This is a genomic window from Micromonospora sp. NPDC003197, from assembly GCF_053590565.1.
Window position 1 is genome coordinate 25,749 of sequence record NZ_JBSFTE010000010.1, and the last position, 201,209, is coordinate 226,957.

184 protein-coding genes and 3 pseudogenes are annotated in these 201,209 nt (G+C 68.5%); 87 read left to right on the forward strand and 100 right to left on the reverse strand.

The window, feature by feature from the left end:
- The coding region (locus ACWDV4_RS13250; RefSeq protein WP_449977833.1) for a lipopolysaccharide biosynthesis protein at positions 1-1,128 on the forward strand (1,128 nt) is incomplete at its 5' end.
- Complete coding sequence (locus tag ACWDV4_RS13255) at positions 1,125-2,150, forward strand: glycosyltransferase family 2 protein (protein WP_449977836.1); 1,026 nt, start codon at positions 1,125-1,127, stop codon at positions 2,148-2,150. The genes ACWDV4_RS13250 and ACWDV4_RS13255, both read left to right, overlap by 4 nt.
- A 105-nt stretch (positions 2,151-2,255) precedes the next feature.
- On the opposite strand, the gene prcA is transcribed toward ACWDV4_RS13255, so the two are convergent.
- The 5 genes from prcA to arc all read right to left on the reverse strand — a co-directional run bounded on the left by prcA (position 2,256) and on the right by arc (position 8,930).
- A complete protein-coding gene (gene prcA, locus ACWDV4_RS13260; protein WP_449977837.1) occupies positions 2,256-3,104 on the reverse strand; it encodes a proteasome subunit alpha in 849 nt (282 codons plus the stop codon).
- A 60-nt stretch (positions 3,105-3,164) separates the two neighbouring features.
- Positions 3,165-4,007 (reverse strand): proteasome subunit beta, encoded by an 843-nt coding sequence (gene prcB / locus ACWDV4_RS13265; RefSeq protein WP_449977839.1) that lies wholly within the window; start codon positions 4,005-4,007, stop codon positions 3,165-3,167.
- Positions 4,008-4,210: 203 nt separating this feature from the next.
- A complete protein-coding gene (locus ACWDV4_RS13270) occupies positions 4,211-4,426 on the reverse strand; it encodes a ubiquitin-like protein Pup (RefSeq protein WP_449977841.1) in 216 nt (71 codons plus the stop codon).
- A gap of 164 nt (positions 4,427-4,590) precedes the next feature.
- The gene (gene dop / locus ACWDV4_RS13275) at positions 4,591-6,108 is read right to left on the reverse strand and encodes a depupylase/deamidase Dop (RefSeq protein ID WP_449977842.1); all 1,518 of its coding nucleotides are present in this window, start codon (positions 6,106-6,108) and stop codon (positions 4,591-4,593) included.
- A gap of 1,043 nt (positions 6,109-7,151) precedes the next feature.
- Complete coding sequence (gene arc / locus ACWDV4_RS13280; RefSeq protein ID WP_449977844.1) at positions 7,152-8,930, reverse strand: proteasome ATPase; 1,779 nt, start codon at positions 8,928-8,930, stop codon at positions 7,152-7,154.
- 179 nt (positions 8,931-9,109) lie between these two features.
- Here arc and ACWDV4_RS13285 point away from each other — a divergent pair, with 179 nt between their 5' ends.
- On the forward strand, positions 9,110-9,409 hold the full coding sequence (locus ACWDV4_RS13285) for a ferredoxin (protein WP_449977846.1): 300 nt from the start codon (positions 9,110-9,112) through the stop codon (positions 9,407-9,409).
- Between the two features lie 54 nt (positions 9,410-9,463).
- Here ACWDV4_RS13285 and ACWDV4_RS13290 read toward each other — a convergent pair whose 3' ends face one another.
- From ACWDV4_RS13290 to ACWDV4_RS13300, 3 genes are all read right to left on the reverse strand, one after another.
- A complete protein-coding gene (locus ACWDV4_RS13290; protein ID WP_449977848.1) occupies positions 9,464-10,039 on the reverse strand; it encodes a hypothetical protein in 576 nt (191 codons plus the stop codon).
- 22 nt (positions 10,040-10,061) lie between these two features.
- Complete coding sequence (locus ACWDV4_RS13295; RefSeq protein WP_449977850.1) at positions 10,062-11,039, reverse strand: tRNA (adenine-N1)-methyltransferase; 978 nt, start codon at positions 11,037-11,039, stop codon at positions 10,062-10,064.
- Between the two features lie 73 nt (positions 11,040-11,112).
- Positions 11,113-12,204 (reverse strand): site-2 protease family protein, encoded by a 1,092-nt coding sequence (locus ACWDV4_RS13300; RefSeq protein ID WP_449978208.1) that lies wholly within the window; start codon positions 12,202-12,204, stop codon positions 11,113-11,115.
- A gap of 138 nt (positions 12,205-12,342) precedes the next feature.
- Between ACWDV4_RS13300 and ACWDV4_RS13305 the strand changes: the two genes are divergently transcribed.
- The 5 genes from ACWDV4_RS13305 (at position 12,343) to ACWDV4_RS13325 (ending at position 18,947) form a co-directional block, all read left to right on the forward strand.
- Positions 12,343-13,254 (forward strand): RecB family exonuclease, encoded by a 912-nt coding sequence (locus ACWDV4_RS13305; RefSeq protein WP_449977852.1) that lies wholly within the window; start codon positions 12,343-12,345, stop codon positions 13,252-13,254.
- Between the two features lie 77 nt (positions 13,255-13,331).
- Positions 13,332-14,540: a sensor histidine kinase gene (locus ACWDV4_RS13310; protein ID WP_449977854.1), complete on the forward strand. Its 1,209-nt coding sequence runs from the start codon at positions 13,332-13,334 to the stop codon at positions 14,538-14,540.
- The gene (locus ACWDV4_RS13315; protein ID WP_449977857.1) at positions 14,537-15,223 is read left to right on the forward strand and encodes a response regulator; all 687 of its coding nucleotides are present in this window, start codon (positions 14,537-14,539) and stop codon (positions 15,221-15,223) included. The genes ACWDV4_RS13310 and ACWDV4_RS13315 overlap by 4 nt, the downstream gene beginning before the upstream one ends.
- Positions 15,224-15,630: 407 nt before the next feature.
- On the forward strand, positions 15,631-16,398 hold the full coding sequence (locus ACWDV4_RS13320; RefSeq protein ID WP_449977860.1) for an ABC transporter ATP-binding protein: 768 nt from the start codon (positions 15,631-15,633) through the stop codon (positions 16,396-16,398).
- Complete coding sequence (locus ACWDV4_RS13325) at positions 16,398-18,947, forward strand: ABC transporter permease (RefSeq protein ID WP_449977862.1); 2,550 nt, start codon at positions 16,398-16,400, stop codon at positions 18,945-18,947. The genes ACWDV4_RS13320 and ACWDV4_RS13325 overlap by 1 nt, the downstream gene beginning before the upstream one ends.
- A 75-nt stretch (positions 18,948-19,022) precedes the next feature.
- Here the strand turns inward: ACWDV4_RS13325 and ACWDV4_RS13330 are convergent, their stop codons facing one another.
- The 3 genes from ACWDV4_RS13330 to ACWDV4_RS13340 form a co-directional block, all read right to left on the reverse strand.
- The gene (locus tag ACWDV4_RS13330) at positions 19,023-19,676 is read right to left on the reverse strand and encodes an HAD family hydrolase (protein ID WP_449978211.1); all 654 of its coding nucleotides are present in this window, start codon (positions 19,674-19,676) and stop codon (positions 19,023-19,025) included.
- A gap of 161 nt (positions 19,677-19,837) precedes the next feature.
- Positions 19,838-21,229, reverse strand: coding sequence for a cytochrome P450 (locus tag ACWDV4_RS13335; RefSeq protein WP_449977864.1), 1,392 nt, complete (start codon positions 21,227-21,229; stop codon positions 19,838-19,840).
- Between the two features lie 320 nt (positions 21,230-21,549).
- Positions 21,550-22,278: a neutral zinc metallopeptidase gene (locus ACWDV4_RS13340; protein WP_449977867.1), complete on the reverse strand. Its 729-nt coding sequence runs from the start codon at positions 22,276-22,278 to the stop codon at positions 21,550-21,552.
- A 531-nt stretch (positions 22,279-22,809) separates the two neighbouring features.
- Here ACWDV4_RS13340 and ACWDV4_RS13345 point away from each other — a divergent pair.
- Positions 22,810-23,862, forward strand: a complete 1,053-nt coding sequence (locus ACWDV4_RS13345; RefSeq protein ID WP_449977869.1) for a branched-chain amino acid aminotransferase — start codon at positions 22,810-22,812, stop codon at positions 23,860-23,862.
- A 43-nt stretch (positions 23,863-23,905) separates the two neighbouring features.
- Here ACWDV4_RS13345 and metH read toward each other — a convergent pair whose 3' ends face one another.
- Positions 23,906-27,418, reverse strand: coding sequence for a methionine synthase (metH, locus tag ACWDV4_RS13350; protein WP_449977871.1), 3,513 nt, complete (start codon positions 27,416-27,418; stop codon positions 23,906-23,908).
- Between the two features lie 289 nt (positions 27,419-27,707).
- Here metH and ACWDV4_RS13355 point away from each other — a divergent pair, with 289 nt between their 5' ends.
- From ACWDV4_RS13355 to ACWDV4_RS13365, 3 genes are all read left to right on the forward strand, one after another.
- Entirely contained in the window at positions 27,708-28,577 is an 870-nt protein-coding gene (locus ACWDV4_RS13355) for a PAC2 family protein (RefSeq protein ID WP_449977874.1), read from the forward strand.
- Positions 28,578-28,729: 152 nt separating this feature from the next.
- Positions 28,730-29,746 carry a methyltransferase gene (locus ACWDV4_RS13360; protein ID WP_449977876.1) on the forward strand — a complete coding sequence of 339 codons (1,017 nt, stop codon included), beginning with the start codon at positions 28,730-28,732 and terminating at the stop codon, positions 29,744-29,746.
- 183 nt (positions 29,747-29,929) lie between these two features.
- Positions 29,930-30,721 carry a GntR family transcriptional regulator gene (locus ACWDV4_RS13365; RefSeq protein WP_449977878.1) on the forward strand — a complete coding sequence of 264 codons (792 nt, stop codon included), beginning with the start codon at positions 29,930-29,932 and terminating at the stop codon, positions 30,719-30,721.
- Between the two features lie 70 nt (positions 30,722-30,791).
- Here ACWDV4_RS13365 and mshC read toward each other — a convergent pair whose 3' ends face one another.
- The 5 genes from mshC to ACWDV4_RS13390 all read right to left on the reverse strand — a co-directional run bounded on the left by mshC (position 30,792) and on the right by ACWDV4_RS13390 (position 35,534).
- Positions 30,792-32,033, reverse strand: coding sequence for a cysteine--1-D-myo-inosityl 2-amino-2-deoxy-alpha-D-glucopyranoside ligase (mshC, locus tag ACWDV4_RS13370; protein WP_449977881.1), 1,242 nt, complete (start codon positions 32,031-32,033; stop codon positions 30,792-30,794).
- A 101-nt stretch (positions 32,034-32,134) separates the two neighbouring features.
- Positions 32,135-32,953, reverse strand: a complete 819-nt coding sequence (locus ACWDV4_RS13375; protein ID WP_449977883.1) for an SCO1664 family protein — start codon at positions 32,951-32,953, stop codon at positions 32,135-32,137.
- Complete coding sequence (locus tag ACWDV4_RS13380) at positions 32,950-33,525, reverse strand: DUF3090 domain-containing protein (protein ID WP_449977885.1); 576 nt, start codon at positions 33,523-33,525, stop codon at positions 32,950-32,952. Before ACWDV4_RS13380 ends, ACWDV4_RS13375 begins: the two co-directional genes overlap by 4 nt.
- A gap of 145 nt (positions 33,526-33,670) precedes the next feature.
- Entirely contained in the window at positions 33,671-34,393 is a 723-nt protein-coding gene (locus ACWDV4_RS13385) for an MSMEG_4193 family putative phosphomutase (protein WP_449978214.1), read from the reverse strand.
- Positions 34,394-34,481: 88 nt separating this feature from the next.
- The gene (locus ACWDV4_RS13390) at positions 34,482-35,534 is read right to left on the reverse strand and encodes an LLM class F420-dependent oxidoreductase (protein WP_449977886.1); all 1,053 of its coding nucleotides are present in this window, start codon (positions 35,532-35,534) and stop codon (positions 34,482-34,484) included.
- Between the two features lie 168 nt (positions 35,535-35,702).
- On the opposite strand from ACWDV4_RS13390, the gene ACWDV4_RS13395 reads away from it, so the two are divergent.
- Positions 35,703-36,674, forward strand: coding sequence for an aldo/keto reductase (locus tag ACWDV4_RS13395; protein WP_449977889.1), 972 nt, complete (start codon positions 35,703-35,705; stop codon positions 36,672-36,674).
- 82 nt (positions 36,675-36,756) lie between these two features.
- On the forward strand, positions 36,757-36,948 hold the full coding sequence (locus ACWDV4_RS13400) for a DUF5703 family protein (RefSeq protein ID WP_184538073.1): 192 nt from the start codon (positions 36,757-36,759) through the stop codon (positions 36,946-36,948).
- Between the two features lie 52 nt (positions 36,949-37,000).
- On the opposite strand, the gene ACWDV4_RS13405 is transcribed toward ACWDV4_RS13400, so the two are convergent.
- Both ACWDV4_RS13405 and ACWDV4_RS13410 read right to left on the reverse strand, forming a co-directional pair.
- Positions 37,001-37,672, reverse strand: a complete 672-nt coding sequence (locus tag ACWDV4_RS13405) for a hypothetical protein (RefSeq protein ID WP_449977891.1) — start codon at positions 37,670-37,672, stop codon at positions 37,001-37,003.
- An 83-nt stretch (positions 37,673-37,755) separates the two neighbouring features.
- Positions 37,756-39,084 carry a M20/M25/M40 family metallo-hydrolase gene (locus tag ACWDV4_RS13410; protein WP_449977894.1) on the reverse strand — a complete coding sequence of 443 codons (1,329 nt, stop codon included), beginning with the start codon at positions 39,082-39,084 and terminating at the stop codon, positions 37,756-37,758.
- A gap of 236 nt (positions 39,085-39,320) precedes the next feature.
- Between ACWDV4_RS13410 and ACWDV4_RS13415 the strand changes: the two genes are divergently transcribed.
- Positions 39,321-40,010 (forward strand): hemerythrin domain-containing protein, encoded by a 690-nt coding sequence (locus ACWDV4_RS13415; protein ID WP_449977896.1) that lies wholly within the window; start codon positions 39,321-39,323, stop codon positions 40,008-40,010.
- A gap of 13 nt (positions 40,011-40,023) precedes the next feature.
- Here the strand turns inward: ACWDV4_RS13415 and ACWDV4_RS13420 are convergent, their stop codons facing one another.
- The 3 genes from ACWDV4_RS13420 to ACWDV4_RS13430 form a co-directional block, all read right to left on the reverse strand.
- A complete protein-coding gene (locus ACWDV4_RS13420; RefSeq protein WP_449977897.1) occupies positions 40,024-41,025 on the reverse strand; it encodes a phosphotransferase enzyme family protein in 1,002 nt (333 codons plus the stop codon).
- Positions 41,026-41,588: 563 nt separating this feature from the next.
- Complete coding sequence (locus tag ACWDV4_RS13425) at positions 41,589-41,867, reverse strand: hypothetical protein (protein WP_449977899.1); 279 nt, start codon at positions 41,865-41,867, stop codon at positions 41,589-41,591.
- Between the two features lies 1 nt (position 41,868).
- A complete protein-coding gene (locus ACWDV4_RS13430) occupies positions 41,869-42,138 on the reverse strand; it encodes a hypothetical protein (protein ID WP_449977902.1) in 270 nt (89 codons plus the stop codon).
- A 175-nt stretch (positions 42,139-42,313) separates the two neighbouring features.
- Here ACWDV4_RS13430 and ACWDV4_RS13435 point away from each other — a divergent pair, with 175 nt between their 5' ends.
- Positions 42,314-42,550, forward strand: a complete 237-nt coding sequence (locus ACWDV4_RS13435; RefSeq protein WP_449977905.1) for a hypothetical protein — start codon at positions 42,314-42,316, stop codon at positions 42,548-42,550.
- A gap of 61 nt (positions 42,551-42,611) precedes the next feature.
- Here the strand turns inward: ACWDV4_RS13435 and ACWDV4_RS13440 are convergent, their stop codons facing one another.
- The 3 genes from ACWDV4_RS13440 to ACWDV4_RS13450 form a co-directional block, all read right to left on the reverse strand.
- Positions 42,612-42,962 (reverse strand): DUF3140 domain-containing protein, encoded by a 351-nt coding sequence (locus tag ACWDV4_RS13440; protein WP_449977907.1) that lies wholly within the window; start codon positions 42,960-42,962, stop codon positions 42,612-42,614.
- Positions 42,962-43,138: a hypothetical protein gene (locus ACWDV4_RS13445; protein ID WP_184538057.1), complete on the reverse strand. Its 177-nt coding sequence runs from the start codon at positions 43,136-43,138 to the stop codon at positions 42,962-42,964. The genes ACWDV4_RS13440 and ACWDV4_RS13445 overlap by 1 nt, the downstream gene beginning before the upstream one ends.
- A gap of 73 nt (positions 43,139-43,211) precedes the next feature.
- Complete coding sequence (locus ACWDV4_RS13450; RefSeq protein WP_449977909.1) at positions 43,212-45,758, reverse strand: ATP-dependent Clp protease ATP-binding subunit; 2,547 nt, start codon at positions 45,756-45,758, stop codon at positions 43,212-43,214.
- A gap of 94 nt (positions 45,759-45,852) precedes the next feature.
- Here ACWDV4_RS13450 and ACWDV4_RS13455 point away from each other — a divergent pair, with 94 nt between their 5' ends.
- The 5 genes from ACWDV4_RS13455 to ACWDV4_RS13475 all read left to right on the forward strand — a co-directional run bounded on the left by ACWDV4_RS13455 (position 45,853) and on the right by ACWDV4_RS13475 (position 50,967).
- Positions 45,853-46,242, forward strand: a complete 390-nt coding sequence (locus ACWDV4_RS13455; protein WP_449977911.1) for a hypothetical protein — start codon at positions 45,853-45,855, stop codon at positions 46,240-46,242.
- A 231-nt stretch (positions 46,243-46,473) separates the two neighbouring features.
- On the forward strand, positions 46,474-46,734 hold the full coding sequence (locus tag ACWDV4_RS13460; RefSeq protein ID WP_449977914.1) for a hypothetical protein: 261 nt from the start codon (positions 46,474-46,476) through the stop codon (positions 46,732-46,734).
- Between the two features lie 6 nt (positions 46,735-46,740).
- Positions 46,741-47,610, forward strand: a complete 870-nt coding sequence (locus ACWDV4_RS13465) for a hypothetical protein (RefSeq protein ID WP_449977916.1) — start codon at positions 46,741-46,743, stop codon at positions 47,608-47,610.
- Positions 47,603-50,320 (forward strand): FtsK/SpoIIIE domain-containing protein, encoded by a 2,718-nt coding sequence (locus ACWDV4_RS13470; RefSeq protein ID WP_449977918.1) that lies wholly within the window; start codon positions 47,603-47,605, stop codon positions 50,318-50,320. Before ACWDV4_RS13465 ends, ACWDV4_RS13470 begins: the two co-directional genes overlap by 8 nt.
- Positions 50,311-50,967: a hypothetical protein gene (locus ACWDV4_RS13475; RefSeq protein ID WP_449978215.1), complete on the forward strand. Its 657-nt coding sequence runs from the start codon at positions 50,311-50,313 to the stop codon at positions 50,965-50,967. The genes ACWDV4_RS13470 and ACWDV4_RS13475 overlap by 10 nt, the downstream gene beginning before the upstream one ends.
- Before the next feature lie 21 nt (positions 50,968-50,988).
- Here the strand turns inward: ACWDV4_RS13475 and ACWDV4_RS13480 are convergent, their stop codons facing one another.
- Positions 50,989-52,269, reverse strand: a complete 1,281-nt coding sequence (locus ACWDV4_RS13480; protein WP_449977919.1) for a cupin domain-containing protein — start codon at positions 52,267-52,269, stop codon at positions 50,989-50,991.
- A 16-nt stretch (positions 52,270-52,285) separates the two neighbouring features.
- Positions 52,286-52,543 (reverse strand): hypothetical protein, encoded by a 258-nt coding sequence (locus ACWDV4_RS13485; protein ID WP_449977922.1) that lies wholly within the window; start codon positions 52,541-52,543, stop codon positions 52,286-52,288.
- A 251-nt stretch (positions 52,544-52,794) separates the two neighbouring features.
- On the opposite strand from ACWDV4_RS13485, the gene ACWDV4_RS13490 reads away from it, so the two are divergent.
- The gene (locus ACWDV4_RS13490; protein ID WP_449977924.1) at positions 52,795-55,143 is read left to right on the forward strand and encodes a hypothetical protein; all 2,349 of its coding nucleotides are present in this window, start codon (positions 52,795-52,797) and stop codon (positions 55,141-55,143) included.
- A 58-nt stretch (positions 55,144-55,201) separates the two neighbouring features.
- Positions 55,202-55,795, forward strand: coding sequence for a pentapeptide repeat-containing protein (locus ACWDV4_RS13495; protein ID WP_449977926.1), 594 nt, complete (start codon positions 55,202-55,204; stop codon positions 55,793-55,795).
- A gap of 60 nt (positions 55,796-55,855) precedes the next feature.
- Here the strand turns inward: ACWDV4_RS13495 and ACWDV4_RS13500 are convergent, their stop codons facing one another.
- The gene (locus ACWDV4_RS13500; RefSeq protein WP_449977928.1) at positions 55,856-56,578 is read right to left on the reverse strand and encodes a DUF305 domain-containing protein; all 723 of its coding nucleotides are present in this window, start codon (positions 56,576-56,578) and stop codon (positions 55,856-55,858) included.
- A 141-nt stretch (positions 56,579-56,719) separates the two neighbouring features.
- On the opposite strand from ACWDV4_RS13500, the gene ACWDV4_RS13505 reads away from it, so the two are divergent.
- The 9 genes from ACWDV4_RS13505 (at position 56,720) to ACWDV4_RS13545 (ending at position 68,849) form a co-directional block, all read left to right on the forward strand.
- Entirely contained in the window at positions 56,720-58,234 is a 1,515-nt protein-coding gene (locus ACWDV4_RS13505; RefSeq protein ID WP_449977930.1) for an LVIVD repeat-containing protein, read from the forward strand.
- 547 nt (positions 58,235-58,781) lie between these two features.
- On the forward strand, positions 58,782-60,119 hold the full coding sequence (locus tag ACWDV4_RS13510; protein WP_449978217.1) for a cytochrome P450: 1,338 nt from the start codon (positions 58,782-58,784) through the stop codon (positions 60,117-60,119).
- Positions 60,116-61,027, forward strand: a complete 912-nt coding sequence (locus tag ACWDV4_RS13515) for a terpene synthase family protein (protein ID WP_449977933.1) — start codon at positions 60,116-60,118, stop codon at positions 61,025-61,027. Before ACWDV4_RS13510 ends, ACWDV4_RS13515 begins: the two co-directional genes overlap by 4 nt.
- On the forward strand, positions 61,024-62,643 hold the full coding sequence (locus ACWDV4_RS13520) for a prenyltransferase (RefSeq protein ID WP_449977936.1): 1,620 nt from the start codon (positions 61,024-61,026) through the stop codon (positions 62,641-62,643). Before ACWDV4_RS13515 ends, ACWDV4_RS13520 begins: the two co-directional genes overlap by 4 nt.
- A gap of 217 nt (positions 62,644-62,860) precedes the next feature.
- A complete protein-coding gene (locus tag ACWDV4_RS13525) occupies positions 62,861-65,290 on the forward strand; it encodes a nitrate- and nitrite sensing domain-containing protein (protein ID WP_449977938.1) in 2,430 nt (809 codons plus the stop codon).
- A gap of 53 nt (positions 65,291-65,343) precedes the next feature.
- Entirely contained in the window at positions 65,344-65,763 is a 420-nt protein-coding gene (locus ACWDV4_RS13530; protein ID WP_449977940.1) for a roadblock/LC7 domain-containing protein, read from the forward strand.
- Positions 65,764-65,774: 11 nt separating this feature from the next.
- On the forward strand, positions 65,775-66,161 hold the full coding sequence (locus tag ACWDV4_RS13535; RefSeq protein WP_449977942.1) for a DUF742 domain-containing protein: 387 nt from the start codon (positions 65,775-65,777) through the stop codon (positions 66,159-66,161).
- Positions 66,142-66,762, forward strand: a complete 621-nt coding sequence (locus tag ACWDV4_RS13540; RefSeq protein ID WP_449977945.1) for a GTP-binding protein — start codon at positions 66,142-66,144, stop codon at positions 66,760-66,762. Before ACWDV4_RS13535 ends, ACWDV4_RS13540 begins: the two co-directional genes overlap by 20 nt.
- 116 nt (positions 66,763-66,878) lie before the next feature.
- Positions 66,879-68,849 carry an Hsp70 family protein gene (locus tag ACWDV4_RS13545; RefSeq protein WP_449977948.1) on the forward strand — a complete coding sequence of 657 codons (1,971 nt, stop codon included), beginning with the start codon at positions 66,879-66,881 and terminating at the stop codon, positions 68,847-68,849.
- A gap of 41 nt (positions 68,850-68,890) precedes the next feature.
- On the opposite strand, the gene ACWDV4_RS13550 is transcribed toward ACWDV4_RS13545, so the two are convergent.
- The 3 genes from ACWDV4_RS13550 to ACWDV4_RS13560 are packed head-to-tail and all read right to left on the reverse strand — an operon-like array spanning position 68,891 to position 72,368.
- Positions 68,891-69,937 (reverse strand): linear amide C-N hydrolase, encoded by a 1,047-nt coding sequence (locus tag ACWDV4_RS13550; RefSeq protein WP_449977951.1) that lies wholly within the window; start codon positions 69,935-69,937, stop codon positions 68,891-68,893.
- A 49-nt stretch (positions 69,938-69,986) separates the two neighbouring features.
- Positions 69,987-71,504 carry a glycerol kinase GlpK gene (glpK, locus tag ACWDV4_RS13555; protein ID WP_449977953.1) on the reverse strand — a complete coding sequence of 506 codons (1,518 nt, stop codon included), beginning with the start codon at positions 71,502-71,504 and terminating at the stop codon, positions 69,987-69,989.
- A gap of 30 nt (positions 71,505-71,534) precedes the next feature.
- A complete protein-coding gene (locus ACWDV4_RS13560) occupies positions 71,535-72,368 on the reverse strand; it encodes an MIP/aquaporin family protein (RefSeq protein ID WP_449977955.1) in 834 nt (277 codons plus the stop codon).
- Positions 72,369-72,553: 185 nt separating this feature from the next.
- On the opposite strand from ACWDV4_RS13560, the gene ACWDV4_RS13565 reads away from it, so the two are divergent.
- Positions 72,554-72,787: a hypothetical protein gene (locus ACWDV4_RS13565; RefSeq protein ID WP_449977957.1), complete on the forward strand. Its 234-nt coding sequence runs from the start codon at positions 72,554-72,556 to the stop codon at positions 72,785-72,787.
- A gap of 29 nt (positions 72,788-72,816) precedes the next feature.
- Here the strand turns inward: ACWDV4_RS13565 and ACWDV4_RS13570 are convergent, their stop codons facing one another.
- Positions 72,817-73,365 (reverse strand): sigma factor-like helix-turn-helix DNA-binding protein, encoded by a 549-nt coding sequence (locus ACWDV4_RS13570; RefSeq protein WP_449977959.1) that lies wholly within the window; start codon positions 73,363-73,365, stop codon positions 72,817-72,819.
- Positions 73,366-73,383: 18 nt separating this feature from the next.
- Between ACWDV4_RS13570 and ACWDV4_RS13575 the strand changes: the two genes are divergently transcribed.
- A complete protein-coding gene (locus tag ACWDV4_RS13575) occupies positions 73,384-74,349 on the forward strand; it encodes a hypothetical protein (RefSeq protein WP_449977960.1) in 966 nt (321 codons plus the stop codon).
- Between the two features lie 58 nt (positions 74,350-74,407).
- Here ACWDV4_RS13575 and ACWDV4_RS13580 read toward each other — a convergent pair whose 3' ends face one another.
- Positions 74,408-74,623, reverse strand: coding sequence for a hypothetical protein (locus ACWDV4_RS13580; RefSeq protein WP_449977962.1), 216 nt, complete (start codon positions 74,621-74,623; stop codon positions 74,408-74,410).
- A 149-nt stretch (positions 74,624-74,772) separates the two neighbouring features.
- A complete protein-coding gene (locus ACWDV4_RS13585) occupies positions 74,773-75,942 on the reverse strand; it encodes a UDP-N-acetylglucosamine--N-acetylmuramyl-(pentapeptide) pyrophosphoryl-undecaprenol N-acetylglucosamine transferase (protein WP_449977964.1) in 1,170 nt (389 codons plus the stop codon).
- 291 nt (positions 75,943-76,233) lie between these two features.
- Here ACWDV4_RS13585 and ACWDV4_RS13590 point away from each other — a divergent pair, with 291 nt between their 5' ends.
- Both ACWDV4_RS13590 and ACWDV4_RS13595 read left to right on the forward strand, forming a co-directional pair.
- Positions 76,234-76,686, forward strand: coding sequence for a YbhB/YbcL family Raf kinase inhibitor-like protein (locus tag ACWDV4_RS13590; protein WP_449977966.1), 453 nt, complete (start codon positions 76,234-76,236; stop codon positions 76,684-76,686).
- A 720-nt stretch (positions 76,687-77,406) separates the two neighbouring features.
- Entirely contained in the window at positions 77,407-77,754 is a 348-nt protein-coding gene (locus tag ACWDV4_RS13595) for a histone-like nucleoid-structuring protein Lsr2 (protein WP_449977969.1), read from the forward strand.
- Between the two features lie 155 nt (positions 77,755-77,909).
- On the opposite strand, the gene ACWDV4_RS13600 is transcribed toward ACWDV4_RS13595, so the two are convergent.
- The 3 genes from ACWDV4_RS13600 to ACWDV4_RS13610 all read right to left on the reverse strand — a co-directional run bounded on the left by ACWDV4_RS13600 (position 77,910) and on the right by ACWDV4_RS13610 (position 80,319).
- Positions 77,910-79,295, reverse strand: coding sequence for a poly-gamma-glutamate hydrolase family protein (locus tag ACWDV4_RS13600; RefSeq protein ID WP_449977971.1), 1,386 nt, complete (start codon positions 79,293-79,295; stop codon positions 77,910-77,912).
- A complete protein-coding gene (locus ACWDV4_RS13605; protein WP_449977974.1) occupies positions 79,276-79,653 on the reverse strand; it encodes a hypothetical protein in 378 nt (125 codons plus the stop codon). The genes ACWDV4_RS13600 and ACWDV4_RS13605 overlap by 20 nt, the downstream gene beginning before the upstream one ends.
- A gap of 261 nt (positions 79,654-79,914) precedes the next feature.
- Entirely contained in the window at positions 79,915-80,319 is a 405-nt protein-coding gene (locus ACWDV4_RS13610) for a DUF2267 domain-containing protein (RefSeq protein ID WP_449977975.1), read from the reverse strand.
- Between the two features lie 193 nt (positions 80,320-80,512).
- Here ACWDV4_RS13610 and ACWDV4_RS13615 point away from each other — a divergent pair, with 193 nt between their 5' ends.
- Together ACWDV4_RS13615 and ACWDV4_RS13620 are read left to right on the forward strand one after the other, a co-directional pair.
- Positions 80,513-80,785 carry a DUF2795 domain-containing protein gene (locus ACWDV4_RS13615; RefSeq protein WP_449977978.1) on the forward strand — a complete coding sequence of 91 codons (273 nt, stop codon included), beginning with the start codon at positions 80,513-80,515 and terminating at the stop codon, positions 80,783-80,785.
- 90 nt (positions 80,786-80,875) lie between these two features.
- Positions 80,876-81,472: a DUF1345 domain-containing protein gene (locus tag ACWDV4_RS13620; protein ID WP_449978219.1), complete on the forward strand. Its 597-nt coding sequence runs from the start codon at positions 80,876-80,878 to the stop codon at positions 81,470-81,472.
- 258 nt (positions 81,473-81,730) lie between these two features.
- Here the strand turns inward: ACWDV4_RS13620 and ACWDV4_RS13625 are convergent, their stop codons facing one another.
- The 4 genes from ACWDV4_RS13625 to ACWDV4_RS13640 all read right to left on the reverse strand — a co-directional run bounded on the left by ACWDV4_RS13625 (position 81,731) and on the right by ACWDV4_RS13640 (position 86,314).
- A complete protein-coding gene (locus ACWDV4_RS13625) occupies positions 81,731-82,408 on the reverse strand; it encodes a hypothetical protein (protein ID WP_449977980.1) in 678 nt (225 codons plus the stop codon).
- Positions 82,409-82,497: 89 nt separating this feature from the next.
- Positions 82,498-83,469: a pirin family protein gene (locus tag ACWDV4_RS13630; protein ID WP_449977983.1), complete on the reverse strand. Its 972-nt coding sequence runs from the start codon at positions 83,467-83,469 to the stop codon at positions 82,498-82,500.
- 45 nt (positions 83,470-83,514) lie between these two features.
- Positions 83,515-84,765, reverse strand: coding sequence for a glycosyltransferase family 4 protein (locus tag ACWDV4_RS13635; protein ID WP_449977985.1), 1,251 nt, complete (start codon positions 84,763-84,765; stop codon positions 83,515-83,517).
- Positions 84,766-84,802: 37 nt separating this feature from the next.
- A complete protein-coding gene (locus ACWDV4_RS13640) occupies positions 84,803-86,314 on the reverse strand; it encodes a polysaccharide biosynthesis tyrosine autokinase (protein ID WP_449977987.1) in 1,512 nt (503 codons plus the stop codon).
- A 290-nt stretch (positions 86,315-86,604) separates the two neighbouring features.
- Between ACWDV4_RS13640 and nhaA the strand changes: the two genes are divergently transcribed.
- Entirely contained in the window at positions 86,605-87,942 is a 1,338-nt protein-coding gene (gene nhaA / locus ACWDV4_RS13645; RefSeq protein WP_449977989.1) for a Na+/H+ antiporter NhaA, read from the forward strand.
- A 25-nt stretch (positions 87,943-87,967) separates the two neighbouring features.
- Here nhaA and ACWDV4_RS13650 read toward each other — a convergent pair whose 3' ends face one another.
- The gene (locus ACWDV4_RS13650) at positions 87,968-88,969 is read right to left on the reverse strand and encodes an ArsR/SmtB family transcription factor (protein ID WP_449978221.1); all 1,002 of its coding nucleotides are present in this window, start codon (positions 88,967-88,969) and stop codon (positions 87,968-87,970) included.
- A gap of 70 nt (positions 88,970-89,039) precedes the next feature.
- On the opposite strand from ACWDV4_RS13650, the gene ACWDV4_RS13655 reads away from it, so the two are divergent.
- The 4 genes from ACWDV4_RS13655 (at position 89,040) to ACWDV4_RS13670 (ending at position 92,190) form a co-directional block, all read left to right on the forward strand.
- Positions 89,040-90,020 (forward strand): aldo/keto reductase, encoded by a 981-nt coding sequence (locus ACWDV4_RS13655; RefSeq protein WP_449977992.1) that lies wholly within the window; start codon positions 89,040-89,042, stop codon positions 90,018-90,020.
- 84 nt (positions 90,021-90,104) lie between these two features.
- Entirely contained in the window at positions 90,105-91,076 is a 972-nt protein-coding gene (locus tag ACWDV4_RS13660; RefSeq protein ID WP_449977994.1) for an ABC transporter ATP-binding protein, read from the forward strand.
- Complete coding sequence (locus ACWDV4_RS13665; protein ID WP_449977995.1) at positions 91,073-91,924, forward strand: ABC transporter permease; 852 nt, start codon at positions 91,073-91,075, stop codon at positions 91,922-91,924. The genes ACWDV4_RS13660 and ACWDV4_RS13665 overlap by 4 nt, the downstream gene beginning before the upstream one ends.
- A gap of 11 nt (positions 91,925-91,935) precedes the next feature.
- Positions 91,936-92,190: a helix-turn-helix transcriptional regulator gene (locus tag ACWDV4_RS13670; protein WP_449977998.1), complete on the forward strand. Its 255-nt coding sequence runs from the start codon at positions 91,936-91,938 to the stop codon at positions 92,188-92,190.
- A gap of 86 nt (positions 92,191-92,276) precedes the next feature.
- Here the strand turns inward: ACWDV4_RS13670 and ACWDV4_RS13675 are convergent, their stop codons facing one another.
- From ACWDV4_RS13675 to ACWDV4_RS13700, 6 genes are all read right to left on the reverse strand, one after another.
- The gene (locus ACWDV4_RS13675) at positions 92,277-92,861 is read right to left on the reverse strand and encodes a TMEM165/GDT1 family protein (protein WP_449978001.1); all 585 of its coding nucleotides are present in this window, start codon (positions 92,859-92,861) and stop codon (positions 92,277-92,279) included.
- A gap of 513 nt (positions 92,862-93,374) precedes the next feature.
- A complete protein-coding gene (egtD, locus tag ACWDV4_RS13680; RefSeq protein WP_449978003.1) occupies positions 93,375-94,361 on the reverse strand; it encodes an L-histidine N(alpha)-methyltransferase in 987 nt (328 codons plus the stop codon).
- A 63-nt stretch (positions 94,362-94,424) separates the two neighbouring features.
- Positions 94,425-95,174 (reverse strand): ergothioneine biosynthesis protein EgtC, encoded by a 750-nt coding sequence (gene egtC / locus ACWDV4_RS13685; protein WP_449978005.1) that lies wholly within the window; start codon positions 95,172-95,174, stop codon positions 94,425-94,427.
- A gap of 28 nt (positions 95,175-95,202) precedes the next feature.
- Positions 95,203-96,543 (reverse strand): ergothioneine biosynthesis protein EgtB, encoded by a 1,341-nt coding sequence (egtB, locus tag ACWDV4_RS13690; RefSeq protein ID WP_449978222.1) that lies wholly within the window; start codon positions 96,541-96,543, stop codon positions 95,203-95,205.
- 47 nt (positions 96,544-96,590) lie between these two features.
- The gene (egtA, locus tag ACWDV4_RS13695; protein WP_449978008.1) at positions 96,591-97,829 is read right to left on the reverse strand and encodes an ergothioneine biosynthesis glutamate--cysteine ligase EgtA; all 1,239 of its coding nucleotides are present in this window, start codon (positions 97,827-97,829) and stop codon (positions 96,591-96,593) included.
- A 107-nt stretch (positions 97,830-97,936) separates the two neighbouring features.
- A complete protein-coding gene (locus tag ACWDV4_RS13700; RefSeq protein ID WP_449978010.1) occupies positions 97,937-98,911 on the reverse strand; it encodes an FAD-dependent oxidoreductase in 975 nt (324 codons plus the stop codon).
- An 81-nt stretch (positions 98,912-98,992) separates the two neighbouring features.
- Here ACWDV4_RS13700 and ACWDV4_RS13705 point away from each other — a divergent pair, with 81 nt between their 5' ends.
- The 4 genes from ACWDV4_RS13705 to ACWDV4_RS13720 all read left to right on the forward strand — a co-directional run bounded on the left by ACWDV4_RS13705 (position 98,993) and on the right by ACWDV4_RS13720 (position 103,145).
- Positions 98,993-99,874, forward strand: a complete 882-nt coding sequence (locus ACWDV4_RS13705) for a LysR substrate-binding domain-containing protein (RefSeq protein WP_449978012.1) — start codon at positions 98,993-98,995, stop codon at positions 99,872-99,874.
- Positions 99,875-100,041: 167 nt separating this feature from the next.
- Positions 100,042-101,403: an ABC transporter substrate-binding protein gene (locus ACWDV4_RS13710; protein WP_449978014.1), complete on the forward strand. Its 1,362-nt coding sequence runs from the start codon at positions 100,042-100,044 to the stop codon at positions 101,401-101,403.
- Positions 101,404-101,406: 3 nt separating this feature from the next.
- Positions 101,407-102,321 (forward strand): carbohydrate ABC transporter permease, encoded by a 915-nt coding sequence (locus tag ACWDV4_RS13715; protein ID WP_449978016.1) that lies wholly within the window; start codon positions 101,407-101,409, stop codon positions 102,319-102,321.
- The gene (locus tag ACWDV4_RS13720) at positions 102,318-103,145 is read left to right on the forward strand and encodes a carbohydrate ABC transporter permease (protein ID WP_449978018.1); all 828 of its coding nucleotides are present in this window, start codon (positions 102,318-102,320) and stop codon (positions 103,143-103,145) included. Before ACWDV4_RS13715 ends, ACWDV4_RS13720 begins: the two co-directional genes overlap by 4 nt.
- A gap of 24 nt (positions 103,146-103,169) precedes the next feature.
- On the opposite strand, the gene ACWDV4_RS13725 is transcribed toward ACWDV4_RS13720, so the two are convergent.
- Genes ACWDV4_RS13725 through ACWDV4_RS13740 form a run of 4 tightly spaced genes read right to left on the reverse strand, consistent with a single transcriptional unit; the run spans position 103,170 to position 105,292 of the window.
- Positions 103,170-103,565, reverse strand: coding sequence for a hypothetical protein (locus tag ACWDV4_RS13725; RefSeq protein ID WP_449978019.1), 396 nt, complete (start codon positions 103,563-103,565; stop codon positions 103,170-103,172).
- Between the two features lie 51 nt (positions 103,566-103,616).
- A complete protein-coding gene (locus ACWDV4_RS13730) occupies positions 103,617-104,237 on the reverse strand; it encodes a DUF3618 domain-containing protein (protein ID WP_449978021.1) in 621 nt (206 codons plus the stop codon).
- Between the two features lie 27 nt (positions 104,238-104,264).
- Entirely contained in the window at positions 104,265-104,678 is a 414-nt protein-coding gene (locus ACWDV4_RS13735; protein ID WP_449978024.1) for a phage holin family protein, read from the reverse strand.
- On the reverse strand, positions 104,675-105,292 hold the full coding sequence (locus tag ACWDV4_RS13740; RefSeq protein ID WP_449978026.1) for a hypothetical protein: 618 nt from the start codon (positions 105,290-105,292) through the stop codon (positions 104,675-104,677). Before ACWDV4_RS13740 ends, ACWDV4_RS13735 begins: the two co-directional genes overlap by 4 nt.
- 208 nt (positions 105,293-105,500) lie before the next feature.
- On the opposite strand from ACWDV4_RS13740, the gene ACWDV4_RS13745 reads away from it, so the two are divergent.
- The 4 genes from ACWDV4_RS13745 (at position 105,501) to ACWDV4_RS13760 (ending at position 110,483) form a co-directional block, all read left to right on the forward strand.
- Positions 105,501-106,598, forward strand: coding sequence for an ABC transporter ATP-binding protein (locus ACWDV4_RS13745; protein ID WP_449978028.1), 1,098 nt, complete (start codon positions 105,501-105,503; stop codon positions 106,596-106,598).
- A gap of 30 nt (positions 106,599-106,628) precedes the next feature.
- A complete protein-coding gene (locus tag ACWDV4_RS13750; RefSeq protein WP_449978031.1) occupies positions 106,629-107,963 on the forward strand; it encodes a protein kinase domain-containing protein in 1,335 nt (444 codons plus the stop codon).
- Positions 107,964-108,072: 109 nt separating this feature from the next.
- The gene (locus ACWDV4_RS13755; protein WP_449978034.1) at positions 108,073-109,335 is read left to right on the forward strand and encodes a nucleotide sugar dehydrogenase; all 1,263 of its coding nucleotides are present in this window, start codon (positions 108,073-108,075) and stop codon (positions 109,333-109,335) included.
- Positions 109,336-109,487: 152 nt separating this feature from the next.
- Positions 109,488-110,483 carry an NAD-dependent epimerase/dehydratase family protein gene (locus ACWDV4_RS13760; protein WP_449978037.1) on the forward strand — a complete coding sequence of 332 codons (996 nt, stop codon included), beginning with the start codon at positions 109,488-109,490 and terminating at the stop codon, positions 110,481-110,483.
- Here the strand turns inward: ACWDV4_RS13760 and ACWDV4_RS13765 are convergent.
- Positions 110,472-110,606, reverse strand: coding sequence for a hypothetical protein (locus ACWDV4_RS13765; protein ID WP_449978040.1), 135 nt, complete (start codon positions 110,604-110,606; stop codon positions 110,472-110,474). The two genes, ACWDV4_RS13760 and ACWDV4_RS13765, sit on opposite strands and share 12 nt — an antisense overlap.
- 11 nt (positions 110,607-110,617) lie before the next feature.
- On the reverse strand, positions 110,618-111,286 hold the full coding sequence (locus ACWDV4_RS13770) for a sigma-70 family RNA polymerase sigma factor (protein ID WP_449978042.1): 669 nt from the start codon (positions 111,284-111,286) through the stop codon (positions 110,618-110,620).
- An 85-nt stretch (positions 111,287-111,371) separates the two neighbouring features.
- On the opposite strand from ACWDV4_RS13770, the pseudogene ACWDV4_RS13775 reads away from it, so the two are divergent.
- Positions 111,372-112,073: pseudogene (locus ACWDV4_RS13775) on the forward strand (zf-HC2 domain-containing protein); the annotation flags it as partial.
- Between the two features lie 14 nt (positions 112,074-112,087).
- Here the strand turns inward: ACWDV4_RS13775 and ACWDV4_RS13780 are convergent.
- Both ACWDV4_RS13780 and ACWDV4_RS13785 read right to left on the reverse strand, forming a co-directional pair.
- On the reverse strand, positions 112,088-113,344 hold the full coding sequence (locus tag ACWDV4_RS13780; protein ID WP_449978045.1) for an Ig-like domain-containing protein: 1,257 nt from the start codon (positions 113,342-113,344) through the stop codon (positions 112,088-112,090).
- Positions 113,345-113,812: 468 nt separating this feature from the next.
- On the reverse strand, positions 113,813-116,125 hold the full coding sequence (locus tag ACWDV4_RS13785) for an APC family permease (RefSeq protein ID WP_449978046.1): 2,313 nt from the start codon (positions 116,123-116,125) through the stop codon (positions 113,813-113,815).
- 411 nt (positions 116,126-116,536) lie between these two features.
- On the opposite strand from ACWDV4_RS13785, the gene ACWDV4_RS13790 reads away from it, so the two are divergent.
- Positions 116,537-118,675: a PQQ-dependent sugar dehydrogenase gene (locus ACWDV4_RS13790; protein WP_449978048.1), complete on the forward strand. Its 2,139-nt coding sequence runs from the start codon at positions 116,537-116,539 to the stop codon at positions 118,673-118,675.
- Between the two features lie 100 nt (positions 118,676-118,775).
- Here the strand turns inward: ACWDV4_RS13790 and ACWDV4_RS13795 are convergent, their stop codons facing one another.
- The 4 genes from ACWDV4_RS13795 to ACWDV4_RS13810 form a co-directional block, all read right to left on the reverse strand.
- On the reverse strand, positions 118,776-119,786 hold the full coding sequence (locus tag ACWDV4_RS13795; protein ID WP_449978050.1) for a hypothetical protein: 1,011 nt from the start codon (positions 119,784-119,786) through the stop codon (positions 118,776-118,778).
- Positions 119,787-119,869: 83 nt separating this feature from the next.
- Positions 119,870-120,415, reverse strand: a complete 546-nt coding sequence (locus ACWDV4_RS13800; RefSeq protein ID WP_449978052.1) for a hypothetical protein — start codon at positions 120,413-120,415, stop codon at positions 119,870-119,872.
- Complete coding sequence (locus ACWDV4_RS13805; RefSeq protein ID WP_449978224.1) at positions 120,412-121,308, reverse strand: ATP-binding cassette domain-containing protein; 897 nt, start codon at positions 121,306-121,308, stop codon at positions 120,412-120,414. The genes ACWDV4_RS13800 and ACWDV4_RS13805 overlap by 4 nt, the downstream gene beginning before the upstream one ends.
- A 108-nt stretch (positions 121,309-121,416) precedes the next feature.
- Positions 121,417-122,754 carry a glycosyltransferase gene (locus ACWDV4_RS13810; RefSeq protein WP_449978055.1) on the reverse strand — a complete coding sequence of 446 codons (1,338 nt, stop codon included), beginning with the start codon at positions 122,752-122,754 and terminating at the stop codon, positions 121,417-121,419.
- A 363-nt stretch (positions 122,755-123,117) separates the two neighbouring features.
- Between ACWDV4_RS13810 and ACWDV4_RS13815 the strand changes: the two genes are divergently transcribed.
- On the forward strand, positions 123,118-124,263 hold the full coding sequence (locus ACWDV4_RS13815; RefSeq protein WP_449978057.1) for a hypothetical protein: 1,146 nt from the start codon (positions 123,118-123,120) through the stop codon (positions 124,261-124,263).
- Positions 124,264-124,427: 164 nt separating this feature from the next.
- A complete protein-coding gene (locus tag ACWDV4_RS13820) occupies positions 124,428-125,354 on the forward strand; it encodes a putative protein N(5)-glutamine methyltransferase (protein WP_449978060.1) in 927 nt (308 codons plus the stop codon).
- A gap of 151 nt (positions 125,355-125,505) precedes the next feature.
- Here ACWDV4_RS13820 and ACWDV4_RS13825 read toward each other — a convergent pair whose 3' ends face one another.
- Together ACWDV4_RS13825 and ACWDV4_RS13830 are read right to left on the reverse strand one after the other, a co-directional pair.
- The gene (locus tag ACWDV4_RS13825; RefSeq protein WP_449978062.1) at positions 125,506-126,405 is read right to left on the reverse strand and encodes a WD40 repeat domain-containing protein; all 900 of its coding nucleotides are present in this window, start codon (positions 126,403-126,405) and stop codon (positions 125,506-125,508) included.
- 10 nt (positions 126,406-126,415) lie between these two features.
- Positions 126,416-127,153 (reverse strand): hypothetical protein, encoded by a 738-nt coding sequence (locus tag ACWDV4_RS13830; protein ID WP_449978065.1) that lies wholly within the window; start codon positions 127,151-127,153, stop codon positions 126,416-126,418.
- Here ACWDV4_RS13830 and ACWDV4_RS13835 point away from each other — a divergent pair.
- Entirely contained in the window at positions 127,058-127,531 is a 474-nt protein-coding gene (locus ACWDV4_RS13835) for a GNAT family N-acetyltransferase (RefSeq protein WP_449978067.1), read from the forward strand. The two genes, ACWDV4_RS13830 and ACWDV4_RS13835, sit on opposite strands and share 96 nt — an antisense overlap.
- A 92-nt stretch (positions 127,532-127,623) precedes the next feature.
- Here the strand turns inward: ACWDV4_RS13835 and ACWDV4_RS13840 are convergent, their stop codons facing one another.
- The 4 genes from ACWDV4_RS13840 to ACWDV4_RS13855 all read right to left on the reverse strand — a co-directional run bounded on the left by ACWDV4_RS13840 (position 127,624) and on the right by ACWDV4_RS13855 (position 130,238).
- Positions 127,624-128,043: a VOC family protein gene (locus ACWDV4_RS13840; protein WP_449978069.1), complete on the reverse strand. Its 420-nt coding sequence runs from the start codon at positions 128,041-128,043 to the stop codon at positions 127,624-127,626.
- A 90-nt stretch (positions 128,044-128,133) separates the two neighbouring features.
- Positions 128,134-128,973, reverse strand: a complete 840-nt coding sequence (locus ACWDV4_RS13845) for an aldo/keto reductase (protein ID WP_449978072.1) — start codon at positions 128,971-128,973, stop codon at positions 128,134-128,136.
- A gap of 45 nt (positions 128,974-129,018) precedes the next feature.
- Complete coding sequence (locus tag ACWDV4_RS13850; RefSeq protein ID WP_449978226.1) at positions 129,019-129,819, reverse strand: MOSC domain-containing protein; 801 nt, start codon at positions 129,817-129,819, stop codon at positions 129,019-129,021.
- A 44-nt stretch (positions 129,820-129,863) separates the two neighbouring features.
- Complete coding sequence (locus ACWDV4_RS13855; protein ID WP_449978075.1) at positions 129,864-130,238, reverse strand: VOC family protein; 375 nt, start codon at positions 130,236-130,238, stop codon at positions 129,864-129,866.
- A 295-nt stretch (positions 130,239-130,533) separates the two neighbouring features.
- Between ACWDV4_RS13855 and ACWDV4_RS13860 the strand changes: the two genes are divergently transcribed.
- From ACWDV4_RS13860 to ACWDV4_RS13905, 10 genes are all read left to right on the forward strand, one after another.
- Positions 130,534-131,037, forward strand: a complete 504-nt coding sequence (locus tag ACWDV4_RS13860) for a hypothetical protein (RefSeq protein WP_449978076.1) — start codon at positions 130,534-130,536, stop codon at positions 131,035-131,037.
- A gap of 175 nt (positions 131,038-131,212) precedes the next feature.
- A complete protein-coding gene (locus ACWDV4_RS13865; protein ID WP_449978078.1) occupies positions 131,213-131,344 on the forward strand; it encodes a hypothetical protein in 132 nt (43 codons plus the stop codon).
- Between the two features lie 130 nt (positions 131,345-131,474).
- On the forward strand, positions 131,475-132,767 hold the full coding sequence (locus ACWDV4_RS13870; protein WP_449978080.1) for a hypothetical protein: 1,293 nt from the start codon (positions 131,475-131,477) through the stop codon (positions 132,765-132,767).
- Positions 132,764-133,804 (forward strand): transporter substrate-binding domain-containing protein, encoded by a 1,041-nt coding sequence (locus ACWDV4_RS13875; RefSeq protein ID WP_449978082.1) that lies wholly within the window; start codon positions 132,764-132,766, stop codon positions 133,802-133,804. The genes ACWDV4_RS13870 and ACWDV4_RS13875 overlap by 4 nt, the downstream gene beginning before the upstream one ends.
- An 8-nt stretch (positions 133,805-133,812) precedes the next feature.
- Complete coding sequence (locus tag ACWDV4_RS13880) at positions 133,813-135,003, forward strand: hypothetical protein (RefSeq protein WP_449978085.1); 1,191 nt, start codon at positions 133,813-133,815, stop codon at positions 135,001-135,003.
- Positions 135,000-137,309 (forward strand): tetratricopeptide repeat protein, encoded by a 2,310-nt coding sequence (locus tag ACWDV4_RS13885; RefSeq protein ID WP_449978088.1) that lies wholly within the window; start codon positions 135,000-135,002, stop codon positions 137,307-137,309. The genes ACWDV4_RS13880 and ACWDV4_RS13885 overlap by 4 nt, the downstream gene beginning before the upstream one ends.
- 75 nt (positions 137,310-137,384) lie before the next feature.
- Complete coding sequence (locus ACWDV4_RS13890; protein ID WP_449978091.1) at positions 137,385-138,878, forward strand: VWA domain-containing protein; 1,494 nt, start codon at positions 137,385-137,387, stop codon at positions 138,876-138,878.
- Position 138,879: 1 nt separating this feature from the next.
- Positions 138,880-140,661, forward strand: a complete 1,782-nt coding sequence (locus tag ACWDV4_RS13895) for an NACHT domain-containing protein (protein ID WP_449978093.1) — start codon at positions 138,880-138,882, stop codon at positions 140,659-140,661.
- A 142-nt stretch (positions 140,662-140,803) separates the two neighbouring features.
- The gene (locus ACWDV4_RS13900; RefSeq protein ID WP_449978095.1) at positions 140,804-141,325 is read left to right on the forward strand and encodes a hypothetical protein; all 522 of its coding nucleotides are present in this window, start codon (positions 140,804-140,806) and stop codon (positions 141,323-141,325) included.
- Positions 141,326-141,464: 139 nt separating this feature from the next.
- On the forward strand, positions 141,465-142,274 hold the full coding sequence (locus tag ACWDV4_RS13905; RefSeq protein WP_449978096.1) for an SGNH/GDSL hydrolase family protein: 810 nt from the start codon (positions 141,465-141,467) through the stop codon (positions 142,272-142,274).
- Positions 142,275-142,334: 60 nt separating this feature from the next.
- Here ACWDV4_RS13905 and ACWDV4_RS13910 read toward each other — a convergent pair whose 3' ends face one another.
- The 9 genes and pseudogenes from ACWDV4_RS13910 to ACWDV4_RS13950 all read right to left on the reverse strand — a co-directional run bounded on the left by ACWDV4_RS13910 (position 142,335) and on the right by ACWDV4_RS13950 (position 150,519).
- Positions 142,335-142,691 carry an antibiotic biosynthesis monooxygenase family protein gene (locus ACWDV4_RS13910; protein ID WP_449978098.1) on the reverse strand — a complete coding sequence of 119 codons (357 nt, stop codon included), beginning with the start codon at positions 142,689-142,691 and terminating at the stop codon, positions 142,335-142,337.
- Positions 142,688-143,953 carry a beta-ketoacyl synthase N-terminal-like domain-containing protein gene (locus ACWDV4_RS13915; protein WP_449978100.1) on the reverse strand — a complete coding sequence of 422 codons (1,266 nt, stop codon included), beginning with the start codon at positions 143,951-143,953 and terminating at the stop codon, positions 142,688-142,690. The genes ACWDV4_RS13910 and ACWDV4_RS13915 overlap by 4 nt, the downstream gene beginning before the upstream one ends.
- Positions 143,950-145,221, reverse strand: coding sequence for a beta-ketoacyl-[acyl-carrier-protein] synthase family protein (locus ACWDV4_RS13920; protein ID WP_449978102.1), 1,272 nt, complete (start codon positions 145,219-145,221; stop codon positions 143,950-143,952). The genes ACWDV4_RS13915 and ACWDV4_RS13920 overlap by 4 nt, the downstream gene beginning before the upstream one ends.
- Entirely contained in the window at positions 145,218-145,697 is a 480-nt protein-coding gene (locus tag ACWDV4_RS13925) for a cupin domain-containing protein (RefSeq protein WP_449978103.1), read from the reverse strand. Before ACWDV4_RS13925 ends, ACWDV4_RS13920 begins: the two co-directional genes overlap by 4 nt.
- Positions 145,690-146,490, reverse strand: a complete 801-nt coding sequence (locus ACWDV4_RS13930; RefSeq protein WP_449978105.1) for an SRPBCC family protein — start codon at positions 146,488-146,490, stop codon at positions 145,690-145,692. The genes ACWDV4_RS13925 and ACWDV4_RS13930 overlap by 8 nt, the downstream gene beginning before the upstream one ends.
- An 11-nt stretch (positions 146,491-146,501) precedes the next feature.
- On the reverse strand, positions 146,502-147,896 hold the full coding sequence (gene accC / locus ACWDV4_RS13935; protein WP_449978107.1) for an acetyl-CoA carboxylase biotin carboxylase subunit: 1,395 nt from the start codon (positions 147,894-147,896) through the stop codon (positions 146,502-146,504).
- 18 nt (positions 147,897-147,914) lie between these two features.
- A complete protein-coding gene (gene accB / locus ACWDV4_RS13940) occupies positions 147,915-148,376 on the reverse strand; it encodes an acetyl-CoA carboxylase biotin carboxyl carrier protein (protein WP_449978109.1) in 462 nt (153 codons plus the stop codon).
- A 140-nt stretch (positions 148,377-148,516) separates the two neighbouring features.
- Positions 148,517-150,178: pseudogene (locus ACWDV4_RS13945) on the reverse strand (acetyl-CoA carboxylase carboxyltransferase subunit alpha); the annotation flags it as partial.
- Positions 150,175-150,519 (reverse strand): TcmI family type II polyketide cyclase, encoded by a 345-nt coding sequence (locus tag ACWDV4_RS13950; protein ID WP_449978112.1) that lies wholly within the window; start codon positions 150,517-150,519, stop codon positions 150,175-150,177. The gene ACWDV4_RS13950 and the pseudogene ACWDV4_RS13945, both read right to left, overlap by 4 nt.
- Before the next feature lie 519 nt (positions 150,520-151,038).
- Between ACWDV4_RS13950 and ACWDV4_RS13955 the strand changes: the two genes are divergently transcribed.
- Positions 151,039-151,830 (forward strand): AfsR/SARP family transcriptional regulator, encoded by a 792-nt coding sequence (locus tag ACWDV4_RS13955; RefSeq protein ID WP_449978113.1) that lies wholly within the window; start codon positions 151,039-151,041, stop codon positions 151,828-151,830.
- A gap of 66 nt (positions 151,831-151,896) precedes the next feature.
- Here the strand turns inward: ACWDV4_RS13955 and ACWDV4_RS13960 are convergent, their stop codons facing one another.
- Positions 151,897-154,008 (reverse strand): multicopper oxidase family protein, encoded by a 2,112-nt coding sequence (locus ACWDV4_RS13960; protein WP_449978115.1) that lies wholly within the window; start codon positions 154,006-154,008, stop codon positions 151,897-151,899.
- A 272-nt stretch (positions 154,009-154,280) separates the two neighbouring features.
- Between ACWDV4_RS13960 and recD2 the strand changes: the two genes are divergently transcribed.
- Complete coding sequence (gene recD2, locus ACWDV4_RS13965; protein WP_449978229.1) at positions 154,281-156,497, forward strand: SF1B family DNA helicase RecD2; 2,217 nt, start codon at positions 154,281-154,283, stop codon at positions 156,495-156,497.
- A 228-nt stretch (positions 156,498-156,725) separates the two neighbouring features.
- On the opposite strand, the gene ACWDV4_RS13970 is transcribed toward recD2, so the two are convergent.
- Both ACWDV4_RS13970 and ACWDV4_RS13975 read right to left on the reverse strand, forming a co-directional pair.
- On the reverse strand, positions 156,726-157,295 hold the full coding sequence (locus tag ACWDV4_RS13970; RefSeq protein ID WP_449978116.1) for a hypothetical protein: 570 nt from the start codon (positions 157,293-157,295) through the stop codon (positions 156,726-156,728).
- Positions 157,296-157,431: 136 nt separating this feature from the next.
- Positions 157,432-159,099: a hypothetical protein gene (locus ACWDV4_RS13975; protein ID WP_449978118.1), complete on the reverse strand. Its 1,668-nt coding sequence runs from the start codon at positions 159,097-159,099 to the stop codon at positions 157,432-157,434.
- A 311-nt stretch (positions 159,100-159,410) separates the two neighbouring features.
- On the opposite strand from ACWDV4_RS13975, the gene ACWDV4_RS13980 reads away from it, so the two are divergent.
- The gene (locus ACWDV4_RS13980; RefSeq protein WP_449978119.1) at positions 159,411-161,738 is read left to right on the forward strand and encodes an FdhF/YdeP family oxidoreductase; all 2,328 of its coding nucleotides are present in this window, start codon (positions 159,411-159,413) and stop codon (positions 161,736-161,738) included.
- Here ACWDV4_RS13980 and ACWDV4_RS13985 read toward each other — a convergent pair.
- Both ACWDV4_RS13985 and ACWDV4_RS13990 read right to left on the reverse strand, forming a co-directional pair.
- The gene (locus ACWDV4_RS13985) at positions 161,735-162,484 is read right to left on the reverse strand and encodes a LamG domain-containing protein (RefSeq protein ID WP_449978121.1); all 750 of its coding nucleotides are present in this window, start codon (positions 162,482-162,484) and stop codon (positions 161,735-161,737) included. The two genes, ACWDV4_RS13980 and ACWDV4_RS13985, sit on opposite strands and share 4 nt — an antisense overlap.
- Positions 162,485-162,577: 93 nt before the next feature.
- A complete protein-coding gene (locus tag ACWDV4_RS13990; protein WP_449978123.1) occupies positions 162,578-163,246 on the reverse strand; it encodes a fibronectin type III domain-containing protein in 669 nt (222 codons plus the stop codon).
- A 117-nt stretch (positions 163,247-163,363) separates the two neighbouring features.
- Here ACWDV4_RS13990 and smpB point away from each other — a divergent pair, with 117 nt between their 5' ends.
- On the forward strand, positions 163,364-163,849 hold the full coding sequence (gene smpB / locus ACWDV4_RS13995) for an SsrA-binding protein SmpB (protein ID WP_449978126.1): 486 nt from the start codon (positions 163,364-163,366) through the stop codon (positions 163,847-163,849).
- Here the strand turns inward: smpB and ACWDV4_RS14000 are convergent.
- Positions 163,846-165,276, reverse strand: a complete 1,431-nt coding sequence (locus ACWDV4_RS14000; protein ID WP_449978128.1) for a DivIVA domain-containing protein — start codon at positions 165,274-165,276, stop codon at positions 163,846-163,848. The two genes, smpB and ACWDV4_RS14000, sit on opposite strands and share 4 nt — an antisense overlap.
- Before the next feature lie 211 nt (positions 165,277-165,487).
- Here ACWDV4_RS14000 and ACWDV4_RS14005 point away from each other — a divergent pair, with 211 nt between their 5' ends.
- The gene (locus tag ACWDV4_RS14005; protein WP_449978131.1) at positions 165,488-166,657 is read left to right on the forward strand and encodes a hypothetical protein; all 1,170 of its coding nucleotides are present in this window, start codon (positions 165,488-165,490) and stop codon (positions 166,655-166,657) included.
- Between the two features lie 120 nt (positions 166,658-166,777).
- Positions 166,778-168,085, forward strand: a complete 1,308-nt coding sequence (locus ACWDV4_RS14010) for a family 43 glycosylhydrolase (RefSeq protein WP_449978133.1) — start codon at positions 166,778-166,780, stop codon at positions 168,083-168,085.
- Between the two features lie 77 nt (positions 168,086-168,162).
- On the opposite strand, the gene ACWDV4_RS14015 is transcribed toward ACWDV4_RS14010, so the two are convergent.
- Positions 168,163-169,335: a peptidoglycan DD-metalloendopeptidase family protein gene (locus tag ACWDV4_RS14015; RefSeq protein ID WP_449978134.1), complete on the reverse strand. Its 1,173-nt coding sequence runs from the start codon at positions 169,333-169,335 to the stop codon at positions 168,163-168,165.
- Positions 169,336-169,771: 436 nt separating this feature from the next.
- On the opposite strand from ACWDV4_RS14015, the gene ACWDV4_RS14020 reads away from it, so the two are divergent.
- Positions 169,772-170,407: an RICIN domain-containing protein gene (locus ACWDV4_RS14020; protein ID WP_449978136.1), complete on the forward strand. Its 636-nt coding sequence runs from the start codon at positions 169,772-169,774 to the stop codon at positions 170,405-170,407.
- A gap of 30 nt (positions 170,408-170,437) precedes the next feature.
- Here ACWDV4_RS14020 and ACWDV4_RS14025 read toward each other — a convergent pair whose 3' ends face one another.
- The 3 genes from ACWDV4_RS14025 to ACWDV4_RS14035 all read right to left on the reverse strand — a co-directional run bounded on the left by ACWDV4_RS14025 (position 170,438) and on the right by ACWDV4_RS14035 (position 174,811).
- Positions 170,438-172,063: an alkaline phosphatase D family protein gene (locus tag ACWDV4_RS14025; RefSeq protein WP_449978138.1), complete on the reverse strand. Its 1,626-nt coding sequence runs from the start codon at positions 172,061-172,063 to the stop codon at positions 170,438-170,440.
- A gap of 184 nt (positions 172,064-172,247) precedes the next feature.
- On the reverse strand, positions 172,248-173,708 hold the full coding sequence (locus ACWDV4_RS14030; protein WP_449978141.1) for a DHA2 family efflux MFS transporter permease subunit: 1,461 nt from the start codon (positions 173,706-173,708) through the stop codon (positions 172,248-172,250).
- Between the two features lie 104 nt (positions 173,709-173,812).
- A complete protein-coding gene (locus tag ACWDV4_RS14035) occupies positions 173,813-174,811 on the reverse strand; it encodes a helix-turn-helix transcriptional regulator (RefSeq protein ID WP_449978143.1) in 999 nt (332 codons plus the stop codon).
- Positions 174,812-174,873: 62 nt separating this feature from the next.
- Between ACWDV4_RS14035 and ACWDV4_RS14040 the strand changes: the two genes are divergently transcribed.
- Together ACWDV4_RS14040 and ACWDV4_RS14045 are read left to right on the forward strand one after the other, a co-directional pair.
- Positions 174,874-175,461 carry a DinB family protein gene (locus ACWDV4_RS14040; RefSeq protein ID WP_449978145.1) on the forward strand — a complete coding sequence of 196 codons (588 nt, stop codon included), beginning with the start codon at positions 174,874-174,876 and terminating at the stop codon, positions 175,459-175,461.
- The gene (locus tag ACWDV4_RS14045; protein WP_449978147.1) at positions 175,458-175,919 is read left to right on the forward strand and encodes a VOC family protein; all 462 of its coding nucleotides are present in this window, start codon (positions 175,458-175,460) and stop codon (positions 175,917-175,919) included. The genes ACWDV4_RS14040 and ACWDV4_RS14045 overlap by 4 nt, the downstream gene beginning before the upstream one ends.
- Positions 175,920-175,945: 26 nt before the next feature.
- Here the strand turns inward: ACWDV4_RS14045 and ACWDV4_RS14050 are convergent, their stop codons facing one another.
- From ACWDV4_RS14050 to ACWDV4_RS14060, 3 genes are all read right to left on the reverse strand, one after another.
- Positions 175,946-176,431, reverse strand: coding sequence for a MarR family winged helix-turn-helix transcriptional regulator (locus ACWDV4_RS14050; protein WP_449978150.1), 486 nt, complete (start codon positions 176,429-176,431; stop codon positions 175,946-175,948).
- Between the two features lie 125 nt (positions 176,432-176,556).
- Positions 176,557-178,191: an MDR family MFS transporter gene (locus tag ACWDV4_RS14055; RefSeq protein ID WP_449978152.1), complete on the reverse strand. Its 1,635-nt coding sequence runs from the start codon at positions 178,189-178,191 to the stop codon at positions 176,557-176,559.
- The gene (locus ACWDV4_RS14060; RefSeq protein WP_449978155.1) at positions 178,188-178,814 is read right to left on the reverse strand and encodes a MarR family winged helix-turn-helix transcriptional regulator; all 627 of its coding nucleotides are present in this window, start codon (positions 178,812-178,814) and stop codon (positions 178,188-178,190) included. The genes ACWDV4_RS14055 and ACWDV4_RS14060 overlap by 4 nt, the downstream gene beginning before the upstream one ends.
- A 107-nt stretch (positions 178,815-178,921) precedes the next feature.
- Between ACWDV4_RS14060 and ACWDV4_RS14065 the strand changes: the two genes are divergently transcribed.
- Positions 178,922-179,512, forward strand: coding sequence for a TetR/AcrR family transcriptional regulator (locus ACWDV4_RS14065; RefSeq protein ID WP_449978157.1), 591 nt, complete (start codon positions 178,922-178,924; stop codon positions 179,510-179,512).
- A 25-nt stretch (positions 179,513-179,537) separates the two neighbouring features.
- Here the strand turns inward: ACWDV4_RS14065 and ACWDV4_RS14070 are convergent, their stop codons facing one another.
- Positions 179,538-180,746, reverse strand: a complete 1,209-nt coding sequence (locus ACWDV4_RS14070) for a TetR family transcriptional regulator (protein ID WP_449978159.1) — start codon at positions 180,744-180,746, stop codon at positions 179,538-179,540.
- A gap of 101 nt (positions 180,747-180,847) precedes the next feature.
- On the opposite strand from ACWDV4_RS14070, the gene ACWDV4_RS14075 reads away from it, so the two are divergent.
- The gene (locus tag ACWDV4_RS14075; RefSeq protein ID WP_449978160.1) at positions 180,848-182,065 is read left to right on the forward strand and encodes a cytochrome P450 family protein; all 1,218 of its coding nucleotides are present in this window, start codon (positions 180,848-180,850) and stop codon (positions 182,063-182,065) included.
- 39 nt (positions 182,066-182,104) lie between these two features.
- Complete coding sequence (gene clpX, locus ACWDV4_RS14080) at positions 182,105-183,397, forward strand: ATP-dependent Clp protease ATP-binding subunit ClpX (protein ID WP_449978162.1); 1,293 nt, start codon at positions 182,105-182,107, stop codon at positions 183,395-183,397.
- A gap of 53 nt (positions 183,398-183,450) precedes the next feature.
- Here the strand turns inward: clpX and ACWDV4_RS14085 are convergent, their stop codons facing one another.
- The gene (locus tag ACWDV4_RS14085; protein WP_449978164.1) at positions 183,451-184,074 is read right to left on the reverse strand and encodes a TetR/AcrR family transcriptional regulator; all 624 of its coding nucleotides are present in this window, start codon (positions 184,072-184,074) and stop codon (positions 183,451-183,453) included.
- Positions 184,075-184,145: 71 nt separating this feature from the next.
- Between ACWDV4_RS14085 and ACWDV4_RS14090 the strand changes: the two genes are divergently transcribed.
- Both ACWDV4_RS14090 and ACWDV4_RS14095 read left to right on the forward strand, forming a co-directional pair.
- Entirely contained in the window at positions 184,146-184,781 is a 636-nt protein-coding gene (locus ACWDV4_RS14090; RefSeq protein ID WP_449978167.1) for a peroxiredoxin-like family protein, read from the forward strand.
- Positions 184,778-185,575 (forward strand): class I SAM-dependent methyltransferase, encoded by a 798-nt coding sequence (locus ACWDV4_RS14095; protein ID WP_449978170.1) that lies wholly within the window; start codon positions 184,778-184,780, stop codon positions 185,573-185,575. Before ACWDV4_RS14090 ends, ACWDV4_RS14095 begins: the two co-directional genes overlap by 4 nt.
- Before the next feature lie 108 nt (positions 185,576-185,683).
- Here the strand turns inward: ACWDV4_RS14095 and helR are convergent, their stop codons facing one another.
- From helR to ACWDV4_RS14110, 3 genes are all read right to left on the reverse strand, one after another.
- A complete protein-coding gene (gene helR, locus ACWDV4_RS14100) occupies positions 185,684-187,831 on the reverse strand; it encodes an RNA polymerase recycling motor ATPase HelR (RefSeq protein ID WP_449978173.1) in 2,148 nt (715 codons plus the stop codon).
- A gap of 410 nt (positions 187,832-188,241) precedes the next feature.
- Entirely contained in the window at positions 188,242-188,448 is a 207-nt protein-coding gene (locus tag ACWDV4_RS14105; RefSeq protein WP_449978176.1) for a hypothetical protein, read from the reverse strand.
- A gap of 126 nt (positions 188,449-188,574) precedes the next feature.
- The gene (locus ACWDV4_RS14110) at positions 188,575-189,396 is read right to left on the reverse strand and encodes a siderophore-interacting protein (protein ID WP_449978178.1); all 822 of its coding nucleotides are present in this window, start codon (positions 189,394-189,396) and stop codon (positions 188,575-188,577) included.
- 390 nt (positions 189,397-189,786) lie between these two features.
- Here ACWDV4_RS14110 and ACWDV4_RS14115 point away from each other — a divergent pair, with 390 nt between their 5' ends.
- Positions 189,787-190,020 (forward strand): hypothetical protein, encoded by a 234-nt coding sequence (locus tag ACWDV4_RS14115; RefSeq protein ID WP_449978179.1) that lies wholly within the window; start codon positions 189,787-189,789, stop codon positions 190,018-190,020.
- Between the two features lie 110 nt (positions 190,021-190,130).
- Here ACWDV4_RS14115 and ACWDV4_RS14120 read toward each other — a convergent pair whose 3' ends face one another.
- The 4 genes from ACWDV4_RS14120 to ACWDV4_RS14135 form a co-directional block, all read right to left on the reverse strand.
- A complete protein-coding gene (locus tag ACWDV4_RS14120) occupies positions 190,131-190,277 on the reverse strand; it encodes a hypothetical protein (protein WP_449978180.1) in 147 nt (48 codons plus the stop codon).
- A 48-nt stretch (positions 190,278-190,325) separates the two neighbouring features.
- Complete coding sequence (locus ACWDV4_RS14125; RefSeq protein ID WP_449978182.1) at positions 190,326-191,036, reverse strand: MBL fold metallo-hydrolase; 711 nt, start codon at positions 191,034-191,036, stop codon at positions 190,326-190,328.
- Positions 191,037-191,196: 160 nt separating this feature from the next.
- Positions 191,197-191,736, reverse strand: coding sequence for a YdeI/OmpD-associated family protein (locus tag ACWDV4_RS14130; protein ID WP_449978183.1), 540 nt, complete (start codon positions 191,734-191,736; stop codon positions 191,197-191,199).
- Entirely contained in the window at positions 191,736-192,143 is a 408-nt protein-coding gene (locus tag ACWDV4_RS14135) for a VOC family protein (RefSeq protein WP_449978185.1), read from the reverse strand. The genes ACWDV4_RS14130 and ACWDV4_RS14135 overlap by 1 nt, the downstream gene beginning before the upstream one ends.
- Before the next feature lie 89 nt (positions 192,144-192,232).
- Between ACWDV4_RS14135 and ACWDV4_RS14140 the strand changes: the two genes are divergently transcribed.
- Together ACWDV4_RS14140 and ACWDV4_RS14145 are read left to right on the forward strand one after the other, a co-directional pair.
- Positions 192,233-193,183 (forward strand): helix-turn-helix transcriptional regulator, encoded by a 951-nt coding sequence (locus ACWDV4_RS14140; RefSeq protein WP_449978187.1) that lies wholly within the window; start codon positions 192,233-192,235, stop codon positions 193,181-193,183.
- A 65-nt stretch (positions 193,184-193,248) separates the two neighbouring features.
- Positions 193,249-194,241, forward strand: a complete 993-nt coding sequence (locus ACWDV4_RS14145; protein ID WP_449978189.1) for a hypothetical protein — start codon at positions 193,249-193,251, stop codon at positions 194,239-194,241.
- A gap of 7 nt (positions 194,242-194,248) precedes the next feature.
- Here the strand turns inward: ACWDV4_RS14145 and ACWDV4_RS14150 are convergent, their stop codons facing one another.
- Positions 194,249-195,064, reverse strand: coding sequence for a hypothetical protein (locus ACWDV4_RS14150; protein WP_449978192.1), 816 nt, complete (start codon positions 195,062-195,064; stop codon positions 194,249-194,251).
- A 195-nt stretch (positions 195,065-195,259) separates the two neighbouring features.
- Between ACWDV4_RS14150 and ACWDV4_RS14155 the strand changes: the two are divergent.
- Positions 195,260-195,655, forward strand: a pseudogene (locus ACWDV4_RS14155) (YybH family protein); the annotation flags it as partial.
- Positions 195,656-195,858: 203 nt separating this feature from the next.
- On the opposite strand, the gene ACWDV4_RS14160 reads toward ACWDV4_RS14155, so the two are convergent.
- Together ACWDV4_RS14160 and ACWDV4_RS14165 are read right to left on the reverse strand one after the other, a co-directional pair.
- Positions 195,859-196,947, reverse strand: coding sequence for a hypothetical protein (locus tag ACWDV4_RS14160; RefSeq protein WP_449978196.1), 1,089 nt, complete (start codon positions 196,945-196,947; stop codon positions 195,859-195,861).
- A gap of 171 nt (positions 196,948-197,118) precedes the next feature.
- Positions 197,119-198,480 (reverse strand): hypothetical protein, encoded by a 1,362-nt coding sequence (locus ACWDV4_RS14165; protein WP_449978198.1) that lies wholly within the window; start codon positions 198,478-198,480, stop codon positions 197,119-197,121.
- A gap of 205 nt (positions 198,481-198,685) precedes the next feature.
- On the opposite strand from ACWDV4_RS14165, the gene ACWDV4_RS14170 reads away from it, so the two are divergent.
- The 3 genes from ACWDV4_RS14170 (at position 198,686) to ACWDV4_RS14180 (ending at position 200,619) form a co-directional block, all read left to right on the forward strand.
- Entirely contained in the window at positions 198,686-199,288 is a 603-nt protein-coding gene (locus tag ACWDV4_RS14170; protein ID WP_449978201.1) for a GOLPH3/VPS74 family protein, read from the forward strand.
- 17 nt (positions 199,289-199,305) lie between these two features.
- On the forward strand, positions 199,306-199,911 hold the full coding sequence (locus ACWDV4_RS14175) for an N-acetyltransferase (RefSeq protein WP_449978203.1): 606 nt from the start codon (positions 199,306-199,308) through the stop codon (positions 199,909-199,911).
- A gap of 162 nt (positions 199,912-200,073) precedes the next feature.
- The gene (locus ACWDV4_RS14180) at positions 200,074-200,619 is read left to right on the forward strand and encodes a GNAT family N-acetyltransferase (RefSeq protein WP_449978205.1); all 546 of its coding nucleotides are present in this window, start codon (positions 200,074-200,076) and stop codon (positions 200,617-200,619) included.
- The last annotated feature ends 590 nt before the right edge of the window (positions 200,620-201,209 follow it).

The window sequence follows — 201,209 nt, forward strand, 5'->3', positions numbered from 1 at the left end:
GAGCCCCTTGGTGAGCCCGATCAGGGCGGTCTTGCTCGTCGAGTACGCGGCGAATCCCGGGAACGCGACATGCTCGGCCACGTTGCAGGCGTGATCGCCGCCGCGCTGCTGGTGTTCTTCGGGATAGTGATCGTCGCCGCCGCCGACCTGATCGCCGACCGCCTATTCAAGGGGGACACCACCCTGGTCTGGGTGCTCGTCGGGGCCCTGGCGGCTCTCGCCGTGGCGCATACCACCCGGGGGCTGCTCTCCGGACTGCAACTGTTCCCCTGGTACGGCACACAGCTCGGCATCGACGGTGCGCTGCGGATCGGCCTGGTCGCCGCCCTGGGACTGGCCGGGGTCACCTCCCCGTTCTGGTACGGAATGGTGCTGGTGTTCGCCCCGGTGGTGTCGGTCGTCTGCACCCTGCCCCCGGTGCTGCGGGCGATCGGCGGGGGCCTACCGCTGCCCTGGGCACCCCTGCTGCGCGGGCTCGGTCTACTCACCGTCTCCAGCCTGCTCGCGCAGGTCGTGGTGAACATCGGCGTGATCAACGTCCGGCTACTCGAACCGGACGACGAAGCCATCGCCGGAGCACTGCTCTCCGCACTGGTCCTGGTCCGGATCCCACTGTTCGTCTTCTCGTCCCTACAGGCGTCCCTGCTACCCGGCCTGGCAGCCTCCGCCGCCACCGGCGACCAGAGCGCCTTCCACTCCCTGCTCCGCCGCGCCCTGATGATCGTCACTGCGCTGGGCGCTGTCGGTTCGTTCGTCGCCACTCTGCTCGGCCCCTGGCTGGTACGAACCCTGTTCGCGGCCCCGGACGTACTGACCCGGGTCGACTTCGCCTGGCTCTCCGTCGGCACCCTGCTCTACCTCTGGGCAATGGTGCTCGGTCAGGCAATCCTGGCCCGAGACGGGCACCGGGCACAGGCGCTGTCCTGGGTGGTCGGCACGGCCGCCCTGGGTGTCGTCACCCTCATCCCGATGTCGGTGGCCCAGCGGGTCGAGATCGCCTACACCGTGGGTTCTCTGCTGGTGGTCGTCAGCATGGCGCTGTTCCTGCGCCGATCGGCGCAAACCACCCACCCGAGCGCGTCCCTCGAACCCGTGACGTCGTCGCCCGCAACCGGAGACTACCGATGACCCCTCCCCGCGTGACCGCGGTGATGCTCGCCTACGGCGCCGAGCCCTGGCTGTCCGACGCTGCCCAGGCCGTACTGGCCAGCACCGACGTCGAGGTCGACCTCATCGTGGTCGACAACGGCTGCACCGGTGACGGGGTGGAGGTGGTCAAGGGCTTCGCCGGGGTACGCGTCCTACGGCCGGAGGAGAACACCGGCTACTCCGGCGGCTGCCGGGTCGGCGCGGCCGAGGCGACCGGCGACTTCCTGGTCTTCGTCAACTCCGACGCGATCGTCGCGCCGGACGCCCTGGCCAAGATCGTCGCGGTCGCCGCAGAGGACGGGGTTGGCGCGGCGATGGCCTCGATCCGCCTGGCCGACCAGCCCGACACGATCAACACCTCTGGAAACCCGCTGCACTTCACCGGGCTGTCCTGGGCCGGCAGCAACGGCGAACCGGCCAGCCAGCACATGCAGCGGACGACTGTGCCGTCGGTGAGCGGATGCTGCTTCGCCATGCGTGCCGAGGTGTGGCGGCGGCTGGACGGCTTCGCGGCCGAATACTTCGCCTACCACGAGGACACCGAACTGAGCCTCCGGCTGTGGCAGCAGGGGTTCCGGATCGAGTACATTCCCGACGCTGTGGTCCGCCACTACTACGAGTTCTCCCGTAACACCTTGAAGTTGTACCTGGTCGAACGCAACCGGCTGATCACGCTCCTCACCGCCTACGAGGGCCGTACGCTGGCCGTCCTCGCGCCGATGCTGCTCGTCACCGAATTGGCGATGCTCGCCGCCTCGGTGGCCGGGGGTTGGGGCCGGCAGAAGGTACGCGGCTGGGGCTGGCTCTGGACCAACCGGGCGTGGGTACGCGCCCGGCGGCGACAGTTGCAGTCGGAACGGCGGGTGCCCGACGGGGTCATCGCCGAGCGGATGACCGCCAAGGTCGCGCTGAATGAGGCCGCCCCGCCCGGCATGGGATTGTTCAACCTGCTCGCCAGCGCCTACTGGAAGTTGTCCCGTCCGCTGTTGAAGCGGGCCTGACCTGTCGTCGCTGCAACGAAGCTGACCTGCCGTTGTGGAACGCGGATGGCCCGCCCCGTACCACCCGGGGCGGGCCATCCGCTGTTCGGTGCTCAGAATCCGGGTTTACTCGGGCTTCTTCTGCTGGCCCTCCAGGTCGGCGGAGCCAGCCGAGGTGGTGGGCTTGGCGGATTTGGCCCGCTTGCCACCGGGCGCCTTCGGCTCCTCGGGACGGCTCTCGGCCGCGACCTCGGCCTCGGCATCCTTCGCTGCCGAGCCACCGTCGAGCAGCGCGGTGAGGGCAGCGCCGGTTACCCGCCGGAAGCTACGCCCCACCTTTCGCCGGTCCAGGAGCGCGACCTCCAACTGGTTGGCGGCGATCGTGCGGGCGGCACCGCCCTCGCCGCCGACCGTACCCAGCGCCTTGACGGCCAGCTGTACCGCCTCGCTCAGCGACATGTCGGGGCGGTGGCTGGCCCGCAGCACGCCGGAGATCGCCTCGGCCTGCCCGCCCATCGCCATGCAACCGGGCTCGTCGTTGACCGAGCCGTCGTACGTCAGCCGGTAGAGCTCGTCGTCCGCCGGGGTGGCACCGACCTCGGCGACGCAGAGCTCCACTTCGAACGGCTTCGACTGCTCAGTGAAGATCGCACCGAGGGTCTGCGCGTAGCCGTTGGCCAGTGCCCGGCCGGTAACGTCCCGCCGGTCGTAGCTGAGCCCGTTGAGGTCGGCCATCCGTACCCCGGCGCGGCGCAGATTCTCGAACTCGTTGTAGCGGCCGACGGCGGCGAATCCGATCCGGTCGTAGATCTCACTGACCTTGTGCAGCGCGCTGGAGATGTTCTCCGCAACGAAGAGGACCCCACCCTCGTAGCTGAGTACCACCGTGCTGCGGCCCCGGGCGATGCCCTTGCGGGCCAGCTCGGAGCGGTCGCGCATGATCTGCTCGGGCGAGGCGTAGAACTGCATGGCCACGGCGGCGGTTCTCCTTCTGAACTGTGCCTACGGCGTACGGGTGTGCGTGCGGGGACGGAGTCAGCCGCCCAGGTTCTCCATCCGGCCGGCAACCACCGCTTCGGCGATCGCGGCGCTCTCGGTGTCGGTGAGCCGGCGTGTGCCCTCGGCCGTAGCGGTCATCACCACCGGGTAGATCCGGCGGGTCAGGTCCGGTCCGCCGGTGGCGGTGTCGTCGTCGGCCGCGTCGTACAGGGCCTCGACCGCGAGCCGCACCGCCTCGTCGGCACTCAGCCCGGTGCGGTAGCGCTTCTTCAGTGCCGACTTGGCAAACAGCGAGCCGGAACCAATCGCACTGTAACCATGCTCCTCGAAGGGACCGCCGGTGACGTCGAAGCTGAAGATCCGACCAGCCCGGGTCGAATCGGCGACGGCCAGGTCAAAGCCGGCGAAGAGCGGAATCACGGCCAGCCCCTGCATCGCTGCCCCAAGATTGCCCCGGATCATCGACGCCAGACGGTTGGCCTTGCCGTCGAGAGAGAGCATCGCTCCCTCGATCTTCTCGTAGTGTTCGAGTTCGACCTGGAACAGCCGCATCATCTCGATGCCGATGCCGGCCGTGCCGGCGATGCCCACCAGGGAGTACGCGTCAGCGGGATGCACCTTCTCGATGTCCCGGCTGGCGATCATGTTGCCCATGGTGGCCCGCCGATCACCGGCCATCACCACCCCACCCAGGCAGGAAATCGCCACGATGGTGGTGGCGTGCGGGGCGAGGTCGGCGGCGGCCATGCCCGGCGGCAGCGGTCGACGACCGGGCAGCAGGTCCGGGGCGGCCATGCTCAGGAACTGGGTGAAGGAGGACGTCCCCGCGTTGGTGAACACATCTGGTAGACGGCCGGATGGATCAAAACCCGCTGCCACGTGGTTCCTCTCTCAGGTACGTGATCGCCTCAGCTGAAGACCCCACGCGTCGCCACGTAGGGTCGGCAAGGCCACCGTTGCGGTTGAAGCAGACTATCGCCCGACCGCCGGCCGGGTGATGATCGTAGTCATCGTTCTGTCTCCTGGTCACGGCCGAGCGGCCAGCCGCACCGGAGGGCCACAGCAATACTAGCTGCGGATGATCACTGCCCGCCCTTCTGCACGTACCCCCGGACGAACTCCTCGGCGTTCTCCTCCAGTACGGAGTCGATCTCGTCGAGCAGGTCGTCCACGTCCTCGGTGATCTCGGCATGCCGCTCGGCGACCTCAGGGTTGACCTCGGTCGCGACGTCCTCGACCTCCTCATCCCGACGTGCCTTGCCGGACTGGGACTGACCGCCGGTGTCACGGGTAGCCATCAGGGTGCCTCCTCCACGATCGCTTGAAGAAAACTTACCCCGTGCAGGCGACGATATGGGCTGTCACCACCCCACCACATGCAGGATGGACTGGCATGCCGTCAGGTCGGGGCAGGCACTCGCAATCGTCCCGGCGCGACTCGACGGCTACGACTCGCTCGGGCTCAGCCGCCGGTGAGGGTCTCCAGCAGATCCTTGGCACTGGCACACCGGTCGAAGAGCGCCCCGACATGTTTCCTGGTGCCCCGCTCCGGCTCCATCATCGGCACCCGCACCAGTGACTCCCGGCCGACGTCGAAGATGACCGAGTCCCAGCTGGCAGCGACCACTTCGGAGGCATACTGGGCCAGGCAGCGGCCACGGAAGTAGGCTCGGGTGTCCTCTGGCGGCTCCACCATCGCGGTACGGACCGCCTCGTCGGACAAGAGCGTCGCCATCGAGCCCCGGGCCACCAACCGGTGGTAGAGGCCCTTCTCCGGCCGTACGTCGGAGTACTGCAGATCGACCAGTTGCAGCTTGTGCGAGGCCCAGCCGAGCTGCTCCCGCTCCCGATAGCCCTCCAGCAGTCGCAGCTTGGCCACCCAGTCCAGTTCACCGGCGCACAGCATGATGTCCCGTCCCAGCCGGTCCAGCGCACTCTCCCAGCGGTCGAGCACGTCGGCGGTCATGTCGTCGACGTCGCTGCCGTACCGGTCCTCGACGAAGGCACGAGCTCGTTCGAGATAAGCCCATTGCAGATCGAGCGCGGTCAGCCGACGCCCGTCCCGCAATCGGATCAGATGAGTCAGCGACGGGTCGTGGCTGACGGCCCGGAGTTCGGAGACCGGATCGGCGATCGCGAACTCCGGGGTGAGCACCTTCTCCTCGATCATGGACAGCACCAGGGCGGTGGTACCGACCTTGAGGTACGTGGAGACCTCTGACAGGTTGGCATCGCCGATGATGACGTGTAGCCGCCGGTACTTGTCTGCGTCGGCGTGCGGCTCGTCCCGGGTGTTGATGATCGGCCGTTTGAGGGTGGTCTCCAATCCGACCTCGACCTCGAAGAAGTCGGCCCGCTGGGAGATCTGGAAGCCTGGTTGCGAGCCGTCCTGGCCGAGGCCGACCCGGCCGGCACCACAGACGACCTGCCGGGTCACGAAGAACGGCGTCAGGTAGGCGACGATGTCCGCGAAGGGGGTCTGGCGGCGCATCAGGTAGTTCTCGTGCGCCCCGTAGCTGGCACCTTTGTTGTCGGTGTTGTTCTTGTAGAGGTGGATCGGGTGGGTGCCGGGGATGGTCGCCGCTCGTCGAGCCGCCTCGGCCATCACCCGCTCCCCCGCCTTGTCCCAGCGCACCACGTCCAGCGGGTTGGTCACCTCCGGCGTCGAATATTCCGGATGTGCGTGGTCGACGTAGAGCCGGGCACCGTTGGTCAGTATGACGTTGGCCAGTCCGAGATCCTCGTCAGCGAGCGCCTCGGCCGGGTCGTAGGCCGCACCGGAGTAGGTGAACCCTCGGGCGTCCCGCAGCGGTGACTCTTCCTCGTAGTCCCAACGGGCCCGCCCGCCCCGGGTCAGTTCGGGGCGGGCGCCATAGGCGTTGACCACCTGCGACGAGGTAACCATTGGATTGGCCCCGGGCTGGCCGGGCACTGAGATGCCGTACTCCAGCTCGGTGCCCATGATCCGCCGTACGCTCATGCCGCTGCCCCGCTCTGCTCGCTGAGGATGCATGGCTGAATTCGCCCGCTACGCTCACTCATGCTCTCGCCCCACTTCGCCGGCCGTTGCCTTCAGCGTAGTCCGCATCGACTGTCGGAGGCGGGCGGCGCGTCCGCGTACTCACAGGACAACAGTGCGGCCGGGTCCCTGAATACGCCGATCTACTGTTCGCGCATGCCAGCCAGGGTAGTAGATCGGCCCGGAGAAAATGTGCTCGCGTACTCCTGCCTCGTCAACGAACAGGTACCCGCCAATTCGTCCGATTCAGCGAAGAGCGCGTTGTGCTGGGAGTTGTCCGCTCCCCATCATCACGAACCCCAGTCGGTAGGTAAAACCGGAAGCCCGTAGACGCCACGGACAGGCAGCCGATGAGCAGCAGTGCAGTGTCGACGGAGAGGCAATCGGTCCAACCGGGCCCTGGAAAACGCCGGCCGGCGGCCGGTCAACACAGCCACCGCGAGCAACCCGGTGAACGAGCGCCAGACACCGATACCGGGTGCATGCCCATGGCCGGACGGAGAACAACAGCCCGGCCGCACAGGTCATGCCGATCAGCAGGCCGGTGGCGAGCATCGGCCGATTGAGTAGGGTACGTCCGCCGCGTAGAAGGCTGTACCGATCAGGAGCGATGGCGGCAACAGCCATGCGGCGTGTACGACGTATGCTCCGGCCGAAGCGGTCCATGAGGCGAGTAGCAGGGCGACTACCAGCCTTCACCGGGGGGATGCCAAGCGACCGACGGGCCCAGGCGCTCGGCTCGGTGCCCGACCTGTGTCAGCCCCGTCCGCTCGACGATCGGAAGGATGCCGGCGCTCACTGGTCCACACTCCTAAAGGATCGGCCTTTGTGTGACAGCCGACGCAGTCTATTCAGGTGCCAGTAGTTGACTTTCTGGTGCGACCATCGGTTGCCATGCCCAAGCCACAGAGCTTGCCGTACCCGGGCAGGAGAGTCTTGAGCCAGGACGGCGCAAAAGAAGGTGGTCCCTGACGGGAATTGTCAGGGACCACCTTTAGCAGGTGCTACAGGTACTGACCGGTGTTGCTCGCGGTCTCGATGGACCGGCCGGCCTCCGTGCCCTTACCGCCCGAGACGAGCGTACGGATGTAGACAATCCGTTCGCCCTTCTTGCCGGAGATCCGGGCCCAGTCGTCAGGGTTGGTGGTGTTGGGCAGGTCCTCGTTCTCCCGGAACTCGTCGACACAGGCGTCGAGCAGGTGCTGGAGACGGAGGCCCTTACGTCCGGAGGAGAGGAACTCCTTGATGGCCGACTTCTTACCCCGGTCGACAATGTTCTGGATCATGGCACCCGAGTTGAAGTCCTTGAAGTAGAGGACCTCCTTGTCACCGTTGGCGTAGGTGACCTCAAGGAACCGGTTTTCCTCCGTCTCGGAGTACATCCGCAGCACGACCGCCTCGATCATTGCGGCGACCGTGGCCTGCGGATCGCTACCGTGCTCAGCCAGGTCGTCCGGATGCAGCGGCAGCCCGGTGAGGATGTACTTGGAGAAGATGTCCTTGGCCGCCTCCGCGTCCGGCCGCTCAATCTTGATCTTGACGTCGAGACGTCCAGGACGCAGGATCGCCGGATCGATCATGTCCTCCCGGTTGGAGGCACCGATCACGATGACGTTCTCCAGCCCCTCCACGCCGTCGATCTCGCTGAGCAGCTGCGGAACGATCGTGTTCTCCACGTCCGAGGAGACCCCGGAGCCCCGAGTACGGAACACCGAATCCATCTCGTCGAAGAAAACGATGACCGGAGTGCCCTCCCCGGCCTTCTCCCGAGCCCGCTGGAAGACCAACCGGATGTGCCGCTCGGTCTCGCCGACGTACTTGTTGAGCAGCTCCGGGCCCTTGATGTTGAGGAAGAAGCTGGTGTGCTTCTCCTCGCCCCGGCGTTCGGCGATCTTCTTGGCCAGCGAATTGGCGACGGCCTTGGCGATCAGGGTCTTACCACAACCTGGCGGCCCGTAGAGCAGAATGCCCTTGGGCGGTCGCAGCTGATGCTCGCGGAACAGATCGGCGTGTAGGAACGGAAGCTCCACTGCGTCACGAATCTGCTCGATCTGGGTGTGCAGGCCGCCGATGTCGCCATAGTCGACGTCCGGCACCTCCTCCAGCACCAGCTCCTCGACCTCGCTCTTCGGGATGCGCTCGTAGGCATAGGCCGAGCGCGGCTCGATCATCAGCGAGTCGCCAGCACGCAGCGGCGCACCGATCAACGTTTCGGCGAGATGGACGATCCGCTCCTCGTCGGCATGGGAGATCACCAGTGCCCGGTCACCCAGGCCGGTGGAATCCTCCAACACCTCCTTGAGCATCACGACCTCGCCGGCCCGCTCGAAACCGAACGCGTCCACGATGTTGAGAGCGTCGTTGAGCAGAACCTCCTGGCCCCGTCGTAGCTCCCCCACCTCGAGTGAGGGCGACACCGCGACCCGGAGCTTCCGCCCTCCGGTGAACACATCCACCGTGCCGTCGTCGTGGCGAGCCAAGAAGACACCGTAGCCACTGGGTGGCTGCGCCAGCCGGTCGATCTCCTCCTTGAGCGTGACGATCTGGGCCCGCGCCTCCTTGAGGGTGCTCACGAGCCGATCATTGTTCTCGGTCAGTCGAGCCAGCTGCGCCTGCGTCGCCGCAAGCCGCTCCTCGAGCTGCCGGACGTGTCGGGGGCTTTCGGTCAACTTGCGCCGCACCAGAGCGAGTTCCTCTTGAAGGAACGCGACCTGGGTGGAGAGATCGTGGGCCTCCTTCTCCCACCGTGCGGCGCGCGAATCCGCGTCGTCGCTGCGTGCCACGTCCCACCTCCCCGGGGGCTTGAACGTTCTGCCATAACACTAACCGCTATGACGCCGATTCGGTCCCATGCAACGCCCTCGTCACCGAAGCTTGATCGTCAGGGGGACGCCGTTTGAACAGCCCCGCCGGTATTCGGGTACGGTCGGCATGTTGGCGGACGAGAACATGGGGGTGCGCCGTGACGGCACCGACCGAGACCGAAACCGGCGAGCTCCGGGTCTGGGTAGACCAGGACCTATGCACCGGAGACGGCCTATGCGTGCAGTACGCCCCGGAGGTCTTTGAATTCGACGTCGACGGCCTAGCCTACGTGAAGGACGACGACGGTGAGCTGCTTCTGGCCCCGGGAAGCCGGGTCGACGTGCCACCCCACCTGCGACTCGACGTGATCGACGCAGCCAAGGAATGTCCCGGCGACTGCATCCACGTCGTACGAACCGACGACGACGTCGAGGTGGCCGGGCCGGACGCCGTCTGAGCACAGCTGTCTTACCGGGCGGGGCACCCCGATGGGTGCCCCGCCCGGTGTCCTTCACTGGATCGGGTGACCGATCGCCATCGACACCACCTGTGCGAACTCGCCGAGCCGGGCGATCTGCCCGGGGCCGCCGTCGTCCAGTGTCTTGCCGAACCGCAATGCGTCATGGCGAGAGCCCAGATGGCCCTCCGCGCCCGGCACGGACCCCTCGTCCAGCGAGCTGAGCAGCAAATAGACATCGATGCTGTCCACCCGGACCTGGCCGTCCGGGGTACGGGTCAACCGGCGCCGGCAGCCGACCTCGGTCACGGTCGAGACCGGCACCACCCGCAACGACGACGTCATCGCCCCGACGGGCCCCTCGTCCGGCGGCACGTCCTCACCGTGCCACAGGAGCAGGCGGTTGCCGTCGCAGACGACCACCTCCTGCCAGACGCCGTTCACCTCGTTGACGAAGCGTTCCAGGGTGAAGCCCAGCACCGACGCCCCGCGCAACACACCGCTGAGCGCCTCCAGGGCCACGTCGGGGTCACGTAGGTAGGCGCGGGCGGCCGCCTCCAGATCGTGGTACGGCGACCAGTCCGGAAAGACCGCCGACGAGTCCCCGCCGTCGAACACCGAACTACTCATGCCCGGCTCGCGACATCGATGGTCACTGGCCGACCTGCTCTCCCGCCACGTCGGTGTCGCCCGGTACAGCCGACTGCCGGGCAGCCGCCTCCCGCAAGGTCTGCTTACGCAGCGCGTACGCCTCCGCGCCCTTGCTCGGCTTACGCCGACGGGGCGGGGCGGTCACCCCGGGCGCGAGTTTGCGGGCGGAGACCAGAAATGCGGTGTGTGCGATCATCCGGTGATCGGGGCGTACGGCCAGCCCTTCGGCGTGCCAGTCACGCACCAGCGACTCCCAGGCCCGAGGCTCGGTGAAGCCGCCCCGCTCCCGCAACGCCTCGACCAACTCCGACAGCTGGGGCGTGGTGGCCACATAGCCGATGAAGACCCCACCCGGCACCAGCGCCCGTTCCACCAGGTCGAGCACCTCCCACGGGGTCAGCAGGTCAAGGATGATCCGGTCGAAACCGGACTCCTGACAGGTTGCCACGTCCCCTACCCGCAGCTGCCACGTCGGCTGCGGACCACCGAAGAACGACTCGACGTTACGTCGAGCGATCTCCGCGAAATCCTCTCGCAGCTCGAAGGAGTGCACCTCGCCGCTCGGTCCGACCGCCCGCAGCAGGGAGCAGGTCAGCGCGCCGGACCCAACCCCCGCCTCCAGCACCTTCGCACCGGGGAAAATGTCCCCCATCGCGACGATCTGGGCGGAGTCCTTGGGGTAGATGACCTGCGCGCCCCGCGGCATGGAGAGCACGTAGTCCGCGAGCAGTGGCCGCAGGGCCAGGTAGGCGGTGCCACCGCCGGAGGTCACCACACTGCCGTCGGGCAGGCCGATGAGAGCGTCGTGCTCTAGCACACCCCGATGGGTGTGGAACGACTTGCCAGGCTCGAGGGTGATGGTGTGCATCCGCCCCTTGGGGTCGGTCAGCTGTACCCGGTCACCCGGTCGAAACGGCCCACGGCGCACCGCCATCGCCCCGGCCGAGGTTTCCACACTTCCCTCGCTTCGCTCGGTCATGCCGTCGCCTCGCTACGCTCGACGCCACCACGACCCACGGTGCTGTACCAAATGGTTCCCTCGCTTCGCTCGGTCACGTACCCATCTTTCGTTTCGGTTCCAGAAGCTGCGCCAGATCGGCGACGTGCAAAACGCCGACGACATCTTCGCCTGACACCACCAGGTACTGCGCGCCCGGGTGGGTCTGCACCTCCTGGATCACCTCTTCGCCGTTGAGACCGACGAGGAGTCGCGGCACCCGATCCAGGCCACGGGCCACCGTGTCGACCGTGACCCAGGGCCGCCGGTCGGCCGGTACGGCAGCTGCGGCCACCCGGTCGACCAGGGCCACCAGCCGGCCGGTGGAGTCGGCGACGCCCAGTGCGGCATCGGGTTGACCGGCCTCGACGCCTCGCCGCTGGGCTTCGGCCAGGGGGGTCCCAGTCGCTACCAGGAAGACCGGCCGGGCCAGTCGGGTCAGGTCGATGAGCGGAAAACGCCGGCTGATCCGGGCCACCCGAATCGACTGTCCGGCGCCCTGCCACAGGGTGAAGGCGACCAGCAGCATCAGCGCCAGCCCCAACGGGGCGAGCACCCCCACCCAGGTCAGCAGGGCGACCAACAGCAGCGTGCCGACCGCCACCGCGCGCCCCACCCAGCCGGCCACCTCCGTACCCAGGTGCCGATCCCGGCTCAGGGCCCAGACCGCGGCGCGCAACGCCCGGCCACCATCCAGGGGCAGGCCGGGCAGGATGTTGAAGACCGCCACGATGACGTTGCTCACCGCCAGCTGGAAGGCGAGCTGGTTGATCAAAGTCTCGTCGGGCAGGGCGAGGGTGGCCAGCACCGCCGCGACCCCGAGCACGGCGGACACGGCCGGGCCCGCCAGCGACACCAGCAGGTCGACCCGAGGGCTGGGCACGTCCCGGTCCATCTCGGTGTAGCCACCGAGCAGCTCCAGAGTGATGCCCCGAACCCCGATCCCGTAGTGCCGTGCGGTCAATGCGTGCCCCAACTCGTGCAACAGCACTGAACCAAGCAGACAGACCACAAAACCGAACCCGATCGCGTAACCGGTCAACTGGGACAACTCAAGCTGGCGTCGGACGAACTCGCCGTACATCACGGTCACCAGAACGGCGAGCAACACCATGGAGAAGTTGACGTGGACCGGCACCCCGAACACCCGCCCGATGGTGAGTCCGGAGCGTCGACGTGGTTGTGGACTGTCCTGCACCGGGTCGATGCTACGGAACACCGTGGGCTGGTGACGCCGGTGGCCGTGCCCCGCGTTCCGTCGTACGGGTGCCTTAGCCTTTCGGTCATGACGGCGGAGACGGTGACGACGCAGGCGGACGGGCAGAATCAGGCGGCAACGCAACCAGCGGCGGGCCCCTCACTCTCCCCCTCGCGGGCGGCGGACTTCAAGACCTGTCCACTGCTCTACCGATTCCGAAGCATCGACCGGTTGCCGGAGCGCACCACTGCCGAGCAAGCCCGGGGCACGCTGGTGCACGCCGTACTGGAACGGCTGTTCGACCTGCCCGCGCCGGGGCGTACCCCGGCGGCGGCGGCCGACCTGGTCGCCCCCGAGTGGGAGCGGCTGGTCGCCGAGGAGCCGGAGCTGGCCGAATTGTTTGCCGACGCCGAAGCCGCCACCGGGTTCCTGGACTCGGCCCGAGGGCTACTCGACGGCTACTTCACGATCGAGGACCCGCAGCGCCTTGAGCCGGCCGAGCGGGAGAGCCTGATCTCCGCCACCGTGGACGACCAGTTACTCATCCGGGGCTACCTCGACCGGCTCGATGTCTCTCCCGATGGCGCGCTACGGGTGGTCGACTACAAGACCGGCGGCGCGCCCCGAGAGGCGTTCGAGGCGCGCGCCCTGTTCCAGCTCAAGTTCTACGCCCTGGTGCTGTGGCGCACCCGAGGTGTCGTCCCCCGGGTGTTGCGGCTGCTCTATCTCAAGGATGCCGAGATCTGCGACTACAGCCCGGACGCCGACGAGCTGGCCCGCTTCGAACGGACCGTCGTGGCCCTGTGGCGAGCCATCGAGCAGGCCACCGCCAACCGGGACTTCCGTCCCAAGCCGAGCCGGCTCTGCGACTGGTGCAGCCACCAGGCCCACTGCCCCACCTTCGGGGGCACCCCACCGCCGTTCCCGGAGCACCCGCTGCCCAGTGAGGATCGTCGGGTGGCCCCATCGTCGCGGCTGGTGTCCCGCACGGACGACTGATCCTCCTCCCCAAGGAGGATGCCCGACTCACCACCGGTGAGGATCTTCCGCCCGAAACAGCGGCTAGCGTCGCTGACATGATGGAGCGCGTCACGGGCTGGGGACGGAACCGGCCGTTGCTGGCCGACAGCCTGCTGGCCACCCTGCTCGGGGTGCTTCCGATCGCGCTGGTCCTGCCCCTGCCGCCCGAACTGTGGCCGGAGCAACTCCTTCCGGAACTGGGCTGGAGTCTCCTCGCCGCCGCGCCGGTGGCCTTACGGCGGGTCGCTCCCTGGGTCGCCGTGGGTGCCCTGGTGGCGACGCTCGTCGCGCCGGCGGCGTTCGACGTGGTCCCCGTCTCCCAAGCGTTCGCCTTCATCGTGCTGACCTACTCGATGGCCGCGCAGTATCCGATGCGATCCGCTGTCCTCGCCACCGTCCTGCTGTGGGTGCCGGTGGGCGTGCTCAACGTCCTGTCTCCGGTCATGGACAACTCGTTGGACGTGGGCCCCGCCTACCTGGTCGTGAACAATCTGCTGACCGCGCTGGTCTCGTTCTTCGTCGGTCGTACGGTGAACGCCCGCCGCACCTCCAACCTGGTGTTACAGGAACGTGCCCGGGTCGCGGAGGAGAACCAGCGGTCCCTGGCAGAACAGGCGGTGGCCGACGAACGCCGACGGATCGCCCGGGAACTACACGACGTGGTCGCCCACCACGTGAGTGTGATGGGGGTGCTGGCCACCGGTGCGCGACGGGTACTGAAACGCGATCCGGCGACCACCGACGAGGCGTTGGGCACCATCGAGGAGACCAGCCGTACCACGTTGCGGGAGATGCGTCGCCTGCTCGACGTGTTACGCACCGACTCCGAACCGGCCGCTGAGTTGACTCCCCAGCCGGGGCTGGCCGGTATCGAGGCGCTGGTTGAGCAGGTACGCGAGGCGGGCCTGCCGGTGTCGCTGCGGGTCACCGGCGCGCCCGGGCCACTGGATCCCGGGGTGGCGTTGACGATCTTCCGAATCGTGCAGGAGGCGTTGACCAACGCGCTCAAACACGCCGGCACGGCCACCGCCGAAGTCCGGCTCAGCTTCGGGGTCTACTGGCTGATCGTGGAGGTCTTCGACACCGGCCGGGGGCCGGGGCCCGCCCCGGGACGGGTGGGACACGGCCTGGTCGGTATGCGGGAGCGGGTCGCCCTCTACGGTGGGACCCTGCGTACCGGACCACGACCTGGTGGCGGGTTCCGGGTCTACGCGAAGATTCCGATGGAGCAGTTGGGCGCACCGAGTAACGAGGGGGCGGCATGACCGAGGGCGGCGTACCGGCACGGCCGGTGAGGATCCTGCTCGTCGATGACCAGCCGCTGCTGCGTACCGGGTTCCGGATGGTGCTGGGCGCGGAGGACGACCTGGACATCGTGGGCGAGGCCGGGGACGGCGTCGATGCCGTCGACCTGGCCCGGCGGCTGCTTCCCGATGTGGTGCTGATGGACATCCGGATGCCCCGGATGGATGGGGTGGCGGCCACCCGCGCGATCGTCGACGCCCGCCTGCCGGTACGTGTACTCATCCTGACCACCTTTGACCTCGACGAGTACGTGGTGGGTGCGCTCCGGGCCGGGGCGAGCGGCTTCCTGGCCAAGGACGTGCCGGCGGAGGATCTGGTGACCGCGATCCGCACCGTGGCGGCCGGTGACGCGGTGGTCGCCCCACGCATCCTCAAGCGACTGCTGGACCGGTTCGCCGATACCCTGCCCGACCCGTCGGCCACCCCGCCCAAGGCGCTGGGGGTGTTGACCGAACGGGAGCGGGAGGTCCTGGTACAGGTCGCGCGGGGACTGTCCAACGCGGAGATCGCCCGGGCCCTGTCGGTGAGCGAGACCACGATCAAGACGCACGTCGGGCATGTTCTGACCAAGCTCGGCCTACGAGACCGGGTGCAGGCCGTGGTGCTGGCCTACGAGTCTGGTCTGGTACGCCCCGGCGCCTAGCCCTCTGGCCGGCTGGCGCCTCGGCACCACTCTGCCCTGCCGGCACCTACCCCCCTGGCCGGCCGACGCCCCGGGGATGACGGGGACGCTCCGTCTCCTCCTCAGGTGGGAGAGGCACCACTGCGAAGTGGCGTAGCCGAAGACCGTTCCTGCGTACGACGGATCACCATGCCCCGACCCCCTACTCTGATGACAGACGGTGATCACCGTCGGCGACAACGGGGGACGTACGACGATGGGCTCAGCGGTCAGGGACAACCCTGACCCGGTATCCGGGCCTACCCGCACCAGGAAATCCGCGTCTGTTCCCTCCGTAGGTGGACGGATCGCCGTCCGCCGGCACCGACGATTGATGTCGCCGGCCGGATTGGGGGTCCGGCCGGACCAGCTTCTGGAGAGGACGTTCAGTGACCGCTACGGTAGCCCGCGACGCGCAGGCGGCAGCCCGCGCCAACGATGTGTGGAAGGTGTACGGCTCGGGCGAGGCTCAGGTGATGGCGCTGCGCGGTGTCAGCGCGGAGTTCGAGCGTGGACGCTTCACGGCGATCATGGGCCCCTCCGGTTCGGGTAAGTCGACGCTGATGCACTGCCTCGCCGGGCTGGACTCGGTCACCCGGGGCGAGACGTGGATCGGCGACACCCGGATCACCGGGCTCGGCGACGCCGGCCTGACCAACCTGCGTCGCGACAAGATCGGTTTCATCTTCCAGCAGTTCAACCTGCTGCCCACGCTGACGGCCAAGGAGAACATCCTGCTGCCGCTGTCGATCGCCGGCCGCAAACCCGACCCAGCCTGGTACGACACGGTGATCAAGACGGTGGGTCTGGGCGACCGGCTGGGGCATCGGCCCAGCCAGCTCTCTGGTGGTCAGCAGCAGCGGGTGGCCTGTGCCCGGGCTCTGGTCTCCCAACCTGAGGTGATCTTCGCCGACGAACCGACCGGTAACCTCGACTCCCGCTCCGGCGCCGAGGTCCTCGGGTTCCTCCGCAACTCGGTACGCGAGCACGGCCAGACCATCATCATGGTCACCCACGACCCGGTGGCCGCTTCGTACGCCGACCGGGTGGTGTTCCTCGCCGACGGCCAGATCGTCTCCGAGCTGATCGAGCCGACCCCGGACACGGTGCTGGACACGATGAAGAAGCTGGACGCGTTGACCGAGGCGGTCAACTGATGTTGCGCGCGACCCTGCGGAGCCTGCTGGCCCGCAAGCTCCGACTGCTGCTGTCCGCCCTGGCGGTGGTGCTGGGCGTCATGTTCGTCTCCGGCGCGTTCGTGCTCACCGACACCCTCGGCCGGTCCTTCGACTCGGTCTTCGCCGACGCGTACGCCGAGACCGACGTCGAGGTCAGCGCCAGGTCGAAGGTCGCCACCAGTGAGTTCGAGGGCGAGCAGGTGGCCGCCACCTTCCCCGCCTCGACTCTGGAGCGGATCCGGGCGGTACCCGGCGTGGCGCAGGCCACCGGGCTGGCTGCCGCCGACGGGGCTCGGGTGATCGGGCCGAACGGCAAGGTGCTGACCTCGTTCGGGCCGCCGCAGTTGGGCAGTAACTGGACCGGTGAGAGCGACCTGGTGCGGCTCCGCGAGGGCCACGGGCCGAGTGCCGACAACGAGATCGTGGTCAACGCCACCGTCGCCAAGGCCGCCAACCTGGCCGTCGGGGATCGGGTGGCGGTGTTGACCCTCGAACCCAAGCGCGAGTTCACCCTGGTCGGCATCTTCGGCTACAGCGGTGACCGGGACAGCCTGGGCGGCGTACAGGAGGTGGCGTTCACCGAACGCGTCGCCCAGCAGTTGATGCTCGGCGAGACCGGCGTCTACAGCACGGTCAGCGTACGGGCCGCCGACGGGGTCAAGCCGGCAGCGCTGCGGGACGCCATCTCGGCCGCCCTCGGCGACGGGTTCGTGGTGAAGACCGGTGAGCAGCTCTCCAAGGAGGCTTCGGCCGGGCTCAAGGAGGGCTTGGCCTTCTTCAACAACATCCTGCTCGGCTTCGCCGGGGTGGCGCTGTTCGTCGGGATCTTCCTGATCCTCAACACGTTCTCGATCATCATCGCCCAGCGCACCCGGGAACTGGCCCTGATGCGGGCGATGGGGGCCAGTCGCCGGCAGATGATCGGCTCGGTGCTGATGGAGGCGATCGGCATCGGCCTGATCGCCTCGGTGCTCGGCCTGGGTGCCGGCATCGGGGTCGGCGCACTGCTGGCCTTCGTCTTCGGGCAGATCTCCGGCGGGCTGACCCTGGCCGGATTGGGCGTGCCGGCCAGCGCCGTGGTGAGCGCCTTCGTGGTGGGTCTGCTGGTGACCGTGGTCGCCGCCGTCCTACCGGCCCTGCGGGCATCTCGGATCCCGCCGATCGCCGCGATGCAGGACGCCGCCACCCCGGATCGGCCGTTGACGAAGCTCACCGCTGCCGGCGCGGTCGTGGGGGCTGCCGGTGGGACGCTGCTGACCCTGGGACTGGCTGGCAAGGCCGGCGACAACAGCCTCTGGACCATCCTCGGCGGGGTGCTGGTCTCGTTCATCGGAGTGGCCCTGCTGACCCCGGTGATCAGCAAGCCGGTGGTGTCGCTGCTGGGCCGGCTCTTCGCCTGGTCGGTGCCGGGCAAGCTGGGCCGCCTCAACTCCGGGCGTAACCCGCGCCGGACGGCGATCACCGCCGCCGCACTGATGGTCGGCATCGCCCTGGTCACCGGGGTCAGTGTCATCCTGTCCTCGGCCAAGAGCAGCCTGACCGCGCTGGCTGAGGACACCATCCAGGCGGAGCTGGTCATCTCCGGTGTGCAGACCGGGCCCCGGATGCCGAGCTTCGATCCGGCGGTGCTGGACCGGGCCGCCCAGGTGCCCGGCGTGGCCTCGGTCGCCGGCCTGTACTCCGACGCGGCGCTGGTGGGCGGCGAGCGGACGTACGTCAGCGCGACCAGCAACGTGCCGGCGCTGCGGGACATCTTCCAGGCCACCCCCACCGCTGGCAGTATCGACGCCCTCGGGCCGAACCAGCTCCTGGTCGACTCGGGTACGGCGGCGAAGCGTGGCCTCACGGTCGGCACCACGGTGCCGGTGCAGCTGTCCCGGGGCGCGGCCCAGACCTACACCGTGACCGGCATCTACGCCGAGTCCGAGCTGTTCAGCGGGTTCGTCCTGCCGGCGGGCGCGGCGAAGGAGTTCGGGCTGCCGATGCCGACGCAGGCCTACCTGCAACTGGCCCCGGGGGCCTCGGTGGACCAGGTGCTGCCGCAGGTCGAGGCGCTGCTCGTGGACAGCCCGGAGGTGTCGGTCGCCGATCGGGGCGCGTTCATCGAGCAGCAGACCAGCATGTTCGACCAGCTCCTGCTGATGATCCAGGTGCTGTTGGCGCTGGCCATCCTGATCGCCGTACTCGGGATCATCAACACCCTGGCCCTGTCGGTGCTGGAGCGGACCCGGGAGCTGGGCCTGCTGCGGGCCATCGGGCTACGCCGGGGTCAGACGATGCGCATGGTCACCGTCGAGTCCGTGGTGATCTCGGTCTTCGGGGCGCTGCTCGGCGTGGCGGTCGGTACCGGCCTCGGCGCGGCAGTGGTCCAAGCGCTGCGTGAGGATGGCATCACCGACCTGGTGCTCCCCTGGTCGCAGATGGGGCTCTACGTGGGACTGGCAGCCGTCATCGGAGTGGTCGCCGCAGTGCTGCCGGCGATCCGCGCCGCTCGGATCAACGTCCTCGGCGCGATCGCCCACGACTAGCTCGGATCGGGGGTGGGGCGGGGCGGCGTCGCGAACAGACGCCGCCCCGCCTCAATATTCGGCACCCGCACCGGGTCAGGGCCGCAGATCCAGCGGGGTCAGCAGCCGGCCCAGCAGTGCCAGGTCCGCGTTGGCCAGGCTCTCCAGCAGGTGTACGCCGTCGGCGACGTCGAGGGGCACGTCACCGGGTACGGCCAGCACCGCCGCCCCGGCGGCCAGCCCACTGGCCACCCCGGCCGGCGAGTCCTCGATCGCCACGCACCGGTCGATCGACACGTTCAGCAGCTGCGCGGCGGTCAGGTAGGGCGCGGGATCCGGTTTGGCTGCGGGCACCTCGTCGCCACAGACCACGACGTCGAACCGGTCCCGGCCGAGCGTGTCCAGCGCCACCTCGACCAGGGGCCGGGTGGTCGAGGTGACCAGGGCGGTGGGAATCCGCGCCGCGCGTACCGCTTCGAGTAGGGCGAGGGCACCGGGCCGCCACCGCAGTTCGTCGACGAAGAGCTCGGCGACCCGCTGCTCCAGCCAGGCGGCGCCCACCGCCGGGTCCCGCCAGTGTTGTCCGAGGTCCTCGTGCAGGATGGTCATGGAGTGGGCCATGCTGCTACCGACCATGGCCAACCGGGCGGTCTGCGACAGCCGGCCGCCGTAGTTGGCCGCCAGTTCGTGCAGCGCGACTTCCCAGATCCGCTCACTGTCGATGAGTGTGCCGTCCATGTCGAAGAGCACGGCAGCCGGATGGATGGTCAGAATGTCCTCCTGGGCAGGCCCGGCGGGTTTCCCGATGGCCGGGTGATGGTCAGGTGCCCCGGTCGGGCGGGACGATCCTTCGATCATTCCCCGCCGACCGGCGACGATCCCAGACCCGGCCGCCAGGTGTGGCCCATTCCTCAGGATTCGGTGTGGTTCCGTCCGGACCGTTCGGCGACCACCGGCACTCCCGGGGACGGGGTCGAGGCCGCATCGACCGGCGTGCTCTGCGCAGCGCCGACCAGCCGATCCCACCGACCGATCGCGTCCACTGGCACCAGCAGCGTGCTGGTCGCCGGCCGGATGGTGTCCAGCGGGGGGAACATCAGCGAATGATCGCGGATGATCGTCGCCAGTGCGATGGCCAGTTGCACCGGGCCGAGCCGGGCACCCGGGCAGACCCGGGTACCGGCGCCAAACGGCAGATACGCGTGCTCGCTGTGCGGACGGGTCGCGGTTAGCCACCGCTCGGGGTGGAAGATCTCCGGGTCGGTCCAGTGGCGGGGATCGCGGTGGATCAGGTACGGGCTGAAGAGCACCCGTTCACCCGCCGGCAGCCGGTACGGTCCGAGCGAGGTGGGTACGGCCACCGTCCGGCCCATCGCCCAGTTCGGCGGATGCATCCGCAGCGTCTCCTTGAGCACGGCGGAGGTCAACGGCCAATCCTCCCCGGGCAGCCGGTCCGGGTGGACCGGGGTGGTCATGATCTCGTCCCGGACCGCGCTCAGCAGGGTCGGTTGCTCGGCGAGGCGCAGCAGGCACCAGGACAGGGCCGCGCCGGCCGGCCCGTGCGAGGTGACGATCAGCAGGCGGACCACGCCGACGACCTCCCGGTCCGGCAGGTTCAGCGGATGGTTCAGCAGGCCGTCGAGCACGTCCCGGGGCTGTTCCGGGCGGGACTCGGCCCGGCGGCGGACGACCAGGTCGGTCAGCGTCTCCACCAGGTTGGTGTTGAGCGCCCGCGCCCGCCGGGCCACCGGCCGGGGGCCGATCGGAACCCGGGACTCCTTGCTGTCGGTAACGTCGAGCGAGGCCCAGAACACCTCCTCGACCGCCCGCGCCACCGCGTCCACGTCGTCGTCACCGCCGCCGACGCAGTAGTCGGCGGTGGCCGCGCCGAGCATCCGCTGGGCTTCGTCGAAGAGGTCGATGTCCTGGTTTGCGAGCGAGCCAACGGTACGTCTCATCCGCTGCTCGATCCGCCCGACGTGGGCGAGCAGCACTGGCCGGACGACGCCACGGTTGAGGTAACGGCGGACCGACATCCATTCGGGTAGCCCGTCGAGGAGTTCCTTCCGGCCCCGCCGGCCGCCCACGAAGGAGTTGTCGAGGATGAAGTCGGCGTTCGTCTCCATCAGGGCGTGGTGGACGAGTCGCGGATCGTGTACCACGATGCTCTCCGGGTCGAGCCGCACCACGTCGCCGTACTCGGTCCGGGTCCGGATCATCCAGCCCAGCGGGTCGTCCTCGTAGTCCAGTGCGGAACCGACGTAGGGCAGCCCCTTCGGGCCGGGCACTGGAACGGATCCCATCTCGGCACGTCGTCTCCGGCCGAGCCGGCTCCACCACGAGGTCATCGGACACCTCCACGCTTCATCGGCGGTCTAGCCACGCCGATGCCCACCGCCCTGGTCACCGGGTTGGTCCGCCCCGCCCGGTACGGCAGTGGGCATCGATTGTCGTTTCTGGTCAGTAGATCGGGTAGTAGTACCAGGTGCCACGCGTCGCCCGGGTGGCGCGCCGCTTGACCGCAGTCAGGTAGCGAAGCATGCCGTCTCCCTCCAGCTTCGATAGATCGATCGAAATTTGCTGAAGTCTAACCAGCTGAGAACAACGAGCGCCAGATCTGGATTCATTTCAGCTCACAGGCGGCCAGCGATCGCTCGTACCCGGCGAAGAACGAGGCGGTACGTTGCTCCGCCGTACCGTGGGCTCCCTCGGCGAACCACGGCTGCCCCGGGGCGTCGCCCACCGCGAGCAGCCCGCTGCGCAACTCGTCGAGATCACCATCGGCCAGGGCCAACGACCCCGCCCGCACCGAATCACCGATGTACGCCCCGGCCATGCAGTCGGCCTGCAACTCCTGCTGGATCGTGAACTCATACCGGATGCCCAACCGGACCTGGATGCCGTGGGCGTACTCGTGACCGAGCAGATAGAACAGGAAGGCATCCCCGATCTGCCGGAACGCCGCCACCGCCCAGTTGACGTCGTACGCGATGAAGTCCCCGGCTGGACAGTAGACGGCGTTGTTGCGAGGCACCGACTCCCCGGCACACGCAAGCTCACCGTCCCGCTGGTAGGCGATCACCCGACGAATCGCCTCGAACTGCTGCCCGGATGTCGCAAGCCGCTGCCGCCAGTACTGCTCGGCGACCTCGACGGCCCCCTGGACATCCCGCTCGAACTCCGCCACGGTCATCGTCCCGTCCTGCGTCCCGTCCTGCGACCCCGCCGATGGTCCCGGGGCGCCACCCGGATCGCCGTCCGGTCCCAGTCCGCAAGCCAAGGTCACGACCAGTACGGCGAGCAGGCCGCCCAGGGTCCGGATCCGCTGGGACCCGCGCTCCACCTGTTTCACTACCAGCCCCCTCCTCGCTGCCGCAACGACACCGAACGAGGCCGATAATTCCCGTCCGCACCCCCGGCCCACCACCTCCCACCAGCACATATCGCACGATTCGCCACCTCGGGTGCCGCCAGGCGGAACCCATCCGCCGCCGCCGGCACAATCCGGTGGTGTCGCGACGGCGACTTCGACTGCCTCACCCTCGACCTCCCTGTCATCCAGGTAGCGGACAGGCGTCCACAGCAGGCCGAGCGGAATATCCACAAAGGATGGTGGACGGGCCGGGCATTCCCCGCGTTCCGGGAGGTCAGCCCCTTTTTAATCTTGCGTGCCCAAAGCGCGCGCAAACGCGAACCGTTCGCTCTACCGGGGTTGAGGAGTCGATGATCAGGGTTCCGTGTGGCCAGCCCGGCGGAGTACCGTACTCGCACTATCGCTCCATCCCCGAGATGGTCCTCGGCGGAGACGACTACTTCCACCATCCGCTGTGGTCGTCGACCATGCCGTTCCTCTTCTCATTGATGCTGCCCATGGAGGCCATAGGTGACAGTCGCAACGGCACGGTTGGGATTCGGGGTAACGTTCACCGACCACATGGTGGTGGCCAACTGGAGCCAGGACACCGGCTGGACACCGCTGTCGCTGACCCGAAACGCGCCACTGAGCCTGCATCCGGCCGCCATGTCCCTGCACTACGGCCAGGCCATCTTCGAGGGCCTCAAGGCCTACCGACAGCCCGACGCAACGGTAGCCCTGTTCACCCCGCACCGAAACGCGGAGCGGTTCGCCCGCAGCGCGGCGCGATTGGCCATGCCGGAACTGCCCCCTGACACCTTCATCGAGGCGTGCGAACTCCTGGTACGCGCCGACGCCGACGCGGTCCCGGGCGGATTCGGGCAGAGCCTCTACCTACGGCCATTCATGATCGCCACCGAGGCCAGCCTCGGGGTACGCGCCGCCACCGAATACCTCTTCGCCGTGATCGCTTCGCCCGTGGACCACTTCTTCGCCTCGGGCGCCGCCGCCATCGACGTGTGGTGCGAAAGCCGCCACTCCCGCGCGGCCAGCGGCGGCACCGGCGAGGCGAAGTGCGCCGGAAACTACGCCGGCAGCATGCCGGCCAAGGCTGCGGCCATCGCCCGTGGCTGCCCCGAGGTGCTGTGGCTCGACGCAACCGAGGGCACCTGGGTCGAGGAACTCAGCGCGATGAACTTCTTCTGCGTCCGGCAGCCAGCGGGCGAGCAGCCCGAACTCCTCACCCCACCACTCGGGGGCACCATCCTGCACGGCTCGACCAGGGCCGCGCTCCTGGCCCTGGCCGGAGCCCAGGGCCTCAAGGTAACCGAGCGCCCGATCGCCCTGGCGGAACTCCTCGACCCCGACTCCCCGATCACCGAGGCGTTCGCCTGCGGCACCGCCGCCACCGTCGTACCGATCGGCGGTTTCGTCACCGAGCACAGCCGACGCCGGTTGCCGGCCGAGGGTGCGGGTCCAGTGACCACGATGATGCTCGACGCCCTGATGGCAATCCAGTACGGGCACTCACCAGACTCCCACCGATGGATGCACAAGGTCGACGGCGTCAGCCTGCCCTGAGCCGGATGGAGCGGAGGCACGAGGTGTGCCTCCGCTCCATCCGTCACTTGGCGTTGAAGTAGCTGGCCTCCGGGTGGTGTACGACGATCGCGTCGGTGGCCTGCTCCGGTACCAGCTGGAACTCCTCCGACAGTTGCACGCCGATCCGCTCCGCCCCCAGCAGTTCGACGATCTTCGCCCGGTCCGCCAGCTCCGGACAGGCCGGATACCCGAAGGCGTACCGACAGCCCCGATAGTCGGTACGCAGCAGACCGGCCAGATCCGCCGGATCTTCCTCGGCCAGGGTACGACCGCTGGGCAGGGTCAACTCGGCCCGGATCCGCTGGTGCCAGTACTCCGCCAACGCCTCGGTGAGCTGCACGGACAGGCCGTGCACCTCCAGATAGTCGCGGTACTCGTCCCGGGCGAACATCTTCGCCGTGTACTCACTGATCGGCTGGCCGACGGTGACCAGTTGCAGCGCCACCACGTCCAACGTCTCACCCCGGGGCCGGAAGAAGTCGGCCAGGCACAACCGCCGCTCCTGCCGCTGCCGGGGGAAGGTGAAGCGGGCCCGCTCACTGTGCCCGTTCTCGTCGAGCACCACCAGTTCGTTGCCCTCGGAGTACGCCGGGAAGTAGCCGTAGACCACCGCCGCCTCCAGCACCTTGTCGGCGGTCAACCGGTCCAACCAGTAGCGCAGCCGGGGCCGGCCCTCGGTCTCCACCAGTTCCTCATAGGAGGGACCGGAGCCGCCGCGCGCGCCACGCAGCCCCCACTGCCCGAGGAAGGTAGCCCGCTCGTCGAGCAACGCCGCGTAGTCGGCCAGCGGAATGCCCTTCACCACCCGGGTGCCGAAGAACGGCGGTTTCGGTACCTCGGCGTCGCTGGCGACGTCAGAGCGTACCGACGCGTCGTTGAGGTCGGGCAACGCCTCGGTGACCATGGCCCGCTGCCGCTCCCGGCGAGCCCGGCGGGCCGCCAGCGCCGCCTCCCGCTCCGGATCCACCACTGCGGCGCCACCCCGCTTGGCCGCCATCACCCGGTCCATCAGGGACAGTCCCTCGAACGCGTCCCGGGCGTAGTGCACCTGACCGGGGAACATGGCGCGCAGGTCGTCCTCGACGTAGGCGCGGGTCAACGCGGCACCGCCCAGCAGCACCGGCCACCGTTCGGCCACCCCCCGGGCGGCCATCTCCGCCAAGTTCTCCTTCATGATGACCGTGCTCTTGACCAGCAGCCCGGACATCCCGATGGCGTCGGCCCGGTGCTCCTCGGCCGCATCCAGGATCGCGTTGATCGGCTGCTTGATGCCGATGTTGACGACCTCGTAGCCGTTGTTGGACAGGATGATGTCCACCAGGTTCTTGCCGATGTCGTGCACATCGCCCTTGACCGTGGCCAGGACGATCCGGCCCTTGCCGGCATCGTCGGCCTTGTCCATGTGCGGTTCCAGATAGGCCACCGCCGACTTCATCACCTCAGCCGACTGCAGCACGAACGGCAACTGCATCTGCCCCGAACCGAACAGCTCACCGACGACCTTCATGCCATCCAGCAGGATGTCGTTGATGATCACCAAAGCGGACCTGGTGGTCAACGCCTCGTCGAGGTCGGCCTCCAGACCGTTGCGCTCACCATCGATGATGCGGCGCTTGAGCCGCTCGTCCAGCGGCAGGCTGGCGAGCTCCTCCGCGCGGCTAGCCCGAGCCGAGGCGGCATCCACCCCCTCGAACAACTCGATGAACCGCTGCACCGGGTCATAGCCCTCCCGGCGCCGGTCGTAGACCAGGTCCAGCGCCACCTCGCGCTGCTCCTCGGGGATCTTCGACATCGGAAGAATCTTGCTGGCATGCACGATCGCGCTGGTCAGACCGGCCTGCACGCACTCGTGCAGGAACACCGAGTTGAGCACCTGCCGGGCCGCCGGGTTCAGCCCGAACGACACGTTGGAGACGCCGAGAGTGAAGTTCACCCCCGGATGACGACGGGCGATCTCCCGGATCGCCTCGATCGTCTCGATCCCGTCCCGGCGCGTCTCCTCCTGACCGGTGGCGATCGGGAACGTCAACGCGTCGATCAGGATGTCGGACAGCGCCAGCCCCCATCGGCCGGTCAGGTCCGCGATGAGCCGCTCGGCGACCCGTACCTTCCACTCGGCGGTCCGAGCCTGCCCCTCCTCGTCGATCAGCAGCGCCACCACCGCCGCGCCGTGCTCCTTGATGACCGGCATGACCCGGGCATAACGGGAGTTGGGACCGTCGCCGTCCTCAAAGTTGACCGAGTTGACCACGCAGCGCCCGCCGAGCATCTCCAACCCGGCCTCGATCACCGCCGGCTCGGTGGAGTCCAGCATGATCGGCAGGGTGGAGGCGGTGGCGAATCGACCGGCCAGCTCCCGCATGTCCTGCGTACCGTCCCGGCCGACGTAGTCGACGCAGAGATCCAACAGATGGGAGCCGTCCCGGGCCTGGCCCCGGGCGATCTCCACGCAGGCCTGCCAGTCAGCGGCCAGCATCGCCTCCCGGAACGCCTTCGACCCGTTGGCGTTGGTCCGCTCCCCCACCATCAGCACGCTGGCGTCCTGCTTGAACGGCACGTGGTGGTAGATCGAGGACACACCACGCTCGGCCTGCGGCTGGCGGGCCGCCGGCACCGCGCCGTGCAGGCGCTCGGCCACCGTACGAATGTGCTCCGGGGTCGTCCCGCAACAGCCGCCGATCAGCGCCACGCCGTACTCGTGCACGAAGCGATCCAGTGCCTCGGCCAGCTCGTCCGGAGTCAGCGGGTAGTAGGCCCCGTTCGAGGTCAACTGAGGCAGACCCGCATTGGGCATCACCGACAGCGGCACCCGGGCGTGCTGCGACAGATAGCGCAGGTGCTCGCTCATCTCCGCCGGCCCGGTCGCACAGTTGAGCCCGATCAGATCGATCCCCAGCGGCTCCAGAGCGGTGAGCGCGGCACCGATCTCGCTGCCCAGCAGCATCGTGCCCGTGGTCTCCACCGTGACGTGGCAGATCAGCGGCACGCTGCGACCGGCGTCGGCCATCGCCCGACGGGCACCGACCACGGCCGCCTTCACCTGCAACAGGTCCTGGCAGGTCTCGATGATCAGCGCGTCCGCCCCACCGGTCAGCAGGCCCGCCGCGTTGTCGAGGTACGCCTGGCGCAGCGTGGCGTAGCTGCTGTGCCCCAGCGTCGGCAGCTTCGTCCCCGGACCGATCGAACCCAGTACGAACCGGGGCCGGTCGGGGGTCGACCAGTGGTCAGCCACCTCGCGGGCGAGCCGGGCACCTGCCTCGGAGAGTTCGACGATCCGGTGCTCGATGCCGTACTCCCCCAGGTTGCCGAGGTTGGCACCGAAGGTGTTGGTCTCGACGCAGTCCGCCCCGGCCTCGAAGTAGGCGTCGTGTACCGACCGGACAACGTCCGGGCGGGTGACGTTGAGGATCTCGTTGCAGCCCTCGTGACCTTGAAAGTCGTCCAGGCTCAGGTCGGCTGCCTGCAGCATCGTCCCCATCGCTCCGTCGGCGATGAGGACCCGGCTGGCAAGCGCATCAAGCAGCGAAGTCTGCATTCAGCCAGGCTAATACCGGTACCCGCCGGTCATTGGATGCCGGGCGCAGCCTCCCACATACTGTGACTTGGATCGCGCTGTCCGGTCTGCACCCGGACGTCCTACCTCGTCCCCACCGGCCGCACCGGTGACCCCGTCGACCGACCGGCGCGGCCGGCAGGCCGCATCCCGATCAGGCACGTAGGCTGACAGCTGTGAGGGACAACAGGGACGCCACCACCGGACAACGCTCGGGAGCCGTCGTAGACGATGTCCGGTCCGGCGCCGGTAAGCACAGCGAGGTGACGGCGTGACCGAGTTCGACGGGCTGCCCGTACTGCGGTCACCGGTGGCCATCGCGGCCTTCGAGGGCTGGAACGACGCGGCTGACGCCTCGACCGCCGCCGTCGAACACCTGGAGCAGGTCTGGCAGGCCCGGGAGATCACCGCGCTGGACCCCGAGGACTTCTACGACTTCCAGGTGAGCCGGCCGACCATCACGATGGCCGAGGGCGAGACTCGCCGGATCGAATGGCCGACCACCCGGTTCATGCTCGCCAGCCCGGAGGGCACCGAGCGCGACGTGGTGCTCATCCGCGGCATCGAGCCGAGCATGCGTTGGCGCACCTTCTGTGAGCAGGTGCTGGAGCTGTGCCACAGCCTTGAGGTCGATCGGATCGTGCTGCTCGGGGCGCTGCTGGCCGACGTGCCGTACACCCGGCCGCTGCCGATCAGCGGCAGTGCCTCCATGCGAGACACCGCCGAGCGGTACCAGCTCACCCCGACCCGCTACGACGGCCCCACCGGCATCGTGGGCGTACTGCACGACGCCGCGACGCGGGCCGAGGTCGACGCGGTCTCCTTCTGGGTGCACGTACCGCACTACGCCAACAACCCGCCCTGCCCCAAGGCCACCCTCGCCCTGCTGCACCGGGTCGAGGAGTTGCTGGATCTACCCGTGCCAGTGGCCGACCTGGCCGAGGAGTCCGCCGAGTGGGAGAAGCGGGTACGCGCCGCCGCCGACCAGGACGCCGAGCTGGGTGAGTACGTCCGCGAGTTGGAGGAGCGGGTGGGTGACGCCGGGATCCAACCATTGACCGGGGACGAGATCGCCCAGGAGTTCGAGAAGTACCTGCGGCGACGGGGCGGTTCAGCCGGGCCCACCGCCGGCTCGTGGTGAGCGTATCTGCCAGCGCACCGAAATCCTGGCGGTCGCCGCTCCCCGGAACGGGATGGCGGGCCGCCGGGGCGAGCTGCAACTCCAGCAGGACATTCGTGTCGATTAATTGACACATCTCGCCGCTCGGGGTGAGACGCTGATCATATATGCACATGATCAACCCAACTCCCCTGATGCAGCTCGTAAGTGGCTTCTGGAGCTTCAAGACCCTCGCGGTAGCCGTGGAACTCGACCTGTTCACCCGACTGGCCAACGGCCGGACAATCTCCGTACCGGAGATGGAGGACGAGTTCGGCCTGGCCGAGCGCCCCGCCGACCTGCTGTTGGCCGCGTGCGCGTCACTCGGCCTGCTCGAGAAGGCCGGTGCCGGCTACCGCAACTCCGCTCTGGCCGAGGAGTTCCTGGTGCAGGGCCGCCCGTACTACTTCGGCGGCCAGGTGCGCTACTGCGACGAGCGCACCTACCTGCCGTGGCACCGGGTCGGTGAGGCGTTGCGGACCGACCGGCCGATCACCTGGGATCCGCAGACCCAGAGTTCACTTTTCGACGGCAGCGACCCCGGCATGCTCGCCCTCTTCTGGGACGCCATGTACTCGACCTCGATCTTCACTGCTCGGGCATTGGCCGAGGCCTACGACTTCAGCCCGCACAGTCGACTGCTCGACGTGGGCGGAGGTGCCGGCGCGTTCCCGATCGAGCTGTGCCGGCGGATTCCCGGACTGCGCGCGACGATCGTCGACCTGCCACACGTCTGTCAGCTCGCCGACAAGAAGATCGTCGAGGCGGGCCTGACCGGACGTGTCACCGCGGTTCCGGGCGACTTCCTGGCCGACCCAGCACTGCCCACCGGACACGACGTCATCCTGCTGAGCATGATCCTGCACGACTGGGACGAGCCGACCAATCTGGCCCTGCTCGCCAAGTGTCACGCGGCACTACCGTCCGGCGGTGCGATCGTGATCGCCGAACTGCTGCTCAACGACGAGCGCACCGGTCCCCCAGCAGCAGCGTTGATGGGCATGAACATGCTCGTGGAGACCGAGGGCGGCAAGAACTACTCCGGCGCGGAGTACGCCGCATGGCTCACCCACACCGGATTCACCGAGGTAGAGCTGATCACGTTCGATGCACCGGGAGCCAACGGGGCGGTCGTGGCGCGTAAGCGCTAGCCGGGTCGCTTCCGTCGGTCGCTGGCTTGTGATCGTTAACTGACGATCATTGGCTGGCGATCGTGGGTTGGACCGATCACGAACGTGAGGCGGACTTCGGCGTGTCCGCCGTCCGCCTCACACCGCCTACCGCATCCTAGGAACCTAGTTGTAGGTGTGGGCAGCCTGAAGGGGAGGACACGGATGGAGATCAACCCGGGGGCGGCGGAGTTCCCCCATCGTCAGATCGCCGCTCAACTGCGCGAACGGGTACGTCGCGGCGACTGGGCACCGGGCGAGCGGCTGCCCTCGATCCCCGGCATCGCCGAAATGTTCGGCGTCGCCAAGCAGACCGTGCAACGGGCCATCGACCAGCTCCGGGTCGAGGGAATCCTGATCACCAAGCCGGGCTCCGGCACATTCGTACGCGGCACCCGCCGACGCCTCAACCGACTCTCCCGCGGGCGGTACGGCGGCCACCGGGGCTACCACGCCGATCTCGCCGCACGCTACCGCCAACAGTTGATCGAGGTCGGTCGGGCGTCCGCGCCGGCCGAGGTCGCCGACGCGTTCGGCGTCGCGGACGGCACCGAGCTGGTGGTCCGCCGCCACCTGGTACGCACCGAGGACGCCCCGGTCGAGGTCGGCGCGTCCTGGTTCCGCGTCGCTGACGCGGCGGGTACCTCCCTGGAACGCCCGGAAGCCTTCGGCCGTCCCCTCTATCAGGAAGCGGAGGAGGTCATCGGCCGACGGTATGTGTCAGCCACCGACCAGATCAGCGCCCGACAGCCCAGCCGGGAGGAGGCGGAGATCCTTCGGATCCGCCCGGACACCCCGGTGCTACACCTGCTACACGTCGCCTACGACGAGCGGCGCAGGCCGATCGAGGTCTCCCAGGCGACCTGGCCAGGGCCGATGACCACGTTGACCGAGGAGTATCGGATCCCCGCCCCCACTCCCGACGCCGACCCGGACCCCGGTCTCGTACTCGGCTGAGGCCGGTACGGCCGGACCGTACCCAGCCAGGTCACGCCGGGCCAGACCCGGCGTGACCTGGCCCGGCCGACTACCGGAGGCGTACCCCGAGCAACGCGTCGACGGTCGCGGCCACCAGCGCGGGAGCCGCCTCGTCGGTGCCGTCGCCAGCGAGGGCACCCGCCGCCCAGTTGTCCACCAGCGCCAACGCGCCCGGCGAGTCCAGGTCGTCGGCGAGCCGGTCCCGTACGCCGGCCAGCAGGTCGGCCCCGGACGGCCCGGCAGCGGCCTCGACCGCCTCCCGCCACCGGGCCAGCCGCTGCTCCGCCGCCTTGAGCAGGTCGTCGGTCCACTGCCGGTCGGTCCGGTAGTGGCCGGCCAGCAGCGCCAGTCGCACCGCCATCGGGTCCACCTGGTCGGCCCGGAGCCGGGACACGAAGACGAGGTTGCCCTGGGACTTGGACATCTTGTCGCCGTCGAGCCCGATCATGCCGGCGTGTACGTAGTGCCGGGCGAACGGTTCCGTGCCGGTCAGCCGTTCCGCATGGGCCGCCGAACACTCGTGGTGCGGGAAGATCAGATCGTTGCCGCCGCCCTGGACGTCGATGCTGTCGCCCAGCAGTTTGAGGGCGATGGCCGCGCACTCGATGTGCCAGCCAGGACGGCCGGGGCCCAACGTCCCGCCGGGCCAGGCCGGCTCCCCCTCCCGGGAGCCCCGCCACAGCAGCGGATCGAGCGGGTCGCGCTTGCCGGGCCGCTGCGGGTCACCGCCGCGCTCGGCGAAGAACTCCAGCATCTGGGCCCGCGACAGGTTCGACTCGTAGCCGAACCGGGGAGCTGCGGCGATGTCGAAGTAGATGTCACCGGTGCCGTCGTCGAGCCGGTAGGCGGCACCAGCGTCGAGCAGCGCCCGTACCCGCTCGGCGATGTCCGGAATCGACTCGACCGCGCCCACGTAGTGCGCTGGCGGGATCATCCGCAACGCCTCCATGTCCTCCCGGAACAGGGCGGTCTCACGCATGGCCAGTACGACCCAGTCCTCACCGTCGCGTTCGGCCCGCTCCAGCAACGGATCGTCGATGTCGGTGACGTTCTGCACATACGTCACCGCGTGGCCGGCGTCCCGCCACATCCGCTGCACCAGATCGAAAGCGATCATCGTGGCGGCGTGGCCGAGATGGGTGGCGTCGTAGGGCGTGATGCCACAGACGTACATCGTCGCCGTCGCACCCGGAGTGGTGGGATGGACGGCGCACCGCGCCGAGTCGAACAATGCGAGCGGCTGGCCGGTTCCCGGCAGCCTTGGCACCTCGTGCCCCGCCCAAGATTCCATGCCGCCAGCCTAGCCAGCGCCGGGCACGGGTGATTCCGGGGTGGAGGTGATCAAGGTGACAGCACCGAATCGGGCGGCCTACGTCGAGGGGCGTAGCCGGGTCAGATCGGTGGCCAGGGCATCGCTGGCCAGGCCTCGGGTGGGTCCGGGAACTGCCCGAGGGTCAGCAGTCGGGTAACCCGGGCAGACACTGCGGCGATCTCCGCCACGGCGAGGCAGTCGGCCAGTTCCTCGGCGAGCGGGCCCGCGAGGTCACCGGCGAGCCGGGTCAGTACCTCGACGGCCGCCTCTGGCAGGGACTGTCCGGTCCACCCCCAGAGCACGGTACGCAGCTTGTCCTCGACGTGGAAACAGACCCCGTGGTCCACGCCGTAGATCCGCTCGGCCGGGCCGGAGAGCACATGCCCGCCCTTACGATCCGCATTGTTGATCACAGCGTCGAGTACGGCCATCCGCGCCAGCCGCGGATCGTCGGCGTGGGCGAGGAGATATGCCTGCCCCTCCTCGTCCTGCGCGGCGGCGATCCGGATCCAGCCGGGCGGCAGACTCGTCGCCGGAATGAACCCGACCAGTGCTTCGGCGTCCGGGGACTCGTCGATCCACAGTTGGCAGGCACCTGGACCGAACGGCCCGTCGCGCAGCACCGTCGGCGGGACCAAGCCCCAGCCGGTAGCACGGGAGACCCGGTAGGCGGCGACCTCCCGGCCGGCGAGCGTACCGTCGGGAAAGTCCCACAACGGCCGCTCGCCGCGTACCGGCTTGTAGACACACCGGGCGGTCACCCCATCGAGGGTGAGGAAGCCACGAAGTGTCGTATTGGAGGCGTCGACCAGCCGACCCTCCAACTCGAACTCGCCACCTCGGAGCAGGCGTAGGGCGTCGTCTTCGTCGAGCACGGGCCGCAGGTCGGACGAAGTCACCGGTGGTAGCCGTTGTGGCGCGGGCAAAGGTGACCGGCCGGATCCAGCGGTTGGCCGCACAGCGGGCACGGGGGACGGCCAGCCGCCACCACGCGGCGCGCCCGCTCGATGAAGTCTCGGGTCGCCGCCGGGGTCAACCGCACCCGTAGCCGGTCGAGATCCTCGGCGGGCTCCTCGTCCTCGTCCACGGCGGCGGCGTCCTCAGCACCCCCGAGTTCGATCTCCGCCTCGCCGGTCGCGATGGCTTCGATGACCACGGTGGCCGTGTCGACGTCGAATGCCAGCCCCAGTGTCCCGACCCGGAACTCCTCGTCGACCGGGGTGTCCAGCGGGTCGTTGTCGGGCAACGCCGCCGTCGGTTCGGGCAACTCCACCCCGAACCGACGGTGCGCCTCGGTGAGCAGCTCCTCAAGCTTCTCCGCCAGCAGCGACACCTGGACCTTCTCCAGCGCGACACTGACCAGCCGGCCACCGCCACGCGCCTGGAGGAAGAAGGTGCGCTCCCCCGGCGCGCCCACAGTCCCGGCGACGAACCGCTCTGGCGGCTCGAAGGCGTGCACCTGGTGGGTCATACCCACGACCCTATCCGGCCGACTTCGGCGGCGCGCAGCGCACCGACCCGAATCGCCGCCAGGCGCCCCGGTCGGCCAGCCATCCATCGACCATTCCCTGAGCGAGGCCGGGGACGGACTCGTCCGACGGTGGCCCCCGCTGGGGTCACCGTTCCGGACCGGTCGCGCCGCTGCCCGCACCACCGCCGACCGGGGCATCCGACTCGGCCTTGCGGGACCGCCGCCGGGGCCGCCGGGGCATCACCAGGTTGGCCAAATCCCCGCCGACATCGTTGAGACGCAGGATGAACGGCCGGGTCGGGGTGTAGCGGATCGCGGTCACCGAACTCGGGTCGACCACGATCCGCTGGAAGAGATCCAGATGTACGCCGAGCGCGTCGGCCACGATCGCCTTGATCACGTCTCCGTGGGTGCAGGCCAGCCAGAGCGCCTCCGGTCCGTGCTCGGCGGTCAGCTGGGCGTCCCACCGGCGAACTGCGGCGACGGCTCGGCTTGCCATCGCGGCCATCGCCTCCCCCTCCGGGAAGACCACCGCGCTCGGGTGCTGCTGCACCACCGGCCAGAGTGGATCCTTGGCCAGTTTCTTCAGCGGCTGGCCTTCCCAGGCGCCGTAACCGCACTCAATCAATCCCTCCTCGACCGTCGGCGCGAACTGCGGCAACGCCAGGTCGAGGGTCTGCCGGCAGCGGATCAGTGGGCTGGTGACCACCGCCGCCAGCGGCAGTCCCTTCAGCCGCGCCCCGACCGCGGTGGCCTGTGCCCGGCCGGTCTCGTCGAGTTCGACCGGCCGCCGGCCGGCCAGTCCCCCGTCGGCGTTGGCGGTGGTTCGACCGTGTCGAAGGAGCAGAAGGGTTGCCACGATCACCAGCCTAAAGGTCGGTCAGATGTTAGGAAGGGCCCCTTCCAAGGCAGAAAGCGATAACAAGGGGCCCTTCCTAACAGCAAAGCCGGGTGGGTCAGTCGCCGACCCCGGCTAGGTCGAGTGCCTCGGCGCAGGTGCGCAGGGTCTGGATGCCGCTGTCCCGGTCGGCTGCGAAGAGGGTCAGCGACAACGTGGTCACCCCGGAGTCGGCGTAGACCCGCATCCGCTCGGCAATGCGTTCCTTCGGGCCCAACAGCGAGGTGCGGTCGATGAACTCCAACGGCACCGCCGCCGCCGCGTCCCGCTGCCGCTGGGAAAGGTAGAGGTCCTGGACCTCACGGGCGGCGTCACCGTAGCCCATCCGGGTGGCGAGCTGGTTGTAGAAGTTCTGTTTCCGGCTGCCCATGCCCCCCACGTAGAGCGCCGCGTACCAGCGGACCAGCTCGGCACACTGGGCGACGTCCTCGCCGACCACCACCGGCACGCTCGGCACGACGTCGAAGCCGGCCAGCTCCCGCCCGGCCCGCGCCCGACCAGCGGCGACCGAGGCAAGGTGTTCGGCGGCGAACTCGGGCGAGTAGAAGATGGCCAGCCAGCCGTCGGCGATCTCACCGGCCAGCTCCAGGTTCTTCGGCCCGACGGCCGCCAGGTAGATGGGAATCTGCTGCCGGGGCGGGTGGAAGCCCAGCCGCAGTGCCTTACCCGGACCGTCGGGTAGGGGCAGCGTGTAGTGCTCGCCGTCGTACTCGACCTGCTTGCGGCTGAGCGCCAGTTTGACGATGTCGACGTACTCCCGGGTGCGGGCCAGCGGCTTGGCGAAGCGTACGCCGTGCCAGCCCTCGGAGACCTGCGGCCCGGAGACGCCGAGGCCGAGCCGAAACCGACCGCCGGAGACGGTGTCGATGGTGGCGGCGGTCATCGCGGTGGCGGCGGGGGTACGGGCCGGGATCTGCATGACCGCGCTGCCCACGTCGATCCGTTGCGTCTGCCCGGCCAGCCAGGCGAGCATGCTCGGCGAGTCCGAGCCGTACGCCTCGGCGGCCCACACCACCGAGTAGCCGAGCCGGTCCGCCTCCTGCGCGAGCGCCAGGTGGTCGGCTGGCGTACTCCACGCCGTCTGATAGCCAAGGCTGAGCCCGAGTCGCACTGGTCCTCCCCATTTCGCCGGTCGAATCAGGTTACGCAATCGCGAAAGGTCGCCGTCGGTCGGTCGGACCCGCCGAGTTCGGTCCGATGTCCGACGAACCATGCGGACCGGCCCAGTTCAGCGGGAGCGCGGATGTCGCGGAGGGCTTCGGCTGAATAAGGTTCACCCATGCAACAACGACCGCTCGGCCGAAGCGGGCTGGCGGTTTCGCGGCTCGGGCTCGGCACCATGACCTGGGGGCGAGACACCGACGCCGACGACGCGGCCGCCCAGTTGAGAAGTTTTCTGGACGTGGGGGGCAATCTAGTCGATACCGCCGACGTCTACAGCGATGGCGAGGCGGAGTCCGTACTCGGGTCGCTGGTGGGTGCCCTGGTGCCCCGAGACGATCTGCTGATCGCCACCAAGGCCGGGCTCCGGCCGGGCTCCGCTCGACGGCGGGACGGGTCGCGCGGTCACCTGCTACGTACCCTCGACGCGTCGCTGCGTCGGCTCGGCACCGACCACGTCGACCTGTGGCAGGTCCACGGCTACGACCCGGACACCCCGCTGGAGGAGACCCTGGCAGCGCTGGACCACGCGGTGGCCAGCGGACGGGTCCGCTACGTGGGGGTGTCGAACTTCTCCGGCTGGCAGACCGCCCGGGCGGCCACCTGGCAGGCCGCGTTCCCCGGCCGGGCCCCGGTGGTCGCCACTCAGGTGGAGTACTCCCTGCTCGAACGAGGAATCGAACGGGAGGTACTGCCCGCCTGCGCGGACCTGGGACTGGGGGTGCTGCCCTGGTCGCCGTTGGGCCGTGGGGTGCTCACCGGTAAATACCGGCATGGCCGGCCGGCTGACTCCCGGGCCGCCTCGCCACACTTCGAGCGCTTCGTCGCCGACTACCTGGAGCCACGCTGCTCCAGCATCGTGGAGGCGGTCGCCACCGCCGCCAGCGGACTGGGAGTCTCCCCGCTGGAGGTCGCCCTCGCCTGGGTACGGGACCGGCCAGGGGTGGTCGCCCCGCTCCTCGGGGCCCGTACGGTGGGACAACTCCTCGGTGCGTTGCAGGTCGAACAGATGACGCTGCCGGCGGAGATCTCCCGGGCGCTGGACGATGTGTCGGCGGTGCCGGTCGGCTATCCCGAGCGGGACGGGTAGGCACCGCGATAGGTGAGCATCGTCCCATTTCGCCCCGACGGAGGGGCTGGTGCCGCCGCGTAGCGGTGGGCAGGATAGCGGCATGGACTACGAATACGCGCCGCTGCGGCTACCGCCCAATGTCGATCGGATGACCGCAGCGGCGCAGTTGGCGATCCAGGCCGAGTTCTCGGGCTGGGAGTTGGCCCGGGTACGACTCTTCCGCGACGGCACCCGTCAGGTGGTGCTCCGCCGTCGGTTGGTCAACAAGTCGCAACCGGGCCTCTCCTACTAGTCGGGCCGCAATCCCGCCAGATCAGGCGTTGCGGGACAGAGCCGGTGGCCGGTCAACCGATCCGCTCGTCCTCGGCATCCTCGGCGGAGGGCAGGAACGGGTGCTCGTCGAGCCGGCCGACGAGCCGGTCACCGCTGCCCGGCTGGAACGGGCCGGCGCTGTCGTCGTCATCGAAGGACTCCAGGTCCAACGGCGCACCGACCTCGCTGACCATCACCACCCCATCGAGCGGCTCCAACTCCGGGATGTCCAGGGCACCGAGGGAACCATCGCCAGACTGCAACAGCTCCAGTACCGCCTCGCCGACCCCCTCGATCGGCTCGGACACGTCCTCTTCGGGGCCACCCGCCCGGCGGGCCGCCTCCGCCACCCGAATCAGCGCCGCGACGCTGGGCACCCGGTAGTCACGACGCTGACGTACCGAAAGCACCTGCGGGTGCGGGTCGGCCGGCTCGGCACCGTCCGCCCCGCCCAGGCCGACACCGAACCGCGCATCGGCCTCCTCCGGGTCGATCATCTCCACGTCCCACGGGGTGACCTCACCGAATGCGTCGAGCAGTCGCTCGTCGTACTCGTACGACGCGTTGTTGAAGGCGACGTACGCCTGCCAGACGTCGTCGTCGTCGATCCGGCCCTGGGCAGCCTTGACGGCGGCGAGATGCGCCCGGGCGGCCTCGACGACCCGTTCCAGAGCGGCGTCCAGCTCGGCGTGCTGGTCGGTCATTGTGTTGCAGTCCCTTCGTCGCGAGTTCGCGGATCGGCTGGCCGACTAGGCGTAGCTGGCCGACTACCGCGTAGCCCGGTTGGTCAACTGTTGCGCAGGAACCGGTCGAGCACCCGCACGCCGAACTGTAGCCCGTCCACCGGTACCCGCTCGTCAACGCCATGGAACAACGCGGAAAAGTTGAGGTCCGCGGGGAGCCGCAGCGGCGCGAAGCCGAAGCAACGGATCCCCAACCGGTGGAACGCCTTGGCGTCGGTGCCGCCGGAGAGCATGTACGGCACCGCGCGGGCACCCGGATCCTCGGCGCGCAACGCCGCCGACATCGCCTCGACCAGGGCTCCGTCGAAAGTGGTCTCCAACGCCGGTTGCCGGTGGATGTACTCCACCTCCAGGTCCGGCCCGATCACCGCACGCAACTGTTCCAGCAGGAGTTCCGACTGCCCGGGCAGGCTGCGGCAGTCGATGGTGGCGGTGGCCCGGCTGGGAATCACGTTGTCCTTGTAGCCGGCGTCCAGTCGGGTGGGGTTGGCGGTGTTGCGGATGGTCGCGCCGATGATGTTCGCGATCGGGCCGAGCTTGGCGATCGCCGTCTCCGGATCGTCCGGGTCGAGTTCGATGCCCAGGGCGTCGGAGACCTCGGTCAGAAAGGCCCGCACGGTGGGCGTCACGACCACCGGGAAGCGGTGTCGGCCAACCCGGGCGACCGCCTCCGCCAACGCGGTCACGGCATTGTCGTCGTGCACCATCGAACCGTGGCCGGGGCGTCCCCGGGAGTGCAGACGCAGCCAGTCCAGCCCCTTCTCGGCGGTTTCGATGAGATAGAGCCGCAGATCGTCGTTGACCGAGTACGAGAAGCCGCCCACCTCGCCGATCGCCTCGGTGCAGCCGTCGAACAGCTCGGGGTGCCGCTCGACGAGGAAGTGGGCCCCGTACTCGCTGCCGGCCTCCTCGTCGGCGGTGTAGGCGAGCACGATGTCCCGGGGCGGGCGTACCCCGGTGCGTTGCCAGTCCCGGACGACGGCGAGCACCATCGCGTCGAAGTCCTTCATGTCGATCGCGCCCCGACCCCAGAGGTAGCCGTCACGGATCTCGCCGGAGAACGGGTGCACCGACCACTCGTCGGCGTCGGCCGGCACCACGTCCAGATGGCCGTGCACCAGCAGCGCATCGCGGGTGGGGTCGACGCCAGGAATCCGGGCGACCAGGTTGGCCCGGCCGGGCGCTGACTCGTGGATCCGGGACGCGACGCCGACCTCGGCGAGCTTCTCGGCGACGTACTCGGCGGCGACCCGCTCGCCAGCGCTGGTGGCGTTGTCCCCGGTGTTGCTGGTGTCGATGCGGAGCAGATCCCGACAGAGGTCGACGACCTCGTCGACGGCGGTCGGACCGGTGGGCGCGGCGTGACTGGTCATGCGGTTCTTCATACCATTGCCCCGGCTGTGGAGCGGAACTCGTCGCTGTCGGGGTGACCGGACGCTCGGCGTCGATGCTGGTTTCATCGATCACGGGTACGGGTACCGCCAGCAGGCCGCGCCACCCGACCCGGTGCGCCGACCCGACACAGGCAACCGCGACGACCTAGAGTCCATCGACAGCCCGCGACCTCCATGGCCGGTGCGACCGCCATGGACCGGTGAAGGAGACCTCCATGACCGTCCCCCTGCCTCCGCTGCCGCCGATCGGCGACGACGAGTCGTACCGACCTGGCGGACGCAGCGTGCTCGACATCCTCACCGAGGAGCACGAGCAGATCGTCGCCCTCTGCCGGGAGCTGACCGATCCCGGCACCTCCGGCGAGCGCCGCCGCGAGGTGGCCGAGGTGGTATCCGCGACGCTGACCCGGCATCTGTCGGCCGAGCAGCAATACCTGCACCCCGCCGTACGGGAGGTGCTCAGCGACGGTACGGCGGTGGCCGACCGGGAGGCCGGTGCGGATCAGGCGATGGAGGACGCCCTCCAGGAACTGCTCGACAGTGATCCGGACAAGCCGGAGTTCGGGCGGCTCGCCGACCAGGTGGCCGGTGAGGTGCGCCGACACGTGACCGCAGCGACCCAGGACATCTTCCCTGGGTTGCGGGCCGGTGCCAGCGAGGCGGAGCTGATCCGGCTGGGCAATCGGGTGGAGATCGCTGAGGAGGCGGCACCGACCCGGCCACACCCGGACGCGCCCAACAGCCCGCACTGGAACAAGCTCGTGGATCCGGCACTGGGCGTGGTCGACAAGGTCCGTGACGCGGTGACCGGTCGGCCCACGTACGCCGAGGACCTGGCCGACGACGACGCATCGGAGTCGACGGCCACCGAGGGCCGGTCGGAGCGGAACCTGCGCACCACCTGAAGCCACCGGCCGGTCATGCGGTGAGGTGGTGTGACCAGCGGGGCAGGCTGGCCGAGAACGCCGGTAGCGCGGCGAGCCGCTGGGCGACGTGGACCTCTGCGGCAGGGGCATCGATCGAGCCGGCCGGCTCGACGCCGAGGGTGACCCGAATCCGCTCGGCACAGCGCGCCAGGTGTACGCCCATCCGCCGGGCGAGCGGAAACGGACAAGGCTGGACGACTCCCCCGTGTGCTCGGTAGGCGGCGAGCGCGGCAGTGAACCGGGCCAGATCCGGTTCCGTGCCGGTGCCGTACCGGGCGTAGTCGTGGAGGGCTGCTGCGGTCTCCAGGGTGGCGCTGTCCGGACCGGCGGTATCCCAGTCGATGAGCACCGGGCCACCGTCGGCCGGCACCAGTACGTTGTGCGGTAGCACGTCCCGGTGGGTCACCACGTGGTCGTCCACCACCCGGTAGGCCGCCTCGATCTGCTCGGTCAGGTCAAGGACCAGCGCCAGTCGCTGCCTGAGCACCGGAGCCCAGAGCAGGCCCTGTCGCAGCCCGGCGGCGAGCCAGTCCGCCCACCGCTGCGGCGGCTCGACGCCGTACCACAGTGGCCACATCGAATCGGTGCGGCGCTCTCCCGCCGGCTCCAAGCCGTGCAGGGCGGCCAGGGTGGCTCCGTACCAGTCGGACAGATCGGCCCCGGGGTCGGCTGCGGCACCGTCCAGCCAGGTGTGCACCCGGACCACGCCCTGACCGTCCCCCAGATCGGCGGCTAGGCCCCAGGCCGGGTCCGCCGGCTCGATTGCCTCCGGCATACGGATGCCTGCCGCGCAGGCCCGCCGTTCGAAGGCCATGGCCCGGTCGAGCTGGTCCCACCAACCGTCGACGACCAGCCGCTTGACGAAGTACCGCCCCCGACGGGTGTCCAGCCGCCAGGTCTCACTACTGACGTACCGGACGGGGACCAGCGGGCCGGTCGGGTCGGCCAGCCGAAAGGCAGAGGCAACAGCCTGCGCGCTCGGAGCGGGAGACATCGACCCGGAGCATACCCAGACCAGCTTCCGGCAGCGGCCCTCGCCCACGTCGGCCACACCAGAATGCGGTCGGATGAGGAAAAGGAATACGCACGCAACCCGGCTCACCCTGATGGTTCGTCAGTGTCGGTGGCGAACCATCAGGGGCAGACCGGCCAACCGCTCCTCAACACGCATGCCACGATCAGAGGAAACCAGGGCAATCTCAAACGTTGTCCGGCGGATCGCACGGCTCGATGAGGTTCCAGGTCTGATACATCTGACCTGGCCCGAATAGGTCAGGCAGGTCATGTAGAGCCGCCCCTTGACGATCCTCGCCAGGCAGCCAGACCGATTCACACTCTGGGCACAGCAGAAAGGTTCGACCGTCGCCACGGACTCGATACCACGTCTGCCAGTCCTGCCCGCAGGCCGTGCAGGGAAGACGTTCCTCATCACCCGCCATATCGTCTCCTCAGTCATTGAGTCGCTCAAATTTTCGCAGATCCGCAACGAATGAATGCCGTGTGTCTCGGCTTAGTCGGATCGAGAGGTCGCGAAGCAGCACATGGTCAAGGGGAGGCTCAGCGCCGTAGCCGCGTCCGGCTCAGCAGCATGTCCACCGCCGCCGTCACAGAATCAGCGCCCGGCGGGATACGGAGTTGACTCAGCAACTCTCCCGGCGGGTTCATGCGCGGCCCTTTGAAGTAGCCGTACTCGTCAACCACCTCGCCGCCGCCGCACTCGGCCAACGCGACGGCCGCTGCGATGCTCAGCGCTTGGAAACAGGGGTCCCGTTTTGGCCGGACCCAGGCAAACACCCCGGTTTCCGGGTCGTCACAGCCCGACATGAACTCATGCATGTTAACCAGGGTGCCGGGCGTCCCACTCCGGGATCTCCATACAGAAGTCCGTGTCGTCTGGGTGGCCAGCGGGCTCGACAAGACGGTCGAGGGTTCCGGGCGACACCGGCACACCAGGCCCACCGCGACGAAGCGACGCAGACTCCACCACCCGGTGCGACAACGGCACGTCTGGTTGGCCAAGCAGATCGGCCAACCGGACGTACGTCAGATCGACGGCCTCCCGAAGCAGGAACGGACGGTTGATTCGGGTATGCCATTCGATCGCCATGCCGGAAATCTAGTACTCCAGCCGGTGACGTTGACCGTCACTGAGCCAGCAGCGCGGCAACAGGTGCCCGGAAAACCCCGCACCGTCGAACCATTTGCGATACGCGTCGACAATGTCTGGGTTGTCTTTCGGGCCGTAGGAGTGCGAATCGGACGATACTGGGTAGCCACCGGGCATGACCGACCTATATCAGCCCGACGACCGGGACACCGCACGCCAGATCGCTGCCGCGCACACCGCCGCCTCCCAGGACGTGGCGGACTTCCTCACCCGCCTGCCGGCGCTGCCTACTCCGACGGACATCGCTGAGTACGCCGCCCTGATCGCCCGTGAGGAACTGATCCGCGCCGAACGGCAGGCTGCCGCGACGGCCGCCGGCCTGGAGATCCAGAGCGTGGGTACCGCCGAGTAAGCCACCCAGCCGGCCTCCGACGCGCGCTGGCCGGCTGGAATCACCGCTCGTCCGGTCGGGGTCACCGCTCGTTGAGCGGATCGTGGCCAAGGTTCATCAGGGAGTGCCGCCACTGCTCGTTACGCGACCCCTCCTCCGGGCGCGCCTCGATCAGGTCCTGGATCTCCACGACGGTCTCACGCATCACCTGGATGTCCTCGGCGGTGAGGTCGACCTTGCGCTTGCCGAGGATGGAGAGGATGTGCCGGCCCGGTTCGGGCAGACCCAGATGGGGTTCCGGCTCGAACGCCTCCGGCCCGGACCCCTGCACCATCAACCAGGTACGTAGCTGCTCAGAGGTGACGTTGACGCAGCTGTGGAACTCGTCCCACAACTCCTCCACCTCCGAGTCGATACGGCTTTCCCGGACCATTACCGCTCCTCCCGAGGGGCCGGCGTGGGCTCCACCGGCTCGCCTTCGTTCCACTCCACCTCGACAGCGGCCTTCGGCTGCACCTTCCTGCTCTCGGCCGGGCTGGCCGAGCTCGGTGGGCGCAGTACGGCATCGGTCTTGCGGCTCTTCTCGTGCTCTTCCTCGGGTGCCGTCACGTCGTACTCCTCTCGTCAGCCGGTACCGGGAGCCGGGCGCGAAGCCGTCAGCGGGTTCGCGAGGTCGTCAGCGTCAGCCGCTCGCGGCCGCCGCGCTGCGGTTGGCCCGTTCCCCCGACGACACGTCGAGCGCCAGTGCCCCGTCCCGGGCGTCGACGGTGACCCGCTGCCCAGGCGACAGGGTGCCGTCGAGCAGCATCCGGGACAGCCGGTTGTCCAACTCCTGCTGGATGGTCCGGCGCAACGGTCGGGCACCGAACTCCGGTTGGTGCCCGTGTTCGGCGATCCAGTCCACTCCTTCCGAGGTGAATTCGACGACGATGTCCTGGGAGTGCAGCCGCCGCCGGGTCTCCTCCAGCAACAGTTCGGTGATCTGCCGCAACTGCTGGGTTTCCAACCGGCGGAAGATGATGATCTCGTCGATCCGGTTGAGGAACTCGGGCCGGAACTGCTCCTGCAACCGCCGCATCAGACGTTCCCGCAGGTCGGCACGCTCCTGCTGCTCGCCACCGTCGCCGCCGAAGCCGACGCTGCGCTGAGTGCCGGTGATCAGTTCGGAGCCGAGGTTGCTCGTCATGATCAACACCGTGTTCCGAAAACTGACCGTCCGGCCCTGGCTGTCGGTGAGCCGCCCCTCGTCCAGCACCTGTAACAGGATGTTGAAGACGTCCGAGTGTGCCTTCTCGATCTCGTCGAGCAGCACCACCGCGTACGGGCGGCGGCGCACCGCCTCGGTGAGCTGGCCCGCCTCCTCGTACCCGACGTAGCCGGGCGGGGCACCGACCAACCGGCTGACCGTGTGCCGTTCCTGGAACTCGCTCATGTCCAGCCGGACCATCCGATCGGCCTCGCCGAACAACGCCTCCGCCAGCGCCCGGGCCAACTCCGTCTTGCCCACGCCGGTCGGCCCGAGGAACAGGAAGCTACCCATCGGCCGGTCCGGATCGGCCAGCCCGGTACGCGAACGCCGGACCGCCTCGGCGACGGCGGAGACCGCGTCGTCCTGCCCGATGACCCGCTCGTGCAGGTGCCCCTCCAGGCGTAGTAGCCGATCCCGTTCCTCCTCGGTGAGCTGGCTGACGGGAATGCCGGTGGCCCGGGAGACGACCTCGGCAATCTCCTGTGGCTGCACCTGGGGCACCCCGTTGCCGCCGTTGCCCTGGGCTGCCTCGATCCGCCCCTGCAACCGCTGCAGCCGGTCCCGCAGTTCCGAGGCCCGCTCGTACTGCTCATCGGCGACCGCCTGGTCCTTGTCCCGACGTACCTCCTCCAGCTCCTGCTCCAGTTCCCGCACGTCGCCGGCGGGCGTGCGGGTACGCAGCCGTACCCGGGCACCCGCCTGGTCGATCAGGTCGATCGCCTTGTCCGGCAGGTACCGGTCGGCGATGTACCGGTCGGAGAGTTCCGCCGCGGCGACCAGCGCCTCGTCGGTGAACCGGACCTGGTGGTGCGCCTCGTAACGGTCCCGCAGCCCGCGCAGGATGGTGACGGTGTCGTCCACCGTCGGCTCCGGCACCAGCACCGGCTGGAACCGTCGGGCCAGCGCGGCGTCCTTCTCGATGTACCTGCGGTACTCGTTGAGTGTGGTGGCCCCCACCACCCGCAGATCACCCCGGGCCAGGGCCGGTTTGAGCATGTTGCTGGCGTCCATGCCGCCCTCGCCACCACCACCGCCCGCGCCGACCAGCGTGTGCAGCTCGTCGAGGAAGACGATCAGCTCGTCGCCGTGCGCCCGGATCTCGTCGATGACCTTCTTCAGCCGTTCCTCGAAGTCACCCCGGTAGCGGGTGCCGGCGACCAGACCGGCCAGGTCGAGTTGGACCACTCGCTTGCCCAGTAGCGTCTGCGGGACGTCCCCGTCGATGATCCGCTCGGCCAGCCCTTCCACGATCGCGGTCTTGCCGACCCCGGCCTCGCCGATCAGCACCGGGTTGTTCTTGGTACGGCGGGACAGGATCTCCACCGCCTGCTCGATCTCGTCGGCCCGACCGATCACCGGGTCGATCTGGTCGGCCCGGGCCAGGTCGGTCAGGTCCTGCCCGTACTGGTCCAGGGTCGGCGTGCCCCGGTCCGGCTTGGCGGCCGGCGCCCCCCGTTCCACCCCAGCGGCCTGCAACGACTGCGGCTGCACCCGGCTGGAGGCGAGCATCCGCCCGGCGGGCGACTCGGGGTTGAGCGGCAACGCCATCAGGATGTGTTCCGGGCCGATGTACGACGCACCCATCGCCCGGGACAGCTGGTGGGCATCGAGCAGCGCGCGTTTTGCCGCCGGGGTCAGCGACAGGTTCGCCGGGAAGTCACCGGGTGGCGCGGGCTCGCCCCCCTTGGGGCCACCGAGTGCGGCGAGTAACGCATCCGGATCGGCCCCGGCCCGCCGGATCAGGTCCCGCAGTGGTTCCCGTTGCAGTGCTGCCCAGAGCAGGTGGTCGGTGTCCAGGTCGGTGCTGCGCGCCTGGGCGGCCCGCCGGGCGGCGTCGGCGAGCAGTTCCCGGGCGTCGGCGGTCATCAGCCGGGTGATGTCCACCCGCTGCGCCGGGCGACGGCCCTCCATACGACCGAAGTACCGGGCCAGGAACTCGTCCCACGGGTCGGATCCGAGGTCACCAGGTCCCTGCGTCATGAAGCTGCCCCCCTCACCGACCGACACATCCGGTCGGCGTGGGCTACCCGGCGGTTGGACCGACAAACGTGTCGCGGATGGCAGGCTGGGGTGCATGGACACCGAGCCACAGCTGTTGCCGCTTCTGGTCGTGGACGCCGCGAACGTCGTGGGATCGCGGCCCGACGGGTGGTGGCAGGATCGGGCCGGTGCCACCGCACGACTGCGGGACGCCCTGGCCCCGGTCGCCCGTGCCGGTTTGCCCGGGTTGCCGCCCCCGGTCGAGGTGGTGCTCGTGGTGGAGGGGGTGGCCCGGAGGGTCCCGCCCACTCCCGAGGTGCGGGTGGTCGCCGCCGAGGGCTCCGGTGACGACGCGATCGTCGAGCTGGTCCGGGCGGTGGCCGAGGGCCGGCACTGCGTGGTGGTCACCGCCGACCGCCTGCTGCGGGATCGGGTCACCGCGCTACATGCGGCCGTACGGGGACCGCGCTGGCTTCGCCCGTAATCCGCCGGGCCGCCCGCCTGCCCGGCCGGCCTGCCGGGCAGCGGCAGAAGTGTCGGAGATCCGACTCTGCCACCAGCTCGGCGGTACCCCATCGGCTCGACCTCGACCTCTATCGTGCGGGAGATCGGCACCGCAGAACGGACAGCAGGGCTGGAACACCCCAGGAATGGCCGATCGCCCCGATGGGGATACGCTCTACCGAGAGTCCTCCCCGCCCCCAGGAGGTTCGTCGTGGCGAGCGTCGCCGAGCTCAAGGCTGCCATCGATGCCGCCCTGCAACAGATCGGTGAAGGGCAGACCGCCGTGCAGGCGGCCAGCGAGAAGCTGACCGAGGCACAACAGACCCTGGCCGGTGCCCTGGAGGGCAGCGGCCACGAGACGGTCAACGCTGCCCAGGCGTCGCTGTCGCAGGCTGCCCAGGAACTGGACGAATGCCTCGCTGCGACGTTGGCTGCGGTCGAGCAGGCGCAGCTCTACGTATCGACGCTGTGAGCCATCATGTCGATCATCGAGGAGCTGGGAGCGCAGGTCCGGGCCACCTCCGACGAGCTGCCCGTGGCACTGGTGCTGACGACGTTGGAACGACTCGGGCAGGCCTCGGAGCGGTTGCGCTGGGTACGGCAGGAGTCGGCCGACCCGATGGGCGTACCGGAACTCGCCGCCGCCATCGAGCACGCCGAGACCGCCGGGCACGCCCTGCGGGTCGCCCAGGACCAGTTGGCCAGCTACCTGGCCGCCATCGGGCTGGGACAGGATGGCGCGCCCGGGCCGGCAGTCGAACGGCGACCGGGAACGGATGGCCCACCGGCCGGTGAGGTGGGCGAGGCGCCCGACGGTCGGGGGTCCCGGACGATACGCCGCTGGTGGGCGGTTCGGGTGGCCGAGCTGACCGGTGGCCGGGAGAGCCCCGGCACCGAGCCGAACCAGCGGGTCACCGACGCCGGGGAGTTGCTGCGCCGGGTCGCCACCGAGGTGCGCTCCGGCGATCGGGGACGCCTACACGCCGAGTTGCGCGACGTGGACGCCAACGTCGGGCTCAACCTGGCCGCCGTCGCCCCACCGTTGCTGCGGGACCTGGCCGCCGAGCTACTCGGCCATCCGCCGCACGCCAAGGACCTGCCAAAGCTGCGCGACGAGGTACGCGGCGGCGTGCAGGACCTGTTGCCGGGCCTTCCCCCGGCGGTGCTCGACACAGTGCTCACCCGGGTCTGCCGGATGCCACCACCAAAGAACGCGCCGGACCAGAACGACCAACCGCACCCCGCCGACCCGGCGGTCGCCGCCGGCGTGCTCACCGGTCTGCTGATGCGCCGACTCGGCCGTAGCGAAGAGACCCTCACCGCAGCGACTCAGGAGACCCGTGGCTGACGTACGAACTCAGCTCGTGGTCCGAACCCGGGGCATGCTCTCGCAAGCCCTCGGCGCGACCCGGGCCCGGCTGGCGGCAGCCCGGTCGGATCTGGACACCGCCCGGGACCGGCTGGCCCGTACCCGGGCGGCAGCCCACCGTCTGCCCCAGCGGGTCGGCGCGGAACGGGACCGCCGGCTCGTCGAGATCGACGAGCAGTACGCCGCGCAGATCACCGCGCTGGCCCGGCAGACCTCCGAGGCGGCCGGCGAGCAAGCCCCCGGGGCCGCGAGCGCCGCCTGGTCGGACTGGAAGCCCACTCCGGCGGTACGTGGCGAGCCTGCCGGCTGGCTCCGGCTCGGTGCGGTACGCCTACCCGATGCCGACCCGGTGCCGGCGCTGATACCTCTCCTGGACCACGGCCATGTCCACGTCAGCGGGGCCGACCGGACCGGCTGCGACACGGTCGTGGCCACCCTGCTGCTGCGGGCCCTGGGCCGGGCCGCACCCGGTGCGCTCCGGCTGATCGGCTACGACCCGGAGCACCTCGGCGGCGGGCTGGCCGGGTTCGCCCCGTTGTCCACCGCCGGACTGCTGACCTTCGTCGGACCGGGCGGCCTGGCCCACCTGCTCGACGACCTCACCGACCAGATCCGGCGAATCAACGAGACGGTGCTCGCCGGGGAGTACACCTCCCTGCGGGAACTGGCCGCCGCCACCGGCCGGCGGCCCGAGCCGTGGCGGGTGGCGGTGCTACTCGGCGGCGACGAACCGTCCCGACACGAACGGAGCCAGCTCAACCGAGTGATCCGTACCGGTGCGGCCTGTGGGGTGCACCTCGTGGTACGGGGCATCGACCTGCCCGACGAGCCCACCGTCGAACGGGTGATGGTGGGGCCGAAGGTGACCACCTTCAGCGGGGCGACCAGTCTTCCGGTACGCCTCGACCCGCCGCCCCCGGCCCATCTGGTCACCGAGACCTGCCGGCAGGTCGCCACGGAGGTGGCCGCCGGACCGCCCCCGGCTCCCTTCACCGACCTGCTGCCGCCCGACGACAAGCTGTGGCAGGAGGATTCGTCGACCGCACTGGTGGCCCCGATCGGGGACGGTCCGCAGGGCCGACCGGTGCTGCTGACCCTGGGTGACTATCCACCGCACGCCCTGATCGGCGGCCCGTCGGGCACCGGCAAGACGAACCTGATCTTCGCCTGGATCGGTGCGCTGGCCGCCCGCTACTCCCCCCACGAGCTGGAGTTCTATCTGCTCGACTTCAAGGAGGGGGTGTCCTTCGCCCGGTTCGCGCAGGGCCGGCGGGACCCGAGCTGGCTGCCGCACATGCGGCTGGTCGGGATCAACGTCAACACCGACCGGGAGTTCGGGCTGGCTCTGCTGCGCTTCCTCGCCGAGGAGCTGCGCCGACGGGCCGACGCCGCCAAGCGGCACGAGGTCACCAAACTGTCCGAGCTGCGGGCGGTGGACCCGGAGGGACGCTGGCCGCGCATCGTCGCCGTGGTGGACGAGTTCCAGATGCTGCTCGCCGGCCGGGACGCCATGGCCCGGGAGGCGGCCGACCTGCTGGAGGACCTGGCCCGCCGGGGCCGATCCCAGGGCATCCACCTGGTGCTGGCCTCACAGGACGTACGCGGCATCGAGGCGCTCTGGGGCCGCCCGGCGCTGGTTGCCCAGTTCACCCTGCGGATCGCGCTGCCCAAGGCGCTGCGGATCCTGGCCGAACGCAACGACGCCGCCCAGTCCCTGCCCCGGCACCATGCCGTGGTCAACGCCGAGTCCGGCATGGTCGAGGGCAACCAGGTCGCCCGGATCCCGTCGGCCAGCGACTGGGGCACCTGGAGCGAGTTGCAGCACCGGCTGTGGCGGATGCGCCCGCCCGACGCGGCGCCGGCCCGGCTCTTCGACGGTGACGCGATCCCCCGGTTGGCCGACGCACCCGACTTCGCCGCGCTGCGTCCGTTGGACGCGGCCGGATCGGGGCAGGTCGGGGCGACCCGGGCGGCGGGCTCGGCCCGCGGCCCGGTGGCCCTGCTTGGCGAGATCATCGACGTGCAGGCCCGGTCGGCGGGGCTGCGGCTCCCCCGCGCCCCCGGCCGTAACCTGGCTGTCCTGGGCACCCGAGTGGACGAGGCGTGTGCCGTGCTCGACGCCGCCGCCCGATCCCTGGCCCGCCAGCACCGGCCGGGCACCGCGCGCTTCTCCATCGCCTGCCTCGACCCGGACGCCGACAGCTCGGCCCGGTCGCTGTACGAGGCGCTGGACGCCGACGCCGCCTGGTACGACGAGGAGACGATCGCCGAGTTGATGGCCGAGACGGCCGACGGGCTGGAGCACGCCGCAGCCCTCGGGCAGCCGCACTACCTGCTGCTCTACGCGGTCGACGCGGCGACCGGCCGACTCTCCGCCCGGGTGGGGCAGCGCACCGGACTGGACCACCTGCGGCACGTCCTGCACAACGGCCCGGAGCGGCGCACCCACGTACTGGCCTGGTGGCGGGGCGTGGCCCGAATGCGATCGGATCTGGGCGGTCCGGCGTCCCGTACCGACCAGATCGGCGCCTGGGTGGCGCTGGACGTACAGGGTGGGGAGTTGACCTCGTCGCTCTATCCGGGCAACGGCGGGCCGGACTGGTATCCCCGGCCGTGGCGGGGTCTCTTCTTCGACCGGGCGGTGCACCGCACCGGGCAGACCATCATCCCCTATGGACCATCGTCGTGACCGGGTCGTACGCCGAGCTGGTCCGCCAGCTCGCCGAGGTGGCCGCGCACGCCGAGGCACAACGCGCCGAGGCGGAAACCTGGTACGAACGCCAGTGCGCCGGTGCCGAGCGGGCGCTGCGCACGGCCCAGGAGGCGGTTCGGCAGGCCGAGGCGGAGGTGGCTGCGGCGACCGAGGAGGTCGAGGTGACCGACGCCGAGGCGGCCCATCTCTGGCAGGTGCTCGGTGGCCGGCTGGGCTTTGGCACCCGCCGGTTGGGCAGCCGGCCGGGTCCCGCCCCGGGGGCGACCACCGATCCCGCCACCCTGTTGGACGGGGTCCGGCAGCTACTGGACCGGGCCAGGCAGCCCGACGAGCTGCCGAGTTCGACGCATCCGCTGCTGGTCCTCTTCGGTGTCCTGGGGGCGGCGGCCGCATACGCCCTGGGGCTGGCCGCGCGTCTGGTCGGCGACCGGTACGGCGGGGATCTGGCCGTTGGGATGCCGGTGTTGGCCCTGGTGGTGACGTTGCTCGGCCCACTTGTCGGGTTGGCACCGGCGAAGCTGCTCGCCGACCGGCGGCATGCCGTACTCGGTCCTCGCCCGGTGGCGGTGGTACTGATCGCCGGGCTGGTGGGCACCGGCCTGCTTTTCGCCCTACTGCGCTGACCGGCAGGCAAGGGCCGGCGCTCAGGCGGGTACCGCCACTGCTTCTCGCAGCAGGCGGCGGGCCAACACCAGCCGGTCGGCGTCATCGTCGAGACCGGGCAGATCACCGACCCGGATCGGACCGGTGGTGAGCAACGCCCGCAGCGCCGCCTCGCACTGCCCCGGAAAGTCGATCGTCCGGTCGAACAACCGGAGGCTCACCCGGTCGGTACCGGTGGGCGTGAGCCGCCAGCGCAGTCCGGGCCGATGGGTCAACCGGCTGGCCACGTCCACGGCGGCGATCGCCGCTGCCTGGGCCAGCGGCCGGATCGGTGCCGGCCGGGAAGCCCGCCAGGCCCGGTCCCGCAACCGGTCGGCGACGACCGCGGGATCGACGCCGACCAACCAGTCGCGTAGGGCGGTCACGGTCTCGGTCAGCTCTGGCTCCACCTGGTCGGCATCGGCCACGTCCAGCCCGTACGGCAGCGAGGCGCGCAGCCGAGCGTCCTCAGCGGCCAGGCTGAGCAGGGTCTCCACCAGCGTGAATCGGGTCAGGGCCCGCACGCCCACGGTCAGGTGCAGGGAGCGTTCCTCCTGCGCCTGGGCGCTGTGCAGCCAGCCTCGGGGCAGGTAGAGGACGTCACCGGGGGCGAGCACCACGTCCAGCGCGGGCGGGCCGTCGGCGACGGCGGCAACCTCGTCGGCACGCCCACCCCAGGGCTGGCGTTCCAACGGGTCGGTCAGCACCGGCTCGTGTATCCGCCAGTGTTTGCGCCCGTCCACCTGGAGTACGAACACGTCGTGCGTGTCGTAGTGGGTAGCGAAGCCCTGGTTACCGGCCGGGGTGAGATAGGCGTTGACCTGAAGCGGCTGACCGAGTTCGACACCGAGTTGCCGGGCGAAGTCGATCAGCGGTGGCCAGATGCGATGCAGCCCCTGTAGGACCAGCGTGGCTCCCCCGGCGTACAGTTCCAGCACCCGCTCGTCGAGCACCTGGTCACTGATCTCCGCCCCGGCTCCGCCGCTACCGGTATAGCGCTCGGGCGGGACCAGCTCACCGTCCTTGGCGACCCGGAGAAACGGGATGCGCAGACCACGCCGGCTGAGCACCTCGTCGGCGTCGGCGGGGCTGAGTAGGTCGGTGAACCCGACCGGGTTGGCCAGTTCGCTGGCCCGGGACAGCAGTGGGGCCTGCCCCCAGTAGGCAGCGGCGAACTTGGCCGGTTCGACGGCCACACATCGGGTGAGCGCCGACGGCACGGTCGACTCGGAAACGACGGCGGACGCCGGGCGGCCAGCACCGCCCGGCGCGTACGAGATCATTCGGAGTTCCGCTCGGTCATCGGGCCGGGCCGTCGGCGCCACCGTCACGCTTGCCCGGGGTCGCACCCCCGTCGGCCGGGCCTTCGTCAGCCAGATCAGCGGGGCCGTCCGCGCCACCGTCGCGTTTACCCGGGACTCCCCCACCATCGGCCGGGCCCTGGTCGGCGGGGCCGTCCGCGCCACCGTCGCGCTTGCCCGGGGTCGCCCCGCCGTCCGCCGGACCCTCGTCGGGCAGTACGCCGCCAGTGGTGATGTCGTCGTCGTCCAGTCTCATCGGTGCTCCCTCGGGTCCAGCGCCCTCGAGTCATCTGTCGAGTGCGTCGTGCACCCGCAGGTACCCGGTACCCGAACGGCTCTAACCCGGCAATTGGGTTCCGATCCCCCCGATACGCGCAACCGCTCGCCGAGCGTCTTGTCCGGTTCCGGAGCTGGAATGCTGCGTTGGGGGGGATGACGGATTTTGCGTACTCTGGAATGATCTCCGAAGCACCATCAATCGATGACTGCGAAATTCGGGGAGGATGAATGTTTGCAGCCACGGCTGCGAAATGGCGCAGGACCGCCCTGTCCACCGCCACGGCGGGTCTGCTGGCGATCGGCCTGGGCAGCGCTGCTCCGGCGCTCGCCGCACCGGCACCAGCGACTCAATCCAATGCCCGGGACTGCTCGTTGAGCACCTCGGCCAACCAGCCCTACACCGACGAATGGGCCAGTTGCCTCAGCGTGGGCGCGACTCTGGACCAGGCACCCACGCTCGGGGCGACCGCGAACCTGACGGTCACCGTTGCGGCGGACGCCGTACTGCCGGCGACCGAGATCCGGCTCGAACTGCCGGCCCAACTGGAGTGGGCCCAGGTGCCCGCCGGGTTGACCGTCAGCAAGTCGACCGCTACCGAACCGGAGCGGGCCGGCGAACTGTCGGTCGCCTCGACCACCCGCCAGCTGAAGGCCGGGGAGAAACTGACCTTCACCGGCCAGGTACGGGCGGTCAAGGCGGGCCAGGCACAGATCGAAGCCCGGGCCACCGCAACCGAGCCCGGTCGGCGGCACGCGGGTAAGGACACCGTCTTTCTCACCATCGCCGCGCCCGGCCGGGTGTCGACCTTCGGCCAGACCACCACAAACGGGGTGGCGGGTACCACCGCGACGCCGACCGCAACGCGTTCGGGTCTGCCGGCCGGACTACGTCCGGCCAGTCCCGGTCCGGCGGACCCGGTGATGACCACCGCCGCCTGCGACACCTGGGTCACCGGTAACTGGACCTACGCCGATCAGACCGGCGCGTGGCACAACGCGATGAACCTCACCGTCGAGGTGGTGAACGCCGCCGATGGACAGCGGCTGGCCGCCGCGGTCAGCAACGCCAACGGTGACTACAACTTCTGCTTCGATGCGCAGGCCGCCACCGACCCGAACAACGGTCTGGCCATCTACGTCCGGGTGCTCACCTCGAACTCGCTGTGGCGGGTACAGCGCACCGGCAGCCCCCTGGCCTTCCAGTCGGAGACCTTCACCAACGTCGCCCCGGGCAGCACGATCAACCTGGGCTCGCGCACCTCGGACGACGCCACGCTACAACGCGGCCTGCACGCCTTCGCCCGGGCCAACCAGACCTGGTTGTTCATCCCGAAGCCCACGAACAACTGTTTCGACCAGAACGACACCACGTGTCGTCGGCTCACCATCAACTGGGCCCCGGACTCCACCAGCGGCAACTACTACTCGCTGGCCAACAACGAGGTCCATCTGAACGCGGACGCGCCGAACTCACCGACCACGGTGATCCACGAAATCGGTCACGCGTTGATGGACGACATCTACAACGACGCGTACCCGGCGTTCCCGAACTGCTCGCCGCACTACGTACAGCGGACCAGCTCCACCGGCTGTGCCTGGACCGAGGGCTGGGCCGAGTGGTTCCCGGCCACTGTGCTGAACGATCCGTTCTACCGCTGGCCCAGCGGCGCGTACCTCGACCTGGAGAACACCACCTGGGGCACCAGCGGCTGGGACAACGGCGACGCCGTCGAGGGCCGGGTGGCCGCGGCGATGATCGACATCACCGACTCCACCAACGAGGGCTCCTGGGACCGGTACGGCGAAGGCTTCGACAACCTGTGGCACACCTTCACCCACCACGTCTCCAACACGTTCGCCGAGTTCTGGACACACCGGACAGCCGATGGGTTCGACGTGTCCCCCACCGGCGCGTTGGGGGCGCTCTACCAGAGCACCATCGACTACGGGTTCCAGGACCCGTTGGGCAACTACGCACCGAAGCTGCTGCCGTCGCCGACGCCGCACAACTTCGGCTACCAGACGACGTCCGCCTACTGGTCCGTGGTGGCGATCCGGGCCGGGGTCAACCACGACCTGGAGCTGTACGACGACCAGGCCCAGACCACCCGGCTGGCCACCAGCGCGGTGACCAGTGGGGTGGACTTCATCGCCGTCGACTCGAAGTGGCGGGCACTGGGTGGCTATCACCCCCGGGTGAAGGCGTCGGGAGACGCCGGCTGGTACCGGATCGAGCTGGCCCAGGGGTCAGCGAGTCTTCCGGTCGGGACGAGCAGCGTCACCATGACGGGCGACAGCATCGTCGCGGTACGTGATCTCACCCTGACCGCCGGGCAGAAGGTGACCGTCAAGATCACCGGAAGCACCACCCAGAACCCGGAGCTGTACCTGGTCAGCAGTACCGAGACCACCGCCAGCACCTGGGTCCGGACCCGGGCTCAGGCGGTGGCCTCGGCCAACTCCGCCGGCACCGGCGCGAGCGAGACCCTGACCTACACCGCCTCGGCGGCGGGTCACTTCGGTCTGGTCATCGTCAACTGGAGCGGTACGGGCACCTACCAGGTGACCCGCAGCTGACTGGTCGGGGGTGGCGGCGGAACCCTCTGTCGTCACCCCCGGCGAGTAGCCTCGGCCCGTGACGAAACAGGTCGAGGGTGAGTCGTTCCGCGACGAGGACTGGTACGCCGAGGAACTGGCCGATGTCCACTACCGCAGGTGCGAGTTCCACCACGTCGATCTGACCGAGGCGTCGAGCCGGGGCGCGATCTTCGAGGAGTGCACCTTCGGCAACATACGCTTCAACGCCTCCCGGCACACCGACTCGGCGTTTCTGCGCTGCACGTTCCAGCGGTGCAACCTCTTCGAGGCCGAGTTCACCGGTTGCAAGATGACCGGCAGTGTGTTCCGTCAGTCGACGCTGCGACCGCTGCGGGTGATCGGCGGTGACTGGTCGTTCGTGGGGCTGCCCGGTGCGGACCTGCGCGGAATCACCGTGCAGGGGGTACGGATGCGCGAGGTCGATCTCACCGGCGCGAACTGTGTGGACGCGGTCCTCGCCGAGGTGGACCTCTCCGGCGCGCAGTTGCACAGCGCCAAACTCGTCCGATGCGATCTGCGCGGTAGTGATCTGTCTGCGCTCGATCCGACCTCCGTCGAGCTGACCGATGCGGTCATCACGGCCGCGCAGGCCGTCGTGATCGCACAGGCGCTCGGTCTACAGGTCCGTTGACCGGTTACCGGCCCATCCGCCGCTAGGGGTCCGCGGAACCAGGCCCGACTCCGCCGCCAGTCATCCGGCGGCAGGAAACAGGGCACGCATCCGATCGATCTCCACGTTCTGCTCAGCGGCGACGGCGGTGGCGATCTCCCCGACGGTGACATCAACCCCTACTCGGAGCAGATTGATGGCCATTTCGATCGCCCCCCGGTGGTGGTCGATCATCATGGTCACGAACATCCGGTCGAACTCGGCCCCGGTGGTGGCGGCGAGCCGGCGCATCGCCTCCGGGCTCTGCATGCCCCGCATGGTGCCGTGGTCGTGACCCGCCTCGTCCGAGGGAAGACCCCGCGCCACCAACCAGGCTCGCATCTGGAGGATCTCCGGTGCCTGGCTGGCCCGGATCCGGTCGGCAAGGGTACGCACCCGAGGGTCTCCCGCGCGGTCGGGGGCCAGCGTGGCCATCCGCAGCGCCTGGGTGTGATGCGGAATCATCATCCGAACGAACCAGGTGTCCATCGTGTTGTATCGCGAACCCGTCGTCGAGGAGACCGCATCCGCAGGCTGGACGGTGGCTGGCTCTCCAGGCCGACCCGGCACGATGACCGACTCGGCGGACCGCTCGCCACGGTCGTCGACGGGTGCGGTGGCAGCCGGGGTGCCCGCACGTGGTGGACCTTCGCGTGCCGGACTCTCGCGTGCCGGATCGGGGCGGGATCCGGTGCCGACCCCGCCCACCAGCAGCAGCACGGCCAACGCGGAGACGCCGATGGTCCGTCGATGGATCCGATCCATGGCACGCCCCTTCGATCGGGGATCGCCGGGATCATAACGAATAGACGAAGACCAGCAATGTGACCCGAGTCACATCGATGGATATCAGTAGAGAGTAAGGTGTCAGCCAGTCAGAAACCCCTTTCGAAGGGTGGCCGCCGGATGACCGGACTCAGCCCGCCGCAACCACGGCGCCTCAAGACCGTCGCGCTGGCCGCGACCGTACTCGTCCTCTTGGGTTTCGCCACCGCACCACCCAGCAGCGCACGGCCCCCGGCGCCCGAGTGCGGTCCGCCGTCGGTCAGCGTCGAACTGCCCGAGCTGTGCCTTACCGAGCAGCAGCTCACCACGATGGACGATGCCGACGTCGACCTCGGCATCGACGAGATCTCCAGCAGCGACAACATCCGGCAGATCGCCAACATCCCGAAGCAGGCGCCCTTCAACTCCGAGGCCGCCCTCGGTACCGACATCGCCTTCCAGGGGCGCTACGCCTTCGTTGGCAACTACGACGGGTTCGTCATCTACGACATCAAGAACCCGCGCGCACCGAGAATCGTCTCCCAGGTGCTCTGCCCCGGCTCGCAGAACGACATCTCGATCTACGGCAACCTGCTGTTCCTGTCGACGGACGCGTCCCGCAGTGACGACTCCTGTAACAGCGTCGCCCAGTCGCCCACGATCGAGTCCTCCTGGGAGGGCATGCGGATCTTCGACGTCACCGACAAGGCCAACCCCCGGTACGTCAAGGCCGTCGAAACGTCGTGCGGCTCGCACACGCACACCCTGGCCCCGGCCAAGGACCGCCGTTCCGTCTACATCTACGTGTCGTCGTACTCCCCCGCGGCGTCGTTCCCGGACTGCCAGCCGCCCCATGACTCAATCTCGATCATCAAGGTGCCGCTGTCCCAACCCACCTCCGCGGCCGTGGTGGCCACCCCGAACCTCTTTCCGGACGGCGGGAACCCGGGCCGCAACGGCAGCGCCACCACCAGCGGCTGCCACGACATCACGGTCTTTCCCCGGGAAGACCTTGCCGCCGCCGCCTGCATGGGTGACGGCGTACTGATGGACATCAGTAACCGGGCCGCTCCCCGGGTCATCAATCGGGTCCGTGACACGACGAACTTCGCCTTCTGGCACTCGGCAACGTTCAACAACGCCGGCACCAAGGTCGTCTTCACCGACGAGCTGGGCGGCGGCAGTGGCCCCACCTGCAACGAAATGGTCGGTCCCCACCGGGGGGCCAACGCCATCTACGACATCACCGGCCGGGGCGACAACCGGCAACTCGTCTTCCAGAGCTACTACAAGATTTCCCGAACCAACACCAAGTTCGAGAACTGCGTTGCGCACAACGGCTCACTGATCCCGGTACTCGGCCGCGACATCATGGTCCAGGCCTGGTATCAGGGCGGAATCTCCGTCTGGGACTTCACCGACTCGGCGCATCCGGTCGAGATCGCCTTCTGGGAACGGGGCCCGCTCTCCGACACCCGACTGATCGTTGGTGGGGCATGGTCCACCTACTACTACAACGGTCACATCTACTCCAGCGACATCCAGAAGGGACTGGACGTCCTGGAAATCACCGACTGGCGCACTTGGACCGCGAAGTTCGTGCACACCAGGGAACTCAACGTGCAGACCCAACCCGGCTACTGGGATGCACGCTAGCGCTCCGACCTGCGAAGTAGTGGTAAAGCCTGCGCGGCGGGCCCGACCCCTCACCAGGGGTCGGGCCCGCGTCGTCGTCTCCAGCCCAGTTGCCGAATCCCGGACCGTCCGCCGAGCGGATCACCGACAACGCATTTGGCATGATGCAGTAACCTTCCGTGTCGCCCGACGGGGTCCACATTGTACCGGCATCAGCCAGGAGACTTATCTGACACCGCGCTCACGGCGCGCACCACGGCGGCGACGGACAGCGCTTCTTCCTGCTAGATCCACCGGCCAGATCGCCACGACGTACACCTTTCGGGCGAGATTTGTCGCCAGAACGTGGGAAATCCTTTGCACTTTGATCTAGCTTTGGTCGGCCGATGGTGGCATGCTCGCCGAGGATCGTTACCCCGAGCGCCCATTCTGCTACGGAACTCATCGCAGGAATCCGTCGCGCGACCCCTCCGCGACGGCGGACGCGGACTGGACAAGAAGGAGTCACGCAGCGGTGTCCGATGCCCAGGTGAAGCCCCTTACCACAAAGGCCGGTGTCCCCCGGTCCCTGCCCCTGTATCGCGCACTTCCGAGTCTGGTCCGCGACCCGATGAAGGCCCTTGTGGACTACGGGAACCAGTCCGGCGGCGACATTGTGCGAGTCAACATCGGCTCGTTTCGACCACACCTGGTAACCCACCCCCGACATGTGCAGCGCATTCTGCGGGACAATGCCGCGAACTACACCCGGTCTGGCGACGGCCTGTTCTGGCGACCGGTCAAGCGACTGTTCGGCGAAGGAATCCTCGGCGAGGGACAGATCTGGGAAGCCAGCCGTCGAATGCTGCAACCCCTGTTCACCGCGAAACGCGTCGAGGCTCTGGTCGACCGAATGACCGAAGTGATCGACGAGGCAGTCAACGAGCTCGACGAGCCTTCTCGCACCGGTGCTCCGGTCGACATCAACACCGAGCTGTCCCGAATCGTGACCTGCGCCATCATGCGGGTGCTCTTCGCCGACCGGATCTCGATTCCGGACGCGATGCGAGTGGTGGACGCCCAGGACACGATCGCCACCGCCGTACTGCCCCGGATCCTGGTACCGTTCGCCCCGCTGTCGATGCCCATGCCTGGCGATCGCGCGTTCAAAGAAGCTGTGAAGATCGTCGACGAGGTGTTGCTGCCGGTCGTCCAGGAGGCTCGCCGCAACCCTGGCGACGGCGATGACGTCATCTCCACCCTGTGTCGGGCCCGTACCGCCGACGGCCGTGCATTGGACGAGCGTCAGGTACGCAACGACACCGTCGCCATGTTCGCTGCCACCACCGAGACCACCATCAACCTGTTGACCTGGTTGTGGCCGCACCTGGACGCGCGGCCGGACGTCGCCGACCGGCTCTACGCGGAGATCGATCAGGTGGTCGGGACGGATCGCGTCCGGCGCTCACACCTGCCGGAGTTGCGTTACACGAAGATGGTCCTCGACGAGTTGCTCCGGCTCTACCCAGTGGGCTGGATGATCCCGCGGATGGCGGTGGCGGACGACGTCATCGACGGCGTACGCATCAAGGCCGGCTCGACGATCGTCCTGAGCCCGTTCATCACCCAACGGATGGAGGCGTTCTGGGAGCAGCCGGAGGTCTTCGATCCAGACCGGTTCTCCCCCGAGCAGGTCAAGAACCGGCACCGCTGGGCCCATTTTCCCTTTGGCGGCGGACCGCACCAATGCCTGGGCATGTACCTGTTCTATCTGGAGGCACAACTCATCGTGGCCACGATGCTGACCCGCTACCGGTTCCAGCTGCGCAATCGAACCTTCCCCGCACCCCGGGTGGCCGCTGCGCTACGTGCCCAGGAGCGGGTCTCGCTGACCCTGCGCCCCGCCGAGCGCCCGCTCGCCGCATGAGCGGCAACCTACCGCTGGTGAACGAGCGAGACGAACTGGCTGTAGCGGCCGAACAGGGACAGATCTGTGCCCTGGCCGCCACCGGGCAGCGCGACCTCCAGAAGTGCGCCGAGCGTCATCCGGAGCTGTTCTCAGGCAATCCATTCGATCCGGCCCTGTTCGGCACGGTGGCATTGGCCATGGCCTTCAGTGCGCCCTGGTGCACCCCGGGACAGCTGCGGGTGGCCACTCGCGCCGTACTGTGGGGATTCGCCGCCGACTGGCAGATCGACTACCTGGCGAAATCCGCCGACGAGGTCGATGACCTCGTGGCAGATTGCCTGTCGGTCGCGGACGGCGCGACCGACATCGCCCATCCGCTCGGCCGGTTCCTGGCCGACATCCGAGACGAGCTGACCGCCGCGCCAGGCTTCGGGGAACTCCGTCCGGTGTGGCGTGAGGAGCTACACCGGATGCTGGCGGGGATGGCCCGCGAGTGGCGGTGGCGAACGGCGAAGTCGGATGACGATCTGACAGAGCCACTACCCTCCTTCGCCGAATACCTGGCCAACGCCGACAACCTCGGTGCCTCCTTCGTCAACGTCTCGCACTGGGTAAACACCGGAACGCCGGCGACCGCCCGGCACCTGGTCGAGCTGACCGGGGCGAGTGCCGAGGCACAACGGGCACTTCGTCTGATCAACGACCTGGCCACGTACGAGCGGGATGTCAACTGGGGCGACTTGAACGCCCTGATGCTGGTCGACCGGGCCGAGGTGACCCGTGAGATCACTCGATACGTCGACCGGTGCCGGGAACTGCTTTCTCCGCTCGCCGACGAATGTCCGCGCGAGTCCGCCTTTCTGACCCGGCAGCTTGGCTTCGCGAGCGGTTTCTACCAGGTGACCGACTTCTGGGGCAGCCTGTGAGCACCGACAACCTGATCGCCGAATGGGCACCACCTACCGAGGCCGAGCTTGTGACGGCGGCCGGTGAACTGGTCACCGGACTGGTCGACGAACCCTGGGGACAGGCCTCCCCCTCCGTCTACGAGACCGGGCGGCTGATTGCCCTCGCCCCGTGGCTGACCGGGCACGCCGGACGGGTGCGCTACCTGATGGAGACTCAGCGCCCGGACGGCGGATGGGGTCAGCCGGACGGCTATGGGTTGGTGCCGACGTTGAGCGCCACCGAGGCGCTGTTCGTGACCCTACGGCAGGGGGCCGATCCAGGTCCAAACCGGGCAGACCTGGTGTCGGTCGTCGACCGTGGCCTTCGCGCGTTGGTCCGCTGGCTGGCCGATCCAGCGCTGTCGGTGCCTGACACCCCGGCGGCCGACCTCATCGTGCCGGACCTGGTGAACCTGCTCAACACGCACCTCAACGAACTCCACGACACACCCATCGTCGGCCTGGATCCGGCCTGGGCAGGGGTCCGGCTGGGCCTGCCGGCACGGATGGATTCCGCCCGGCTGACCCGGGTCCGACAGGGGATCGCCGTGGGGGCCCAAATCCCGGAGAAACTGCTTCATGCCCTGGAGACCGTGGGCGAGGCGGCTCGGGGGGCACCCGGCGTCACACCGGTACCACCCGGTACCGTCGGCGCCTCGCCGGCGGCCACCGCCGCCTGGCTCGGCGGGCCGGAGGCGACCGGCCCGGCCCGGTCCTATCTGGATATGATCGCCAGCCAACAGGGCGGCCCGGTGCCATGTGCCACCCCGATCACCGTCTTCGAACGAGGCTGGGTACTCAGCACGTTGGCCCGAGCCAGAGTGCCAGTCACTCCACCGGCGGATCTCGTCCGGAGCCTGCGTGCCGCACTCCGATCGGACGGGGCACCGGCAGGTCCCGGACTTCCCGCTGACGCGGACACCAGCTCAGTCGCTTTGTACGCCCTCGCGCAACTGGGGCAGCCGATCGCTCCGGACTGCCTCTGGTCATTCGACACCGGAGCACACTTCTGCACCTGGCCGGGTGAGGACGGCTATTCCATCACCACCAACGCGCACGTCCTGGACGTGCTTGGGCACCACCTGGTCACCGGGCCGACGGCGCCGGAACGCTATCGAGCGACGGTGGAGCGACTCGCCAACTGGCTGTGCGTACGACAACGCCCCGATGGTGCCTGGGCCGACCGATGGCACGCCTCGCCCTACTACGCGACGGTCTGCTGTGTACTCGCACTGCAGCAGCACGGGCGGGGAGGCGCCGTGTCGGCAGCCATCAGCCGCGCCGTCGACTGGGTGCTGGGATCGCAACGCGCCGACGGCTCCTGGGGACGGTGGACCGGCACCGCCGAGGAGACCGCGTACGCGCTGCAGGTACTGGCGACGGCTGGGCGGCCGGGCCTGTCCGGACTCGATGCCGCGCTGACCCGCGGGCGGGCGTACCTACTGTCCCCCGCCGACGGCACTCCACTGTGGCTAGAATCCAACGGCACTCCATTGTGGCATGACAAAGATCTCTACCTGCCCGCAGCGATCGTGCGTTCGGCCGTCCTCGCGGCACTGGTACTGACCGCGCGAAGACTGGAGTCACCCAGGTGAGACCGATGTGGCCGAGGTGGGCAGCTCACCAAGAATACGGATATACATAGACGAAATAATTGATGTCGGCATTCAGGCAAACTTGAGGCACTCCTCGGACGCTGCTAGCGTGCCCCATTGATCGCGGGAACCGACGAAGGGCCAACGAGGAACACAACTTCGTTGGCCCCGAGACGGCCGCCGTAGACAACTCGCTTCCACGGTCTGGGACGGTGTGATGGGTTCTCGCAGTACGAATCTCCGTACCAAGGTCGTCGCCCTGTTGGTCTCATTGGCCGCGCTGTGGGCCTTCGCAGCCTGGGTGACCCTCCGCGATGGCCTCAACCTTCTCTGGGTGCAGACCTTGGACAGCAGGGTCTTCGATCCGAACGACCGGCTGTTGCTTGCGCTACAGCACGAGCGCCGGCTTTCCGTCGCCTATTTGGCGCGACCCAGCGAACAGCAGCGGGCCCCACTGGCGGCCGAGCGTCAGAAATCCGAGGACCTGGCCTCCGCATTCCGTCGATCGGTGGAAAGCCGACAGATCGAGTTCGCGGCGAGCAGTGATCTCAAGCAACGACTCGACGAACTGACCCTCGGGCTGGACGGGCTGGCCCAGACCCGCGAGGCGATCAATGCCCAGGACATCGATCCGGCATCCGCATCGGACGCCTATACCCGGGTCATCGACTCGATCTTCCGTGTCTTCGACTCCATGGCGAAGCTCGACGACCATGAGATCGCCAAGGACACGACCGCGCTCATCGAGCTGAATCGCGCGCGGGAGCTGGTGTCCCAGGAGGATGCGCTGGTCACCGGCATTATCGCGGCAGGGCGGATAACGGCGACGGAGCACGCACGGTTCGCACAACTCGTCGGTGCCCAACGCTTCGTCGCCAATGAAACCGTCCTGGAGCTACCTACTGCCGAGCGCGAGCGGTACGACCAACTGGTCGCCAGCCAGACGTTCACGCAGCTTCGAGCCCTGGAAGACCGAATCATCCAGTCGATCCGACCCGGCTCCCGGGTGTCGATCGACATTGCCCAGTGGCGCGCAGCGGTGGAACCCTCCCTCGCCGACATGCGCGACATCGTCGTGACCGGTGGTGAACACATCGTCGATCGGGCCGTGCCGATCGCGATCTGGGTGGTGCTCCGGGTGGTACTCGCGGCCGGACTGGGACTGGCTGCGGTCATCGCCTCGATCGTTGTCTCGGTGACCACGGCGCGGGCCCTGGTGGCCCAACTGCAACGGCTACGGGACGCGGCTCACCGGCTCGCCGACGAGCGACTGCCCGACGTGGTCGCCCGTCTCGGCCGGGGTGAGAACGTGGACGTGGCGACCGAGGCACCACCCCTGGCCTTCGGCACCGACGAAATCGGCCAGGTGGGCCAGGCGTTCAACGCGGTTCAGGAGACCGCGATCCGTACCGCCGTCCAACAGGCCGAGCTGCGTCGCAGCGTGCGCGATGTCTTCCTCAGCCTCGCCCGGCGTACCCAGGCGCTCGTCCACCGACAGCTCACCCTGCTCGACGCGATGGAACGCCGGGAGACCGAGGCCGAGGAGCTGGAGGACCTGTTCCGGGTCGACCACCTGGCCACCCGGATGCGCCGCAACGCGGAAAACCTGATCGTGCTCTCCGGCGCGACGCCGGGACGGGCCTGGCGACGCAACGTACCCATGATCGATGTCGTTCGCGGCGCGGTGGCCGAGGTGGAGGACTACACCCGCGTCTCGGTGCTGCCGCTCGGCTCGGTCGGGTTGGCTGGCCGCGCCGTCGGTGACGTCATCCACCTGCTGGCGGAACTGATCGAGAACGCGTTGTCCTTCTCTCCACCACACACCATGGTCGAAATCCGGGGCCAGATGGTAGCCAACGGCTACGCGATCGAGATCGAGGACCGCGGCCTCGGCATGAGCGAGGAGGATCTCGCCGCCGCCAACGAGCAGATCCTCAGCCGTCAGGAGTTCAATCTGGCCAACGCCGCCCGGCTCGGACTGTTCGTGGTGAGTCGGCTGACCGAACGGCACGGAATCCACGCACTGTTGAAGGAATCGCCCTACGGTGGGACAACCGCCGTGGTGCTGATTCCCTCGACTCTGGTCACGGGTGAACCAGGCAGCACCGAGGCCACCGACCCGGCACTGCCGATAGGGGCCGCAGCCAGCGCCACCAAAGCCACCGCCACCACCGCCAGCGCCACCAGCGCCACCAGCGCCACCAGCGCCACCGATGAGCAGCCCACGGCACGGATCCCTGGAGCGAGCCTGGCGGTGAACCCACCGGCCCCGGCGCTGCCCACCCGGACCCGGGCCGCAGCGACCGGTGCTGCTACCACGACCGGTGCTGCTCCGGCGGAGGCTCCGACGGCGCCGACTACCGAGCCGGAGACCACGCAGACGCCGTCCGGTCTACCGCTGCGGGTACGTCAGGCCAATATCGCCACTCCCCTCCGCCAACAACCCCAAGCAGTGTCGGAGGATCCGGCACCGGACGCCGAGGTGCCCCGCCCGCCCGAGAAGATCCGCCAGATGATGAGTTCCTATCAGTCGGGCACCCTCCGAGGCCGGTCGGCAGCGGCCCGGCTGGTGAACGAGGACGACGACGTCCCAGCCGTTCCGGACGCGGGGGACAGCCCCGCTGCCGGGGACCGACCGGTCACCTGATCGACCGACGAGATCGGTACCGCGACCTTCGCCCGGAAGAAAGAGGACAACGAGTGGTGCTGAAAACAGCCACGAGCGACCTGACCTGGCTACTGGACGACCTGGTCGGCCGGGTCAAGCAGACCGAGAACGCCATCGTCCTGTCGGTCGACGGGCTTCTCGTAGCTTCCTCGCAAGGAATGGCGCGCGACGATGCCGAGCACCTGGCCGCGATGGCGGCGGGCATTCAGAGTCTTGCCCGGGGCGCCGGCAAGCGATTCGGTGGCGGCCCGGTACAACAGACCATCATCGAAATGAAGTCCTCGTTCCTCTTCGTCACCGCCGCCGGTCACGGTGCCTGCCTGGCCGTACTGGCCAACGACGAGGCCGATGTGGGACTCATCGCCTACGAGATGGCCATGCTGGTCACTCGGGCCGGCAAATTCCTTGGTTCGCCAGCCCGAACCACCGACCAGCCGACTGACGAGAAGTAACCGGGGCTGCCATGAGCGTCCCGGGGAAATCCACCGAAGACCAGTGGATTGACGATCATGCCGGTCCGGTCGTACGGCCGTACGCGATGACCCGTGGCCGAACCAAGCCGGCCAGCGGAAGCTTCGACCTGATCTCATTGGTGGTCGCCACCCGGTCGGCACCGTCGCACGAGGTCGGCCTGGGACCGGAGCACCTCGCCATTGTCGGCCTCTGTCAACGGGCCCTGTCCGTCGCCGAGGTCGCGGCGCACCTGAACCTGCCGTTGGGCACCGTCCGGGTATTCCTCGGTGACCTACTCGAACGGCACCTCGTTCAGCTATGCAACCCCCGGCCGACGGCCACACTTCCCGACGACAGCGTATTCGAGGCAGTTATCAATGGACTACGAGCACTCTGACGGTCGGGCCAGCGCTCCTGCCGTCCCCACCGCCATCAAGATCCTCATTGCCGGTGGCTTCGGCGTCGGTAAGACCACCATGGTCACCACGCTCAGTGAGACCCAGCCGCTGCGGACCGAGGAGCTCCTCTCCGAACAGGGTGTCGGCATCGACGACCTGTCCGGCGTGGAAAGTAAGAGCACCACCACGGTCGCGATGGACTTCGGCCGGATCACCATCGGGGACGACCTGGTGCTCTATCTGTTCGGCACTCCCGGTCAGGACCGGTTCTGGTTCGTCTGGGACGAGTTGGCGCTTGGCGCGTTGGGTGCGGTCGTCCTCGCCGACACCCGTCGACTGGCTGACTGCTTCCCGTCCATCGACTACTTCGAACAGCATGGCACCCCGTTCATCGTCGCGGTGAACTGCTTCGACGGGGCTCGGGAGTACGGGCTCGACGAGGTCCGGCTCGCCCTCAACCTGGAGCCGGAAGTGCCCGTGCTGCTGTGCGACGCCCGGCAGCGCCAGTCCAGCAAGGACGTCCTGATCACGCTCCTCGAACACGCGATGAAGCTCCGGGCGCGGGCACACCAGTCCCCGCAAGGGGCCGGTACTCCCTAGGTGAAGTCGGGCGGGCGAACGTACGAAAATTTCAGCGGACCAGTCATCTGCAACGGCATCGCCGACAGCGGATGACCATGCGCTTTCGTCGTTCGCCGGTCACCTAGACTTCCGGCATGTCCGGGTACGAATTGGGAATCGACTATGGGTCGACGAACACAGTCGCGGTACTACGTTGGCCGGACGGGCGTTGCCGGCCATTGCTCTTCGACGGATCGCCCCTGCTGCCGTCGGCGGTGTTCCTACAGCCGGATGGTGCGTTGATCCCGGGACGGGACGCGATGCACAGCGCCCGGCTGGACCCCACACGGTTCGAGCCGAACCCCAAACGGTGTATCGATGACGGAACCCTGTTGTTGGGTGACCGGCAGGTGGCGACGGTCAACGTGGTCGCGGCCACCCTGCGGCGGGTGGTCGAGGAGGCCACCCGTGCCTGCGGAACGCTTCCCGCCACCATAGCCATGACCTACCCGGCCGGTTGGGGTGCGGCCCGCCGCAATGTCCTGGTGGAGGCGGCAGTCAGCGCCGGTCTCCCCACCCCGAAGCTGGTGTCCGAGCCGGTCGCCGCGGCCGGTTACTTCACCGCTGTGCTCGGCCACGCCGTCCGCCCCGGTCACCTGTTGGTCGTCTACGACCTTGGCGGTGGCACCTTGGACCTGGCGGTGGTACGGCGTACCGGAGACGGCTTCGAGGTGCGCGAAGTCGACGGGCTGACCGACTTCGGCGGCTTGGACCTCGACGCGCTGGTGGTCGCGCGCGTCGCCGCCGCCATTCAACCTGCTGACTCCGCCGCCTGGCAGCGGCTGACCGCGCCAGCTGATCCCACCGGCCAGCGACACTTCCGCACGCTGTGGGACGACGCCCGTACCGCCAAGGAGATGCTGTCGCGACAATCGAACGCCCGGCTGTACGTGCCGCTGGTCGACCGCGAGGTGTCGCTGGGACGGGAGGAGTTCGAGGACGCGGCCCGCCCGCACCTTGACCGTGCGGCCATGTTGACGGCGCAGGTGATGCGCCGGGCTGGCGTCAGCACCGAGAACCTGGCCGGGGTCTTCCTGGTGGGCGGCGCATCCCGGGTGCCGCTCGTCGCCACCACCTTGCACCGCGCGACCGGACTGGCGCCTACGGTGCTGGAACAACCCGAAATCGTGGTGGCTGAAGGTGCCCTGCACGCGCTCCACCGGCCACCGTCGGTGGCGGCCCCGCCCGCCGTGGTTCCGCCTAGGCGAGCGGCGATGCCGCCGGCTCCCGTGGTCACCGGACCGGCTCCGATGGCCATGCATACCGCATCACCGCTATCGAGTCCGCCAGCACCCGCCATGCCACCAGCGCGTCCACCAGGGGCGGTATGGCCGGCCGGACAGAAGCAGTCAGGGTCCCTGCCCCGCCCGATATGGGCCGTCTTCTCGGTGCTGGTCCTGCTGGTACCGCTGATGTGCAGCATCACCATTGAGATCGGCGTAGCAGCGCTGCTCGTCTGCACAGTGGCCAGCGCCTTTCTAACCAGACAGGCGGTGGCCTGGCACCCCGGACCGGCAGCGTTCGGGCTCTCCCGGCCCCGGCGGGGCGCGGATGTCATCGGGACGATAGTGACCGCGCTTGGCAGCGCCGCGCTGCCCATCGTTCTCCTACTCGTGTCCATCACGATGATCACCATCAACAATTACGTACCTGCCGCGCTCATCGTCGCTGGCGTCGGCCTCCTGGTCATTCCCGGCGGTCTCGCCCTGCTCTGGTGGGGACGCTGTCCGTATCCACGTCTGGTGGTCAACGCCTACGGCATCACGTACCAGCCTGATCGGCGGAACCGTCACGAACTGCCGTGGGCGAGCCTCGCCCGGGTCGACGTGGTGTCGCCCCGACCGGGTCTACCACCGGCGCTGGTCGCCGTACCGGCAGCCGCCTCGCAGGTGACACACAACCCGGCATTCGCGCAGCTGTGGCGTGCGGACATCAACGCTCTGGTCATCGCCGACCTGCCGCAGTTGACCCGGGATGTCGGCGGTGACGCACCACGACTGGTGGCAGCCCTCGCCCACCACCGGGCTACGGCTCCCCGTTACCCGGCCGGGGTGAACCGGTCGTAGCCGCACCGGGCAGTAGGGAGCCGTGAAGGTCCTACGGGTGGTCAGCCGGCCATCCGTAGGTTGAAGTCGTGCACCGTACTCCACCGCTGACCGGTCACCACATGCACCGCACCGGTACGCGGCTCGTACGTGACCGACCAGCGGGTGTGTGACTGCGCCACCGCCTGAAGGATCTCCATGGCACCCTGCCAGTCGACCACCCCATTGGCTCTGGTCAGGTGTGCTGCCGCCGTGGCGTAACGACGGTCCCGCTGTCGGGCCGCCTCCGAGGCGTCGGCCAGCCGGATGTTGGTCAACACCTGCCACGGCGGGCCGCCCGGCAGCACCCGCATCCGTCCGTCGACGAACTCCACCACGGCGGACGCGCCGGACGCGTCGGCGATCAGGTAGTGCAGCGGCGGGCCACCGTCGAAGTCCAGGTTGTAGCGGTCGATGACCGCTACCGCCTCGTCGACCGTCGCGGCCTGGTCGAGCACCAGCCGCAGGATTCGTACGCTGCCGACGGTGGGCTTGGCCGGGTCCGGGGTGAGACTGCCGGAGTCGTCCGCCGCCAGTCCCACCACCAGGCCGCGCTCGTTCATTCCGTCGAACGGCAGCAGCGGCGCGTTGAGCAGCCGTCGATCACCGCTCGGATCCGCGTTGATCCCCAGGTAACCCATGTCCACGAGGGAAATGGACGCATAGCCGTCCGGCGGATCGGTCTGCAGGACCAGCCCGGGATTGGGGTCCCAGTCGAAGTTCCGTCCGTACAGTGGCCGGGCCGGGTCGCCGGAAGCCATGAAGAGCGAGCAGCCGAACGGGGACGGGGTCGGCGACGCGGCCAGGTCGACCAACGCGTCGTAGTCCCCGGCGTAGGTCATCGCATACAGCGGTAGATCGTCGACGCGGCGCAGGCTGGCCAGGGTCTGCTCGGCCTCGGCGGCGGACTGCCGGGAGGCCGACACGACACTCTCGGAGTTGGCGTCGCGCTGGTCCGCTGTCGGGGCTCCGGCGCACCCGGCCACGACCAGGGTCAGGGCCAGGGCGATCGTTGCACGGATGTTCCGGGATCCGGTGGTAGGTGCCGATCCGACCGTCGTAGCTCTCATGTCGTCGAGTGTGCCGGAGGTTCCGGCGAACCGGGAGCGACGTTTCGGCTCAGTCCACCTCCACCCAGTCCAGGGTCCGCTGCACCGCCTTCTTCCACTTGGCGTAGCCGTCGGCGCGGCGCTCCGGCGACCAGGTCGGCTGCCAACGCTCCTGCTCGTTCCAGTTCTGCCGCAGCTCGTCGGTGGACTTCCAGAAGCCGACCGCCAGGCCGGCGGCGTACGCCGCCCCGAGCGCCGTGGTCTCGGCCACCACCGGCCGGCTCACCGGCACGCCGAGGATGTCGGCCTGCAACTGCATGCAGAGCCGGTTGGCGGTCACTCCACCGTCTACCTTGAGCACGTCCAGGGTGACTCCGGAGTCCTCGGCCATCGCCTCGGTGACATCTCGGGTCTGGTAGCAGATCGATTCCAGGGTGGCGCGGGCCAGGTGGGCGTTGGTGTTGTAGCGGGAGAGCCCGACGATGGCGCCTCGGGCGTCGGAGCGCCAGTACGGGGCGAACAGCCCGGAGAAGGCCGGTACGAAGTAGACCCCGCCGTTGTCCTCGACCTGGGCGGCCAACGCCTCGCTCTGGGCCGCACCGCTGATGATGCCGAGCTGGTCCCGTAGCCACTGCACGGCCGAGCCGGTGACCGCGATGGAGCCTTCGAGGGCGTACACGGCGGGTTGGTCGCCGAACTGGTAGCAGACGGTGGTCAGCAGTCCGGACCGGGACCGGACGATGTCGGTGCCGGTGTTGAGCAGCATGAAGTTGCCGGTGCCGTAGGTGTTCTTCGCCTCGCCCGGGGCGAAGCAGACCTGGCCGACGGTGGCCGCCTGCTGGTCGCCGAGGATGGCGGTGAGCGGCACCGACCCACCGAGCGGGCCGCTGGCCAGGGTGTCGCCGTAGCGGCCGGCATCGGACGAGGGGCGAATCTGCGGCAGCATCGCCCGGGGGATGCCGAAGAAGGAGAGCAGCTCGTCGTCCCAGTCGAGGGTCTCCAGGTCCATCAGCATGGTACGGCTGGCGTTGGTGACGTCGGTGACGTGCACTCCGCCGTCGACTCCGCCGGTGAGGTTCCACATCAGCCAACTGTCGGTGTTACCGAAGATGGCGTCGCCGCGTTCGGCCGCCGCCCGTACCCCGTCGACGTTCTCCAGGATCCACTGGATCTTGCCGCCGGAGAAGTAGGTGGCGGGCGGCAGGCCGGCCTTACGCCGGATCACGTCACCGCGCCCGTCCCGGTCCAGTGCGGCGGCGATCTGATCGGTCCGGGTGTCCTGCCAGACGATGGCGTTGTAGTAGGGCCGCCCGGTGCGCCGGTCCCAGACCACCGTGGTTTCCCGCTGGTTGGTGATGCCCAGGGCGGCCAGGTCGCTGGCGGCCAGGCCGTGCCGGTTCATCGCGGTACGGATGACCGACGTGGTCCGTTCCCAGATCTCCACCGGGTTGTGCTCGACCCAACCGGCCCGGGGCAGGATCTGCTCGTGTTCGAGTTGGTGGCGGCCGACCTCCTTACCGCCGTGGTCGAAGATCATGAAGCGCGTGCTCGTGGTGCCCTGGTCCACCGCACCAACGAAGTCGGCCATCGGAACTCCTCTTCTCGACGGGGAACGGCGTCAGGCCTTGACCGGTTCGGTCTCGGCCGGGGTAGGTAGGCGGCCCGGTTCGAGTGGCTCGTCGGTGGGCAGGAACCGGCCGATGAGCAACTGGTAGAGCGCGGCACCGATCAGACCACCGACCAGTGGCCCGACGATGGGCACCCAGAAGTAGAGATCACCATACTGGTCGGAGAAGGCTGTTTCGTACCCGGTGAGGAAGGACGCCAGTCGGGGGCCGAAGTCTCGGGCCGGGTTGATGGCGTAGCCGGCGTTGGTGCCCCAGGCCATGCCGATTCCCACCACGAGCAGGCCGATGACCACCGGGGTGAGGTTGGCCGCCGGCGGCGAGTTACGCAGGTCGGTGAGGGCCAGGATGACGAAGAGCAGAATGGCGGTACCGATGATCTGGTCCCGCAGGCCGCCCCACTGACCGACCGGCAGCTCGCCGTTGCCGGGCAGGGTGGAGAAGACGCCCTGGGTCTTGATGGTGTGGCCCGGGTCCACCCTGGCCAGCACCTCGCTGTAGTTCCACCGAACCAGGAGCGCGGCAATAAAGGCGCCGAGGGTCTGGGCGAGGGTGTACGGCAGCACCTTGCGCCATGAGAAGCCTTTGAAGACGGCGAGCGCCAGGGTGACCGCCGGGTTGAGGTGTGCCCCGCTGATCCGGCCGGCGACGTAGACCCCGAGCGTGACACCCAGTCCCCAGGCCCAGGCGATGCTGTCGTGGTCACCGATGCCACCTGCGGCCACCTGGGCGACTACCCCCACCCCAAAGAGGATCAGGATCATGGTGCCCGCGAACTCGGCGGCCAGTTCGCCGAGGATGCCTGGGACTTTCACACGTTGCGTCATGTTTCCTCCTGGTGCTCGTACTACGCCAGGTAAACCCCTAATGCCATGCGAGTTACGTTTCGGGGCAACGGTAGAGAAGAAGACATCGACAGTCAACGACTTGTTGTCGCCCTGCCCTGGACGCCGCGCTCGGTCCCCTCCAGACGATCGGATCGGAGCGTGTTAGCTGGCGGAGGAGGTGGCATGTGGATGCCGACCGGCAGTCGTTCGAGGCGTACGTGCGGGCGCGTACCGCGGCCCTGTCCCGAATCGCCTATCTGCTGACCAACGATCGCGGGCCGAGCTTGGCCAGGGCCTGCTGCACCGAGAGCATGACGGTCACCTGCTCGGCATCGTCCGGCACCGGTCGGTCAGCGCCGGAGAGTGGAGCCTCGGGCCGCCGGCTGGCTCGTCGCCACCACGACACGTGTTGGTGGTAGAGCACCCGGCGGACGTAGGGGTCGGTCCGTCACGGTCGTACCTCCATCAGGTCCGCGAGTTCCGGCGCGAGGGTGCGTAGCCGGGCGAGCCCGTCCCGGACCTGGCTCTTCACCGTGCCGACCCGGCAGTGGAGAATCTCGGCGGTCTGCGCCTCGGTGTAGTCCTCGAAATATCGCAGGATCAGGGCCGCCCGCTGCGGGCCCGACGGCGGCGACGAATCACCACCGCACTCACGGTCGTCGCCGTGGTAGCGATGGTCGGCGCGCTGACCGGCATGCCACTCGTGCTGGATCGGGCGTCCCCGGACGACTTCTCGCCCGCCCGCCCCGCCCGGCCCGTGGTGCCGTCCACCGTCTATCCGCCACTGACTGGTGAGGACACCATCGTCGAGAATCCGCCCGGCCCGGCTGCCATCCTGGTCAGCGGTGACGAGGAGATGCGCGGCAGCGATGTCTGGGGGTGGGAGGGTCGCAGTCTCGTCATCGGTCGCGATGGCGGCTACCGACTCGTCCATACGGCAGGTGAGACCACCGCCGGAATGGCCGGCGGCCTGCTGCTGTCCCCAGACGGGCGACATTTGGCGAGCGGTCCAGGGTTGGAAGGGACGACGGACGGCAGCGGCCGTACCGCGGTCGTCGACCTGACCACCGGAAAGGTGACCGAGTACGACGGCGATACGCCGATCGCCTGGTCTCCGGACGGCAGATCGTTGCTGATCCTCCCGACGCCCTCCCTCTTGCCCGACCCCGAGGTGCGGCAACTACAGCTCCGATTGCTCGATCTGGTCACCGGGACAGTGCGGGAGTTGCCGAAGATCCGCGGCAGCTACCGGCCCGGAAACTTCGTAGCGTTCTCCCCGGACGGCGCACAGGTCGCGGTGGCGACCCAGGACGCCATCCACATCGTCGAACTGAACCAGGCACCAGTCCGCAAACTCGCCCCTCTCTCGCCCGCAGACCGGCTGGCCGGGCCGGGGGCCTGGCTTCCGGACGGGACCAGAATCGCCACCTACACAGCGGACACCTGTGAGGATGGAACGACGTGCGACGGTTCGGACCTCCGCCGGCGGTCGTGGCGGATCAGCTACCTGGACGTACAGTCCGGCACCCTGGCGGCCGGGCCCACGCTGCCATCCGCCCGGGGGCTGGCCGCCCGGATGCTCGGCTGGCAGGACGACGGCGACGCGGTGGTCGCCGTCTACCAGCCGGGGAAGGGCGTGGTAAAGGAATCGGACGACAAGCACTGGGCTGAGACCGACTGGTGGACCGTGGGCGGGGTTGAGCTGCTGGAGTTCCGGTCGGACGGCAGCCGACAGCGCCTGGTCGACCTGCCGGGCAACGTGCTCTTCGTCGACGTGCCGGCCCAGCTGCTCAACAGCTTCGGTGGACCGTCGGCATCGTGGCCGGAAGGCATGCTACGACGACTGCTCGCGGTGGCCTGGCCCTTCGGACAGTGCTTCCTGCTGGCGCTGGTGGTGATGTTACTGCTGGGAAGCTGGCAACACTACCGCCGACGATCTGCCCGAAGAGGAAGTTATCGGGGTCCGGAACACCCCGCCTGATCCACTACCGGCCGGGGCGGCTGGTTACATCGACTACCCGCCCCGACGGCCGGTGGGGTCAGCCGCTGCGGCGGTTGCCCCACTGGCGTGGCCCCTGGACCGATCCCCGGCCACCACCGAGATGCTTGCCCTTGCCGGTGGTCTGCGCCTGGGCGCCGCCCTTGCCTCGGGCCCGCCGCGCGGCCCGGTTCTGGAACTCGGCGGCAACTTCGACGTCGTCGGACTCGCCTACGGGAAGGTCTTCTGTGTTGTCTGGAACGCCGGGGTCCGACATCGGGTTCTCCTGCACTCGAGGACGCCAGAAGGAGGGTTGGCACCGGGGAGATGCCCTGCACCAACGTCACGGAAGATCATGCCACGGCGTACCGGGCCGGAGCGGGCTGGGCCGGAAACCCGGGCCCGACCCCGGCCGATCTGGTCCCGTCAGCCCTGGCGAGCGGCGTCGATGAGCTGTCGGGCCACGGCGGTCGCCGCATCCGGCCTACCGTGCTGCCGAGCGTTGTCGGCCAGCCACTGCCGCTGCCGGGGATCCTTGAGCAGCGCGATCACCTCGTCGCGGAGCCGGTCCGGGGTGGCGTCCGGTCCGGCCAGCATGCGGGCCGCCCCGGCGTCGGCGAGGTGTCGGGCGGTGCGCCGCTGCTCGTCGCCGCCGGTCGGGATCAGCGGAATGAAGATGCACGCCTTGCCCAGCGCGGTCAGTTCCGCCACCGTACCGGCACCGCTGCGGGCGACGACGATGTCGGCGGCGGCGAGCACGTCGGGCAGCTCGCCGTGCACGTAGTCGACCACCCGATAGCGGTTGCGCAGATAGTCGGGAAGACCGGCGGCGACCTCCCGCATCTGCGCGAACGAGTAGTCCCCGCACTGATGCAACACCTGACAACCGGGCAGGATGTCCGGCAGGATGGCGGCCACCAGCTTGTTGACCTGGAGGGCACCCTGGGCACCGCCGGTGACGAACACCAACGGCAGTTCCGGGTCCAGGCCAAACGCCGTCAGTGCCGCCGCCCGGTTTCCGGCCAACACCTCGGGCCGGACCGGATTACCGGTCACCACCGCCCGACTCCTCGCCCGGGCCGGCAGATGCTCCACCGACGACTCGTGGCTGAGCAGGATCCGGGTGGCCAGCTGGGCCAGGATCCGGTTGGCCAGACCGAGGGTGAGGATCTGTTCGTGCATGACCAGGGGACGGCGGGTCAGCCAGGCGGCGACTCCGATCGGGACGCAGACGTATCCGCCGGTGGAGAAGACCACGGCGGGCTTGGTACGGATCACGGTCATGATGGCCTGCACGACCCCGAGCGGAATGCGGAACATGTCCGCGAGGTTGCGGCCCAACTCGCGCAGGTTCGGTGAGCGACGCAACTTGCCCGTGGTGATCGCCTTGAACGGCACGTTCTCCTGCCGGGCGATCTTGGCCTCCAGCCCGTGGGAGACCCCGACCCAGAGCAACTCCGGCTCCGTGCCGGCCTCGGCAAGCCGAGCCCGCAGCGTACGGATGGTGGTCAGCGCCGGGTACGTGTGCCCACCGGTCCCTCCGCCGGTCACGATGACCCGGATTCGGTGGAGACGCTCTGCGCTATAGATAGTCATGTCTTCCCTGTCAGGTCGCTCACGGAAACCTTGCACCCTGGCCGGGGCGAGTCTAGTGGCGGCCGAATACGGCGTCGGTTTCGCCATGACACGTCACCGGTGACCGGTTTGCCGTAGGCCGCCCTAGCTGCCCCGATCACCGGCTGCTCAGCCCTCGTCGCCGCCCCCGCATAGGGCGTGGACGCCCCCTTACCCGGAGCACTGATTGTTTCGCCCCCACCGCCCCGGGTACGCGCTGGTACGCCGAGTCGGCCCGACCACACGAAGGGCGACGTGGGGGAAGGAGTCACCATGGCTGGCATACCGATTCGCAGTTCCGCGTTCAATGACCACGATCTGATGCCGCAGCGGTTCTCCCAGGACGGGGGAAACGTCTCCCCGCCGCTGGAATGGGGCAACGTGCCCGAGTCAGCAAACGAGCTCGTCCTTCTCGTGGAGGACCGTGACGCCGGCCGGGTCCCGTTTCTGCACTGGCTGGTCACCGGTATCGACCCGCGTTCCACCGGAATGGCCGAGGGCCAGATACCGCCCGGCGGACAAGAATGGATCAACGGCTTCGGCAACACCGGCTGGGGTGGCCCGCACCCGCCCATCAACGACGATCCACACCGTTACTTCTTCCGGCTCTACGCGGTGGACCAACCACTGGCCCTACCCGCCGCACCGCAGGTCTCCGACATCCAGGACGCAATCGCAGGTCATGACCTCAACAGCGGCAATATGGTGGGAACCTTCGCCCGCTGAGCCGGTCACGAACGGGGCTCCGCCGGATCCGGCGGAGCCGGCGGCCGGGCCCCGCACCGCCATCTGACCACCCGGCGACCCGCAATCCTGCCCTTGCCCGTACCTGGAGCGGCGTACCGGCCTCGATCGACGTCGGCAATCCGCGATCCTTGCCCGGACTTCACATCCCCACCGTTCTCAGGCGGCACCGCCTGATGCGGTCGACCGGCCCCGACGACAACCTGATCGACATCTCGCAGGGTCAAGCCGGCCCGCCTGAGCCGCCCGCCCGGCCGCTGGCGGCTGCTCGCCGCACCGATCACGGATGATCTCGCCTGTTCGCGTGGGCTATTACCTCGTACCGCCCGCTGGGGCGACGGGCGGACCGAGGCGGCCTCATAGCCGACCGCTGTTCTGTCAAATCATTCGACAAACAGCTTCCGCCCCGGCCGCGTCGCTTCGCGACGCGTCTGTGGCGACTTATATTCCGTCCAGTGACTTCCGGTGAATCCCCCGCACGCACCGATCCGAGTCGAGCGCGAGGAGCACCACAAGCCCTGGTTAGTGACCATAACCGCACGGTTCAAAGGCGTGTCGGGTAACGACTCAGACGAGTTTTGGTAAAAGAACGTGCCACGCCGACGACCCGAACCGGCGCGACTGGCCGAACGGCTTGCAGAATTCCACCCTGATGCGTCAAACTCGACCCACGATACTGATGTTCACAAGGAGTGACCAGCTATGGCAAGGAAAGTAATCACTGTTCTGACTGATGACCTGGAAGGCGGCGACGCCGACCGCACCGTGGAGTTTGGCCTCGATGGCGTCAGCTACACCATTGATCTGTCGGAAAAGAACGCGGGCAAACTCCGCAAGGCGTTGGACCCGTACCTCGCCGCCGGCACCCGCATTGGCCGGGGCGGGCTCGACAGCCGACGCGCCGGCCGTCGATCCGGTGCCGCCGCACCGACCCGGACCAACCGTGACCAGAACAAGGCCATCCGGGAATGGGCCATCAAGAGCGGCTACGAGGTTTCCGAGCGCGGCCGTATCCCGGCCTCGGTCGTAAAGGCCTACAACGAGCGCTAGCCCGCGTGCCCTTCCTCCCCATAACGGCCGTGTAGCTGAGCTACCCCCGCTGACCTTTCCGGCCCGGCGGGGGTCGTCTGTATCTACAGCCGGCACGACAACACCCACCGCAACGTCAAGACAGGCCCGGTAGACCGTCCACTGTGGGTCGGCACCTACCGCATCAGCTGGGTTGCCTCATGGCGGGCGATAGCCGTCCGGGTCGCGGTGACGAAGCTCCAGAACGCCGGCCGGGTGGTATGCCTACGCTGCGCTCGGGTGTTGGTCCCGAACATCGCCGTACGCATCGGAGTGGTCAGCTCCAGTTGCGCGCCCTTGCCCCGGAGCGTGCGATTGGCGATGTTGTCCGGGTGGTTGCCGTTGAGTGACTCATGGTCAACGGCGTCGATTGCCTGGATACCGGCACTGCCGTACTCCTCGATCAGTAGGGCCTTCAGCCCGAGATCCAGCCCACCGACCAGAACGGCCTCGGTGCCGGCCGGCAGCCCGGCCTGGGCCGGTGTGCAGCCGTGCAGTGCCACGGTCTGCCGGGCACCGGCACACAACGACCGGGCGACGGGGTCGTCGCACCGGGTCGAGGTGACATGCAGCTCGTCGTTGTTCGAGCTGCGCAGTCCTTCGAACATCCAGTAGTCGTAGGTCCGCCCACCGGCCGGGGTGACCTGAAGGTCGGCCGGGTGGTATCCGGCGACCGCGAGGCACAGTTCTGAGGTACCCACCTCGATCCCGCCGCCGTGCGGGGCAAGAATCGTGGTCTGCGGGAAGACCGGATTCTGGGCCAGGTCGTCGTCGAGCACCTCATGCCGTCGGTGCCGACGGGCGTAGTCGGTGCCCGGTACGAGGCTGTGGTCGGCGTACAGGGCGGTGTTGGACGGGTAGACGTCTGCGGCGGTGCTCGCCGCGGCCACTGCGATGTCAGCGTCCCCCAGCAGCAGATACGGCCCGCTGGCCGCCGCACCGGCGAACATCGCGAGCACTGTCCTTCGTGGCCTGCCTGCCATCGCAACGTCCCTCTCAGATAGTGATGACTGCCGACGCCAGCCTAGATCACCAGTGGCGTCGGCTCGGCCATCACAATCGTCAGGTCCGTTCGTCGGCCAGATGGCCAGCACCCACCACGGCCGGGCCTCGTCCAGGGTGCTGGCCAGCCCGAGCCCCCAGCCGTAGCAGACGACGACGCAGAGCACGTTCTGCAACACGTATCCGGAAAGCGCGGTACGACCGAGCGAAGCCAGGCCGGTGCTGATCGGACCAGTTTCCCGGACCTGGTCGACGATCCAGCCGACCAGCCCGAGATAGCCGAGCGCCACCATCGGCGCGAAGACGTACCGGTCCAGCAGGAACAGTTCGGGTCCGACCAGGGTGCTGGCCAGGTTGACCGACAGACCGATACCCAGTCCGAACCAGAGCAGCCGACGCCGCAGCGCCCGGCCCCGCTCGTCGGCGCTGAAGGCACCGGCGCGGAACAGGTGCACGCCGAGTAGAAACAGGAAGAGCAGGAGAGCGAAGGTGATGATCGGCTCAAGGCGGAGCGCCAGCACGGACGGACTGGGCCAGCAGCACGGCGACCAGGATCGCGGTGACCGCGTAGCCCATCAGCACGTCGTAGGCGAAGACCAGCAGAAAGTGCAGGCTGCCCTCGACAAGGAGAAACACCGGTCGCCACAGGTAGCTTCGCGGCCAGGATCGGCCACGGGCCTGGGCGGAGCGGTACTGGATCGCCAGTCCCACGCCGAACAGAGTGGTCAACAGAGCGAGGAACTTGCCGTTGGCCAAAAACCGGAAGGCACCCTCCACCAACGCGCTGGGCAGGTCATCGGATAGCCCCACAGTGGCCGAGACGCTGGTCGCGTCGTCTAGCGACTGCTGTTCCCCACCGGGATCGGTGAAGATCCACATATTGGTGCCGAGGTGCCGAGGATGGCCACCCCGCGTAACACGTCGAGCAGGGCCAGCCGGTCGGTACGTTGACCGCCCTACGCGTCGCTAGGCAAGGAGCCAGCGCCAGAAGGCCAGGTTCTCGCGGGAGCGGCGCTACGCCCGCCAGGCGCAGCGCCGGAGCGAGAAGCCCAGCACGATCACGGTGTCGGCGGCCGGCAGCGGACCGGGTTCACAGCACCCGAGGACGAAAGTCGGGACCGTACCGATCGACGCGGCGGCTCACGCCGGGTGGGAGATGCTCCCGGGCAGCAATGACGGCACGGCCAGATCCTGATAGTCGTCCGGCAGTTTGGCCATCACCTCGTCGAATTCACCGCCGGTGACCGCCTCCCGCAAGGTGGTGAAGACGGCCTGCGCCCCGTTGCGCGCGAGCGCCTCGTCGACGTTGGCACCCCGACCGATCCGGCGGACGAACGCGTCTACGCCGAACCGGGCTGCGGTTCCGCCACGTTTGCGTAACGTCGCCTGTAACGGCTTGGGCAGTTGGGCCGCGAGGTCCACCACCTCCGCACCGGACAACCGGTCCTCCAGGGTCTCCAGCGTGGCGCGGGTGAGGTCGACCGCCTGCGGTGAGGAGACCTGGGCACGCCGCGCAACCAGGTCGATGAAGGTGTCGTAGTTCATGCCCGCCCCCACTCCGTCGCGTATCACCCGCCCGGCTGACGGGTTCAACTATCACCACCGTCCGGCGAATTCGCCGCGTACCCGGGGTTGGCGGTGACAAACAGCGTCATCGCGTCCGGCCGCCCATGCGTGACCCGGTGCGGGCCGGGTAAGCGGTCGGACAGAGCGACTACGACCGCCGAGGAGCACGATCATGGCGACAAACGCCGAGGTGTTGCGGTACCTCACGTCGATGGACTTCCCCGCCGACAAGCAGGACATCATTCGCGAGGCCGAGCGGGCCGGTGCCCCGCCGGACGTACTGAAGGCATTGCGGGCGATGCCACCGGTCGACTACCACAACACCAACGAGGTCGTGCGCTCGGCGCGGACCAACCCCGCACCGGAGGTAACTCCGGCGGATCTGGCAGCCCGGGCCCGGAACCGCAAACAGCAGCAGGTCGCCCGGCACCTGCGCGGGACCTGATCGGATACCTGACGGCTTGTGGTGCGCCCTGGGACGAGAAGGAAGAAGCCACGTCGCGATCCGACCCCACCTTCGGTCCAGTTGGCCGCGATGGCACTCGCCGGGGTGCTGGCTGGCGGGTTGTTCGGCGGGCTCTACTCGGCGAAGCTCGCGCCGCTCGTCGGCTGGGACGTCGCCGCTTTGGTCTACCTGGTCTGGGCGTGGACGGCGATCTGGCCGCTGGATTCCCGGAGCACCGCCCGACTCGCGGTACGCGAGGAGCCAAGCCTCGCCCTACGGGACACGCTGCTGCTGGTCGCCTGCGTCGCCAGCCTGCTCGCGGTCGGGTTCGCCCTCGCCGGCGCCCAGTCCCTGCACGGCTCCATCCAGCAGTTCCAGGTCGCTCTGGGGGTAGTGAGCGTCCTGCTCTCCTGGACGATCGTGCACACCGTCTTCACCACCCGCTATGCCCGGCTCTACTACACGGGCCCCGATGGCGGCATCAACTTCAACGCGCACATCCCGCCCCGCTACTCCGACTTCGCCTACGTGGCCTTCACGGTCGGCATGACGTTCCAGGTCTCCGACACCAACCTCACCAGCAATGAGATGCGCACCACGGCGATGCGCCACGCGCTGTTGTCGTACCTGTTCGGTGCCGTGATCATCGCTGCGACCATCAACCTGATCGCCGGCCTGGTTCGGTAGGGCCGGCCCAGATCGGGGCAGTACGGCCGAGAAGCACCGGACGAGGTGCCTGGGTCCCGGGCCTGACCCGGCCCAGGTCACCACGTCCGACGTAACCCCGATGGCTTTGTCGCGTCCGAACCGGTCGCGCACCCACCGGGCGACGGATGCCCGCCCGAACCGGGCAGGCGTCAGCGCCGGACCAATCATACGATCCGACCTCATCCGTACGGTGGATTGTGCGGGAATTGTGGGTTATCCCACCCGGCGCTGTCGGGATCAGGCCCGGGTCAGTGGACGGAAATCGTCGTAGCTGTCCTCCAAGTCGACCCGGGCCAGCGCCCCTACCAACCAGGCCAGCTTCTCCGACTCAGCGGAGCCAGCCACCTCCACAAGTTCAGCGGCGGACCGGGCCAGGTCGAGCCGCCGGGCAGCGGTCAACGCATGCCGGTCAACCACCGGAGCCGCCTCCCGCCACACCGCCTGGACATCTCGGAAAAAGAGATCAACAACCTGCTCGTCCACCCCGGCGAGTTCTCCGAGTAACCGTCGCTCCCGCTCCCGGTCGTAGCCGGCTGCCACTCGCATCCGGCGCACATCGCCCCGGTACCGCTCGACCAGGCCGACGGCGAGATCACCGAGTACGTCCGCCAACTCGTCGGCGTTGCGCTGGAAGCCGCCCGCCCGCAACACCTGGGCCCGCGTCTCGGGCAGCGACCGGGCCAGTCGGGCCGGGCTGTCCCAGCCCTGGTCCCGCAGCGCGAGCGCGGTCGTGACCGCTCGGCGGAAGTCGCTGGTCCGGCGCAGCAGGATGGACAGGTAGAGCACCTGGAAGAGACTCGCCGGATTGTTGGTCACCCGAATGCCGTACACCTCGGCGAAACCCCGGCCGCTACCGACCAGGCGTCGGGCCAGTCGCTTTCGCTCCGCAAGGTTGGTCGTGACCGTGCCTGTCATGCGGGGCGACTACCCACAACGGGCCTGGTCACGCCCGCCCGATGGGGATCGTCTCCAGCAGCGGGCGCTGGATCTGGCGGTGCACGCCGTCAGCCGAGGACGTACCCGTGCCGGTCCCGGGCCTTGAGCCGGACGGCGGGCATCGTCGGCGCGGGCAGTGGTGGGTCGTCGTCCCCGACGACGGTGCCGAACCGGCGGCCCGACATCCAGTCCGCACGCGCCTCGACGATCTCCTCGTGGGAACGCCCGACGAAGTTCCACCACATCACCAGTGGCTCGTCGAACGGCTCGCCCCCGAGCAGCACCAGGCGGGTCGACGTGCTGCTCCGGACCGACACCTCCCGCCGGCCGGGGGTCAGATAGAGCAACGCCCCGGGCCCGACCGACACCCGATCGACCTCGACCGAACCGGACACCACCAGCAGACCGTGCTCGAATCCGCGATCCAACGGCAGCCGGGCAGTCCCGCCGGCCGGCAGTTCGAACTGCGCAGCAAGCAGTGGCGTGTGCCCCACTGCCGGCGACCGTACGCCGTCGAACTCGCCGACCAGGACGGTCGCAGTCAGATCAGCCCCGGTGAGCACCGGAAGGTTCGCATGGTGGGCGAAGCCGGGCGGCCCGTGCCGGGTCGCCTCCGGTAGCGCCACCCACAGTTGCAGGCCGTGCATCAGCGGCGGGTGCTCCGGCGGGGACTGCTCGGAGTGGGCGATTCCGTGTCCGGAGGTCATCACGTTGAGCTGTCCCGGCCGGATGGGCTGGCGATTGCCGAGGCTGTCCCGGTGCAGGATCTCCCCATCCAGCAGCCAGGTGACGGTCTGCAGTCCGGTGTGCGGGTGCGGCGGCACCTGCATTCCCGGCCGCCCGGTGACATCGTCGGGGCCGAAGTGGTCGACGAAGCACCAGGCGCCCACCATCCGGCGCTGTCGTTGCGGCAGCAGCCGCCGTACGGTGGTGTAGCGCCCCAGCGGTACGTCATGGCCGGCCAAGAGGACACTCGTGGCCTCAGGTGCGGGCGCACCAGCGAGGCGAGTCTGACCTGGCATCGGCTGTCCACCGTTCATCGCCCGACTCTACGTCGCGACGTCAGGCGAGCATTCCTGGCACCGTCATCTGGCCGATTTCCAACCCCGCCGACGCGCCACGGCCTCGCCGAGCATCTGCTCGATCTGGTCCACCCCGGCCCGCATCGACATGCGCTGTAGGTAGCTCTCCCGGGCCCGGTGCGACATCTCGGCCCGCGCCTCCGCCGGGATCACCGCGGCCAACGCGAACCGGTCGGCCAACGCCTGCCAGTCCTCTGGCGGACAGGACAGTCCGACCCGGGCCCGCTCCACCAGGTCGGCGGTGTCCCCACCAGCGGACACGACCACGGGCGACCCGCACGAGAGCGCGGCCTGAAGTTTCGCCGGTACGGTGCCCCGCAGCGCGGGTAGGTCCCGCAACAGGACAAGCTGATACTCGGCGGCACCGTACAGTTGCGCCATCTCCTCCGGCGGGCGCGGTCCGATGAACCGCACGTTCCCGACACCGAGTTCGGCGGTGAGTTCACGCGCCCGGTGCTCCTCGCTGCCCGAGCCGACCAACACCAGGTCGAGCTGCCCGTCGACCTGGGCCGCTGCCCGTACTGCCGTCTCGACGCGCTGGAACGGTCCCATGTTGCCGGCGTGCATCACCGTGCACCGGCCTCGGTGCCCAATCGCCTTCCGGGCCGCCGGGCTCGCCGGCGTGGGTCGGAAGACCCGCTCGTCGGTCCAGTTGAGCACCACCTGGACCTTCGCCTCGTCCGCTCCCCGGGACATCACCAGCTCCCGCATGGACGGAGCGATCACCGCGATGCCGCTGGCCGCCTGGTAGATCCGGCGTACCGTACTCGCGAGGCTGCGGTAGAGCAGCCGGTCGGCGGTACCGAGGTCAGGTTCCACCGGCCCGGTCGCGGCCTCCGGCCACAACTCCTGCACGTGCAGCACGGTGGGAATCTGACGCAACAACCGGAGCAGCCCGGCAGCGGCGAAGGTGGTGGCCGGAGGATGGTAGACGTAGAGCACGTCGACCCCGGCCAGGTAACGCGGGGCCACCAAGGCCACACTGCCGGCAAATGACAGGTAACTGGCCATCATGCGGGTCGCCGACGCGTCGTGACCGGGATAGCGCGGCACCCGCCGTACGGTGAGTCGCTCACTGGTGGTCTGGTGCTTCCACCGTTGCCGCCAGCCGGGATAGAGCTGGCCACCCGGATAGTCGGGAAATCCGGTCAGGACTCGGACCTCGTGTCCACGAGCGGCGAGTTCCTCGGCGAGACTGCCCGGGATGAACGCCGGCTCCGGCGGAAACAGGTACGACAGGATGCCGATCTTCATCTGGCCACCACCAGACATCCGGTGGCGGTGGCCGGGATCATCGCGGAATCCGGGTGAGTTCCTGGGTCGGCTCGTCGACCATCCGCGCGGGCAGCCCGTCCATCTGGCCCCGGGGCGGCTCCGACTTGAGACCCGTCCCCTGTGCGGCGTGGCTACTCGACCGACTCGACCGGTTGCTCCCCTGGACCGAGCGTGTGGTCGGGCCGGTCACCCGGTACGCCTCGTACTGGTATGCCTCCGACGGTGGAACCTTCGCCATGTTGAGTACGCAGCCGAGTAGTCGGGCAGCCACCGAGGAGAGCGCCTGTGTCGCGGCCGTGACCTGCGCCCTCGACGTCTTGCCGGCCCGGGTGACGAGCAGGGCACCGTCGGCCTGTACCGCGACCACCACCCCGTCGGTGACCGCCAGCAGCGGCGCGGTGTCGATGATGACGATGTCCGCGGAGTCCCGCAGCGAGAGCAGCAGGTCCGCCATGCCCTTGGAGCCGAGCAGCTCACTCGGGTTCGGGGGGATGGAACCGGCGGGCAGCACCAGCAGTGACCGGTCCCCCCACGGACGTACGGCGTCATTGATCTCCGCCTCACCGATCAGCACATCGGTCAGTCCGACCCCGGTGGGCATGCCGAGGTAGCTGGCCACCCGCGGCCGGCGCAGGTCGGCATCGATCAGTAGGACCCGCCAGCCCGCTTCGGCGAGCACGATGGCCAGGTTGCAGGCCATGGTGGACTTGCCCTCGCCCTGCACGGCGCTGGTCACCGCGATCACCCCGGCCGGCTCCTGCACATCGACGAAGCGGAGGTTGGTGCGCAGCTTGCGCAGGGCTTCGGCGCGAGCCGAAGTGGCTGCGCTCTTCACGATCAGCGGGCTCAGCTTGGCGCTCTGGTCGAACGGCACCTGCCCGAGCAGGGGGCTGGTGGTGACCCGGTGCAGCGTCTCGCCGTCGTGGATGGTGCTGTCCGCCCGACCCCGCAGTACCGAAAGGCCAACGCCCAGCACCAGACCGATCAGCCCGGCGAGCAGGAAGGTACGCGTCGGTTTCGGGGAGACTGGATCGGGGTCAACCCGGGGACCACTGACCACTTCGAGCTTCACGGGTGGGTTGTCGTCGCCGGGCGGCGTCTCGATCCGCTGTACCAGTGGGACGAAGCTCGTGGCCACCGCCTCCGCCAGGCGCAACGCCCGAGCCTTGTCGGTGTCCGTGACCGTTGCGGTAAGCAGCACGGTGTCCATCTGGACATTGGCGGAGACCCGGGACTGCACCTCCGCGGTGGTGAGCCCGACCGCCTGGTTCGCCGCGATGTCCTGCGCCAGTCGGTCGCTGGTGAGCAGGTCGACGTACGACTTCACTCGTTGCTGGAGGAAGAGACCGCCCTGGTACGCGTCACCCACCCCTCGGCTCGGCGTCGTGACGAAGAACGTCACCGAGGCGGTGTACTGGGGTTCGGCCCGCACGGTGAGGAACCCGGCGACACCGAGAGCGACCATGACCGTCGCGAGTACGACCCACCATCGTTGGCGCACCACGCGCAAGTGGTCATGCAGGTCCATCGGGTCAGACCTCCCGTCTCAGGTGTTGATTAGCTAAACGACGTAAAGAGTGGCGATACTGCGAAAAGTGGGGAATCCGAAAAATTCCCATTCAACGCATGATGCGCCTAACTGAATGTAAAGGATGAGGAGCCACGAGTAGTCGCGTTCTCCCCAACAAGCCCCGATACCGGGCGATATCCGGGCGCGGAGCAGCCGGGCCGACGTTGTTGTTAAAATGATCAACGGTGTGCCGGGAAGTCTGGTCGGCGAAGAAGGATCCATAGGACCAAGGACCCCGAGGTGCGCCCGTGGCGAACAACCGCCCGCCTGCCCGCAAGAAGCCGGGCATCACCCACCGTCTCTTTCAGCGTTCGAGCTGGCCAGAGGCCAAGCTCGTCGCGGACATCCTGCGCACCGAGACGGTCGGCGGTGGGCTACTCCTGCTGGGCGCGGTCGTCGCCCTCGTCTGGGCAAACTCCCCCTGGTCGGCTGCCTATCTCAACCTGAGTCAGTTGGTCCCGTGGCCCGGCGGAAGTCCGCTACACCTGGACCTGAGCCTGGCCGAGTGGGCCGCCGACGGCCTACTGGCGATCTTCTTCTTCGTGGTCGGCCTGGAACTCAAACGGGAGTTCGTGGCGGGAGACCTCCGCAATCCGCGGCGAGCAGCGCTCCCGGTCGTCGCCGCGCTCGGGGGCATGCTCCTGCCCGCCCTGATCTATGTCGGGATCAACCTGGCCACCGACACCGGCGCACCGCGTGGCTGGGCCATCCCCACCGCCACCGACATCGCCTTCGCGCTCGCCGTACTCGCCGTGATCAGCTCCCACCTGCCCAGCGGGCTGCGCGCCTTCCTGCTCACCCTGGCCGTGGTGGACGACCTCTTCGCGATCACGATCATCGCGCTGTTCTACACCGACCACCTCAGCCTGCTCCCGCTACTCGGATCACTGGTTCCGATCGCGATCTTCACGCTGCTGGTGCAGCGCGGCCGGACCTGGTGGTGGGCCCTCATCCCGCTGGGCATAGCTGCCTGGGTGCTGATGCACGCCTCCGGCGTACACGCCACGGTCGCCGGGGTCCTGCTCGGCTTCGCCGTACCGGTGCTACGGCGCGACCGGCACGGGCACGGCCTGGCCGAACGGTTCGAGCACCGATGGCGGCCGATCTCCGCCGGGCTGGCCGTACCGGTCTTCGCGTTCTTCGCTGCCGGTGTCTCCCTGCGAGGTGGCGACCTCTCGGCGCTGGTCACCGACCCGGTGGTGATCGGCATCGCGGCGGGGCTGGTCTTCGGCAAGTGCATCGGCATCTTCGGTTCCACCTACCTGCTGTCCAGGTTCACCCACGCCGAGCTCGACGAGGGCATCACCTGGTCCGACCTGCTGGGCGTCGCCCTGCTGGCCGGCATCGGCTTCACCGTCTCGTTGCTGATCGGCGAGTTGGCGTTCGGCGCGGGCAGTGAACGCGACGAGCACGTCAAGACCGCCGTCCTGGCCGGCTCACTGACCTCGGCACTGCTCGCCTCGATCGTCCTGGTCCGACGCAACGCCGTCTACCGGCGGATACACGAGCAGGAGACCCGGGACGACGACGGTGACGGAGTGCCGGACATCTACCAGCAACACCCCGCCCCGGAAGCCGACCGGTAGAACGTTCGGACTACCGGTCGTCGGGCTACACCCCGTCGACCCCGCTGAGCTGCTCGCCGAGGGCGGTCCGCCGGTACCGCAGCCGGCGGCCGACGCGCTCGCCGACCACCAGGCCCGCGTCGCGCAGCGTGGTCAAATGGTGCGATGCGGTTGCCGGGGAGAGCTTCAGACTGGTGGCGACCTCGCCTGTACTGGCGGGCACAGCCAGCAGGGTGAGCACCCCCGCCCGGGTCGAACCAAGTAGCGCCGCCAACGCGGCCGAGGGCTCGGACAGTGCCCGTACGGCCGACGGCTCGGACGGTGCCGCCTGTGCCCAGAGCTGGCCGTATCCGCGGGGTGGATACCAGAGCGCACGACCCGCCGGCCCCGCGGTCATGGGGTAGACCCGCGGACCGGCGAATCCCGCCGGCAGCAGGGTCAGGGGCTGACCGTCCAGGCTCCAGTGCCCCGGCTTGCCGTTCGCCAACCGGAGCGCCGAGCCGTCCCAGTCCAGCTTCGGATGCAGGTCGGCGAGGAGCGCCTGTGGCCCTCGCTCGGCCGCCAACCGCGCGCGGCGTGCGATCTCGCCCTCGGCGGCTGCCCGCAACCGGGGCCAGACCGGGGCCACCGCCAACTCGAAGTACCGTCGGACCTGCCGGACCAACTCGGCGAGGCCACCCGCTGGATCGGTGCCGAAGCGGCGGATCTCCGGCGGCGCGGGATGACCGGCCCAGCCCGCCGCCACCTCGGCGGCGACCCGATCCAGCGGGGTCGCGGCCACCACCCGCAGTTCCTCGGCCAGGCTCGGCCGAGCGGTGGCCGGCACCGGGGTGAGGAAGTCCGGCACATAGCAGGTCGGGCCGGAGATCACCGCAAGGAAGGTACACAGGCCGGCTCCGGCGAGCAGCGGTCGTACCCGGCCTGACCAGGATCCGTACAGCCACGATTCCCGTGGGCGGTTCAACACGAACCCGCTGGTCACCACCTCGACCAACGGCGAGTGCGCGAGCCTGAGCCCGACCAGGTCGGCCGGCGCAAATTCGATCATGCTCACCCGAACATTCGAGCACGGTCGAACGGCTACCGGCCAGCCGGTACCGGTTCCTACCGTCACGCCCATGGAATACACCTACCTCGGCCGCACCGGCCTGACCGTGAGCCGCCTCTGCCTCGGCACCATGAACTTCGCCTGGCAGATCGACGAGGCGGCCAGCCACGCCATCCTCGACCGGGCGTTCGACGAGGGCATCAACTTCGTGGACACCGCCAACATGTACGGCAGCGAACGCGGCGACGGGATGAGCGAGCAGTTCATCGGCAGCTGGGGCGAGAAGACCGGCCGGCGGGACAGGATGGTCCTGGCGACCAAGGTCTATGCACCGATGACCGACTGGCCCAACGACGGCGGGCTCTCCGCCCGGCACATCGTTGCCGCCTGCGAGGCCTCGCTGCGCAGACTTCGGACCGACTGGATCGACCTTTACCAGATGCACCACGTGCAGCGGAACACGCCGTGGGAGGAGATCTGGCAGGCGATGGAGGTACTGGTCACCCAGGGCAAGGTCAGGTACGTCGGCTCGTCCAACTTCGCCGGCTGGCATCTGGCCCGCGCACAGGCCGCCGCCGATCGACGTAACTTCCTCGGCCTGGTCTCCGAGCAGTGCAAGTACAACCTGCTCACCCGCCATGTCGAACTGGAGGTGCTGCCGGCGGCAAATGAACTCGGGATCGGAATCCTGCCGTACTCGCCACTGCACTTCGGCGCGCTCTCCGGCGCCATCCGCAAGCAACGCGAGGGGGTTCCTGGCCGCAGCATGCTGCACGCCGCCGACCGGGTGGAACCGCACCGCGCGGCCCTGACGGCGTACGAGGAACTGTGCGCCGACTTGTCGGCGGAACCGACCTCCGTGGCACTCGCCTGGCTGCTGTCCCGCCCCGGGGTTACCGGTCCGATCGTCGGTCCCCGGACGGCCGACCAGTTGGATCTGGCCGTGGCGGCGCTGGACCTCGACCTGTCCGCCGAGACCCTGGCCCGCCTGGACGAGCTGTTCCCGCCGGTCGGCAACGGGGGCCCTGGCCCCGAAGCGTGGGCCTGGTAAGCCGGAGGGCTGGAGGGCTGGAGGCTGCGATGTAGCATCTATGCTACGAATCAGCCGACTTACATGACAGGCGAGGGGATCTATATGACCACCGGCATGCTGCCGGACACGCCTACCCGGGAAACCGAGCAACCGGAGAGGGACGCTGTGCTCGACGTCCGCGACCTACGGATGCGGTACGGCACGACGGACGTGCTCACCGGTGTCACGTTCTCCGCCCGGCGGGGCGAGGTGGTGGCGCTGCTGGGGCCGAACGGAGCCGGTAAGACCACGACGATCGAGATCCTGGAGGGCTTCCGGATCCGCTCGGCCGGACAGGTCTCGGTGCTCGGGGTCGATCCGGCTCAGGGCGACGAGCGCTGGCGGGCCCGGCTCGGCATCGTCCTGCAGTCCTGGCGCGACCACGGCAAGTGGCGAGTCCGCGAACTCCTCACACACCTGGGCCGTCACTACGTCGCCTATGCCACCGCGCAGGTTCCGCGCCCCTGGGACATCAAGGAACTCGTCGAAGCGGTCGGCCTCAGCGAGCATGCCGACAAGCGGGTCGGTCAGCTCTCCGGTGGGCAGCGACGCCGACTCGACGTAGCGATCGGCATCGTCGGCCGCCCGGAGGTGCTCTTCCTGGACGAGCCCACCGCCGGCTTCGACCCCGAGGCCCGACGCGAGTTCCACGACCTGGTGCACCGGCTGACCGACATCGAGGAAACCACGATCCTGCTCACCACCCATGATCTGGACGAGGCGGAGAAGCTGGCCGACCGAATCCTGATCCTGGCTGGTGGGTCGATAATCGCCGACGGGTCGGCCGACGCGCTGTCCCGCCGAGTGACCGCCAATGCCGAGGTGCGGTGGAGCCAGGACGGCGGACGGTTCGTCCACTCGACCTCCGACGCCACGGCCTTCGTCCGTGAACTGTTCCAACAGCACGGCACGGCCATCGCCGATCTTGAGGTACGCCGCTCCAGCCTGGAGGACATCTACATGACCCTGGTACGCGAGCACGAGGCTGGCCGCCGCGACGCGGCCGTACGCGCCTTCGGGGAGGCGGCCCGGTGAACCCGATGATCTCCGCTGCGCGAACAGGGCTGGTCCGGGGTGCAATCGAGCTCCGGCAGACCTTCACCAACGGCCAGGATCTGTGGGGCTACTTCTTTCCCACGGTGCTCATGCTGGGAGTGCTGGTCTTCCTGCACGACATCACGACGCCCGGCACCACCTTCTCCCTCGGTGCCCAATCCGTGCCCGGCACGATCGGCATAACCATCGCCTTCGGCGGGCTGGCCACCACGGCGGTGGCGCTCGTCACCGAACGCGAGGACGGCACCCTGCTACGCGCCAAGGCGACCCCCCACGGCATAACGAGCTACCTCGTCGGCAAGGTCGTACAGGTCTCCGGCATCACCGCCGTCTGCACCGCGCTGATCCTGGTGCCCAGCCTGTTCATGTTCGACGGCTTCGCCCTGGGCAGCGTCGGTACCTGGCTGACGCTGGCCTGGGTACTGACACTGGGGCTGGTCGCCACCATGCCGATCGGCGCTATCCTCGGCTCGCTGCTCTCCAGCCCGCGCAACTCCGGCCTGATCATGTTTCCGACCATCGGCCTCTTCGCCATCTCCGGCATCTTCTACCCGATCACCATCACGCCGGCGTGGCTACAGGGGATCGCACAGGTGTTTCCGATCTACTGGCTAGGGTTGGGTGCGCGATCCGCGCTACTCCCAGACGGCATGGCGGCTGCGGAGATCGGCGAGTCGTGGCGACACCTGGAGACCCTCGGCGTACTCGGGGCCTGGGCGGTCTTCGGGATGGTCGTGGCACCTGTCGTGCTGCGTCGGATGGCGCGCCGCGAGTCCGGATCCAGCGTCGCCGCCCGCCGGCAGAAGGCCATGCAACGCGCGGTGTGAAAGGCGAGGCGATGAGTGAGACGGTCTACAACCGCATCGCCGTGCTGCGCGCGGAGCGGGGAATATCCCGACGGCAACTCGCTGACGCCCTCGGGGTGCACTACCAGACGGTGGGCTACCTGGAGCGGGGCGAGTTCCGCCCCAGCCTGCACCTGGCACTGCGGATCGCGGCCTACTTCGAGGTGGCGGTCGAGGTGGTCTTCTCCATCGAACCGTTCCCCCGGATCGGCGCTACTTCCGCCCCCGCCACCAGCCGGCCGGCCTGACCTCGCGGGCGGATCGACGGGGCGATCCGCCGGGCCGTTCTGGTGCTGGGCAGCCCGGCGGCTGCCCAGCACCATCGCACAACGGCTCACAGTTGGGGCAGAGCCTCCACGATGAGCCAGACGCCGCAGATCGCGAAGAGGATCGCCGCGCCATACTTGATCGTCTTCTCGGGCAGCCGCTTGCCCAGCATCCGACCGACCAGGATGGCCAGGGCGTCGGCCGCCACCATGCCGATCGTCGAGCCCAGCCAGGTGCCGAACCATCCGTACTGGGTGGCCAGGGTGATGGTGGCCAGCATCGTCTTGTCTCCCAGTTCGGCAAGGAAGAACGCGACCGACACGAGAACGATGGCGGACTTGTCCGTTCGCTCGGCCTTGCGCTTCTCCTCGTCGGTCAGCGCGTCGCCACGCAGCGTCCAGGCACCAAACATCAGAAACGCCAATCCGGCGACCAGCGAGATCCAACCGGTGGGCAGCACCGCACCCAGCCCGACACCGATCGCCACCGACGCCAGGTGCACCACGGCCGTGGCAACGGTGATGCCGATCAACACCGGTATCGGCTTGAACCGGGTGGCGAAGGTCAACGCCATAAGTTGCGACTTGTCGCCCAGCTCGGCCACGAAAATGACACCGAAGCTCACCGCCAGAGCGACGAGAAATCCGTCCATGAAACCCTTCCCGGTCGGAGCCGGGTCAGGGCATGGGCGACCTCGACCCGGCTGTACAGCCTGAGTCGAAGGTCTCGCCCGCCCCACCTGGATGAGGCCGCGTGGCCGGATGCGGAACGCACCAGTATGTCGACCACGACATTGGGAGCTACTCCCCTTCGCGGCACCGAGACTAGCCGATACCGGTTCTGGCTGGTCCGCCGGGTGCGCCAGGTCACTGGCCAGGGTGCGGTTCCCCATCTGCGGTCCGCACGAGGAGGAAGCTACTGCCCATTCCGGTCAGACCGACGTGTTCGCTGATTGGACCGGCTCCGGTATATCCGCCACCCGACCAGACCCACCACGACGAGCCCGAGCACGGTAAGGGCAGCGAACCGCCCAAACGCCCCAGCAGCCAGGCCGTGAACCGGCTCATTCGGCCGGCGCTCGACTCGACCACATCTGCCCAGTCCAGCAGAGGTCATCGGTGGTAGCGGGAGAATCCCGCAACCGGGTGCCGATGGGCGTACCGGGTCACGCCCGCCTCGTCGGGACCACCTGGGCGAGGGTGACCAGGAACCGCTGCTCGTCGTCGGTCCAGGTGGCACAGACCGCGAAGTCGGCGGCGGCCAACTCGGCCTCGATACCGGCCGGGCGGAACTTGGCCGAGATCTCGGTCCGCAGCTCCTCCCCCTCAGCTAAGTCCACGGTCAGGTCGAGCGCGGCCACCCGTACCCGCTGGGCCTGGCGGGACCGCAGCCGCATCTCGATCCACTCGTGTTCGGCGTCCCAGACCGCGACGTGGTCGAACCCGTCCGGCTCGAAATCCGCCCCCAACTCCCGGTCGACCACCCGCAGGACGTTGCGGTTGAACTCGGCGGTCACCCCAGCCGCGTCGGCATACGCCGGCACCAGCACCGCCGGGTCCTTCACCAGGTCGGTACCGATCAGAAACCAGTCGCCGGGTTCCAGCGCCGTTCGCATGGACCGGAGGAATCCCGCCCGCTCGTCGGGGGTCAGGTTGCCGATCGTGCCACCGAGGAAGGCCACCATGCGGCGACCGCCGACGGGCAACCGATCGAGCTGCCGGGTGAAGTCGGCGACGATTCCCCGCACCCGCAGACCGGGATAGTCTGCCGCGATCTTCGCCGTCGACTGGCGTAACGCACTGACCGAAACGTCCAACGGTACGAATGTACCCAAACCGCCCGGTCGGGCGAACGCATCGAGCAGCAGTCGGGTCTTCTCCGAGGAGCCGGACCCCAACTCGATCAGGGTCTTCGCGTCGCTGAGCCGGGCGATGTCGTCGGCGTACGCGGCCAGGATGGCCCGCTCGGCGCGAGTCGGGTAGTACTCGGGCAGGCGGGTGATCTCCTCGAACAGTTCACTGCCCCGGGCGTCGTAGAACCACTTCGGCGGCAGCCACTTCGGCTGGGCGGTCAGCCCGATCCGGACGTCCTCGCGAAGCGCTCGGGCGAGGTCCTGCTCGGTCAGGTAGATCTCCAACGGCTCCGTGCTCACGCTGTCTCCTTCTCGGCTGGGCCGCGTCGGCGCGGCCCATGGAATGACGGCTACCCGTCCGGTTCACGGTTGTCGGTCGATGGGAAAGCTGGTCAGGTCGTCGGTGGTGGCGACGACGAGTCGCCGGTCCGGGACCGGTCGCCACCCGGGGTCGTCGTCGAGCGGCTCGGAGGAGAGCAGCACCGAACCGTCGCCGACGCGGACCGACAGCGCGTGACCGATCGTGCTGGCCACCGCCGTACGCCCGTCGGTGAGCAGCAGGTTCAGCCGGGAGTCGGGGGCGACGGCGGCGACCTGCCGAACCGTGGTGCCGACCGCCTCGGCCAGGGACGCACCGGCCCGGAGCCGGTGTCGGACGATCGCCCAGAGCACCGCCGCGTCGGTGGGCGCGTCGAGGGTCAACAGGTCCCGGATCGGCACCCCGGAAACGATCGGCACCATCGAGTCCGGCCAGCCGCGTACCACCCCGTTGAGGCTGAACAGCCACGGTCCGGCGGCGAAGGGTGCGGCGGCGGTCTCCATCACCGGCATGCCGACGGTGGCCGACCGGACCGCAGCGAGGACGGCCCTGGACGAGGTCGCCGCCGCCAGGGCCGGCAACGTCGAGTCCGTCCAGATCGGCTGGCCCCGGCGGTAGCGCAGCGGCTCCGGGCCGGGGCCGTACCAACCGATACCGAAGCCGTCGGCGTTGACCGTCCCGCCGCCGCGCATGTCCCGCGGCGCCCAGGACTGGTGGGCCAGTGAGTGCGGCGGGTCGAACAGCAGCGCAGCCAGGGGTAGCGGTGGCCCGAGATAGACCAGATGTCGGCACATCAGGCGACCACCGAAGGGCGTTCGGACATCACCGGTCGAGCTCGCCGGGCCGCGGGTCCCGGGCGCAACGGAACCCGCTGAAGATCTGCCGTCGGATCGGCAGGTCCCAGTTGCGGAAGGTGCCCCGGCAGGCTGCCCGGTCGGTGCCGAACGAGCCGCCACGCAACACCCGGTACGACTCGCCGAAGAACACCTCCGAGTACTCCCGGTACGGGAAGGCCGCGAACCCCGGATAGCCGTAGAACCCGGTGGAGGTCCATTCCCACACGTCGCCGATGAGCTGGTGCACGCCGAGCGGTGAGGCACCCGCCGGGTACGCACCCACCGGTGCCGGGGCGAGATGCCGTTGACCGAGGTTGGCGTGCTCCGGGGTGGGGTCCTCGTCTCCCCAGGGATAGCGGCGGGACCGCCCACTGGCCGGATCCCAGCGGGCCGCCTTCTCCCACTCAGCCTCGGTGGGCAGTCGTTTACCGGCCCACGCCGCGTACGCCTCGGCCTCGTAGTAACCGACGTGCACCACCGGCTCGTCGAGGACCAGTGGCGAGAACCGGCCGAACCGCAGATAGCCCCAGTCGGCACCGTCCCGCCGCCAGTGCATCGGCGTGCCCAGGTTGGCCGCACACCGGTAGTGCCAGCCTGGCTCGCTCCACCAGCGCTGCTCGGTATAGCCGCCGGCCGCCACGAAGGCCAGGTAGTCGGCGTTGGTCACCGGCACGGCGTCGATGAAGTACGCCGGCAGGTCGACTCGGTGTGCGGGGCGCTCGTTGTCCAGTGCCCAGGGGTCGGTCGAGGTGCCCATGGTGAACGGCCCGGCCGGCACCAGCACCTCCCCGGTGACCGACCCTGCCGAGGGTGGCGGAGGTGGTGCGGAGAGCACCGGTGGTCCGACCCGCAGTTGGTGGGTGGCGAGCATGGTCTCGTCGTGCTGTTGCTCGTGCTGGACGATCATGCCGAACGCGAACCCGTCGGCGACCAGTCGACGCTCGTCGAAACGTACGGTGTCCAGCAAGTCGAGCACCTTGTTCCGGACCGTCCCCAGGTAGGCGCGGGCTTCGTCCGGCCGGAGCAGGGGCAGCGACGGTCGGTCCCGACGGGGCTGCTTGAACGCGTCGTAGAGGTCGTCGATGTCCTGGCGTACCGGCTCCCGCCCTCCCACGTCGCGGACCAGCCACAACTCCTCCTGATTGCCGACGTGGGCGAGGTCCCACACCAGCGGTGACATGATCGGCGAGTGTTGGCGCATCAGGTCGGCGTCGTCGACCACCTCGGTGAGCAGGGCGCTGCGCCGACGGGTGCGGTCCAACTCGGCCACGATCCGGTCGCGTAGCTCAACTGGCGGGACGGTGCGGGCATTCTCCGGGACGGCCAGTGCCGCAACGGGCGCATTCTCCGGGGCGGCCTCCGGTGGGGTCGAGGTCACGGCGCTCCCCTCTCCGCGGCGATGAGACGCCGCTGCACGATCTCGGTGATTCGCTGGCGGGTGCTGGGCGGTAGGTCGGTACGGTCCAGGGCACGGCACGCCACGTCGAGCACGGTGGCCGCGGCCCGGAACAGGTCCGGGTCGGCCAAGCCGTACCGGGCGGCTCGGCCCCACTGGTCGACGACCGGCTCGCAGGCCTCCCGGGCCAGTCCGGCCGCCGAGTCGTCGGCGAGCAGGGCGGCGAGCACCGCTACCGGGGCGATCCACTCTCCCGCCGGTTGGCTGTCCAGATAACGGACCTCCAGATAGCCGCGCGGCCGTACCGGTGGAAACAAGGTGCTGAGGTGATAGTCCAGGTCGTCGGTGGTGGGCGGCTGCGGCAACGCCCCGTTGATCCAGTCCTGGAAGGTGACTCCCGGTGGAGCGGCCCAGTTGGTGTCGTCGGTCCGCCGTACGCAGAGCAGTGGCGCGGCCAGCGCATAGGCCGACCAGGCCCGAATCGGGTCGGACTGGTCGATGGTTCGGGTCCACGCCGCCCGGGTCCACCCGGGGTCGATCCGCTGCCAGGCCGCCATCCGAGCGGAGGCCCATCCGGTGTCCCGGCCGGCGTGCCGGCCGGCGGTGGCGAAGGCGGCGAGCAGCGGTGGCCCGTACGCGTGCAGTGCCTGCCAGCGCGCGGCGACCTGCGTTGGCTGGCCGGCATCGATGCAGATCTGGAGACCGGCGGTGCTGTACATCATCGCCCGACCAGCCGGCCCCCGCCGGTCGAAGGCACAGCGCATGGCCCGGTAGCGAGGGGTGTCGAGTGCGGCGCGGGGTGGCCGGTACGGGTCGATGCCAGTGCGGCCCAGGACGAGGCCGGCTGCGTCGAGCAGGCCGGTCAGGTAGTCGATGTCCGCGCTGGTGGTCTCGTGTAGTGCGGCGAGCCGGTGATGGGGGATGGTGGAGATCTCCACCTGGCCGCCGGGTTCGACGGTGACCGTGCCGAGCTGCGGCAGCGGTGTGCTGGTGCTGTCGGGATCGAGGGTGGTGGGGGCGTGCGGCCCGAGGGCGGCACGCAGTCGGACCGGGTCGACCGGCTGGGTCGGATCGATCGCGTCGTGGACGGTCCATTCCAGTTCCACGCCGACCAGCCGCGGTGGCCCGGTCTTGAAGCAGATCTTCGCCAGGTATCCCTCGGCTTCACCGACCTCCCGCAGCACCGTGGCGCAGGCCAACTCCTGTCTCGTCGTCACTGGTCAGACTCCCTCCGGCCCGGTGGTTCCTGCCATACCCAGATCACGACGGAACAGTCACCGCAGCAATCAGAGACAGGCGATCAGAGACATCAACAATCTCCAATCTATACCGAACCAGAGGCATCCTGGCCACACAGGGCGACCACCTCGTCGGCGCACCCCCAGGAGAGCGTGACACCGGCCCCACCATGGCCGTAGCTGTGCACCAACCGTCCGCCGCCCGGTAATCCGACCGGGTCCACCTCGACCCGCGCCCCGCCGTGCCGGCCCGGCCGCAGACCGACCAGTCCTCCGGTCACTCTGGCCTCGGCCAGCTCCGGCACCAGGGCCACACACCGCTTCAGGATGGCCTGACCGGTGGCCTCGTCCACCACCGTGCTCCCGTTACCTGGCTCGAAGGTGCCACCGAGTACGACATCCCGACGGCGCGGATGCACGTAGCTCATCCCGGCCGGGTTCTCCTCGTCGCGTACCGAGACGTGCAGTCCGGGGTTGCTGACCAGGACGATCTGTCCGCGTACCGGGTGGACGCGGTCGTCCCTGGCCAGGGCACCGGCGGCCAACCCGGTGGCGTTGACGACGACCGGAGCGAGCCCGGCCAGGTCGGCCAGCCGATCGACCCGGCGCCGCAATACCACCCCGCCGCCCGCCAGCACCTGCGCGACCAACCAGTCGAGATAGGGCCCCATCTCCATCGTCGGAGCAGTGAACCGCCACTCGCCCAGATAACCGGCCGGCACCTCGTCGGCCGCCACCGTACGGAAGTCCGGCAGCGCATCCGCCCACCACGGCGTGCCCTCGTCCGGGGTACGCCGCAACATCCGGGTCGGGCGCAGCACCACGCCGGGCACCCCGCGCCCCGCCTGCTCGGTCAACTCCTCGACGGTACGCCGCCCCCACTCCAGCACCCGGGAATCCTCCGCCGTACGGGTGGGGTACCAGACCGCGGCAGCCACCCGGGACACCGTCTGGGCCGGATCGTCGGCGGTCACCACCGCCACCCGGGCGCCACTGCGCTGAAGCCGGATCGCGCAGGTCAGACCCACCACGCCGGCTCCGACAACCACTACGTCAACCATGCCCCAAGCCAACCGGCCCGACACTGGAGGCGTCCAAGACAAGTCCCTTACCGAACCATAAGCGGCTCTTATAGTTAATCGATGGAGCTGCGCCGGCTGCGCTACCTCGCCGTACTGGCCGAGGAGTTGCACTTCACCCGGGCCGCCGCGCGCCTGCATATCGCCCAACCCGCGCTCAGCCAGCAGATTCGCGCGCTCGAACGGGAACTGGGTGCCCGACTGATCGAACGCGGCCGGGGCGCGTGCCGCCTGACCCCGGTCGGCGTCGTGGTCGCCGCCGAGGCGACCGCGCTGCTGGCCCAGACAGCTCAGGCGCGGGAACGCATCGCGGCGGCAGTGCGCGGCCAGGGCGAACGGATCCGGCTCGCCTACACCCGATCGGCCCGGGGCGGACGGGTCGACGCCCTGGTGGCCCGGTTCCGGGCCGACAATCCGGACGTCGAGGTGGTGCCGGAGACCGGATGGACCGCACCGAACGTCGCCGGACTGCTCGCCGGCCGCTACGACGCCGCGTTCGTCCGCCCGCCGGTTGACGAGGCGCAGCTGCGGTGCCGGCTCGTCGACACCGAGGAACTGCTGTTGGCCGTCCCCGCCGACCATCCCCTGGCCCGACGCCGACGCATCCCCCGCGAGCTGGTCATGGGTGAGCCGGCGGTGATGTGGCCCCGGGAGAACGGCCCCGGCATGTACGACCGCATCGTCCAGCAGATCTGGCCGCACGGCGGCTTCCACCTGGTGCGCCACGAGCCGGACGACGAACAACTGCTCCGGGCCGTCTCCACCGGTGCCGTGCTGGCCGCCGTACCGGCCGGCCGGGCGCGCGCCCTGCGGGTGCCCGGGGTGCGCCTACGGCACTTCACCGCACCGGTCCCCACCGTTGACATCGCCCTCGCCTACCACATACGGACCGTCACGCCGGCCGTACGACGCCTGCTCGCCGCACTGGACAGCGCACCGGCCTGATCCAGGCGCGGGCGATCCGAGCAGCCGCTTGCATACCGCTCGGCCCTTGACATGGACCCCCACGAATTTATCCACTTGTGTCACTCCGCACCGACCAGACGGGCCCACGCCGGGTGGCACGCCGCCACCTCGATGCTCGGTCCCGCCGAGAGAACCGGAGGCACGCGATGGCAACGTGGCCCACGACACCGCGACCCGCTGACCCCGTACGCCTGCGTCGCCGCGCGCTGCTCGCCCTCGGCCTCGGTGCCGGCGCCGCGCCCCTCCTGGCGGCCTGTGGCGGGGCCTCGACCAGCGGCGGCGACGGTGGCGCGGACACGGTCGACTTTCTCTCCACCCAGTTCACTCCGGTCGAGGAGCGACAGCGATTCGAGCGGATCCTCGCCGAGCGGATCACCGCCGCACCGGTGGCGTACAACCCGGTCGAGCCGGGCGTCTTCGCCTCGACGCTGACCTCCCAGGTGGCCGCCGGACGAGTACAGGTCGACCTGGTCGGTGGCCTGCACGGCGACCTCGCCCCGCACGCGGACCGCTTCGAGCACCTCGACGATCTCGCCGAGAAACTGGCCGATCGGGGATTCCCCGCCGAGATCGCGGCGCTGGGCCGGCTCAACGGCTCGAACGCCAGCTACCTGCCCTGGATGCAGGCGTCATACGTGCTCGCGGTCCACAAACGCGCACTGGAGTGGTTGCCCAGCGGGGCGGATGTGCAGAACCTGACCTACGACCAACTGCTCGACTGGGCCGGCGCGGCCCGACGAGGCAACGGTGGCAAGCCGGTACTCGGCCTGCCGTGCGGGCCGAAGGGCCTCTACCACCGGTTCTTCCAGGGCTACCTGCTGCCCAGCTTCACCGGCGGGCAGATCAGCACGTTCCGCAGTGCGGCGGCAGTGCAGGCCTGGCAGTACCTCAAGGAGTTGTGGGCCCAGACCACCCCCGCGTCGACCAACTTCGACCAGATGCAGGAGCCGCTACAACGTGGCGAGGTGCTCATCGCCTGGGACCATGTCGCCCGGCTGGTCAACGCACCCACCGCCAAGCCGGACGACTGGGTGATGGCTCCCGCGCCACGCGGCCCGAAGGGACTGGGCTATCTGCTCGTCGTCGCCGGGCTGGCGATCCCCCGGGGCGCGCCAGCGGCCGACCGGGCCCGCGAGGTCATCACCGGGCTGACCACCCGCGATGTGCAGCTCGACGTGTTGCGCCAGAACGCCTTCTTCCCGGCCATCAACACCCCGATCCCACCGGAGCTACCGGCCGCCGTCGCGATGGCGGCCGAGGCGGTACGCCGCCAGCAGAGTGCCGCCGGGGCGATCCTCGCCCTGCCCCCGGTCGGACTGGGCAATCGCGACGGCGAGGTGTCCCAGATCTTCAAGAACTGCTTCAAGGAGATCTGCCTGGACGGCCGACCGGCGCAAACGGTCCTCGACGCCCAGGCGCGGCAACTCGATGCCATCCTCGCCGAGTTGAAGGTGCCCTGCTGGCGGCCCGATCCGGTCGCGGCCGGGCAGCCCTGTCGGGTGGGATAGCCCATGCCGACACCGACGGCATCCCCGACGACGGCACCGGACCGGACCCGCCGCGCCCATCGGGTACGCCGAGCGCACCGGCTACCGGTGCCCCTGCTGCTCGTGGCGCCGTCCGTGGTGTTCCTCGCCGCCCTGTTCCTCTGGCCGCTGGCCGTCGGCGTACTTCAGGCGTTGCGTGCCGACGACGGGTTCACCCTCGATCATGTACGCCGGATGCTGGCCGATCCGTACTTCTGGCCGGCGGCCCGGAACACGGCGCTGCTGATCGTCGTACTCATCCCGTTCCAGTTCGCTTTCGCGCTGGCCATGGCGTTACTGCTGCGCGGCCGTCCCCGGCTGTCCGGGTTCTACTTCTACGTCTGGTGCGTCCCGCTGGCAATCAGTGACCTGGCCGCCGGACTGGTCTGGCTCGCGATCTTCACCGACCGGGGCTACCTCAATTCGTTCCTGGTCCACCTCGGCCTCGGCGAGGGCCACTCCTGGCTCTCCTATCAGAATCCGACGACGATGTTCGTCGCGGTGCTGCTCGCCGAGCTGTGGCGGGCGACCTCCCTGGTACTGGTCATTGTCGTCGCCGGGCTACAGAACATCCCACGCGACTACGACGAGGCGGCGGCGGTCTTCGGGGCGACCTACTGGCAACGGCTGCGGCACGTTCTACTCCCCCAGTTGCGGCCCAGCCTCCAGGTGGCACTGATCCTGCGGACCATCCTCGGGTTGCAGACCTTCGCCGTCGCTCAGGCGCTGACCGGCCGCAACTTCCCGTTGTTGGTCGGCGAGACCTACCAGTGGCACGTCACGCTCCAGAACGAGCACGTCGCCGCCGCGATCGCGTTGGTGCTGCTGGTGTTCTCCATCGGCACCGCAATGGTCTACCTGCGGGTGCTGCGTGACCCGAGCCAGGGGAGGTCGCGATGATCCCCCGGCGGCGGTGGCGGACGACCCGGCGTACCGCGCTGGTGCAGGTGGCCTGCGTCGCCGTGACCCTCTTCATGGGCGTACCGCTCTACCTGATCGCGCTCGCCGCTCTCTCCGGTCGGGAGTCACTGGACCGGTTCCCCCTGCCCCTGCTGCCGACCGGAGTCTCGGTCGACACGATGACGAACTTCCTCACCTCCACCGGGGTGCTGCCCGCGTTCCGCAACTCGGTCGAGATCGGCCTGATCAGCCTGGCGCTGTCCCTGCTGCTCGGTGTCCCGGCCGGCTACGCCGTCGCCCGCTTCGCGTTCCGCGGACGCGACCCCTACCAACTGTTCCTGCTACTGGTCCGGGCTCTGCCGATCGTGGTGCTCGCCGTCCCCCTGGCCCGGGTCTTCCTCAGCACCGGCCTGTACGACACGACGTACGCAGTCGCGCTCGTGCACACCGCACTCGCCCTACCGACCACCGTACTCATCACGTCGGCCGTCTTCGTCTCGGTGCCGGTCGAACACGAGGAGGCGGCGATGGTCTTCGGTGCCACCGCGCCCCGCGCCTTCGCCCGGGTCGTACTGCCCCAGGCCCTGCCGGGCATCGCCGCCGCCGCCATCTTCACCTTCGTCACCTCGTGGAACGAGGTGTTCGGTGCCGCCGTGCTCACCCTCAACCGGCGTAGCCTGCCCGCCCAGGTACTCGCCACGCTCTCCGACTCGCCGCTCGCCTATCGGTTCGCGGGTGGATTCGCGCTGGTCGTACCGGCACTGGTCTTCATCGCCCTGATGCGGCGTTACCTGTTGAACATGTGGGGCAGCACGATCCGCTGACCCGGGTCGGCCGCGCCAGCCGGATCACTTCGGCAGTTCGTCACGCAGGTAGTCGACCTCTCGTTGCAGTCGGTCAACAGCGGCCCGATCGTTGAGGAAGGTGGTGACACCCGCCAGGAAGGCCACCCCGATCAGCACCGCCAGGATGCTGAGCACCAGCCCGCCGAGCGCGACTCCCCGACCGGTCACCCCGGGCCGTCGGGCCATCTTCATCCCGATCACCGCCAGGACGATCCCGATGATGCCGAGGATGAGCCCGAGCGTCGAGAGGATGACAGTGAGCGCACTGAGCAGGCCTGCTACACCGAACACCAGGGCGAAGGTGGCGGCGGCGCTGGTCTTGGCATGGGTGGCGTGGCCGTGTGTACCTCGGCCATGCGCAGCCGTGGTGCCACCAACCGGATGGTCAGGAGTCGTCATGATCTTCCCTTTCGAATTCGGTACCCGCCGGTCGGCTCGGTCGAGCACGACCTACTGCCGTCTGATGTCCTCGCCGGCCGAGCGGGCCTGCCCCTGAAGGTTCTGGGCCGCGCCTCGACTCTCTTCCCGTACCGCGGACGCTCCGCCGGCCGCCTTCGACTTCACGGCCTCGGTCGCGTGCTGCACCGGCTCCCGCAGGTTGTCCCGCACCTGCTGCGCGGCACCGCTGGCCTGCTGCTTCAACTCATCGGAGTGTTCCATCGCGGTCCGCTTGGCCTGCCCGGCGAGTTGCTGCTCCGACCGACTCGCCGGGATCAACGCGGCGGCGAGCAGCCCCACCCCGAAGGCGATCAGGCCGGCGGCCAGTGGGCTTCCCTCGGTCTGTTCCATGGACATGTGCGGCACCGACTTCGCCCGGTCCCGTACCGATGAGGCGGTCTCCGCGGCCCGGTGCGTTGCCGCCGACGCCTTACCGCCGCCGGCCTGGCCGGCGTGACTGGCCGTACCCATGATTCTCTCTCGGGCCCGGTCCAGGGCCCCTCGGGCTTGGCCCATCCGGTCGTTGGCCATCCGTCGGGGGTTGACCCGGTCGGTCAAAGCGTCGACGTCGCTGCTCAACTCATCACGGGTGTGCTCGATGTCCCGGCGGATCCGGTCGGGATTGGCTGACATGGCAACTCTCCTTTGCCTCGGCTCGGCTCACCGGCCCCGCAGGGCGGTCGGCATCTCCCGGACGGTTTCCTTCGTTCGTTGCAGGCCCCGGACCTCCTTCATCCGCTTGCGGGCCATGGCGAAGAGGATCGCCGCGACGACCGCCCAGATCACCGCCACGATCAGTGCCGCCCAGCCTGTGGGTATCGCCGCGGCCAGCGCCCACCAGACCGCGTACGACAGGAACAGCAGCACCATGAAACCGGCCAGGGCGACCCCGCCGAACATCCCGCCGGCCTTGCCGGCCGACCGGGCATCCTGGCGTAACTCCGCCTTGGCCAACTCCACCTCCTGCCGCACCAGGGTGGAGACATCCCGGGTCACCTCGCCGAGCAGCTCGCCGAGGGAAAGTTGCGACCTGTCTTGTCCCGGTTCCACGACCGGGCGGGCCGGATCGCTCACCTCGGCACCTCCGTACCCGGCGTGGTCGGGTACGGCCCGCCTCCGACGGCAGCGCCCGGACCAGCGGCAGCAGCACCCCGGTCAGCGGCAGCACTCGGACCGGAGCTGCCGTCGCCTGCCCCGGACATGTTCCGGGTCAGCCGCCCCACCAGCGCCCCGGCCACCGCCGCTACCGCCAGAAAGGTGCCCGGATGCCGGCGCGCGTAGTGGCGTACCTCCTCCACCACCGCGCCCGGTTCCCGCTCCGCCAGCCAGCCGGCGGCCTGGTTGGCGGAGTGCGAGGCCCGGCGGACCATCTCGGTGGCCACCCCCGGCTGGTCGCTACGGCTCGCCATCGCCGCCAACTCGTGGCCAAGCCCGCGCAGTCCTTCGACGACGCGATTCTGCTGGGTCTGTGCCTGCTCGCGCAGTTGCGCGGAGGCTTCACCCATCAGGTCCCGGGCCTGTTGGCCGGCCTCGCCCGCCACCTCCCGGGCCTGCCCGGCGGCGTGATGCGCCACCTCGCCGCCCGCGTGGGTCGCTTCGTGACCGACCTGCGTCGCCTGGTTACGGACCTGCTGGGCCTTGCCAGCCGCCACACCCTGCGGTGAACCGGCCTGCTTGCCTGCTGCCATCTGGTCTTTCCCCCTTCGGCGTCACCTCGACCCGGTATCGTTCGGCACCACCCTGCCGATACCGGATGGGTGAATGCCGCAAGCGCCTACCCGAGCGGTCCCCGAATACACCCCGCCCGTAGTTCTGTCAGCTGCGCGCACTGGTGCATCGATGCCGATCAGGGCAACATGTGGGATGTCCCGACCACCGACGCACAGGGGGGACGAGTTGGCCGAGATCGTGTTGCACGACCTGGTGAAGACCTATCCGGGTACGAAGACCCGGGCCAGCGACGACATCAGCCTGCGGGTGGCCGACGGGGAGTTCCTCGTGCTGGTCGGCCCGAGTGGCTGCGGTAAGACCACCCTGCTACGCCTGATCGCTGGGCTGGAATCGCCGGACGCCGGCACCGTCCACATCGACGGACGGGACGTCACCGACCTGCCCGCCCGACAGCGCAACCTGTCCATGGTCTTCCAGTCCTATGCGATCTTTCCGCACCTGCGGGTACGGCAGAACATCGGTTTCGGGTTGGCCATGCGTAAGACTCCCAAACCGGAGATCGACCGCCGAGTGGCCGAGGCCGCCGAACTGCTCGACCTCACCGACTTCCTCGACCGATATCCCGCCCAGCTCTCCGGCGGGCAGCGCCAGCGCGTCGCCGTCGCCCGGGCCATCGTCGTCGACGCCGGGGTGCTGCTGATGGACGAGCCCCTGTCCAACTTGGACGCCTTACTGCGGATGCAGTTCCGCACCGAACTGAAACGGCTCGTCGGGAAACTCGGCACCACCATCATCTACGTCACCCACGACCAGGCCGAGGCGCTGTCGCTCGGCGACCGGGTCGCGGTCATGCGGCAGGGCCGCATCGCGCAACTCGGACCGCCGCTGGAGGTCTATGACGCGCCGGCCGACGAGTTCGTCGGCGGGTTCCTCGGCGCCCCGCCGATGAACTTCCTGACCGCCCGGGTTGAGCGAAGCGCCGGACGATTCGGACTGCACCTCGCCGACCGGATGATCCCCCTGCCCCACCTGCACAGGTACGACGGCGACTCGGTCACCATCGGCATCCGAGCGGAGAACATGGCGGTCCACGACGTCGACGCATCCGAGCGGCTGCCCGCGCAGGTAGAGGTGGTCGAGCCGACCGGAGCGGCGATCCTACTCACCGTCGACCTGGCCGGACGATCGGTGAAGGTGCAGACACCCACCACGACGACCGCCAGCGTCGGGCAGACGGTGTTCCTGTCCCTCGACCCCGGCCGGATCCGCCTCTACAACCCCGCCACCTCAGTCGCGATCCCGACCATCGAACCGGCCGCATGACGAATCAGCGGACTGGGTACGGTTACCGCCGTGTTGTGCTCGGGAGTCGTACTCAGCGACCGCTACCGTCTTGACGAACGCCTCGCCACCGGCGGGATGGGCGATGTGTGGCGTGCGACCGATCTGTTACTAGACCGTGAGGTCGCGGTAAAGATCCTGCTCCCGAGCCTGTTGACCGACCCGACCTTCATCGCCCGGTTCCGCGCCGAGGCGAAGATGATGGCTGCTCTGCACCACCCGGGGATCGTCCGGGTGTACGACGTCGGCGAGGACCCGAACGCGCCGGGTGGCAGCGCCGACTACCTGGTCATGGAGTACGTCCACGGCGAACCGCTCAACCGCCGGATCGAGGCGGCCGGCCAACTCGACGTGCCGCAGACCCTTTCCGTACTGGCCCAGGCTGCGGACGCGCTGCACGCCGCGCACGAGAAGGGAATCGTCCACCGTGACGTGAAGCCCAGCAACCTGCTGGTCCAGCCGAACGGGTCGGTGGTCCTGGTCGACTTCGGGGTGGCCAGGTCATCCTCTGTGACCAGCATCACGAGCGCGAACGGCATCCCGGGCACCGCCCTGTACATGGCTCCCGAGCAGGCTTCCGGTCGGCCGGTATCCGCCGCCACCGACATCTACGCGCTGGGCGCGGTGGCGTACTGCTGCCTCGCCGGCGCGCCTCCGTTCACCGGAGACACCCCACTCGAGGTCGCGGTACGACACCTGGACGAGATGCCTCCGCCGCTGCCTGCCGAGGTGCCCGCCCCGGTCGCCGAGTTAATCATGCGGGCGTTGGCAAAGGATCCCGCCGAGCGGTATCCCACCGCCGCCGCCTTCGCCGCCGCCGCGCGAGCCCTTTCCGGCGAAGAGTTGACGACCACCACCGGTGCCGGCGGGTTTTCCCCAATCGCCGCCGGTATGGGCGCGAAGTCGGGACCGGACACGCTGACCGAACTGCCGGTGGTCGCCGCCCCGCCGCCGCGTACCCGCTCCCGTCGGGCGACGCTGCTCAGCGTCGCGGGCGCGGTAGTGCTCGGGCTGGCCGGTCTGACCGCCGCGTTGGGACTGGGCCGCGACACCGGAGGATCCCCCGCCGACCAGAACTCACCGTCCGCGCCGGCCGTCTCCACACCGACCTCCCGGGCCACCTCACCGGGTGTCTCCACCACCGGCTCCACCGGCCGCAACCTCGACCCGTCACTCGGCTCGAGTGCCTCCCCCACCGCCCAGCCGTCCCCGTCGGCCGAGCCAAGTACCGATCCCAGCACGCCGGCCAGCAACGAACCCACCCCGCCTCCGGCGAGTACGACATCCGCCACGCCGAGCCGCACACCGGTCTCGCCCGGCCCGGAGAGCACGACCGAAGCCAACTGAGCGGGCTACTCCAACCCAACCATGTCCAGTTTTAGCGGTGTTTCGCCCTAAGACCTCCATATCGACACCTAAGGTGTGGCCTATGCCGTTAGGAGCCTTAGGAGCCGAGATGCAGGCTGAAAAGCTGGTGGTGATCGGTCAGGGATACGTGGGTCTTCCCCTGGCCGTCCGCGGGGTCGAGGCGGGGTTCGAGGTCGTGGGGATCGACGTCGACGCCACCCGGATCAAGCGCCTCAGCACGGGCGAGTCGTTCATCGAGGACATCTCGTCCAACCGGCTCGCCGCCGCCCTGGCGACCGGGCGATACCTACCGACCACTGACTACGCGGACGCGCGGGACTTCGACGTCTGCGTCATCAGCGTGCCCACCCCACTGCGGGACGGCGCACCTGACCTCAGCTATGTCGAGCAGGCCGGCATCGCCCTCGCCCCCCATATCCGCCCCGGCTGCACCGTCATCCTGGAGTCAACCACGTACCCCGGCACCACCGAGGAACTGCTCTGCCCACTGCTGATGCAGGGCAGCGGCCTGCGCAGTCCGGAGGACTTCCACCTCGGCTACAGCCCCGAACGCATCGATCCGGGAAACTCGATCTGGCGACTGGAGAACACTCCGAAGGTGGTCGCCGGCATGGACGCCACGGCCTTGGCGAAGGTCGACGCCTTCTATCGCCGGATCGTCGAGCGAACGGTCACCGTCGACTCGACCCGGGTCGCGGAACTCACCAAGCTGATCGAGAACACGTTCCGCCAGGTCAACATCGCACTTGTCAACGAGCTGACCGTGCTCGCCCACCAACTGGACGTCAACGTCTGGCAGGCGATCGACGCCGCCGCCACCAAACCCTTCGGCTTCATGGCCTTCCGCCCCGGTCCCGGGGTTGGTGGGCACTGCCTACCGATCGACCCGTGCTACCTGTCCTGGCAGGTCAAACGCACCTTGAACCGACAGTTCCGGTTCGTGGAGTTGGCCAGTGACATCAACCACTCGATGCCGCAGCACGTGGCGAACCGGATCATGGCCGGGTTGAACCGGCGAGGCCGGTCGATGAAGGATGCCCGACTACTCCTGCTGGGCCTCGCCTACAAGAAGAACACCGGCGACATGCGGGACTCGCCGGCCATCGACGTAGCCGGGGAGTTGGCCAGGCTGGGCGCTCACATCCGGGCGGTCGAGCCGTACGCCGAACTGGGACACATCCCGCCTGGCGTGACCCTGGTCAACCTGACCGAGAAGGAGATCCGCGCCGCAGACGCCGTAGTGGTGGTGACCGACCACGACACGCTGGACTACGACCTGGTCACCGACTCGGCAGGTTACGTCTTCGACACGCGCAACCGGTGCGTCGGACCCAACGTCGAGCGGTTGTGACCGAATCCAAAGCGTGCACGGTTCCACCAGCTCGATGATCTGACACGCCTCGAACAAAACACCCATTCATCTCTTTGAAGCCAAAAAGCGGCTTATAGTGCTTGTTGCCCATCCAACTGGCCCAGAACGGCGACAAAAGAGGGAGCAATTACATGCAAGGCGGCACGATTCTGGTTACCGGCGGCGCGGGCTTCATCGGCTCGCACCTGGTCGACGCCCTAGTGGCCCGAGGCGACCGGGTGGTCGTACTGGACAACCTGCCCGCCGGCCGGCTCAGCAACCTCAGTCGGGTAGCCGGGCATCCCAACTTCGAGTTCGTCCAGGGTTCGGCCCTGGACGAGGTCATCGTCGATGAACTGGTACACCGCTGCGACACCGTCGTCCACCTGGCAGCCGCCGTCGGCGTGAAGCTGATCATGGAGCAGCCACTCAAGTCCTTCAACACGAACATCCGAGGCACGCAGACCGTCATCTCCGCAGCCCACCGCTACCAGCGCAAAATCATGATCGCCAGCACCTCGGAGATCTACGGTAAGAACTCGCATGGGCCGCTGGCCGAGACCTCCGACCGAGTGATCGGCAGCCCGGCGATGGCCCGTTGGGCGTACAGCACAGCCAAGGCCGTGGACGAGACGCTCGCCAACGCCTACCACTGGGAACGGGGCCTGCCCACGCTGGTGGTCCGGTTCTTCAACGTCGTCGGCCCACGGCAAAGCCCGCACAACGGCATGGTGATCCCCCGACTGGTCCGGCAGGCGATCCGGAACGAGCCGCTGACCATCTACGGCGACGGATCGCAGATCCGCTGCTTCACCCACGTTCTGGACGCGGTCGCCGCCCTGACCACACTGCTCGACACCGAGGCGGCGATCGGTGAGACGTTCAATATCGGCAACCCCGAGGAGGTCAGCATCCTCGACCTCGCTGAACGGATCATCAAGCACACGGCCAGCGATTCGCAACTGCGGCTGGTGCCGTACGACACGGCCTACACGGCCGGCTTCGAGGACATGGAGCGCCGGGTACCCGACATCAACAAACTGCGCGAACTCACCGGCTGGCGGCCGGTGCGCACCCTGGACGACATCCTCCAGGACGTCATCGTCGAGGCACAGGCCGAAACACGCACGGCGATGTCACCAGCGTGAGTGGATAGCCTGCCCGCTACACACCGAGTGGGGTCGCCGGCCCGTACCGCCGGCGACCCCACCCGAGACGCCGACGTCGAACGCGACGTGCCGCAACGGGCGACCGAAGGCGATGCGTGCCATGTTTGCCGAGCTTACGAGGCCGCCGTCCGGTCATCTTCGGCCGCCACCCGATTGCCCGGGGCCGCCGTCCGATCGCTCTGGGCCATCCGATCTCGGTGGGCCGCCAGCGCGGTCACCAGATCCGCCCGCGCCCCGGCCACCCGCGATCGGACGGCGCTGACCGGGCAGTCGCACACCTCGGCGGCCTCCGCGTAGCTCAGCCCCAGCACCTGGGTGACGACGAAGGCTTCCCGCCGCTCCCGGAGCAGCCCGTCAAGCAGGCCGCGCAGCAGCATCGTGTCGTCAGCGTCACCGTCACGCCCCCGCCGTACCGATGCGGCGATCGACTCGGGATCCGTTGATGCCGAGGAGCCGTACGAAACGATTTCTGACCTGAGGCCACTTCTGTGGTCGGACGCCCGAATCAGCCGGGAATGGTCACTGGCGACCCGCCGGGTGATCGCCAACAGCCAGGTACGGGCCGACGACCGGGCGGTGAACCGGGGCAGTGCACGCATCGCCCGCAGGTACGTCTCCTGGGTCAACTCCTCCACGACGTGGTCGTCGACCAGGTGCCCGAGGAAGCGGTACACGTGATGCTGGGTCGTCCGAATGAACGCCGCCGCCGCGGTCCGGTCACCGGCTCGGGCGGCCAACGCCCAACCGGTGATGTCCGCGTCGTCGACCCTCGTCGGCTGCATGCGGGAAGGCTAACCGTCCGCACCGTCGCACCCGCCTAGGCACCCCGGTGACGACCAGTACCAATTCGCGTCCGAAGATGGAGCGGTGGGTTGTGAGCAGTGCAGAGAGTCGCTGTCGGCACGCTTGGACGGCGAGGACGACGAGGCCGAACGGCCCGTAATCGATCGACATCTCGCCGACTGCCCGGCGTGCCGTCGCTGGTGGGACGATGCGGCGCTGGTGACCCGACTGGCCCGTACCGGACTGGTCAAGGTCGGCCGCGGGGTCAGTGACGAGGTGCTGGCGGCGGCTCCCAGCCCCGCACGAGGTCGTCTCGTGCTGTCGTTACGGGGCGTACTGGGCCTGCTCGGTCTGGCGCAGTTCCTCCTCGGGCTCGTGCAGTTGACCGGCTTCACCACCGGTCACCCGCACCCCGGGCTGTACGCGGACCCGAATCACCTCTGGCACGAGTCCGCAGCATGGAACGTCGCCATCGGCGCCGGGTTCGCCTGGGTCGCGTTACGCCGCGGCCGACCCGGTGGACTCGTGCCGATGTTGACCGCGTTCGTGGCGGTGCTCGGGTTGCTGTCGGTCAACGATCTGGCCGCCGGACGGGTAGACCCGGGCCGGCTGCTCAGCCACGGGTTTCTCGTCGCGGGTTACCTGATCGTGCTGCTGCTGGCCCACCGCAACCTGGACCCAGGCGAGCCGCCAGCCGGGCCGGCTCAGGGCCGGCCCGGCTGGCGCGTACGTTTCGACGACGAGCAGCCGGCGGAAGAGGTACCACCGCCGCTGGGGCTCCGGTTACTCCGGCGGCTTGCTCAGCCGCCCCGGTTCGACGGCGTCGGTGCCGCCGGTGCGTTGTTCGCCGTCGAGCCGCTCGGCGCGGGTGCCGGCTTCGACTCCGGCTTGAGATCAGCCGGTACGGGCAGGGCGCTGCCCTTGATGTACTCGTCCCAGCCGACGTTCCAGGCGGTCCACCCGTTACCCGGTTGGAGTTGTACCTCGGTGCCCTTGACGGTCACCAGATCACCGACCTGAGTGGTCTTCATCAGCCAGTCTGCCGCGTCGTTGGACACGTTGGTGCAGCCGTGGGAGACGTTCGTACTCCCCTGGTCGCCAACCGACCACGGTGCGGCATGAATGAACTCACCGCCCCAGGTCAGCCGCTGGGCATCCTCGACGTCGACGACGTAGCCCCCGTTTGGCTCACCTCTGGTGTCGAACGTCGTCGCCTCATGCTTTTCCATGATCACCATGTTGCCGCTCGACGTGGGCGTACTCGGTTTGCCGAGGCTTACCGGGATCTTCCGGGTCAGTTTGTCGTCCTGGAAGACGGACATCTGTTTGGTGGAACTGTCGATCTCCAGTCGGACGTCATTGCCGATCTTCGCCGTCGCAGTCCGATCGGCGTCGCCGTGGCTCTTACCCCCCATCGGCAGCCCGTCAAGGGCAGACCGAACGCTGATCCGGGTACCGGGCTCCCAGAAGTCCGGTGCCCGGTAGTAGATCTGCGAGCCGTCTTCGACCCAACTCCAGGCTCCTGGCTGTGCCGGCTCGGTGTTGACGAACAATCGCCGCTGGACGTCCGCCCGCGCCTCCTTCGGCACCGCCGGTTCGAAGGCGACCGTAACCGGCATCGCCACCCCGTACGTCCGGTCGTTGTCCAGGTAGAGATGGGTAGTGACCCGTTGGGATGGTTTGGCCATTGTGGTGAACCGGGACTTCTGTGTGGTTGTCCCGCCCGGATTGGTCGCGGTGACCTCGGCGTTGTAGATGTGGCTGTGCTTCAACGGTGCGCTCGGCACCCAGGTCGAGCCATCGGGGCGCATAGCCCCCGCCACCTTCGCACCCTTGTCGTCGACCAAGGAAACTGCGGTGATCTTCCCATCGGTGACCTTTGCCCCGATCTCCGCGCTTACCGGGATGTTATTGGCATTCGCCGCTGGCGTAATGGCCACCTTCGGCAGCGCCGGGCGGCCAGCCTCCTTCTTCTTGGGCTCGCTGGTACAACCGGCCAGAACCAGTGGCGCAGCAGCCACGAGCATCAGTAGCGCACCTCGACGCCTCGATTTCATGACCCACCTCCGTTCCGTCTCGTCCTGGTCGCATTGTGTAACGCGCCAGGGTGAGCTTGCCGCCATTCGCAAACGAGAACCGTCCGCAGTGGCAAATCGGCGCGGTGGCTTCGTTTCCCGAGCAGGCCGGTGAGCCGCGCGAGTTGGCTGGTGGTATTGGTAAAGCAGTGGTTCCGGCGATGTCGGTTGGTCCACTGTGGCGGGCGGACCATCCCAGAGGCCCCCAATCCGCTCATCGTGCCAGCTAAATTGGCCCCACTCCTGTCGCCATGCCCCTCGCCGGTCCCGCTGGGTGCCGTCGGTCCCGCCGCATGCCGTCGATCCCGCTGGGTGCCGTCGGCCCCAGAGACCACAACCGGTCTTGATCCGACCAGCAGTACCAGTCGGTCGCGAAACCCGACGATCGACCGTCAGTACGCGAACCCAGCCCGATGGGCAGGCACGGTGGAATCAGCGCAGAAATCACATTCACGGCATATCTTGCTGCGGCTGCCGGTGCGGTAGATGGATCGGAACGGTGGTGACGACGATCCCGGGAAGTTGACGAAGCGCCCGCCGCAGCCGCCGGGGCACGTTACTGTGCAGCAACTGATGCCACCACCGCCGCACGACGATCTCCGGCAAAATCACGGTAAGCGTGAGCTCCGGCCGTAAGGCGTGTACTGCCTCGAGGTAGCGGGCCAGCGGCGCGACGATCGCCCGGTACGGCGAGACGATGACCTCCAGACGCAGGTGGTCGCCCCAGGTGTCCCACTGCCGACGGAACCGGTCCGCCTCCTCCTCGTCGGGGCTGATGTGCACAGCCAGCACCGGTTGGCCGATGGACACGGCATAGGCCAGTGCCCGCAGCGCCGCCAGGTTGAGCCGTTCGACCGGCACCACGACAAGATGCCAGATCTCCTGGGGCACTTCCTCTGTTTCTGCCCCGTCCCCGCGCTCGGTGCTGTCCCCACGCTCGGTCCGGGCCCCGTGCTCCGCCCCGTCTGCGGGACCGGAAGTTGCTCGACGTTCGGCACGCGCGGCCGGCGGCGGGTTCACCGGCCGCGCCGCATCGATCCGCCCCGGATGTGGGGCCAACTGCGCCCGTACGATGTCGTAGTGGTGCCGCACTCGCAGCCCGAGCAGGACAAGCACCGGGACGGCGATCACCACGACCCAGGCGCCCTCGATGAACTTGGTGGTCGCGGCGGTGAGTAGCACCACCCCCGACAGCGCCGCGCCCACGGCATTGAGCGTCAGTCGTTTGCGCCAGTGCGGACCGCGCCTGCGCCGCCAGTGCACCACCATGCCGGTCTGGGAAAGTGTGAACGCCAGGAAGACGCCGACTGCGAAGAGCGGAATCAGTGATTCGGTGTGCCCCTGGAACGCGACAAGGACGACTGCCGCCGCGACGGCGAGCGCGATCAACCCGTTGCTGAAGGCGAGCCGGTCTCCCATGTGCAGGAAACGACGTGGGGCATAACCGTCCCGGGCCAGGAAGAACAGTAGACGCGGAAAGTCGTTGAACGCCGTGTTCGCCGCCAGCAACAGGATCAGGGTGGTGGCGGCCTGGATGAGGGCATACCAGGGGCCGGTGGGAAACGTCTCGTGCACCAGTTGGGAAAGCATCGTCTGCTCGGGCCGGGGCACGACACCGTCGAGGTGGATCAGCAGCACCAGCCCGACGAACATGACGACGAGCAGGCTGATCATCCAGGTCAGGGTGGTCCGTCCGTTACGCCACTCCGGCGATCGGAAAGCAGGCACCGCGTTGGAAACCGCCTCGATGCCGGTCATCGATGTCGCGCCGGAGGAGAAGGCCAACAGGATCAGCAGTAGCCCGGTGCTCTGGCTGGCTGGAATCGACGGTGGAGGAGTCGGGGTAAAGCCTCGACCGGCAGCCTGGACCAACCCGACGACGAGCAACACCGCGATGGCGAGGATGAACAGATAGGTGGGTACGGCGAACAGGTTGCCGGCGACGCGCAAACCGCGCAGGTTACCGGCGAGCAGGATCGTGATCGCCAGCAGACCGAACGGAACGGCGTACGGGCTCAGGCCGGGTAACGCCGAGGTGATGGCATGCACCCCGGCAGCCACCGACACCGCCACGGTGAGGATGTAATCGATCATCAGCCCTGCGGCAGCGGCCAGTCCGATCTTCGGCCCGAGGTTGTCACCAGCAACGATGTACGACCCGGCACCGTGCGGATAGGCCGGAATGGTCTGCCGATACGAGATCCCGACCATGAGCATCAGCACCACCAGCACCGCGGCGATCGGCAACGACAGCCCCAACGCCGTACTGCCGGCGAGCGCAAGGACGGTGAGCATCGCTTCGGGTCCGTAGGCCACCGAGGAGAGAAGGTCCGACGAGAGGATCGGCAGTGCCGTCAACTTCGGCATCCGTTCACGGAGGACCGCAGTACTGGTCAGCGGCGGCCCCAACACCGCCCGACGAAACCTGGCGAGCACCCGTCCACGCACCGATTCCGACTCCACCCCTGGCTGGGTGGCGACAAGTTCGTCCGGTGCTCTGGCCTGGAACAGTTCCACGGGGGCAAACCGACCGAACCTGGGCCGCGCCGGTGGGTTCCGGTAGCCTCCGAGTCCCGGATCGACGGGCAGGGCGGTCAGGATGTTCTGCCGGCCCCGCAGCGCCTCCGCCCATCGCTGGCCGGTCTGCCGCAGCAGGTCCAACTCCTCCCCGCTCAACTGGGGAAGTTCAGCGGACGGACTGAGCGGGGTCGACTGCTCGGGTTCGGACTGACGACCCCGGCCCCGCCGCGCCTGCTCGCCCATCCAACCCTGTCCTTCTCGGCCGGGTGCCGGCATTGGCGCACCCTCGGCCGCGCTCTCGGCACGTCCGGTCGACGTCCACTATGCCCCAATTAGAGTACTTGCCAGGGTCGCCACTCGAGCAAAATAGCCACACTTTCGTCAATGAATACAAAACTTTCGCACATGCAGCAGAGTCTTTGCTCCGCCACGCGAATCGGGTAGCCTGACGAAACCATTGAAGATGGCCAATTGATCGTTCCGCTGTCCCCTGTCGAATCCCTGCCCCGGATCACCGCCGACGGGCGGTCGGTCCACGCTGCCTGTGGCCCATCCGGGCAGCCAATCAGTGCTGCCCGTTGTCCATCCGGGCGGCCGCACCGCGTACCTCGTATGCCATTCGCCAGCACGTTCTATGGAGAAGGGGCCTCGCCGATGAAGAAAACGGCCGTACTCGCCTGCTTCACCCTGGTGCTCGGTGGTCTCGCCGCGCCGTCGTCGCCCGCCACCGCCGAGCCGAGAACCCCACAGCCCGCCACCGCCGAGCCAGGTACCGCCCAAGCCGGCACCCCACCGCCCGACAGCAGCTTCCAGAAGGTCACCCTCAACGACTTCCCCGGCGAACCGATGAGCCTCGCGGTCCTTCCCGACCGACGCGTCCTGCACACCGCGCGAACCGGCGAGGTCCGCATCCACGATCCACGTACCGGACTGAACACGCTCGCCGCCGATGTTCCCGTCTACGAGCACGACGAGGAAGGGCTGCAGGGCATCGCCATCGACCCGGACTTCACCCGTAACCACTGGGTGTACCTGTACTACTCGCCCCCGCTGAACACCCCGGTGGACGACCCGACCACCCCGGACGTCAACGAGGGGGACGCGCCGCTGGTCGGCACGGAAGCCGACTGGCGGCCCTTCCAGGGATTCCTGCGGTTGTCCCGGTTCAAGCTCGACGACGACACGCTCCGGCTGGACACCGAGCAGAAGATCATCGACGTACCGGCGGACCGAGGTATCTGCTGCCACGTCGGCGGACAGATCGACTTCGACCGGCACGGCAACCTCTACCTTTCCACCGGAGACGACTCCAATCCGTTCTTCTCCGACGGCTACGTGCCGATCGACGAGCGCGCCGACCGCCACCCCGCCTTCGACGCCCAGCGGACCTCCGGCAACACCAACGACCTGCGGGGCAAACTGCTGCGGATCAGGGTGAAGCCGGGCGGGGGCTACACCGTACCGCCGGGCAACCTCTTCCGACCGGGTACGGCCAAGACCCGGCCGGAGATCTACGCGATGGGTCTACGCAACGCGTTCCGCTTCGCCGTCGACCGGGAGACCAACGCGGTGTACGTCGCCGACTACTCCCCCGACGCTGGTCAGGCTCGTCCCGACCGGGGGCCGGCCGGCCACGGCCGCTGGATGCGGGTCGACCGCCCCGCCAACTACGGCTGGCCGTACTGCGTCACCCCGGAGATGCCGTACGTCGACTACGACTTCGCCACCGGCCAGTCCGGCGCGCCGTTCGACTGCCGTCGCCCGGTCAACAACTCCCCCCGCAACACCGGCCTGACCCAGCTGCCCCCGGTCGAGGCCCCCGAGGTGTGGTACCCGGCCGCCGTCACCGACCGCTTCCCGCAGCTCGGTACGGGCGGCATCGGACCGATGGCCGGACCGGCATACCGGTACGACCAGCGCAACCCGTCCCAGGTCAAGTGGCCCGCCTACTACGACGGCGCACCCCTGTTCTACGAGTGGACCCGGGACTACATCAAGGACTTCCGGCTCGACCGCCGGGGCCAGCTGAGCGACATCGGTTCCGTACTCGCGTCGATGGTGATCGACAACCCGATGGACCTGGAGTTCGGGCCGGACGGGGCGCTCTACGTCCTGGAATACGGTGACGGCTACTTCTCCGAGAACCCCGACGCCCAGCTCGCCCGGATCGACTTCGTACGCGGCAACCGGACCCCGATCCCGAGGATCAGCGCCAACCCGATAGCCGGCCAGGCACCGCTGACCGTTGACTTCTCCAGCGCTGGCACGGTCGACCCGGACGGTGATCCGCTGACCTATGCCTGGGACTTCGACGCGGACGGCACGGTGGACTCGACCGAGCCGAACCCGAGCTTCACCTACCAGGCCAACGGCCGGTACGAACCGACGGTGAACGTCACCGACAGCACCGGACGATCCGCTGCGGCGACCCTGCCCTTCCTCGTCGGTCCCCGGGCACCGATCGTGACGTTCGTGTCCCCCGTGGCAGGACAGCCCTTCGAGTTCGGTCAGCAGGTACGGTTCGAGGTCAACGTGGTCGACGACACCCCGGTCGACTGCGCCCGGGTGAAGGTGACCTACATCCTCGGGCACGACAGCCACGGGCACCCGCTTTCCACGACCGCCGGATGCACCGGCACCATCACCACCTTCGTGGATGGCGGCCACGGCGGCGCGGACAACCTGCACGCGGTGTTCGTCGCCGAGTACACCGACGCGCCCAACGACCCCACCGTCCCGCCGCAGACCAGCAGCGCGGAGGTCATCCTGTATCCGTCCACGAGCACCAGCTGAGTTTCTGTCGCCGGGCACTCAGCTCGGAAGGCCAGCGGGGGACGACGCTCGACCGTCGTCCCCCGCCGCGTGGGTAACGCGGGGCGGTTGGGACAGGTGCTCATCCGCCCAGGTCACGCCGTTGGTATCCCACCACGCCGAGGCAGGTGAGCCCGACGGCGACCACCAGCATTCCCATCGTGGCCGACAAGTCGACCGGCGCTTCGGGGACCGAGGCGAGGTGCGCGAACGGCGACAGCCCGGCAACCCACTCGGGGGCGTTCGTGCTTTCGGCGAGCACCTGCCACACGAACCCACCGGCCGCCGGCAACGAACCGATCAGCAGCACCGCTCGGGGCCGCCAGCCCAGCGCACACACCGCCGCCCCCAGACAGAGCAGCACGATCGGCATCACGTTCCAGGCGCCCGCGAGGGCCGCCCCGAGACCGAGGGGCGCGTCGACTCCGACGGCACCAGACCAGGTAGCCAGCCCAGCGACGGTGGTGAGGGCCAGCGCAGCGATCATCGTGGTGACGGTCTCGACGGTCAGCCACCGCAAGCGGGTAACCGGCTGCGCGTGGAGCAGGGTGAGTCGCCGCGCGGACTCGTCGCTGGCCGTGGCCGCGATGCGGCTCGCGGCGAACACCCCGGCGGGTACGGCGAGCAGGCCGAACATGACGGCGGCGTACCCGTCGACCGAACCGAGCCCGCCGAAGCCGGCCGTCGAGGCGAGCTGCGCGAACCGGGGATTGCCGTGGAGAAAGTCGACCATGGACACAGCGAGGAGACCGATCAGCAGGTAGTAGGCGCTGACGCCGGCCGCCCAGCCGAGGAACGGGCGCAGCAGTCGACGTACCGCGAAGGCTCCGATCGAACCGAGCAGCCACGGCCGCGACGCGCGATACGAGCGGTCCGGCAGCCAGCCGGCCCGGACGTCCCGGCCGCGGGCGACCACCGGTACGGCCACCAGCAACGCGGTCGCGGAGAGCGCCAGGACCATCAGCGGTACGACGTGGTCAGCGGAGTACGGCCGCACCAGGGCGATCAGGCCGAACGGTGACAACCAGCGCACCCAGCCCAGTGACGCCATCCCGTCGCCGACCATCCGGACCAGCAGACTGCCGCCCAGCACGGCGGCCGTCACACCGCTGGCCAGGGCGCGGGAGGCGGACAGCTGGGCCAGTAGACCACCGAGGGCCGCGAAGAAGATACCGATCAGCGCGACACCTGCCCCGTGCAGGACCGCGCCCGTCGGGGCGGTTCCTGTCGCGAGCAGAGCGCGGCGGCGGTGGCGGCCCCGACGGTGAGCAGGGCGACGACCAGCACCAACAGATGCCGTACCACGACCATCGGCGTCGACAGCCGACCCGCCAGCAGCAGGTCCCACCGTCCCGCCTCCTCCTCACCCCGGGTGGTCCGGGTGGCCGTCAACAGAGCCCAGACAGCGGCCAGGACAGCCAGCACCGTGCCGGTACGCCAGACCGTGAATCCGCCCGGATCGTCCAGGGCGACGGGTGGACCGAAGAGTGTGCGGATCGCGGGGTTCTCGGCCAGGGCGGCCAGCGCGGCGGCGTCCAACGCGTCGCCGACGGTGCTCTCGTAGGTGGTGACCACCAGCGCGGACATACCGGCCGCCAGACCGGCGACCACCAGGGCACCACGGCGTATCTGACGCACGGCCAGCCGGGTCACCGCCCGGCCGGCAACGGTGGACGTTCGCTCGGGAACAGCCGGCGCGATGGGGATGTCGACGGCGGTCATCGCGATGCCTCGCCGTAGTAGTCGAGGAAGATTTCCTCCAGCGTCGGCTCCCGGACGGAGAGGGCGGTCACGTTCGCGGCGGCCAGCGCCCGTAACGCGGCTGCCGGTGGCCCGGTCAGGGAGAACCGCATCCGGTCGGGATGCGTGGAGTGGATCGTCTCGACCCCCGACACGCCGGCCAGGTCCGGTGCGGTGCCGGTGAACGAGACCTCGACCTCGGTACGGTGCAGGCGACGCAGCTCCGCCACTGCGGCGACCTCGACGAGTCGACCCGACCGGAGGATCGCCACCCGATCACAGATGGCCTCCACCTCGGCAAGCTGGTGGGAGCTGAGGAAGACGGTCTGGCCGCGCTCCCGGGCCTGGCCGACCGCCCGTCGGAACTCCTGCTCCATCAATGGGTCGAGCCCGCTGGTCGGTTCGTCGAGCACCAGCAGCGGGGCACGGGTGGCGAACGCGGCGACCAGTGCCACCTTCTGCCGGTTACCGGTCGAGTAGGTCCGGGCCGGTTTGCTCGGGTCGAGAGCGAACCGCTCGACCAGCTCACCGCGGTACGCATCGTCCACGCCCGGCCCGGTCCGGCCGAGCAACTCCAGGATCTCGGCTCCGGTGAGGCCGGGCCAGAGCGCCACGTCGGCCGGCACATAGGCCAGTAGTGAATGCGCCGCTACCACGTCCGCCGCCGAGTGCGCGAAGATCTGGGCCCGGCCAGCGGTGGGTCGGGCCAGGCCGAGCAGCAGCCGGATCGTGGTGGACTTACCGGCACCGTTCGGGCCGAGGAAGCCGAACACCTCCCCCGCCGGTACGGTCAGGTCGAGGGCGTCAAGCGCCAGTAGTCGGCCGTAACGTTTGGTCAAACCGTCAGCGCGGATCGCAAGTCTGGTCACGAGCATCTCCCGGGTCGGCAACCAACCATCCATGCCGACCAGACTTCCCGGCGCTCCTGCTGTGACCGTACGCCTGCCGGCGCAGTTGCGGAAGGGCATACCGCTCACGGAACGTCAGCGACGCTGGCTGATCTCCTCCAGCAGCCGCACGGCAGTGGCCACCCCCCGCTCTTCCCGTACCCGGCCAGCGAGATCGGCGGCGCGGGCCGCCATCTTCGGATTTCCTACGACAGCTTCGACGGCCGCAGTCAGGTTCTCCGTGGTCAGTCGCCGCTGGGCGATCGGAGCGGGGGCCACGCCGAGCGCCTGCATGCGGCGACCCCAGAACGGCTGATCGGCCACGAACGGGCAGACGATCTGCGGTCGACCGGCGCGGATCGCCTCGGCGGTGGTACCCGCGCCGCCATGATGGACGACCGCCGCCACCTGCGGAAACAGCAACTCGTAGGGCACTTCATCGAGCACGAACAGTTGGCCTGGCACCGGTTCGGCCGCCAGTCCGCCCCAACTGGTGCCCACCACCGCCCGCACACCCGTCCGGCGGACGGCCGCCAGAACGGCTGAGGTCGTACGCTGCGGATCGGATCCGGCCATGCTGCCGAAGCCGATGAAGATGGGTGCCTCGCCCTGGTCCAGGAAGGCGACGAGTTCGGCGGGCAACCCAGGCTGCTGGCCGGCGGACCGGCCTTCGAGATCTGCGGTGGCACCCGCCACGGACTGCGCTGGCGCACGGTCGACCTGGTCGAGGAACCAGTATCCGGTCATTGTGGCGGTAGCGGGCCAGTCGTCTGGCCGGGGAAGCACATGACGACTCATCGCGTGCAGCACCGGTGCCGAGCCGCCATCGGGACGTCGCAGCGGATCGTGTCGACCGGGTCGGCGGGGCAGACCGAGCTTGGCACGCCACCTGTCGACCGTGCGGCCGAACATCATCGCTGGTGCCTGCATCCCCAGGTACGTCGCGCGGTGCGCCATTCGGGGCAGTCTCGACGGAAATTCCTGGCCGGGCCACGGAAACTCGCGGGTCGGTACGTACATCGGTATCGGTAGTCCCAGGACCGCCGGCACGGCGAGCTTCTCCGCGACATGCTGACCGGCGACCACCTGACCGTTGTGGACGATCACGTCCGCGCCGGATCCCAGGCCCGTGGCCGCCACCGTCCAGCAGTCGTCCAGGACCTGGTCGAACATTGCCGGCAACCGCCTCGCCAACGCCGCCTTCGCCCGCATACCGCCGGTGGCGATTTCTCCTATGGCCGTGCCGGTGTCCAATACCCGCATCGGTCCGTCGTCCAGGGCGGCGAAGGCGACGCCGTGACCGCGTACGAAGTTGGCGAACCGTGCCGGCGCAGCCAACACTGCCTCGTGTCCCTGGCTGGTCAGTCCGGCGGCGAGCGCGACGAACGGTTGGACGTCCCCACGTGTGCCCATCGTGAGAATCAGAACCTTCATTTGGAGCCCAATCAGCGCGACGACAGAAGCAGCGCCGACCAGGCTTCCCGGCTCACCAGGGCCAAGCCTAGGTCAATGCCGCGATCGAGGACAAGCGACGGGTCGTACCGGTCGGCCACCTGAGGGATCATCACGAAAAACTCGACGCGGCACGTCCATTCGAACCGGGGTAGCATCGCCTTCATAGGCGCTGAAAAACGCGGCAAAGCGTCGCCGACAGCGTTCAGCCGGACAAAAATCCAGCAGCCAATCCGAGACTATTTCCCATCGCCTGTTTGTTCGGACGGCGCAGCCATGAGTCTCTTTCGTTCTTTCCTCGACAAATTCGAGCGAGTTTCGGAAGCCAGATCGGAGGTGTCATCGGTGTCAACCCTTTACGGCTGGGACGCCAGCGACTACGACGTCGACCGTGGACTCACCGTCGACCGAATACGCACTGCCCGGGCCCTCGGCATCGATTTCATGACCTACAAGGGGACGGAGCAATCTCGGGCCGGCACTTTCCACAGCCAGTACTACGGCATGATGTTGACCGCCGCCAAGGATGCTGGCATCCCCTTTCTCGGCATGTATGTGGTGGTGCACTCCGGAGTCTCCAGCACCGCCCAGGCGATCACCGCCATCGACTACGCGGACCGGCATACTCCCTGGTGGCGAGCGTTCTCCGGGTTTTTCTGGCAGATTGACCTCGAACGGTGGCCCACCGACGACGTACCGCCGATCGTGGGGGTCGACGTCGCCCGGGAGCTGGAGGCCCGGACCAACAAGAAAGCCGTCATGTACGCCTCCCGGGGCCAGTACCGTAACGGCGACCTCGGCAGCTATCCCCGGTGGAATGCGAATTACCCACATCGGGTAGCCGAAGACTTCAAAGCCGCCTATGCGCGAGCCGGCGGAGACGCCGGTCCTGGCTGGGTCCGCTACGGCCGACCCGTCCAGATGCCACGGATCTGGCAGTACACCGACTCGGCCATCATCGGCCATCAGCACACCTGCGACGCGGATGCGTTCCGCGGCACCACGGAAGACTTCGCGCAGATGATCGGCGCTGCCGCACCGAAAGGAGACGACACCGTGCTGGCAAGTTTCTTCGGTACGCCGTACCGCGACTCGTCATTGGACGCCACCGACACGTTCCACGCCATCAGGTGGAACACCGGATACTACGGCTGGACCATTCCGGAGGCGGGCACGATCAGTCAGCAGGCCACCGTCGACCTCCGGGGCCTGATGGCTGGCGACCTGGTCCGGGTACGCGCCGAGTACCTCAGCCCCGGTCATCCCAGCCCGGAGACGCCACTGTTGGCGCAGGAGATCGTCTCGTTCGACCCGAGCAGCACCGGCGACGTATTCGTGGTCACCACACCGAACGTGAACGTCGAACTGCCCGCCAACACCGACGTCCTGCTCCAGGTGGCGGTACGGCCCGCCGACGGCGACGCCACCCGAAAGCTGGTCTACGGCGAGCTGACCAGGATGAGTGTCCTGCTGTTCAATCAAGCCAACTGACCGGACGAGGGCTGATGTAGTGTTGCCGCGTTCAGCAGTGGCCAGACGCGAGGAGGTGGGACCCATTACCGCTGTGACAGGCCGGGTGCTCTCACCTCACGGCCAGGCGGTCACACCGAACTAGGTGACCGAGGGAGCGCCCTTCCGCGTTCCGAAAGGTTGCCATGTCGGCTTTCCCCGCACCGCTGTCCCGTTCCGTCATCGTCGCCAGGCTCCGGGCCGCTGGCTGCGTCTTCGCAGAAGACGAAGCACAACTGCTGATCTCCTCGGCCCGTACCCCGGCCGAACTCGCCGACCGGATGGACCAACGAGCCGCCGGACTGCCCCTTGAGCATGTCCTTGGCTGGGCCGAGTTCTGCGGACTACGCATCGCCGTAGACGCAGGCGTCTTCATACCCCGCCGCCGGACCGAATTCCTCGCTGAGCAGGCCAGCGAGCTCGCCCACCGAGTCGCAACAACCACCGGCACAGACGCCGCCCGACGGCGGCCCGTCGTCGTCGACCTGTGCTGCGGATCGGGCGCGGTGGGCATCGCCCTCACCGCCGCTTTGGATCAGATCGACCTGCACGCCGTCGACATCGACCCCGCCTCGATACGCTGCGCCCGCCGAAACCTCGGCGCGGCAGGTCAGGTGTACGAGGGAGACCTCTACACGCCGCTGCCCACCAAGTTGCGGGGTCGGGTGGACATCCTGGTCGCCAACGCGCCGTACGTGCCGACGGAGGCGATCCATCTGCTCCCCCCGGAGGCCCGTATCCACGAGCCTCGGATAGCCCTGGACGGCGGCACCGACGGGCACGCGGTGCAACGTCGGGTGGCTTCGGCCGCACCAGTGTGGCTGGCACCCGGCGGGCATCTGCTGGTCGAGACCAGCGAGCGGCAGGCAGCACAGACCGTCGAGATCTTCGCCAGCGTCGGCCTGACCGCAGGAGTGGCGCACTCAGCGGAGCGTGACGGCACCGTCGTGATTGGATGCATGCCTCGACCGATCCGTAGGGTGCCTGTGGCGACTCCGTATCCGGTCAGGGAACTTGAGCGGACAGGCCGCGGCGGTGGCGGGCCCACCACGAGGCACGCCGTGCCACGATGATGGCGACTATTGCCAGACCGGCGAGCAGCAACCACCAGATCCGGGAATGCGGCGGACCGTAGGAGGCCGGGCCGGCCTCCCTGATCGGCAGCGCCAGGTAGTTCGCCGCGATCGCCACATCCTCCGTGCCCTCGGGAAGGCTCAGTAACGGCTACTGCCCTGCGCGCTTGGTGTCGAGCACGACGATGCGGCCGGTATACGGCCCTGGGTCGGGAAACACGGTGAACTCAGTGTCGTCGTCGTCCCGAGCGCCCGGTGCCGGGTCGTGGAGCTGCACGACCGGTTCGGTGGGGGTGCGCCAACCGAGGACGGTGATCGAGGCGACCGATGGCAGTGTCGGGAAAGCGTGACCGAGCACCGGCTTTCCGGTTTCCGGATCGAGGAGTTCCAACCGCCATTGCCGGGTATACCAGGACACCGGGCATTCGGTGCAGGTCTCCCGACGGGCGATGACCAAGCCGCGCCCGTCGGGTGTCCAGGCCGCCGCACCACCCAGCCGGGACGCACCCAATGGAATCGTCCGCTCCGGCTGCTCCTCCCCGACCCGGTAGATGCGCAGCTCGCGTCCGACCTGTAGCGCGAGCCGACGGCCATCGGGGGACAGTGCCGCGCCGTACCCGAACGGGACGGATTCGCCGGGGACCGTCCACCGACTCAAAATCCGACCGTTGGCGAAGTCCCAGACGGCGACCAGGTGGATTCCGGCCTGGCCCGACACCTCGTCGGCGGTGCCGTATACCAGCCGCTTCCCGTCGGCGGACCAGGCACGGACCACACCCGGCACCGCTGCCCCCGGCTGGCCGGTGGTGAGATCAAGCAACTCGCCACCTCGGTACAGGTATCGCCCGTTCGGTGAGAGCACCGCCAGCTTCCCGGGTGGCTCATAGGTGAAGGGATCGAGAATGCGATACCGGTCCCCGTCAGCGGCAATCATCGCGATGCGACCCTCGTCGATATTGTTGCGGGTGTTACGGCCACCGAACACCATCGCGACCGGACCCGGCGACGCGTCGGTGGCCCGGGCAGTTGGCCGGACAAACCCCGATGACATGGCGGTCGCATCAACGGTGCTGAAGCCACACGTTCGGCTCGACGTAGACGCCCCGGTCCGCTTCCCGGTCGATGTGCAGGACACTCAGACCATCGGGGATGACATAGTCGCCGGAGTCGGGGAAGACCAGGTCGGTCCAGGTCTGCCACTCGGCGACGGTTCCGGTGATCACCTGTGACCGGGGAGCCGGTGCCAACACCCGGGCACCGAGCCGCCAGTGGGTCCGGACCCATGGATCCAGCGGTGCACCATCGGGCCGGGTCCACTCGACGTACCGCTCGATCGGGGTCAGCGGATAGCGGGCCTTGTGGGTGGGGCGAATTGGGCAGATGACGTGCACTGCTCCGGCGTCTTCGGCCAACTGCCGAAAGGCGGTCAGGAGTATGCCGGCCAGGCCTTCGCCTCTGCGGTCGAGCCGGACCTGGGCGGCAAGGATCGCCAGGGTGTCGGGGCGGTCATCGCCAGCGTCGTACGCGGCAAGCGCACGAACCAGGCAGTCGGTGTAGCCAGCGGGCAGGTCTTCGACCCGGCCATTCCACCGCAACGGCACCGCCCAGCCCGCCGCGACGACCTCCCCGTTGTCGAGTAGAACGAGTTCGAGGTCGCGGAAGAGCCCTCGGACCCGTCCGAGATACCGGTCCGTCTCCCGATCATGGAAGATGAACTCCGGCCAACCGTCGGTCAACAGCCGGGTCAGCTGCTCCTGCGGTCGGGGCCGGGCGTGCAACGGCTCGACAGTGATCGCCACGATCGTCCTATTGCCCGCGCGAGCCCGCACCACAGGATTGACCGGGCGGACGTGCTACGTCGAGATCGAAAGGGCTGGCCATACTCGAAACCCTTCCTGATACCCAAGCTACCGACAACGGATTTCGGCTGCGACCGACCCTCTACTGTCGACGAACAGTGGGAAGCCATCCGTCCGTTCCAGTCGTGCCACCTGGGCTACTGGGCAGGCGCTGCCGCCAACGGTTGGGGCGTCGCCACGGTAGGGGCCCGCGACATCGTCCGGGTGGCCTTCGAACAACTGGGCCTACATCGGATCGAGGCCGGCACCCTCCCCCACATCGCCGGTCAGTGGCAGGACCACGTCATGTACCAACTGATAGCCGACCACCCGGAATGACGGGGGCGGAATTCAGCGCCTCGATGGCCAGGTGGTTCACCGCGCGATAACTACACAACGTCACCAACTTGGTACCTGGGCAGGCTCGTTGGTCAGGAAGACGTCGATAATTCAACGGTGACCTGCCAGACGTGACCGTCCAGGTCGGCACAGAGGCCCGAGTAACCCCACGGCTGGGGCGAGGGCTCGGTGACCACATCGCCGCCGCAGCGCCTGACGCGTTCGATCACCTCGATGACCTCCCGCTCGGTGGCGACGGTCGTGCTCAGGATGCACTCGCTGACACCGGTTGGCGCGACCGCACGGTCGCCGAGGACCCAGCCGAATCCTCCGGTGGGGATGAGCATCAGCAGTGTCCGATCGTTGAGTTGATACTGCAACGGCTCGGGCACACCGTCCTCGGCCGGCTCGCCGACGGGGTCGAACCCGAAGGCATCGCGATAGAAGGCCATCGCCCGCCGCCGATCAGCGATGGGCAGGCTGATGACGAGCGTCCCGACAGACAAGGACATTGGTACTCCGTTCCGCTCTCCACTCCTCTAACGAGGCACCAAGATATCCGTCAGCACCGACAAAACCGGCGGAGAACGGATGGGTGGAAGCTATGCCAGCTCGGTCAGCCGATCGAGGCGGTCGCGGTGTGCCGGGGTCAGGTGGAGATTGGCCGCAGCGACGTTCTCCTCCAGATGCGCGATCCGGGCGGTGCCCGGGATCGGGAGCACTACTGGCGAGCGGCACAGTAGCCAGGCAAGCGTGACCTGGGTAGCGGTCGCGCCTAGCTCAGCTGCCACCGCCGCGATCTCGGCCCTGGCCCCCGACGTCCCCGCTGCGACCGGCCGCCAGGGCAGGAAGGCGATCCCCGCCGCCTCGCAGGCTGCGAGCACAGGCTCGTGCTCACGGTCGAGCACGTTGTAGCGGTTCTGCACGCTCGCCACGTCGATGATCTTTCGTGCCTGATCGAGTTCGGTGACGGTGATCTCGGACAGTCCGATTCGGCCGATCTTGCCTTCTGTCTGCAGGTCGCGCAGCGTACCGAGCTGTTCGGCGAGCGGGGTTTCCGGATCGATGCGGTGTAGTTGGAGCAGCTCGATCCGCTCCACACGCAGCCGGCGCAGGGCCTGCTCCACCTGAGCGCGCAGGACCGCCGGCCGCCCATCGAGTCGCCACTCGCCGTCCGGCCCCGATCGGGCAACTCCGACCTTGGTGGTGACGAGCAACCCCTCCGGGTACGGGTACAGGGCCTCGGCGAGGAGTTCCTCGTTGGCTCCCCCGCCGTACAGGTGGGCGGTGTCGATCAGCGTGACCCCCAGCTCGACGGCCCGCCGGGCGACCGCGAGGGAGGACTCACGCGCCGGCCCCGGCTCGGTCGGCAGGTGCATGGCTCCGAACCCGAGCCGCCCTACCTCCAGATCCCCACCGATTCGGAACGTATTCGTCGTCATATGTGGCCGCGCCCCCTCGCTCGGGGGGCAACGCTAACAGTCTTGTCAGCGAACTCGTTCGCCGAGTCGAAGACGACCTGGTCGCACGACCTCGGCATAGATCCCGAAGCAGGCAGCGCGGCCAAGTCCGGGTACGGAGACGCGATGATGCTTGGCCAGGGCGCTGAGTAGCAGGCGGTCGGCGGGGAGTTGTCCGTGGCCAAGTCCCGGTACCACGCAGCGCGGCGTCGGCACTACCACCCGGAGTACGACATCACCCATGCGCAGTTCCTGACCGGGTTCTGGGTCGTGCGCGGCGTCGATGACCAGATTGGGACGGAACCGTGCGGCCGTCACCTCCGTACGCCCCAGTTGCTGGCCCAGGAGGGACAGCGCGCCGGTGGTCACGATGTGGATGGCGCCAAAGTCGACGAACCGGCCGTCGAGCTGCGCGTTCCCGACCGCAGTGAGGGTTTCCTGCCCGGGACGGGCATCGTGCATCCATTCAGGCACCAGGCCGACCTCATCGGGCAACTGCCGGTGGAGTTTGGCGTCGGGCGGCAGTTGCCGACTCAGCCGCACCGGACGGCCCAGGTGAGCGCTCAGCACGGCGTCCGCCTCGGCGGTGCCAGCGCGCACTTCACTCCCCGCGACTCGCAGCATCAGATCCGGCCCGTCCGCGTCATCGCGCAGATTCGTACCGACGTCGAGCAGCCGTCCCCACCGCCCGGGGTGTTTGGCGCTACCCACCGTCCCGTCCACGGCATCCAGACATGCCCAGGTACGGTCACCGCGCAGCCCTCCGGGTTCGACGTCTGCCACCTCAAGGGTCTCGCCCTGCGCACTCTTCACCGGATAACGGTGGATCTCGACAACCGGCGTCCGTACTCAACCCCCGCACTGGGTATCGATCAACGGGTGCGTTCTGCCTCGCTCCGCTCGATACAGAACTCGTTCCCCTCGGGGTCGAGCAGCGTCACCCAGCCACGCCCGTCGGGTGCGCGATGGTCCTCGTACACCTTTGCCCCGAGAGCGACGAGCCGCTCCACCTCTTCGTCGCGGCTCCGCTCGGTCGGCACCCAGTCGAAGTGAATCCGGTTCTTCACTGCCTTGCCCTCCGGAACCCGGATGAACAGCAGGCCCGGCACCGGCGACGGGGCTTCGACGAGGACCTCTGGCTCGCCCGGCTCATCCTCATCGGACACCGGCCACCCGGTCACCTTGCTCCAGAACTGCGCAAGTTCATAGGGATCGGCACAGTCGATGGTCACATGACGAATGATCATCTGGCGATCCTAGCGATGGTGATCAAACGCGATCCGCACCGCCGTCGGTCCCGGATTCCACACCTCGATGTTTAGCGGACACGGCCGCCGTCGTACCGCGCTCGGAAATAGCCGGTCGAGGCGCATCGCGGATCCCCGACTGGTCACTTCCGCTCAGTGACGCGATCTCAGCATCGCGGATGCGTCGATTGGGCCGACGCGGTTGATCTACCTAAAGCAGGCGGCCCCGGATATTGACGTAAAGCCCTTGCAGGCAACGCCCTTGGTATGAGTGATCGCCAATAGGATGGCGACCGTGGGATACCTCGTAGAACCCTCGGGCCGCCTGCACCTTCCGCAGTCCGACGACGCCGCTGCCGTCGCCGCCGCCAAGGCCGCCATGGCCGAACCGCCTGGTTGGTTCGCCCCAGATGAGCCTGCTGCAAGCGAGACCCTGGCCGAAATCGCGGAGGCGGCGGCAGCCTTCATCAGCCGCGATGGCGACTGGATCGAGTTTGGTTACGACGATGCGGGAGACCCCAAGTGGTCGGATCAGGCTACGGCCTTCTACGTCGCGATTGCGCCCTTCGTTCGCTCGGGAGTCGTCCACATTAAGGGCGAAGACGGTTCCCGCTGGTCCTACACCTACGCTCATGGGCAGATCACTCAGCAGGGCTGGAACGGTTGGGATGCATCCATCGAGCCATTTGGCGAGCCCGTGGAGCCCTGCCATCCGGCCGGCCGTAGACGTCAGCGACCAAGGGCGGCACAGTCGAGCGCCATCTGGCGGATGATCATCAAATGGTCCCGGCGAAAATGATCAAAATCGACCTACGCCGTTATCGATCCCCACTTCCATATCAAGGTCCAGCAGGCACGTCCACATCGATACTCCTCGGCAGCTACGGAATGTGTGGCTTGTTCCGATTCGGGTAGACCACGCCGCTCACTGCGGCCGGCGCGATGCCGCCCGGCTCGAAACGAAAGGCGCTGCCATGCCCATCAGCGATGAACGCCGGAACGACAACTACCTGAAGCAGTCCGGCCGCAAGCAGTTGACCTCCCGGCAGCGTCGGCGGGCCGAGAAGAAGAAAGCCGCACGGGGCGGTGATCGCTCGGCTCGTTGATCAGTCGGACCGTCCGACATGGCTGCACCACGCCACTTTCCGAAGCGCACCGAACCGCGCTTCAAAATAGCCGGTCGGAGGCGTGTCGCGGGCCCCTGACTGGTCGCTTCCGCTCAGTAGCATTGCGTGCGTGAATATTCACCAGTCCCCGTACCGCCGACTCGGGCGACTGCGTCTCGCGCTGGCCCCCACGCCCAGCCGGATGCTGCTGATCGGGCTGGCCCTGGTGCTGGCCTTCGCGGTCACGGCGATCATCTCCGGGTTGGCGACGAGCGCGTCGGTCAACGCCGGTCGAGAGATGGTGACCAGCGCTGCGCGGATGAGCGCCAACGCGCAGGCTCTCTACCGGTCGCTGGCCGAGGCGGACGCGGCCGCGACCGGTCGGTTCCTCGCCCCACCCGACTCCGGCCAGCGAGGTGAACTGGACGGGCGTTACCAGCGGGCGTTGTCCGAGGTACGCCGACTGCTCGGCGAATCCGCCGGCTACGTCGGCGCGGACCCCGACCGATCGGCGAGCCTGGCCCGGATCGCCAACCAACTACCGGTCTACGTCGGCCTCATCGAGAAGGCACAGGGCCTGGCCAGTGAGCCGCGCACCGAGCCGAAACGCGCCCTGCTCGGTGCCGCCTATCTTCGTCAGGCCTCCGGCTATCTGCGCAACATCCTGCTACCGGCGGCGGAGCGGCTCTGGGGCGAGGAGACGAGTCGACTGCGCGAGGCCCGCCGGGGCGGTCAACTGGCGCTGGCCGGGTCGATCGGCATCGCCCTGGCGGCCCTCGGTGCGCTGTGGTGGAGCCAGCGCTGGTTACGTAACCGCACCAAACGTCGGATCAGTCCCGGACTCGCCCTGGCCACCGTCGCACTGATCGGGACAGTGGGCTGGTTGGTCGGGTCATGGCGACACTGGCCGCAGGCCGACGAGCGGCTGTCGGTGGCGGGCGAGCAGCTCGACGAACACTGGGAACTGATCCGGATCCAACGAAGCGCGCTCCAAGCCCGCGCCGACGACAACCTCCGGCTGGGCGGCAACAGCAACCAGTTCAGCATGGCGGAGATGCAACGACGGTTCCAGGAGAACGCCGGATGTACCGGTACCGACGAACCGGACCTCGCCGCGATGACCCGGCTGATCAACGCCTGGTGCACCGCCCAGAACAACGACGTCCACGAGCGGGAACTCGTCGGCGAGCACGCGCTCGCGGTCACCGCCGCACTACCCCAGGGCAGTGTGGCCACGGCCTTCGAGGCGTACGACGCCGAGCTGACCCGCAAAATCGACGAACGTGGTGACGCCATCTACCGGGAGCTGGCCCGTACGCCGTCCGCGCCCGACTCGATGGGGTCGGTCGTACTGGTGCTGTGCCTGATCGCGACAGTGGGTGTGGCCGTGGGCATCTGGACACGAGTGAGGGAGTACCAGTGAGGATCATTCCGGCCCGCCATCGGGTCGCCGCCGGACTGTTCGTCGCGACACTGGTCAGCACCGCCGGCTGCGGCAACGCGTACCAGCCACCACCGGTGGCCTCCCCCCGCCCGGTCGGGGCACAGCAGCCCGCCTCGCCTCGGGTGCCCCGGAACGTGCCGGAGTGCGACGCGCGACAGAGCCTGGCCGCCGATCCGGCCCGGCCGCAGAAGTTCGTCGAGCAGGGCTACATCCGGGCCGGAGTGGACCAGACGATGACCCGGATGACCCACCGCGATCCGGCGACCGGCGAATTCAAGGGCTTCGACATCGACCTGCTCCGCGAGATCGCCAAGGAACTCTTCCCCGACCGGGACCCCCGGGACACCATCCGCTTCGTTGTCGTCACCTCCGCCGAACGGCAGGAACGGCTCCGGGACGGCACCGTGGACATCGTCGCCGACTCGATGACCGCCACCTGTGAACGCGCCACCGAGGTCGCCTTCTCCACCGACTACCTCGACTCGGGGCAGACCGTGCTGGTCCGAGGCGACTCGCCGTACCAGGGAATCGGTGACCTGGGCGGCAAGCCGGTATGCGCGGCCACCGGCACCACCTCGATCGGTCACCTGATCGACCGGCCGGAAAAGCCGGTACCGGTGTCGGTGCCGAACTGGACCGACTGCCTGGTCATGCTCCAGCAGAGACAGGTGGAGGCGATCTCCACCGACCACAACGTACTGCTTGGACTGCAGGACCTCGACCCGTCCACCCGGCTGGTCACCAAACCACCGCCGACCCGGCCGGCCGGCGACACCTCCTGCGACTGGCACGTGGAGCCGAAATCGGCATGCACCTGGTTCAGCGATGAGCCACATGCCATCGCCTTCCGACAGCAGGACACCACCTTCGTCAAGTTCGTCAACCACGTACTGCAAAAGCTGCGGGACAACGGGCGGTGGGAGGAGATGCACCGTACGTGGCTGCCCGAGCATCCGGACAACGGACCGCCACCCGCCCGGTACGGTCCCAACCCGGTCTGGCCGCCAGGTCTGTGAGCCCGCCGATGAGCGAACCTCTGGAGCACGAGGACCCCGGCACGGAGTTGGACCGGCTGCGGGCCGAATGCGCGCGGCTGGCCGAGGCGCTGGTCGTCCCCGACGATGACGGCTACCGCCACGTCGACCGGCATGAGGCCATCGGGGAGACCGCACGGGTCTGGCAGGACGTCCAGTGGCGGATCAACGAACTGGCCGCCCAACTGGCCGCCGCTACGCAACTGCTCGATCGGGCCGCCCTGGTACGGCAGCGCCAGCCGGCGGATCGCGTCGAGTTGACCCGGATGTTGCGCGGCCCATGCGAGGTGGTGCTCATTTCGGCGACCGGGGCTCCCGCGGAGGTGGTCCGGCAGCCATTGCCGGAGGTGATCGCCGCAGCGGGCGAAAATCACTCGGCAGTGCTGGCAGTCACCACGGCGGTCGATGCGGCCCGGAGGGCAGCGGTCGACCGCCTCGCCTCGCTCGCCGAACGGCTCGCCAACCTGGACGGTCCGGCGGGAGCCGTGCGCATGCCGACCGCCGTACTGACCGAGCTACGGGCGGAGCTGGACCTGTTGCGGGCCGGCGCCGACCGTGATCCGTTGGGTGCTGCCGAGGGTGCGTCCTGGCAGGCCCAACGGGACCGACTCGACGGCCGGATCACCGAGGTGGCGGCCCGGATCGGCCGGGCCGAGCAGCTACGCCACCAACTACCCGACGCCGTCGACGAACTCCGCATGCTGATCGGCCGGCTCGACGCTCACGAAACCGAGGCGCGGCTGGCCTGGCGGGGCTTGGCCGCCGTGCCCGGGGAGGCGGCCGTCGGCGCACCCGAACCTCGGGCCGGCACGCTCCGGGCTCGGCTCCGGCGCCTTGAGCAGCGCTGCCGGCAGGACGAATGGTGGGACGCGGCCGGCGAACCGGAGGCCGCCCCGCAGCTCGGTGCCGAGGTGGCCAGCGCGACGGTGCTCGCGGAGCGCACCCGGGACACGGCGGTGGCGCACCGGCGGCGGCTGGCCGAGTTCCGGGTCGAACTTCGGGGCCGGCTGGAGGCATTCCGACACAAGGCGATCAGCCTCGGCCGATCCGAGGACCTGATGCTGACCGACCTCTACGACGAGGCCCGGCGACTGCTGCGCGCCGATCCACTGGACGCGTCCGCAGCGGACCAGGCGGTCTGGCGCTACCAGAGTGCGGTGAACGAGGAGGCACAGCCGTGACGACCTGTCTCGCCCGGGACTGCCCGGGTGCCGTCGACCCGGACGGATTCTGTCTCAAATGGGGACACCAGTGCCGTGGCCTGAGCGGGGACAGCGGCGACTCGGATCCGGGCAGCAACGGCTCCGGTCCAGGCGGCAGCGGGCCGGGTGCCAGGGGTACTGGCTCCAGCGGCGGCACCGGCAGTGGCACCGGCAGTGGTGGCACGGGTTGGGCTGGGCTGGGAACGATGGCCGGCATGGGCGGGGGAATCGGGTCGGCAGGGCAAGTCGCCACCCGCCTCTGGTTCGGGCTGGTGCAGATGCCGGTGGTGCCGCCGCGCGACCCGATGACCGCGATCCGCGTCGACCACGCCGTACCGGAGCCGGCCCGGCTCTGTGGCAAGTCGACCTGCCGGCGGCCGGTGGGGCGTACCGAGGGGACCGACGCGGGGCTCGCCGAAGGCTTCTGTCCCCGCTGCGGCACCCCGTTCTCGTTCGTCCCGCCGCTGCACGAGGGTGATGTCATCAAGCAGCGCTACGTGATCCAGGGCTGCATCGGTTACGGCGGCATGGGCTGGATCTTCGCCGCGCGGGACGAGGACATGGACGGCAGCTGGCGGGTGCTCAAGCGCCAGCGGGCCGCCGAGGACGCTGCCTCGGCCGAGGCCTTCGTCGGGGAACGCAAGGCACTGATCGCCCTGGACCACCCCAACATCGTCAAGATCTACGACTTCGTCCGCCCGGACGCGGCCGACGGTACGCCGTACATCGTGATGGAGTTCGTCGGCGGCCGCTCGTTGGACGAGATGCGCCCCCGGCCCCCCGGGTGGGGAGTCTCCGGCCCGCTGCCGCTGGAGCAGGTGCTCGGCTACGGGCTGGCCATCCTGGACGCCTTCGAGCACCTGCACGAACAGGGCTGGCTCTACTGCGATCTCAAGCCGGACAACGCCATGCACGTTGGTCACCGACTCAAACTGCTGGACCTGGGAGCCGCCCGGCGCGCCGGTGACCTGGACAGTCCCATGCTGGGCACTCGAGGGTTCGAGGCCCCGGAGATCCGCGACCAGGGCGCTCGGGCCGCGTCGGTGCAATCCGACCTGTACACGGTGGGTCGTACCCTCGCCGCCCTCAGCCTCGCCGCGAACACCGGCCAGTTCGTCAGCCGGTTCCCTGACGGCCAGTTCCTGGAATCCCCACCGCAACTGCTGGTCGAACACGAGTCGTACCGTCGGTTGCTGGTCCGGGCCACCGACCCGGACCCGGCCCGACGTTTCGACAGTGCCGCCACGATGCGTGCCCAGGTGCGCGGCGTCCTGCGGCAGGTGCTGGCCGAGCGGGGCGAGGAGCCTCCGCCGGAGGCGTCGAGCCTGTTCGGGCTGCCACCTCGGCCGTTCGGCGCGCACGAGGACCTCACCGAGCCGGTGGCGGCGACGACGATCGCCACCACGCTGCCCGCGCCGCTGGTGGACCTGGCCGACCCGGGCGCCGGCTTCCTCGGCTCGATCGGTGCCGTCCGGCCGGCGGAGCTGATCGCGCTGCTGAGCCGGGCTCCGGAACGCACTCGGGACGTGCTGTTGCGGCTGGTGCGGGCGCATTTGGAGGCCGGGCATCCCGAAGCCGCCGCCGAGACGCTCGCCGAGGCCGCATCCCGGGACGATGGCGACGACCGGGACTGGCGGTTGAGCTGGCACCGGGGGCTGGTCGCCCTCGCCAGCAATGAGATCGCCGCCGCCCGGGACGAGTTCGACACCGTGTACGGGTTGGTCCCCGGCGAGCTCTCCGCTCGGCTCGGCCTCGCCGCCGCCACCGAACTTACCGGTGACACGGCCACCGCAGCCCGCCATTATGCGGCGGTCTGGGCCACCAACCGCGCCTCGATCAGTGCCGTCTTCGGTCTGGCTCGGACCCGGCTGGATCAGGGCGACCGGCGGGGTGCCACCGCCGCCCTGGAACAGGTGCCGGAGACCGCCAGTCACCGGGTGCCGGCGCAGATCGCCAAGGTACGCGTCCTGCTCAGCACCGAACCGGCGGCCGGTCCGTCGGAGGCAGACCTGGTCGACGCTGCGGCAACGGTCGAGGGCCTGCCGGTGACCGGGTCCACCCGGGATTCGTTGACGGCGGAGGTGCTGGAGGCCGCGTTGGCCTGGCGGCTCCCCCGGCAACGCGGATCCTCCGGCCAGGTGTTCGGGGTCGCACTCGACGAGTCGGCGCTGCGCCTGCGACTGGAGCGGGCCTACCGCTCGCTGGCCCGACAGAGCATGCGCCGCCGGGACCGGGTCGCGCTGGTCGATCGGGCGAATGCGGTACGCCCCTGGACCTGGACGTGAGAGCGAAGTCAACGGACCTTCGACACCCTCGACGACAACGCGGTGACCGTACCCGACGACCCGGGAGGCAGGCCGGTGGAGACCCGCCCAAGCTTCGACATAACCTCGCACTACGAGATGTACCTACCGACCGAGGGCAGCCTGGTGGACATCGTCGCCACCGTACGCAGTACCCGGACGGAGGCGGAGGCGGACGCCCCCGCGCCGGCGGCCGCACCACGGCTGGCCGAGGTGATCCTGTTGGACTGTTCCGGGTCGATGGGTGCCCCGGCGACCAAACTGTTCCAGGCACGTAGGGCTGCGGCAGCGGCGATCGATGCGCTCCGGGACGGCGTCCTCTTCGCGGTGGTCGCCGGTACCCACCGGGCCGAGATGATCTATCCGGGTGAGCCCAGCCTGGTCCCCGCCACCGATCGGCGGCGCGCTGCCGCCAAGGAGGCGCTACGGCGGATCGGTGCGGGCGGCGGAACGGCGATGAGCACCTGGCTCCGCCTCGCCGACCGGATCTTCACCGGGCAGGCCGGAGCCATCCGGCACGCCATCCTGCTGACCGACGGAAAGAACGAGAGCGAACCGCTGTCCGAGTTGGAGGCGGCGCTGGCCGCCAGCGCCGGCCGGTTCACCACCGACTGCCGGGCCATCTCCGACCGGCCCGGGGTGGACACCTGGCGAGGCACGGAACTGCTGCGCATCGCCGACGCGCTCGGGGCGAACCCGGTGGTGCCGGTGGAGGATCTCGACCGCCTCGCCGGTGAGTTCACCGACATCATCTCGGCGGCGATGAGCCAGCGGGTGGGTGACGTACGGCTCCGGGTTCGCACCTCGGCGCTGGCCACGGTGCGGTTCGTCAAGCAGGTGCATCCCACCATCGCCGACCTCACCGAACTCGGCGAACGGGTGGACGAACAGACCATCGAATATCCGATCGGAGCCTGGGGTGACGGGCACCGCGACTATCACATTGGCCTGTCCGTGCAGCCGATGGCCGCCGGGGAGACGAGGCGGGTGGGCTGGCTGAGCCTGCTGGTGCCCGGCCCGGGCACCGACGGCGGGGTCGAGGAGGTGGGGCAGTCGGCCGTGGCGGTGGAATGGACCGAGGACATCGCCCGCTACACCGGAATCAACCCCACCGTCGCCCACTACACCCGGCAACACGAACTGGCGGGGGCGATCCGGGCGGCCTGGGAAGCATTCGACCGGCGTCGGCTGGCCGAGGCGGAGACGCTGATGGGCCGAGCGGTGGCGCTGGCGTACCAGGCGGGTGCCCACGACAAGCTCGCCGTCTTCGCCCGCGTGGTGGAGATCAAGGACGCCGCCGCCGGGCTGGTCCGACTCCGACCGGACGTGGACGCCGGGCACTGGCAGGTACCGACGGTGACCGGTCACCACACCCAGGCCTGGGGTACGGCTGGCCCGGTGGCCGTCGGACCCGAGGCGGGAGTGCCGGCCCAGGCCGAGTCGGACCCACCGCCCCCCGACGAGGCCTGCCCCCGGTGCCAGACTCGGCGCCGGGGCCGCTTCTGTGAGCGGTGCGGCTACGACTTCGTCACGGGCACCGGTGGGCGATGAAATGTTGAGTGAGGCCGACAGCATCGCGTCGATCATCGGTACCTCACTCGCGCTGCTCCTCGCCGCGATCGGTGGCATCGCCGCCTGGCGACGCCACCGGGAGAGCCGGTCCGAGGCAGCCGCACCGGTACGCAGCCTGCTCTCCACCCAGCGCAGTGGAGTACTCGCGCACGCCCACCGGTTCCTCGACGGCAACGTCTCCCCGTTGGCCGTGGTCTACGTGCCGCAGCGCATCCTCGGCGACGGTGGCGACGGGAGCCCGCCCCCTGCCGCCGGAAGCGTGGCCACACCGGTCGCAGCGGACCGGTTACTCCACACCGACCGGCATGTGCTGCTGATCGGTACGGCCGGCAGCGGCAAGACCGCTTTCGTCGGGCATGCCTTGACGGAGCGGGCCCGAAGCTGGGCTGGCCGTACCCGCGCCCATGGTCGGAAGGTTGCCGAGGTGGGGGTGACCATCCCAGCGACCGCCCTGATCGGCCGATCGCTGCCCGAGGCGATCGCCAGGACGTACCGGTCCGAGCTGCCGCAGTGGCTGCTCGTCCAGCGCCCCGCCCCGCACGCACGCTGGTTGGTGCTGGTCGACGGGCTCGACCAGATCACCGACAGCAACGTCCGGTCCCGGGTCCTCGGTCAGCTCCGGGAGTGGGCGGGCCGGACCGACCATCCCTACCGTCTGCTGCTCACCACCCGCCCCCTGGCCGAGGAGGAGAGCACCGCGCTGCGCGACCGCTTCGCCGAGCACCGACTGTTGCCGTTCGACGAGGACGACCTGGCGAGCTTCGCCCGACGCTGGTTCACCGCCCGCATCCCGGACCCGACCCGAGCGGCAACTGCCGGCGAGCGGTTCCGCGCCGACCTGGCCCAGGCGCGGCTGGACGAGCTGGCGTACCACCCGCTGCTGGTCACCCTCGCCGCCCTGACCTGGGAGCGGCGCTCCGGGCCCGTACCGGACGGGGCCGAGTTGCCCCCGCTCCCGCCGGGCCGGGCCGAGTTTCTGGACCGATTCGTCACCCACCTGGTCGCCGGGGCAGACGCCGCGGTCGACACGTTGGTCGAGGCGCTGCGTCACCGCGCTGGCCCGGGGACGACCATCGCCGACTGGCTGGCGGAGCATGTCGGTGAGGTGTTCGAGGCGGCTGCCGAGGGATATCTGCGGACCGGCCGGGCGGTCCCCGAGGCGGTGTCGTGGATCGACCGGCACGCACCCGCGGCTCCGACCGGTCTGCTTCCGGACTGGCCCAACCGGATCGCCGCGTTGCTGGTCGGCACCGGTTTGTTCACCCCTCTGGGGGTCGATGTCGAGCCGGTCGCCCACGGGGTCGCGGAATACCTGGCGGCCGGTCCGCTGGCCCGGTCCTGGCACGAGGAGCGGTGGCTGACGCTGATGGCCGATCCTGCCACCCGGGGCATGGCGGGTTTCGTGCTCGCGCGCGCCGGTCTGGAGACCGAGCCGTTCCTCCGCCGATTGGCCGACGGCCCTGATGACCGGGTGCTGGCCGTGGGCCACCTGCTGGCCGCCGGCACCCCGGTCGGCCCGGAGGTCCGTGACGAGGTCCTCGCCGCACTGCTGCGCACCTGGTACGAAGGCAGCGGACGGGTCGCCGCCGAATGCCTGTCGGTACTCGGCGCCCTCGTCACCACCCCGTCGCTACGCCAGGCCATCTACCACATCGCCACCGATTCCCGCTGGCCACGACGGGTACGTGGAGCCGCCAGCACGTTCATCGCGGTGCCGGCACTGCGTCAACGTCCGGGAACCGCCGACCACCCGACGGGGTGATCGATGACCGGAATGTCGCACCGCCGGGCGACGACACGCCCACCCGCCGGGCGCCGTGGCCCTACACCCGGCATTCGCACACCTGTCGGGTAACTTCGTCACCTGGCCCTGCCAGCACCACTCGACAGGAGAAGTTCCAAGCATGGGTAGAAAGACCGTTCACGTCTCCGACTTCAGCGGTATGGTCCTCCAGCCGGACGACGAGGTGGTCCGGGTGGTCGTCCTGGAGCATCCGGACCTGGTCGCCGGTCCCGTGCAGTTGGACGCCCGGCCCATTGAAATCGAGAGCATCGACGACGCGGCCCTGGACGTCGCGGTCGTGGAGATCCACGACCGGCACGGCGGCGGCGAGCCGCGCCGAGTGACGCTGACCGCCGGCGAGTTCGACGCTCTGGCCACGGACGTGCCGATGGCCCAGTTGCTGCGGACCGCCGAGCGGATCCGGCCGCCGAAGGGCAGCCGGAAGAGCGCCGAGAAGGTCGACTACGCCACGTTGGAGCACGCGGGCAAGCCGCACCGGGGCAAGGTCACCGAGGAGGAGGCGCTTCTCGTCCGCGACCAACTGGAGGAGATCAACAAGCGGCTCGCCGACGAGGGACTTCGGCAGATCGATCCAGCCGACCCTGACCACGCGGCGCGGTACGGCTTCCCGCTGTCGGCCTGACCACACGGGTAACGAATGGACGCCGGCCGCTCGCCTGTTGCGGCCGGCGTCTCGTGAAAATTCTTTACCACGACGTCTTTCGATAGACAGCTATTCCTGTCAACCTGGCATCTACCAACTGCGATGTCAGGAGGCCCTCATGTCCCTCCGCCGCTTCACCATCCCCCTGGTCACCGCCCTCGCGGTCGTACTCGGCATCGCCCCGCCCGCGCAGGCCGATCCGATCACCTACACCGCCCTCGGTGACTCGTACTCCTCCGGCACCGGCACGCGGGAGTACTACCCGGACAGTGGGGACTGTCTGCGCTCCGCACACGCCTATCCGGTGCTCGTCGCCAACCGGTCCGGTGCCACGCTCACCTTCGCCGCCTGTTCCGGTGCCAAGGTAGCCGACATCCTCAATGGTCAACTGGCCAGCCTCACCAGCGAAACCGACCAGGTCACCGTCTCCGCCGGCGGCAACGACGTCGGCTGGAGTTCAGTGATCACCGAGTGCGCCAAACCGTGGCCGTACACCTGCTGGGGGAAGATCGACAACGCGGAGAACCAGATCCGCAACACCCTCCCCGGCCAACTCGACCAGCTCTACGCCCGGATCCGGGACCTCGCGCCCACCGCCCGAGTGGTCGTCGTCGGTTATCCCCGGATGTTCAACGGCGAAGAGTGCAACGTGATCGCCCGAATCTCCCCCGGCGAGCAGGCCGAACTCAACTCCGCAGCCGACCTGCTGGCCACGACCCTCCAGGCGCGGGCCGCCGCGCACGGGTTCGGTTTCGTCGACGCACGTGGTCCGTTCACCGGACACGCCGTCTGTGACGACGTCGAATGGCTCAACGGGACGTCCCTGCCGATCCGCGAGTCGTACCACCCCAACCGAGCGGGCCAGGCCGGATACGCAAACCTGGTCGACGCCGCGCTATCCAACTCGGCGGTGCCGGCCGCCGCGTGAGCGGTTCCCGCCGCCACATGACGGGTTCCGGCAGCCTCGTAACCCGGTTCCGACCAGTAGTTACTCGACGGCGTGCGCGAGCGCGCCGTCGACGGAACCGACGCGCCGACTGGTCTGGGCGTGGACCGTGAACCGCAGCGACCGGGCCTCGGTCAGGCAGTCGCGCAGCGGCCGAACGAGGTCCCGATGCTCCGGGCTGCGCTCCCACGCCTCAAAGTGCCCCAACGTCACCCACTCGCTGGTGATCAGCCACTGTTCCGGGTCGGTGGCCGAACGGCACACCTGGTCCACCAGGTGGCCGGGCACCCCCTCGGCCACCAGGTAGCGGATCTGCTCGTACGCCCGCAGGAACTCGTCGGTGCGGTCCAGCGGCACCCGGATCAGGAACAGCACCCGCGCCTTCTCTGGTTTGGTCATCCGACCCGCTCCCCTCGTGCCTGGTCCCGGTCCTGGGCCGTTACCTGACGCAGCACCAGCGAACTGTTGAAGCCGTCGAAGCCACGTGCGTTGACCATCGCCACCTCGACCGACCCGGTCCGGGAGTGCCGAACGAAGTCCAGCTCACAGCCGGCGGCCGGCTCGTCCATCCCGGCGGTGGGCGGCAGCAGACCGTACCGCAGCGACAGCAACGCGTTCGCCACATCCAGCGCCGAGCCGCCCTGGTGCGCCCGGCCGACCAGCGGCTTCTGGGTGGTGACCGGGGGTGGCTGCCCGTCGAAGGCCGAGCGCAGGGCCGCCGCCTCCGACCGGTCGTAGCGCGGCACACCCAACGCGTCGGGAAACACCACATCCACCTGCCCCGGTTCCGTCCCGGCGCGCTCCAGGGCCAGCCGCATCGCTCGGGCGTACTGCGTGGTGTCCCCGCCGTGCCGGCCACTGTGTCGCGCATCGTGGGTGGCCCCCCAACCGACCACCTCGCCATAGATGGTGGGCGCGCCCCGGGCCAGGGCGTGGTCGAGGTCCTCGACCACAAAGACCGCGCCGCCCTCCCCCGGCACGTAACCCGCCGCCGCCGTGTCGAACGGCCGGTACGCGCGGGCCGGGTCGGTGGCCACACTCAGCAGCCCGCTGCGCGCCTGACAGGCCAGGGCGTACGGGCTCAACGCGCACTCGGTGCCCCCGGCGAGCGCCACCGGGGTGCCCCGCCGGATGGTGCGTACGGCATGTGCCAGGCTGTCCAGCCCACCGGCCGCCTCGGCGACCAGCACACCGCACGGCCCCTTGAACTGATGGTGGATGGAGACCTGACCGACGCTGGCCGCGTAGAACCAGGCGATCGACTGGTACGCCCCGACCGTGCGCGACGGTCGACTCCAGAGCCGCTGGAGTTCCCGCTGTCCGAACAGGTTCCCGCCGGATGAGCTGGCCAACGCCACCGCGTGGGCGTACGGATCCTCGGCGGTCTCGGGCAGCCGGGCGTCGGCCAGCGCGAGGCTGGTGGCGGCGAAGCCGAGATGGGTCCAGCGGTCGGTCTGCACCACGCGCCGGTTGTCCGCGTACCGGTTCGCGTCGAAGTCGGGCACCTCGCCGGCCAACGTGGTGTCGTAGCGCTCCGGGTCGAACAGGCTGATCCGCCCGATCCGGTTCTCCCCGGCCAGTACGGACTTCCAGTGGGCGTCCGCGCCGATGCCACTGGGCGCCACCACCCCAATTCCGGTGACCACGGCGCGGACGGTCATCGATCCACCTCGGTCAGCCGCTTGAAGATCATCGCGGACTGGAACCCGCCGAACCCGCTGCCCACCGAGAGCGCCACATCCACCGGCACGTCCCGCGCCACGTTCGGCGTGTAGTCCAGGTCGCACTCGGGGTCCCGGGTCGCCCAGTTCGCCGTCGGCGGCACCACCCCGTACTCGATGGCCAGCGCGCAGGCGGCCATCTCGATGGCACCGATCGCCCCCAGCGAATGCCCGATCATCGACTTGATCGAGCTGATCGGCACCTGGTAGGCGGCCTGGCCCAACGCCCGCTTGAACGCGGCGGTCTCGTGCCGGTCGTTCTGCCGGGTGGCCGAGCCGTGTGCGCTGATGTACGACACCTCGGTCGGGTTGATCCGCCCCTGCCGCATGGCGTCCTCGATGGCCAGTGCCATCTCCGCCCCGTCCGGACGCAGCCCGGTCATGTGGTAGCCGTTGGCCCGGTTGGCGTAGCCGACGACCTCGCAGTAGACCCGAGCGCCCCGACGGCGGGCATGGGTCAACTCCTCAAGTACCAGCACCGCCGCCCCTTCAGCGAGGACGAACCCGTGCCGATCCGCGTCGAAGGGCCGGGAGGCGTGGGCGGGATCGTCGTTGTCCGGGGTGGTGGCCTTGATCGCGTCGAACGAGGCGACGGTCACCGGTGAGATCGGCGAGTCCGAGGCCCCCGCAACGATCACGTCCGCCTCACCGTCCTGGATCAGCTGGTGCGCGTAGCCGATCGCGTCGATGCCCGAGGTGCAACCGGTGGAGATCACCTGGGCCGGCCCGTGCAGCCCGTGTCGGCAGGCCACGTCGGCGGCCAGGCTGCTGGGCACCAACGCCTGGTAGAGGTACGGGCCGGTGCAGTCCGGGTCGACCAGCCACTCGGCCCCCGAATCACTGGCCACCACGTACTCCTGTTCCAGAGCCATGGTGCCGCCAACCGCCGTACCGAGAACCACCCCGGTGTGCTGACGGGTCGCCTCGGTCAACTCCAGTCCGCTGTCGGCCAACGCCTCGGTCGAGCCGGCGAGCGCGAACTGCACGTACCGGTCGGCTCGCCGCCGCTCGCGGGGGGTGAGCCCGGCCGCCACCGGGTCGAAGTCGCACTCGGCGGCGACCTGGGACCGGAACGGGGACGGGTCGAAGAAGGTGATCCGGCGGGTGGCGGTCTGTCCCTCGGTGATGGTGGTCCAGAACTGCTTGCGGGTCACCCCGCCGGGGGCCACCACGCCGATGCCGGTCACGACCGTACGCCGGGAGGTCATGACGCGAACTCCGGTCTGCCGTTCTGAAGAGCTGTGTCCTCTTCGCTTCGCGACTGCGGGGCTCGCAAAACCGGCTCACTCCTCGCGCTCGCAGGTCCTTCGGTGTCGACGTGACCCAGTTCCGGTCGGGGGGCCAGCGGACCGAGCTGGAAGACCACCTCGGCCGGTTCGGTGCCCGTGTTGCGCAGCCGGTGTCGGGTGTTGACGGCGACGAACAGCGCCTCCCCCTGGGCCAACGGCACCGGCTCACCGTCCAGATCGACGGTGATGGCGCCACGGGCGACGTAGAGGAACTCCTCGCTGTACGGGTGATAGTGCTCGGCGATGCGTTCACCGGGGGCGAGGGTGGCCACGCCCAGGAAACCCGAGGTGCTGCCGACGGTACGTGGACCGAGCAGGACCCGCAGTTCACCCCCTCGCCGCCGGTCCGGGACGATCTCCCGGGCCGCCACTCGGATCCGCTTCTGCTCAGTCATGGTGGGCTCCCGCAGAGGTGTCGACGGCACGATCCTGGGCGGCGATCTGCTCGATCTTGTCCCGGATGATGTCCAGCTGGATACGACTGTTGGTGTTGATGCGCGCGGTCATCTGCGCGTTGTCGACCGGGGCGGTGGGACGCATGGCGAAGTCCTGGATCCAGATCATGCGGGTGCCGCCGGTGGGAAGTTCCTCGTAACGCCAGTGGATGCGCATGTATTCGAAGGGCCCGGTCTCCACCCGGTGCGCGTGCACCTCGTGCGTGGTCGGGTCCATGGTGCGTTGACTGACCCAGCTCCACGAGATGCCGTTCTCATCCGGGAACATGGTCAGCCGGAACAGCACCGTGTAGCCGCGTTGCTCCAGTAGCTCCACCGACTGGTACTCGGTGAACAGTGCGGTCCAGCGGGTGACGTCGTTGGTGTGTTCCCAGACCAGGGGCAGTGGTGCGGCGATCTCGACGCTGTTCTCGGTATGTCCGGGCGGGTCGGCCTGGACCGCTCCGACCAGCCCCGCCGGCTCCGGGGCGGTCGTGGTCCGGCCGGTCCCCTGGTCGACCACACTGGCCAGTGCGGGGATGCTCAGGTTTCGCGAGTCCTCCGGAATCTGCACCTGGTAGCGGTCGGCGACGACGGCCTGGAGTTCGAGCAGGGCCAGGGAATCCATGCCCAGCTCCTCCAGCGACGCCCCCGGCGAGGCCGCCGCCGCCTCGGCGTTCAGACCACAGTTTCGGACGAGAATCGTGGTGATCTCGTCGGCCGTCGTCAGCCGGTCCTCCTGGTTGATGGTCATCCGGTCCTCCTCTAACGGGCGGGTGGGTCGTTCACCGGACCGTCGGCCGACGGTCCGGGATCACGCAGCAGCCGGTCGACCAGTCCGGTCGAGTACTGCCCCTTGCGGAACCGTGCGTCGTCCAGGACCCGCCGGATGAAGGGGATGGTGGTGCACACCCCTGGTCCGGCGATGTCGAACTCGTCGAGGGCGCGCTCCATCCGGTCGAGCGCCAGTTCTCGCTCCGGTGCCCACACCACGACCTTGGCCAGCAGCGAGTCGTAGTGCGGACCGATCACGTAGCCGGGGAAACCGTGGGTGTCGACCCGGGTGAACGGGCCACCCGGCGGGTGGAACCACTCCAACCGGCCGGGTGTCGGCACGAAGTCCCGCGTCGGGTCCTCGGCGTTGACCCGGCACTCCACGGCGACCCCGCGCAGCCGTACGTCCGCCTGGCGGATGCGCAGCGGCACACCGCTGGCGATGTGCAACTGCTCGTGCACCAGGTCGATACCGGTGATCATCTCGGTCACCGGATGTTCCACCTGGATACGGCAGTTCATCTCCATGAAGTAGAAGTTCTCGGCCTCGTCCACCAGAAACTCGAACGTTCCGGCACCGCTGTAGCCAACCTCCACCGCGCCGCGTACCGCCGCGCCGGCCATCGCGTTCAGGGTGGCGGCCGACAGCCCCGGTGCCGGGCCCTCCTCCACCAGCTTCTGGTGGCGGCGCTGCACCGAACAGTCCCGGGTGCCCAGATGTACGCCGTTGCCGTGCCCGTCACACAGCACCTGCACCTCGACGTGACGGGCCTGGGCGAGGTAGCGCTCGACGTACACCCGGTCGTCACCGAAGACCGCCCGCCCCACGGCCCGGGTCCGGGCGTACGCGCCGGCGAAGTCCGCCCCGGACCGGACAACCGTCATGCCCCGACCGCCGCCCCCGGCCGCCGCCTTGATGATCACCGGGTAGCCGATCTCGTCGGCGACCGTCCGGGCCTCACCGACCGTCGCCAGCGTCTCGATGCTGCCCGGCAGCAACGGCAGCCCGGCGGTACGCATCAGCCGCCGGGCGGTGGCCTTGTCCCCGAGCGCCGTCATCACCTCAGGGCGAGGGCCGATGAAGACCAGCCCGTTGTCGGCACAGATCTCGGCGAAGTCGGCGTCCTCGGAGAGGAAGCCATACCCGGGGTGGACTGCCTGCGCGCCGGTCAACCGAGCCGCCTCGATGATGGCCGCGGCATTCTGGTAGCTGCGCCGGCTGGCCGGCGGACCGATCTGCACCGCCTCGTCGGCGAACCGAACCACGGCGGAGTCGCTGTCTGCGGTGGAGTGCACCGCCACGGTACGGATACCCAGTTCGCGGCAGGCCCGGGCGACCCGGAGCGCGATCTCCCCCCGGTTGGCGATTAATACCTTCTCGAACATCAGCGGCCGTCCTCGGACTCAGGCGGGAACCAGGGCGACCAGCGCCTGTTCGAACTCGACCGGTTCGCCGTCGCGGACCAGCAGCTCGGCGACCTTGCCGGCCTGTTCCGCGGTGATGTGGTTCATCAGCTTCATCGCCTCGACGATTCCGATCACCTGGCCGGCCTCGATCACGTCGCCGACCTCGACGAAGGGGGCTGCACCGGGCTCAGGCGCGCGATAGAAGGTGCCGACGATCGGCGAGACGACCATCACCCGCCCTTCGGTATCGGCCTTGACCTCCGGTACGACCAGCGGAGCCGGCGCGGCGGCGTCGGATTCGACCGGCATCGGCCAGGCCGCGTGCCACTCGATCTCCACCGCCGCGTCACCACTGCGCATGCTGAGCCGGCGCAACGGTCCAGCCACCTCGGTCACCAACTGGCGAGCCTGCTGGCGCAACTGCGCCAGCACCTCGCCGCCGGCTGGTTCGCCGCTCATCGGAACCCCACCCCGCTCGGCATCGGTGGCCCCGCCGCCTGCGGAGCAAACGGCGATGGCACCGGCGACTGAACGGGCACCGCCACAGTGGGTGGGGTGTGCGGGGCGGGCACAGTCACCGGAGGCGGGGCGGGGCGGGCCGAGGCACCGTATCGCCGGAAGCGCTGCCGACGCTGCTGGACCAGTGTCTTGGCGGGCACTGCCAGCAGCGGCGCTAGGGCCTCCCCAAGTGCCTGGCGCAGCAACTCGGCCGCGCCGAGCGGATCGCGGTGCGCCCCGTCGGTCGGCTCCGGGACCACCGCGTCGGTGATGCCGAGCCGCAACAGCTCGGGGGCGGTGATCCGCAGCGCTCGGGCCGCCCGGGGCGTGGCGGTCGGATCGTTCCACAGGATGGCGGCGCAGCCCTCCGGACTGATCACCGAATAGACGGCGTTCTGCAACATCAGCACCCGGTCGGCGACGGCCAGCGCAAGAGCACCGCCACTGCCGCCTTCTCCGGTGATCACCGCGACGACCGGGGTCGCCAATCCGGTCATGCTCAGGATGCTGTCGGCGATCGCAGCGGCTTGGCCGTGCTCCTCCGCCTCGATCCCCGGGTACGCCCCCGGCGTGTCGATCAGCGTCACCACCGGCAGCCCCAACCGGACGGCCAGTCGCATGACCCGTTGCGCCTTGCGGTAACCGGCCGGGCTGGGCATCCCGAAGTTGCGGGCCAGCAGTTCCCGGGTGTGGTGCCCCTTCTGGTGGCCGATTACGGCCAGGTGCTGGTCCCCGAGCCGGGCAAGGCCGGCGACAATCGCCGGGCAGTCGGCCCCGAGCCGGTCGCCGTGCAGTTCGACGAAGCTGTCGAAGGTGGTGGCCAGATAGTCGAGCGTGGTCGGTCGACCGGTGTCCCGGGCCGCCTGGACGCCCTGCCACGCGTCCCGTTCGGAGATCCGCCCGGGGTCGGTGACCAGCACGGATTCCACCCCCAGCCGATCGGCGCCCCCGGCACCTCGCTCGGCGTACCCGGCGGCGAGCAGCGACATGAGCCGACTACGTAAGGCACGCCGCTCGACCACCATGTCCACCTGCCCGTGCCGCAACAGGAACTCGGCGGTCTGGAACCCCTCGGGCAGCGGCTGGCGGATGGTCTGACGGATCACCCGAGGGCCGGCGAACCCCATCCGGGCCCCGGTCTCCGCCACCACCACGTCGGTGTTGGTGGCGAACGACGCGGCCACTCCACCGAAGGTCGGGTCGGTGATGACGCTGACGGTAAGCACGCCTGCCTCGCGCAGGGCGGCGACGGCCTGACTCACGGCCGCCATCTGCATCAGGGCCAGGGCACCCTCCTGCATTCGTGCCCCACCGGAGGCGGTGACCAGCAGCAGTGGGCGGCGGGTCGCCAGCGCCCGTTCGGCGGCGCAGATGATCAACTCGCCGACGGCCGAGCCCAGGCTGCCGCCAAGAAACCGGAAGTCCATCACCGCGAGGACGATCGGGTGGCCACCGATGCCGGCCTCTCCGCAGAGCACCGCCTCGGTCAGCCCGGTGTCGGCTCGGGCCGCGGCCAGCCGCTGCGGATACGGCATCGAATCGACGAAGCCGACCGGGTCGACTTGCGCCGCCTCGTTGGGCAGCGGCCGGAAGGTGTCCGGATCGACCAGTTGCCGGATCCGTTCCCCGGCGTCCAACCGTCGGTGGTCGCCGCACTCGGGACAGACGTCGAGGTTGCGCCGGAGCCGTTTGCGGTAGAGCAGCGTCGCACAACCGGCGCAGCGCAGCCAGGGTTGCGGGTCCACGACCGTACTGGTGGTCATCGTCTGCCCCCGGTGGTCACGACCGGTGCGTCCCAGTGGTAGAAGCACTGGGCCACCGCGTCCTGCGGCGAGCGCCAGGTCGGCAGGTACGGCGAGATGTAGGGCAACAGCCGTTCGCTGACCCGGACAAACTCGGGGTGCGCGCGTGCCACCGCCAGGGCGGGGCCGCTCGGCTGCGCGGTCTCCACCAGATGGACGTACAGGTCGTCCAGCCGGTACAAGGACCGATGCCGTACGCCGACGATGCCCGGTAGCTCCGTCTCATCCGATTCGGCAAAGATCTGTGCCACCTGCTGCTCAGCGCCGGGAGCGACCTTGGCGACGATCAGTGAGCGATGCATCCGTGACCTCCCAACGGCCGGTACGCACACCGGCTCCGGTCGACGCGCGGCACCTGGGTAATTCCCAGGCCGATACCACCATCGACCCACCCAGACGGGTAGTGGCCACGATGCGCGGGGCACCGTCATCCGGTTGTCACGGGCCGGCCACCGCCACCGTCACCGTGGTGACGCTGACGTGACGCCGGTGGTGACGGCCCCTGCCGAGGCTGACGACAACCCCGGCCAAATTGAATACGCAGAGTAAGAAAATTCGCCGCCCACTGCACCGCCCCCGCGCGCCCGAAGCTCGCTTGACAGCGCATCAACCCCACCCTGACCAGCATGTCCATCGTGTTCACGACTCGCCGGCGGGCGATCGAGAAGCGCTCCGCGACAGCGACAGAGATTGACTTAGCGTAACGGAATTTGCTACTCTTCGTTTGCTCTCGCGATGGCGGGCGTCCCCCTGAGGACAGCCTCCCGGGCGTACTTCCGGGACAGAGTTCGGGACAAGGTTCCGGTGCAGGGGGTTCAGCCGTGACCTCTGAGGGCAGCAGTACGCCGGCTCCCGCCCCACGCCGACCGACCGGCGGCGGCACCGCCCGAGCCCGACCCACCCAGCTCTTCCTCCTCGACGGCTTTCGGCTGCTGACCGGGGGGAAGCCAACGTCGGTACCGCGGGGCCTACAACGGACCATCGCGCTGATCGGGCTGCGCCCGAACGCCACCCGTACCCATCTGGCCGGGCTGCTCTGGCCGGATGCCTCCGAGGATCGGGCGTTGTCCTGTCTGCGTACCGCCCTGTGGCGGCTGCGGCGGCACGCGTACTGCCCGATGCTGGTCACCGGCGACACGGTCCGCCTCGACCCGAGTGTCGAGGTGGACGTCGACGAGCTGGTGCGTACCGCCGCCTGGGTGCGCGACGGTGGGGATCCACGCCGGGCCGGCACGGTGCTCACCGCCGGCCGGCACGACCTGTTACCCGGCTGGTACGACGACTGGGTGCTGCTGGAACGGGAGCGACTACGCCAGTTGCGACTGCACACCCTGGAGGAGGTGGCCCGCGCCTACCTGCGGGCCGGTCAGCACGGTGAGGCGTTGCAGGCCGCGATCGAGGCGATGCGGGCCGAACCGTTGCGGGAGACACCGCACCGACTGATCGTCGAGGTGCACCTGGCCGAGGGCAATGCCTACGAGGCACTGCACGCCTTCTACGTCTACCGCGACCTGATCCTGCGCGACCTTCAGCTCGAACCGTCGACCGCGATGTGCGCCCTACTCGACCACATCCTCGCCCCGCTCGGGCGGCGGCCTCCCCGCCCGCGCTGACCGCAGGCTTTCGCCCGGCCCGGCCGGCATCGGATCAGGCTGGCATCAAATCAGGCCGACATCGGATCAGGCCGGCGATTCGTCGGCTCGCTGATGCCGGGTCAGCACGATCCCGCCCAGGGTCGAGGCCGCCAGCAGTCCGGCACCTACCGCACCGAACGGTGAGCGGGTGTCGATGACCGCACCTCCGTCGCCGGCCGTGGGTGCGCCCAGCGGCTGAACCGGGTTACCGACGATGTACGGCCGCATCATCTCGTTGTCCTCGTGCTCCAGCAGGTGACAGTGCCAGACGAACCGGCCGGCCTGGTCGAACCGAACCTTCACCCGGGTACGGTCGCCGGGGAAGGTCATCACCACGTCCTTGTAACCGGTCTCCCAGCTCTCCGGGGGCTGCCGACCGTCCTGTCCCCGCCCGATGACCTGGAACTGGATGTGGTGGATGTGGACTGGATGGGCGTACGGCGTGAAGTTGCGGAACTCCCAGATCTCGGTCGCGCCCACGGTGGGCGTCTCGGTGACCGGTTCCCCCCAGTGGCGCAACACCCGCCGACCATCGGAGTCCACCTGACCGAGCAGGTGTCCGACTGGTCCGGCTCCCCGCACCTCGGAACGCACCACGTTGATCGACAGTCGTCGGATCTTCTGCGCCGGACCGAGTGGCGTGAAGGTCGGCAGCTGGAGACGGTCTGGCGGGACACTGGTGTCGGCGTCGACGCGGGCACCGACCACGAATTTCATCACCTGGCCGGTGGTGTGCCGGTCCGCCGGTTCGAAGTCCTGCCCCGGCCTGCCGCCCTGGTAGTGCCCGTCTGGTCCCTCGTTGAACAGGTACAACTCGGTGCCTTCCGGCACGCCGGTGAAGTCGACGATGACATCGGCCCGTTCGCCGTTGCCGACCGGGAGCACCTCGTGCGCGACCGGTTCGGGCAGGAAGCCGCCGTCCCCACCGATCTGCCACAGGGGCAGCGCGGTGGAGGCTCGGCGGGCGGCCGGATTCGCCGTGATCCGCAACTGGAGGAACCGGGTGTTGCAGCCGTTGAGGATGCGTAGCCGGTATCGCCGGGGCTCCACGTCGAGCTTCGGCCAGGTGCGTCCGTTGACCAGCATGGTGTTGCCCAGGAACGCCTCGGTCCAGATCGGAGGTATGTCGCTGTCCGGAATGTAGGGTCCGGTGAATCCGGGGATGTCGGGATGGTCCGGGTAGTACAGGGCACCGTGGCGATGGAACGTACGATCCTGGATGATCAGCGGAATCTCGTGGCACCGACTTATCGGGTCCGGCGCGGGTGCCGGCAGGACCCCGGCTGGCAGGTCGGACGGACCGCCCCGGATCAGGTAGAGCCCGACCGGCCCGGCGTAGACGTTCAGCCGGGTCAGACCGAGGGCGTGGTCGTGGTACCACAGCGCCGTCGCCTGCTGTTCGTTCTCGTACTGGAAGGTCGCCGACCCCGGCTGCCACTTCACCTTGTACCGATCCTCGAACCGGGTCTGGAACTCGTCGTAGTACGACCCGACGGTGGCATACCCACGGGGAATGTTGCGCGCCGTCGGCAGGTACCACGCCTCCGGGTATCCGTCCCCGTCCTCCAGGACCCGCGCCCCGTGTACGTGGGAGACCACCGGCACCGGACCGGTGTATCCCTCTGGCGTCGAGGTGAACCGTACGTGCTGGTCCCGCCCGACGAGGCCACCGCCCGGATTGGCCCAGTGCAGGGTGGGATCGACCGGCAACAGGTGTGGCAGGAACCGTCCCTTCGCGTCGACCAGCTCGTTCACCCAGGTAATCCGTACCGGGCGGTTCGCTCGGGCTTCGATGGTGCAGGCCGGGAAGCCGAAACTGCGCGGGTGCGCCGACGATCCGTACCCCCAGACGGTGGTGGTCGGATAGCCGGGCGGCAACACCTGCTGCCGGAACTGCCGAACACCGATGCGGTACTCGTCGATCGGTTGGCGCGAGTCGATCAATTTACCCGAGCCGGCCGGCCTACCCGGGGACGCGTCGAGCCGGGGCATCACCCCGGGGACCACCAGGTTGGTGACGTACTTGGGAATGGTGGTGGGGTCGAGCGTGGGGGTCACCCGTCGCCCCGCTGCGGCAGCCGGTCGGCTACCCGGCGGCAGCAGCAGGGCGGCCCCGCCAGCAGCGCCTGCCAGAAGCAATTGCCTGCGCGCGATCATCTCGTCCCACCTTCTGCCGCCGACGCGACGCGATTGGCGTGGGAGCGGACCCGCCGCCCCTTATCACCCGAGTTGGGCCGTTTTTCGCATCGACCCTAACCGAGGAAAACTCGCAGGTGGTCGCGTTACGCAACTAATTGCCCCGATAGTCGGAGTCCAGCCGGCACCGGGGCAAACAGCAGCAACCAGGCAAGCGGCGGGGCAGCAGTCCCCTGCCGGAGCGGACGATCCGACTACTGCATGATGTGGAGGTGACCGCTACCGGATCTTCGCTGGCACCTGCGGCCCGGCCACCCGGAGTCGTCCTGGAGGCGGTGCTGGAACGGATCACCTACGCCAACGAGGAGACCGGTTACACCATCGCGCGGGTAGCCACCGAGCGCAGCGGCCCGGACCTGCTCACCGTCGTCGGCTCGCTGCTCGGCGTCCAGCCCGGCGAGAGCGTACGACTGGTCGGCCGCTGGGGCTCGCACCCGAAGTACGGCCGGCAGTTCGAGGTGTACTCATACACGACGGTGCTGCCGGCGACCATCCAGGGCATCGAGCGCTACCTCGGCTCCGGACTGATCAAGGGCATCGGGCCGAAGATGGCCGCCCGGATCGTGGAGCACTTCGGCGCGGAAACCCTGCGGGTGATCGAGGAAGAGGCGGGCCGCCTGGTCGAGGTGCCCGGACTCGGCCCGAAACGCACGAAGCTGATCGCCGTGGCCTGGGAGGAGCAGAAGGCGATCAAGGAGGTGATGGTCTTCCTCCAGGGGGTCGGGGTCTCCACCTCGCTGGCCGTCCGGATCTACAAAAAGTACGGCGACAGCTCCATCTCGATCGTCCGGAATCAGCCGTACCGGCTGGCGTCGGACGTGTGGGGCATCGGCTTCAAGACCGCCGACACCATCGCTCAGGCCGTCGGCATTCCGCACGACAGTCCGCAACGGGTGCAGGCCGGCATCCAGTTCACCCTCTCCGAGGCGGCCGACAACGGGCACTGCTATCTGCCCGAGCCGAACCTCGTCGCCGACGCCGCCGAGATCCTCAAGGTACCGAAGGAACTGGTCCAGACCTGCCTGGCCGACCTCGTCGCCGAGGAGGGGGTGATCCGCGAGGAGGTGCCCAACGCCAGCACCGAGGGGGGCGTCATCCCGGCGGTCTACCTCGTCCCGTTCCACCGGGCCGAGAGCGCGCTCGCCGGAAGTCTGCTCCGGCTGCTGCGCTCCAGCCACGACCGGATGACCGCCTTCGCCGACGTGGACTGGACCAAGGCCCTGGCCTGGCTGCGTACCCGGACCGGCGCGGACCTCGCCGACGAGCAGGAGCAGGCGGTACGGCTGGCGCTCACCGCGAAGGTCGCGGTGCTCACCGGCGGACCGGGCTGTGGCAAGTCGTTCACCGTCAAGTCGATCATCACGTTGGCAGCGGCGAAGCAGGCGAAGATCGTGCTGGCCGCCCCCACCGGCCGGGCCGCCAAGCGGATGACCGAACTGACCGGGCATCCGGCCGCCACCGTGCACCGACTGCTGAAACTGCGGCCCGGCGGCGACCCCAGCCACGACCGGGACAACCCGATCGACGCCGACCTGATCGTGGTCGACGAGGCCTCCATGCTCGACCTGATCCTGGCCAACAAACTGATCAAGGCCGTCGCCCCCGGCGCGCACCTGCTGCTGGTCGGCGACGTGGACCAGTTGCCGTCGGTGGGCGCGGGCGAGGTGCTGCGCGACGTACTCGCCGCCGAAACCATCCCCCGGGTACGACTGACGAAGATCTTCCGGCAGGCGCAGGAGTCCGGGGTGGTGGTCAACGCCCACCGGATCAACGCCGGTCAGGCCCCCGCGATCGGCAGCTATCCCGACTTCTTCCTCTTCCCCGTCGACGATCCGGAGGCCACCAGCGAGTTGGTCGTGGACATCGTCGCCCGCCGGGTGCCCCGCAAGTTCAAGCTACATTCGCGCGACATCCAGGTGCTCACTCCCATGCACCGGGGACCGGCCGGCGCCGGCAACCTGAACATCACCCTGCAACAGGCGCTCGCCCCGCATCGGGAGGGCATGCCGGAACGCCGGCACGGTGCCCGGGTCTTCCGGGTCGGCGACAAGGTCATCCAGATCCGCAACAACTACGACAAGGGCGTCGCCGGGGTCTTCAATGGCACCGTCGGGGTGGTTACCGCACTCTCCACCGACGACCGGCAGCTCACCGTTCGCACCGACGAGGACGAGGACATCACGTACGAATTCGACGAGTTGGACGAACTGCAACACGCGTACGCCATCACCGTGCACCGGTCGCAGGGCAGCGAGTATCCGGCCGTGGTCGTGCCGGTAACGATGAGCTCCTACACGTTGCTACAACGCAACCTGCTCTACACCGCCGTCACCCGGGCGAAGAAACTCGTCGTACTGGTCGGCTCCCGCAAGGCGATCGCCATCGCCGTCCGTACCGCTGGCACCGGACGGCGACACACCGCCCTCACCCACCGGTTGACGCCGTCCTGAGCCGCGCACCGGCGGAGCTTCCGTTCCTTCCACCAACGTATCGCCGCCACCATGGCCAAGAACCAAACGGCTTCAGGCATCCCACCGACACGCCGCCCACCCGTGATCTGAACACCAGAGGCGCTACCGAGGTGGTTTAGCGCCTCTGGTGTTCAGATCACCAACAGCGCCACGTATCACGTGGTGACCAACGAGGAGCTTGACGCACTACGTCGACGCGCTCAGTGCTCACCGGTCCGTGGCGGGCCGAAGCTGCGGTGGGGGCAGCGCCAGGGCGGCACTGTTGGTCGTGGCCGTCTCCGCCAGCATCGACAGCGCCTTCTCGGGCGATTGCCGGTCCGCCGCCATCACCCGGCGAATCCGTGCCAGAACGTCATCGACCCAGGGGCTGGGAATCGGGTCCTGCCGGTTCTGTTCGGCGGAGCGCTCTGCCTGCTGGGCAGCCGCCGCTGCGGATGCCCGGTCGCCACGAACCAGATGCACGTACAGGAGTTCTTCGGCCACATTGATGTCGAGCACGTCGATCCCGTTGGCCGCGTCGCCGTCGATCCGCTCACGCAAGTGGAGAAGGTAACCGCCGAGGCTGCCGTAACGCGCAAAGAACGGCACGGCGTCCTCTTCAATGCGCTGGCGCACCTGTTCCATGATCGGCTCGTACCCCGTGACCGACTCCGGCTCATCCCAGGCTCCTTTGAGCGGGATTCCGCAGGAGAAGCCGCCCGGATCTGGACTGGCCAACAGTTGCACCATTACCTCGAGTCCGAACATCGACGGATCGTAGGTGGAGGGCTGGGCCACGACCTGTCGTACCGTCCAGCCGACGTCACCCTGCACAAGCGTGCCCCGGGCGAGCTGCCATTGTCCGGGTAGCTTCGGTAGCAGGAAACTGCGGACCGCACTTCCCCACCGGCGCCTGTCCACGTGATCGGCCTCCTCAGCACCGCACCGCGACGACCGGTACGTTCTTGTAGTTCTGCGGCAGGTTCGCGACCAGCTTGTTGTACCAGTCTTCTTCCAACCCCAACGAGCCGGTCTTCAGGTCGAGGAAAAGCTCCGGCCGGAGCCGATCCGCGCCAAAGACCACGTCCGGGACCTTGGTGTCCCTGAGCCAACCTTGGCGGCCTGTCACCTCATTACGCCATATGCGGGAGAGACGGCCGTTGAGGTATCCCACCTCGCTGAACAATTGGCTGGCCGCAGGCTCATTTTTGATCATCATGGCGAACCGACGATGGACCCGATCGCCCCAGGTCTTTTCGTCCTCGTTGGGTAACCTCCTGACCTCTCGGCAGGCTCGCTTGGCCAACTGGTCCACCCGGTCCCGGGCCGCCTGCTGGCGCGCGTTGAGGGTGGGTGGTTGTCCCTTCGGGAAGTATTCGTGCCCGGTACGCGGACCCGCGGTCCGATTGCGGATGAGCTGATTGGCAAGGTCCTTCGCCAGCTGCGCGATGTCGGCATCGACGACTGCCTGGGCTACTGCGGTGGCGGCGGCCCGAACAGTGTGGACCTTCGGGTTGCGGGCCGGCGGGATGTAGTAGTTGGCGCGACAGGTCACTCGACTGCTGCCGTTGGGCTTCATCGTCAGCGTCGATACGCAGGTGGCGACCGGCCGCCCGTCGAGGGTCATCCGGACAGTGACTCGCGCCTGCACCGGACGCGTGACGGAGACGTACGGCGAACTGTGCTTCGAGGTGGGCGAGACCGTGTTCTTGATCGTCAGGTTGGCGGTGCAACCGTTGGTGGTACAGGGCGCAAGAGTGACCGCGCCGCTGAGGCTGAAATTGATTTCCGAGTCGATCGAGTTCTTGAGATCCGTGACGTGTGCGTTGAGTTCGGTGACGAACTGCCTCAGCTCCGTCGGGCTCAGCTCGGTCAACCGCAGCTCAAGGCCATCGTCCTCGTCCCGCAAAGCGGCTAACAGGAGGCCGGTACGGCGACCGTTGAGCCCGGTGCCGCGGAATGTACCGCTCGGCAACAGCGCCGAACTGGCGGTGGAGATCCGCACTATCCGCTTCGGCTCGTCCCGGGTGATGTCGTAGACCGCCCCTGCGGCGCTGACCGGAATGACCGCTATCCCATCCACGGTCCGTGGCGGGCCGCGCACCGGTTCCGCATTCTCGCCAGCCATTCCGTCATCACTGATTCCGGGTGCGATGCTCTCGGCGAGCAGCGCTGGCGCGAGCACGTTCCCCAGGTCGAAGCCGAACATCTCGTCGGGCACCTTGACCCAGCGATTGGCGTATTCGGCGGTGGTCTGGGCGGTGGTGCCGGAGCTACGCCAGAAGGAAGCGTTGGCCTTGACGAAGGTCCGCTCGCCGGTATCGAGGGCTTCGATACGCTGCCCATCCACGGTCAGCCGTGCCGCTGTCCATCCCTGGTTCGTGACCCGGGCGTCGAGCTCCACCCGACCACGGTCGTAGTCGAACCATCCTTGGTAGCTGACCCCGGCCGTGTTCAGTAACGTCGAGGCCGCTTGGACCAGCTCGTTCTCCGCCGCCACCTGCTCCACCAGAGCGGGATCCACGCTGCTCGCGGCGCGATCCTTGGCAGTCCGGTAGAACCAACCGAGCGTACCGATCACGACGCACATCACCAGCGACACGACCACCAATCCACCGAGTCCAAGGAGGAGCGGCAGCTTGCTGCGGTTCCGCTGCGGCAACGGCGGCGGGTAAGGCGGCGGCACGAAAGACCGTGGAGGCGCGTAAGGCGGTGTCGGTGCGTAAGGCGGCGGCGGCGCGAGCGGCCGCTCCGGCGGCACGTACGGTCCCAACGGGGGTGTGTCGTTCACGATCGCTCCCATCCGTTGTGACCATTCGCCAGAAATCAGATAACCATGCGTACAAACATCAACACAATGAGCACAATCGGCAGGCTGTGGCGTCGGGCAGCCAACTGCCGGACACTGGTCACATGACGCGCAAGCCCCCGGTCGAAGACCCGCAGGACGACGACCCGACGGTCGGTCCCCCGCTGGACCACGCGGCCGGACTGCCCGCCGTACTCTCCGCCGTCCGGCACGGTGTCGCCCAGATGGGCACCCGCCGTACCGCGCTCACCCTGCTGCGGGTCAACCAGGCAGACGGCTTCGACTGCCCCGGCTGTGCCTGGCCGGAGCCGGACGCCAAGCATCGGCACGTCGCCGAGTTCTGCGAGAACGGGGCGAAGGCGGTGGCCGACGAGGCGACCGTACGCCGAATCGACCGGGCATTCTTCGCTCGGCACCCGATCTCCGACCTGGCCGGGCGCAGCGACTACTGGCTCGGCCAGCAGGGGCGGCTTACCGAACCGATGGTCAAACGACCGGGCTCGGACCACTACCAGCCAATCGCCTGGAACGACGCGTACGACCTGGTGGCCGGCGCGCTCCGCAAGCTCAACGCCCCCGACGAGGCGATCTTCTACACCTCCGGCCGGACCAGTAACGAGGCAGCGTTTCTCTACCAGCTCTTCGTACGCGCCTTCGGCACGAACAACCTGCCCGACTGCAGCAACATGTGTCACGAGTCCAGCGGGGCGGCGCTGACCGAGACGATCGGCATCGGCAAGGGCAGCGTCTCCCTCGACGACATCCACACCGCCGACCTGATCCTGGTGGTCGGGCAGAACCCCGGCACCAACCACCCGCGGATGCTGATGGCGCTGGACCGGGCCAAGCGCGCCGGCGCACGCATCGTGGCGGTGAACCCGCTGCCCGAGGCGGGACTCGGCCGGTTCGACAATCCGCAGACCGCAGCGGGGCTGCTCGGTCGGGGCAGCCACCTGGCCGACGAGTTCTGCCAGATCCGGGTCAACGGTGACCTGGCGTTCTTTCAGGCGCTCGGCCGGCTGCTGCTCGACGCCGAACAAGCCGCCCCCGGGACGGTGCTGGACCACGAGTTCATCGCCGAGCACTGCCACGGCTTCGAGGCGTACGCCGCGCACCTGGCAGAGCTTTCCTGGGCCGATGTCGCCGAGGCGACCGGGCTGACCCGGGACGAAATCGACCGGGTACACCAGCTCGTGCTGGGCTCCAGGCGGATCGTGGTCTGCTGGGCGATGGGGCTCACCCAGCACCGCAACTCCGTGGCGACGATCCGAGAGATCGTCAACTTCCTGCTGCTACGCGGCAATATCGGCCGACCCGGTGCCGGTGTCTGTCCGGTACGCGGACACAGCAACGTTCAGGGCGACCGGACGATGGGCATCAACGAGAAGCCACCGGCTGCCTTCCTCGACGCGCTCGAACGCGAGTTCCAGTTCTCCCCACCTCGCGCACACGGCTACGACGTGGTCGAGGCGATCCGGGCGATGCGCGACGGTCACGCCTCGGTCTTCTTCGCCGTCGGCGGCAACTTCGTCCGGGCCACTCCCGACACCGACGTGACCCGGGCCGCGCTGGCCCGCTGCGCGCTGACCGTGCAGGTCTCCACCAAACTCAACGGATCGCACGCGGCCGTGGGCGAGACCGCGCTGATCCTGCCGACGCTGGGGCGTACCGAGCGGGACGTGCAGGCCGGCGGGGCCCAGTTCGTCACGGTGGAAGACTCGATGAGCATGGTGCACGCCTCCCGGGGCCGGCTCGCCCCGGCGCACCCGGCACTACGCTCCGAGGTGGCGATCGTGTGTGAACTGGCCGAGCGGGTCCTCGGTGACCGGATGACAATTCCCTGGCGGGAGTTCATCGACGACTACGACCTGATCCGGGACCGGATCGCCCGGGTGGTCCCTGGCTTCACCGACTTCAACACCCGGGTACGCCAGCCGGGCGGCTTCCCACTGCCACACGGCCCCCGGGACAGCCGCACCTTCGGCACCACCACCGGTCGGGCCATGTTCACCGCCAACCGGCTCGACGTGCTCCGGGTGCCACCCGGACGGCTGATCCTGCAGACCCTGCGCTCGCACGACCAGTACAACACCACCGTGTACGGCCTGGACGACCGGTACCGTGGCGTCTCCGGCGGGCGGCGGGTGGTTTTCGTCAATCCGACAGACCTGGCCGAACGGCAGCTCGCCGACGGTGCGTACGTCGACATTGTCAGCGAGTGGCCCGACGGTGCCGGTGGCATCCAGGAACGCCGCGCGAAGCGGTTCCGGATCGTCGCCTACCCGACGGCGCAAGGTTGCGCTGCGGCGTACTTCCCCGAGGCAAACGTGCTGGTGCCGTTGGATTCGACCGCCGAAACCAGCAATACCCCGACCTCGAAGTCCATCGTGGTACGTCTTGAGCCAGCCGGACGGCGAGAAACGCCCCGTTAGATGGTTGGCGGCGTCTTGAAGAGCCCGACGACTTCGTCGGGGCGCAGCGCCCGTGTCCAGAGCCGAACATCATCGACATTGCCCCGCAGATAGTTGCTCGGCTCGCCGTTCCACTTCGCCCGGCCGATGGTGAGCGGGCCGGTCGCCCGCCACGGCTTGCCGATGGTCCGGGTGGCGCCCGGTACGCCGTTGACGTAGACCTGGATCTGCTTCGTCTTCGCGTCGTAGGTCCCCACCAGATGGGTCCATTCCGTGGTCACCGGCTCATTCGAGGTGGCCGTGACGTTGTCGACCGGATCGATGACGTCCGCCTCCATCCAGTTGAACGCCCACTTGCCGTGGAACCAGCTGTATTGCAGATAGAAGCCGCTCGCGTTGGTGCCGTCCTGGCCAACAGCTGCCATGGCCAGCTTGCCGGGAGAAACGGCGAGCTTCACCCAGGCAGACACCGAGTAGCTGGCAGTCGTATCCAGCATGGGCCCGGCCGTGGTGCAGTACTCGTTGCTGCCGTTGAGGTCGACCACCTCACCGCGAACCCCATCGGCATGCCAGTCCATGCCGTTGGGGCAATCTGCGGTAGCGACTTCCCGCTCGTCCACCGTGAGTTGCACCATGTCGGGAAGTTCGGGCAGAACCGGCGCGGCCTGCCCACGTTCTGGCTCCGGCCACAACACCGACACTGCGGCGACAAGTACGGCCGCCCCAGCGCCGAGTCCGGCAAGAACCGTCACCATTCGCGACTGCACGACTCTCCCAAGGTTCGATACTGACGTTGCGGGCGTTTCTGTTGAGCCAGCGGCGTGACCAACTGGGCGTGCCACTGCGTCGATCATCGGGGCCTATCCGACCGGGCTACGCCACGTAGCACCACGAACGCAGCGGGCCTCCGACCAGGTCACCACCGCAGGGCTGTCCCAGAAGACCACCACACCGACCCGGAAGCAGTAACCAACGTTCGGATCGAGCCCGTCGACGCGGAACTCACCGTTCCCGACAGGTACTGCCTCAACCCGGGACCGCATCCCGGCACCGGCGGCAACGACCTGAACCAGACGCTGTTCATTGCTCTGGTTCGAGCTGGCCCACCGCACTACCGCCGCCGTCTGCTCATCTCGGACCTCCACCTCGGTGGGGCGAGCATGATCCACCACCTGAGCCACCATCTCGGGGCTCATCGACCCGCTGGTCGTCCGAGGGATTTCGGCAACCGGGTCGTCATCGCGCAGCAGCGCGACGACACTCACCGTCAATGCCGCGATGGTTACCAACGCGGCGGCGATCACGAACTGTCTCCGGCCAGCCCGTTTCTCGGCCGGAGCGCCGGCGGCGACCACTGAAGCGGATTCAACTCGGTCCGCAGCGCTTTGGTGGTCGGTGTCGGTGTCGGTGTCGATGCCGGACAAGGTCCGATCTACCGGGGCAAGCAGCGCGCCGCAGGTGGGATTCACGCAGTACGAGCTGTCGCCCTGGTCGTCATGTCCACATGCGACGCATGTGACGTTGGCCATGGCGGAGATTCTGACACGAAACCCCGCTTCCCTCAGCCCGCCCCGGAAAGAATCGCCCACGGGCTCACCAGCGTGCTCGGATCGTTGCGCGGCTACCCGCCGACTATGTTTGGCGTTGTGCCCAGCAACACCGGTCGACAGCTCGTCGCCTCGAACAAACGTGCGTACCACGACTATGCCATCCTGCGCACGTACGAGGCTGGTCTGGTGCTGCGCGGCACCGAGGTCAAGTCGCTGCGGGCCGGCAGAGCTTCGCTGGTGGACGCATTCGCCCAGGAGCGCGACGGCGAACTGCTGCTTTACGGTCTGCACATCGCCGAATACGCCTACGGCACCTGGACCAACCACGCGCCCCGGCGGGTCCGGAAACTGCTCCTGCACCGGGTCGAGATCGACCGGATCCTGGCCAAGCTGCGGGAGCCGGGGCTGACGCTGGTACCGCTGTCGCTGTACTTCGCCGACGGCTGGGCGAAGGTCGAGATCGGCCTCGCTCGCGGCAAGCGCAGCTTCGACAAGCGCCAGGCGCTCGCCGAACGGGACGCCAACCGGGAAATCGCCCGGGAGATGGGTCGCCGGCTCAAGGGGAGCCGGCGACCTTCCTAACCGTTGGCGACAACCTGCTCCGCAGGCTGGCCGCTAAGCTGGCCGCCAAGCTGGCCACTGAGCTGGCCACTGAGCTGGCCACTGAGCTGTTCGGCCGGCTGTTCGGCCGGCTCCTCGACGGTGACGATCCGGGGCGCGGCGCTGGGACGGGGGGCCACCATCGGGTACTCCGCGGTCGCGCTCCCCCCGCCGGCGGCGGCAGCCATCACTGCGGCAGCGGCCAGGTCGGCCACCCGCTTCGCCTCTCGCTGCACCCGCGCCCGGACCTCCTTGGCGTGCCGCTCGGCCGTGTCCGCGGCACGACGCGTCTCGTCCAGCCGGTTCGCCTGGCTGGCGAGTTCCTGACGAACCTCGTCAAGCCGGTTCAGCAACTCGGTCAGTTCACGCTCGGCCGCGGTGCCCTCCTGACGCAACTGGTCAAGCTGCTGACTGGCGGTCTCCAGTTCGGTGCGCACCTGGGTCAACAGGTCGCACCGTTCCGTGATCTCCTGCTGCACCACGGTGAGTTGTTCCTGGTGGGCGGCGGCTTGCTCGTCCGCGTGTTGGCGTACCTCGGTCGCGTACTGCTGCGCCTGGTTGACCAGGGCATTGACCTCCTGTTCCACGACTGCCTGCTGGCTGGCCAGTTCCCGCTCCACCGCCGCCCGCTGCTCGGTCAACTCCTGTTCCACGGCACCCCGACGCTCGTTGAGTTCACGCTCGACGTTGGCCTGCCACTGGGTCAGTTCCTGGTGGCTCTTGCTGCGCGCGGCATCGATCTCCTGCTGGATCTGGGTACGCGCCGCCTTCGTCAACGCCTCGGCGGCGGACCGGGCCTGCTCCACCTGCTGCGCGCTCTGTTCGCTGACCCGCTTCGCCTCCTGCTGGGCCCGCTCGTACGCGGCCTCACCCTCGGTACGAAGCTTCTCCGCCGAGGCACGGATCTCGGCGAGTTCGGCCATCGCCTCGGTACGAACCTTCTCGGTGACCTTGTCCTGCTCGGCCCGTCGATTCGACAGCTCTTCCTCAAGGTCCCGGCGGGCCTGGGTGGACCGCTCCTGCGCCTCGATGAGTAGTCGTTCTGCTTCAGTCTCAAGGTCGCCCGCGCGCTGGGTCGCGGTAGCGATGATCAGCCCCGCCTGCTGCTCGGAGAGGGCCAGGATCTGGTCGACCGTCGGACCGAGGTCACGAAACGAGGCGCGGTCCACCCGGGCCGGCCGTTGGCTGAACTCGGTCAGTTCGGTCTTCATCTGGCCGAGTTGAGCGGTCAGGTCGCGAATGTGGCCAGCCGCTCGCTCCCGCTCTTTCGTGAGCATCGCGAGCTGGTTGTCCAACTGATCAAGATGCCGGTCGACCTGCCGTTTGTCATAGCCACGCAACGCAAGCTCGAAGCTCGGCCGCGAGGACATGCCTTCGCGTGCCGCGAACGGCTCTTCGCCGTTGGACATACGCCATCCTCCGTACGATCGCGAACGCGGACCGGTGGTTGGACCGGTCCGGGGGCCATGATGTGGCGCAACGCTACCGTTAACCCGGTGGGCCCCAGCGCTCCGCCCCAGCACATCGGGCGATGTCCGCCCGGCTGCCGCGAGGCTTCCGGGCCTGGACCGCCGCCCCGCATCTCCTGAGGGCGCGTCAGCCCCGGGATATTGTGCTCAAGTGGATCGGACGACGTTCGCCGAACGGTTGGTCAGCTCGGCGGAGGCGGCACGGCGCTTCGCGGGCACACTGGTGACGGAGGCGTTGCCAGCAGCGTTGGCCTTCCGGGTACGGCTCAATCGGTCGAACGACGCGCACGTCTCACCGCAGCCGGGCGAGGTCAGGTTTCCCCAGGACAGCAACCCGGACCGGGACCGGGCGCTGCGGTGGTGCGACGAGTCGGCGGTGGTCGACGTGTTGTGGCGCGATGGACGAGTGCCGGAATGGGTGAATCTGTCGGTCATCGACCGCACATCGACCGTAACCCTCGTCGAGGTGGTGTGCTGCGGGCGGTTCACCGACGACGAGTCCCGGCTGTACCACGTCCAGGAAGGGACGCCGCCGTTCCACGTACTCGGCCCGACGCTCCCGCCCGGACATGACGGCAGCCGGTTCAGCATCCATCAACGCAGCGAGTGTTGGGACCGGTCCGACGTGGATCGGCTCGCCGACGTGGCCGACAAGGTCTGGTCACTTGAGTTGCACACCGATGAGTTCGACGCACAGCTACTGTCCGCGCTACCGGCTCTTCCCGGGCTGGAACTCCTCGTGCACGCCACCTGCGCCCTGGGCGAGAACGCCTTCTCGGCCTTCCGCCGTTTTCCCCGGCTGCGGGTGCTACGGCTGCACCTGACGACGGTTTCGGCCTTCTCCGTGGGCACCGACGACACCTGCGACTCATTGACGTCGCTGACGATCGACAACCTCCCACCGCACCCGTGGGGATTCGCGCACCTGGCGCACGCCGCACCGGCCGTGACGGACCTGTCGCTGCACGCGTCGGACGTACTGTGGCTGGACGGCGAGTTCCCCGAGGGTGTTCGTACGGTGTGCCTGAGCGCCCCCCGTTTCGCGGGCGCTACTCGGCTGCCGGCCCGGCTGGACCAGTTGACCCTCCATATGCCGGAGGCCGACGACGGTGACGTCCTGGCACTGCTGGCCGGCGTCGTCGATCTTCGGTCCCTGACCCTGAGCGGGACGCCGATCACCGATGAACTCGCCCTGGCCCTTGCCCGACGGTTCGACCTGCACCACCTCAACGTCGTCGACACAGCGGTCACCGAAACGGCGCTCAGGGAGCTCTCCGGACAAAATCCGGGCCTTCGGCTGTTCCCCCGCCCGAAGCGGTAGCGGCGACGGGCCGACGAGGCCACACAGATCGATCGACACGCTTCTTTGAAAGAGCCTCCCGTCACCCCTAGCATGGCAGCGTCTTCGCGACCACAAACCGCTACGGAGAGAGGAGCTTCGATGAAACGTGTGTTGGCCGTTGTCTCGGCCCTCGCCACCGCCCTGGGCGCACTCTGGATACCCGCCCCGGCGCTGGCTGCAACCGTACGACCGGCGTTGCTGATCAACCGCGACTTCCCCGACCCGGACGTGTCCCGGTTCGGCGGCACCTACTACGCCTACTCCACCAACAGCGGACCGAACGTACCGGTGGCCACCGCCCCCGAGGCGGGCGGCCCGTGGACCGTACGCGGCGACGCGTTACCGCAGCTCGGCGCCTGGGCCAGCGGCGGACTGACCTGGGCACCTGACGTGTCCCAGCGGGCCGACGGTCGGTACCTGCTCTACTACACCGCGCGCAGCCAGGCGACTGGCCGGCAATGCATCGGCGCGGCGCTGGCCACCGGTCCGCTCGGTCCGTTCCAGCCGGTCGGCACCGCCCCGCTGGTCTGCAACGCTGGCGAGGGCGGCGACATCGACCCGGCGAGTTTCGTCGACGCCGATGGCCGCCGCCACCTGCTCTACAAGGACGACGGCAATGCGATCGGGCAGCCCACCTCGATCTGGCTACAGCCTGTCGCCGCCGACGGGTTGACCTTCCAGGGCGGCCGGACCGAGTTGCTGCGCAACGACCGTCCGGAGGAGGCCGGTGTGATCGAGGCTCCAGTGCTGGTCCGCCGCGCCTCGCAGTACGTGCTGTTCTACTCCGGCGGCTCGTACGGCAATTCTGGCTATCACACCAGCTACGCCGTTTCGCCGACGCTGACCGGGCGCTACGTGAAGGCCTACCGACCGTTGATCACCACCGGCACGGTGGACGGCGCGGTGAACGGGCCGGGTGGCGCGGACATCGACGTCGTCGGCGGCAACGTCTTCCTGCATGGTTGGCTGGCTGCGGGGGGCCGGGGCATGTACCGGGCCGACCTCGGGTGGGCCAACGACTACCCGGTGGTGCGTGGTAGCCGGGTCCGTACCGAGGCCGAGCGGGGCACGCTGCACAACGCGCAGGTACGCAGCAACGCCGTCAACGCCTCGCAGGCAGCGGTGGCCGCCTACATCGATTACGCCGACAGTTGGGTCGACCTGTCGGTGTACGTGCCTCGGGCCGGTTCGTACACGGTCCATGTCGCCTACGCCGCCGGATATGGCGACGCCCAACACACCATGACCGTCAACGGCGGTACGCAACTGGTGGTGAACTATCCCAACACCGGCTGGGACACCTACCGACAGGTGCCGGTCGGCGTGACGCTGAACGCCGGCTGGAACACCATCCGACTACAGCACCGCTCCCGCTGGGCCGAACTCGACTACATCGAGGTTGCCTGACCAAATATCGCGGTAGGGGCAGGTGGCCGAGATCGCGCCACCTGCCCCTACCGCCCGAATGGGCGAAGCGCAGCCGGTCAGCAGTAGCCGTTGACCGTGCCGTTCACCCCGGTCCAGAGGTAGGCATCGGAGACCCAACTGCCGTCGCTGAGCCGGTTCCACAGGGCGGTGGTGCCGTAACGGCCGGTGTGCGACGTGCCGTTGGCGGAGCAGGAGATGGTCACGGTGGCACCATCGCTCAATGATCCGATGGCACCGTAACCGGTGCCCGGACCGGAGCGCTTGGTCAGCGTGCCGCCGCCGTTGGCGTCGACGACTCCCTGGGTGAAGCCGAGTGCCCCGTAGTTGTAGATGGACCCGCCGATCCCGATCGAGGTCGAACCGTGCCGGGCCCCGCCCTGATAGGCGGCAGCACCGCTGTTGATCACCCATTTGCCGAGATCGTGGCCGGCGATCGGCACGTAGGCACTGTTCTGCCGTAGACCGAAGTGGACGTGCCGCCCGGTGGCGGACCCACCGCAGGTGACATCGGTGCCGGTGTAACCGAGGTAGGCCCCCTGGGCCACGGCCGTTCCGTTGGCCGAGATGTTGCTCCACAGGTGGTAGTAGTCAGTGGAGTAGCCACGGTCGTGGATGACCCGGACCCAGCCCTGACACATGGTGTACGCCGTACCGGCGCGAGCGGCACGGACCACCTCGTCGCCGCCGGCCAGGTCGATGGAGCTGAACGGGGCAGCACCTCCCCAGCCGTGCGGGCCGCCGGTGAGTCGCCAGGTCTGCCCGACCGCGAACGGCATTGCCATCCCGGTGCGGTAGTCGCCGTTGGCGTAGGTAACTCCCGGGCTGGTGGTGAAGACGTTCTTCTCCTGCTCGGTCACCAGCGGCGACTCGGCGGCCAAGGTGCTGAACCCTGCCTCACCGTCGAAGGCGGTCCGCCACGTGCCGCCTACGTTGCGAGCGAGGAAGACCGCGCCGACCGGGTGGGCGTCCGCCTCGTGTCCGGTAACCGCCACGGCGGTGCCGAAAGCCCAGCTGCCCGTTGCTCGGGCAACGGTGACCCGGACGTCCTCGGCGTGAACGGAACGGGCCGCCGCAAGGCTTTCCTTCTCCACCAGTTTCAGGGCGACCGCCTCGGTCACACCGACCACCCCGGTTCCGGGCACCGCCTGGCCAGCTGCTGGCCAGGCCAGCACTCCGCCACCCACCATCGCGGCAACGGCAACGGACGTCCACCGTCGCAATCGGGTCATGACACGCCTCCAGACATCGATCTGATCCACTTCGAGTGCTGCCACGGTAGAACAGCCATCGAAAGACGTCTACGGCTGACCGGGGTGTGCTGGCAAAAACCTTCGCATGCGCCCGTCATGTCGAGTGCAGGACAGATGCAAGGATCATGACAGGGCAGAATGACGGCATCGACCGTAACCGGCTGCTGGCCGGTCGACTGTTTCGCGACCACACTTCAGGAGTGGCCCCGTGCCTGACGATGACTCGTCGAGCCCTCTCGAACCGTACTCGACCCGGTTTCCCGCAGTGGATCCCTGGGCGGAGTCGGATCCGGCGATTGCCCATGGCGGACCAGCAATGGCCCCGAGCGCATCCGCCGAATCCGCTGCGTATATGGCGGACGGGACTGCTTCCGCCCCGGAACCGGCCCGACCGGCCCGCAAGGCGCGACTGTCTATGTTGCTCGCGCTGGTCGGCGTACTGACGGTCGGATCGCTCGTGGTGGCCGTTTCGCTGCTAGGGTCTTCCGACGACCCCAAGGACGGCCAGTCACCCAACAAGATGGCGGTCGCGGATCAGACAACGTCACCGACGGCAGTAGCATCGACGATCGCCACGTCTCCGTCAGCTTCGGCCAGCGCGAGCGCCACGCCCAAGACGACACGCACCGAAGGCAAGCCGGCCAACTCGAAATCGCCGACGGCCACCGCAGCATCCGCGCGAACCGGCACGCTGGTCAACGGTGGTTCCGGAAAGTGCCTGACCAGCGGCGGGCGCTACGTGGCAGTGAAGATACAAAGCTGCAACGCCTCGGCGAACCAGCAGTGGGAGCTCCGGCAGGACGGCACCCTCCGCTCCGGCGGGCTCTGCATGAGTCTGTCCGGAGGGGCTACCGGCAACCTCGCCAGAGTCATAGTGGACAAGTGTGACGGCACTCCAGATCAGCAGTTCCGCCTCAACTCGACCGATGACATTTATGTGCAACACGCCAAAGAGTGCCTGGACCTCTACGACAAGCAGGCCGCCGACGCTACGCCGATCGTGCTCCAGTCCTGTGTGGGCACGCCGAACCAGTCCTGGTACCTGAAGTAACTGGCTCGGCTGGCCACCACAGACGGCCAATCAGGCCATCGCGCTGCTCTCCTTGCGCAGTTTCGACGAGCCGGCACCGACCGACCAGCCCGCGACCCAGCGACTGCTGCTGGTCGGGCTGGTCCGGTCCGACAGGTGGTACCAGTCCATCCGGCAGTGCTGCGCGGTCACCTCGACCACGCCGTACCCGTGGCCGTCCACCTCGGTCCACCGCACGTGCCCGTTGGTGGTACGGATCAGACTGGCGGCCAAGGTGCTGAGCCCGTTGCCCGCCGGCAGACCAAGAAAGTCGTTGATGTTGTCGCTGGTCACCGACGGTACGACGAACTCTGCGGCAGCGGGGTTGGTCGTACCGGTCGCTCGGGTGGTCAGCTCGTTCGCCCAGGAGGTGTGGATGTCGCCGGTCAGGAAGACCACGTTGCTGGTCCCGGCGGCCCGTAGATGGTCGATCAACTCGTTGCGGTCGGCGTTGTAGCCGTCCCACTGGTCGGCGTTGATGACTCCGCCGTTCTCCGGGATGCCGAGTAGCTTGCCCAACGGCCCGAGCAGCCAGGCCGGCAGCGATCCGACGTCGAGCCGCGCGATCATCACCGGGTTGCCGACCAGCTTCCAGCGGGCGGTGGAACTGGTCAGGCCGTTCTTCAGCCAGGTCATCTGCGCCTCGCCGGTGATGGTCCGGTTCGGGTCGTCCACTCCGGTGCCGGACGACTGCTGAGACCGGTACGTCCGCAGGTCGAGCATGGACAGCTCGAGCAGCTGACCGAAGCGCAGTCGACGGTAGATCGCCCCGCCCGCCCCCACGCGTACCGGCATCCACTCGAAGTACGCCTGCCGCGCGGCGGCCAGGCGATCGACGTACGCCCCTTCTTCTCCCTCGGTGTGGTTGCCCGCCCCGCCAGCCCACTGGTCGTTGGCGACCTCGTGGTCGTCCCAGGTGATCACCCAGGGCACCGACGCGTGCAGCGCACGCAGGTCCGGGTCGGTCTTGTAGAGAGCGTGTCGGATCCGGTAGTCGGCCAGGGTGAGCACCTCGTGCGTGGGCTGCACCGGACGCACCACCTGCCCGCCGGCGTCGAACTCGCCGGTGCCGTACTCGTAGAGATAGTCGCCGAGGTGGACCACCAGGTTGAGGTCTCCCCGCTCGGCCAGGTGCCGGTAGGCGGAGAAATAGCCGGCCTCCCAGTTGGCGCAGGAGACCACTCCCATCCGCAGTCGGTCGATGGTGGCGTTGGTCGCCGGGGCCGTCATCGTCCGCGCGGTGGGCGACCAGGCATTGTCGTAGCCGAAGCGGTACCAGTAGGTGGTCGCCGCGGACAGGCCGGTCACCTCCACCTTGACGGTGTGGTCCCGGGCCGCTCCGGTGGTCACCGCGCCGCTGGCGACCACCGTTGCGAAGTCCGGGTCCCGGGCCACCTGCCAGCGGACCTGGACGTCCGGGCCGACGCCGGATCCGGGCAGCGCGTCGGCGGAGGGGGTGACCCGGGTCCAGAGCAGGATGCCGTCGGGCAGCGGATCGCCGGAGGCGACCCCGTGCCGGAAGGCGGTATCGGCAGCTTGGGCCGTGCCGGCGGCGAGCGTCGCGCCAGTGAGGACAGTTGCGCCGGCCGTCGCGCCGGCGATCTGGAGCAGCGTACGGCGATCAAGGGCGTTCGTCATGGTCTATATGTGTAGTGGTCGGAGACGAGCCCTCGCTACCCCCACCAGGACCCTTTTGCGAAAAGTTCTCACCAATTGGCAAAGTCGCTGCGAAGGACTTGCCCGGGTGGTGAACGGCGCGTGCCGCTGACCGGGTCTGCGGCGATCCCGGTCAGCGGCGCGCAACGCACCAGAAGCGAGTCGGTCAGCCGACGAGTTCCACGGTGGATAAGACGCCATCATCGGCCCTGACCCGAACCGGCGGCTTCGGCTGGCGCAGCACCACGAGGGTGATGAGGAAGGCGACGACGAGCAAGCCAGCCCCTGCGGCGAAGGCCAGATGGTAGCCGCCGGTCAACGCCACGGCTTCGCTCGCCCCCTCGGTGAGCAGGCTGTTGGTACGGGATGCGGCCAGGGTGGACAGCACCGCGATGCCCAGCGCCATGCCGACCTGCTGGGCTGTGTTGAACAGCCCGGAGACCAGCCCGGCGTCGTCGCGCCCGGCCCCGGACATGGCGAGCGCCGTCAACGCCGGCAGGGCGAGCCCGAAGCCGGCGGCAAGCAACATCACCGGCAGCAGGTCGATGAGGTAGTTCGCCCGTACCGGCACCCGGGTGAGAAGTCCCAGGACCCCGACCAGAAGGACAAGACCGGTCAACAGGACCCGACGCTCGCCGAAGCGGGCAATGAGCCGGGCGGATATTCCCAGGGAGACCGCACCGATGACGACCGCCGCCGGAAGCATCGCCAGGCCGGTCTCGGTGGCACCGTATCCGAGGACCCTCTGGAGGTAGAGAGCGACCAGGATCTGAAACGAGAACGTGGCGGCGACCATCAGGATCTGGACCAGGTTGGCACCGGAGACGTTCCGGGACCGGAAGATCCGTAGCGGCACGAGCGGGTTCTTCGCGGTGGCCTGACGGAGGACGAACGCGACGAGCAGGATCACGGCGAGGGCACCCAGGCCGAGCGTGTGCGCCGAGCTCAAGCCGTACTCCTCGATCTTGCTGACCGTGTAGATGCCCAGCACCAGACCGACCGTCACCAGGAGTGCACCGACGATGTCGGCCCCGGCGGCGAGGCCGAGTCCCCGATCGGCGGGCAGCACGGGTACGGCGAGCGCGAGCACCACGAGACCGATGGGCAGATTGATGAGGAAGATCCAGTTCCAGGTGAGCGCATCGGTGAGGAGGCCACCGAGTACCTGGCCGATCGTGGCACCGGCCGCACCGGTAAAACTGAAGACGGCGATCGCCCGGGCCCGTTCCCTGGTTTCGGTAAAGAGCGTGACCAGGATGCCCAGGCTTACCGCAGAGGCCATCGCACTGCCGACGCCCTGCAGGAACCGGGCGGCGATCAGCATGCCGGGCGTGGTGGCCGCGCCAGCCAGGAGCGAGGCCACGGTGAAGACCGCGGTGCCGGCCAGGAACATCCGCTTCCGGCCGAACAGGTCGCCGAGCCGCCCGGCCAGTAGCAACAGACCACCGAAGGCGATCAGGTACGCGTTGACCACCCAACCGAGACCGGCGGTGGAGAGGTCGAGGTCGTCCTGGATGGCCGGCATCGCCACGGTGACGATGCTGCCGTCCAGGATGACCATCAGCGTTGCGGTGGCGAGCACGCCGAGGGCCAGTTGCCGGGATCGGGAGGTAAGTGAGGTGGGCACGTTTTCTCTCCTGTCATACCGAGACACAGGAGAGACCGTAGCGGATAGTTCCGTTACAGACAATCTCTTTCGGCCCTACCGGTTCGGAATGCGCGGTGGCGTGGTCACTCCCCCGCCATCTCGGACCTCGGTGAGATCGCCGTACTGGCTGACCGCAGTCGTTGCGCCAGCTCGCCACAGCGCTGCCGGAGCTCCGGCGGGTCGAGCACCTCGAAGTCGTGCCCCAGCAGAAGCACGTGCATGAGCACGAAGTCGAGGCTGGCGGCACCACTGATCACCTCGCAGAGTTCGGCCCCGCGTTGCCGTACGACGGCTGCCGACGCCGGGACCTGCGCACGCACCGTGTCGGCTGGGGCGTACACGAGAAAGCGCGCCTGGTGCGGATAGACCCGAGCCGAGACCCCCTCCTGCACGTACGTCGCCGCATCCGGTGCCGTACGCCGATGGAAGCGCCAGGTCCGTGCGGCCACATCCGTCATCCGGTCGAGGCGGAAGCTGCGCCAGTCGTCGCGATCGAGGTCGTAGGCGAGCAGGTACCAGCGCCGATCGGAGGCGACCAGGCGGTGGGGCTCGACCCGCCGCCGTCGTACCTTGCCCCCGGACGGATAGTCGAAGCCGGCCTCCACTTCGTCCCGGCAGGCCCTGGCCAGCGTCATCAGCACCTCGGGGTCGACCGGCGGGCGGCCGCCGCCGAAGGACTCCACCGCGCTGGCGAGCATCCGCACCTCGTGCCGCAGCCGGGTGGGCAGCACCCGGTCGAGTTTGGTCAACGCGCGAAGCGCGGCGTCGCCGGCGCTGGCGACCCCGCCACCCGCGCCGGCGAGTAGCGCGACCGCGGTGGCGATCGCCTCCTCGTCGTCGAGCAGCAGCGGCGGCAGATCCTGCCCCGGGCCAAGCTGGTAGCCGCCGCCAACGCCCTGGCTGGCCTGCACCGGATAGCCGAGCGTACGCAGCCGGTCCACATCACGCCGTACCGTCCGGGGCGTGACGCCAAGCCGCTCGGCGAGTTCGGGACCGGTCCAGACCCGGCGCTGCTGTAACAGCCCGAGCAGAGTGAGCACTCGTTCCGTCGTACCCCGCGCGTCTGCGCCCGCCACGTCCACGTCGTCCACCTTGTCAGAGATAGCGGACCGATCCTGTCCGCCAGGGATGTCAGGGTGTCCCCATGGACGCAGACGCACTCGACTGGAATCGGACACTGCGCGAGCAGTTGGCGTTCCACTGGAACCATCAGCTCCGAAGCCGCCTGGATGGCCTCACCGACGACGAGTACTTCTGGTCACCCGTGCCGGGCGCTTGGAGCGTACGGCCGCGCGGCAGTTCGACGGCGCCCACCCGGACTGACACCAGGACTTTCACAATCGAATACGCCTACCCCGCGCCGGTCCCCACTCCCTTCACCACGATCGCCTGGCGACTCGGTCACGTCATCGTCAGCGTGCTCGCCGCGCGCAACGCGGCGCACTTCGGCGCGCCAGCGGCGTCGTACGAGACCTGGGAGTACGCCGGCGACGCGGCCGCCGCCCTCGACCAGCTCGACACCCAACTAGCCATCTGGCTGGCCGGGGTACGCGGCCTCGGCGAGGCCGGGCTCCACGTCCCGGTCGGTGAGAAGGAGCCCTTCCCCGAGCTGTCCATGGCCGATCTGGTGCTGCACATCCACCGCGAGCTGATCCACCACCTGTCCGAGGTCTGCCTGCTGCGCGACCTCTACCTGCACACGAAACCCACTACGAACGGAGCGTCCCGATGAGCCGCGATTTCCAGGTCACCTTCGACGCCCACGACCCGTGGACACTGTCGTCCTTCTGGCGTGACGCGCTGGGCTACGTCCACCCCGGGCCGCCCGGAGTCGACCTGCCCGAGGACGCCGACCCGCTGGCCGCGTGGAACGACTTCCTAGCCCGGATCGGCGTACCGGAGGAGCAACGCAACACGAGATCGGCCATCGAGGACCCGGACGGGCACCGCCCCCGGCTCTTCTTCCAGCAGGTACCCGAGGGCAAGAAGGCCAAGAACCGCGTCCACCTCGACGTCCGTGCCGCTCCCGGGTTGCAGGGCGAGGAGCGGATGGCGGCGTTGGAGGTCGAGTGCGACCGGCTGGTCGCACTGGGTGCGACGCGGGTCCGCCGCCATGAACCCGCTCCCCCGATGAGTGCCGGCTTCATCGTGATGACCGACCCCGAAGGCAACGAATTCTGTCTGGACTGACGACCTCCGGGTATCAGCCCTGGACGTCAGCCCTGCTGGCGGGCCCGCCGAATCGCCTGAGGGCTCTCCACCGGAGTAGACAGATGGCCGTTGACCAGGCGGTTCATCGCCCGCAGGAGAACCGTCCGCTCGTCGTCGGGCAGCGTCGCCAGCGCCTCCCGATGTACCCGGTCGACGATCTCCTGACTACGTGCGGCGACCCGCGCGCCTTCTTCGGTGACCGCGATGATCCGGGCTCGCCGGTCGGTGGCCGAGGGGCGCCGCTCGGCGAGGCCGGCCTGCTCCAACGCGTCGACCGTCACCACCATCGTGGTCTTGTCCATGTCGCCGATCTCGGCGAGCTGGATCTGGGTGCGCTCCTCCTCCAGGGCGTGCACCAGCACGCAGTGCATCCGTGCGGTGAGCCCGATCTCGGCGAGCGCGGCAGCCATCCGGCTGCGTAGGGCATGGCTGGTGCGGTCCAGCAGGAACGACAGGTCCGGTTCGGTACGGTCGGGGGCCATCGCGGTCATGCCCCCAGGATACCGACATCGTTCGGTTACGGATTATCTCTCGTCCGACTTGTCGAAGTCATTGCGGCGGAACGCACCGGGGGGAGGACACCTGCGTGTCCTCCCCCCGGCGTGCTGCGCAGGACTCAGCCGCGTGGGCCGCGTGCCCCCACGGTCTCGAACTCGCCTCCAGCGTCGTCGACGTCGGTCCCGCCCTCGCGGGTCGGCGAGGTAGCGACGACCTCACCCTTGTCGATCGTGCTCCGCAGGATGATCGGCTTGAACAGCAACGCCGCAACGATGCCGAGTACGGCGATGCCAGCCGAGATCAGGAAGATGTGCCCGGTGGCGTCCCCGTAGGCGGCCCGGACGATGTGCTGCATCGCCTCGGGCAACTCGGCGAGGTTGAGGTTGCTGGCACCGCTGCTTCCGCTGTTGGCGGGCACTCCGGCGGCGGCCAGCTCCCGGGTGATGTTGTCGCTCACCCGGCGGGCCAGGACGGCACCGAGAACGGACACCCCGATGGTCCCGCCGAGGGACCGGAAGAAGGCGACCGAGGAGCTGGCTGCTCCGAGGTCCCGCAACTCGACGTCGTTCTGCACGGCGAGGACGAGGTTCTGCATGGACATACCGACGCCGACCCCGACCAGCAGCATGCCGCCACCCACGTAGACCAGCGAGGTCGCGTGGTCGATGGTGGACAGTACCGCGAACCCGACCACCAGGATGATCGTGCCGGCCACGATGTACGGCTTGATCTTGCCGGTACGGCTGATGAGCTGCCCCGAGATGGTGGACGAGAACAGCACACCGACCATCATCGGAATGGTCAACAGTCCGGCCTCGGTCGGGCTGTAGCCCCGGCCGATCTGGAAGTACTGACCGAGGAAGACCGCCCCACCGAACATGGCCATACCCACAGCGAGGCTGCCCAGGATGGCGAGCGCGGTGGTCCGTCGGCGGACGATGTGCAGCGGCACGATCGGCTCGGCAGCCCGGGACTCCACCCAGACGGCGATGGCAAGGATGACCAGCCCCGCACCGACCATGAGGGCGGTCTGCCACGACGCCCAAGCGAACGAGGAGTCAACGAACGAGACCCAGATCAGCAGAATGCTGACGCCGGCCGCGATCAGGGCGGCACCAAGGAAGTCGATCTTCACGTTGGCACGGCGGACGCTGGTCAGGTGCAGGGTCTTCTGCAGCACCGCGAGGGCGATGACCGAGACCGGTACGCCGATGAAGAAGCACCACCGCCAGCCAAGCCAGGAGTCCACGATGAGGCCGCCCAACAGCGGGCCGCCGACCGTCGAAACGGCCATCACCCCACCCAGGAGACCGTTGTAGCGACCCCGTTCCCGGGGCGGGATCATCGCGGCGATCGCGACCTGGACAAGGGCCTGCAGGCCGCCGACGCCAATACCCTGGAAGGCCCGCGCGCCGATCAGCTGCCCTGCGTCCTGGGACAGGCCGGCAAGCAGTGACCCGATGATGAAGATGACGATGGAGATCTGCACCAACAGTTTCTTGCTGTACAAATCGGAGAGCTTGCCCCAGATCGGGGTGGTCACCGTGGCTGCGAGCAGGGTCGCGGTCACCACCCAGGTGTAATGGCTCTGGCTGCCGTTGAGCGCCCCGATGATCCTTGGCAGTGCGGTGGAGACGATAGTTCCACTGATCATCGAGACGAACAGAACCAGTAGCAGTCCGGCGAAGGCCTCCTTGACCTGACGAGGACTCATCTCCGCGTCGTCAGGTTTCATGGTTGCCGGTACGCTCATCGATAAGACTCCATGTTCATCGTGTCGTGCAATGTCTGGCGATGCCGACCGCCGGGCTCAGCGTCGGATAGCTCCAGGGCCTCCGGCGCAGGGTTGGGCAGCTCCGGGGTCTCCGGATCAGGGCCGCACGTCCGCCGTCCCGGGCAACGATCGAGATAGCCGTCAAGCTCGTTGGTAAAGCGCTGCAACAGGGCGATGAAGGTAGTCACATCGTCGGGACTCCACCTGCTGAGCGTGTCGCGAAACAACTCGTCGTACCACTGATCTGCAGTGGCGAGGATGGCTCGGCCGGCATCGGTCACGGTAAGAAAATGAGCCCGCTTGTCTGCCGGATCCTCCTCGCGCCGCACGAGCCCGAGTCGCACCAGAGCACCAACCGCCCGACTGATCGTCGACGGATTTACCGCAAATCGGTTGGCAAGGTCTTTACTGTGACATCCTCCGGTGGCCGCCCGCGCCACCGAAACCTTCTCGACGGTACTCAGCACGCCCACCAAGCCGGGCGACAGCGCCGCCAACTCCCCCTGCGCCACCTGGTGCCGCAATGGCCGCAGCACCTTGAACAGGTCACGCAACTGCTCACGCAGCTCTTCACCGGCATCTTTTGCCCCAGCCGAGGCCATTTCGCCCCCTCCCCCGGACTTGGTTGCCACAAGCAACTATCCACGAATCTTGCCCAGCCGGCAAATTTTCTCAGCATGCAAGTTTGAGACCTGGGTAACCTGTGTCGATGAACACAGGGCTCGGGCTACGCGAACGGAAGAAGTCCGCGACCCGCCAGGCGATCCATCAGGCGGCGCTACGCCTGGCATTGGAGGTCGGCCCGGACCAGGTCACCGTCGAGGCGATAGCCGACGCCGCCGCAGTCTCCCGACGCACGTTCTCCAACTACTTCGCCAGCAAGGAAGAGGCCCTGCTCTACGGCGACCACCTGCGGATCCAGCGATTCCTGACCCTCATGCGGGACCGGCCGCAGTCGGAGTCCCCCTGGACTGCCCTCACCCGGGCCGCCCAGCAACTGTACCGGCAGATAAACGAGCGCGACCCGCAGTGGATAGCCCAGCACCGGCTCATCCGCCAGCAGCCCGCACTGTTGGCGCAGCAGATCACCACCTACGCCGCATTCGAACAGGACCTCGCCGCCGAAATCTCCCCCCGGCTGCCGGCGACCGCTAGTCCGCTGTACGCCCGGATCGTTGCGGCAACCTTCCTGGCCGCCCTCCGGGTCGCCGTTCGCAGTTGGATCGACCAACCGGCCGGCCGGACACTGACCGAGGTGATCCAGCAGGTCCTGGCGACCGCCGCCGGACAGTTCGACTAGGCACCCGCCGCGAAGATCTGGTCGGCTACACCTGGACCGGCTGGCCCGACGGGCGCCCGCCGACCGACGCGGCGGCGTGGCAGGCACCGTAGCCGTCGGCACGGGCGACGATCCGCCCCGCCTCGACGCGTACGGCGGTCTCGGTGACATCACTGACGGCGGCCACCCCGGCCGCAGCGGCCAACCTGCCCGTCTCGTCGTGGACGACCCGCAGTCGGGGCCAAACCGATGGGGGGAACGCCTGCCGCAGGCAGGTACGGAAGTCGGCGACGGCCAGCCGGGCCAACGGTGCCAGCTCTTCGGGAACGCTGGAAACGAGTACGGCGGTGACGTCGAGCCCAGCAGGCACAGCACGCACCGCCTCCTCGATGGCCGACAGCCGGTGCAGCCCGAGAATCGCTACCACGCCGTCGCCGGCCAGAGGCACGGGTTCACCTCGGACCGCATCCGTCGCGGACGGTGGCGACCACGGCTCGTCGACGGGTCGCGCCGGGGAGATGTGCGGAAGGTGGGCCGGCTGCCACCGGTCGCCAAGGTCGAGATTGGCCAACTGCGCACAGGCGCTGATGACATGGAACGGCTCGACGAAGCCGGGAGCGGCGGCAGCCAACTGACTGGCGCCGTGCAGGGTGGTGAGCGCCACCTCGGCCACCCCCACCAGACGCGCGGGGGTCTCGCCCGCCAGAGGCGCGGGAGTCTCGCCCGCCAGAGGCGCGGGAGTCTCGCCCGCCAGAGGCGCGGGAGTCTCGCCCGCCAGAGGCGCGGCGCTCCTGGGCTGTGCGCGCAATCGTTCCAACGCGAGACCGAGGAGGATCGCGTTCAGCCTCGTCAACTCCGCGAACGGAATACGGGTCCGTTCATCGGCGATGACCTCGGGCATCAGGTCCACGCCGAGGCGCGCCAGGCCGGGCTGGGCGTCGGTGGACAGCGGCAGCCGGGCCAGCCAGGCACGGGCGAACGCGGCGAGCGCCGTACCAGCGGTGTCACCCGGCTCTGACAGCTCGGAGTCTGACAGCCCGGGCACACGCTCGGCGTCCTCGGCCAGAACCGAGAAGTAGAGGGCCCGCTTGCCGGGAAAGTTGGAGTAGACCGCGCCCCGGGTTAGTTCGGCCCGCTCGGCGATGCTGTCGATCTTGGCATCCCGGAAGCCGCGCTCGGTGAACTCGTCCCGGGCGGCGGCCAGCACCTTGGCGCGGTTGCGCTCCTGCATTTCCGCCCTGGTGAGCCGACCCATGGTCCTCCTCGTTCCCGCATTGCCGCCCGCGTCGGTTCAAGATACCGTCATCATGCATATGATGTGACCATCTGGTTCGAACATCTGAATTTGGAGCAGGAATGACCGACGTGACGCAGCCCGCTCTCGACCTGCCCGAGATCCACCTGACCGACCCCGAGGTACTACGTGACCCGTTCACCGCCTACGGCCGGGCTCGGGAACAATCACCAGTGGCACGCATCCTGGCCCCCGGCTTCGGCCCGATGTGGGCGATCACCCGACACGAGGCCACCCGCGCGATGCTGAGCGACCCGAGGTTCGCCCTCACCGCCAACACCTACCAGCGGCCTGACGTACCCGAACATTGCCGGCCCTACCTGCGGACCATGCAGGAGATGGAAGGTCCGGAACACACCCGGCTTCGTCGGCTGGTCTCCCCCGCGTTCACCGCCCGCCGCGCCGCCGAGTTCCGCCCCCGGATCGAGCCGATCGTCGAACGCCTCCTCGACGACCTGCCGAATCACGCAAAGAGCGGCACGGTCGACCTGCTGCGGCACTTCGCACAACCACTGCCGATCGACGTAATCAGCGAACTCGTCGGCATCCCCGACGCCGATCGCCCACAGTGGCGAAAGTACGGTGCCGCTGTCACGGCCGGGCAGGGCAAACAACTGGCCGAGGCGATACCGGGCATCGTGGCCGACGCCAAGGCCGCGGTCGCCCAACGACGGGCTGAGCCCGGCACCACCGACGTGATCTCCGACCTCATCCGCGCCCAGGCTGCGGACGACGACCGGCTCAGCGACACCGAACTGGTCACCTTCGTCTGGCAGCTGGTCCTCGGCGGACAGACCCCAGCCAACCTCATCGCCAACGCCGTGGACACCCTGCTCGCCCACCCTGCGCAGCTCGCCGCCCTACGCGCCGACCCCAGCCTGATGCCCGGCGCGGTCGAGGAACTGACCCGCTGGTGCGGGCCACAGCTACTGACCTTTCCCCGCTATGCCCAGGAGGACGTCGACTTCCACGGCGCACCGATCCGCAAGGGCGAGCCCGTCACCGCCGCCATCGCCGCTGTCAACCGTGACCCGCGCGCCTTCACGGATCCGGAGCGGCTCGACGTCACTCGCCCCGCCGGCCCGGCGGCGCACCTCGGCTACGCCCATGGCCCACACTTCTGCCTCGGGGCCGCGCTGGCCAGGGTGCAGACCGAGGTCGCGCTCACCGCACTGCTACGCCGCTTCCCCAACCTGACGCTGGCCGCCGCCCCCGACGACGTACGACGCGACCTCGACCCGGGCACCTGGCGACTGACCTCACTACCCGTGACCTACTGACCGCCGCATTCGCACAGGCGTCGAGGAGAAGCATTTCAAATGGTACGAATCGGCGCTGGCGGGAACCTGCTGCTGTGCTCGTTCTGCGGCAAGAGCCAACAGCAAGTCAGGCGACTCATCGCCGGCCCCGCCGGGGTCTACATCTGCGACGAGTGCGTCGAGATCTGCACCGAACTCATCGAGGATGAACATCCGGGCACCACCGAGGATGCGCTACCGGGGTTGCCGAAACCACGGGAGATCTACGACTTCCTCGAGCAGTACGTCGTTGGCCAGGAGCAGGCCAAGATGGCGCTGTCAGTGGCGGTCTACAACCACTACAAGCGTATCCGCGCGAGCGGAAGCAGCCAGCACACCGGCACGACGCAGCCGGTCGAGCTGGGGAAGTCAAACATCCTGCTGATCGGCCCGACCGGCTGCGGCAAGACCCATCTGGCCCAGACGCTGGCCCGCCTGCTCGACGTCCCGTTCGCGATCGCTGACGCCACCACACTCACCGAAGCCGGCTACGTTGGCGAGGACGTCGAGAACATCCTGCTCAAGCTGGTCCAGGCTGCCGACTACGACGTCAGGCGGGCGGAGACCAGCATCATCTACCTCGACGAGATCGACAAACTCACCCGAAAGAGCAACAACCCGTCGATCACCCGGGACGTCTCCGGCGAAGGCGTCCAACAGGCGCTGTTGAAGATTCTTGAGGGTACGACCGCCAGCGTGCCGCCGCAGGGCGGACGTAAACACCCGGACCAGGAGTTCATCCCGTTCGACACGACGAACGTACTCTTCATCGTCGGCGGGGCGTTCGACGGCCTGGAACAGATCATCGCGCAACGGACTCGCCGTCGCAGCGTCGGATTCGGTGCCACAGTCCGCCCTGGGCACATCCGCGAGCCGCAGAACGCCCTTGCCGGGGTCGCGCCCGAGGACCTGCTGACCTTCGGGCTTATCCCGGAGCTCGTCGGGCGACTGCCAGTGGTGACGACCGTCGCGCCCCTGGACCGGACGGCGTTGATGCAGATCCTCACCGAGCCACGCAACGCGCTGATCAAGCAGTATCAGAAGCTCCTCCACCTTGATGGGGTGGAGTTGGAGTTCACTGGGGACGCCATCGCCGCCATCGCCGAACAGGCACTGCTGCGCCGTACCGGTGCCCGAGCAACCCGCGCCATCCTCGAGGAGATACTGCTCAACGTCATGTACGAGGTGCCCAGCCGGGACGATGTGGCCCGGGTCGTTGTCGACCGCGCCACCGTGCTGGACAACGTCAACCCGACCCTGGTGCCGCGCCAACAATCCGACCCCAACCGCAAGCACCGCGAAAGATCCGCCTGACCCGCCTCGACCTACCTCTTCCGCTTCGGCCTGCTGTGGAGTTCGTACGCCGATCAGCCGGGCGGCCCGGTCAGGCCGCGCAGCAGGATGTCGAGTCCGGCGGTGAATTCCTCCTCGGGTCCGATCTGCCGGGCGCGCCGCGCCGTTTCGGCCATGAGCGGGAATTCTGCTCGGGGCAGCTCCGAGATGGCGACGGTGCCCGCGCCGGCCAACGGGCCGAGGTGTTCGAGTTGGACCGCGCCGATGACATAGCTGAGCAGGGCACGTAGGGCGACGACCCGCCGCGCCCCGTCGATACCGCCTTCGGTCAGGATCCCGAGCACCGTCTCCGACCACCGCAGGATGCTCACCGACCGGTGTCGGTGCAGGGGCGTGAGCGGTACGGCCGCCGGGTGGGCCGCCACCGCGCCGCGAATCCGCTCGACCATGATCCGGATCTGCTCCGCCCAGGTCAGGTCGGCGGAGGGCGGGGTGGTGTCGATGGCACCGAGCACCTGTTCCACGACCAGCCCGGCCAGCTCCTCCCGGTCTGCGACATAGCGGTAGAGCGCCATCGTGCTCATGCCGAGTTCGGTGGCGACGGTACGCATGGTCAGCCCGGCGAGCCCGTCCCGGTCGATGACGGCCAGGGCTGCTGCGCCGAGCTGAGCGGTGCTGAGTGAGCGTGGTCTAGGCATGGCGGTTGACAGCGTACGACATACACCTACACTCGTAGGCGTACCTTGTACGCTTACGAGGAGTGGTGCACATGCGCGTACCCCGAAGATCGCTCGACACCGGCTCCGTCATCGCCGCCCGTGACCTCACCCCCGTCCTCGGTCCGCCAGTTTCCGTACCGGACCCCGAACGGCTGATCCACCTCCAGTTCCGCCGCTTCGCCGGGTGCCCGGTCTGCAACCTGCACCTACGGTCCGTGGCACGGCGACACGACGAGATCGAGGCGGCCGGAATCCGCGAGGTTGTGGTGTTCCACTCCCCCGCCGACGAACTACGGGAACACACTCCCGACCTGCCGTTCGCCGTCATCGCCGACCCGAACAAGCGGCTGTACCGGGAGTTCGGCGTGGAGTCCGCCCCATGGGCGCTGCTGAGCCCCCGGGCATGGCTGCCCATCGTGCGGGCAATCCTGCGCAGCACCTGGATGGTCATCCGCCGACGGGAACACCTGCCGGCCGGCACCCAGCCCGGCGGACGGCTCGGCCTGCCCGCCGACTTCCTGATCGCCAGCGACGGTCGCATCGTCGCCCACAAGTACGGCGAACACGTCTACGACCAGTGGTCGGTCGACGAACTCCTGGAGTTGGCCGTACGCGCACCACAACCGACACCGACAGCCACGACGCAACCGGCAGCCACGACGCGGCCGGCAGCCACGAAACGATGAGAAAGGTAGAGATGACTCTTCCCCTGCTCGACCGCGCTGAGGATGCCGACCGCTACGAGGTGATCAGCGGCGGATTCGACGAACACCTGTTCACCGCGGCCGCGATCGGCGAGCATGACCGCGTACTCGACATCGGTTGCGGTTACGGCCGTACGACGTTGCTGGCCGCCCGCCGGGCCGTATCCGGCCGGGTCGTCGGTAATGACGTGGTGGAGCCGATGCTGGCTCAGGCACGTGTGTTCGCCGCAGCCGAGGGTGCCGACAACGTGACGTTCGAGATGGGCGACGCGCAGCGCCATCCGTTCCCGACCGACGCCTTCGACGTGGCGATCAGCCGATTCGGGGTCATGTTCTTCGCCGATCCCGTCGCAGCGTTCAGCAACATCGGCAGGGCGTTGCGGCCGGGTGGCCGACTGGTCTTCGTGACCGTCGGGCCACCGCAACGAAACGACCTGCCCACTGTCCTCGCGGCGGCGATGAGCGAGCCGCCCTCAGCAACCGGTGTGCTCTCCCTCGCGGAACCCCAGCACGTCGACGACGTACTCTCCCGGGCTGGCTACCGGGACATCAGCGTGACCGATGTCGAGACGACGATCGCCCTGGGACGGGACGCCGAAGCGGCGGCGACGTTCGCCCTCCAGTGGGGTGCCTTTCGTGACTACTTCGCCCGGGCGGACGCTGCCGTCGTCGAATCGGCCCACGCGGCGCTCACCGCCGCCGCCCGCCCATTCCAGACCGACGACGGCGTCCGGCTACGCAGCACCGCCTGGCTGGTCCACGCGACCCGTTCCTGACTCGTCCGCTCGCCGTTGATGTTGGGTCCCGTCCCCACCTAGGGCCGACGGCTGCCCGGCCGGCGTTGGCATGCCGGCCGGGCAGCGGTCGCCTGGTCCTGGCCGAGGTCAGGAACTCGTGAGGATGACGAGTTGCTGCGTCGCTCGGGTCATCGCCACATAGCGGTCGACCCCTCCTTCGATGCCGTCGCCGAAAGACTGCGGATCAATGAGGACGACCAGGTCGAATTCCAGCCCCTTCGACAGCTCCGGGGTCAGCGACTGCACCCGCGACATCGCCTGGAAGGCGGGATCGCCAATGACACACGCGATCCCCTCGGCGTGCGCGGTGAGCCAGGCGTCGAGGATCGAATCCAACTCCGACACCAACCCGTGTACGACGGGAACGCCGCTGCTACGGATGGAGGTCGGCACGTTGGCATCCGGCAGTACGGCCCGGATGACCGGCTCGGCCGCCGCCATGACCTCGGCCGGCGTCCGGTAGTTGATGCTCAGGGAGGCCAGGTTGATCCGGTCGAACCCGATCCGCGCCAGCCGTTCCTGCCACAACTCCGTGAACCCGTGCCTGGCCTGGGCGCGGTCTCCAACGATGGTGAAGCTCCGGGACGGGCAGCGGAGCAACAGCATCTGCCATTCGGCGTCGGTCAGTTCCTGCGCCTCGTCCACGACGATGTGTGCGAACGGCCCGGCGAGCAGGTCCGGGTCGACGCCCGGCAGAGCGGACTCGTCGATGAGTGCGTCCTGCAGGTCCTTGCCGTGCAGCATGATCATCGCGCCTTCGTTGTCGTACTCGGCCGCCAGCAGGTCCTCCACGACCCTGGACATCTGCTCGCGTTGGGTCGCGACGGAGGCATCGTGCCGAAGCTTCCGCCGGGACACCTCCGGGTCGCCGAGCCGCTGCCGGGCCGCGTCCAGGAACGGCAGGTCGGAGACCGTCCAGGCCTGGGCGTCAGCGCGCTGCAACTTGCGAACCTCGTCCAGGCTGAGCCAGGGTGCGCAGTTGCGCAGGTAGGCGGGGACTGACCAGAGGTCTCCGACCACCTCGGCCGCGTCCAACAGCGGCCAGGCACGGTTGAAGGCGGTACGCAGCTCGGCGCTGCGTCGCAGCGACCGGCGAACCAGGTCCTCCGGTTCGTCGCCGTCGTACTTGTCCACCAGGATGGTGAGCAGTTCCGCCCAGATCTCGGCACGCGCCTCATTGTGCGGCGTCCCCGGATCCGGCGTCCCGAACGCCTCGGCCCAGTCGTCGGCGCTCAACCAGATGTCCGAGTCGTCGACCGGGATCGTCATCCCCTTGGCAGGCGGCTCCTCATAGAACCTGACCGCCGCCTCGATCGCCTGTACCAGCTCCGCGGACGACTTCAGGCGGGCCACCTCCGGATCGGTCTCGATGGTCGCGGTGGCACCTTCTGGGACGAGGTCCCGCAGGGTGCAGGTCTGCACGTCCTCCTCACCGAGGCTGGGCAGGACGTCGGAGACGTACGACAGGTAGGGCTGGTGCGGGCCGACGAACAGCACGCCGCCCCGACGGTGGCCGAGGCGAGGATCGGAGTAGAGCAGGTACGCGGTGCGGTGCAACGCGACGACGGTCTTTCCCGTACCCGGACCACCGTCGACAACCAGCGCACCTCGGGATCCCGCTCGGATGATGGCGTCCTGGTCGGCCTGGATGGTGGCGAGCACGTCGCGCATTCGGGGCGACCGGCTGCTGCCCAGGCTGGCGATGAAGGCGGACTGGTCATCGAGCGCGGCATGGCCGTCGAGCCCGTCCAGACTGAACACCTCGTCCCAGTAGTCGCTGATCCGACCGAGGGTCCAGCGATATCTGCGACGGCTGGCCAGGCCCATCGGGTTGGCGTGGGTCGCACCGAAGAACGGTGCCGCCGCCGGGGAACGCCAGTCGAGCAGAAGCCGACGGCCAGAGTTGTCCGTCAGGCCACGTCGTCCGACGTACACGGGCTCGGGGTTGTCCGCGCTGACCATGCGTCCCAGGCACAGGTCCGCACCGAAGCGACGTAGCGTGCGCAACCGTGCGGTGAGTCGACGGATCTCGTCGTCCCGGTCCATCGCCTGCTGGCCTACGCCGCCGGGTGCCTTGCGCGCGGCGGCGAGTCGGTCGGACAGCTCGGCGCGTACCTGTTCAAGGTTTTCGGCGATAGCCGCGAAGTGCTGCTCGTCCCGAGCGATCAGCGTTGGCTCGGCCTTGCCGGTGAGCTGTTCGGAAAGATCGAACACGCTGTTGGTAACTGGGTTCACGGGATGAGCTCCGATCTAGAATCGCACACAGCAAACACAGAGCGGGAATAATTGGACACGTAGAGTGACTAAATGGGCGCGCAAACATCCCTTCCGTTCCTGGCGCGGGTGCCGGATGTTCTTCGCTAAAGCGCTGGCCGGGCTCGGCTCAGCGCGTCGTACATAAGCGTCGCGGCACCGACGCCCCGTCGCTACGGATCGTGCCGGCCACAGCCGCCGCGCGACCCGTACGTCGACAACAGCACACGCACCTCGCGACTCCCCGTTTCCGCATGTTCCAGCTTCGACGGACGATTCTGCGGCACGACCCGGGTCTTGCCGCAAGACCCCCTATGCGCTATACGTTGAGGTAGGCGAGGTGTGTGTCCCGGCGGTTTGCGGCGGAGCCTCGTCCTTCTTTCGTGGCCCGCTCAGCGAGGCTGGGGAAGGTCATGCTGCTCCCGCAGCTCTGCCAACCCTCGTGACTTTTGCTCGTTGCGGCTGTCCTCGACATGTTCATAGAGCGCGAGGACCAGCCTGCGGCCGCGTTCGTACCGTTCGTCGCTCCAGGTCTTCAGGCGCTCCAGTCTCGCGTGCACCGGTCCGAATTCCGCAAGCATTCCACGAGCCGCCGACATTCAATCGATGATCAACCGATCTCACCAATGCTGTCCGTCGCCTCCAGACAGACCGAAGGCGGCGTACGGCAATGCCGCAACGCCGCCTGGCTGGTTCCTGTTGATTCGCCTCGGGCTCTGGGCCGGTCACTCGTCCTCGTCGTCGGCCGCGTGGTGGTCGAGGTTGACCACGCCACGCTTCCAGTAGCCGTCGACGTCGAGCCAGTCCCGGGGCAGGCCGAGTCCGCGCAGGTACCGACGAATCGGCTTGAGGTTGCCTGCCTCACCGGCCACCCAGGCATAGCCGTCGCCGCTGGGCAGTTGGATGTCCCGAATCGCCTCGTCGAGCAGGTTGCGGCCGTCGGCACCGTCGCGGTGCAGCCACACGACGGTCGCGTCGGCCGCCGTCGTCAGCGGCTGCTCCTCCGCCCGGTCAGCCACCTCGATGAAGACGTACGCCGGAACTCCGGCCGGCAGTTGCTCCAGCCAGGCCCCGATCGCCGGCAGTGCGGTCTCGTCACCGGCCAGCAGGTACCAGTCGAAGTTCATCGGGTTGAGGTGGGAGCCGCGTGGGCCAAGCACGCCGACCTTGTCGCCGGGCTTGACCTGTGCGGCCCAGGTGCCGCCCGGGCCGTGACCGTGCAGGGCGAAGTCGATGTCCAACTCCTGCTGGTCCGGCCGCACGTAACGGACGGTGTAGTCCCGAAAGATCGGCAGCGGCTCTCCGGCCGGCGTCGGGACGATCCCGTTCGGCCCGAGAGTCGGCATCACCGGCAACCGCTCGCCCGGCGCCGGGAAGAACACCTTCACGTGGTCCTCCGGCGCGGCGTACGCAAACCCGTCGAACGCCTCACCGGTCAGGGTCACCCGGGCCATGCGCGGGGTGATCCGGGTGACCCGGGCGACCTCCAACAGCCGTGGGGTGAGGTCGTGCCGGACCAGCTTGATCTCGCGCGCGGGAACGGTCATCGGGCGACTCCTCGGAAGAGCGGTATTAGGCGAGCCTAACCTACGCAGACCGGCACACCAGCGTCAGCCCAGCGCATCCCGCAACTCCTCGCCGAGCGCCAGGACCTCTGCCTGCCGAGTGCGGCCCGGCTGGCAATGCGACGGACATCACACCCATCCTCATGTCCACATTGCCACCTCTTACCCACCAGCTCGGCACCCACGCCAGCCACCAACAAGCAGGTGACGACACAAGTCGATCACTTCTCAAATCAATGACACTATACATCGGGCGTGGGATTCCCATCTACAACTTCTCACGGGCATACTGTTCATCCACGCCCTGGAATTCATCCGCCATTTTGGACGGAGGGCCACAACAGTCATGCCCAATGGAAGGATGTAACCTCGGTGAACAGCGGTACGCCCGAGAGGGAACCCGACCGCAGAGACCAACAGGACGCGGCCGTGGTCCGGGCAACCTACCTGGCCGCAGGAAGCGGTCTCGGCGCGGTGGTCCCACTCACCGCACTGAGCAGCTGCGGCAGCATCGGCGGCACAGCCACCGCAGGCATCACCGCCACCGGCACGATCACGACTGCAGCGTTCGGCGTCGCAGCCCTCTATTTACGCCGGCGCCGATAGCACCGAGCACCACTCATCGCACCTTGATACTGGCACCGACAGGGCCCGCTGCCCTCGCGTCCGGGACCACTTCAACCTCCGATTACCTCGCCCAACAGCAGACTCGGCTATCAGAACGGATCACCGTACGGACCGCGTTGCACCCGGTCGTAGATCTCGCGCAGGCCGTACGTCTGGTGGGCGTGCGCAGGGAGCGCCACCTGCGACACCGGTACGGTCAAGGCGGCACCGCAACCCGCACATGCGAACACCGTCACGCGAGACCCCCGGGTGATCATGCACCGCAACACTGCCCGCGACTTCTATCAGATCTCGAAGGTGGCACCGGGGGCGGCATGGTCGACTGGCCCGTCGAATCGGGTCGAGGCCCGCGCCACCGCCTGCTGCGGGGTAAGGAACCGGCTGACATGCGTGACGATCAACCGACCCACGCCGGCGGCGCTGGCCGTGTCCCCGGCGTCCTCAGGGGTGTGGTGCACCTGCTCACCCTCGGCAGGCACCTGGGCGCTCTCGGCCTCGCACAGCAGCACGTCACATCCGTCAGCCAACTCGGTAAGGCCAGCACACGGTGCCGTATCACCCGAGTAGACCAACGTACGGCCGGCAGCCTCGACGCGCAGCGCGAAGGCCGGCATGCCGTGTGCTACCGCCCGGCTGGTCAGGGTGAGCGGACCGACGTCCGCTCGATGCCCGTCCTGCAATTCGGTGATCGCGAAGGCGGACTCGATCGGGCTACGGACCGTCGTGTTGGTGAGGAAATGCACCAGCCGATCGGCGATGCCCGGTGGGCCGTAGAGAGGGATCGGGGCGGACAGCTCAATGTCCGCGTACAGGGCGCCGTAGTACGCCGTGAGCAGGTCCGCGCTGTGATCGGCATGCAGGTGGGAAATCCAGATCGCGGCCAGTTCGTCGAGTCGGACGTACCGTTGCAGGGGCCCCAGGGTTCCGGTGCCGGCGTCCACCCAGACGTGCGTGTCGCCGCTGGACACCAGGTAACCGGAGCACGGGTTGTCCACGCTCGGATATGGCGTCGCACACCCGAGGACCGTAAGGCGAAGCGACTCATTGATCACCCCCACATCCTAGGTACGGTCGCCGACCTGCCGCCCGCACAGCGGAGTCGACCGCGCGGCAGCGGTAGCCGAGCCCGATGCCGCGTCGGCCGACGGCCGTCGGTCATGGATTCAGTAGGCCGGAGATCGCCCTGTCAAGGCGTGCCGCCCGGCCGGCCGGGGTCCGGGCCTTCAACAGCGGCAGGATCACCTGATAGCGGCCGGTCTTGTCGAGTGCCTCGAAGGCGTTGGCGGCCTGCGGGTGGGCCGCCAACGCCTCGGCCAGATCGGGCGGCACGATGGCATTGCGCTGGGCCGCGTAGGCCGCCGCCCAGCGGCCGTCCGACTGGGCGGCGGCGACCTGAGCGAGGCCAGCGGGGCGCATCCGCCCGGCAGCGGTCAACTCCTCCACGCGCTCGACGTTTATTTGGGACCAGGGGCTGCCCCTGCGGCGGGGCGAGTACCGCTGGAGGAAGAAGTGCTCGTCGTACGATCTGCGATGGCTGTCGATCCAGCCATGACACAACGAGACCTCCAACGCCTGCTCGGACGTGACCGAGGCAGCCGGCGAACCCTTCTTGGCGATCTTCAGCCAGGCCTCGGTCTGGGTCTCGTGCTGGTCGGCCAGCCACGACTCCCATCCGGCGGCATCCTCGAAGTGCATCACTGCCCCAGAACCTCCAGGTAGTGCCGGTTGTACATGATGCCCAGCACATTGCCGAAGGGGTCGATCACGGATGCGGTGACGAACCCGGGACCGTGCTCGGTGAGCGGCTGGTAGGGCGTTGCGCCCATGGACAGCAGCCGGTCCAGGGCGGCCTGGACGTCGTCGACATGCCAGTGCAGGATCGCGCCTCCGGGGGCGGCAGCCGCGCCGGGCGGGGCGTACCGCCGGTCGATGAGGCCGAGTTCGGACTGGTAGTCGCCGATCCGGAACTCGTAGTAGGCGGCCGGCTGTCCGTTGCCCGGGCGCTCGAAGTAAGGCTCGACGCCAAGGAGTTCGGTGTACCACTGCTTGGCCGCCTCCGGGTCGTCGACCCAGAAGTTGATGGTGGCCGGTCCTCGCAGCATGGGTGGTTCCTTCCCTCGGTAGGTGACGATGACCATCCTGCGCCGCAAAGTGCTCACCCTCTGAGCACTTTTCCTGGGATTCTGGGAACATGCGCGCAGACCGACTCGTCGCCGTCCTCCTACTCATGCAGTCCCGAGGCCGGGTGACCGCCGCCGAGTTGGCAACGGAGCTGGAGGTGTCGGTGGCCACCGCCCGCCGGGACCTGGAGGCGCTGTCCGCAGCGGGCATTCCGGTGTATCCGCAGCCCGGACGCGGGGGCGGCTGGTCGCTGGTCGGCGGTGCCCGCACCGACCTCAGTGGCCTGTCGGCCGTCGAGGCACAGGCGTTGTTCCTGCTCGTCGGCCCGGCCACAGCAGTCTCGGAAGAAGCCAAGGCGGCGCTGCGAAAACTGGTACGGGCGCTGCCGCAGACCTTCCGAGCGGACGCCGAGGCCGCCGCCAGCGCTACCATGATCGACCCCACCCGGTGGAGCGGGCGTGACCAGTGGCGGCCCGAGTTGGTGGAGTTGCTCCAGACCACCGTGGTTCGCCGGCGGAAGGTCCGGTTGACCTACACCAACCGCGCCGGAGAGCGGACCGAGCGGCTGGTCAACCCCTGGGGCCTCGTTGACAAGGACGACATCTGGTACCTGATCGCCGGTACGGAACGCGGACAGCGCACCTTCCGGGTCGACCGGATCAGCACGGCAGAGCCGACTGAGCAGCCGGCGGAACGCCCGGACGGCTTCACGCTCGGCAGCGCCTGGCAACAGGTCGTCGACGAGGTGGAACAGCAGCGCTCACGCACCTGGGCGATCGTACTCGTCGAGGCCAGGTTCGTTCCGGTGCTGCGCAACCAGTTCGGCCGGCACTGCCACATCGAGGGCGAGCCCGACAACGGGCGTGCCCGGGTCCGCCTAGCCGCACCGACCCCGTTGGACATCGCCCGGCACCTCGCCGGCTGGGGCGCGATGATCGAGGTGGTCGAGCCGCAAGCCGTCCAGCGGGAGCTGGCCCGGATCGGTGCCGAGCTGACCACTCGCTATCCCACCGGGCGCTGATCCCATCTCACCCCCTGGTGGTGGGCGGGCTGCCTGTCAGACCCGGGACATAGGGTTCCACCTCGATGGATATCTACACCCAGGGCAGGGAGGCGCCGTCCGGCTCCCCCGCCTACGCGTTGTACTGGTGGATCGAGTCCCTGCACGAACTCATGGACCTACTCTACGGCGCCTTCACCGAGGAGAGATGGTCACACACCTACCGGTCCCCTTCGCTGAAGCGGCTGGAGAAGGAACTCCTCTGGTATTTCGAATGCCCGCACGGCGGCGACCTGGACACCATCGTCTCGAAGTCCGTCGCGGGCTATCTCGGCGAGACCCTGCTGAACGAAGCGGGCGGACGCTGGGACTGGGATGAGACCGCAGGGCTGCCTGTCGTACGCCCGGATCCGGTGTTGGGGCTGGATCCGGTCATCCCGTTGACCATCGTCGAGCAGGCCCTGGACGAGAAATCGGGCCTGGTGTTCACCGAAACAGCTCGTAGCCTGCGAAACGTGGTGCGGGCCCGGCAACGGAAGAAGGTGAACGCGGGTTGGCAGCCGGAACGGATACCCACCCCATGGGTGGCACTGGAAAATCTGGAAGCCGTCACGTACGCCAGACAACTCACCGACTGGGGCAACCGCTGCTACAGCATCTATTACCACACCTGGTCAGACGAGGCAGGCGGCGGCATCGAGCACTGGAACTTCCAGCCGGAGTCCCTGGACACGATGGAAGCCCTGCTGCGTGAGAACTTCCAGACGGTCGAGGACTACAACCGGGTCGCGGACGAGCCCTTCTGGGTGCAGGCTGCCTGGTACGTCGGTGAATACGTGGTACGCCACAAGCGCGCCCAGTGGCAGTACCTACAGGTCAACCCGGACGCCGCCCCCGGCACGCTGTACGCGGCCGACAGCTACTGGACCGGCAGCGCCTTCGTCAGGCAGCGGTACCGCTACGACAGCCACGCCGAACACCCGGCCGAGATGCTACGCGCCGTCCTGACCGGGACCTGCCTCCGCGAGGTCGTGGATGGCTTCAACGACCCGCGCAACGGTGGTGACTACGGACCCTGACCTGCCCCTACCGGTCGCCCGTAGGTGCTGGGTGGGGCGGGCCGAACCGCTCGACCGGGGTACGCCGACCGGAACGGAACATCTCCAACGCCAGGTGTGGTGGTACGGCAGATGCCACGAACAGCACGCTCTCGTCCGGCGCGACATAGATCGAGCCGCCGCCCCGTACCGGATGGACGACCAGCACCGCGTCGTCCTCGGGCAGTAGACGGTGGTGGAGGGCGACGCCCGGCACGGTCCGGTGGAACAGTTCGATACCCCAGTCGGTCAGGCGCTGCTGTAGTCGTACGCGTCCCTCGGCAAGACGATCGCGTAGCCACGGTGGCTGCGCGCTCTCGCTGCGGGGGTAGTGCCGTTGGTCCGTTACGTAGGCGATCGGGTCGACGGATGCCGCTTCCCAATCCGGCTCGTCGTCGTAGTTGAACCGGGTAGTCATGTCACCGGCCGACGTCACCGTCAGCTCCAGGCCGAACCAGGTGCCCAGCTCGGTCAGGTACGACGCCTTCCGCAGCGCCGCCAACGCGACGCTGCCTACGGAGTCCTTCTTCCAAAGGAGTTGACTCGTCCGGTCAGCCCAGTGCGCCGTCAACACGCTGACGCTGGCCGTTGTCAGTACGTTGGCCCGCAGCGTGATCCGATCCGCGTCCACCGGCAGCTCCTCACGAAGCAGCCGCCCGAGTGCTGCCAAGGCCGCGCGCTCATTCTCGACGCACTGCGGCAGGCGAGCCGATCGTTCACCGACCGACTCGGTCCAGCGCAGCTGGATGCCGGACGACCCACCGTCGGTCAAGGCGAACCCGTCCCGCAACGGCTCGTCCGCCATCATGGCTCTCCTGTTCGACCCGGTGGAGCAGCAGCCCTCCGCCTGGATCCGGCAACAGCACGTCTCCCCAGCGGGGATGATCACCCTAGTCCTCGCCGGCAAACCGTACCGATGACGCAGCTGGCAGAGCCTGCGTGAGTGTCGTATCCGGCTGGTATCCCTGACTGAAGACGTCAACGTGAAGGAGCCAGCCCAATGCCTACCGACGAGGAACAGATCCGCAGCCTCATCGAGCGCTGGGCCGAGGCGGTCCACCGGGGAGACCTGACCGGGGTCCTCGCCGATCACGCCGAGGACATCGTCATGTTCGACGTACCCCCGCCGTACGAGGGTGTGCGCGGCCTCGACGCGTACCGCGAGACGTGGCCGCCGTTCTTCCGGTGGCAGGCCCAGGGAGCATCGTTCGATATCGAATCCCTGGAGATCAGGGCCGGAGCCGAGGTCGCCTTCGCCTACGCGTTGCTACGCTGCGGCACACCAGACGAGTTCGCCGCCAAGCCAGAGAACCGGCTACGCCTGACGCTCGGCCTACACAAGCGGGACGGCCGGTGGGTCGTCGTCCACGAGCACCACTCCTTCCCTACCTCGGACTAGACCTGTACGAACCCGCTCGTGTTGGGCCCGGTGTGCAGGTGGAGTCGGCACGTGTCAGAGATGTCCTAGTCCCGGCAGAGGCAGAACGGTTTGCCGGCCGAGTCGGCCAGCGGGTATCCGTTCTCGTTCTTGCGCATCAGCTCGGCGCCCAACCTGTCATGGCCGGCACGGCTCGCCCACGTACTCTCGGTCCGCCAGGCTCAGCTCAGTGCCAACGGAATCTCCTCGGCTTTTGCCTGTAGCCGATTGGTCGAGCCGTTGGTGAAGCGGATAGACCCAATGAAGCCCAACCGCAACGTACCCGTACGGAAGGTGGCGGGCACCTGGAACACGGCCCAGACGCTTCCCGTCTTCACGGTGGACTGTAGAACGTGGAGGGTTGTCTTGCCGCTCCGCTGCCGGGCGGTGTATCGCCGTGTCCCGTCATCGAGCTGAGCTGACTTCACCGTGTCAAGCACCACCGACTCTGGGTCGCAGTCCTGGCCACAGTTCGCCACAATTATGGTGATCGGCACGATCAGCCAGGCTTGACCAGCCGGAGCCCACCCAAGGCTGTACTCGGCTGGGGTGAGCTGCACCTGCGCTATTCGCGTATTGATGCCGAACGGCGGCGTTCTGAACGAGAAACCCGGCCCGGTGGTCGCAGACTGCTTTGGCAAGGCCGGATACAGCCCGGCAATCTCGTTGATCCGTTGACCGGTACGCAGGTCCAGGGACTGTGGCCGCCCGTCGGCGGCAGTCACCGTGACCGGTGCCCCGACCGGTGCACTCACCACCAACAGCTCACTGACCCGTGGACCACCCAGGGCAACAGGCTGGCGGTCGCCCACCTTCACCGACAGCTTCTCCCGGGATGCTTCCTCGTCCGGCGCCTTGAGCAGCGAATACCCGGGGATCATCAAGCCGCTGCCGAGCTGGACCACCACAAACTCGTGTCCAGCAGCGGCCTGCACCGTCTTACCACCCGCCGTGATACTGCCCGTCGCGGACGACGATGCCCGAGCGTCGGTCAACACCATGGCCGGGGTGAGCGTCGGGCTCACGGCAAGAGCATCGATGGACAGGCCGTACCCCAGACCGACAATCAACGACTTCGAGGATTCCGGCACGGTAGGAGTGAGGCCCAACCGCTCCAACTTGCCGCGACCGTAACCGATGAATTCGGCGGGGGCGCTGACCGACGGCTGGGTCGGGGTCGGGGTAGCCCGATCACCGCCCGAATCCCCCTTCCCGCACCCAGCCACCAGCACCGTCGTGGTCATCGCGAGCGCAAGAAGCAATCGACGCATCGTCCCTCTCCCCCGTCAGGCGTCGATTAGACCACAAGCCATCGACGGTACGTGACGACATCGTCAGAGACGGTGACCGATACGCCTCACCACGGCAAAGCTCGGCTGGGCGACAAGCACGCGATTGGACATCCCATTCGACGCTCGTCCGGACGGTCGTCCGACGGACAGTCAGGCCACAAGCCCCAACAGCTCTTCCGCCTGCGCGTTGAAGTGAGCGACCTCAGCGACCTTGGCGTACGGCTGAAGCCGCCGTTGCAGGTCACGCACTGTCTCACGGCAGCGGGAAGAGTTCACCTGGGCAGCAAGCTCGACGGTCTCAAGACTCTTGACTGCCGCCGCCTCGACGTTGCGCCGCGCCAACTCCCCCACGGCGAGCGCCGCATGGCTTAACGCCCCTCGTCGTGCCCGCCCCTGTCTATGCGCACCAATGGCAGACTCGGATGCGAATCGCTCCACTTCAGTCGACTGCCCAAGATCACAAAAACAGTGTGCCGCCTCTCCGAAGAGATAGGGAACATCGATAAAACGCGCCCATTCCGGTTCGTCTTCCGCTACAACGGTTCCGAAGATCCGTTCCGCCTCGGCAACTACGGCGGCAGCCCCACGGCTGTCGCCCAGTGCAGCCAGTGCTCTTCCTTCGAGAATATGGAGGTCAGCAAGGCATGCCGGCGACTCGTCATCCGTCATGCCGTTGCGCCCGGCACGCGCGAGCATCAGCGCCTCGTGCGGGTGCCCGAGCAAATTCGCCTGATCCGACATCCCGGCAAGGACGTGCGCGCCGAGCGCCACACTGCCGGATGCCTGCGCAAGCCCGAGGGCTTGGATGAGATAGCGCTGCGCAAGTCCATGCTCGCCGTCGTCGTAGGCCATCCAGCCGACGAGGTACGCCTGCTCAGCAGCAGCCTCCTGGATAGCGCGCCGCACCTTCCCGTCGTGGTCACGTTTGAGCAATGGAAAGACGTAGCTGTTCATGTACTCAACGAGGGCAGTACGAGCATGACCACCGCCCCGCATCACATCCATCTCTTGAAACAACACAAACATTTCGCGAATGCCCGCAACCTGCCGCATGCCAACCTTCCGTGGCCCACGGTCAGTCGTCGTCTCCGCCAGCCTCGCGAGTAGCCAGTCCCTGCTCGGCGCACCGAGGGCCGCCAGCACGAAGGGCGCTTGCACAATGCTGCGACGACTCACATCAGCCTTCCCGAGTTCCGCAATCGTATCGGCCGCTTGAGCGGCGTTGTCGGGATACATCAAACCTCTAGCAGCAAGCGTCTCTTCCTCGATCATGTCGAAGTCGGCAGGCCTTACTCGACGTCCAAGCCTCTCCGAAATGGCCTGACCAATCAGGGTGGGAACCGGGGGCCGAGGACGCTCCCCTTTCTTCACCCACCGATTCACTGCCGTGTAGTCGTATCGCAGCGTGAGCCCTTCGCTGGCACCTAAATCGTTTACGCGTCGAGCGAGACCGGCCCAGGAGAAGCCAGTTTCCTTGATCAGAGCAGCAAGTGCATCGTTCTGCTTGCCCACAGCAGCCCCTCCTTGCGTTGACCTCTACCTCGGACGCTACCGATCAGATGGCAACACTTCCAGACACTTGGGATCGCGATTCTCACATGGTCTTTCACATGGTGCCGCGACCACCAGCAATGGGCTTTCCTCATCCTCGGCAGACCACAAACAAGTGACTCTCTGTGTTGGCAGTAACAATCCATGGCTGAAGGGACGCCAACGGATGCTTGCTGATGACTTCTTCCGGCTGGCCCATGACGACGTCACGGGGCGGCTGCGCCTGAGCCACCGGACCATCTCGGTCGGGCTGGCCGCCGCGCTGCTGGGTGAGCTGTTGGTACTGCATCGCATCCAGATCACCGCGAGCGGGGACGTACGCATCATCGACCGGACCCCGCCCGAGGATGCGGTGGCGCACATGGTCCTGGAGTGCCTGGTCCTGGAGCCCCGTAGCCGAACCCTGCTGGTCTGGGTGGATCGGCTGGCGCAGTCGGCGTACGCCGATGTTGCTGGCCGTTTGATGCGGGCCGGGCAGCTACGTGTCCAGGTCTCCCGGCGGCTGATCGGGCGGGTCGTGACGGTCTTCCTGCCGACGGACATGAACCAGGCGGCCCGGCCGATGGCCTTGCTCGCCACCCAGTTGCGCTGGCGGGACCCGCTGACCCACCACGACAGTCAACTGGCGGGGCTGGTGCTGACAACCGGCCTGGACCGGTACGTCCTCGACGGCGCTCCGGCCGTCGTCCGGGGATATCTCCACTTCGTCGTGGAGCACCTGCCACCGCCGCTGCCTCAACTCCTACACGCCGCTCGTGTCCACCTCTGACGAAAGGCACTGCACCGATGACCAACCTGCCGGTCGTACGCCGGGCTCGATATGCCGAGCTTGGCACCATCGCTGCCCTGGTGGGCGAGTCAGGCTATGCCCTACCGATCGCGGCCTGGCTCGTCCCCAACGAACTCGGACGTGGCGCGGTCCTCACCGACGCCGCCCGGATCTGGGTCGAGCACGCGCTCTTCTTCGGCGAGATCGACGTCATCTCTGACGAGGACGGGCTCGCCGCAGCCGCCGTCTGGTTCCACCGCTACCGGCCCGTTCCACCCCCGACCGCGTACGAGGCACGGCTCACCGCCGCCTGCGGCGAGAATGCCGAGCGGATCACCGCTCTCAGCGCGCTGCTAGACAACCAGCGTCCGGAGAAGGGCCATCAACACCTCGCCTTCCTGGCCGTCACCGCAGACCTGCACGGCACCGGCATGGCCACCGCGCTGCTCGCACACCATCACACCCAGCTCGACCGCTATGGCACCCCCGCGTACACCGAGGCCTACAGCACCGGTCACGAAAAGCTTCTGACTCGGCATGGTTATCAGCCCCGCCCTGCCCTGCACCTGCCCGACCGCAACATCGTCCACCCCATGTGGCGGGCCAGCCGCACCGCGACCTAACTCCCCCCTGGCTCGCCCCGACTGCCCCGAGACGGGCGAGCCCCGGCACCGGTGGCGCTGCGCGGCAACGCACGTCAACTGGTGCCGAAGCGGCGGGGCCGCCTCCGATCGCCTCCCGGGAGGTGGCCCCGCCGCGTCTATTTGGTGTGCTTTCATGGCACAGTGCGACAACCGGACCTTTCTACGGCGAGTAGCGCTCCCACCCCGGGTATTCGGCCACGCAATGAGGCTGACCTCGATGAATGCGTCCGGGTACTCAGGAAGGTCCACGAGCGCGACGGGTATCCGCTGAACTGGCCGGGCCGACCTGACGAGTGGCTGGCATCGCCTCTGCTGCTCGGATCCTGGGTGGCGGAGTTGGGGTGCCAGGTCGTCGGTCACATTGGTCTGTCCCGCAGCGGGGCTGGGGACGCCGCGCCGGTCCTGTGGTCCCGCACCACAGGCGTACCCGTCACGAATGTCGCTGTGATCAGCCGGTTGTTCGTTTCACCTGTGGCCCGTGGGCATGGGATCGGGGCTCTGCTGATGGCGAGGGCCATGCAGAGTGCGCGAGAACATGGCCTGCATCCGGTACTCGACGTCGTCGCTTCGGACGGTTCGGCTGCCGCGCTCTATCAGCGCCTCGGATGGCGCATGCTCGGGACGGTCGATCAGCAATGGGGTCCTGCCCAGACCGTCACCGTGCATTGCTTCGCCGCGCCCACGTGATCAACTAAATCGGGACACACATACCTCAACACCGTGACCGGAACACCAGGTACGTCATCGGGGTGGAATAACGTACGTGGTGTTCCGGTCAGCCCGTGGGCAGGGGCCCAGCAGCCCAGCGGGTTGGCAGCACCATCAGGCAGACGCCGTCACATGTACCTGGCGTCCGGTTGGGCGTCGATCGTCACCCGAATCCTCATGATCAACGGTGCTGGGTGTCCGGATCCGCGGAATGACCCCCCACCCCCAGGCGTTGAACCCACCGACGCCCGGAGCAGCACCCCACCCGGGCCACCTCGGGAAGCCACCCCGGACAGCCGCCCCCCGGCGCGCGTCCAACACTCCGGCAACCCCGGCCGGCGGAAATAGCCGGCCCACCCCGAGCGTTACATCCCCCGGGACCCCGAGCAGGTCGCACCGACCCCGGCAGGTCCCCCCTTTTACTTGCTTTCCTCTTCTTTCCCTTTGTTCGCGGCACCCCACACCCCGTGTGGCGCGCGTGCCGCACACCCCCGGAACGAAAGGAACACCACCATGAACACCATCACCCTGCGCAAGACCGCCCTCGGCATCGCCGGCCTCGCCTTCAC

What these genes read in the sequence shown, in the direction of transcription:
- ACWDV4_RS13255 (WP_449977836.1), top strand. Translation starts at nt 1,125, where the DNA reads ATGACCCCTCCCCGCGTGACCGCGGTGATGCTCGCCTACGGCGCCGAG.
- ACWDV4_RS13270 (WP_449977841.1), bottom strand. Translation starts at nt 4,426, where the DNA reads ATGGCTACCCGTGACACCGGCGGTCAGTCCCAGTCCGGCAAGGCACGT.
- dop (WP_449977842.1), bottom strand. Translation starts at nt 6,108, where the DNA reads ATGAGCGTACGGCGGATCATGGGCACCGAGCTGGAGTACGGCATCTCA.
- ACWDV4_RS13290 (WP_449977848.1), bottom strand. Translation starts at nt 10,039, where the DNA reads ATGAGTAGTTCGGTGTTCGACGGCGGGGACTCGTCGGCGGTCTTTCCG.
- ACWDV4_RS13295 (WP_449977850.1), bottom strand. Translation starts at nt 11,039, where the DNA reads ATGACCGAGCGAAGCGAGGGAAGTGTGGAAACCTCGGCCGGGGCGATG.
- ACWDV4_RS13305 (WP_449977852.1), top strand. Translation starts at nt 12,343, where the DNA reads ATGACGGCGGAGACGGTGACGACGCAGGCGGACGGGCAGAATCAGGCG.
- ACWDV4_RS13310 (WP_449977854.1), top strand. Translation starts at nt 13,332, where the DNA reads ATGATGGAGCGCGTCACGGGCTGGGGACGGAACCGGCCGTTGCTGGCC.
- ACWDV4_RS13315 (WP_449977857.1), top strand. Translation starts at nt 14,537, where the DNA reads ATGACCGAGGGCGGCGTACCGGCACGGCCGGTGAGGATCCTGCTCGTC.
- ACWDV4_RS13325 (WP_449977862.1), top strand. Translation starts at nt 16,398, where the DNA reads ATGTTGCGCGCGACCCTGCGGAGCCTGCTGGCCCGCAAGCTCCGACTG.
- ACWDV4_RS13335 (WP_449977864.1), bottom strand. Translation starts at nt 21,229, where the DNA reads ATGGGATCCGTTCCAGTGCCCGGCCCGAAGGGGCTGCCCTACGTCGGT.
- metH (WP_449977871.1), bottom strand. Translation starts at nt 27,418, where the DNA reads ATGCAGACTTCGCTGCTTGATGCGCTTGCCAGCCGGGTCCTCATCGCC.
- ACWDV4_RS13360 (WP_449977876.1), top strand. Translation starts at nt 28,730, where the DNA reads ATGATCAACCCAACTCCCCTGATGCAGCTCGTAAGTGGCTTCTGGAGC.
- ACWDV4_RS13365 (WP_449977878.1), top strand. Translation starts at nt 29,930, where the DNA reads ATGGAGATCAACCCGGGGGCGGCGGAGTTCCCCCATCGTCAGATCGCC.
- mshC (WP_449977881.1), bottom strand. Translation starts at nt 32,033, where the DNA reads ATGGAATCTTGGGCGGGGCACGAGGTGCCAAGGCTGCCGGGAACCGGC.
- ACWDV4_RS13380 (WP_449977885.1), bottom strand. Translation starts at nt 33,525, where the DNA reads ATGACCCACCAGGTGCACGCCTTCGAGCCGCCAGAGCGGTTCGTCGCC.
- ACWDV4_RS13395 (WP_449977889.1), top strand. Translation starts at nt 35,703, where the DNA reads ATGCAACAACGACCGCTCGGCCGAAGCGGGCTGGCGGTTTCGCGGCTC.
- ACWDV4_RS13400 (WP_184538073.1), top strand. Translation starts at nt 36,757, where the DNA reads ATGGACTACGAATACGCGCCGCTGCGGCTACCGCCCAATGTCGATCGG.
- ACWDV4_RS13405 (WP_449977891.1), bottom strand. Translation starts at nt 37,672, where the DNA reads ATGACCGACCAGCACGCCGAGCTGGACGCCGCTCTGGAACGGGTCGTC.
- ACWDV4_RS13410 (WP_449977894.1), bottom strand. Translation starts at nt 39,084, where the DNA reads ATGACCAGTCACGCCGCGCCCACCGGTCCGACCGCCGTCGACGAGGTC.
- ACWDV4_RS13415 (WP_449977896.1), top strand. Translation starts at nt 39,321, where the DNA reads ATGACCGTCCCCCTGCCTCCGCTGCCGCCGATCGGCGACGACGAGTCG.
- ACWDV4_RS13420 (WP_449977897.1), bottom strand. Translation starts at nt 41,025, where the DNA reads ATGTCTCCCGCTCCGAGCGCGCAGGCTGTTGCCTCTGCCTTTCGGCTG.
- ACWDV4_RS13425 (WP_449977899.1), bottom strand. Translation starts at nt 41,867, where the DNA reads ATGCATGAGTTCATGTCGGGCTGTGACGACCCGGAAACCGGGGTGTTT.
- ACWDV4_RS13430 (WP_449977902.1), bottom strand. Translation starts at nt 42,138, where the DNA reads ATGGCGATCGAATGGCATACCCGAATCAACCGTCCGTTCCTGCTTCGG.
- ACWDV4_RS13435 (WP_449977905.1), top strand. Translation starts at nt 42,314, where the DNA reads ATGACCGACCTATATCAGCCCGACGACCGGGACACCGCACGCCAGATC.
- ACWDV4_RS13440 (WP_449977907.1), bottom strand. Translation starts at nt 42,962, where the DNA reads ATGGTCCGGGAAAGCCGTATCGACTCGGAGGTGGAGGAGTTGTGGGAC.
- ACWDV4_RS13450 (WP_449977909.1), bottom strand. Translation starts at nt 45,758, where the DNA reads ATGACGCAGGGACCTGGTGACCTCGGATCCGACCCGTGGGACGAGTTC.
- ACWDV4_RS13455 (WP_449977911.1), top strand. Translation starts at nt 45,853, where the DNA reads ATGGACACCGAGCCACAGCTGTTGCCGCTTCTGGTCGTGGACGCCGCG.
- ACWDV4_RS13465 (WP_449977916.1), top strand. Translation starts at nt 46,741, where the DNA reads ATGTCGATCATCGAGGAGCTGGGAGCGCAGGTCCGGGCCACCTCCGAC.
- ACWDV4_RS13480 (WP_449977919.1), bottom strand. Translation starts at nt 52,269, where the DNA reads ATGATCTCGTACGCGCCGGGCGGTGCTGGCCGCCCGGCGTCCGCCGTC.
- ACWDV4_RS13485 (WP_449977922.1), bottom strand. Translation starts at nt 52,543, where the DNA reads ATGAGACTGGACGACGACGACATCACCACTGGCGGCGTACTGCCCGAC.
- ACWDV4_RS13490 (WP_449977924.1), top strand. Translation starts at nt 52,795, where the DNA reads ATGTTTGCAGCCACGGCTGCGAAATGGCGCAGGACCGCCCTGTCCACC.
- ACWDV4_RS13500 (WP_449977928.1), bottom strand. Translation starts at nt 56,578, where the DNA reads ATGGATCGGATCCATCGACGGACCATCGGCGTCTCCGCGTTGGCCGTG.
- ACWDV4_RS13505 (WP_449977930.1), top strand. Translation starts at nt 56,720, where the DNA reads ATGACCGGACTCAGCCCGCCGCAACCACGGCGCCTCAAGACCGTCGCG.
- ACWDV4_RS13515 (WP_449977933.1), top strand. Translation starts at nt 60,116, where the DNA reads ATGAGCGGCAACCTACCGCTGGTGAACGAGCGAGACGAACTGGCTGTA.
- ACWDV4_RS13525 (WP_449977938.1), top strand. Translation starts at nt 62,861, where the DNA reads ATGGGTTCTCGCAGTACGAATCTCCGTACCAAGGTCGTCGCCCTGTTG.
- ACWDV4_RS13535 (WP_449977942.1), top strand. Translation starts at nt 65,775, where the DNA reads ATGAGCGTCCCGGGGAAATCCACCGAAGACCAGTGGATTGACGATCAT.
- ACWDV4_RS13540 (WP_449977945.1), top strand. Translation starts at nt 66,142, where the DNA reads ATGGACTACGAGCACTCTGACGGTCGGGCCAGCGCTCCTGCCGTCCCC.
- ACWDV4_RS13545 (WP_449977948.1), top strand. Translation starts at nt 66,879, where the DNA reads ATGTCCGGGTACGAATTGGGAATCGACTATGGGTCGACGAACACAGTC.
- ACWDV4_RS13550 (WP_449977951.1), bottom strand. Translation starts at nt 69,937, where the DNA reads ATGAGAGCTACGACGGTCGGATCGGCACCTACCACCGGATCCCGGAAC.
- glpK (WP_449977953.1), bottom strand. Translation starts at nt 71,504, where the DNA reads ATGGCCGACTTCGTTGGTGCGGTGGACCAGGGCACCACGAGCACGCGC.
- ACWDV4_RS13560 (WP_449977955.1), bottom strand. Translation starts at nt 72,368, where the DNA reads ATGACGCAACGTGTGAAAGTCCCAGGCATCCTCGGCGAACTGGCCGCC.
- ACWDV4_RS13570 (WP_449977959.1), bottom strand. Translation starts at nt 73,365, where the DNA reads ATGTCGCCCGTCTGGGGACAGCAGCAGGCCGCCGGCCATTCCGGCGGT.
- ACWDV4_RS13580 (WP_449977962.1), bottom strand. Translation starts at nt 74,623, where the DNA reads ATGTCGGACCCCGGCGTTCCAGACAACACAGAAGACCTTCCCGTAGGC.
- ACWDV4_RS13585 (WP_449977964.1), bottom strand. Translation starts at nt 75,942, where the DNA reads ATGACTATCTATAGCGCAGAGCGTCTCCACCGAATCCGGGTCATCGTG.
- ACWDV4_RS13590 (WP_449977966.1), top strand. Translation starts at nt 76,234, where the DNA reads ATGGCTGGCATACCGATTCGCAGTTCCGCGTTCAATGACCACGATCTG.
- ACWDV4_RS13595 (WP_449977969.1), top strand. Translation starts at nt 77,407, where the DNA reads ATGGCAAGGAAAGTAATCACTGTTCTGACTGATGACCTGGAAGGCGGC.
- ACWDV4_RS13605 (WP_449977974.1), bottom strand. Translation starts at nt 79,653, where the DNA reads ATGTGGATCTTCACCGATCCCGGTGGGGAACAGCAGTCGCTAGACGAC.
- ACWDV4_RS13610 (WP_449977975.1), bottom strand. Translation starts at nt 80,319, where the DNA reads ATGAACTACGACACCTTCATCGACCTGGTTGCGCGGCGTGCCCAGGTC.
- ACWDV4_RS13615 (WP_449977978.1), top strand. Translation starts at nt 80,513, where the DNA reads ATGGCGACAAACGCCGAGGTGTTGCGGTACCTCACGTCGATGGACTTC.
- ACWDV4_RS13620 (WP_449978219.1), top strand. Translation starts at nt 80,876, where the DNA reads ATGGCACTCGCCGGGGTGCTGGCTGGCGGGTTGTTCGGCGGGCTCTAC.
- ACWDV4_RS13625 (WP_449977980.1), bottom strand. Translation starts at nt 82,408, where the DNA reads ATGACAGGCACGGTCACGACCAACCTTGCGGAGCGAAAGCGACTGGCC.
- ACWDV4_RS13630 (WP_449977983.1), bottom strand. Translation starts at nt 83,469, where the DNA reads ATGAACGGTGGACAGCCGATGCCAGGTCAGACTCGCCTCGCTGGTGCG.
- ACWDV4_RS13635 (WP_449977985.1), bottom strand. Translation starts at nt 84,765, where the DNA reads ATGAAGATCGGCATCCTGTCGTACCTGTTTCCGCCGGAGCCGGCGTTC.
- ACWDV4_RS13640 (WP_449977987.1), bottom strand. Translation starts at nt 86,314, where the DNA reads ATGGACCTGCATGACCACTTGCGCGTGGTGCGCCAACGATGGTGGGTC.
- ACWDV4_RS13650 (WP_449978221.1), bottom strand. Translation starts at nt 88,969, where the DNA reads ATGATCGAATTTGCGCCGGCCGACCTGGTCGGGCTCAGGCTCGCGCAC.
- ACWDV4_RS13655 (WP_449977992.1), top strand. Translation starts at nt 89,040, where the DNA reads ATGGAATACACCTACCTCGGCCGCACCGGCCTGACCGTGAGCCGCCTC.
- ACWDV4_RS13660 (WP_449977994.1), top strand. Translation starts at nt 90,105, where the DNA reads ATGACCACCGGCATGCTGCCGGACACGCCTACCCGGGAAACCGAGCAA.
- ACWDV4_RS13670 (WP_449977998.1), top strand. Translation starts at nt 91,936, where the DNA reads ATGAGTGAGACGGTCTACAACCGCATCGCCGTGCTGCGCGCGGAGCGG.
- ACWDV4_RS13675 (WP_449978001.1), bottom strand. Translation starts at nt 92,861, where the DNA reads ATGGACGGATTTCTCGTCGCTCTGGCGGTGAGCTTCGGTGTCATTTTC.
- egtC (WP_449978005.1), bottom strand. Translation starts at nt 95,174, where the DNA reads ATGTGCCGACATCTGGTCTATCTCGGGCCACCGCTACCCCTGGCTGCG.
- ACWDV4_RS13700 (WP_449978010.1), bottom strand. Translation starts at nt 98,911, where the DNA reads ATGGTTGACGTAGTGGTTGTCGGAGCCGGCGTGGTGGGTCTGACCTGC.
- ACWDV4_RS13705 (WP_449978012.1), top strand. Translation starts at nt 98,993, where the DNA reads ATGGAGCTGCGCCGGCTGCGCTACCTCGCCGTACTGGCCGAGGAGTTG.
- ACWDV4_RS13710 (WP_449978014.1), top strand. Translation starts at nt 100,042, where the DNA reads ATGGCAACGTGGCCCACGACACCGCGACCCGCTGACCCCGTACGCCTG.
- ACWDV4_RS13715 (WP_449978016.1), top strand. Translation starts at nt 101,407, where the DNA reads ATGCCGACACCGACGGCATCCCCGACGACGGCACCGGACCGGACCCGC.
- ACWDV4_RS13720 (WP_449978018.1), top strand. Translation starts at nt 102,318, where the DNA reads ATGATCCCCCGGCGGCGGTGGCGGACGACCCGGCGTACCGCGCTGGTG.
- ACWDV4_RS13725 (WP_449978019.1), bottom strand. Translation starts at nt 103,565, where the DNA reads ATGACGACTCCTGACCATCCGGTTGGTGGCACCACGGCTGCGCATGGC.
- ACWDV4_RS13730 (WP_449978021.1), bottom strand. Translation starts at nt 104,237, where the DNA reads ATGTCAGCCAATCCCGACCGGATCCGCCGGGACATCGAGCACACCCGT.
- ACWDV4_RS13740 (WP_449978026.1), bottom strand. Translation starts at nt 105,292, where the DNA reads ATGGCAGCAGGCAAGCAGGCCGGTTCACCGCAGGGTGTGGCGGCTGGC.
- ACWDV4_RS13755 (WP_449978034.1), top strand. Translation starts at nt 108,073, where the DNA reads ATGCAGGCTGAAAAGCTGGTGGTGATCGGTCAGGGATACGTGGGTCTT.
- ACWDV4_RS13760 (WP_449978037.1), top strand. Translation starts at nt 109,488, where the DNA reads ATGCAAGGCGGCACGATTCTGGTTACCGGCGGCGCGGGCTTCATCGGC.
- ACWDV4_RS13765 (WP_449978040.1), bottom strand. Translation starts at nt 110,606, where the DNA reads ATGGCACGCATCGCCTTCGGTCGCCCGTTGCGGCACGTCGCGTTCGAC.
- ACWDV4_RS13770 (WP_449978042.1), bottom strand. Translation starts at nt 111,286, where the DNA reads ATGCAGCCGACGAGGGTCGACGACGCGGACATCACCGGTTGGGCGTTG.
- ACWDV4_RS13780 (WP_449978045.1), bottom strand. Translation starts at nt 113,344, where the DNA reads ATGAAATCGAGGCGTCGAGGTGCGCTACTGATGCTCGTGGCTGCTGCG.
- ACWDV4_RS13785 (WP_449978046.1), bottom strand. Translation starts at nt 116,125, where the DNA reads ATGGGCGAGCAGGCGCGGCGGGGCCGGGGTCGTCAGTCCGAACCCGAG.
- ACWDV4_RS13790 (WP_449978048.1), top strand. Translation starts at nt 116,537, where the DNA reads ATGAAGAAAACGGCCGTACTCGCCTGCTTCACCCTGGTGCTCGGTGGT.
- ACWDV4_RS13800 (WP_449978052.1), bottom strand. Translation starts at nt 120,415, where the DNA reads ATGACCGCCGTCGACATCCCCATCGCGCCGGCTGTTCCCGAGCGAACG.
- ACWDV4_RS13805 (WP_449978224.1), bottom strand. Translation starts at nt 121,308, where the DNA reads ATGCTCGTGACCAGACTTGCGATCCGCGCTGACGGTTTGACCAAACGT.
- ACWDV4_RS13810 (WP_449978055.1), bottom strand. Translation starts at nt 122,754, where the DNA reads ATGAAGGTTCTGATTCTCACGATGGGCACACGTGGGGACGTCCAACCG.
- ACWDV4_RS13820 (WP_449978060.1), top strand. Translation starts at nt 124,428, where the DNA reads ATGTCGGCTTTCCCCGCACCGCTGTCCCGTTCCGTCATCGTCGCCAGG.
- ACWDV4_RS13825 (WP_449978062.1), bottom strand. Translation starts at nt 126,405, where the DNA reads ATGTCATCGGGGTTTGTCCGGCCAACTGCCCGGGCCACCGACGCGTCG.
- ACWDV4_RS13835 (WP_449978067.1), top strand. Translation starts at nt 127,058, where the DNA reads ATGGAAGATGAACTCCGGCCAACCGTCGGTCAACAGCCGGGTCAGCTG.
- ACWDV4_RS13840 (WP_449978069.1), bottom strand. Translation starts at nt 128,043, where the DNA reads ATGTCCTTGTCTGTCGGGACGCTCGTCATCAGCCTGCCCATCGCTGAT.
- ACWDV4_RS13845 (WP_449978072.1), bottom strand. Translation starts at nt 128,973, where the DNA reads ATGACGACGAATACGTTCCGAATCGGTGGGGATCTGGAGGTAGGGCGG.
- ACWDV4_RS13855 (WP_449978075.1), bottom strand. Translation starts at nt 130,238, where the DNA reads ATGATCATTCGTCATGTGACCATCGACTGTGCCGATCCCTATGAACTT.
- ACWDV4_RS13865 (WP_449978078.1), top strand. Translation starts at nt 131,213, where the DNA reads ATGCCCATCAGCGATGAACGCCGGAACGACAACTACCTGAAGCAGTCC.
- ACWDV4_RS13880 (WP_449978085.1), top strand. Translation starts at nt 133,813, where the DNA reads ATGAGCGAACCTCTGGAGCACGAGGACCCCGGCACGGAGTTGGACCGG.
- ACWDV4_RS13895 (WP_449978093.1), top strand. Translation starts at nt 138,880, where the DNA reads ATGTTGAGTGAGGCCGACAGCATCGCGTCGATCATCGGTACCTCACTC.
- ACWDV4_RS13900 (WP_449978095.1), top strand. Translation starts at nt 140,804, where the DNA reads ATGGGTAGAAAGACCGTTCACGTCTCCGACTTCAGCGGTATGGTCCTC.
- ACWDV4_RS13905 (WP_449978096.1), top strand. Translation starts at nt 141,465, where the DNA reads ATGTCCCTCCGCCGCTTCACCATCCCCCTGGTCACCGCCCTCGCGGTC.
- ACWDV4_RS13910 (WP_449978098.1), bottom strand. Translation starts at nt 142,691, where the DNA reads ATGACCAAACCAGAGAAGGCGCGGGTGCTGTTCCTGATCCGGGTGCCG.
- ACWDV4_RS13915 (WP_449978100.1), bottom strand. Translation starts at nt 143,953, where the DNA reads ATGACCGTCCGCGCCGTGGTCACCGGAATTGGGGTGGTGGCGCCCAGT.
- ACWDV4_RS13920 (WP_449978102.1), bottom strand. Translation starts at nt 145,221, where the DNA reads ATGACCTCCCGGCGTACGGTCGTGACCGGCATCGGCGTGGTGGCCCCC.
- ACWDV4_RS13925 (WP_449978103.1), bottom strand. Translation starts at nt 145,697, where the DNA reads ATGACTGAGCAGAAGCGGATCCGAGTGGCGGCCCGGGAGATCGTCCCG.
- ACWDV4_RS13930 (WP_449978105.1), bottom strand. Translation starts at nt 146,490, where the DNA reads ATGACCATCAACCAGGAGGACCGGCTGACGACGGCCGACGAGATCACC.
- accC (WP_449978107.1), bottom strand. Translation starts at nt 147,896, where the DNA reads ATGTTCGAGAAGGTATTAATCGCCAACCGGGGGGAGATCGCGCTCCGG.
- accB (WP_449978109.1), bottom strand. Translation starts at nt 148,376, where the DNA reads ATGAGCGGCGAACCAGCCGGCGGCGAGGTGCTGGCGCAGTTGCGCCAG.
- ACWDV4_RS13950 (WP_449978112.1), bottom strand. Translation starts at nt 150,519, where the DNA reads ATGCATCGCTCACTGATCGTCGCCAAGGTCGCTCCCGGCGCTGAGCAG.
- ACWDV4_RS13960 (WP_449978115.1), bottom strand. Translation starts at nt 154,008, where the DNA reads ATGATCGCGCGCAGGCAATTGCTTCTGGCAGGCGCTGCTGGCGGGGCC.
- ACWDV4_RS13980 (WP_449978119.1), top strand. Translation starts at nt 159,411, where the DNA reads ATGACGCGCAAGCCCCCGGTCGAAGACCCGCAGGACGACGACCCGACG.
- ACWDV4_RS13990 (WP_449978123.1), bottom strand. Translation starts at nt 163,246, where the DNA reads ATGGCCAACGTCACATGCGTCGCATGTGGACATGACGACCAGGGCGAC.
- ACWDV4_RS14000 (WP_449978128.1), bottom strand. Translation starts at nt 165,276, where the DNA reads ATGTCCAACGGCGAAGAGCCGTTCGCGGCACGCGAAGGCATGTCCTCG.
- ACWDV4_RS14010 (WP_449978133.1), top strand. Translation starts at nt 166,778, where the DNA reads ATGAAACGTGTGTTGGCCGTTGTCTCGGCCCTCGCCACCGCCCTGGGC.
- ACWDV4_RS14015 (WP_449978134.1), bottom strand. Translation starts at nt 169,335, where the DNA reads ATGACCCGATTGCGACGGTGGACGTCCGTTGCCGTTGCCGCGATGGTG.
- ACWDV4_RS14020 (WP_449978136.1), top strand. Translation starts at nt 169,772, where the DNA reads ATGTTGCTCGCGCTGGTCGGCGTACTGACGGTCGGATCGCTCGTGGTG.
- ACWDV4_RS14025 (WP_449978138.1), bottom strand. Translation starts at nt 172,063, where the DNA reads ATGACGAACGCCCTTGATCGCCGTACGCTGCTCCAGATCGCCGGCGCG.
- ACWDV4_RS14040 (WP_449978145.1), top strand. Translation starts at nt 174,874, where the DNA reads ATGGACGCAGACGCACTCGACTGGAATCGGACACTGCGCGAGCAGTTG.
- ACWDV4_RS14045 (WP_449978147.1), top strand. Translation starts at nt 175,458, where the DNA reads ATGAGCCGCGATTTCCAGGTCACCTTCGACGCCCACGACCCGTGGACA.
- ACWDV4_RS14050 (WP_449978150.1), bottom strand. Translation starts at nt 176,431, where the DNA reads ATGACCGCGATGGCCCCCGACCGTACCGAACCGGACCTGTCGTTCCTG.
- ACWDV4_RS14055 (WP_449978152.1), bottom strand. Translation starts at nt 178,191, where the DNA reads ATGAGCGTACCGGCAACCATGAAACCTGACGACGCGGAGATGAGTCCT.
- ACWDV4_RS14060 (WP_449978155.1), bottom strand. Translation starts at nt 178,814, where the DNA reads ATGGCCTCGGCTGGGGCAAAAGATGCCGGTGAAGAGCTGCGTGAGCAG.
- ACWDV4_RS14065 (WP_449978157.1), top strand. Translation starts at nt 178,922, where the DNA reads ATGAACACAGGGCTCGGGCTACGCGAACGGAAGAAGTCCGCGACCCGC.
- ACWDV4_RS14070 (WP_449978159.1), bottom strand. Translation starts at nt 180,746, where the DNA reads ATGGGTCGGCTCACCAGGGCGGAAATGCAGGAGCGCAACCGCGCCAAG.
- ACWDV4_RS14075 (WP_449978160.1), top strand. Translation starts at nt 180,848, where the DNA reads ATGACCGACGTGACGCAGCCCGCTCTCGACCTGCCCGAGATCCACCTG.
- clpX (WP_449978162.1), top strand. Translation starts at nt 182,105, where the DNA reads ATGGTACGAATCGGCGCTGGCGGGAACCTGCTGCTGTGCTCGTTCTGC.
- ACWDV4_RS14085 (WP_449978164.1), bottom strand. Translation starts at nt 184,074, where the DNA reads ATGCCTAGACCACGCTCACTCAGCACCGCTCAGCTCGGCGCAGCAGCC.
- ACWDV4_RS14090 (WP_449978167.1), top strand. Translation starts at nt 184,146, where the DNA reads ATGCGCGTACCCCGAAGATCGCTCGACACCGGCTCCGTCATCGCCGCC.
- ACWDV4_RS14095 (WP_449978170.1), top strand. Translation starts at nt 184,778, where the DNA reads ATGAGAAAGGTAGAGATGACTCTTCCCCTGCTCGACCGCGCTGAGGAT.
- ACWDV4_RS14105 (WP_449978176.1), bottom strand. Translation starts at nt 188,448, where the DNA reads ATGTCGGCGGCTCGTGGAATGCTTGCGGAATTCGGACCGGTGCACGCG.
- ACWDV4_RS14110 (WP_449978178.1), bottom strand. Translation starts at nt 189,396, where the DNA reads ATGACCGTTCCCGCGCGCGAGATCAAGCTGGTCCGGCACGACCTCACC.
- ACWDV4_RS14130 (WP_449978183.1), bottom strand. Translation starts at nt 191,736, where the DNA reads ATGCACTTCGAGGATGCCGCCGGATGGGAGTCGTGGCTGGCCGACCAG.
- ACWDV4_RS14135 (WP_449978185.1), bottom strand. Translation starts at nt 192,143, where the DNA reads ATGCTGCGAGGACCGGCCACCATCAACTTCTGGGTCGACGACCCGGAG.
- ACWDV4_RS14140 (WP_449978187.1), top strand. Translation starts at nt 192,233, where the DNA reads ATGCGCGCAGACCGACTCGTCGCCGTCCTCCTACTCATGCAGTCCCGA.
- ACWDV4_RS14145 (WP_449978189.1), top strand. Translation starts at nt 193,249, where the DNA reads ATGGATATCTACACCCAGGGCAGGGAGGCGCCGTCCGGCTCCCCCGCC.
- ACWDV4_RS14150 (WP_449978192.1), bottom strand. Translation starts at nt 195,064, where the DNA reads ATGGCGGACGAGCCGTTGCGGGACGGGTTCGCCTTGACCGACGGTGGG.
- ACWDV4_RS14160 (WP_449978196.1), bottom strand. Translation starts at nt 196,947, where the DNA reads ATGCGTCGATTGCTTCTTGCGCTCGCGATGACCACGACGGTGCTGGTG.
- ACWDV4_RS14170 (WP_449978201.1), top strand. Translation starts at nt 198,686, where the DNA reads ATGCTTGCTGATGACTTCTTCCGGCTGGCCCATGACGACGTCACGGGG.
- ACWDV4_RS14175 (WP_449978203.1), top strand. Translation starts at nt 199,306, where the DNA reads ATGACCAACCTGCCGGTCGTACGCCGGGCTCGATATGCCGAGCTTGGC.